Annotated in this window: 206 protein-coding genes and 2 pseudogenes (2 of these 208 running past the window's edge); 86 read left to right on the plus strand and 122 right to left on the minus strand. The window is 69.1% G+C overall.

Annotated features, from left to right (window positions below; genetic code table 11):
* The 3 genes in view from ACQEVJ_RS26205 to ACQEVJ_RS26215 are tightly spaced (at most 4 nt apart) and all read right to left on the minus strand, a layout consistent with a single transcriptional unit that may run on beyond the window.
* Positions 1-107, minus strand: the beginning of a protein-coding gene (locus ACQEVJ_RS26205; RefSeq protein ID WP_433105393.1) for a dipeptide/oligopeptide/nickel ABC transporter permease/ATP-binding protein. Its footprint begins 1,846 nt before the window's first position; 107 of the gene's 1,953 nt are visible here — the first part of the coding sequence; the start codon lies at positions 105-107; its stop codon lies beyond the left edge, outside the window.
* Positions 104-1,093 carry an ABC transporter permease gene (locus tag ACQEVJ_RS26210; RefSeq protein WP_433105395.1) on the minus strand — a complete coding sequence of 330 codons (990 nt, stop codon included), beginning with the start codon at positions 1,091-1,093 and terminating at the stop codon, positions 104-106. Before ACQEVJ_RS26210 ends, ACQEVJ_RS26205 begins: the two co-directional genes overlap by 4 nt.
* A 4-nt stretch (positions 1,094-1,097) precedes the next feature.
* Positions 1,098-2,681 carry an ABC transporter substrate-binding protein gene (locus ACQEVJ_RS26215; protein WP_433105397.1) on the minus strand — a complete coding sequence of 528 codons (1,584 nt, stop codon included), beginning with the start codon at positions 2,679-2,681 and terminating at the stop codon, positions 1,098-1,100.
* A gap of 587 nt (positions 2,682-3,268) precedes the next feature.
* Here ACQEVJ_RS26215 and ACQEVJ_RS26220 point away from each other — a divergent pair.
* Genes ACQEVJ_RS26220 through ACQEVJ_RS26230 form a run of 3 tightly spaced genes read left to right on the plus strand, consistent with a single transcriptional unit; the run spans position 3,269 to position 5,909 of the window.
* The gene (locus ACQEVJ_RS26220; protein ID WP_433105399.1) at positions 3,269-4,102 is read left to right on the plus strand and encodes a lysostaphin resistance A-like protein; all 834 of its coding nucleotides are present in this window, start codon (positions 3,269-3,271) and stop codon (positions 4,100-4,102) included.
* Positions 4,099-5,253 carry a sensor histidine kinase gene (locus ACQEVJ_RS26225; RefSeq protein ID WP_433105401.1) on the plus strand — a complete coding sequence of 385 codons (1,155 nt, stop codon included), beginning with the start codon at positions 4,099-4,101 and terminating at the stop codon, positions 5,251-5,253. Before ACQEVJ_RS26220 ends, ACQEVJ_RS26225 begins: the two co-directional genes overlap by 4 nt.
* The gene (locus ACQEVJ_RS26230; RefSeq protein ID WP_433105403.1) at positions 5,250-5,909 is read left to right on the plus strand and encodes a response regulator; all 660 of its coding nucleotides are present in this window, start codon (positions 5,250-5,252) and stop codon (positions 5,907-5,909) included. The genes ACQEVJ_RS26225 and ACQEVJ_RS26230 overlap by 4 nt, the downstream gene beginning before the upstream one ends.
* Positions 5,910-5,994: 85 nt before the next feature.
* Here the strand turns inward: ACQEVJ_RS26230 and rpsR are convergent, their stop codons facing one another.
* Together rpsR and ACQEVJ_RS26240 are read right to left on the minus strand one after the other, a co-directional pair.
* Positions 5,995-6,216 (minus strand): 30S ribosomal protein S18, encoded by a 222-nt coding sequence (rpsR, locus tag ACQEVJ_RS26235; RefSeq protein ID WP_433105405.1) that lies wholly within the window; start codon positions 6,214-6,216, stop codon positions 5,995-5,997.
* Positions 6,213-7,352 carry a CobW family GTP-binding protein gene (locus ACQEVJ_RS26240; protein WP_433105407.1) on the minus strand — a complete coding sequence of 380 codons (1,140 nt, stop codon included), beginning with the start codon at positions 7,350-7,352 and terminating at the stop codon, positions 6,213-6,215. Before ACQEVJ_RS26240 ends, rpsR begins: the two co-directional genes overlap by 4 nt.
* A gap of 75 nt (positions 7,353-7,427) precedes the next feature.
* Between ACQEVJ_RS26240 and rpmG the strand changes: the two genes are divergently transcribed.
* Genes rpmG through rpmF form a run of 5 tightly spaced genes read left to right on the plus strand, consistent with a single transcriptional unit; the run spans position 7,428 to position 8,542 of the window.
* Positions 7,428-7,592 (plus strand): 50S ribosomal protein L33, encoded by a 165-nt coding sequence (gene rpmG, locus ACQEVJ_RS26245; protein ID WP_357037611.1) that lies wholly within the window; start codon positions 7,428-7,430, stop codon positions 7,590-7,592.
* Positions 7,589-7,834, plus strand: coding sequence for a type B 50S ribosomal protein L31 (locus ACQEVJ_RS26250; protein WP_433105409.1), 246 nt, complete (start codon positions 7,589-7,591; stop codon positions 7,832-7,834). The genes rpmG and ACQEVJ_RS26250 overlap by 4 nt, the downstream gene beginning before the upstream one ends.
* Complete coding sequence (gene rpmB, locus ACQEVJ_RS26255; RefSeq protein WP_433105411.1) at positions 7,834-8,070, plus strand: 50S ribosomal protein L28; 237 nt, start codon at positions 7,834-7,836, stop codon at positions 8,068-8,070. The genes ACQEVJ_RS26250 and rpmB overlap by 1 nt, the downstream gene beginning before the upstream one ends.
* Positions 8,070-8,369, plus strand: coding sequence for a 30S ribosomal protein S14 (gene rpsN / locus ACQEVJ_RS26260; RefSeq protein WP_433105413.1), 300 nt, complete (start codon positions 8,070-8,072; stop codon positions 8,367-8,369). Before rpmB ends, rpsN begins: the two co-directional genes overlap by 1 nt.
* Before the next feature lie 2 nt (positions 8,370-8,371).
* A complete protein-coding gene (rpmF, locus tag ACQEVJ_RS26265) occupies positions 8,372-8,542 on the plus strand; it encodes a 50S ribosomal protein L32 (protein ID WP_433105415.1) in 171 nt (56 codons plus the stop codon).
* Positions 8,543-8,697: 155 nt separating this feature from the next.
* On the opposite strand, the gene ACQEVJ_RS26270 is transcribed toward rpmF, so the two are convergent.
* The 4 genes from ACQEVJ_RS26270 to ACQEVJ_RS26285 form a co-directional block, all read right to left on the minus strand.
* On the minus strand, positions 8,698-10,830 hold the full coding sequence (locus tag ACQEVJ_RS26270) for an acyl-CoA dehydrogenase family protein (RefSeq protein ID WP_433105417.1): 2,133 nt from the start codon (positions 10,828-10,830) through the stop codon (positions 8,698-8,700).
* A gap of 22 nt (positions 10,831-10,852) precedes the next feature.
* The gene (locus ACQEVJ_RS26275; RefSeq protein WP_433105419.1) at positions 10,853-13,228 is read right to left on the minus strand and encodes an acetyl-CoA acetyltransferase; all 2,376 of its coding nucleotides are present in this window, start codon (positions 13,226-13,228) and stop codon (positions 10,853-10,855) included.
* Positions 13,229-13,273: 45 nt separating this feature from the next.
* Positions 13,274-15,394: an acetate--CoA ligase family protein gene (locus ACQEVJ_RS26280; protein ID WP_433105421.1), complete on the minus strand. Its 2,121-nt coding sequence runs from the start codon at positions 15,392-15,394 to the stop codon at positions 13,274-13,276.
* Positions 15,395-15,600: 206 nt separating this feature from the next.
* Complete coding sequence (locus ACQEVJ_RS26285) at positions 15,601-16,734, minus strand: nitronate monooxygenase (protein WP_433105423.1); 1,134 nt, start codon at positions 16,732-16,734, stop codon at positions 15,601-15,603.
* Between the two features lie 143 nt (positions 16,735-16,877).
* Between ACQEVJ_RS26285 and ACQEVJ_RS26290 the strand changes: the two genes are divergently transcribed.
* Positions 16,878-17,495, plus strand: coding sequence for a TetR/AcrR family transcriptional regulator (locus tag ACQEVJ_RS26290; RefSeq protein ID WP_433105425.1), 618 nt, complete (start codon positions 16,878-16,880; stop codon positions 17,493-17,495).
* Between the two features lie 34 nt (positions 17,496-17,529).
* Here ACQEVJ_RS26290 and ACQEVJ_RS26295 read toward each other — a convergent pair whose 3' ends face one another.
* The gene (locus ACQEVJ_RS26295; RefSeq protein ID WP_433105427.1) at positions 17,530-17,814 is read right to left on the minus strand and encodes a hypothetical protein; all 285 of its coding nucleotides are present in this window, start codon (positions 17,812-17,814) and stop codon (positions 17,530-17,532) included.
* 734 nt (positions 17,815-18,548) lie between these two features.
* Between ACQEVJ_RS26295 and ACQEVJ_RS26300 the strand changes: the two genes are divergently transcribed.
* From ACQEVJ_RS26300 to ACQEVJ_RS26310, 3 genes are read left to right on the plus strand one after another with little or no spacing between them, the layout of a single operon-like run.
* Positions 18,549-19,163 carry a dihydrofolate reductase family protein gene (locus ACQEVJ_RS26300; RefSeq protein WP_433105429.1) on the plus strand — a complete coding sequence of 205 codons (615 nt, stop codon included), beginning with the start codon at positions 18,549-18,551 and terminating at the stop codon, positions 19,161-19,163.
* A gap of 53 nt (positions 19,164-19,216) precedes the next feature.
* The gene (locus tag ACQEVJ_RS26305) at positions 19,217-19,540 is read left to right on the plus strand and encodes a YciI family protein (RefSeq protein ID WP_363953113.1); all 324 of its coding nucleotides are present in this window, start codon (positions 19,217-19,219) and stop codon (positions 19,538-19,540) included.
* Positions 19,537-20,778 (plus strand): RNA polymerase sigma factor, encoded by a 1,242-nt coding sequence (locus ACQEVJ_RS26310; RefSeq protein WP_433105431.1) that lies wholly within the window; start codon positions 19,537-19,539, stop codon positions 20,776-20,778. The genes ACQEVJ_RS26305 and ACQEVJ_RS26310 overlap by 4 nt, the downstream gene beginning before the upstream one ends.
* A gap of 38 nt (positions 20,779-20,816) precedes the next feature.
* On the opposite strand, the gene ACQEVJ_RS26315 is transcribed toward ACQEVJ_RS26310, so the two are convergent.
* Together ACQEVJ_RS26315 and ACQEVJ_RS26320 are read right to left on the minus strand one after the other, a co-directional pair.
* Positions 20,817-20,969: a hypothetical protein gene (locus ACQEVJ_RS26315; protein WP_433105433.1), complete on the minus strand. Its 153-nt coding sequence runs from the start codon at positions 20,967-20,969 to the stop codon at positions 20,817-20,819.
* 647 nt (positions 20,970-21,616) lie between these two features.
* Positions 21,617-21,874: a hypothetical protein gene (locus tag ACQEVJ_RS26320; RefSeq protein WP_433105435.1), complete on the minus strand. Its 258-nt coding sequence runs from the start codon at positions 21,872-21,874 to the stop codon at positions 21,617-21,619.
* A gap of 207 nt (positions 21,875-22,081) precedes the next feature.
* On the opposite strand from ACQEVJ_RS26320, the gene ACQEVJ_RS26325 reads away from it, so the two are divergent.
* A complete protein-coding gene (locus tag ACQEVJ_RS26325) occupies positions 22,082-22,285 on the plus strand; it encodes a hypothetical protein (RefSeq protein ID WP_433105437.1) in 204 nt (67 codons plus the stop codon).
* Between the two features lie 97 nt (positions 22,286-22,382).
* Here the strand turns inward: ACQEVJ_RS26325 and ACQEVJ_RS26330 are convergent, their stop codons facing one another.
* Both ACQEVJ_RS26330 and ACQEVJ_RS26335 read right to left on the minus strand, forming a co-directional pair.
* The gene (locus ACQEVJ_RS26330) at positions 22,383-23,321 is read right to left on the minus strand and encodes an alpha/beta fold hydrolase (RefSeq protein WP_433105439.1); all 939 of its coding nucleotides are present in this window, start codon (positions 23,319-23,321) and stop codon (positions 22,383-22,385) included.
* Positions 23,314-24,447 (minus strand): MFS transporter, encoded by a 1,134-nt coding sequence (locus ACQEVJ_RS26335; RefSeq protein WP_433105441.1) that lies wholly within the window; start codon positions 24,445-24,447, stop codon positions 23,314-23,316. The genes ACQEVJ_RS26330 and ACQEVJ_RS26335 overlap by 8 nt, the downstream gene beginning before the upstream one ends.
* 94 nt (positions 24,448-24,541) lie before the next feature.
* Between ACQEVJ_RS26335 and ACQEVJ_RS26340 the strand changes: the two genes are divergently transcribed.
* Positions 24,542-25,132, plus strand: coding sequence for a TetR/AcrR family transcriptional regulator (locus ACQEVJ_RS26340; protein WP_433105443.1), 591 nt, complete (start codon positions 24,542-24,544; stop codon positions 25,130-25,132).
* A 327-nt stretch (positions 25,133-25,459) separates the two neighbouring features.
* Here the strand turns inward: ACQEVJ_RS26340 and ACQEVJ_RS26345 are convergent, their stop codons facing one another.
* The 3 genes and pseudogenes from ACQEVJ_RS26345 to ACQEVJ_RS26355 form a co-directional block, all read right to left on the minus strand.
* Positions 25,460-26,341, minus strand: coding sequence for a hypothetical protein (locus ACQEVJ_RS26345; RefSeq protein WP_433105445.1), 882 nt, complete (start codon positions 26,339-26,341; stop codon positions 25,460-25,462).
* A 35-nt stretch (positions 26,342-26,376) separates the two neighbouring features.
* Positions 26,377-27,555, minus strand: coding sequence for an aconitase family protein (locus tag ACQEVJ_RS26350; protein WP_433105447.1), 1,179 nt, complete (start codon positions 27,553-27,555; stop codon positions 26,377-26,379).
* Between the two features lie 67 nt (positions 27,556-27,622).
* Positions 27,623-28,342 (minus strand): annotated as a pseudogene (locus tag ACQEVJ_RS26355) (IS701 family transposase); the annotation flags it as partial.
* Between the two features lie 408 nt (positions 28,343-28,750).
* Here ACQEVJ_RS26355 and ACQEVJ_RS26360 point away from each other — a divergent pair.
* Positions 28,751-28,903 carry a hypothetical protein gene (locus ACQEVJ_RS26360; protein ID WP_433105449.1) on the plus strand — a complete coding sequence of 51 codons (153 nt, stop codon included), beginning with the start codon at positions 28,751-28,753 and terminating at the stop codon, positions 28,901-28,903.
* Between the two features lie 66 nt (positions 28,904-28,969).
* The gene (locus ACQEVJ_RS26365; RefSeq protein ID WP_433105451.1) at positions 28,970-29,209 is read left to right on the plus strand and encodes a hypothetical protein; all 240 of its coding nucleotides are present in this window, start codon (positions 28,970-28,972) and stop codon (positions 29,207-29,209) included.
* 65 nt (positions 29,210-29,274) lie between these two features.
* Here ACQEVJ_RS26365 and ACQEVJ_RS26370 read toward each other — a convergent pair whose 3' ends face one another.
* Together ACQEVJ_RS26370 and ACQEVJ_RS26375 are read right to left on the minus strand one after the other, a co-directional pair.
* Positions 29,275-29,556 (minus strand): hypothetical protein, encoded by a 282-nt coding sequence (locus tag ACQEVJ_RS26370; protein WP_433105453.1) that lies wholly within the window; start codon positions 29,554-29,556, stop codon positions 29,275-29,277.
* Positions 29,557-29,689: 133 nt separating this feature from the next.
* Complete coding sequence (locus tag ACQEVJ_RS26375; protein WP_433105455.1) at positions 29,690-29,956, minus strand: hypothetical protein; 267 nt, start codon at positions 29,954-29,956, stop codon at positions 29,690-29,692.
* Between ACQEVJ_RS26375 and ACQEVJ_RS26380 the strand changes: the two genes are divergently transcribed.
* On the plus strand, positions 29,945-30,613 hold the full coding sequence (locus ACQEVJ_RS26380) for a hypothetical protein (RefSeq protein WP_433105457.1): 669 nt from the start codon (positions 29,945-29,947) through the stop codon (positions 30,611-30,613). The genes ACQEVJ_RS26375 and ACQEVJ_RS26380 overlap by 12 nt on opposite strands.
* 697 nt (positions 30,614-31,310) lie before the next feature.
* Here the strand turns inward: ACQEVJ_RS26380 and ACQEVJ_RS26385 are convergent.
* Positions 31,311-31,856, minus strand: a complete 546-nt coding sequence (locus tag ACQEVJ_RS26385) for a kinase (RefSeq protein WP_433105459.1) — start codon at positions 31,854-31,856, stop codon at positions 31,311-31,313.
* Positions 31,857-32,006: 150 nt separating this feature from the next.
* On the opposite strand from ACQEVJ_RS26385, the gene ACQEVJ_RS26390 reads away from it, so the two are divergent.
* Entirely contained in the window at positions 32,007-32,501 is a 495-nt protein-coding gene (locus ACQEVJ_RS26390) for an NUDIX domain-containing protein (protein ID WP_433105460.1), read from the plus strand.
* Between the two features lie 1,019 nt (positions 32,502-33,520).
* Here the strand turns inward: ACQEVJ_RS26390 and ligA are convergent.
* A complete protein-coding gene (gene ligA / locus ACQEVJ_RS26395) occupies positions 33,521-35,608 on the minus strand; it encodes an NAD-dependent DNA ligase LigA (RefSeq protein ID WP_433105462.1) in 2,088 nt (695 codons plus the stop codon).
* A 9-nt stretch (positions 35,609-35,617) separates the two neighbouring features.
* On the opposite strand from ligA, the gene ACQEVJ_RS26400 reads away from it, so the two are divergent.
* The gene (locus tag ACQEVJ_RS26400; protein ID WP_433105464.1) at positions 35,618-36,232 is read left to right on the plus strand and encodes a hypothetical protein; all 615 of its coding nucleotides are present in this window, start codon (positions 35,618-35,620) and stop codon (positions 36,230-36,232) included.
* 152 nt (positions 36,233-36,384) lie between these two features.
* Positions 36,385-36,855: a hypothetical protein gene (locus ACQEVJ_RS26405; protein WP_433105466.1), complete on the plus strand. Its 471-nt coding sequence runs from the start codon at positions 36,385-36,387 to the stop codon at positions 36,853-36,855.
* On the opposite strand, the gene ACQEVJ_RS26410 is transcribed toward ACQEVJ_RS26405, so the two are convergent.
* The 5 genes from ACQEVJ_RS26410 to ACQEVJ_RS26430 form a co-directional block, all read right to left on the minus strand.
* Positions 36,844-37,104 carry a hypothetical protein gene (locus tag ACQEVJ_RS26410; RefSeq protein WP_433105468.1) on the minus strand — a complete coding sequence of 87 codons (261 nt, stop codon included), beginning with the start codon at positions 37,102-37,104 and terminating at the stop codon, positions 36,844-36,846. The genes ACQEVJ_RS26405 and ACQEVJ_RS26410 overlap by 12 nt on opposite strands.
* Positions 37,101-38,141, minus strand: coding sequence for an ABC transporter ATP-binding protein (locus tag ACQEVJ_RS26415; RefSeq protein ID WP_433105470.1), 1,041 nt, complete (start codon positions 38,139-38,141; stop codon positions 37,101-37,103). Before ACQEVJ_RS26415 ends, ACQEVJ_RS26410 begins: the two co-directional genes overlap by 4 nt.
* A complete protein-coding gene (locus ACQEVJ_RS26420; protein ID WP_433112983.1) occupies positions 38,138-38,899 on the minus strand; it encodes an ABC transporter permease in 762 nt (253 codons plus the stop codon). Before ACQEVJ_RS26420 ends, ACQEVJ_RS26415 begins: the two co-directional genes overlap by 4 nt.
* 110 nt (positions 38,900-39,009) lie before the next feature.
* Positions 39,010-39,816 (minus strand): molybdate ABC transporter substrate-binding protein, encoded by an 807-nt coding sequence (gene modA / locus ACQEVJ_RS26425; RefSeq protein ID WP_433112986.1) that lies wholly within the window; start codon positions 39,814-39,816, stop codon positions 39,010-39,012.
* Positions 39,817-39,828: 12 nt separating this feature from the next.
* Positions 39,829-40,242, minus strand: a complete 414-nt coding sequence (locus ACQEVJ_RS26430) for a TOBE domain-containing protein (protein ID WP_433105472.1) — start codon at positions 40,240-40,242, stop codon at positions 39,829-39,831.
* An 81-nt stretch (positions 40,243-40,323) separates the two neighbouring features.
* On the opposite strand from ACQEVJ_RS26430, the gene ACQEVJ_RS26435 reads away from it, so the two are divergent.
* The 10 genes from ACQEVJ_RS26435 to ACQEVJ_RS26480 all read left to right on the plus strand — a co-directional run bounded on the left by ACQEVJ_RS26435 (position 40,324) and on the right by ACQEVJ_RS26480 (position 48,967).
* Positions 40,324-40,947 carry a molybdopterin-dependent oxidoreductase gene (locus tag ACQEVJ_RS26435; protein WP_433105474.1) on the plus strand — a complete coding sequence of 208 codons (624 nt, stop codon included), beginning with the start codon at positions 40,324-40,326 and terminating at the stop codon, positions 40,945-40,947.
* A gap of 817 nt (positions 40,948-41,764) precedes the next feature.
* Positions 41,765-42,778, plus strand: coding sequence for a PLP-dependent cysteine synthase family protein (locus ACQEVJ_RS26440; RefSeq protein ID WP_433105476.1), 1,014 nt, complete (start codon positions 41,765-41,767; stop codon positions 42,776-42,778).
* Positions 42,775-44,028, plus strand: coding sequence for an MFS transporter (locus tag ACQEVJ_RS26445; protein WP_433105478.1), 1,254 nt, complete (start codon positions 42,775-42,777; stop codon positions 44,026-44,028). Before ACQEVJ_RS26440 ends, ACQEVJ_RS26445 begins: the two co-directional genes overlap by 4 nt.
* Positions 44,029-44,144: 116 nt before the next feature.
* Positions 44,145-44,501 carry a BlaI/MecI/CopY family transcriptional regulator gene (locus ACQEVJ_RS26450; protein WP_433105480.1) on the plus strand — a complete coding sequence of 119 codons (357 nt, stop codon included), beginning with the start codon at positions 44,145-44,147 and terminating at the stop codon, positions 44,499-44,501.
* A 123-nt stretch (positions 44,502-44,624) separates the two neighbouring features.
* Complete coding sequence (locus tag ACQEVJ_RS26455; protein ID WP_433112989.1) at positions 44,625-44,831, plus strand: M48 family metalloprotease; 207 nt, start codon at positions 44,625-44,627, stop codon at positions 44,829-44,831.
* A gap of 48 nt (positions 44,832-44,879) precedes the next feature.
* Positions 44,880-45,158, plus strand: coding sequence for a hypothetical protein (locus tag ACQEVJ_RS26460; protein WP_433105482.1), 279 nt, complete (start codon positions 44,880-44,882; stop codon positions 45,156-45,158).
* A gap of 196 nt (positions 45,159-45,354) precedes the next feature.
* A complete protein-coding gene (locus ACQEVJ_RS26465; protein ID WP_433105484.1) occupies positions 45,355-45,690 on the plus strand; it encodes an ArsR/SmtB family transcription factor in 336 nt (111 codons plus the stop codon).
* On the plus strand, positions 45,690-46,394 hold the full coding sequence (locus tag ACQEVJ_RS26470) for a cation transporter (RefSeq protein ID WP_433105486.1): 705 nt from the start codon (positions 45,690-45,692) through the stop codon (positions 46,392-46,394). Before ACQEVJ_RS26465 ends, ACQEVJ_RS26470 begins: the two co-directional genes overlap by 1 nt.
* A gap of 488 nt (positions 46,395-46,882) precedes the next feature.
* The gene (locus ACQEVJ_RS26475) at positions 46,883-47,590 is read left to right on the plus strand and encodes a DivIVA domain-containing protein (RefSeq protein ID WP_433105488.1); all 708 of its coding nucleotides are present in this window, start codon (positions 46,883-46,885) and stop codon (positions 47,588-47,590) included.
* A 252-nt stretch (positions 47,591-47,842) separates the two neighbouring features.
* Positions 47,843-48,967, plus strand: a complete 1,125-nt coding sequence (locus tag ACQEVJ_RS26480; RefSeq protein WP_433105490.1) for a hypothetical protein — start codon at positions 47,843-47,845, stop codon at positions 48,965-48,967.
* 58 nt (positions 48,968-49,025) lie between these two features.
* Here ACQEVJ_RS26480 and ACQEVJ_RS26485 read toward each other — a convergent pair whose 3' ends face one another.
* Entirely contained in the window at positions 49,026-49,160 is a 135-nt protein-coding gene (locus tag ACQEVJ_RS26485) for a hypothetical protein (RefSeq protein ID WP_433113370.1), read from the minus strand.
* A 174-nt stretch (positions 49,161-49,334) separates the two neighbouring features.
* Here ACQEVJ_RS26485 and ACQEVJ_RS26490 point away from each other — a divergent pair, with 174 nt between their 5' ends.
* From ACQEVJ_RS26490 to ACQEVJ_RS26505, 4 genes are all read left to right on the plus strand, one after another.
* The gene (locus ACQEVJ_RS26490; RefSeq protein ID WP_433112992.1) at positions 49,335-50,237 is read left to right on the plus strand and encodes a cation diffusion facilitator family transporter; all 903 of its coding nucleotides are present in this window, start codon (positions 49,335-49,337) and stop codon (positions 50,235-50,237) included.
* Positions 50,238-50,326: 89 nt separating this feature from the next.
* Complete coding sequence (locus ACQEVJ_RS26495) at positions 50,327-51,151, plus strand: transporter substrate-binding domain-containing protein (protein ID WP_433105492.1); 825 nt, start codon at positions 50,327-50,329, stop codon at positions 51,149-51,151.
* Positions 51,151-51,798: an amino acid ABC transporter permease gene (locus ACQEVJ_RS26500; protein WP_433105494.1), complete on the plus strand. Its 648-nt coding sequence runs from the start codon at positions 51,151-51,153 to the stop codon at positions 51,796-51,798. The genes ACQEVJ_RS26495 and ACQEVJ_RS26500 overlap by 1 nt, the downstream gene beginning before the upstream one ends.
* The gene (locus tag ACQEVJ_RS26505; RefSeq protein ID WP_433105496.1) at positions 51,795-52,592 is read left to right on the plus strand and encodes an amino acid ABC transporter ATP-binding protein; all 798 of its coding nucleotides are present in this window, start codon (positions 51,795-51,797) and stop codon (positions 52,590-52,592) included. Before ACQEVJ_RS26500 ends, ACQEVJ_RS26505 begins: the two co-directional genes overlap by 4 nt.
* A 4-nt stretch (positions 52,593-52,596) precedes the next feature.
* On the opposite strand, the gene ACQEVJ_RS26510 is transcribed toward ACQEVJ_RS26505, so the two are convergent.
* The 3 genes from ACQEVJ_RS26510 to ACQEVJ_RS26520 form a co-directional block, all read right to left on the minus strand.
* On the minus strand, positions 52,597-53,661 hold the full coding sequence (locus ACQEVJ_RS26510) for a cation diffusion facilitator family transporter (protein WP_433105499.1): 1,065 nt from the start codon (positions 53,659-53,661) through the stop codon (positions 52,597-52,599).
* Positions 53,654-53,965, minus strand: coding sequence for an ArsR/SmtB family transcription factor (locus ACQEVJ_RS26515; protein ID WP_433105501.1), 312 nt, complete (start codon positions 53,963-53,965; stop codon positions 53,654-53,656). The genes ACQEVJ_RS26510 and ACQEVJ_RS26515 overlap by 8 nt, the downstream gene beginning before the upstream one ends.
* 580 nt (positions 53,966-54,545) lie before the next feature.
* The gene (locus ACQEVJ_RS26520; RefSeq protein ID WP_433105503.1) at positions 54,546-55,127 is read right to left on the minus strand and encodes an SH3 domain-containing protein; all 582 of its coding nucleotides are present in this window, start codon (positions 55,125-55,127) and stop codon (positions 54,546-54,548) included.
* 456 nt (positions 55,128-55,583) lie between these two features.
* On the opposite strand from ACQEVJ_RS26520, the gene ACQEVJ_RS26525 reads away from it, so the two are divergent.
* Together ACQEVJ_RS26525 and ACQEVJ_RS26530 are read left to right on the plus strand one after the other, a co-directional pair.
* The gene (locus ACQEVJ_RS26525) at positions 55,584-55,916 is read left to right on the plus strand and encodes a DUF3105 domain-containing protein (RefSeq protein WP_433112996.1); all 333 of its coding nucleotides are present in this window, start codon (positions 55,584-55,586) and stop codon (positions 55,914-55,916) included.
* 53 nt (positions 55,917-55,969) lie between these two features.
* Positions 55,970-56,524, plus strand: a complete 555-nt coding sequence (locus tag ACQEVJ_RS26530) for a DUF305 domain-containing protein (RefSeq protein ID WP_433105505.1) — start codon at positions 55,970-55,972, stop codon at positions 56,522-56,524.
* An 86-nt stretch (positions 56,525-56,610) separates the two neighbouring features.
* On the opposite strand, the gene ACQEVJ_RS26535 is transcribed toward ACQEVJ_RS26530, so the two are convergent.
* The 10 genes from ACQEVJ_RS26535 to ACQEVJ_RS26580 all read right to left on the minus strand — a co-directional run bounded on the left by ACQEVJ_RS26535 (position 56,611) and on the right by ACQEVJ_RS26580 (position 67,718).
* Complete coding sequence (locus ACQEVJ_RS26535; RefSeq protein ID WP_433105507.1) at positions 56,611-57,171, minus strand: copper resistance CopC family protein; 561 nt, start codon at positions 57,169-57,171, stop codon at positions 56,611-56,613.
* Positions 57,172-57,352: 181 nt separating this feature from the next.
* Positions 57,353-58,111 (minus strand): MerR family transcriptional regulator, encoded by a 759-nt coding sequence (locus tag ACQEVJ_RS26540; RefSeq protein WP_433105509.1) that lies wholly within the window; start codon positions 58,109-58,111, stop codon positions 57,353-57,355.
* A 10-nt stretch (positions 58,112-58,121) separates the two neighbouring features.
* Positions 58,122-59,006, minus strand: a complete 885-nt coding sequence (locus tag ACQEVJ_RS26545) for a DUF2268 domain-containing protein (RefSeq protein WP_433105511.1) — start codon at positions 59,004-59,006, stop codon at positions 58,122-58,124.
* A gap of 148 nt (positions 59,007-59,154) precedes the next feature.
* Positions 59,155-60,885, minus strand: a complete 1,731-nt coding sequence (locus ACQEVJ_RS26550) for a CocE/NonD family hydrolase (protein ID WP_433105513.1) — start codon at positions 60,883-60,885, stop codon at positions 59,155-59,157.
* Between the two features lie 24 nt (positions 60,886-60,909).
* Positions 60,910-61,848, minus strand: a complete 939-nt coding sequence (locus ACQEVJ_RS26555; RefSeq protein ID WP_433105515.1) for an MBL fold metallo-hydrolase — start codon at positions 61,846-61,848, stop codon at positions 60,910-60,912.
* The gene (locus ACQEVJ_RS26560) at positions 61,845-62,771 is read right to left on the minus strand and encodes an alpha/beta hydrolase (RefSeq protein ID WP_433105517.1); all 927 of its coding nucleotides are present in this window, start codon (positions 62,769-62,771) and stop codon (positions 61,845-61,847) included. The genes ACQEVJ_RS26555 and ACQEVJ_RS26560 overlap by 4 nt, the downstream gene beginning before the upstream one ends.
* A gap of 4 nt (positions 62,772-62,775) precedes the next feature.
* Positions 62,776-63,909: an FAD-dependent monooxygenase gene (locus ACQEVJ_RS26565; protein ID WP_433105519.1), complete on the minus strand. Its 1,134-nt coding sequence runs from the start codon at positions 63,907-63,909 to the stop codon at positions 62,776-62,778.
* Positions 63,910-63,922: 13 nt separating this feature from the next.
* Positions 63,923-64,876 carry a phosphotriesterase family protein gene (locus tag ACQEVJ_RS26570; RefSeq protein WP_433105521.1) on the minus strand — a complete coding sequence of 318 codons (954 nt, stop codon included), beginning with the start codon at positions 64,874-64,876 and terminating at the stop codon, positions 63,923-63,925.
* 49 nt (positions 64,877-64,925) lie between these two features.
* A complete protein-coding gene (locus ACQEVJ_RS26575) occupies positions 64,926-65,918 on the minus strand; it encodes a phosphotriesterase (RefSeq protein WP_433105523.1) in 993 nt (330 codons plus the stop codon).
* Between the two features lie 189 nt (positions 65,919-66,107).
* Positions 66,108-67,718: an MFS transporter gene (locus ACQEVJ_RS26580; protein WP_433105525.1), complete on the minus strand. Its 1,611-nt coding sequence runs from the start codon at positions 67,716-67,718 to the stop codon at positions 66,108-66,110.
* Between the two features lie 195 nt (positions 67,719-67,913).
* Between ACQEVJ_RS26580 and ACQEVJ_RS26585 the strand changes: the two genes are divergently transcribed.
* A complete protein-coding gene (locus ACQEVJ_RS26585) occupies positions 67,914-68,528 on the plus strand; it encodes a TetR/AcrR family transcriptional regulator (protein ID WP_433105527.1) in 615 nt (204 codons plus the stop codon).
* 31 nt (positions 68,529-68,559) lie between these two features.
* Here ACQEVJ_RS26585 and ACQEVJ_RS26590 read toward each other — a convergent pair whose 3' ends face one another.
* The 4 genes from ACQEVJ_RS26590 to ACQEVJ_RS26605 are packed head-to-tail and all read right to left on the minus strand — an operon-like array spanning position 68,560 to position 72,588.
* Positions 68,560-69,837 (minus strand): FAD-dependent oxidoreductase, encoded by a 1,278-nt coding sequence (locus tag ACQEVJ_RS26590; protein WP_433105529.1) that lies wholly within the window; start codon positions 69,835-69,837, stop codon positions 68,560-68,562.
* 26 nt (positions 69,838-69,863) lie between these two features.
* Positions 69,864-70,574, minus strand: coding sequence for a maleylpyruvate isomerase family mycothiol-dependent enzyme (locus ACQEVJ_RS26595; RefSeq protein WP_433105531.1), 711 nt, complete (start codon positions 70,572-70,574; stop codon positions 69,864-69,866).
* Entirely contained in the window at positions 70,574-71,422 is an 849-nt protein-coding gene (locus ACQEVJ_RS26600; protein ID WP_433105533.1) for a fumarylacetoacetate hydrolase family protein, read from the minus strand. The genes ACQEVJ_RS26595 and ACQEVJ_RS26600 overlap by 1 nt, the downstream gene beginning before the upstream one ends.
* Entirely contained in the window at positions 71,419-72,588 is a 1,170-nt protein-coding gene (locus ACQEVJ_RS26605) for a cupin domain-containing protein (protein WP_433105535.1), read from the minus strand. The genes ACQEVJ_RS26600 and ACQEVJ_RS26605 overlap by 4 nt, the downstream gene beginning before the upstream one ends.
* A 75-nt stretch (positions 72,589-72,663) precedes the next feature.
* Here ACQEVJ_RS26605 and ACQEVJ_RS26610 point away from each other — a divergent pair, with 75 nt between their 5' ends.
* The gene (locus ACQEVJ_RS26610) at positions 72,664-73,452 is read left to right on the plus strand and encodes an IclR family transcriptional regulator (RefSeq protein WP_433105537.1); all 789 of its coding nucleotides are present in this window, start codon (positions 72,664-72,666) and stop codon (positions 73,450-73,452) included.
* A 101-nt stretch (positions 73,453-73,553) separates the two neighbouring features.
* Here the strand turns inward: ACQEVJ_RS26610 and ACQEVJ_RS26615 are convergent, their stop codons facing one another.
* Together ACQEVJ_RS26615 and ACQEVJ_RS26620 are read right to left on the minus strand one after the other, a co-directional pair.
* Entirely contained in the window at positions 73,554-75,332 is a 1,779-nt protein-coding gene (locus ACQEVJ_RS26615) for a glycosyl hydrolase family 18 protein (RefSeq protein ID WP_433105539.1), read from the minus strand.
* A gap of 295 nt (positions 75,333-75,627) precedes the next feature.
* Entirely contained in the window at positions 75,628-77,208 is a 1,581-nt protein-coding gene (locus tag ACQEVJ_RS26620) for a glycosyl hydrolase family 18 protein (RefSeq protein ID WP_433105541.1), read from the minus strand.
* Positions 77,209-77,492: 284 nt separating this feature from the next.
* On the opposite strand from ACQEVJ_RS26620, the gene ACQEVJ_RS26625 reads away from it, so the two are divergent.
* From ACQEVJ_RS26625 to ACQEVJ_RS26645, 5 genes are all read left to right on the plus strand, one after another.
* Positions 77,493-78,026 carry a DUF1697 domain-containing protein gene (locus ACQEVJ_RS26625; RefSeq protein ID WP_433105543.1) on the plus strand — a complete coding sequence of 178 codons (534 nt, stop codon included), beginning with the start codon at positions 77,493-77,495 and terminating at the stop codon, positions 78,024-78,026.
* Positions 78,027-78,072: 46 nt separating this feature from the next.
* Positions 78,073-78,213, plus strand: coding sequence for a hypothetical protein (locus ACQEVJ_RS26630; RefSeq protein WP_433105545.1), 141 nt, complete (start codon positions 78,073-78,075; stop codon positions 78,211-78,213).
* Positions 78,214-78,260: 47 nt separating this feature from the next.
* On the plus strand, positions 78,261-79,889 hold the full coding sequence (locus ACQEVJ_RS26635; RefSeq protein ID WP_433105547.1) for an ABC-F family ATP-binding cassette domain-containing protein: 1,629 nt from the start codon (positions 78,261-78,263) through the stop codon (positions 79,887-79,889).
* Between the two features lie 420 nt (positions 79,890-80,309).
* Complete coding sequence (locus ACQEVJ_RS26640; protein ID WP_433105549.1) at positions 80,310-83,645, plus strand: phosphodiester glycosidase family protein; 3,336 nt, start codon at positions 80,310-80,312, stop codon at positions 83,643-83,645.
* A 287-nt stretch (positions 83,646-83,932) separates the two neighbouring features.
* On the plus strand, positions 83,933-84,493 hold the full coding sequence (locus ACQEVJ_RS26645) for a GNAT family N-acetyltransferase (protein ID WP_433105551.1): 561 nt from the start codon (positions 83,933-83,935) through the stop codon (positions 84,491-84,493).
* A 21-nt stretch (positions 84,494-84,514) separates the two neighbouring features.
* Here the strand turns inward: ACQEVJ_RS26645 and ACQEVJ_RS26650 are convergent, their stop codons facing one another.
* Together ACQEVJ_RS26650 and ACQEVJ_RS26655 are read right to left on the minus strand one after the other, a co-directional pair.
* Positions 84,515-85,687, minus strand: coding sequence for a cytochrome P450 (locus tag ACQEVJ_RS26650; protein WP_433105553.1), 1,173 nt, complete (start codon positions 85,685-85,687; stop codon positions 84,515-84,517).
* 175 nt (positions 85,688-85,862) lie between these two features.
* The gene (locus ACQEVJ_RS26655; RefSeq protein ID WP_433105555.1) at positions 85,863-86,420 is read right to left on the minus strand and encodes an RICIN domain-containing protein; all 558 of its coding nucleotides are present in this window, start codon (positions 86,418-86,420) and stop codon (positions 85,863-85,865) included.
* A 4-nt stretch (positions 86,421-86,424) separates the two neighbouring features.
* On the opposite strand from ACQEVJ_RS26655, the gene ACQEVJ_RS26660 reads away from it, so the two are divergent.
* Positions 86,425-86,598: a hypothetical protein gene (locus ACQEVJ_RS26660; RefSeq protein WP_433105557.1), complete on the plus strand. Its 174-nt coding sequence runs from the start codon at positions 86,425-86,427 to the stop codon at positions 86,596-86,598.
* On the opposite strand, the gene ACQEVJ_RS26665 is transcribed toward ACQEVJ_RS26660, so the two are convergent.
* Positions 86,562-87,767 (minus strand): MFS transporter, encoded by a 1,206-nt coding sequence (locus ACQEVJ_RS26665; RefSeq protein ID WP_433105559.1) that lies wholly within the window; start codon positions 87,765-87,767, stop codon positions 86,562-86,564. The genes ACQEVJ_RS26660 and ACQEVJ_RS26665 overlap by 37 nt on opposite strands.
* Positions 87,768-87,839: 72 nt before the next feature.
* Between ACQEVJ_RS26665 and ACQEVJ_RS26670 the strand changes: the two genes are divergently transcribed.
* Positions 87,840-88,811: a GlxA family transcriptional regulator gene (locus ACQEVJ_RS26670; protein ID WP_433105561.1), complete on the plus strand. Its 972-nt coding sequence runs from the start codon at positions 87,840-87,842 to the stop codon at positions 88,809-88,811.
* On the opposite strand, the gene ACQEVJ_RS26675 is transcribed toward ACQEVJ_RS26670, so the two are convergent.
* The gene (locus tag ACQEVJ_RS26675) at positions 88,790-89,323 is read right to left on the minus strand and encodes a GNAT family N-acetyltransferase (protein ID WP_433105563.1); all 534 of its coding nucleotides are present in this window, start codon (positions 89,321-89,323) and stop codon (positions 88,790-88,792) included. The genes ACQEVJ_RS26670 and ACQEVJ_RS26675 overlap by 22 nt on opposite strands.
* 143 nt (positions 89,324-89,466) lie before the next feature.
* On the opposite strand from ACQEVJ_RS26675, the gene ACQEVJ_RS26680 reads away from it, so the two are divergent.
* On the plus strand, positions 89,467-89,820 hold the full coding sequence (locus ACQEVJ_RS26680; protein WP_433105565.1) for a VOC family protein: 354 nt from the start codon (positions 89,467-89,469) through the stop codon (positions 89,818-89,820).
* Here ACQEVJ_RS26680 and ACQEVJ_RS26685 read toward each other — a convergent pair.
* Positions 89,774-91,048, minus strand: coding sequence for an MFS transporter (locus ACQEVJ_RS26685; RefSeq protein ID WP_433105567.1), 1,275 nt, complete (start codon positions 91,046-91,048; stop codon positions 89,774-89,776). The genes ACQEVJ_RS26680 and ACQEVJ_RS26685 overlap by 47 nt on opposite strands.
* Before the next feature lie 55 nt (positions 91,049-91,103).
* Positions 91,104-92,075, minus strand: a complete 972-nt coding sequence (locus ACQEVJ_RS26690) for an ArsR family transcriptional regulator (RefSeq protein WP_433105569.1) — start codon at positions 92,073-92,075, stop codon at positions 91,104-91,106.
* A 243-nt stretch (positions 92,076-92,318) separates the two neighbouring features.
* On the opposite strand from ACQEVJ_RS26690, the gene ACQEVJ_RS26695 reads away from it, so the two are divergent.
* On the plus strand, positions 92,319-92,849 hold the full coding sequence (locus ACQEVJ_RS26695; protein ID WP_433105571.1) for a dihydrofolate reductase family protein: 531 nt from the start codon (positions 92,319-92,321) through the stop codon (positions 92,847-92,849).
* A 63-nt stretch (positions 92,850-92,912) separates the two neighbouring features.
* On the opposite strand, the gene ACQEVJ_RS26700 is transcribed toward ACQEVJ_RS26695, so the two are convergent.
* Positions 92,913-93,761, minus strand: a complete 849-nt coding sequence (locus tag ACQEVJ_RS26700; protein ID WP_433105573.1) for an ABC transporter permease — start codon at positions 93,759-93,761, stop codon at positions 92,913-92,915.
* Entirely contained in the window at positions 93,758-94,774 is a 1,017-nt protein-coding gene (locus ACQEVJ_RS26705) for an ATP-binding cassette domain-containing protein (RefSeq protein WP_433105574.1), read from the minus strand. The genes ACQEVJ_RS26700 and ACQEVJ_RS26705 overlap by 4 nt, the downstream gene beginning before the upstream one ends.
* Before the next feature lie 65 nt (positions 94,775-94,839).
* Here ACQEVJ_RS26705 and ACQEVJ_RS26710 point away from each other — a divergent pair, with 65 nt between their 5' ends.
* Complete coding sequence (locus tag ACQEVJ_RS26710; protein ID WP_433105575.1) at positions 94,840-95,433, plus strand: TetR/AcrR family transcriptional regulator; 594 nt, start codon at positions 94,840-94,842, stop codon at positions 95,431-95,433.
* A 119-nt stretch (positions 95,434-95,552) separates the two neighbouring features.
* Here the strand turns inward: ACQEVJ_RS26710 and ACQEVJ_RS26715 are convergent, their stop codons facing one another.
* The 8 genes from ACQEVJ_RS26715 to ACQEVJ_RS26750 all read right to left on the minus strand — a co-directional run bounded on the left by ACQEVJ_RS26715 (position 95,553) and on the right by ACQEVJ_RS26750 (position 105,235).
* Entirely contained in the window at positions 95,553-96,098 is a 546-nt protein-coding gene (locus ACQEVJ_RS26715; protein WP_433105577.1) for a helix-turn-helix domain-containing protein, read from the minus strand.
* Between the two features lie 529 nt (positions 96,099-96,627).
* Positions 96,628-98,151, minus strand: coding sequence for a carboxylesterase/lipase family protein (locus tag ACQEVJ_RS26720; RefSeq protein WP_433105579.1), 1,524 nt, complete (start codon positions 98,149-98,151; stop codon positions 96,628-96,630).
* A 383-nt stretch (positions 98,152-98,534) separates the two neighbouring features.
* Positions 98,535-99,545 (minus strand): sugar phosphate isomerase/epimerase family protein, encoded by a 1,011-nt coding sequence (locus ACQEVJ_RS26725; RefSeq protein WP_433105581.1) that lies wholly within the window; start codon positions 99,543-99,545, stop codon positions 98,535-98,537.
* A complete protein-coding gene (locus tag ACQEVJ_RS26730) occupies positions 99,542-99,889 on the minus strand; it encodes a hypothetical protein (protein ID WP_433105583.1) in 348 nt (115 codons plus the stop codon). Before ACQEVJ_RS26730 ends, ACQEVJ_RS26725 begins: the two co-directional genes overlap by 4 nt.
* The gene (locus ACQEVJ_RS26735; RefSeq protein WP_433105585.1) at positions 99,886-100,947 is read right to left on the minus strand and encodes an ABC transporter substrate-binding protein; all 1,062 of its coding nucleotides are present in this window, start codon (positions 100,945-100,947) and stop codon (positions 99,886-99,888) included. Before ACQEVJ_RS26735 ends, ACQEVJ_RS26730 begins: the two co-directional genes overlap by 4 nt.
* A 50-nt stretch (positions 100,948-100,997) precedes the next feature.
* On the minus strand, positions 100,998-102,008 hold the full coding sequence (locus tag ACQEVJ_RS26740; protein WP_433105587.1) for an ABC transporter permease: 1,011 nt from the start codon (positions 102,006-102,008) through the stop codon (positions 100,998-101,000).
* Positions 102,001-103,500, minus strand: coding sequence for a sugar ABC transporter ATP-binding protein (locus ACQEVJ_RS26745; protein ID WP_433105589.1), 1,500 nt, complete (start codon positions 103,498-103,500; stop codon positions 102,001-102,003). Before ACQEVJ_RS26745 ends, ACQEVJ_RS26740 begins: the two co-directional genes overlap by 8 nt.
* 436 nt (positions 103,501-103,936) lie before the next feature.
* Positions 103,937-105,235, minus strand: a complete 1,299-nt coding sequence (locus ACQEVJ_RS26750; RefSeq protein ID WP_433105591.1) for an ROK family protein — start codon at positions 105,233-105,235, stop codon at positions 103,937-103,939.
* Between the two features lie 243 nt (positions 105,236-105,478).
* On the opposite strand from ACQEVJ_RS26750, the gene ACQEVJ_RS26755 reads away from it, so the two are divergent.
* The 7 genes from ACQEVJ_RS26755 (at position 105,479) to ACQEVJ_RS26785 (ending at position 117,665) form a co-directional block, all read left to right on the plus strand.
* Positions 105,479-106,759, plus strand: coding sequence for an ROK family protein (locus tag ACQEVJ_RS26755; protein WP_433105593.1), 1,281 nt, complete (start codon positions 105,479-105,481; stop codon positions 106,757-106,759).
* A gap of 213 nt (positions 106,760-106,972) precedes the next feature.
* On the plus strand, positions 106,973-112,201 hold the full coding sequence (locus ACQEVJ_RS26760; protein WP_433105595.1) for a ThuA domain-containing protein: 5,229 nt from the start codon (positions 106,973-106,975) through the stop codon (positions 112,199-112,201).
* 101 nt (positions 112,202-112,302) lie between these two features.
* Positions 112,303-112,938: a hypothetical protein gene (locus ACQEVJ_RS26765; RefSeq protein WP_433105597.1), complete on the plus strand. Its 636-nt coding sequence runs from the start codon at positions 112,303-112,305 to the stop codon at positions 112,936-112,938.
* A gap of 98 nt (positions 112,939-113,036) precedes the next feature.
* A complete protein-coding gene (locus ACQEVJ_RS26770) occupies positions 113,037-114,062 on the plus strand; it encodes a COG1470 family protein (protein ID WP_433105599.1) in 1,026 nt (341 codons plus the stop codon).
* Positions 114,063-114,259: 197 nt separating this feature from the next.
* Positions 114,260-114,940 carry a hypothetical protein gene (locus ACQEVJ_RS26775; RefSeq protein WP_433105601.1) on the plus strand — a complete coding sequence of 227 codons (681 nt, stop codon included), beginning with the start codon at positions 114,260-114,262 and terminating at the stop codon, positions 114,938-114,940.
* On the plus strand, positions 114,937-115,518 hold the full coding sequence (locus tag ACQEVJ_RS26780) for a hypothetical protein (protein ID WP_433105603.1): 582 nt from the start codon (positions 114,937-114,939) through the stop codon (positions 115,516-115,518). Before ACQEVJ_RS26775 ends, ACQEVJ_RS26780 begins: the two co-directional genes overlap by 4 nt.
* Before the next feature lie 488 nt (positions 115,519-116,006).
* Entirely contained in the window at positions 116,007-117,665 is a 1,659-nt protein-coding gene (locus ACQEVJ_RS26785; protein ID WP_433105605.1) for a TIGR03767 family metallophosphoesterase, read from the plus strand.
* A 441-nt stretch (positions 117,666-118,106) separates the two neighbouring features.
* Here the strand turns inward: ACQEVJ_RS26785 and ACQEVJ_RS26790 are convergent, their stop codons facing one another.
* The 8 genes from ACQEVJ_RS26790 to ACQEVJ_RS26825 all read right to left on the minus strand — a co-directional run bounded on the left by ACQEVJ_RS26790 (position 118,107) and on the right by ACQEVJ_RS26825 (position 136,710).
* Positions 118,107-118,742 carry a hypothetical protein gene (locus ACQEVJ_RS26790; RefSeq protein WP_433105607.1) on the minus strand — a complete coding sequence of 212 codons (636 nt, stop codon included), beginning with the start codon at positions 118,740-118,742 and terminating at the stop codon, positions 118,107-118,109.
* 107 nt (positions 118,743-118,849) lie between these two features.
* A complete protein-coding gene (locus tag ACQEVJ_RS26795; protein WP_433105609.1) occupies positions 118,850-121,963 on the minus strand; it encodes a beta-L-arabinofuranosidase domain-containing protein in 3,114 nt (1,037 codons plus the stop codon).
* Between the two features lie 302 nt (positions 121,964-122,265).
* Positions 122,266-125,007: an immunoglobulin-like domain-containing protein gene (locus tag ACQEVJ_RS26800; RefSeq protein WP_433105611.1), complete on the minus strand. Its 2,742-nt coding sequence runs from the start codon at positions 125,005-125,007 to the stop codon at positions 122,266-122,268.
* A gap of 53 nt (positions 125,008-125,060) precedes the next feature.
* Positions 125,061-127,247 carry a family 43 glycosylhydrolase gene (locus ACQEVJ_RS26805; protein WP_433105613.1) on the minus strand — a complete coding sequence of 729 codons (2,187 nt, stop codon included), beginning with the start codon at positions 127,245-127,247 and terminating at the stop codon, positions 125,061-125,063.
* A 103-nt stretch (positions 127,248-127,350) separates the two neighbouring features.
* Positions 127,351-130,692: a family 43 glycosylhydrolase gene (locus ACQEVJ_RS26810; protein WP_433105615.1), complete on the minus strand. Its 3,342-nt coding sequence runs from the start codon at positions 130,690-130,692 to the stop codon at positions 127,351-127,353.
* Positions 130,693-130,754: 62 nt separating this feature from the next.
* A complete protein-coding gene (locus ACQEVJ_RS26815) occupies positions 130,755-134,606 on the minus strand; it encodes a LamG-like jellyroll fold domain-containing protein (RefSeq protein ID WP_433105617.1) in 3,852 nt (1,283 codons plus the stop codon).
* A 402-nt stretch (positions 134,607-135,008) separates the two neighbouring features.
* The gene (locus ACQEVJ_RS26820) at positions 135,009-135,185 is read right to left on the minus strand and encodes a hypothetical protein (RefSeq protein ID WP_433105619.1); all 177 of its coding nucleotides are present in this window, start codon (positions 135,183-135,185) and stop codon (positions 135,009-135,011) included.
* 379 nt (positions 135,186-135,564) lie between these two features.
* Positions 135,565-136,710 carry an AI-2E family transporter gene (locus tag ACQEVJ_RS26825; RefSeq protein ID WP_433105621.1) on the minus strand — a complete coding sequence of 382 codons (1,146 nt, stop codon included), beginning with the start codon at positions 136,708-136,710 and terminating at the stop codon, positions 135,565-135,567.
* A gap of 460 nt (positions 136,711-137,170) precedes the next feature.
* Between ACQEVJ_RS26825 and ACQEVJ_RS26830 the strand changes: the two genes are divergently transcribed.
* The 3 genes from ACQEVJ_RS26830 (at position 137,171) to ACQEVJ_RS26840 (ending at position 140,815) form a co-directional block, all read left to right on the plus strand.
* Positions 137,171-137,665 carry a transglycosylase SLT domain-containing protein gene (locus ACQEVJ_RS26830; protein ID WP_433105623.1) on the plus strand — a complete coding sequence of 165 codons (495 nt, stop codon included), beginning with the start codon at positions 137,171-137,173 and terminating at the stop codon, positions 137,663-137,665.
* A 462-nt stretch (positions 137,666-138,127) separates the two neighbouring features.
* Positions 138,128-139,555, plus strand: coding sequence for an LCP family protein (locus ACQEVJ_RS26835; RefSeq protein WP_433105625.1), 1,428 nt, complete (start codon positions 138,128-138,130; stop codon positions 139,553-139,555).
* A gap of 180 nt (positions 139,556-139,735) precedes the next feature.
* The gene (locus ACQEVJ_RS26840; RefSeq protein WP_433105627.1) at positions 139,736-140,815 is read left to right on the plus strand and encodes a ParB-like protein; all 1,080 of its coding nucleotides are present in this window, start codon (positions 139,736-139,738) and stop codon (positions 140,813-140,815) included.
* Between the two features lie 61 nt (positions 140,816-140,876).
* Here the strand turns inward: ACQEVJ_RS26840 and tatC are convergent, their stop codons facing one another.
* From tatC to ACQEVJ_RS26855, 3 genes are all read right to left on the minus strand, one after another.
* Positions 140,877-141,674, minus strand: a complete 798-nt coding sequence (gene tatC, locus ACQEVJ_RS26845; protein ID WP_433105629.1) for a twin-arginine translocase subunit TatC — start codon at positions 141,672-141,674, stop codon at positions 140,877-140,879.
* A gap of 501 nt (positions 141,675-142,175) precedes the next feature.
* The gene (gene mgtA / locus ACQEVJ_RS26850) at positions 142,176-144,827 is read right to left on the minus strand and encodes a magnesium-translocating P-type ATPase (RefSeq protein ID WP_433105631.1); all 2,652 of its coding nucleotides are present in this window, start codon (positions 144,825-144,827) and stop codon (positions 142,176-142,178) included.
* The gene (locus ACQEVJ_RS26855; protein WP_433105634.1) at positions 144,787-145,140 is read right to left on the minus strand and encodes an ArsR/SmtB family transcription factor; all 354 of its coding nucleotides are present in this window, start codon (positions 145,138-145,140) and stop codon (positions 144,787-144,789) included. The genes mgtA and ACQEVJ_RS26855 overlap by 41 nt, the downstream gene beginning before the upstream one ends.
* A gap of 468 nt (positions 145,141-145,608) precedes the next feature.
* Here ACQEVJ_RS26855 and ACQEVJ_RS26860 point away from each other — a divergent pair, with 468 nt between their 5' ends.
* From ACQEVJ_RS26860 to ACQEVJ_RS26870, 3 genes are all read left to right on the plus strand, one after another.
* Positions 145,609-146,943, plus strand: coding sequence for a hemolysin family protein (locus ACQEVJ_RS26860; protein WP_433105636.1), 1,335 nt, complete (start codon positions 145,609-145,611; stop codon positions 146,941-146,943).
* A complete protein-coding gene (locus ACQEVJ_RS26865; protein WP_433105638.1) occupies positions 146,940-147,953 on the plus strand; it encodes a hemolysin family protein in 1,014 nt (337 codons plus the stop codon). Before ACQEVJ_RS26860 ends, ACQEVJ_RS26865 begins: the two co-directional genes overlap by 4 nt.
* A gap of 204 nt (positions 147,954-148,157) precedes the next feature.
* The gene (locus ACQEVJ_RS26870; protein ID WP_433105640.1) at positions 148,158-148,430 is read left to right on the plus strand and encodes a GlsB/YeaQ/YmgE family stress response membrane protein; all 273 of its coding nucleotides are present in this window, start codon (positions 148,158-148,160) and stop codon (positions 148,428-148,430) included.
* Between the two features lie 236 nt (positions 148,431-148,666).
* On the opposite strand, the gene ACQEVJ_RS26875 is transcribed toward ACQEVJ_RS26870, so the two are convergent.
* From ACQEVJ_RS26875 to ACQEVJ_RS26905, 7 genes are all read right to left on the minus strand, one after another.
* Positions 148,667-149,704 (minus strand): nitrilase-related carbon-nitrogen hydrolase, encoded by a 1,038-nt coding sequence (locus ACQEVJ_RS26875; RefSeq protein ID WP_433105642.1) that lies wholly within the window; start codon positions 149,702-149,704, stop codon positions 148,667-148,669.
* A gap of 15 nt (positions 149,705-149,719) precedes the next feature.
* A complete protein-coding gene (locus ACQEVJ_RS26880) occupies positions 149,720-150,673 on the minus strand; it encodes an oligopeptide/dipeptide ABC transporter ATP-binding protein (protein ID WP_433105644.1) in 954 nt (317 codons plus the stop codon).
* On the minus strand, positions 150,670-151,641 hold the full coding sequence (locus tag ACQEVJ_RS26885; RefSeq protein WP_433105646.1) for an ABC transporter ATP-binding protein: 972 nt from the start codon (positions 151,639-151,641) through the stop codon (positions 150,670-150,672). Before ACQEVJ_RS26885 ends, ACQEVJ_RS26880 begins: the two co-directional genes overlap by 4 nt.
* An 8-nt stretch (positions 151,642-151,649) precedes the next feature.
* The gene (locus tag ACQEVJ_RS26890; RefSeq protein WP_433105648.1) at positions 151,650-153,239 is read right to left on the minus strand and encodes an ABC transporter substrate-binding protein; all 1,590 of its coding nucleotides are present in this window, start codon (positions 153,237-153,239) and stop codon (positions 151,650-151,652) included.
* A 40-nt stretch (positions 153,240-153,279) separates the two neighbouring features.
* Positions 153,280-154,161 (minus strand): ABC transporter permease, encoded by an 882-nt coding sequence (locus tag ACQEVJ_RS26895; RefSeq protein ID WP_433105650.1) that lies wholly within the window; start codon positions 154,159-154,161, stop codon positions 153,280-153,282.
* An 8-nt stretch (positions 154,162-154,169) separates the two neighbouring features.
* Complete coding sequence (locus tag ACQEVJ_RS26900) at positions 154,170-155,138, minus strand: ABC transporter permease (protein WP_433105652.1); 969 nt, start codon at positions 155,136-155,138, stop codon at positions 154,170-154,172.
* A gap of 172 nt (positions 155,139-155,310) precedes the next feature.
* A complete protein-coding gene (locus ACQEVJ_RS26905) occupies positions 155,311-155,760 on the minus strand; it encodes a DUF3598 family protein (protein WP_433105654.1) in 450 nt (149 codons plus the stop codon).
* A gap of 147 nt (positions 155,761-155,907) precedes the next feature.
* Here ACQEVJ_RS26905 and ACQEVJ_RS26910 point away from each other — a divergent pair, with 147 nt between their 5' ends.
* The 4 genes from ACQEVJ_RS26910 to ACQEVJ_RS26925 all read left to right on the plus strand — a co-directional run bounded on the left by ACQEVJ_RS26910 (position 155,908) and on the right by ACQEVJ_RS26925 (position 160,705).
* Entirely contained in the window at positions 155,908-156,879 is a 972-nt protein-coding gene (locus ACQEVJ_RS26910; protein WP_433105655.1) for a hypothetical protein, read from the plus strand.
* Between the two features lie 57 nt (positions 156,880-156,936).
* Positions 156,937-158,493, plus strand: a complete 1,557-nt coding sequence (locus ACQEVJ_RS26915) for a class I adenylate-forming enzyme family protein (RefSeq protein ID WP_433105657.1) — start codon at positions 156,937-156,939, stop codon at positions 158,491-158,493.
* A 120-nt stretch (positions 158,494-158,613) separates the two neighbouring features.
* Positions 158,614-159,867, plus strand: a complete 1,254-nt coding sequence (locus ACQEVJ_RS26920; protein WP_433105659.1) for a DUF4437 domain-containing protein — start codon at positions 158,614-158,616, stop codon at positions 159,865-159,867.
* 103 nt (positions 159,868-159,970) lie between these two features.
* The gene (locus ACQEVJ_RS26925; protein ID WP_433105661.1) at positions 159,971-160,705 is read left to right on the plus strand and encodes a hypothetical protein; all 735 of its coding nucleotides are present in this window, start codon (positions 159,971-159,973) and stop codon (positions 160,703-160,705) included.
* Here the strand turns inward: ACQEVJ_RS26925 and ACQEVJ_RS26930 are convergent.
* Both ACQEVJ_RS26930 and ACQEVJ_RS26935 read right to left on the minus strand, forming a co-directional pair.
* On the minus strand, positions 160,630-161,067 hold the full coding sequence (locus tag ACQEVJ_RS26930) for a zinc-binding dehydrogenase (RefSeq protein ID WP_433112999.1): 438 nt from the start codon (positions 161,065-161,067) through the stop codon (positions 160,630-160,632). The genes ACQEVJ_RS26925 and ACQEVJ_RS26930 overlap by 76 nt on opposite strands.
* A 321-nt stretch (positions 161,068-161,388) precedes the next feature.
* Positions 161,389-162,021: a TetR/AcrR family transcriptional regulator C-terminal domain-containing protein gene (locus ACQEVJ_RS26935; protein WP_433105663.1), complete on the minus strand. Its 633-nt coding sequence runs from the start codon at positions 162,019-162,021 to the stop codon at positions 161,389-161,391.
* Positions 162,022-162,102: 81 nt separating this feature from the next.
* Between ACQEVJ_RS26935 and ACQEVJ_RS26940 the strand changes: the two genes are divergently transcribed.
* From ACQEVJ_RS26940 to ACQEVJ_RS26955, 4 genes are all read left to right on the plus strand, one after another.
* The gene (locus tag ACQEVJ_RS26940) at positions 162,103-162,351 is read left to right on the plus strand and encodes a hypothetical protein (RefSeq protein WP_433105665.1); all 249 of its coding nucleotides are present in this window, start codon (positions 162,103-162,105) and stop codon (positions 162,349-162,351) included.
* A complete protein-coding gene (locus ACQEVJ_RS26945; protein ID WP_433105667.1) occupies positions 162,348-163,307 on the plus strand; it encodes a quinone oxidoreductase family protein in 960 nt (319 codons plus the stop codon). Before ACQEVJ_RS26940 ends, ACQEVJ_RS26945 begins: the two co-directional genes overlap by 4 nt.
* A gap of 712 nt (positions 163,308-164,019) precedes the next feature.
* On the plus strand, positions 164,020-164,766 hold the full coding sequence (locus ACQEVJ_RS26950; RefSeq protein ID WP_433105669.1) for a phosphotransferase family protein: 747 nt from the start codon (positions 164,020-164,022) through the stop codon (positions 164,764-164,766).
* 172 nt (positions 164,767-164,938) lie between these two features.
* Positions 164,939-165,208: a hypothetical protein gene (locus ACQEVJ_RS26955; protein WP_433105671.1), complete on the plus strand. Its 270-nt coding sequence runs from the start codon at positions 164,939-164,941 to the stop codon at positions 165,206-165,208.
* 41 nt (positions 165,209-165,249) lie between these two features.
* Here the strand turns inward: ACQEVJ_RS26955 and ACQEVJ_RS26960 are convergent, their stop codons facing one another.
* Positions 165,250-166,659 (minus strand): S28 family serine protease, encoded by a 1,410-nt coding sequence (locus ACQEVJ_RS26960; protein WP_433105673.1) that lies wholly within the window; start codon positions 166,657-166,659, stop codon positions 165,250-165,252.
* 211 nt (positions 166,660-166,870) lie between these two features.
* Here ACQEVJ_RS26960 and ACQEVJ_RS26965 point away from each other — a divergent pair, with 211 nt between their 5' ends.
* On the plus strand, positions 166,871-167,191 hold the full coding sequence (locus ACQEVJ_RS26965; RefSeq protein WP_433105675.1) for a DUF5713 family protein: 321 nt from the start codon (positions 166,871-166,873) through the stop codon (positions 167,189-167,191).
* A gap of 363 nt (positions 167,192-167,554) precedes the next feature.
* Here ACQEVJ_RS26965 and ACQEVJ_RS26970 read toward each other — a convergent pair whose 3' ends face one another.
* The 6 genes from ACQEVJ_RS26970 to ACQEVJ_RS26995 all read right to left on the minus strand — a co-directional run bounded on the left by ACQEVJ_RS26970 (position 167,555) and on the right by ACQEVJ_RS26995 (position 173,836).
* A complete protein-coding gene (locus tag ACQEVJ_RS26970) occupies positions 167,555-168,295 on the minus strand; it encodes an ABC transporter ATP-binding protein (protein ID WP_433105677.1) in 741 nt (246 codons plus the stop codon).
* Positions 168,292-170,163: a branched-chain amino acid ABC transporter ATP-binding protein/permease gene (locus tag ACQEVJ_RS26975; protein ID WP_433105679.1), complete on the minus strand. Its 1,872-nt coding sequence runs from the start codon at positions 170,161-170,163 to the stop codon at positions 168,292-168,294. The genes ACQEVJ_RS26970 and ACQEVJ_RS26975 overlap by 4 nt, the downstream gene beginning before the upstream one ends.
* Positions 170,163-171,032, minus strand: a complete 870-nt coding sequence (locus tag ACQEVJ_RS26980; protein WP_433105681.1) for a branched-chain amino acid ABC transporter permease — start codon at positions 171,030-171,032, stop codon at positions 170,163-170,165. The genes ACQEVJ_RS26975 and ACQEVJ_RS26980 overlap by 1 nt, the downstream gene beginning before the upstream one ends.
* A gap of 125 nt (positions 171,033-171,157) precedes the next feature.
* Entirely contained in the window at positions 171,158-172,597 is a 1,440-nt protein-coding gene (locus ACQEVJ_RS26985; protein ID WP_433105683.1) for a dihydroorotase, read from the minus strand.
* Positions 172,598-172,627: 30 nt separating this feature from the next.
* Complete coding sequence (locus ACQEVJ_RS26990) at positions 172,628-173,413, minus strand: IclR family transcriptional regulator (RefSeq protein WP_433105685.1); 786 nt, start codon at positions 173,411-173,413, stop codon at positions 172,628-172,630.
* A gap of 72 nt (positions 173,414-173,485) precedes the next feature.
* A complete protein-coding gene (locus ACQEVJ_RS26995) occupies positions 173,486-173,836 on the minus strand; it encodes a hypothetical protein (RefSeq protein ID WP_433105687.1) in 351 nt (116 codons plus the stop codon).
* A 216-nt stretch (positions 173,837-174,052) separates the two neighbouring features.
* On the opposite strand from ACQEVJ_RS26995, the gene ACQEVJ_RS27000 reads away from it, so the two are divergent.
* The 3 genes from ACQEVJ_RS27000 to ACQEVJ_RS27010 are packed head-to-tail and all read left to right on the plus strand — an operon-like array spanning position 174,053 to position 177,524.
* The gene (locus tag ACQEVJ_RS27000) at positions 174,053-175,309 is read left to right on the plus strand and encodes a CaiB/BaiF CoA transferase family protein (protein WP_433105689.1); all 1,257 of its coding nucleotides are present in this window, start codon (positions 174,053-174,055) and stop codon (positions 175,307-175,309) included.
* Positions 175,309-176,112, plus strand: coding sequence for a cyclase family protein (locus tag ACQEVJ_RS27005; RefSeq protein WP_433105692.1), 804 nt, complete (start codon positions 175,309-175,311; stop codon positions 176,110-176,112). The genes ACQEVJ_RS27000 and ACQEVJ_RS27005 overlap by 1 nt, the downstream gene beginning before the upstream one ends.
* Positions 176,109-177,524 carry an MmgE/PrpD family protein gene (locus ACQEVJ_RS27010; RefSeq protein WP_433105694.1) on the plus strand — a complete coding sequence of 472 codons (1,416 nt, stop codon included), beginning with the start codon at positions 176,109-176,111 and terminating at the stop codon, positions 177,522-177,524. The genes ACQEVJ_RS27005 and ACQEVJ_RS27010 overlap by 4 nt, the downstream gene beginning before the upstream one ends.
* Before the next feature lie 89 nt (positions 177,525-177,613).
* On the opposite strand, the gene ACQEVJ_RS27015 is transcribed toward ACQEVJ_RS27010, so the two are convergent.
* The 13 genes from ACQEVJ_RS27015 to ACQEVJ_RS27075 form a co-directional block, all read right to left on the minus strand.
* Positions 177,614-178,243 (minus strand): cupin domain-containing protein, encoded by a 630-nt coding sequence (locus ACQEVJ_RS27015; protein ID WP_433105696.1) that lies wholly within the window; start codon positions 178,241-178,243, stop codon positions 177,614-177,616.
* Positions 178,240-179,067 carry an HpcH/HpaI aldolase/citrate lyase family protein gene (locus tag ACQEVJ_RS27020; RefSeq protein WP_433105698.1) on the minus strand — a complete coding sequence of 276 codons (828 nt, stop codon included), beginning with the start codon at positions 179,065-179,067 and terminating at the stop codon, positions 178,240-178,242. Before ACQEVJ_RS27020 ends, ACQEVJ_RS27015 begins: the two co-directional genes overlap by 4 nt.
* Complete coding sequence (locus ACQEVJ_RS27025) at positions 179,064-180,233, minus strand: acyl-CoA dehydrogenase family protein (protein WP_433105700.1); 1,170 nt, start codon at positions 180,231-180,233, stop codon at positions 179,064-179,066. Before ACQEVJ_RS27025 ends, ACQEVJ_RS27020 begins: the two co-directional genes overlap by 4 nt.
* Before the next feature lie 7 nt (positions 180,234-180,240).
* Positions 180,241-180,657, minus strand: a complete 417-nt coding sequence (locus ACQEVJ_RS27030) for a Zn-ribbon domain-containing OB-fold protein (protein ID WP_433105703.1) — start codon at positions 180,655-180,657, stop codon at positions 180,241-180,243.
* A gap of 86 nt (positions 180,658-180,743) precedes the next feature.
* Positions 180,744-181,892, minus strand: coding sequence for an acetyl-CoA acetyltransferase (locus ACQEVJ_RS27035; RefSeq protein ID WP_433105704.1), 1,149 nt, complete (start codon positions 181,890-181,892; stop codon positions 180,744-180,746).
* On the minus strand, positions 181,889-182,461 hold the full coding sequence (locus ACQEVJ_RS27040; RefSeq protein WP_433105706.1) for a MaoC/PaaZ C-terminal domain-containing protein: 573 nt from the start codon (positions 182,459-182,461) through the stop codon (positions 181,889-181,891). The genes ACQEVJ_RS27035 and ACQEVJ_RS27040 overlap by 4 nt, the downstream gene beginning before the upstream one ends.
* The gene (locus ACQEVJ_RS27045) at positions 182,458-182,958 is read right to left on the minus strand and encodes an FAS1-like dehydratase domain-containing protein (protein WP_433105708.1); all 501 of its coding nucleotides are present in this window, start codon (positions 182,956-182,958) and stop codon (positions 182,458-182,460) included. Before ACQEVJ_RS27045 ends, ACQEVJ_RS27040 begins: the two co-directional genes overlap by 4 nt.
* A gap of 100 nt (positions 182,959-183,058) precedes the next feature.
* Positions 183,059-184,222, minus strand: coding sequence for a RidA family protein (locus ACQEVJ_RS27050; protein WP_433105710.1), 1,164 nt, complete (start codon positions 184,220-184,222; stop codon positions 183,059-183,061).
* Entirely contained in the window at positions 184,219-185,619 is a 1,401-nt protein-coding gene (locus tag ACQEVJ_RS27055) for an MmgE/PrpD family protein (protein ID WP_433105712.1), read from the minus strand. Before ACQEVJ_RS27055 ends, ACQEVJ_RS27050 begins: the two co-directional genes overlap by 4 nt.
* Positions 185,616-186,833, minus strand: coding sequence for a CaiB/BaiF CoA transferase family protein (locus ACQEVJ_RS27060; RefSeq protein WP_433105714.1), 1,218 nt, complete (start codon positions 186,831-186,833; stop codon positions 185,616-185,618). The genes ACQEVJ_RS27055 and ACQEVJ_RS27060 overlap by 4 nt, the downstream gene beginning before the upstream one ends.
* Positions 186,830-187,864, minus strand: coding sequence for an LLM class flavin-dependent oxidoreductase (locus ACQEVJ_RS27065; RefSeq protein ID WP_433105716.1), 1,035 nt, complete (start codon positions 187,862-187,864; stop codon positions 186,830-186,832). Before ACQEVJ_RS27065 ends, ACQEVJ_RS27060 begins: the two co-directional genes overlap by 4 nt.
* A gap of 1 nt (position 187,865) precedes the next feature.
* The gene (locus ACQEVJ_RS27070; RefSeq protein WP_433105718.1) at positions 187,866-188,387 is read right to left on the minus strand and encodes a MaoC family dehydratase; all 522 of its coding nucleotides are present in this window, start codon (positions 188,385-188,387) and stop codon (positions 187,866-187,868) included.
* 120 nt (positions 188,388-188,507) lie between these two features.
* Positions 188,508-189,227, minus strand: coding sequence for a FadR/GntR family transcriptional regulator (locus ACQEVJ_RS27075; protein ID WP_433105720.1), 720 nt, complete (start codon positions 189,225-189,227; stop codon positions 188,508-188,510).
* A gap of 162 nt (positions 189,228-189,389) precedes the next feature.
* Here ACQEVJ_RS27075 and ACQEVJ_RS27080 point away from each other — a divergent pair, with 162 nt between their 5' ends.
* From ACQEVJ_RS27080 to ACQEVJ_RS27105, 6 genes are all read left to right on the plus strand, one after another.
* Positions 189,390-190,427 (plus strand): NADP-dependent oxidoreductase, encoded by a 1,038-nt coding sequence (locus ACQEVJ_RS27080; protein WP_433105722.1) that lies wholly within the window; start codon positions 189,390-189,392, stop codon positions 190,425-190,427.
* 7 nt (positions 190,428-190,434) lie between these two features.
* Positions 190,435-191,391 (plus strand): hypothetical protein, encoded by a 957-nt coding sequence (locus ACQEVJ_RS27085; protein ID WP_433105724.1) that lies wholly within the window; start codon positions 190,435-190,437, stop codon positions 191,389-191,391.
* Positions 191,392-191,485: 94 nt separating this feature from the next.
* Entirely contained in the window at positions 191,486-191,923 is a 438-nt protein-coding gene (locus ACQEVJ_RS27090) for a YybH family protein (protein ID WP_433105726.1), read from the plus strand.
* The gene (locus tag ACQEVJ_RS27095) at positions 191,893-192,903 is read left to right on the plus strand and encodes a hypothetical protein (RefSeq protein ID WP_433105728.1); all 1,011 of its coding nucleotides are present in this window, start codon (positions 191,893-191,895) and stop codon (positions 192,901-192,903) included. The genes ACQEVJ_RS27090 and ACQEVJ_RS27095 overlap by 31 nt, the downstream gene beginning before the upstream one ends.
* Positions 192,900-193,907, plus strand: a complete 1,008-nt coding sequence (locus tag ACQEVJ_RS27100; protein WP_433105730.1) for a VOC family protein — start codon at positions 192,900-192,902, stop codon at positions 193,905-193,907. Before ACQEVJ_RS27095 ends, ACQEVJ_RS27100 begins: the two co-directional genes overlap by 4 nt.
* Entirely contained in the window at positions 193,904-194,614 is a 711-nt protein-coding gene (locus ACQEVJ_RS27105) for an SDR family oxidoreductase (protein WP_433105732.1), read from the plus strand. The genes ACQEVJ_RS27100 and ACQEVJ_RS27105 overlap by 4 nt, the downstream gene beginning before the upstream one ends.
* 36 nt (positions 194,615-194,650) lie before the next feature.
* On the opposite strand, the gene ACQEVJ_RS27110 is transcribed toward ACQEVJ_RS27105, so the two are convergent.
* From ACQEVJ_RS27110 to ACQEVJ_RS27140, 7 genes are all read right to left on the minus strand, one after another.
* Positions 194,651-195,328 carry a hypothetical protein gene (locus ACQEVJ_RS27110; protein WP_433105734.1) on the minus strand — a complete coding sequence of 226 codons (678 nt, stop codon included), beginning with the start codon at positions 195,326-195,328 and terminating at the stop codon, positions 194,651-194,653.
* On the minus strand, positions 195,325-196,968 hold the full coding sequence (locus tag ACQEVJ_RS27115) for an alpha/beta fold hydrolase (protein WP_433105736.1): 1,644 nt from the start codon (positions 196,966-196,968) through the stop codon (positions 195,325-195,327). The genes ACQEVJ_RS27110 and ACQEVJ_RS27115 overlap by 4 nt, the downstream gene beginning before the upstream one ends.
* A gap of 13 nt (positions 196,969-196,981) precedes the next feature.
* Positions 196,982-198,211, minus strand: a complete 1,230-nt coding sequence (locus ACQEVJ_RS27120) for an ABC transporter substrate-binding protein (protein ID WP_433105738.1) — start codon at positions 198,209-198,211, stop codon at positions 196,982-196,984.
* Positions 198,212-198,245: 34 nt separating this feature from the next.
* Positions 198,246-199,478 (minus strand): ABC transporter substrate-binding protein, encoded by a 1,233-nt coding sequence (locus tag ACQEVJ_RS27125; RefSeq protein ID WP_433105740.1) that lies wholly within the window; start codon positions 199,476-199,478, stop codon positions 198,246-198,248.
* A gap of 135 nt (positions 199,479-199,613) precedes the next feature.
* On the minus strand, positions 199,614-200,594 hold the full coding sequence (locus ACQEVJ_RS27130; protein ID WP_433105742.1) for a VOC family protein: 981 nt from the start codon (positions 200,592-200,594) through the stop codon (positions 199,614-199,616).
* Positions 200,591-202,072 (minus strand): FAD-dependent oxidoreductase, encoded by a 1,482-nt coding sequence (locus ACQEVJ_RS27135; RefSeq protein ID WP_433105744.1) that lies wholly within the window; start codon positions 202,070-202,072, stop codon positions 200,591-200,593. Before ACQEVJ_RS27135 ends, ACQEVJ_RS27130 begins: the two co-directional genes overlap by 4 nt.
* On the minus strand, positions 202,069-202,911 hold the full coding sequence (locus ACQEVJ_RS27140) for a VOC family protein (RefSeq protein ID WP_433105746.1): 843 nt from the start codon (positions 202,909-202,911) through the stop codon (positions 202,069-202,071). The genes ACQEVJ_RS27135 and ACQEVJ_RS27140 overlap by 4 nt, the downstream gene beginning before the upstream one ends.
* Positions 202,912-203,078: 167 nt before the next feature.
* Between ACQEVJ_RS27140 and ACQEVJ_RS27145 the strand changes: the two genes are divergently transcribed.
* Genes ACQEVJ_RS27145 through ACQEVJ_RS27160 form a run of 4 tightly spaced genes read left to right on the plus strand, consistent with a single transcriptional unit; the run spans position 203,079 to position 207,530 of the window.
* Entirely contained in the window at positions 203,079-204,128 is a 1,050-nt protein-coding gene (locus ACQEVJ_RS27145) for a nitrilase-related carbon-nitrogen hydrolase (RefSeq protein ID WP_433105748.1), read from the plus strand.
* 12 nt (positions 204,129-204,140) lie between these two features.
* Positions 204,141-205,583, plus strand: coding sequence for an aldehyde dehydrogenase family protein (locus ACQEVJ_RS27150; protein WP_433105750.1), 1,443 nt, complete (start codon positions 204,141-204,143; stop codon positions 205,581-205,583).
* A complete protein-coding gene (locus ACQEVJ_RS27155; RefSeq protein WP_433105752.1) occupies positions 205,580-206,038 on the plus strand; it encodes a DUF3598 family protein in 459 nt (152 codons plus the stop codon). The genes ACQEVJ_RS27150 and ACQEVJ_RS27155 overlap by 4 nt, the downstream gene beginning before the upstream one ends.
* A 55-nt stretch (positions 206,039-206,093) precedes the next feature.
* Positions 206,094-207,530 carry an FAD-dependent oxidoreductase gene (locus ACQEVJ_RS27160; RefSeq protein WP_433105754.1) on the plus strand — a complete coding sequence of 479 codons (1,437 nt, stop codon included), beginning with the start codon at positions 206,094-206,096 and terminating at the stop codon, positions 207,528-207,530.
* A gap of 60 nt (positions 207,531-207,590) precedes the next feature.
* On the opposite strand, the gene ACQEVJ_RS27165 is transcribed toward ACQEVJ_RS27160, so the two are convergent.
* The 3 genes from ACQEVJ_RS27165 to ACQEVJ_RS27175 form a co-directional block, all read right to left on the minus strand.
* A complete protein-coding gene (locus ACQEVJ_RS27165; protein ID WP_433105756.1) occupies positions 207,591-209,165 on the minus strand; it encodes an alpha/beta hydrolase in 1,575 nt (524 codons plus the stop codon).
* Positions 209,166-209,255: 90 nt separating this feature from the next.
* Positions 209,256-210,014, minus strand: coding sequence for an SDR family NAD(P)-dependent oxidoreductase (locus tag ACQEVJ_RS27170; protein ID WP_433105758.1), 759 nt, complete (start codon positions 210,012-210,014; stop codon positions 209,256-209,258).
* On the minus strand, positions 210,004-210,420 hold the full coding sequence (locus tag ACQEVJ_RS27175; RefSeq protein ID WP_433105760.1) for an ester cyclase: 417 nt from the start codon (positions 210,418-210,420) through the stop codon (positions 210,004-210,006). The genes ACQEVJ_RS27170 and ACQEVJ_RS27175 overlap by 11 nt, the downstream gene beginning before the upstream one ends.
* Before the next feature lie 71 nt (positions 210,421-210,491).
* Between ACQEVJ_RS27175 and ACQEVJ_RS27180 the strand changes: the two genes are divergently transcribed.
* On the plus strand, positions 210,492-211,403 hold the full coding sequence (locus tag ACQEVJ_RS27180) for a LysR family transcriptional regulator (RefSeq protein ID WP_433105762.1): 912 nt from the start codon (positions 210,492-210,494) through the stop codon (positions 211,401-211,403).
* Between the two features lie 200 nt (positions 211,404-211,603).
* Here the strand turns inward: ACQEVJ_RS27180 and ACQEVJ_RS27185 are convergent, their stop codons facing one another.
* Positions 211,604-213,766, minus strand: a complete 2,163-nt coding sequence (locus ACQEVJ_RS27185; RefSeq protein ID WP_433113002.1) for a choice-of-anchor P family protein — start codon at positions 213,764-213,766, stop codon at positions 211,604-211,606.
* A gap of 1,210 nt (positions 213,767-214,976) precedes the next feature.
* On the minus strand, positions 214,977-217,115 hold the full coding sequence (locus ACQEVJ_RS27190; protein WP_433105764.1) for a zinc-ribbon domain-containing protein: 2,139 nt from the start codon (positions 217,113-217,115) through the stop codon (positions 214,977-214,979).
* Between the two features lie 1,078 nt (positions 217,116-218,193).
* Here ACQEVJ_RS27190 and ACQEVJ_RS27195 point away from each other — a divergent pair.
* Positions 218,194-219,462: an IS110 family transposase gene (locus ACQEVJ_RS27195; RefSeq protein ID WP_433105766.1), complete on the plus strand. Its 1,269-nt coding sequence runs from the start codon at positions 218,194-218,196 to the stop codon at positions 219,460-219,462.
* Between the two features lie 131 nt (positions 219,463-219,593).
* On the opposite strand, the gene ACQEVJ_RS27200 is transcribed toward ACQEVJ_RS27195, so the two are convergent.
* The 7 genes and pseudogenes from ACQEVJ_RS27200 to ACQEVJ_RS27230 form a co-directional block, all read right to left on the minus strand.
* Positions 219,594-220,466 carry an IS3 family transposase gene (locus ACQEVJ_RS27200; protein WP_433105768.1) on the minus strand — a complete coding sequence of 291 codons (873 nt, stop codon included), beginning with the start codon at positions 220,464-220,466 and terminating at the stop codon, positions 219,594-219,596.
* The gene (locus tag ACQEVJ_RS27205; RefSeq protein ID WP_433105770.1) at positions 220,463-220,759 is read right to left on the minus strand and encodes a transposase; all 297 of its coding nucleotides are present in this window, start codon (positions 220,757-220,759) and stop codon (positions 220,463-220,465) included. Before ACQEVJ_RS27205 ends, ACQEVJ_RS27200 begins: the two co-directional genes overlap by 4 nt.
* A 353-nt stretch (positions 220,760-221,112) precedes the next feature.
* Positions 221,113-221,913 carry a hypothetical protein gene (locus tag ACQEVJ_RS27210; RefSeq protein WP_433105772.1) on the minus strand — a complete coding sequence of 267 codons (801 nt, stop codon included), beginning with the start codon at positions 221,911-221,913 and terminating at the stop codon, positions 221,113-221,115.
* A gap of 8 nt (positions 221,914-221,921) precedes the next feature.
* Positions 221,922-224,024 (minus strand): hypothetical protein, encoded by a 2,103-nt coding sequence (locus tag ACQEVJ_RS27215; RefSeq protein WP_433105774.1) that lies wholly within the window; start codon positions 224,022-224,024, stop codon positions 221,922-221,924.
* A 1,020-nt stretch (positions 224,025-225,044) separates the two neighbouring features.
* Complete coding sequence (locus tag ACQEVJ_RS27220; protein ID WP_433105776.1) at positions 225,045-225,617, minus strand: Pycsar system effector family protein; 573 nt, start codon at positions 225,615-225,617, stop codon at positions 225,045-225,047.
* A gap of 149 nt (positions 225,618-225,766) precedes the next feature.
* Positions 225,767-226,317 (minus strand): annotated as a pseudogene (locus ACQEVJ_RS27225) (transposase); the annotation flags it as partial.
* Positions 226,318-226,662: 345 nt separating this feature from the next.
* The gene (locus ACQEVJ_RS27230; RefSeq protein ID WP_433105778.1) at positions 226,663-228,093 is read right to left on the minus strand and encodes a tetratricopeptide repeat protein; all 1,431 of its coding nucleotides are present in this window, start codon (positions 228,091-228,093) and stop codon (positions 226,663-226,665) included.
* 1,065 nt (positions 228,094-229,158) lie between these two features.
* Between ACQEVJ_RS27230 and ACQEVJ_RS27235 the strand changes: the two genes are divergently transcribed.
* Positions 229,159-229,320 (plus strand): hypothetical protein, encoded by a 162-nt coding sequence (locus tag ACQEVJ_RS27235; protein WP_433105780.1) that lies wholly within the window; start codon positions 229,159-229,161, stop codon positions 229,318-229,320.
* A gap of 298 nt (positions 229,321-229,618) precedes the next feature.
* Here ACQEVJ_RS27235 and ACQEVJ_RS27240 read toward each other — a convergent pair whose 3' ends face one another.
* Positions 229,619-230,686: the 3' portion of an acyl-CoA dehydrogenase family protein gene (locus ACQEVJ_RS27240; protein WP_433105782.1), read on the minus strand. Its footprint extends 102 nt past the window's final position; only the last 1,068 of its 1,170 coding nucleotides appear in the window; its start codon lies off the right edge, out of view; its stop codon occupies positions 229,619-229,621.

Below are 230,686 nucleotides of genomic sequence, written 5' to 3' on the forward strand. Positions count from 1 at the left end.
CCCCACAAGACCGGCGCGAACGCGGCGAGCAGGACCAGCACCCCGAGCATGCACACGGCGATGATCGCCATCGGCTGCCGCAACAGTGCGGCACGGCGGGTCGTCATGAGGTCTCCAGGAGCGAGGTACGCCGGTCGAGCAGGGAGAGCACGAGGTCAACGAGCAGGTTGACGACGAGGATGATCGCGGCGTACACGAGCGCGAGGCCCTGGACGATGCCGTAGTCCTTCGTGGTGATGGCTCCCACGAAGGCCATTCCGAGCCCCGGCCAGTTGAACACCTGCTCGACGAGCACGCTGCCCGCGATCATCGCCCCGAGCAGCGTCCCTCCGATCGTGAGCGTCGCGGTGAGCATGTTCGGCAGGGCGTGCCGGAAGTAGACCATCCAGGCGGGCAGCCGCTTCGAGCGCGCCGTACGCACGTAGTCGTCTTTGAGCGTGTTGAGAGCCTCGATACGGGCGATGCGCGAGATGGACGCGGCCGCCGACACCGACAGGGCGATCACGGGCAGCACGTACGACGCCGGGCCGGTGCGCCCGGCGACGGGCAACGCGTGCAGCGTGATCGCGAAGACGATGACGAGGAGCACGCCCAGGAGGTATTCGGGGATGGCGGCGATGAAGGCCGTGATCCCTGTGAAGACCGTCTCGGCGCCGCGGCGGCCGTTGCCCTGGGTGATGATCGCGATGCAGAGACCCACGGGGACGGCGACGAGCAGCACGACGAGGAAGGCGATGCCGGCGAGCTCGAGCGTCGCGGGCAGCCGGTACGAGACGAGCTCGGTGACGGAGCGGCCCGTGATGATCGAGACGCCGAGATCGCCGCGGAACAGACCTCCGAGATAGTGGAGGTACTGCAGGATGAGGGGATCGTCCAGACCGAGCTGCTCCCGCCGGGCCTGCACCACGCTCGCGTCGGCGGTCGCGCCGAGCGCGGAACGGACGGGGTCGCCCCCCGCCATCCGCAGCACGAGGAACGCGACCGTGATGATCACCCACATCGCGACGAGCATGCGTCCCGTGCGGCGCAGAAGGAAGCCGAGCCACCGGTGGCCGCCGCGGCGGCCACCGGAAGCGGATGTCGAGCGCGTCATCAGGCTACTTCGACGACACGCGCAGGCTGGTGGGCACGACGAGCGTGTTCGAGTTCAGGTCGAACTTGACGCCGTTGCCGTAGGTGGTCTCGGTCGACTCGTAGAACGGCTGCACCTCGAGGTCCTTGACCAGCGACTGCTGCGCGGCCTGCCAGCTGCCGCAGCTCTGCTCGCCGGCCTGGTCCTGAGCCTTGGCGGCGAGGTCGAAGAACTCCTTGTTGGTGTTGTACGTCCAGTTGCCGCCCTTCGGGGGGAAGTCCCCCGAGAGGATGCCCTGCCACGTGTTCGGCAGGGTCGTCGAGATGGGAGCCCACACCAGGTCCCAGTCGCCGCCCTGGAAGATGACGTCGGTGTACGACGGCGACGGCGTCGGGGTCGCCTTCACCCCGATCTCGGCGAGCTGCTGCTGCATGAGTTCGATACCCGAGACGGCCGACTTGTCGGAGTTCGCGGGGTAGAGCAGCACGAGCGACAGCGGCTTGCCGTCCTTCTCCCGGCTGCCGTCCGCGCCCTTCACCCAGCCGGCCTTGTCGAGCGCGGCCGCCGCGGCGTTCTTGTCGAACGCCGTGAGCGCCGGAGTGATGTCGGTCGTCTTGCAGACGTTGCTGTACGACGTCGTGAGGCTCTTCATCGGCGTGCCGCGACCGCCCGTGCTCACCTTGCCGACCGCGTCGCGGTCGATGGCGCCGGCGATGGCCTGGCGCACGGCGAGGTCGTGGGTCGCGCGCCCCTTGGCCTGGTTGAAGAACAACAGGCCCGGGCGAGCCGGCACGTCGATCTTGTTGAGGCCGAGCGAGTCGAGACGCTCACGGTCGTCACCGGCGACGAGCCCGAGGTTCACCTCGCCCGACTGGAGCATGTTGGCGATCGTCGACTCGCTCTCGACGACCTGGACGGTCACGGTGGCAGGCAGGCCGGCCGTCTTGGCGGTCACCCCACCGGCGCCCCATACGTACTCGGGGCGAAGCTGAAGCGTGTAGCTCTGGCCGGGCGACGACTTGGCGAGCTTGTACGGGCCGGTGCCGAGCCACTCGGTGTCGAGCTTGCCGGGGTCGGCCGAGCCCGCGTGGCAGACGACCGGCATGAGGCCGATCGTGGCGAGCAGGAAGCTCTGCGCCGTATCACTGTGGAACGTGACGGTGCGGCTCGCGTCATCGGCGTCGATCTTGAGACCGGTGGCCGGGAAGTAGACACCACGGAACGGGGACCCGGTCTCCTTGCGGCCGGCGTATTCGAAGCTCGCCTTGACGTCGCCCGCGGTCAGCGGGGAGCCGTCGGCGCAGACGATGCCGTTCTTGAGGGTGAAGCTCACCTCGGTGGTCGACTCCTGCCACTTCTCGGCGAGCAGCCCCTGGGGGTCGGCACCGGCGGTGAAGGACACGAGAGACTCGTAGCCGAACGCGGCGAGGCTCTGAGCCGCCACGGTCGCGTTCTTTATGGGGTTGAGCTGGCCCGGGTCGCCGGCGAGCGCGTAGGTGACGCTGTCGTCCGACGCCGCGTCGCCATCGCCGCCCGTCGAGCCGCAGCCGGTCAGCGCGAGCGCGGTCGCACCCACGGCACCGAGGAGGGTAACAATGCTTCGTTTCATGGTGGTCCTTCAACACAGACGCGTAGCCCGCGCCCGGCACTAAATGAATGTTATGAATTATGTAGATACCGATGTTTCGACGGTGTAACGATTCGTTACACGGCCTCGCGCAAGCGAAGCCGCCCCCATGACCGGCTCGCACTCGGCGGGCTGCTCTAAGCCGCGACCCTCTCCTCCGCGGCCGAGCTTCCGACGGCCTGGAGCCCTCGGCGTCGCACCGTTCCACCGGGGATGCCGAAGACGCCGAGCCTCATGGGCGATCGGCGCGTCGGCGAGCGGATCGTGATCGGCCTGTTCCTCCATCGGACCCCCTCCCCGCTGATGGCGGACCACTGTATTCGTTACAATCATTAATGGCAACCATGTGTGACCTGCGTGATCGCGGTGCGCTCGCCCCCGGACGAGCACGTCCTGAGGTTATGAGGTGGCCGATAGCGCTCTGGCGCCATGGAATCGCGGCGTAACTTGTCCCCCGTGCGAGCTACCCGCGAGTGTCCACCGTGCGGTGACGATTCCCGGCCCGTGAATCCCTAGCGTTCCTGCATAGCCGCGGCGCTCCGGCCGCGGGATCTCACAAGGGAGTCGTCATGCGACTGTTGAAGCAGCTGGTGCCCGTCGCGGCGGTCGCCTTCCTCGGCAATGTGGGCGTGGGTGCGGTACAGGGGAACGCGCTTCTCACCCTGATTCTCGGTGTCGCGACAGCCGTCCTCGCGGTGTTCGTGTACGCCCGGGTGGTGCGGTGGTCCGAGCGCCGCGCGCCGGTGGAGGTGGCAGGGAAAGGCGCCGTCGCCGCCGTCGGCCGGGGGCTGCTGATCGGCGTCGGCATGTTCGCGGCCGTCATCGTGAACATCGCCTTCCTGGGCTACTACCGGGTCGACGGCCTCGGCTCGGTGACGGGTGCGATCGGGCTGCTCGGCTTCATGGCCGCCGCCGCCGTGACGGAGGAGCTGATCTTTCGCGGCATCCTGTTCCGGATCGTCGAAGAACGGACCGGCACGTGGATCGCGCTGGCGCTGACCGGCCTGCTGTTCGGCCTGATGCACCTGGGTAACCAGAACGCCAGCCTGTGGGGCGCGGTCGCCATCGCGATCGAGGCGGGCAGCATGCTCGCCGCCGCCTACGCCGCCACCCGCACCCTGTGGGTGCCGATCGGCCTGCACTTCGGCTGGAACTTCGCCGAGGGCGGCGTCTTCAGCACGGAGGTCTCCGGCAACGGCGCGTCGGAAGGGCTGCTGCACGGCGTGACGTCGGGCCCGGCCCTGCTCACCGGCGGCGAGTTCGGGCCGGAGGCGAGCACGTACGCGGTCGTGTTCGGCGCGCTGCTGACGATCGCCTTCATGTGGCTGGCCCGCCGGCGCGGCAACCTGGTCCCCCGCCGGCGCGGCGCCCGGACCGGCGCGGCCGCTACGCTCTCCCAGTGATCGATTTCCGGCGGGTCCCGGACCTGTGGAGACGGTGCGACGTCACGGTCCGGGATCTTCCGCTCGCGCTGCTGCTGGCCGTCTCGTCGTTCCTGCCGGCGATGCACAACCACGGGACGCAGCTCGGCGACCTGCCGACCCGTCCCTTCGACGCGTGGGTCGTCCTGGTGGTCGCCCTCGAGTGCCTCTCGCTGGTCGTCCGGCGACGATGGCCGGCCGTCTGTCTCACCTTGGGGTCGCTCGGCTTCGCCCTCGACCAGCTCTACGCCTACCACACGGCGGCGGCCACCGCACTGCCCATCGCGATCATGAGCGCGGGCGCCCATCTGGAGCGTCACCGGCGCGTCACCGCGGTCCTCCTCTCCTTGGCGTACGTGCCGCTGGCGGTCGCGCTCGACCGGACCGGCTCGGTCGAGGGACCGGAGGGATTCGTGACGTTCTACCTGGTGCTGGTCCTCGCATGGGGCATCGGGGCCTGGCTGCGCTCCACCCGGGCCGCCGAGGCCGAGCGCCGCCGCCACATCGCCGAGGCCACCCGCGCCGCCGAACGCACCCGCATCGCCCGCGAACTCCACGACGTCGTGACCCACCACGTGACGGCGATGGTCGTGCAGGCCGAGGCGGCCCGCTACCTGACCGCCGCACCCGATCGCCTCGACGCTGCCCTGAGCGCCGTCACCGACACCGGCCGACGGGCAATCTCCGATCTGCGGCACCTGCTCGACCTGCTCAACCCCGATCACGACACCGACGTCAGGATGCCGTCCGTCGGCGAACTTCACACGCTGGTGGAGCAGACGCGCCAGGCCGGGCAGCCGGTGGAGTTCGCCGAGGAGGGCAGGCCGGCGGAACCGGCCGGCAGCGCCGAGTTCGTGGCCTATAGGGTCGTGCAGGAGTCCCTGACGAATGCCCTCAAATACGCCCACGGCAGCCGTACGGTGGTGCGCGTGCGCTATGGAGAAAGGGAGATCGCCGTGGAGGTCGGCACCGACGGTTCCGGCTCGCGGACCGGCTCTCTCGGTGGAAGCGGGCGAGGCCTCGCCGGGCTCCGCGAGCGGGTCGACGCCCTGGGCGGCGAGTTCAGCGCCGATCGGCGGGCGGGCGGCAGCTTCGTCGTGCGGGCACGCATCCCCGCGGGGAGCCCGTCGTGAGCGCGCCGCTCCGGGTCCTGGTCTGCGACGACCAGGCGCTGATCCGCACCGGGTTCGCGACGATCATCGATGCGCAGCCCGACCTCGAGGTGGCGGGCGAGTGCGGGGACGGCCGGGCCGCCGTCGACCTCGCCCGGCGGCTGAACCCGGACATCGTGGTGATGGACGTACGCATGCCGGTGCTCGACGGCATCGAGGCGACCCGGCTGCTGGCCGGCGCCGGGGTGGAGCATCCCGTCAAGGTGCTCGTGGTGACGACGTTCAACCTCGACGAGTACGTGTACGAGGCGCTGCGTGCGGGGGCGAGCGGGTTCCTGCTCAAGGACGCCCCACCGGCGCAGCTGCTGCACGGCATCCGCACCGTCGCGACGGGCGCCGCGCTGCTGGCACCCGAGGTGACGCGGCAGCTCGTCGGCAGGTACGCGGCGCGGATCCGTCCCGCCGAGGGCAGGCCGGACGATGTCGCGCTGACCCCGCGTGAACTGGAGGTGCTGCGCCTCATCGCCGACGGCCTGTCCAACAGCGAGATCGCCGCGACATTGGTGATCAGCCAGGAGACCGTCAAGACGTACGTGTCGCGCATCCTCACCAAGCTCGACCTGCGTGACCGCGTGCAGGCGGTGGTCTACGCCTACCGCAGGGGCCTGGTGACCTGAGACAGGCCGAGCGTGCACGGTCCCGGTTCTCCTGGCGGCGCCCGCCCCTGCGGTGTGGATCAGGCCCGCCGGCTCGGCATCATGGTCAGGGGCGAGACGAGTATGGGAGCAGGGCCATCTCCCGGGCGTTCTTGATGGCCCGGGCGAGCTGCCGCTGCTGTTGCACGGTCACGCCGGTCACGCGGCGGCTGCGGATCTTGCCCCGGTCGGAGATGAACCTGCGCAGCAGGTCGGTGTCCTTGTAGTCGATGTAGGCGACCCCGAGCAGCGGGTTGGTCTTCTTCCGGGGGATACGGCGGGGCTTCATGCGATCTCCTTCATGTCGATGAAGTCGGCGAACGGGTCGGAGTAGGCGGCCCACTCGGCGGAGCCGGGACGGGCGTCCCGTTCGGTGAGCAGGCAGGAGTCGAGCAGAGCGCAGATGCGCTCGCGGTCGAGGTCGGGCCCGGTGAAGACCAGGTGCTGGATGCGATCGCCGGTGATGCGGTTCCAGTCCAGGGCGGCGGCGGCGCGGCGTGCCGGAGAGACCAGGTCCCAGGCGGCCTCGGGCAGCGCGGCCAGCCAGGGTCCGACGTCCTCGACCGAGACGACGCCGGCCACGGCGTCCCAGGCCAGCATCCGTTCGTGCCGGTTGGCCAGCCAGAACCGGCCACGAGAGCGGACGGAGCCGGTCACCAGCTCGTCGACCGCGTCGAACAGGCGTCCCGGATGCAGCGGGCGCAGCCGGCGCCAGACCACGGTGGTGATCTCGCCGGTCTGCGCTTCGCCGGGCAACTGGGCGGTGGCCGGGTCCACTCGTTCGCCCAGCTCGTGGACGCACAGAGCGGGGCCGGTCACCTCGGGCAGCGACGTCGAGAAGACCGGGGTGTGCGGAGCCAGGTGGCCGAGCACCACGGCGGACAAGTCCATGTCCTCCTCCTCGTCACCGAGAAGGAAGAGCCCGGTGGCGTACTCCATCTGGCGGGCCAGCACCTCGGCGAGGTAGCGCCGGTCGCCCGCGGCGGCACGCTGCCCAGTCTCGGCCAGGCGCTCGCCGCGGCAGATGTCCACCGGCATCAGCTCGGCGTCGAGCGCGGTCAGCACGCTGGTCAGGGCCAGCAGGTCAGCCGCGTCCTCATGGCCCAGCGCCTCCGCCACGGGACGGGGCTCGACGGAATCCCACAGGTCGACGATCAGCAGGGACGCCGTCCTCGCGTGCCGTACGAGCTGTGGGAGCAGGTCCTCGCGGACGGTGCAGGTGACGCAGCCGTGGGCCAGGCGCACCTCGGTCCGGTCGAGGATGCCCGAGCCGTCGCGGATGACGCGCTCGACCCGGTCGGCGACGACGGCGGTCAGATCGTGGTGGATCGCGACGGCTCCAGGGTGGGCGCGAAGCAACCGGTCGACCAGGACCGCCCGGGCGTCGCCGTACAGGCCTGCCACGAGGACGACGGGCGTGGGCATGTGACCTCCCAAGGATGAAAATGAAAACCGTTGTCGTTATCATGGCACAGCCGCCAACCGAGAAGGACGAGAGGGATGGCCAGAAACGAGCTACGACCGGTGATCAAGCTGCGGTCCGCCGCAGGCACCGGCTACACGTACGTGACCACCAAGAACAGGCGCAACGACCCCGACCGCCTGAAGCTGCGCAAATACGACCCGATCATCCGCCGCCACGTCGAGTTCCGGGAGGAACGATGAAGAAGGGCATCCACCCCGACTACCAGCCGGTCGTCTTCCGCGACCCCGGCGCGGACTTCGCCTTCCTCACCCGATCCACGATCACCAGCGGCAAGACCGTCGTGTGGGAGGACGGCAACACCTACCCGGTGGTGGACGTCGACGTCTCCTCGGCCAGCCACCCCTTCTACACGGGCCGCAACCGGGTCCTGGACACCGCCGGCCGGGTCGAGCGGTTCAACCAGCGCTACGGGAGAAGCTGATGTCCGCGCACTGCCAGCTCACCGGCGTCAAGCCGGTCTTCGGCAACAACGTCTCCCACTCCCACCGCCGCACCCGGCGGCGGTGGAACCCCAACATCCAGCACCGCCGTTACTGGCTGCCGAGCGAGAACCGCCTCGTACGGCTCACGCTCAGCGCTCGCGCGATCAAGACCATCGACAAGATCGGCATCGAGAACGCCGTCGCGCGGATCCGCGCCAGGGGAGAGAAGGTGTGATGGCCAAGAAGAGCAAGATCGCGGCCAACGAGCGCAGGAAGGCGACCGTCGCCCGCCACGCCGAGCGCCGCGCGGAGCTGAAGGAAGCCATCCGCACCGGCACCCCGGAGCAACGGGCCGAGGCCGTACGCCTGCTGAGCCGCCAGCCGCGCGACGCCAGCGCCACCCGGGTGCGCAACCGCGACTCCGTCGACGGCCGTCCCCGCGGCCACCTGCGCACGTTCGGTCTGTCTCGCATCCGATTCCGTGAGATGGCGCACCGGGGCGAACTGCCCGGCGTCAGGAAGGCGAGCTGGTAGCCGTGGCCGTACCCAAGCGCAGGACCTCTCGCAGCAACACCCGGCACCGCCGCGCCCAGTGGAAGGCGCAGCGCCCCGACCTCATCCCGATCAGTCTGAACGGGCGGGAACTGCTGGTGCCTCGCCGCCTCGTCCGCGCCTACCAACGCGGCCTGATCGACCCGCCGGCGTGAGAATCGCCGCCGGGCTCGGCGTCACCCTCCCCGCACCCGCCGGCGAACCGAGGAACTGACCGCCGCCGTCATCCCTGGCGCCAAGGCGCCAGGGATGACGGCACCGGCTGACACGCGCGCTCCCGAGGCGGCAGCCCCGCTGATGCGGCAACTGCTCATCGGGGCATCCCCAGGGACCGCGCGACCAGGTTGCGCTGGATGTCGATGGTGCCGCCGCCGACGACCTGCATGATCGAGTACCGCAGGTTCCACTCGAACGCCCCGCGCCCGGGGACGTCCGGGACCTTCTCCCCCAGCGCCGCGGCCGGGCCGAAGACGCGCAGCGTGGCCTCGCCGAAGTCCTCGTGCAGCCGGCTGGCGATGATCTTCGCCATCGGTGCCTCCAGCCGTGCGCCTCCACCGGTCGATGTGGCCCGAATACTGGCGGCGACCAGCACCCGCGCGGCCTGCAGCCGGGCGGCGAGCTCCGTGATCAGGGCGCGCTTGGCCGAGCCGCGGCCACCCACTGTGGCCTGCGGGTCCTTGCGGACCTCGGCGAGCATGTCGTCGAGCAGCCGGAGGATGTCGGCGGCGACGTTGGCCATGAGGACCCGCTCCTGGGCGAGGGCGGTGGTGATGACCTTCCAGCCGCCGTTGACCTCACCCACCCGGTCGCTGTCGGGGATGCGGAAGTCGTCGAAGAACGTGGAGCACGAGGTCTCGCCCGACAGCGCCCGATGCCGCTGCAGCTCGAAGCCGGGGCGGTCGACGCGGGTGAGGAAGACGGTGATGCCGGCGTGCGGCGGTGTCGCCTCCGGGTCGGTGCGCGTGGCCAGCCACACCCACTCGGCGGTGTGCGCGCCGGTGCCCCACATCTTGCGGCCGTCGACCACCCACTCATCGCCGTCGCGCACCGCGCGGGTGCGCAGCGCGGCGAGGTCGGAGCCGACCTCCGGCTCGGAGTAGCCCAGGTAGAAGGGGAACGTCCCGCCGGCGATGAGCGGCAGCAGGCGCCGCTTCTGCTCCTCGGTGCCGTGCCGCAGGATCGCCGTGCCCAGCATGTCGATCGCCGCCTTGCCGTGCAACGGGAGCCGGGCGTAGGAGAACTCCTCCCCCAGGACCGCCTGCCGCTCCACCGAGGCATCGGACCCGCCCGCGCTGCGGGGCCACGCCATCGTCAGGTAGCCCCTCTCGCGTGCCGCCGCGATCAGGTCCTCGTCGGGCTGCTCGTCGATGTGCCGGACGGCGACGTCGCCGGCGAACCGGCCGATGAACTCCCGCACCTCGGCCCGGAAGGCCTCCGCGTCCTCGCCCAGCGCCAGCGCCGGCATCCGGGCGCCGGTCTCGATCAGCATGTCGGCCACCTCCCCGGCGGCCGGCGGGAAGGCGTCCACGCGGCTGACGTCGGCGTTGACCCGGCGGAACAACCAGGGCGCCTCGTGCTCCTCGAAGTAGCCCGACGCGGCCAGCGTGTGCTGGGCGCCGAACTGGGTCCGGATGGCGGCCGGTCCGGCGAAGGCAACCGCGAGCTCCGAGGCGAGCACGGCATCGGGACGTCCGGCCAGCCGCGCCGCCACCGCCTCCGTGATCAGCCGTAGCGACGCGGCGATGTCGGTGGCCCCGTCGGCGGCCCGGTGGGAGACGGCCTGGAAGCTGCCGATGGGCTTGCCGAACGCGACCCGGTCCTTCGCGTGCGCGATGCTCAGCTCCAGCGCCCGCTCCGCCGCGCCGACGGCCCGAGCGACCAACCCGAGCCGCAGCGTCGCCTTCGCCCGCTCGATCGCGTCGGCCCCCGGGGCCGTCTCCATGGTGACCTCGTCGGCGAGCGTCACGTCCGACCAGGCGGGTTCCGCGAGGCCCGGTGTCGGCGTCCGCGCCGCGATCGGCCGGAGCACCGCCCGGGCGCCTTCGGCCAGCAGCAGGACGTGCGTGGCCGCTGACGCCGCCTCCACGAATCGCACCGTCGGCAGGCTCGCGGTGGCCACCGCCACCACCGGCCGGATCTCGCCGGCGGCGATCCGCTCTGCCACCGACTCGTCATCGGCGAGCAGCTCCAGCGCGGCGTAGGCGTCGACGAGAGGCAGCGGACAGGCCACCCGGCCCAGCCGGCCGGTCGCGGCCATCAGGGCGTCGAGGGCGCCGTCGGCCGCGAGCCCCGCCCAGCCCTGGGCCGCGGCCACCGACCACAGCTCGCCAAGCGTCCGGTCGGCGTTCTCTCCGGCGGCGGTCGCCGACGGCCAAACGCGGCGGAGTTCGCCGTCCACCGACTCGGCGAACGCATCGAGTTCGTATCGCGTGAGTGCTGACATGATCAGGCCTCCTCCATCGTGGTCAGCGGTTCTTCCATTGAGGACGGCGCTTCTGGGCGAAGGCGGTGAGGCCCTCGATCATGTCCTCGCTGAGCATCAGGTCGTCGACGGCGTCGGTGGGGTGGGTGACCGCCTCGACGGTGTCGGTGATGCCTTGGGTCTCCTCCATGACCCGCAGGGAGATGCGTACCGAGGTCGGGGACGCCGCGAGGATCTCCTGGGCCAGCGCGCGGGCGCCGTCGAGCGCGGCGCCGGCGGGGACGACGCGGTTGACCAGGCCGTGCTGCAGCGCTTCCTCGGCGGTGAGCCGGCGGCCGGTGAGGATCATCTCGTTGGCCAGCTTCGGCGGCACCGCCCGGGGCAGCCGGACCAGACCTCCCGCGCCGGCGATGAGGCCGACCTTGACCTCGCTGAGGGCGAACTGCGCGGTCTCGTCGGCGACGACGAGGTGGCAGGTCAGGGCGATCTCGCAGCCGCCGCCCATGGCGAAGCCGTTGACCGCGGCGATGACCGGCTTGAGCAGCGAGCGGCGGCTGGTCAGTCCGCCGAACCCGTTCTCCGGCACCCACATCGGCTTGCCGCCGGCCGACCAGATCAGGTCGTTTCCGGCGGAGAAGGCCTTGTCGCCGGCGCCGGTCAGGATGGCGACCCACAGGTCGGGGTCGGCGAAGAAGGCGTCGAAGACCTCGTCGAGCTCGTCGTTGGCCGGCGGGGTCAGCGAGTTGCGCTGGTCGGGCCGGTTGATGGTGATCTCGAGGACGTGTCCGTCGCGGCGCACGAGGACGTTGTCGTACCGGTCGCGGAAGCCGGGCACCCGGGCCGGGTGCAGGTCGGCCATGCGCGCCTCGGTGGTGGTGACCCGGTTGCCGCGAGGCGTCCACTTCACGAAGACCCGCTGCCCGATTGGTTCTTCGGTGGACAGCAGGTCGAGGATGTCGTCGTCGCCCTTCGTGGTGGCGGCGAGGAAGCGGCGGCCGTCGGCCTCGAGCCGGCCGACGACGATGCCGGTGCGGTTGCCCTTGCGGTCGTGCTTGACGGTGTACGTCTCGATCGTGGCCCAGCCGTTGGCCTTGTTCGTCTGGGCGGGCGCCTGCCACGAGTCGATCTCCGTCTGCAGGGCCGCGCTGCGGTCGGGGCGCCACTCCACCGGGGTGGTCGAGTAGACGCCGACCGAGTATTTGCTGAGCATCCCGCCGTTGGCGCCGACGAAGCCGAAGGTGCCCGGGGCCGTGCGGGCCCGCTGGACGGTCTCGGCGACGGCGTGCATGGAGTAGTTGTTGCCGGCGCCGCCGAAGAACGGCAGCCCGCCGGTGAGGGTGAGCCCGCGCGGGTCGTCCGCGGCCAGGCCGAGGCCGTCGACGGCGGTGTTGAACACGGCGACCGGGAAGCAGCTGTAGAAGTCGAACGTCGCCATGTCGGAGGCGGTCACACCGGCGACGTCGAGGGCGTGCTCGGCCGCCATCACCGACGCGGGTCCACTGCCGAGGTCGGCGCGGTCGAGCAGGTCACGCTCGCGCAGGTCGGCGTGCCCGTGCAGGAACACCCACTTCTCCTCCGGCACGCCGAGCCGCCGGGCGGCCGCCACCGACATGAGCAGGACCGCGGCGCCCTGGTTGACCTGGTCGCGGGCGACGACGTAGCGGGTGTAGGGGTCGGCGATCGGCCGGTTGGCCTCCGTGGGGGTGACCAGTTCGGCCGCGTCCCGCTCGACCCGGGCGGCGGCGTGCGGATTCTTCGCGGCGACCCGGGTGAACGGCGCGAACAGCTCAGCCATCGCGCGGGCGTACTCCTCGCGGGACAGGCCGAGCCGGGCGCGGCGCGCGTTGTCGAACAGGGCGTACATCTCCGGCGCGCCGGTGAGCCCGTGCTCGGCCGCATACCGGGACACCAGGCCCTTGAGCCCGTAGCCGCGGTCCTCGAGGTCCCCGTCGACGTGCTCGGTGAAGTCGGGCTTGTCCTCCGCGCCGGCGAGGTGGCGGGCAGTGGAGATGGCCTCGGAGCCGAACAGGAGAACGACGTCGGCCTCGCCGGCGGCGATGATGGCGGCGAACTCGTTGACCAGGTGCTGCGGGGACTGCCCGCCGCCGACCTCCAGCACCGCCCGCCGCGGCGCCGCACCCACCCGTGCGGCCACCGACCGCGGGTAGTTGTCCGATTTGCCCAGCGGGGCCGGCGCCCCGGGGGTGGAGATCTCGAACTGCCGCACACCGGCGACGGTGTCGACGGCGTCGGAGATCGCGTTCACGTCCGCGCCGGTGTCGGCGAGGGCCTCCCTGGCCGCGTCGGCGGCCAGGTCGACCGGTGAGCGACGCCGATACCCCGGCTCGCCGATGCGCTCGGACGACTGCCCGACGCCGACGACGACCGGTGTCCGCGGATCGAGGTCCTCGTACTGCATGCCATGACTCCTGAGGGTGGGATTCGGGAAGGCCGGGCGTGCGGGTCAGGCGCTGCGCCAGGTGACGACGGCGTCGAGGGCCTCCACGACGGAGCCGTTGACGCGCAGTGGATTGATCTCAAGGGATTCCAGGTCGTCGCCCAGCGCCAGGGCGAGTTCGCCGACCCGGGCGACGACCGCGGCGACCGCGTCCAGATCGGCCGGCGCGCCGCCTCGGACACCGTCGAGGACGGCCGCCGCCCGCAGTCCGGTGAGCAGCCGCCGGGCCCGAGCGGCGGTGACGGGAAGCGGGGTGAGCGCGGAGTCCTTGAGCACCTCGACGAAGACGCCGCCGAGGGCCACCGCCAGCATCGGACCCCACTGCGGGTCGCGGACGACGCCGACGAGCAGTTCGACGCCGCCGGAGCGCATCGGAGAGACGAGGATCCCCTCCAACTCTGCTCCGTCGACGGTCGCGGCCGACGCGACGAGCGCCTCGTACGCCGTGCGGGCGTCCACGCCGGTGACGCCGAGCCGGACGCCGCCGATGTCGCTCTTGTGGAGGATCTGCGGTGAGCACACCTTGAGCGCGACCCGGCCGCCGAAGTCGGCTGCCGCTTTCGCCGCCTCGTCCGCCGACCGCGCCAGGACGGCGGGGACGACCGGGATTCCGGCGTCGGCGAGCAGCCGCCGGGCGGCGTCCTCGGACCAGGCACCCTTGCGGGCGGACGGCGCGGGCACCGGAAGCTGCTCCCCCGGGGATTGCCTCGCGTTCGACATCTCGCGGGTGGTCTCCGACCACCAGCCGACGTTCCTCAGGGCGACCACCGTCTGCCGCAGGCCGGGAATCGTGAACGGCACCCCACCGGCCCGCATCGAGTCGCGCGTGACGTCGGTGACCGGTTGCAGGACCTGATTGACGTACACGCACGGCGTGGCGGCCCGCCGCATCCCCTCACCGATGGCGTTCACGTAGCCCTGGCCCATGTAGGGCACTTCGTCCGGCCGCCATGGCAGCCCGTTGACGACCGCGACGACGCCGACCGAAGGGTCTTGCGACATCGCAGCGATCGCCCGCGTGAACATCGTCGGGTCGATGACCGCGGCACCGGTGACGTCGAGCGGGTTCTGCACCGTTCCGTATTCGGGCATGATCTCGGCGAGCGCCTGCTCAGTGTGCGGGGCGAGGGCCGGCAGAGGCGCCCCGAGGTCCTCCGCGCGGTCGGCGACGATGTCGCAGGCGCCGCCGGAGATCGACACGACACCGATCCCCGGGCGTTCGAGACGGCCCAGCGCCGCCGCGGCGCCGGCGGTGATGAGCATGTCCTCGATCGAGTCGACCCGGATGATCCCGAGGTCCTTGAACACGGCGTCGATCGTCGCGTCGTCGCCGACGAGGGCGCCGGTGTGCGCGGCCGCGGTCCGGGCGGACAACTCGCTGCTGCCCGCCTTGAGGACGACGATGGCCTTGCCGGCCTCCGCTGCCCGGCGGGCGGCGTGCCGGAACGTCTCGGGGTCACGGATGGTCTCCATGAACACGGCGACGGCTTTCGTGTGCTCGTCGTCGACCAGGTAGTCCAGGACGTGCCCCGCCGAGATCATGGCTTCGTTGCCGAGGGTGACCATGTACGACATCCCCACGCCGACCATCGACGCGAAGTCGAGCATCGCGCTGGAGCTGGCGCCGCTCTGGGACAGCAGCGCGACCGTGCCGTGCTCCTGGGGCAGCTTGGGGATCGCGGTCACCGGGATCCGGTCGACGAAGTTGGCGAACCCGAGCATGTTGGGCCCCAGCAGCACCATGTCCAGCGACCGGGCGTGCGCGACGAGTTCCGCCTGGGCCACGCGGCCGGCCTCCCCCGCCTCGCCGTAACCCGACGACAGGACGACGGCGTTGCGAATACCGGCGGCCGCCGCGTCCGAGAGCGCCTCCAGAGTGCCCGCCTGCGGCACCATCATGAACGCGACGTCGACCGGCGAACCGATCTCCTGGCAGGAGGTCACCGTGGGCCGGCCGTGGGTCTCGGCACCGCGCCGGTTCACCAGGTGAACATGCTCGCCGAAGCCGAACTGGAGCAGGTTGTGGTAGACGATGGCCGAGAACTGCGACTTGTTGGCTGCGCCGACGAGGGCGACGCTGCGCGGCCGGAACAATGAGGACAGCCGCTGCGGGGTGATGGTCGTCATCGGGATCCTTCAGGTGTGTGGACCACCCTCCGTCCGGGCGAAGCGACGGATCGGAGGTCTCCCGGGGCCAATCGGGAGCGGAACAAGCGGTGGGCGGCATGCACGGTCGCGAGTTGCCGAACGGCAGCCGTAAAAGACCTGCGACGCGTACTGACGGGCGTCGAGAAATCGGCCTGGCAGCCGGAGTGACCTCGGGCACCCGCAGCTTATGCGGCCGAAGACGGCAGCAGGGCCCCAAGGTCGGTGATGCGCTGTTCGCAATCGGCGACGAGGTCACGGACGATCTCCGCGGCCGGGCGCACCTCGCGGAACGAGCCGACGACCTGGCCGACGAAGAACGACTCCAGCTTCAGGGCGCCTTCGTGACCGGCCTCGGCCGCGGCGTCGATGCGTTGCCAGGCCTCGTTCACCAGCAACGGCTGCAGCGGCATGGGCAGCGGCATGGGACTCCCGGCGGCCTCCCATTCGTCGTGCCAGGCGGTGCGCAGCTGCCGGGCCGGCTTCCCGGTGCGCGTGGGTGAGCGCAGGGTGTCGGAGCTGGAGGCGGCGAGGAACTTGTTCTTGATGGCCTGGTTGGCGACGTCCTCCTCACTGGACAGCCACACCGAACCGGTCCACACCCCGGCGGCGCCCAGCGCCAAGGCGGCGGCCATCTGCCGCCCTGAGGCGATGCCACCGGCGGCGAGGACGGGCCGGTCACCGGCCATGTCGACGATCTCCGGGGTGAGGACCATGGTGGCGATGGTGCCCGTGTGCCCGCCCGCCTCGGTGCCCTGCGCGATCAGCACGTCGACTCCGGCGTCGATCTGACGACGGGCGTGCTTGGGCTGGCCGACCAGGGCGGCGACCACGACACCGGCGGCCTTGCCCCGCGCAACGAGGTCCGGCGGCGGAGTGCCGAGGGCGTTGGCGATCAGCGAGATGCGATGCTGGAACGCCACGTCGAGGAGCGCGGCGGCGCCGCCCGGGTTGAGGCTGGCGGCGATCTCGTCGAAGCTGCCGGTCCCCTCGGGTGCGGGCGGGATGTCGTACCGCTCGAGAAGGTCCTGGACGAAGGCGAAGTGCTCGGCCGGGATCTGCGCGCGCAGACTGGCGATGAGATTGTCCGGGTCGCCGGCGGCGAACTTCTCCGGTACGAGCAGGTCGACGCCGTACGGCTTGCCCTGGACCTGCTCCTCGATCCAGGTCAGCTGGGCATCGAGCTCCTCGGGCTTGTACGCCGAGGCGGCGAGCACGCCGAAGCCGCCGGCGTTGGTGACGGCGGCGACGACACCGGGTGAGCGATTGAAGCCGACGACGGGATGCTCGACGCCCAGCAGGTCGGTCAGGGCCGTACGCATGATCTTTTCCTCCAGCTTCGCGGAACCGGCTTCGCGCCGCTCGAACAAATACTGAACGCTCGGCGTTCAATTTTTCGCCACTGTATCCTGACGGAAACCGTTCAGCAATAGGCCGCTGAAGATCAAAAGGTAAGGTGAGCTCGGTGAGCGCGACGCCATCGTCACCGGGGCGCCCCCGCGACCCCGACGTCGACCGCCGGATCGCCCAGGCGGCCCTGGACGTGTTCGGCGAGGCCGGCTGGGCCGGCTTCGCGATGGAGACGGTCGCCCGGCGCGCCGGCGTCGGCAAGGCCTCGCTCTACCTGCGCTGGAACAGCAAGGAAGCGCTGCTGACCGATGCGCTGACGATGGGCCTGCTCCGGGTCAATGACGTCGACACCGGTACGCTGCACGGCGATCTGGTCGAGCTGGCGACGCAGATGCTCGACCTCTACGCCGGCGAGAGCAGCCGGGCGGCGCTCCGGATCGCCCTGGAGGCCCCGGCGATCCCAGGCGTCGCCGAACATTTCGAGACGATGAGGCGGGACCAGATCCTGGCCGCACGCGCCGTCGTCCGCCGCGGCATCGCCCGGAACGAGATACCCGCCACCGCCTCGGTCACCTTGCTGCTCGACACTCTGACGGGCGGAGCGATGATGCACGCGCTGAGCACACCGCCGGGCGCGCAGGCGACGCTGGCCCGCGACACGGCCGGCCACGCGCGACGGCTCGTCGATTTCCTGCTCAACGCGGTCACCGCCCCGACGACGGACCACGAATGATCACCGGTCGCAGCCGGTCGGCGAGGTGCGGTAATCACGCCCATGCCCCGGCGGGGACGCGGCAAAGCAGCCCTGGTGTGGAAAACCAGGTTTCATCTATGAATCTCTCGGTCCTGAAAGCCATTTCCGCGAGAAACAGGTTCATCTCTTGGGCGATGTCGGACGAGCCGACGAGATGGGCTCCTGCACCCATCGCCTCATCCCAGAAGTCTGGGGTTATGTCCCACCATCCGCCATCGGCGACGTAGTGTGGTTCGCTGCCTTCACCGATTTCCTGGTTGCACCACAGACAGAACCCTCGGCCGCCGGGCTCGGGCACTGATGAGAGGGCCGACAGGGTGCACCATCCGGATAGCTGGAAGACGCCGCCATCTTCCGATGGGTGGACAAGATCCAGACCTGGGAGCTGTACACCGATCAGGGCCTTGAGCCGTACCTGCCCTACTAACTACCAGGGGGCCACCCAGCTCGGCTGGGCGTCCCTGAGCTTCGCCCACCTCAAGGGCCTGACCCGGTATCCGGGGCTCTACCAGCCGAACTCGGTGCTGCCCGCGTCCCTCCGCTCCCGCTTGGTTACCGCCGTAAGCACCACCGGTGGAGGGCACCTTTCCTGCCACGCCGCCCACCGCTGGACCGGCTACTGCGAGCAGGCCGGTGTCGAGATCGGCATCCACCGACTCCGCCACACCCACGCCGCCGAACTCATCAACAACGGCGTCTCCATCGAAGCCGATGCCGTGCTCGGACTGACGCCCGCATCCAGCGCTTCGGCGGCTACGCCACCGACGAGGTTGCCCTCGCGCCCGAGCCGTTCGACGCCCGCCACCACTGATCAGGATCTTCGCGTTCGACCTGGTCCAAGAGCTTGTCCGCGCTGGGCGCGCTTGAGGAGGCGGAGCGCAGTCGCCGCGAAACTGCCGTGATCGCTGACGACCGGCGTCCCGGAAATTTCTTCAAAGAAGTCCGGGAGGGGGTGTCGGATCGGGGTGGTGGTGTTCGTAGCAGGGGTGAGGCCGTCCACAAGGGGCGGCGCCAAGGTGAAGGAACGCGATCATGAAGCTGACGACCATGACTCAGGTCACCATCGATGGAGTGATGCAGGGAAACGGCGCCGCGTCGGATGACCGCAGTAACGGATTCGAGCGCGGCGGATGGGCCCGAGGGAAGGGCGACGACGAGACCAGGACGTTCATCACGCAGACCTACCAGCGCGCAGAGGCGTTCCTGTTCGGCCGGCGCACCTACGAGCTGTTCGCCGGCTCCTGGGGATCGATCGACCAGATGCGCGCACATCCCATCGGCGTGGCCTTGAACGAGGCCCCCAAGTATGTTGCTTCGACCACGCTCACCGCGCCGCGTTGGGAGGACACGACCGTTCTCCACCGCGGCGACCTCGCGGCGGCCATCAGTGAGCTGAAGGCCAAGCCCGGGGGTGAGCTGCAGGTGCACGGCAGTGGCGCCCTGACCCGGTGGCTGCTGGAGAACGATCTGGTCGACGAGATGACTCTGATCGTGATCCCGGTGATCCTCGGCCAGGGCGCGAGACTGTTCCCGGAGACCGGCCCGGATCTTGCGCTCGACCTGGTCGAGTCGCGGGTCGACTCGAAGGGCGTGACGATCCAGGTCTGCCGGCCGGCCGGGCGCCCTCAGTATGCGCCGACGGCTTGAAGTCCCTGACCACCGAATCACGCTGTCTTGACACCACAGGAGATGATCTTCAGATGCAGTACCTGGTTTCCGTGATCGATGACAAGAGCAATCCCGGCAGCACGGACAGGCGTCCGGCCATCAGCGCGTTCAACGAACGACTGATCGCCGAGGGCTACTGGGTTTTCGCGGGCGGACTCGCCTCGCCCGACACGGCCACCGTCATCGACAACCGGGGCGAGCAGGCGGTGTTCAGCGACGGGCCTTTCGTGGAGTCGAAGGAGTACCTCGCCGGCGTCTGGGTGTGGGAGGCCCCCGATCTGGATGTGGCGCTCAAGCTCGCCGCCGAGGCGTCGAAGGTCTGCGATCGGAAGGTCGAGGTGCGGCCGTTCCAGTGAACGACGTCGACGTCCGCGAGGCGATCACCCGGGCCCACCACGAGGAGTGGGTCCGGGTGGTCGCCGCCCTGACCAGGCGTTTCGGTGACCTCGACATCGCCGAGGAGGCGGCCGCCGAGGCGTTCGCGACCGCCGTCGAGCGGTGGCAGGCGGACGGCGCACCGCCCAACCCCGGCGCCTGGCTGACCACCACCGCCAACCGCAAGGCCATCGACCGGATCCGGCGCGAGAACAAGCGCGACGACAAGCACAAGGAGGCGCAGATGGTGTACGACGACGACCCGCCCGAGCCTCCCGGCGCCATCGACGACGACCGGCTCCGGCTGATCTTCACCTGCTGTCACCCGGCGCTGGCGATGGAGACCCGCGTGGCGCTGACGCTGCGCATGGTCGGCGGTCTGACCGTGCCCGAGATCGCCCGCGCCTTCCTGGCGGCCGAGAGTGCCATGGGGCAGCGGATCACCCGCGCGAAGGCCAAGATCAAGGCGGCTCGCATCCCCTATCGCGTGCCGGCCGCCGAGGATCTCCCGGCTCGTGTCTCCGGCGTCCTGGCCGTCCTGTTCCTCGTCTTCAACGAGGGATACCTCGCGACCGGACCCAACACCGATCCCGTACGTCACGACCTGACCGCCGAGGCGATCCGGCTCACCCGCCTGATCCGCGCGCTCCTGCCGCAGGACGGTGAGGTGGCCGGGCTGTTGGCGCTGATGCTCTTGACCGAGGCCCGCCGCACCGCCCGGGTCTCGGCGAACGGCGAACTGGTCGCGCTCGACGAGCAGGACCGTGGGGCCTGGGACGCGGCGCTGATCGCCGAGGGTCACCGGCTGGTGCGCGAGCGCCTGGCCGCTGCCGCCGCCGGGGTGGCTCCGGGTCGCTACCAGATCCTCGCCGCGATCAACGCGGTGCACACCTCCGCCCGCGACATCCGCGACACCGACTGGTCGCAGGTCCTCGCCCTCTACGACCAGCTCGTCCGCCTCGACCCCTCGCCGATCATCGCCCTCAACCGGGCCATCGCCGTGGCCGAGCTCGACGGGCCGGAGGTGGCACTGGCCATCGTTGACCGCCTCGCCGAGGCGTTGGCCGGCTATCACGCCTACCACGCCACCCGCGCCGACCTGCTGCGCCGGCTGGGCCAAAGTCAGCAGTCACGCACGGCCTACGACCGGGCCATCGAGCTGGCCGGCAACACCGGCGAGACCGCCTACCTCACCCGCCGCCGCGACCAACTGCAGTAGCGCCCGCGCTTGAAGAGCGCGCTTGATACCGTACGCGATCAGTCGTCGTCGGCCTCGTTACGGTCGGCGGCGTGCTGCGCCCGGTCGTCGAAGCCGCTCTGTGCGGTCGCTGAGTCCGGGTCGCGTTCGGCGGCCGCCGAGATCCGGTCAGCGGCCTCGTGATCCATCGGAGTCGAGTCGCCTCGTCCCATGAGGTGCCTCCAGGGCAAAAGGAAACGGTCGGTTTGCCCCGTGGATGGAGACGGGAGATGCCCGCCACGACCCCGGCTCATCGCGAACGGCTACACCATCCTGCGCCGTACCAGCCGCCGCCTGGCTTGACATCGACGGTCCCGCCTCTGTGGACGGCGCGGCAGCCCTCCCTCGAAAGCACCGGGACGAGATCACCGGGCAACCGCGGACCCCGCTCCCGACTGACGCCCAGGAGCAGGCCATGTAGTAGGCCTCCAGGCTACGAACCTGCCGCCGGGCCAGCCGACCCTCACCAGCACCCCAAGTTCCACCCCCAGATCAGCGCTGAGCAGGCCGGGGATGTGTTCCAGGCCGGTGCATCGGCGTAGCCGATCGGCTCTTCGTCCGGTGAGGACGAGGAGTCCGGTGGCGGCGTCCAGGGCCTGGACGGAGGAGGCGCCGTCGTCGGTGGATGCCGGCGAGGAATCGGAGCAGACCCGAGGTGGCCGCGGGGACGGCGAGTTCCCAGGTCAGGTTCACGGGGTTGTCGTCGGGGTCGCGTCGCCGCTCTCAGGGTTTGCGGTGTCGGCGCAGGTGAAGGCGTCGGCGAGGGCTTGGGTGGCGGCCGACAGCCGTTCGGATCGCCAGTAGGCCAGGGCAAGCATTATCAGCGCGCTGCGCTGGCGGCCAGGTCGATCTCTCCCTGGTGGTCGGTGGTCGCGTGCTCGGCCGGGAGCACCCCGCCGTGCTCGGCGGCGAGCGAGGCCTCGGCGGCGATCGCCTGCTGCTCGGCCGCGGCCACCAGAGCCCGCGCGAGGTGCAGCTGCTCGGCAGGTGCCTTCGGCGGTCGCGGGCACGGTGTGGCCGAGCAGGGCCAAGGCCTTTGCGAGGCGCTGGCGTCGGCCAGCGGGGGCGGAGCAGTCACGATCATGTTTTCTTCGGGGCAGTCGGGTCCGTCAGCTTTCGTCTTCGTCGTCGTGTGCGTCGGGGTCGCGGCCTTGGCTCCCGGCCCTGGTCGTCACGCGCCCGGCTCTCGGCCCGCACGCGGTGGACCTACTGGAGCGCTTCCTGGAGATCCTCGCCGACCATCCGGCGCCCGTCGCGCGCAGAGACTTTCGGCCTCCTCAACGCGATGACCGCGATGTTCGTCCAGAACGAACTGGCCGCTACCGCCTCCTCTGCGGCACGCCGGACCGCCTACCTGCGCCACGTGGCGGCCGCCGGCACCCACCCCCGCGTCACGGCCGCCCTCAGGGCCTCTCCACCGCCGGATGCGGTCGGCGCGGATCCGTTCGACGGCGCGATCGGCCGTGTCCTGAACGGCCTCCTGGGCTGAAACGCGGCGCCGAGTGAACAGCACCGGGAGGATGGGGCGGCCGCTCGTGACTTCGCGCGGACCGGGGCGGTGCGCAGTCGGGCAGGTTTGACCGGTGTCAGTCGCCGTCGAGGATGAAATCGGCTATAGCGGCAGCGACGGCTTCGGGCTGCTCATCGGGGATGAAGTGTCCAGCGTCCGGCACGACGACTCCGGTGGCGTCGTCGGCCCATGGGCTGATGGAGGCCGCCATGTCCGGGATGGAGCCATGGCTGCTGGAGATTCCGAGGATGGGCACAGTCAGGTGCTGCCGCTTGAGCGCCTCGTGGTTCTTGCGCGCCGACTCGGCGGCGTCTCGGTAGTAGGCGAGGAAAGCGCGGAGGCCACCGTCGACGGCGACGGCCGCTGCGTAGTGGTCGAGCTCGGCGTCGTCGAACGTGTCGGGAGAGAGGGCCTTCATTTTCAGGAACCAGCCGACGTAGTCCCGTTCGCGGCCGGCAAGCAGCGTCTCGGGCAGGTCGGGCACAAGGTGGAACGCGAAATGCCAGGTCTTCCACGCCCGATCCGGGTCGGTGGAAATCGCTTCCGGGAGGGTGATGCCGGGAATTCCGGCGTCGAGCAAAGCGACCCCGCGCAGTTGGCTCTCGAATTTGAGTGCGAGGGAGAAAGCGACCCAGGCGCCGATGTCGTGGGCGACCAGCCAGTAAGTCGACACTCCGAGAGCCTTCACGGCGGCGTGGACGTGCGCTGCGACCGTGTGCGTGTCGTAGCTGCGCTCCGGACGCTCGGAGTGGCCCTGACCCGGCAGGTCGATCGCGATGACGTGGAACCGGCCGGCGAGGCTGGGCATGACCTTTCGCCATGCCCACCAGGTTTGCGGGAATCCGGCGAGCAGGACAATGGCCGGGCCGGTCGGCTGGCCGCCTTCGACGGCATGAAGGCGGACGCCATCCGCGTCGACCCAGCGGTGAGTGAATCCCGCCAGGTCGTGCAGGGGCAGGTCGCGGACAGGGTTACTTTCGCAGACGTGCCAAGCGCTGGTCGCAGGGTCAGTCACGGGGATCCTCCATCGGTGTTAGGTGTGCTGGTTCGGTGCTTCGCCCGAGGGTTAGGCCCACGAGCGCGGTACAGATGACCAGAGCGGCCAGCGCGGTGCTCGAAATCCGGGTCCCGACGGCCTGATCGATGAAGCCCAGTAGCAGGACGGGGACGACGAGCCCGGAATAGACGAACAGGAAATACGTCGCACTGAGCTCAGCCCGGTTGCCGGATCGCGCAGTGCGTCTGTGACGCCGAGGCCGTGGCGGAGCAGAGTCCCGACAGCTGCCCCGGCGAAGGATGGCCGGTGGTGCGATGATCTGAGCCAGCAGTGCGCTGATGAACAGGGCTCCGACGCCCACGCCGATGACGGCCAGGTTCGATATGCCCAGGTCGTCACGTAGGAACGCTGGGGCCAGAGACGAGAAGAAGCCGTTCACACCGGAGGACGCGGCGACGAGCACACCGCTGGCGAGAAACGAGCGAGCCCGGCTCGCGCCGGGGGGAAGTGCCGGTCGGCGAATGCGAGGCTGCCAACCCGTCCTTCGATCTGAAGTCTCGGGGACTGCCAGCCAGGCAATGCTCGCCACGGCACAGACGACCAGGTAGCACCAGAACACGGTGCGGGTTGGCGCTTGGACGAACTGCGCGAGCAGGCCCGCGGCGATGGTGCCGAGACTCAGGCCGCCGACGTTGGCGGCAGTGGCCAGCACAGCTGCGGTCTTTCGGCCGGGCACGATTTCCGCGACCGACGACGTCGCTGTTGCGGTAATGAGGCCGGTCGCTGCGCCGCTGACGACCCGTGAGATGAGCAGGATGGTGAGGCTGTTGGCGAGGGCGAATCCGAGGGTGCTGAGCGCTGTGAGCGCGAGCGCCAGCGCGAGGACGGGACAGCGACCGATCGCGTCGGACAGTGAACCAGACACGAGCAACGTGCCGACGACTCCGATGACGTAGGCGATGAAGACGAGGGTGGTGGTGACGGGTCCGAAGCCGAACTTCGACGCCCACAGGACGTAGAGCGGGATGGTCAGCGTCCCGCCGGCCATGACGACGGTGTAGATGAGGACGACGGCGGCGGCTGGGACCACGTGGTGTGCTTGTCGCGCTGTCGCGAAGTGTGGGACAAGCCCGGCCATGACCATGCTTGGACGCTAGCACATCTTGAACTGATTGGTTCAAGATAGGATGGTGCGCAGCGCAGCCCGAGACATCGACACACCGGCAAGGAAGTGCCACGTGGCAGGCAAGAAGCAATTCGACATGGACACGGCACTTGACGCCGCGATGATCCAGTTTTGGCGCGCCGGCTACGCCGACACGTCAGTGGACGATCTGTCCCGGGCAACCGGCCTGAACCGCAGCTCCATCTACTCCTCGCTCGGCGACAAGGACACGCTCTTCCTACGCTGCCTGGATCGCTATGCCGCGCGCTACGGCGAAAAGTACGACGCCGCCCTGTCGTGTGCAGCCTCGGAGCCCCTTACAGCCGTTCGTGCGTTCTTCGACGTCACCCTCGAACGCATCGCCGATCCCGAACTGCCGGATGGATGCCTGGTTGCCCAATCGGCCATGGCAATCCCGGTGCTGAGCCCGAGCGTTGCGGCACACGCGAAGGAGGCGCTGGGCTTCCAGCGCTTGCGTCTACGCGCCGCACTGAAGGCCGGCCGATTGACCGACCAGGACGCCGAGGCCTTCGCTGAACACGTGGCGGCCGTGAACCAGTCTCTCGCCGTCATGAGCAGAGCTGGGGCGAGCCCGGCGCAGCTCCTGGCCATTGTGGGCGTAACCGTCGACGCGCTCTCACAGACGTTGCGCACGCGCGACTAGCTAGGGCGCGTTCGGGTTTGAATCATGAGGTTGCGGATTTGCCTGCGCGGCGCCGTCCTGCCCTGGTAGGTAGTCGCCGTGGTCACAGGGCGAGCACCGCCGTGGGCCGCAGTCACGCATGTTCGGCGCTGATCCCGCAGCGACAATCGTCCGGGCCCTGCAGAGTTATGCGGTTGGCAGGCAGCCCTGGGGTACCGCGCTGCGGATCCTCGACAAGATCAGCGCGAGAGGAGGGCCGCTCCGACCCACACAGTGTGATGGTCAATGAGCTGACATCACTGGCGCTCGCCGTCCGTTCCTCCTCGCCTGCGGAGACCCTGCGCGTCCTCACATCGCGGTCTGCGCCTTGATCAAGGGAATCTGCCCACCGGCGAGCACCATCGCGATCTGGCGGGGGGAGAGCCGGTGGCGGACGACGACGTCGGCGCCCGTGGTCGTGTCGCGTACGACGATGTCTCCGCCCCTCTCCAACGCGGCCCGCAGGTCCCGCAGGGACAGCTCGTCGCCCTGGCCGATGCGGTCGTAGTCCGCCGGGTCGGTGAACTCCAGGGCCAATACGCCGAAGTTGGCGAGGTTCTGCCAGTGGATGCGGGCGTAGGATTTCGCGATCACCGCGCGCAGGCCGAGGTAACGGGGTGCTATCACGGCGTGTTCGCGAGACGACCCTTGACCATAGTTGGCGCCCGCGACGATGACATGCGATCCGGCTCGATGTGCTCGGGCGGGATAGCCCTCGTCGATCTGGCCGAAGGTGAACTCGGCGAGCCGTGCGATGTCGCTGCGCAAGGGCAGCACACGGGCCCCGGCGGGCAGGATCTCGTCGGTGGAGACGTCATCGCCCAGTTTGATCAGGACAGGGCCGCGCAGCAGGTCCGGCAACGGATCGAAGTCGGGCAGCCTCCCGATGCTGGACGCCTTGACCAACTCGACCCGCCGCGCCTCGGTAGGGGCGAGGGGCGGCTCCAACATGCCCTCGGGCGCACCGGCCCGCGCGGGCAACGTCAGGGCGGGATACTCGATCCCCAGCAGGTCGGGCAGCGTCCTCGGGTCCGTGATGCGCCCGGTCAGCGCGGCGGCCGCCGCCGTCTCTGGAGAGCACAGCCACACCGAGTCCTCCTTCGTTCCCGACCGGCCCGGGAAGTTACGCGGTACGGTGCGCAGGCTGTTGCGGCCGACCGCGGGCGCCTGCCCCATGCCGATGCAGCCCATGCATCCGGCCTGGTGCAGCCGCGCGCCGGCCCTGATCAGGTCGAGGGTGGCCCCATGCGGGTGAGGTCGGCGAGGATCTCCCGCGAGGTCGGATTGACGTCCACCGACACCTGAGGATGCGCCTGGCGACCCGCCAGGATGGCGGCGACGATCGCGAAATCCCGCAACCCCGGATTGGCCGAGGAGCCGATCACGACCTGGTGAACGTCCTCGCCGGCGACCTGGCGTACCGGGACGACGTTACCCGGCGAGGTAGGCGCGGAGATCAGTGGTTCGAGGACCGACAGGTCGATCTCCTCGCGAACGTTGTAGCGGGCACCGAGATCGGGAAGGATCTCGGCGAAGTCGCCGGCGCGCCCCTCGGCGGCGAGGAACGCGCGCACCTGCTCGTCGGCGGGGAACACGGACGTTGTCGCGCCGAGCTCCGCGCCCATGTTCGCGATGACGTGCCGGTCCATCGCCGATAGCGCGGCCAGCCCCGGTCCGTGATACTCGATGATCCGGCCCACCCCGCCTTCGACGCCGTGACGGCGCAGCATCTCCAGGATCACATCCTTGGCCGACACCCACGGCGGGAGCGTGCCGGTCAGGCTCACTCCCCAGATCTCTGGCATCGTCAGGTACAGCGGTTGCCCCGCCATCGCCATGGCGACTTCCAGACCGCCCACGCCGACGGCGAGCATGCCCAGCGATCCGGCGGCACAGGTGTGGGAATCAGAGCCGACCATCGACGCGCCCGGAACTCCGAAGCGCTGCATGTGCGTCGGATGCGACACGCCGTTACCGGGCCTGGAGTACCACACCCCGAAGCGGTGGCAGGCCGAACGCAGGAACAGATGATCGGCCATGTTCCGTTCATCGGTCTGCAACAGGTTGTGGTCGACGTACTGCACTGATGTCCGGGTGCGAACCCGGTCCAGGCCGAGCGCCTCCAGCTCCAGCATCACCATCGTCCCCGTCGCGTCCTGCGTCAGGGTCTGGTCGATGCGCAGCCCGATCTCTTCCCCGGGTGTCATCACGCCGTCCACGAGGTGGGCGCCGATCAATTTCTGGGTGACGTTGAGTCCGGTCATGGCTAACCTCTGTGAGCGCAAACCGCCGGTACGATCGAGTGGCTCGTCGATCCCGACGTGCCCGCACAGCACGCCGCCGTTGCGCTCACAGCACACTGTACGGCGACGCCGGAAACCGGTCGGGTCGAGGGCCGCCGTCACTTCCCTGACCGCATGGGACGCGCTATCTGGTCCGTCTAGCTAGTACTCCAGCCGTAGATCGTGATCTTTATGTCTGATTCGCGGCTTGTCGTCGGTAATGGCTAGCTCGGGCTGGGGCTCGGTGGCGGCGTCGCCGGACGAGCCGGTGGGCCGCGTCGTGCACGGGCTCGACGACCAGCGTCGTGAATAGCCGCTGGATCTCGTTGCAGGTGAGCGGGATGAGCCCGTCAGGTGCGGGGTGCCGGGCGTGTTCGTCGGCGCGGACACCGACGAGGAAGGCGTGGACGAGCATGGCCAGGGTGACCCAGCGGGACCAGGAGGTGTAGCGGCGGACCTGGTGCTCGTCGAGTCCGGCCAGGCCCTTTCCGGATTGGAAGGCCTCCTCCACCCGCCACCTTGATCCAGCGACGCGGACCAGGGCGGCCAGGGACACTGGGTCGGGTGAAAAGCAGCGGTAGTAGGAGAGTTCGCCGGTAGTGCGGTTGCGGCGGATCAGCAGCTGGCGGCTGCCGGGGCGGGGTTCGGCCAGGTCGATGACGGCCCAGTCGTAGAGGCGGTGCCCCTTGGCACCGGCCCCGGCCGACAGCTTCTGCCAGGCCCGCTTGGGCACCTTCGCGGCCAGGGCATCCGCGCGGAACTTCCCTGCACTGGTGGTGGCTTCATGTGAGCAGGCGACGGCGAGCGCGTAGCCGACCTGGCGCTCTTCCAGTGCGGTTCGCAGCTTCGGGTTGCCGTCGTAGACCTCGTCGCCTGCGACCCAGCCCACGCGGTGCCCGGCGTCGAAAAAACCGGCCGATCATACGCAGGCCCGCATAGACGAGGTAGACGGCGACCTGGAAGCCCTCACGATCGGCTCACTTCGCCGCTCGCCGTAGCGGGCCGGGGCCGATCGCCGCCCGGGGCCTCGTCCCTCGCCCCGTGCATCGGGGGCCGCTGTGGGTCGAGCGCCTGCGGTTGCGCCCGACCGCCTCGACCGGGCCGGCGCGCACACCTGCCCGCCAGCGGATCGAGCAGGGCCCGAGGGCCGCCAGGTCGACGGCGAGCTCGGGCGCGCAGGACAGGAAAGGCCCGACAAGGTGTGACCTGCGAAAACTCTGACCATCCACTACACATGTAGTGGAGGTGTCGAGCGATGCGTGTTCCATGCCCCTGGCCGTCGTGCACCTGCACGCACGTCGGGTGGTCCGCTGGTTGGGTGGACAACCGCGGGGATCGGGCCGTGCCGTGTCCCAACTGCCGGCCCGAGGTCGCGCGGCACCTGCGCCGCGCGCCCGGTCCTCTGTCGCAGGCCCGGGCCGGGCTGCGCTACGTGCCGCGGCCGTCGAGGCGCACCCGGCCCGCCGCCTGACCGGGCCTCTGTTGGGACCCCAGGTGCTCGAGGTCGGCCGTCCGCCGGCGGGGCAGACTGGCCCCTGTGACCGACCACCTCGCCGGGCCCGCCCGGGCCCTCGCCGAATCCCTGCGGCCCGGGCTGGAACAGCTCGCGGCCGCGCTCCCGTCGCCCGAGCAGGCCGAGGCCCTGCGCCGCGACGTCGCCGTCGGCGTGCGGGCCCTGATCCCCTCGCCCGAGCAGGTCGAGGCCGTGCGCGCCGAGCTCGCCCGGGGCCTGGCCGGGTTCCTCCCGCCGCAGCCGCCGACCGGGGGCACGCTGTGACCGAGCAGGCGGCCGCGCCCGATCCCGCACGGCCCCGGCGAGATCCTCGACCGGCTGCCCGAGCGCTACCGGGCGAGCACCGCACGGGCATCCTCGTAACGGTTGACCTCCCAGGGGGTGCTGCCGTCCCACAGTCTCACGCGCGAAACCGGCGCTTCTTCGATCAGGCGGCCCAGCTCCGGTGCCGGATCGAACGGACGCTGCGCCGCACGGGCCATCGGGAACATCTGCGGCTCTGACAGGTCGTCAGCCATGAAATCTCCTTGTCTCGCATTGCGGTCGGCGATGATGTCGGGCGTGCTGACCAGGGGATCGAGGTCCTGAGCCGGATGGAGAAAAAGCTTCAAGCCGCGGAGGAACCTTGCCCCCTACTCGCCGTTGGCGAAGGTGCCCTGTCTCGTCAACTTGAGGTACGGGGTGGCGCTGAGCTACGGAGCCTCAGATTGGATGAGACGCGCACAGCCAAGGGCGTCTCGTCGATCACGAGGCGGGGCATGACGAGCGCAGTTCGCGGGCGCCGACGGCGTCGAGGACGCGGCGGATGGTCTTGGGGGCAACCCGGTGCTGCCGGGCCAGGGCCTTGACGGCGGCGCCCTGGCGGTAGGCCGCCATGATGGCGGTCGCCGTGCTCGGGTCGAGGGCGTTGGGGCGGCCCAGGGTCTTGCCGGCGGCCTCGGCGGCAGCGACACCTTCGCGGGTGTTCTCGCTGATCATGTTGCGCTGCAGGAGCCTGCGTTGCGTATCCATGCGGTGGTCTCGGTCGTCTTTGCGGGTTGCCTGGCGCTGGCGAGCCAGCCGGCTCACGCCGCCCCGTTCAGCACGGAGCGGAGCCTGCGCGTAGCTGCCGAGGTCGTGGAGTACGAGTGCACCACCGATGGCGCGACCGAGACGCAAGACGTGAAGATCAACGTTGAGCTGACCATGCCGGACAGCGCCACCGCGGGGCAGCAGATGTCGATCGGCTGGAGCGGAAGGTACATCGACGGCAGCGAACTGCGGGCGCCCGCCGCCGGACTGCCCGGCAGCGTCAAGTTGTACGCGTACGCGGCCCTTACCGGGATCGAGGGCCTGACATCCGCCACCGGCGTGAGCGAGCCCGTGAGCGTCGCCGCCGGACGGACCATCCCGATTCCGGAGACCGTCAGCCTGAAAACGACCTCGTCCAAGGCGGGCACGGCGAGGGTGCGGCCGGCCGCCATCAACATCGGGGCCTCACCCACGACACCGTTGATCGAGTGCGAGGTGCGGAACGCGGCCGCTCTGACCACCTACACCCTGACCGTCGCCGAGGGCGGTCAGACGAGCACCACTCCCACTCCGGACGACGCCACCACCAGCCCGAAGCCGACCCGGACCGTCACGGCCACCGTGACGGGCCGCCGCTTCGGACGAAGACGACCTTGACGAGGAGATCGCGGCGGCGCAGGAGGTGGACACCACCCCGGTAGGCGGGGCCGCGACCGGAGGCGGTGGCGAGGCCGGGCCGGACGGGCGGATGTACGTGCTCACCGGTCTTGTGATCACTCTCGCCGCTTGCGCCGGACTCCTGGTTCGCCGTCGTCTTCGGTCAGAGTGAGCAGGCACGCTCCCGTAAGCAGGACGGTCCTGGCCGTTGTGCTACCGTCCCGACGGCCTACGTCCTCATTCCGCAGGTCATGAACGCTGCTCACCCCGGCCATCATCAGGGGCTCCTGGCCGAGGTCACTATTGCGGCTCAGCACTGAGGTAGCCAGGACGTCGAATCACCGTGCGAGGGGCAGCGGAAGAATCAGCACGACCAATCTCATCGTCACTTCCCAGGGTGGCATCCTCCCGGCCCAGGATGAGCGGTAGCAATGCCGTTCAGGGCATCCCGAGTTTGTCGCAGACGCGGAGAATCTCCCGTACGTGGGGTGGCACCGGAATACGGCGGAAACGGGTTCGGTTGCCTCCCCTGCAGTCGCAGGTCAGACGGCTGAGCCTGTGCCGGGCGGTGGGCTGTCGCGTGGAGCATGGGACCGGATTGGCACCCGCACCGGCTATAGGGTCTCTGACCTGCGGCGACAGAGCTTCCGAGATCGGACAGCGCTGTGGTGGGGATCATTTCCGATCGAGGCGGCCGTCATCGTCTGGCGTTGTCACTGGTCTGCGCTGGGGTCAGGCGTGCCTGGCGCAGTACCTGCCGCACCGACGCTTCCAGCGGACTGTCCTCTCCGATGACCGTCTCGCACCCGTCCGGCAGCAGGTCGCGCTCCTGATACCACTCCCGCATCTGGTCTGGGGTGAACTCCGACCGCTGGGGGCGGGTGTCATGCCGCCGGAGCGTCTCCGGGAAGGACACGTCCAGGTAGAAGAAGGCGCTGGTCCCGGCGTGGTCACGGCGCAGGGACCGCAGCATCGCCCCGTACCGGCCGGCGGTGAGGATGCCTTCGAGCAGGACGTGGTATCCGTGATCAAGGGAGTACCGGACGATCGTGTCGATGAGCCCGATGTTCACGCCGCCATCCACGTCCCGCTCCCGCAGCAGATCCCGCCGTACGACGTCCTGGCTGACCAGCGCCAGACCGCGGCCATAGGCCGCCCGCACGGCACGGGCGACACTGGTCTTCCCAGAGCCGGAGTTCCCGCGGACAACGATCAAACGGGTGTCGAGAGAACCGGTACGCACCGGCTCAGGGTACGAACAGTCCGGAGGCGACACGCCGTCTTTCCCTGCCGGCGGGTGACGTCCCGCCCAGTGGTGTACGAGCTGCCTCCGGGTGGGGTTTGGAGATACCCCGGCACCAGATCATGCGCGGCTCATAGTGTCGGAGCCGTCATGAGCGACTCCGCGTCCTACCTGGCCTACGTCGCCTCCGTACCGCGCCTTCGTGCCGCGGCAGGCGCATTGCTCCGAGACAACGAGGGGCGGGTGCTTGTCGTGCACCCGGTCTACAAGGACGACTGGGAGATCCCCGGCGGAATCGTCGAGGCAGGGGAGTCCCCCGTCAGTACCTTGCTACGCGAGTTGCAGGAGGAACTGGGCATCGCGCCGCCGGTGGTTCAGCTCGCATGCGTCGACTGGGTGCCACCAGCACCGCCCTGGGACGCCGGGCTGATGTTCGTCTTCAACGCAGGCGTGCTCACCGATTCCCAGATCGCGACGCTACGTCTGCAGCCCGAGGAACTCGACGAATATGCATTCATTCCCCCCGCGGACCTGGACAAGCTCCTGCCGCCAGGCTTGGCGCGAAGGATGAACGCGGCGATCTCGGTGGCAGACACCGGGCAGACTGCTTACCTGGAGGACGGCCTCACCCGCCAGCTCCCGTAGCCCAGATCCATGAGCGGGCTTGTAGCTTGGCGTCGCTGCCGCGGCCGGCGAGCACACGGTCAGCGACCGGTCGACTCAATGAGCGGCCGGGCAGGGCACCGAGTCCAAGAACTGGCAGGCATTGTTAACCGGCGCGGCGCGTAACGTGGTCGGGGGACTCCAGCATCGGCCAGCCGGCAGGCACCCGCAAGGGGTTCGGCTCCGGCGTCGTTGCCCACCGACCTGAGCTCGACAGGCGCGCAGCCATGCCTCACGGTTGAGCCGGTCGGCAACGGTAGCGGTGACGGACCCGGACGCCGACTTGATTTCCCCGCGCCGACTCGCCTGATGAGCTCGGCGAGTGTGCCTCGCCGCCGTCAGTGGCGGTTCTCCAGCTGCGCAACCTCTCGTGCGTCTACCGGAATCGCCCTCGTGGCGCCGCTGCGGTGGTGTAGGGGCGGATAGGGGAACCGCCGCTGTCCCCATTCTTGACGCTGTGGACAGGTCGAGGCGGGAGTCGTAACCGTCGGCGCCGGTGGTCATCGCCTTCAACCGACGTAGCGTTGCCGCCCGCTCGGAGGCACCACTATCGAGGGTTCCGCCGCGGCGCAGCTCCAAGATGCAGATGTCCTGCCACAGCTCATCGCGCAGCTCGGCCGGGGCGGCCAGCAGCATCGCGGTCCCGGGACCCGGCTCACGTGCCGCAGCCCGGGTGTAGCGACAAATCCATGCCGGCGAGCCTGCAAATGAGGCGTTGCTCGCCATGTGACAAGGCCGCTGCGGCAGCCTTGCTCGCAACAAAGCTGTGCCCCGGCTGCGTGCCGTAGCAGAGGCAATACCGGGGCTTATGTCACGCAGAGTAGCACAGGGGGCACGGACGCGAAATGGAGGAGACCGAGGCCAAGCGGCTACGGGAGGTGCTGTCGGTCGCCTGCGTCGCCCAATACGAGGCGCTGTGCGACGGACAGACCGCCGCGGCGCTGCGCCCGCTTGCTCGTCTCGCCCGTCGGATGTGGCTGCACGCGGACGAACAGGGTCGCCTACAACAGCTGCGCGACCATCTCGGCGAACTCCTCCGGGGAAACGATCCGCACGCCGAGGGATTCGGCCTTTGCCCGCTTGGACCCCGCGTTCTCCCCCGCGACGACCAACGAGGTCTTCGCCGAAACGCTGGACGACGCCCGGCCTCCGGCCTGTTCGATGAGCTCGTTCATCTGGTTGCGGGACAATGCTGCCAGCTGCCCGCTCATCGCGCCCGTGACCACGACCGTCATCCCGGTCAGCGGCGCAGCACCCGGCTCGTCGCCGCCCTGCGTCGGGGTGGTCGTGCCGCCCTCGTCACCGGCCACCGCCGCCACACCCGGCTCGACCATGTTCACCCCGGCGCGGACGAGCTTGTCGATGAGGTCGCTCAGCTCGGCCAGCTCGGCGACAATCACGGGCGCCTTCTCCGGGCCGATGCCGTCCACCTCCTGGAAGCCCTCGGCGTCGGCCGCACGGATGGCCTCCATGGTCCCGAAGTGCCGGGCGATGCGGCGGCTCATCGAGCGCCCCGTCCCCCTGACCCCGAGCGCGCAGAACACCCGGCTCAGCGGTCTGGTCCTGGCCCTGCCGATGGCGGTCAGGAGATTGTCGGTGGACACCTCCCCCATTCGCTCCAGGTCCAGTAGCTGCTCGCGTGCGAGGAAGAACAGGTCGCCGAAGTCGGCGATCAACCCGGCGTCCAGCATCTGCTGGATGCGGTTGTCGGCCAGCCCTTCCACGTCCAGTTGGTCGCGGCCGACCGCGTACCGGATCGAGGCGATCGCGCGGCAGTATCGGCCTCGCACGCACCTCCACCGCTCCTGCGAGGTGTCGATCTCACCGCCGCAGGCCGGGCACACCTCCGGGAACACGATGGGCTGCTCGTCGCCGGTGCGCAGGTGCACCACCGGGGACTCAACCCGCGGGATCACGTCGCCGGCCTTGTAGACGACGACGCTGTCCCCCAGCATCAACCCGCGGCGCTCGATGTCGGAGGGGTTGTGCAGCGTCGCGTACGTCACGACGGAGCCGTCCAGTTCCACCGGCTCCAGGACCGCCCGCGGGGCGATCACACCGGTCCGGCCGGTGTTCCACTCCACCGTGAGCAGCTTCGTGATCTTCTGCACGGCGGGCAGCTTGTACGCGATCGCCCACCGCGGTGCCCGCGAGCCGAACCCGGCCTGCGCCTGATCCGCCGCGTCATTCGCCTTGATCACGATGCCGTCGATCCCGAACGGCAGCTCCGGCCGCGCGGCCGCGATCTCCTCGACCCGCTGCTGCACCTGCTCCACAGTCGTCGCGACGATCCCGGCGACCGCGGTCCCGGCCGTGGTCTGCACACCCTGTCCGGCGACCCAGTCCATCACCTGGCTGTGCGGCGACTTTCGGAGCCGCGTCGCGAGGTCGGAGGTGTCATCGGGCAGCGGCAGTGCGCCGTACCCGAAGAACGTCAGCTCGCACACGTACGGCCGGTCCTGCGCCCTCAGCGTGCCCGCGGCGGCACTACGCGGGTTGGCGAACGTGGTCCCGTCATGCGCCTGCCGTTTCGCACACGCCTCCTCGAACTGCCGGGCGGTCATCATCACCTCACCACGCAGCTCCACGGTGACCGGGTCGGCGAGCCGCCCGGGGAGACCGACGATCGTGCCGATCGCGTGTGAGACGTCCTCGCCTGCGCTCCCGTCGCCGCGGGTGACCAACTGGACGAGGCGGCCATCACGGTAGCGGGCGGCGATCGCCAGCCCGTCCAACTTCGGCTCCACGGACCATGCAGTTACCGGACGGCCGAGCCGGCGTTCCAGCGAGGCGGCCCAGCCGGCCAGCTCCTCAGGCCCGAACACGTTGTCCAAGCTGAGCATGGGCACGGTGTGCGGGACATCACCCACGACTCCGGCGACCTTGCCCGTCGGCGAGGCCTCCAGCACCTGGCCGGGGTGGGCCTTCTCGTAGGCGGCGATGCCACGGACGAGCCTGTCGTAGGCGTCATCGTCCAGTGGAGAGGTGCCGTCGCCGTAGTAGGCCGCGGCTGCGTCGGCCGCCAGCTGGACCGCCTCGGCGTAGGCGGTCTCATCGAGGATCGCGTCGATCGGGGGCGCTTCAGTCATGCGGCCATCGTGCCGGGTGGGTCCGACAAACGCGTCCGTCGCCTCTGCCTCGCATCCCACGACCAGTCGGCGCGCGCCGACGAAGCCTGCTCGGCGTACCTGGCCGACAGCCCGCAGGACGCCTCCGTTCCCGTGTACGTCCAGCCCACCGCCCACTTCCGGCCCCCCTCCGACCCTGCCACCCCGACGATCATGATCGGCCCCGGCACCGGCATCGCTCCCTTCCTCGGCTTCCTCGACGAACGCCGCGCTCTGGGCCACCGCGGCCGCAACTGGCTCTTCTTCGGCGAACAGCGCCGTGCCACCGACTTCTACTACCGCGACGAGCTGACCGCGCTCTGCGACGACGGGCTGCTCACCCGGCTCGACCTGGCCTTCTCCCGTGACCAGCGCGCCAAGGTCTATGTCCAGGACCGCATGCGTGAACACGGCGTCCAGCTATGGTCTTGGCTGCAGGAGGGCGCCCACGTGTACGTGTGCGGCGACGCCAGCCGGATGGCCAAGGACGTCGACCGGACGTTGCGGGACATCGCGGCCCACCACGGCGGCCTGCCGGCCGAGGACGCCGCCGCCTACGTCAAGCAACTCGCCGCGGCCAAGCGCTACGTGCGCGACGTGTACTGACCGACCCCGGGAGCCGGACGGCGTATTCGAAGGCTCGCTGCTGGAATCCCTCGCATATGCGAGGCCAATGTTGGAAACGGCCCGCACATGTGTGTCCCTAAGCTCAAGTTCGGGCATAGGGAAATCAAGCCGTGTATCGCGAGGAGGGGCCGGTGCAACCCGAGTCGATCGGTCTCCGTACGGATGCCCTGCTGAACCTGTCCGGCGAGGTACGCGTCCCGGCCAGGCTCAGCGTGGCCACGCTGCGCTCGATGCCGCAGCGGGAGACCACCGTGCGCTTCGAATGCCGGACGTCCGGGCTGCGGCGCCACTACTTCAGCGGACCGCTGCTCGTCGACGTGCTCCACGCCTCCCAGCCGCTGTTCGACCCGGCCGAGCGCAAGGACAGGCTGCGCTTCCTGATCTCGATACAGGGGCGGGACGGCCACCGCGCGGTGCTGTCGTGGGGCGAGATCGACCCGGAGTTCGGCAACACGGCGGCGCTGCTGGCCATCAGCATGGACTGCCGGGATCTCGACGAGGAGGGTCCGCACCTGGTGATGCCCGGGGACCGTTGCGGCGCCCGGCACATCAGCCAGGTCGCCGAGATCAAGGTGCACGCCGACGACCGGCTACGGGGTTGACGAGCCGCAGGCAACGGCTTCGCCGGCCCAGTGCAGGGCGATGTACGGCTGCTGCCGGCCGTGATAGCAGACCCGCTCGCGGGTGATGCGGTAGTCGACGCTCAGCTCGGGATCCTCCGGTGAGCGGCGCGGGACGAGGATGGTCAGAATGCCGATGTCCTGGTCGATGTGGGTGAGCAGGCCGTGACACGGCCCGCCGAGGCAGATGGCGTTGCGGTCGTGGCGGTCGTCCGTCCGGGGCCTGCTCATGCCGGGTAGGCGTGGGTCTCGGTGGCCTTGATCGAGGCCCAGATCTGCTGGCCTGGGCTCAGATCGAGGTCGGCCAGGGCGGCGGGGGTGATGTCGGCGAAGGCGGTGATCGGGCCGTCGAGGTGGACGCGGACGTTGTCGCCGTGCCGCTCGATGCCGTCGATCACGGCCTGCCAGAGGTTGCGGGGGCTGCCGTCGGGGCGGGTGCGGTAGAGGGCCACGGCGGCGGGTGAGAAGGCCACGAACGCGGGCCCGTCGAGCCGTTCGACGGTGCTGAACGACAGCTCGCCCAGCCTGACCCGGGCCCCGTCGCCCAGCCCCCGGTAGAGGTTGAGCCCGACGAGGCGGGCGACGTAGTCGGTGCGCGGGCGGCGGGCGACCTCGGCGGGGGCACCCTCCTGGACAACGGCGCCGGACTCGATGACGATCAGCCGGTCGGCCAGCACCATCGCGTCGAGCGGGTCGTGGGTGACCAGCACGGTGGCGCCGTCGAAGTCGGCCAGGTGACGGCGGAGCTGGGAGCGGATCTCCAGCCGGGTGTGCGCGTCCAGCGCCGCCAGCGGCTCGTCCAGCAGCATCAGCCGGGGTCGTACGGCCAGCGCCCGGGCGAGGGCGACGCGCTGTGCCTGCCCTCCGGACAGCTGACGAGGCTTGGCCGCCGCCCGCTCGGCCAGGCCGACGCGCTCCAGCAGGGTCGCGGCGACGCGGCGCGCCTCGGCCTTGGAGACGCCCTGGCAGCGCGGCCCGAAGGCGACGTTGTCGAGCGCGGACAGGTGGGGGAAAAGCAGGTAGTCCTGGAAGACCATGCCGATCGGACGGCGCTCGGGGGCCAAGGAGTGCAGCGGCCGGCCGTCCAGGCTGATGTGCCCACCCGACATCGGGGTCAGCCCGGCCAGGGCGCGCAGCGCGGTGGTCTTGCCCGCGCCGTTCGGCCCGAGCAGCGCGACGACCTCGCCCGGTGCGACATCGAGCGTGATGTCCAGGGTGAAAGCGGATCGGTGGACGACCAGAGCCGCCCGCAAACCATCGGCGGTCATGGGCTGTTCACCCACCGATCGCGCAGGCTGGCCAGGATGACCACCGAGACGGTCAGCAGGACCAGGCTGAGCACGATGGCCGCCTCCGGCTCGGTCTCCAGCGCCAGATAGACCGCGAGCGGCATCGTACGCGTGGTGCCGGGGAAGTTGCCGGCGAAGGTGATCGTGGCGCCGAACTCACCGAGCGCCCGTGCCCAGCACAGCACCGCTCCGGCCACGATGCCGGGCATGACGAGCGGCAGGGTGACCCGCCGGAAGACGGTCCAGCGGGAGGCGCCCAGCGTGGCGGCGGCCTCCTCGAACCGCTGGTCCGCGCCGCGCAACGCCCCCTCCACGCTGATCACCAGGAACGGCATGGCCACGAACGCCTCGGCGACGATCACTCCGACGGTCGTGAAGGGCAGCGTGATCCCGAAGGCGGACTCCAGCCACTGCCCGATCAGCCCGCGCCGACCCAGCACCAGCAGCAGCGCGACACCGCCCACCACCGGCGGCAGTACCAGCGGCACGGTCACCAGAGCCCGCACCACCCGCCGGCCCGGAAACTCCACCCGGGCCAGCAGCCAGGCCAGCGGCACCCCGAACAGCACGCAGGCGGCCGTGGCGGCGGTGGCGCACAGCAGCGACAGCCGCAACGCCTCCAGCACCTGCGGCTCCGCCAGCCGCTCGAGCAGCGTGGACCAGGGCGCCCGGATCAGCAGCCCGGCCAGCGGCAGCACCAGGAAGGCCAGCCCCGCCACGGCCGGCAGCACCAGCATCCACGGCAGACGGCCGGACACCTTGCCGCGGGCGGCCGAGTGGCCGCCCGCGCCGCCGGCAGGTGGGTCTGAGCGGCTGGGGCGCCGCGCCTGCGAAGAGATCATCCGGGTCAGGGGGCCTCGAAACCGGACTTGGTCAACACGTCCTTGCCCTGCTGCGAAAGCACGAGATCGACGAACTGCTTGGCCAGGTCACCGGCGGGAGCCTTCGACAAGGTCGAGATCGGGTAGTCGTTGATCGCTTTGTCCGCCTCGGGGAAGGCGATGCCCTGCACCTTGCCCGCCGCGGCGATCACGTCGGTCTTGTAGACCAGGGCGGCGTCCACCTCTCCCAGCTCGACCTTGGTCAGCGTGGCCTTGACGTCCTGCTCCAACGTGACCGGTGTGACCTTCAGCCCGGCCGCGTCCAGCGCCTTGACGGCCGCCGCCCCGCACGGCACCTGCTCGGCGCACAACGCCACCTTCACCTTGGGGTCGGTCAGGTCCTTCAGCTCGTCCACCTTGGCCGGGTTGTCCTGCGGCACGGCGATCTCCAGCTTGTTACGCACGAAGGTGGTCGGCCCGCTCGCCAGCGACGCATCGGTGACGGTCTTCATCGTGGCCGGGCTCGCCGCGGCGAACACATCGGCCGGAGCCCCCTGAACGATCTGCTGGGCCAGCGTCGCGCTGGAACCGAAGTTGAACTTCACCGTCGAACCCGGGTGGGATGCCTCGAAGGTCTTGCCGAGTTCGGTGAACGTCTCGGTCAACGACGCGGCCGCGAACACCGTCACCTCCTTCGCCCCACCCGCGGCCGACGTCGAAGCCGCAGCGGAAGACGTGGACTCGGCCGTATCGCTTGAGCCGCAACCGGACAGCCCGGCGATCACCAAAGCGACGGGCACGGCGATCGCCCATCGCGAAAGGCGCCTTAACACCAAGGGAGCTCCTCACGAGGTGGTGGCCACGCGCTCGTGGCCGGGAATCTCGACGACGACGTTGGTGGACTTGATCACGGCGACCGCCACCACCCCTACTTCCAGACCCAGCTCGTCAGCGGCCTGCCGGCTCATCAGCGACACCACCCGGAACGGCCCGGCCGCGATCTCCACCTGAGCCATCACCGCGTCCTTGATGACCTCGGTGACGATCCCGCGGAAGCGGTTACGCGCCGAGGACCGCCGGCCTTCGCCGGTCGTCTCGACCTGCGATCGGGCGAAGGCGGCCAGGTCGACCCCGCTGATCTGCCGGTGGCCGTGCTCGTCACGCACCGCGGCCAGCCGGCCCGCGTCCACCCACCGGCGGACGGTGTCGGAGCTGACCCCGAGCAACGCGGCGGCCTCGCTGATCCGAAACGTCGTCACGAACCTTCACCTTACCTTTCGCACATTCCAGCCTGAATACCGGTCTTCCACCGCAGCAGCGACATGATCTACCTTGTTTCCATGGCATTCACGAGATCGGAGAGCATGCGCGCCATGGGCTCGGGATCCCGCCGCTGGGGCGCCGTGTCGGCGCTCACGGCCGTGCTGCTGACCACGCTCACCCCCACGGCCACCGCCGCCGTCACCGCTACCGCTGCCGGGCCATCCTCCACCGTCCAGGCGGCGCCCGGAGCGGCGCCCGGAGCGGCGCCGGTCAAGGTGCGCGGCCAGGTCGACCACCCACGCTCGTTCACGATGGATCGGCTGCGCGGCCTGCCCCAGCACACCGTGCGCGTGCGATACGAGACCTCCCACGGCTCGGAGAAGCACACCTTCACCGGCCCTCTGCTGGCCGACGTACTGACGCCGGCCGAGCCGCGCATCGACCCAGAGGTCAAGAACGCGCAGTTGCGCATGTTCGTCACCGCGACAGGCTCCGACGGCTACCGCGCCACGCCGGCCTGGGCCGAAATCGACCCCGCCTTCTCCGGCAAGAAGATCCTGCTCGCCGTCACTCAGGACGGCACGAAACTCGACAAGCAGGGTCCGCGCCTGGTCGTCCCCGGAGACGTCAAGGGAGGGCGCTACGTCAGCGGCGTGGTGCGCCTGTATGTCGGCGACGCCGACGCCCTCGACCCCGCCTGACGGAAGCGCGACCTCTCCCCTGCGGCCACCGAGCTCACCGTTCCCGGAACGGGAAAGGTGAGCTCCTCATGGAATGGGATCCGCCACCGGCGGTCGCTATGTCGATCGCCGAATTCGCTCGACGTCTGAGTCGCTCATTGCCCGACGCCGAGGGTCTCTTAACCTGACCTCCTCTACTTTGAGGTGCGTGATTGTCAGGAGGTCCGGGAGCGGGCCGCGTTCACACGCGTTCGCCGCGACATGCCTCGCGGCACTCGTGGCGATCATCATGGTGCATTTCGCCCTTTGCCTGTCGGGGCACAATGCCGACGGGGCAGGGTCCGCCACCGCGGCCACGGTATCGGTTGCCCATTCCGGGCACTCCCACTCGGCCCATCAGGGGAACTGCGCGAGTGCGGCCGCCCTCTCTCCGCAGGGGAGCCATCGGCCCGGCGATCTCCTCCTGATCGGTCTGCTGTTCGGCGCCGGGCTCCTGCTGTCCGCCAACCCGTTCCGCCCGCTCATACGACGGGCGGGAAGATCAAGGCGCACCGTTCCACTGTCCGGAGTAGGCCTCCTGACAGTTCTCTGCGTACTGCGGACCTGATGCCCCCTGGGCATGCGCCAGTTGGAAGGACGGCAGCACGCACCGCGCCTTGAAAGCGTCGCGCTCGACAGACGTCCGGATCTGGCCCGTGTCAGCGATCTGTTCTGTTACGTCGCTACGGGGAAAACGATGACAACAACTTTCGGCGCGCGTGATGCTCGTCCGGCTCTCGGCGTCGCCCTGCCGGCCCACCGTGTGACCGCTTCAACCTGCCCCTCTCAGAGCGAGCTGGTGGGAAACACACCCGCATTGTGGATCCCGGAGATCTGGACGGGATCGGGACGTGGATTCTGGGCCAAGCTCGAAGGATTCAACCCCGGGGGGATCAAGGACCGGGCCGCGCTCCACCTCGTGCGAAAGGCGCGCGAGCGCGGTGAACTGGCGCCCGGAGAACCGATCATCGAGTCGACCAGCGGCACCTTCGGCCTGGGGCTGGCACTCGCGGGCATGGTCTACGGGCACCCGGTCCAGCTGGTCACCGATCCGGGGATGGAACCGATGATGCACCGGCTGCTGGCCGCCTACGGCGTCGGTATCCATGTGGTGGAAGAGCCGCACCCGATGGGCGAATGGCAGGAGGCACGACGCCGACGGGTGGCCGAGCTGCTGGGTGAGCATCCGCGCGGCTACTGCCCCGACCAGTACAACAATCCGGACGGCGTCGCCGCGTACGAAGACCTGGCCATGGAGCTGGCCTGTCAGCTCGGCCGCGTCGACGTGCTGGTCTGCAGCGTCGGCACGGGTGGGCACAGCGCGGGGGTCTCCCGCGTCCTGCGGCGTCTGTTCCCCGACCTGCGGCTCGTCGGAGTCGACGCCGTCGGCTCGACCATCTTCGGCCAGCCCGCCCGTCCCCGCCTCATGCGCGGCCTCGGCAGCAGCATCCATCCGCGCAACGTCGCCTACGACGCCTACGACGAAGTCCACTGGGTCGCTCCCGCCGAGGCCGTGTGGGGCTGCCGCCGGCTGGCACGGGGCAGTTACGCCACAGGAGGATGGAGTGTCGGCGCCGTCGCGCTCGTCGCGTCCTGGCTGGCCAGGACCCAGCCGAACGGCGTCCGCATCGCAGCCGTCTTTCCCGACGGCCCCCAGCGGTACTTCGACACCGTCTACAACGACGAGTACTGCCGGCACCACGGCCTCCTCGGCACCGTTCCCGGGCCGCATCCGGACGAGCTGCGTCACATGACCGAGCGCGAGGTCACAGGCTGGGCCCGGTGCATGAACGTGGCGGACCCGCTCGCATGAAGACGACAATCGCTCAGGCCCGCTCGTTCAGCCGGCCCGTCCAACTGCTGCTGCTCAACCAGCTCACCATCAATGTCGGCTTCTACATGCTGATGCCGTACCTCGCCGGCCACCTCTCCGGGCGGCTCGGCCTGGCCGCCTGGCTCGTCGGGCTCATTCTCGGTGTACGCAACCTGGGCCAGCAGGGGATGTTCCTGGTCGGCGGGAGCCTCGCCGACAGGATCGGCTACAAGCCGATGATCCTCACCGGACTCGTCCTGAGGACCGTCGGCTTCGCCTTGCTCGGCCTGGTGGACGCGGTCCCGGCCCTGGTGGTCGCCTCGGCCCTCACCGGGCTCGCCGGAGCCTTCTTCAACCCCGCGGTCCGCGCCTACCTCGTACGGGAAGCAGGCGACCGCACGGTGGAGGCGTTCGCCGTCTTCAATGTCTTCTACCAGCTCGGGATTCTCCTCGGTCCGCTCATCGGCCTGCTGCTGACCGGGCTTGCCTTCCAGGTCACCGGTCTCACCGCGGCGGTGCTGTTCGCCCTGCTCGCGATCGCCCAGGCTCGCGCGCTACCGGCCCGCCGCGGCGATCTCGCCGGCGCTGGCGGGAACATGCTGCAGGACTGGCGGAAGGCGCTGGCCAACCGCCCCTTCCTGTTGTTCTCCCTGGCGATGATCGGCTCCTACGTCCTCAACTTCCAGATCTATCTGGGACTTCCGATCGAGGTCCGCAGGGTGAGTGGGAGCGAGATCGGCGTGACGCTGCTCTTCGTCGTCTCCGGCGCCCTCGCCATCGTGGGTCAGCTGCGCATCACGTCGTGGGCCGAATCTCGCTGGACATCCACCCAGGCCATGGTCCGCGGCCTCTGGCTGATGGGAATCGCCTTCCTGCCGTTGGGCACCGCCGCCGCGTTGCGATTGCCCACGGTTCCCACACTCGCCTGCGTGCTGCTGACCACCGTCCTGCTGACCCTCGCAACGTTGATCATCTATCCGTTCGAGATGGCCACCATCGCCACCCTCGGCGGAGAAAGAATGATCGGGACCTACTACGGGCTGTACAACACGCTCTCAGGTGTGGGCATCGCCGCCGGAAACCTCCTGACGGGAGCCGCCATCGACGCCGGTCAACGGACCGGTGCCGAAGGGCTCCCCTGGTGGACGTTGGGAGCGATAGGAGCGGCCTGCGCCCTGACCCTCCACGCCCTCAGCAGGAAGGGACGGCTGGCGCCTGAAGCGACTGACGCCGGAAAGGTGCCGGCCTGAGAGGCTGGCGACTGGCCGGCGTCGCCTCTCGGGCTGACGAACCGCCCCGTCCAGGAGGCGCGCGGTTACCTTCTACTCTCAGTAGAGAGTCATCGAGGTGACAGAGAGGCGGGACGGTGCGACTCGGCAACCTGGAGCGATCGATCATGGAGGCCCTGTGGAGCCACCCGGAGGGGATGTTCGCTCAGGATCTGGCCGGCAGTCTTCCCTCCCGGCCGGCGGCCACAACGGTGCTGACCGTTCTCGTACGGCTCTCACGGAAGGGTCTGGTCTCGCGGGAGCGGCAGGGACGGGCCCACCTGTACAGGGCCAGCGCGGGTAAGGACGCGTTCGTGGCCGAGACCATGCGCGCCGCCCTCGACGAGGCCGGTGACGTGGAGGCTGCCGTGAGCCGGTTCGTCGGCACGGTTTCCCCGGAGGTGGCCGCGGCCCTCCGCGAGGCACTCAACGGGCGAGACGAGGCTCCCCGGTGAGCCTGTGGCTGCTCGCGGCAGGCGTCGCGGTGGTGCCCGTCGTGTTGGGAGGTCGGGTCTCCGCGCGGCTTGCCGCGGCGCGGTGGACCCGCCGCTGCCAAGTTGCCGATCATGTCCCCGTTCATGACGCCTACGTACTGCCCACCGCGGAACGAGTCGTCTACTTGCGTTCCCGGGCGGCGCGCCCGCATCGTGCTCAGCCGGGGAACGCTCGACCTGCTGGAGCGGCAGGAGTTGCTGGCCGTCCTCGGCCACGAACGAGCGCACGCACGGGGAAGGCACGATCTGATCCTCCTGCCGTTCATCGCCCTGGCCGACGCGTTTCCCTGAATCGCGGCGGCACGGACGGCTCGGCAGGTCGTTCCCGTCCTGCTGGAGATGCTCGCGGACGACCAGGCCCGTCGGGTGCACGGGGAGCTTCCGCTGGCTCGCGCCCTGGCGCGGATGACCACGCCACGAACGGGCTCCTCTGAAGCCGGCGTGCTCGCTCTGGCCGACACCGCGGTCGTTCATCGCCTCGAACGGCTTCTCCATGGCGCGGACGAGCGGTCGCGGTGGATTCCCGCCGTGGCCTATTCGATCGCCAGTCTGCTCCTCAGCGGGCCTGTGGCCGTGTTGATCGCACCCTTGCTGTGCGTCGTCATCTGGCCTGTGTGACTCGCGAAGGCCAGGTAGCGCGGGCCGTGAGCACGAATCAGGTAGGGCTCCTCCACTACGCGAACCTGGAGTCGCACCGCCACGACCAGGGCGGCAAGGCCCAGCCGGGCGACGCCGACGTCGCTTTGATCGGTTGTCCGCGTCACTCGCACAGTACATGGATGACTGAATTCAGGATTCTGTGTACTGTGAGGGAGTGTTCACCATCGCATCCGACATCGAAGTGCTCGCCCGCTTCGGCCGCGCCCTGGCCGACCCCATTCGCTGCCGGATCCTGATCGCGCTTCGCGAGGCGCCCGCTTACCCGGCCGACCTGGCCGACCTCCTCGGCGTCTCCCGCACCCGCCTGAGCAACCACCTGGCCTGCCTACGCGACTGCGGCCTGGTGGTGGCCCTTCCCGACGGCCGGAGGACCCGCTACGAACTGGCCGACGAGAGGCTCGGCCACGCACTGGACGACCTACGCACCGCTGTGATCGCCGTGGCCGCCGGTCGGACCTGCGTGGACGCGGACAGGAAGGGCTGCTGCTGATGACCAGCCTCTCGCTTGGCCCTACCCCAGCCCGGCGAGAGCAGCTGCGGCGGCGCATCCGGCTGCTGGTGACCGCGACCATCGCTTACAACGTCATCGAGTCCGTCGTGGCCATCGCGGCCGGCACCATCGCCTCATCCGCGGCGTTGATCGGCTTCGGCCTCGATTCCGTTGTGGAGGTCGCCTCGGCCGCCGCGGTCGCCTGGCAGTTTTCCGGACCTGACCACGAGAAGCGGGAACGGACCGCGCTGAGGATCATCGCGATCTCCTTCTTCGCCCTGGCCACCTATGTCACCGTCGATGCCGTACGCGCCCTGCTGGGTGCCGGCGAGGCCGGTCACTCCACACCAGGTCTGGTGCTGGCCGCGGTCTCCCTGGTCGTCATGCCGGTGCTGTCGGCCGTACAGCGCCGCGCCGGCCGCGAGCTCGGCTCGGCCTCGGCGGTGGCCGACTCCAAGCAGACCCTGCTGTGCACGTACCTGTCGGCGGTGCTGCTGATCGGGCTGGCCCTCAACAGCCTCTTCGGGTGGTCCTGGGCCGACCCGATCGCCGCCCTGGTCATCGCTGCGGTCGCGGCCAAGGAAGGTCGCGAGGCGTGGCGCGGAGACGCCTGCTGTACGACGCCCGCGATGGGCGGCGGTGAACCGTCCGGCGCCGCCTCATGCTCCGATGGGTGCTGCGCGGGTGAGGACGAGCTCGACTGACGACCCGGCCGCACTGGGCTAAGCAGACTCCGGGATGCCCGTAGGCGGACTCGTACGCCGCCTGCCCCCTGACGGCGGGCCTGCAGCAGGCCGGGGTAGGGCTGTGCGGATTTTGGCGCAGATTCTCATACTTGCCCCTTATTCATCCAGCGGGCATTCCCATGCCTCGTTATTGCTTGATGTAATTTGCCCGCTTTGGTCGGGATCGCAGAGTTGGAAAGTAAAGGAATAGTTGAGCTGTTGCTCAGACGTGTAAACGAGCGGTAATTGGAAAACTACCTATCGTAAGCACCTTCATGGTCAGCGTCAGGAACCGATACCAGAACCCCGTTCCACCTGCCACCTCGCCCCAGACCTGAATCCAAGTCGGGACGATTTCCCTCATATCGCGCAGACATTTCTTCATGCCTCCGAAAGGGTGCCGGGCCGTCCGGTCCAACCGGCGTCTCCGGAACCCCGAGTCCCGGTAACGAGTGAAAGGTTCGGTGATGCAGGCCATGGGCGATGGGCACGGACACGGACACGGACACGACACGGAAGTCCTCGAAGGCGACCCCCTCCCCTTCAGCGGCCGCGACACGGCGTCGCGACTTCTCACCCCCGGCGACGTACGCAATCAGGTGTTCACCGTGGTGCGTCTGCGGGAGGGCTACGACCTGGCTGAGGTGGACGGCTTCCTGGGCCGGGTGGAGTCGGCCTTGAGCAGGCTGCTGCGGGAGAACGAGGAGCTGCGGTCGCGGCTGAACACGGCGGCCTGTGCCGCTCTGGAAGCCCCTCCCTCGCCAGGTGAGAGGGCGGCCCGCATCGTCGAGGTGGCAGAGGAGGCGGCGGACCGCATCGTCGCCATGGCTCGCAAGGAGGCCGACACGATCCTCACGCAGGCCCGCGAGCGCGCCGAGGGTCTGGGACGAGACACCGTGGAGCGGATGCTGGAGCTGCAGCGTCAGGCGCAGAAGACTCGGCGCGAGGTCATGGAACGCCGGCTGCGGGATCTGCAGGCGCTGGTCGCGGACTTCGACAGCGTGTTGCGGCAGTGCTTCCACGACCACACGGATCAGATGCTCAGGTTGCTCGGCGAACTCGAAGACCCCGGTCAGGCGGCGCAACCGCATCCTCCGTGTCACGACCCGGCCCGAAGCGCCGGGAGCAGTGACCATTGCGTCGAGGCCGACGCCGTTGACGTGAGTGCGGGCTGACGCACTCGACGATCGGCCGTGCAGCCTGCCGCTAGAAGACCTGCGGCCGGCGGTCGTCGCCGCGCTCGCGGAGCGACCCGTCCCCACCATGCGTCACGCAGCCACAGGGCGTCCCCTGTTCGCTGCGCGATGTCGCGTGCCCGCTTCAACGACTCGACCTCAGGAGACGCACAGATGCCACTGACAGGTTGGCCGGGGGTTGTCGGAGCCGCCTTGGAGCGGCAACCCGCCGGGCAGGAGGCGTGGGCCGCCGTGGCGCTGGTCTGCGCCTCGACCCTCGCAGGCGCATGGCTCGCCCGGCGGAACTCGGAACGGATGACGATCTGGCTGGCGATCGCCTCGGCGATGATGCTGGTAACGGCTCTCGTCGACCTGCTTCCCGACGCCTGGCACGACGCGGCGGAAAGCGGCACCCCGCTCTGGATGGTGGCGGCGGCGGCCGTCTTCGGTTTCACCGTGATCACTTATTTCACCCGCAAGGGTTGCGCCTGTCCTCACGACGAGGACCAGCCCCGTGCCGGCAGGCACGCGCCCGGTCTGCACCGGCGGGTCAAGGAGGTGGTCGGTGCGGCGCTGTACGGCGGCATGGGCACGGCGGCGGCCCTGACATTGCATCGGGCGATCGAAGGAGCAACGCTGGCGTTGACCGCCTCCGCTGTGATCATCCTTGCCCTGACGGTGCACTCCGCCAGCGAGGGGCTGGCGCTCGCCGCGCTTCTCGACATGGCCAAGCAGCGGTTGAGCCCGTGGTTGGTGGTGGCCTGCCTCAGCCCTGCCGTAGGTGTGCTGATCGCCACCCTTCGGCCGCTGCCTCAGCAGTGGGTGCCGATCCTGCTCGGAGTGGTCATCGGCGTCCTGTCGCGCACGGCGATCGTCGGCATGAGGCTCGCCGGCAGCAGGCAGCGGAACGGCCGCCTCTCCAAACGGCATCTCGCGATCGCCGCCACCGTTTCCCTAACGGCCGGCGCCCTTCTGGCCGCGGCGCACGGTATGCACGAGGAGGAGGAAGGCGCCCAGACAGCGGAGCCGCCCGGCAGGGCCATGGCAGCCGGCTCTGCCTCTACCAGGGCCGTCGCTCACGTCGCCGTGGCGCGGCTCAGCGAATCATCTCCCGTGTCCGCGGTATCTCGGCTTCCGACCCGAGCAGAGCTCCGGGCGGCGGTCGCCTCTGGCCACATGTCGGCGGCCCAGGTGGTGAATCGGGAGGACTCGGTGACGAGGCACATTCCCGTTGCCGGTCTCCTTCGCGCCCTTCCTCGTCATGATCGCTCCCCTGCCGCCGCGCTCATGGCGGCAAGCGGCATCGGCAAGAGAGCCCGGGTGGGTGACCCGAGCGAGCGGCAGCGCCAGAGCCTGCTGAGGGCCTTCCGGCACTGATGCTTCTCGGCGATGGCAGGAGGAAGCCGTGCCGTCGAGCCGTCACAGGCGCTTGGGATCAGGAGGCGTTCTCACCATGGCAGTTCCGCATCACCCGGCACCGGATCAAGCAACCGGCCACGAGAACCGGCACGAGCCGGGCCACGGCCACGGCCACGGACATGGCCACCCCCATCACGAACAGCCGCATCATGAGCATGATCAGAGCCGGAGAGACGGAGCGACGTCTGCCGACGAAGGCGGACCCCCTCGCGGAGACAGGCAGAGTCACGGTCGCGGGGGAAGCGCGCACCACGGTCACGGTCACAGCCATGGACACGGACACGGTCACGGACATGCCGTTTCGGCGAACGCGGACAAGCGGCTCCTGAGCGCCGCTCTGGCGCTTCTCGTCGCGTTCATGGCGGCCGAGCTGGTCGTCGGGCTCGTCGCGCGGTCCCTGGCACTCATCTCCGACGCCGGGCACATGCTCACCGACGCCGCCTCGATCGCCTTCGCCCTGGTGGCGATGGCGCTGGCCGCCCGCCCGCCACGAGGCGGGTTCACCTACGGGTTCAAGCGAGCCGAGATCCTGTCGGCGCAGCTCAACGGTGCGACGCTGCTGGTGCTGGCGGGGTTCTTCTTCTACGAGGCGATTCGGCGCCTCATCGTCCCGCCGGAGGTCGAGGGCGGCCTCGTGCTGGTCACGGCGCTGGCCGGCATCGTGGTCAACGTCGCGGCCACCTGGCTGCTCAGCAAGGCTGACCGAAGCAGCCTGAACGTGGAGGGTGCGTTCCAGCACATCCTCAACGACCTGTTCGCGTTCATCGCCACCGCGATCTCCGGGCTGATCGTGCTCGTGACGGGCTTCGCCCGGGCGGACGCGATCGCCACGTTGATCGTCGCGGCGCTGATGCTCAAGGCCGGGTACGGCCTCGTCCGCGAGACCGGGCGGATCTTCCTCCAGGCGGCCCCCGCCGGGCTGATTCCCGCTGAGATCGGCGCGCGGCTGGCCACGCAACCGGACGTCGCCGAGGTGCACGACCTGCACATCTGGGAGCTCACCTCCGGCGACCTGACGCTGTCGGCGCACGTCTTCGTCCGGCCTCCGGGCGACTGCGGCACGGTACGGCGCCGGCTGCAGGAGTTGCTCGCGAGCTCCTACGGCATCTCCCACACGACATTGCAGGTCGACCAGGCCTCTCGACCGGCGACGGATGCGCTCGACTGCGTCGACCCCCGTCACTGTGCCGACCCGCACGGCCCCCACTACCTCTCCCCGAACGGCTGACCGTGCGTACCGCGTACGGCCACAGCCGTGACAGACGGCGCCGGAGGACCCGGACGACCGGCGGAATCCGCCGCAGGGCCGCCGGGCCCGTGGCGCTCCTGGTCTCGCTGCCCCTCGCCGCCGCGTGCTCGGGGGCGGGCCCGGAGGACGTCCTGGCACGCGCCCGCGCCACCGGCTCTCTGCGCGTGGCCCTGACCCAGGCCAATCCCCCGTGGAACTTCCTCGACGACGCGGGGCAGCCGGCCGGATACGACGTGGACGTCGCCAAGGACCTCGCGAAGCGGCTGGGAATCCCCCGTGTGGACTTCATCGGCTCCGACTACGCGAGCTTCATCGGAGGCATCCAGGCGGACAGGTTCGACATCGTGGTGTCCGCGCAGACCATCACGGGCAAGCGCGAGCAGGAGGTCGACTTCTCCCTCCCCTACGCGGTCAACGACGTCGCCGTCTTCGTGCGCAGGGGCGCCACCGGCATCACCGCGCCGAAGGACCTGGCAGGCAAGAGGATCGCCGTTTCCGAGGGCACCACGGAGGCCGAGTTCGTGCGCGCCTCCGTTCCCGGAGCGGACGTGCGTACCTACAAGAACGCGATGCTGGGCCTGACGGACCTGTCCCAAGGCCGCGCCGACGCCGCCCTGGTCTCCCGGTTCCAGGGCGGCTACCTCGCCGCGAAGAAAGCACTCCCGGTCCAGGCGGCGATCCCGGTGCTGCACCAGGAGGTTCTCGGCATGTCCTTCCGCAAGAGGTCCCGGCGGTTCAAGGACGCCGTGAACAGGGCGATCAGCGCCATGATCGCGGACGGCACCCTTTCGACGATCTCGCGCCGCTGGTTCGGCGGCACCGACATGGCGGCCGCCGTACGCGGCCTGCCGGCAGCTCAAGCCCCCCTGCCACCCGTGGAGAGGAATTCCTGATGGACTTTCTCGCTCTGCCGATGCCCGCCCTGCTCCAGGGGCTGGCCGTGACGCTCCTTCTCGGCCTCGTGTCCTTCGTCCTCGGCTCCGGCCTCGGCACCCTCGTCGCGCTGGCCAGGATCTCCGCGTTCCTGCCGCTCAGGCTCGCGGCCATCGCCTACGTCTCGGTCTTCCGGGGCACTCCCCTGCTCATCCAGATCATGCTGGTCTACTTCGGGCTGCCCCAGCTCGGGGTGAGAATCCCGCCCATCCCCTCCGCGATCCTGACGTTCACCCTCTACTCCGCCGCCTACCTCAGCGAGAACTTCCGCGGCGGAATCCTGGCCGTCGACAAGGGGCAATGGGAGGCCGCGAACTCGATGGGGATGACCTACCGGCGCATACTCGGGCGGATCATCTTCCCCCAGGCGATCCGGACCGCCCTGCCCGCCATCGGCAACCGGTTCATCGCCCTGATGAAGGACACCTCGCTCGCCTCGGTCATCACAGTCGTCGAACTCACCCGCGTGGCGGAGAGCGCGGGCAGCTCGTCGTTCCGCTACATCGAGGCCTTCGTCGTCGCCGCCATCGGCTACTGGCTCATCAACACCGCCCTGTCCCTCGGACAGACGGCACTCGAACGGCGCATGGGAAGGGCGTACGCATGACAGACAGGCTCGCGATCGACGCGCACGGGCTCCACAAGCGCTTCGGCGACCTCCAGGTGCTCAAAAGCGTGGACCTCTCGGTCCACAGCGGCGAGGTCGTGGTCGTCATGGGCCCGTCGGGCTCCGGCAAGACCACCCTGCTGCGCTGCCTGAACCTCCTGGAGCAGCCCGACGCCGGCACGGTCACCGTCCGCGGCCGGACCGTCGACTGCTCCGTACGGGGCTCCGGGCGTGGCCAGGCACGGCTCGTCCGCGACATCCGCATCCGCACCGCGATGGTGTTCCAGCACTACAACCTCTTCCCCCACCTGACGGTCCTGCAGAACGTCGTGGAGGGGCCGCTGTCCGTACGACGCCTGCCGCGGCCCTACGCGCTGGAGGTGGGAGAGCGGCTGCTGGAACGTGTCGGCCTCGTCGACAAGCGGGACGAGTACCCTTCGCGGCTCTCCGGCGGCCAGAAGCAGAGAGTCGCCATTGCCAGGGCGCTGGCCATGGACCCGGAGGTCGTCCTGCTCGACGAACCGACCTCCTCTCTCGACCCGGAGCTGCGGGCCGATGTGTTGCGGGTCCTGAGAGACCTGGCCAGGAGGGGCATGACGATGGTGATCGTCACGCACGAGATCGCGTTCGCCCGCGAGGTCGCCGATCGCGTCCTGTTCATGGACAACGGCTACATTCTCGAGGAGCAGACCCCCCAGACCTTCTTCAGCGATCCCGCCAACACCCGGGTCAGGTCCTTCCTCCGTCTCATGTCCGGGACGGAATCCCAGCCGGAAATCGAAGCAGCCGGATAGCCGGTCAACGGTCCTCGGACGGCGGGCCTGGGGACGGCTCGACCTCTGCGGGCGCGTCCGATGAGGCACTGCCGCTGTGTGCCGGGCCGTGCGCGTCGGCACAATGCGGTTCGGCGGCCTCTGCCGCCGTTTCGCCGATCGCGAGGAGCTCCGGCGGGGCGTGGTCGACCTGGAGTGTGGTGTGGTCGATGCCGTACTCGTCGTGGACCATTCGCTGTGCCGCCTGCCGTACGGCGTGGCAGTCGGCGCCGGGGGTGACCAGGATGTGGGCGGACATGGCGGGGTAGCCGCTGGTGACCTCCCAGATGTGCAGGTCGTGCACTTCGACGACGTGTTCCAGGGCGGCGGCCTTGCGGCCGATCTCGGCGGGGTTCATTCCGGCGGGGGCGGCCTCCATGAAGACCCGGCCGGACTCGCGGACCAGGTCCCAGCCGGCCTTGAGCATCAGGGCGGCCACGACCAGGGCGGCCAGGGCGTCGGCGCGCCCCCAGCCGGTCAGCCAGATCACCGCGCCGGCGGCGGTGGTGGCGATGAAGGCGAACAGGTCGTTGAGGATGTGCTGGAAGGCGCCCTCGACGTTGAGGCTGGCGCGGTTGGCCTTGTTCAGCAGCCAGGTGGCGGCGAGGTTGACGGCGATTCCGGCGATGCCGGTGGCGACGACGTAGACGCCTTCGACCTCGGGGGGTTCGATCAGGCGGCGGATGCCCTCGTAGACGAAGTAGACGCTGAGCAGCAGCAGGGTGATGCCGTTGATCTGGGCGCTGATGATCTCGGCGCGTTTGAGGCCGTAGGTGAAGCCGCCTTGGGGCGGGCGGGCGGCGATCCGCATCGCGATGATCGCGAAGGCGATGGCGATGGCGTCGGTGAGCATGTGCCCGGCGTCGGAGACCAGGGCGAGGGAGTGCGCGATGACACCGATGACGACCTCGACCGCCATGAAGCCGAGGATGAGCGCCAGCGCGCCGGTCAGCAGCCGCCGGTCGGCCTCGGCGCTGACCGCGTGCCCATGCCCATGCCCATGGCCGTGCGCATGGCCGTGCCCCTTGCCGTGGTCGTGGCCCTTACTCATGGTCCCGGTCCTGCTCGCCGTGCCTCATGTGCGTGATCGCCAGATCGAACAACATGCGTACGTGCGAGTCCGCGAGGCGGTAGTAGGCCATCCTTCCCGCGCGCCGCACCTTCACCACGTTGTGCACGCGGAGCAGGCGCAGGGCATGGGACGCGGCGGACATGCTGTGGCCGGTCGCCGCCGCGAGATCGCACACGCACATCTCGCCGCCCTCGAGCAGCGCCGCGATCAGCCGCAGCCGCCCGGGATCGGCCAGGAGGCCGAAGATCTGCGCCAGGTCCTCCACCGTCTCCGGGGCCGGCATCGCCCGCCGCACACTCTCCACACGGTCCGCATCGACGACAGGCAGTGAGCAGGAGTCGGCCGAGGCGATAGGCACAATATTTGCACTACTGTTCATATATGAGAGCATAACGAGACGATCTCATCTGTCAACGCTCCCGATGCCAGGACACGCACGCAGGCATCTCGCCCGTAGGGTGTCCGGTTCACCGCGACATTCGCCGCGACAGCCGACAGGCGAGAACCGCGCTTACGAAAACCCCCGCTTCCGAGCCCGGGCGACCTCGGAAGCGGGGATGTCATTCGCAGAGGATGCCGACCTCAGTGGGCGGCGGAGTGACAGCAGGGGCCCCGACCGTCCTCGCGCCCGTCCTCCTGATGCGCGTGGCCGGCGTCATCCGCCGGCTCCTCACAGCCGTCGCCGTCGTGTGGATGCGTGTGAACGTGCTGCGGGTGTGGCTCCACGAGAAACCTCCATGATTGCGATGAGGCGTTCGGAGGGGGCTTGATGACCGACAAGGGTTACGTTGAGCAGGGCCGCGAAGCCCTGCTCGGGGAAGGGGATCCCTCGAATGGATGGAGCAGGATTCGCGCGCTGCCGCCTAGCGAATCTTGTGGAGGTAGTGCGACGAGGCCCAGCCGACCCTGCCGTCCGGGAGCTTGACGGCGATCCAGCCGCCCCGGCTGCCGCAGGAGCCGGGAACCCGCCCGTCGCCCGGCCTCAGCCGCCCGATCGGACGGTGGTGCACCCCCGGCCCCTTCCGCACGTTGAGGAAGCTTCCGGTTCGCACCCGCGTGACCTGGTAGTCACAACGCAGGTGCGGTCGCGAGGGGTGTGTCGTCGCGCTCGTGCCGCGGAGGTAGTAGCCGGAGGCCCAGCCGGCCCCGCCGCCCGGGAGCTTGACGGCGATCCAGCCGCCCCGGCTGCCGCAGGAGCCCGCGACGTGCCTGTCGCCCCGGTGGAGCCGCCCGATCGGACGGTGGTGCAGCCCTGGCCCCTTGCGTACGTTCAGGTGGCTGCCCGGCCGCAGCCGCCAGACCCGGTAGGAGCAGGTGTGGGCCGAATGGTGGACGGTTACGCCGGTGGAGCGCGTCGTCGCCTGAGCGGCTGCGGGGACGACGGTCAGCCACCCCGCTGCCGCACACAGGGCGAGCGCGGGGACGATCCGTTTCGAGAGTGCCACGATGTCTCCCTTCGGTCGCATCTGCCAAAGTCCGGCGTCGGCCGGAATGGCTGGCCGATCCCTGTCTCGACCTGCGATGCTTACCAAAAGTAGTTCCGCGAATACGCAACGTTTACACATGTGAGCAACCGATCAACTATTCCTTTACCTTGTCGGCCTCGCCGAGGGCGCGAGCGGAGTCGGTCGGCGACGTCCACGAGCCCGCCCGAACTGGCTTTACAGCCGCCATATTCTACGTTCCGTAGAAGTTCTACGCATCGTAGAAGGTAGGCGAGAGGAGAAGCCCGATGAGCGGTGCGGAACAGGCGACCAGGAAAGAGCGCCTCTCACAACTGCAGGCCCGGCAGCGAAGGTCCGACCGGTTGCGGAGGGTCACTCTGGTCGGCACCTCGGCCCTTCTGATGAGCGGGATCGCCGTGGCAGGTGGAGTACGGCGGTGACCACGACCCGACCTGAATCAATTGCGGCGTCTATGACCAGCCGGTTCGCACGGAGAACGTGGTGCACGCGCAGGAGCACGGCGCCGTCTGGATCACGTACTCGTCTGATCTCCCGGAGGGAGATCTGCGGAGACTCCGCGATCTCGTCGCCGGCCAGGAGTACGTGGTCCTCTCTCCGTTCGCCGACCAGAGGTCCGCGGTCGTCGCGAGCGCGTGGGGCAGGCAACTGACGCTGGACGGTGCGGACGACCCGAGACTCGCGCGTTTCATCCGTGCCCATGCGAAGAGCCCTCAAGCTCCCGAGCCGGGCGCGCCCTGCGACGGGGGAACGGGAGAGCCCGCCGTATGAGCTGGATCAGACGCCTGGGACCGCGGGCCCTGGCCGTCGCAGCCGTCGCAGCCGTGGTGGTCGTCCTGGCCGGAGCGGCCCTCAATCGTCAGGGCCCGGCGGACGACTCCCCCGAGGCCGGATTCGCCAGGGACATGCAGAGTCACCACGCGCAGGCGGTCCGCATGGCGATGATCGTGCGCGACCGCACCGCGGATGCGGAGGTACGCACTCTCGCCTATGACATCGCGCTGACCCAGCAACAGCAGATCGGCCAGATGTTCGCCTGGCTCGACATGTGGGGGCTGCCGCAGACCTCCCTGACTCCACCGATGACATGGACGCGGCAGGGGCACGGCTCCATGGGCCACACGGCCGCCTCCATGCCGGGAATGGCCACCTCCAGCCAGCTGAAGCAGTTGGAGGGGGCCCAGGGTCGTGAGGCGGAGGCGCTGTTCCTCCGCCTGATGATCGCGCATCACAAGGGTGGCGTGGACATGGCGCGTGCCGCTCTGCGGTTGAGCGGCGACGAGCGCGTCCGACGGCTGGCAGAGGCGATCGTCGCAGCTCAACAAGGGGAAATCTCGCTGATGGAAGGGATGCTGTCGGCGAGGGAGGTGTCAGGGTGAACAGCACGCCGGGGTTGTGACCACCACTCTGGGACGCTCCCCCAGGCTCGGGATACGAGAGCCGGCGGAGGCGGTTGCCGTCCGCCTCACTTCTCCGCTCGCTTCTTCCTGCCACCCGCCAGCAGGAAGACGGCGAGCGCCAGCACGACGGCTCCGGCGACGAGCAGCCAGACGTTGGTCGACGAGGTGCCGCTCGTCGAAGCCGCCTGCGGAGGCCCGGCCTCGGTCGGTTCCGACGCCGGGGCGGCCGGCGCCGATGGCGTGGTGACAACCTCCGATGCCGCACTGTTCACGGCTGTGGGGGTGGCAGCGGCAGGCGTCGCGGGCGCGACGACGCGGAACGGCACTTCGCCGGTGATCGGGTGCCCATCGGATGAGACGACCCGGTAAGCGATCGTGTAGCCACCGGACGGCAGCGTTTCGGACAGTTTCTGGGTCACCTTGCCGCCGTCGACGCGGGCGTCGCCTTCTACGAACTTGCGACCCGAGGAGTCCGCCACGACCACCTTCGGGAACTGCACGGCCGAGGTGAACGTGAGCTCGACCTCGTCGACCTCCGTGGCCTTCGCGTCCTTCCCGGGGTTGCTCGACCTCAGGGCGTCATGTGCCTGAGCAGCGGATACCGGCCACAGGACGGCCGCGACCACTGCGACGACGGCCAGAGCCTAGCGCGCGAACACGACTGTCTTCCCCCTTGTGCGAGATCTTGTACGGCCCTCGGACGAGACGAGACAGGCAGTCGCACGACGGCCCGCCACGAACATCTTCTACATTATGTCGAAGATGCGGATGCGCGCTCGGCGTGGTCGTTTCCGCGAACCACACGGGCTACATCCGGGTCCGCGCGTACGCGTGCAGTGCGTCGCGGACGAACGTCGCCCCTGCGGCGTCGTCGTACATGGCGGCGAAGCGGGGGTCGTCGACGTACATGTCGCCCAGGCATTTCACCATCTCGATCGAGCGCTCCCGGTCGCCCTCGGCCGTGGGGGTACCCGGGATCCGGCTCAGCCACTGGACGTGCCGGGCAGCCAGTGACTGAGCGTGTTCCGATGTCGGACAAACCCCGGCCTTCACTGCGGCGACCCATGCCGCGACGAGGTCTTCGGCGGCCTGCTTCCAGGCCCGCTGCTGGTCGAGGGTCTTGCCGTGCCACCAGTCGTTGCTCGCTTGGAACGCGCGCTCGCCCCAGCGTGAGATCACCTCGTCCTTGTAGCGGTCGTTGAACCCCGCCAACATGACGTCCATCCGCGGTTCCGCCCCTGTCTGCAGGGCCTCCAGCGTGTGACGCACAGACCGGATCTGCCGTTCGATGCGGTCCCGTTCCTCTTCCAGCGCGGCGATGTGGGCGCGGAGCCCGTCGCACGTGTCCACCTCGTCGGCCAGGACCTCGGCGATGGCCGGCAAGCCCATGCCGAGCCGGCGCATGAGCAGGATCCGCTGGAGCCGGGCGACCGCGGTGGGGTTGTAGTAGCGGTACCCGTTCGCGCCGACCCGGGACGGTGCCAAGAGCCCGACGCGGTCGTAGTGACGCAGGGTGCGGCTGGTGATGCCGGCCCTCGTCGCGAGTTCCTGGATCGTCCACTCCATCGTTCCAGTGTCACCCGCGGCGGAGCGTGGCGGCGATGATCTCCGAGCTGTCGGCGTGCAGGGCCTGCGCCGCCGTCTGCCCAGTCGCCGCCAGGTAGGTGTCGACCAGCCTGTTGCCCGCGGCGTACCCGGCGCCCATCGGCAGTCCCACCGGGGTGAGGCCGAAGCGCTCGGCGCTGGGGTCGCCGTGCACCCAGGCGGTGAAGTTCCGCATGCCTGTCACGTCGAGCCCGGTGAGCACCTTGCCGAAGATCTCGTCGTCGTGCAGGTGCGGCACGCCGATGCGGGTGGGGCCGAGCCGGTCGCCGTATAGCTGTCGGGCGAAGGCGTCGGCCAGGCCCTCGGAGACGATGTGATCGCCGACCGTGACGGTCATCGGGTCCCACACAACCCCGCCCGGGCCGAACCGCAGGTTGTGGTGGAGTTCGTGCACGGCGGTGGCCTCCAGCCGCTCCACGTTCTCGGGGAAGGGCCAGAGCGTGATCACGATGTGGCCCGAGATGCCGCCGAACCCGGTCACTCCCTGGCAGGGACCCATGAAGTGCTCGTCACCCGGATCGCCGAGCACGAACAGCACGGTGATGTCCGGGGCCCCCAGCCCCGGCGTCGCCTCCAGCAGTACGGCGAGAGCGTCGTCGAGGGCGCGTCGCATCCGCTCCCATGCTCCGGCCGCCGCCAGGGTTTCGAGCGCGTCGAGGCAGCGCTCCTCGTCGCGGTCGATGGGGAACCCGGACGCTTCGAGGTGCATGGCCACCAGGTCGACCTCGCCGGGGTGGTAGCGGTACATGCCCCTCGTGGGCTCCAGCATCGAACGCAGCAGGTCAACGCGGTCCGCGACCGGGGCCAGCAGGATCCGCCTCATGGCGGAGTAGGTGTCAAGGACAGTGATCGACATGGCGCCGATGCTAGAAGTTGACGCAGCGTCAAGGTCAAACCAGCGGCGCTCTTCGCCGAGGTACGGCCGGCATGCCGTCACCCAGTCCCGTCACGACCGACGGTTCGCCGCTGCGATGGACTCACGCACCTTGGTCGGCTCCGGTCGGCTACCTGTTCTCCGCCCCGGTGCGCTTCGTGAACGGCAGCACGAGCCGGGACCGGTGGGCGGAGTCGCGATAGATCTTGTGGGTGACGGGGCGGCCCACCGGCAGGTGGAACGCGTCCGGCGGCAGCAGCGAGTTGTGCGCGTCGGCCAGCGGTTCGTCGTTGGACAGCTCCACCACCAGACGGTGGCCGGGGTTGAACGTCGCGGCGAACGGATAGAGCCGCAGGACGTACTCCTCGATCTTCCCGGGCTCCACCGGCACGGCGCGGGTGTGCGGGTGGTACGGGTTGCCCTCGGTCGTCCGGTCGTCCAGCTCGCGGTGCGACGCCTTGAGGAAGCCTGTGGTGATCAGCTGGCGGCTTCCGTTCGGGGCGACGTCCCACAGCCGCATGATGAGATTCGTGTCGTCCTGGTCGATCTCGGCGAACAGGTGCGCCGCACCGGCGCCGATGAGCTCCGTGGGCTCCTCGAACGGCTCGGTGCTCCAGCTGACGATCTCCACCTTGTCGGTCACCGTCAGCGGCGCCTGGTAGAAGCCGTCCGGGGCGGCGTGCTCCGCGCCCATCAGCTCGGGCTCCCGGGAGAGCTTGTGGCGCGGGCGCAGGTACAGCGGCTTGTACTCGATCTCCTTCGGCGGCCACTGCTCCGCGGTGACCACCTCGCGCGAGCCCTCCACGAAGACGCTCACGGCCGGCTCGTCCATGATTCCGTTGTCGATGCCCTTGAGCCAGTAGTCGTACCAGCGGAACATCTTGTCGTGCTCCTCGATCCAGGGGCGCGACTGCATCGGCGGGTAGGAGCCGATGTCCAGCTTCTTGGGACCCTTCAGCACGTCGAACAGCTCGATGTGGCCGTCCACGGTCCAGCCGCGTCCCTGGTCGATCTGCAGATAGACCGGGATGTCGATGTTCTGGGCCAGCGTGATGGGGTTGCGCTCCTCGTACCACTCCCCGTCGAGGGGGTTCATCACGATGTCGAACCAGAACTCGCGGTTCTTCGGGTACCTCAGCACGTGCACGAGGTTGGGCCACGCGGCCACGTCCGGGTCCCGGAGCCGCTCTCCGACGAGTTTCCCGAGCTCCTCCGGGGAGTGGACCTCCTGCATCCGGGACCTGACGTCGGTGTGCGCGATGCCGGAGTCGCCACCGCGTCCCTCGCGGGCGGCCCGCGGCATGAACCACATGATGCCGCCGTGGTAGGTGGTCTCGTAGAAGTCGAAATGGCCGCCGCTGACGAAGATCGCCTTCAGGTGCGGCGGCCGCTCTGCCGCGGCGTACACCTGCATCGACCCGAAGTAGGAGATGCCGATCATGCCGACGTTTCCGTCACACCACGGCTGCTCGGCCACCCATTCGATGAGGTCGTACAGGTCCTGGCCCTGGGGAACGCCACCGGCGTTGTAGTTGCCGATCATCACGCCGCCGGAGTCACCGGTGCCGCGCATGTCACCGATGACGTGGACGTAGTCCTCCTTGACGACGCGCGCGATGTCACCGGCCTCGATGCAGCCGTCCCACATCGGGCTGGGGCGACGCTGCGGCGGCGTGGTGAGGGCGAGCGCCTGCAGTTCCTTGCCGTAGGCGCTCATCGCGATCAGGGCCGGCCGCGGCCTGTCCTCCGTGCCCTGGTAGGCGTCCACGGCGAGGGTGACCCCGTCGCGCATCGGCACCCGCAGGTCCTTACGGACGGCGATCGTCTGCTCGCCCGCCTGGATCGTCTGGAAGTCAGCCATGAGTGCGAAGTTCCTTGTCCTGTGTCACGAGTTCTGGTCGAAGTGCGTGCGGTAGCCGTGCATCGACGTGAAGAACGGCGACGGCTCCAGCGTGGGGTCGCCGGTGTAGCCGAGCGTCTCGGCGACGGGGGCGAACGGGGAGTACGGCGAGTCCGTCTCCCGCAGGCCGTCCTGAAGACAGCGGCAGGCCGCTTCGCCGACACCGGCCTCGACGTCCAGGCTCCCCTGGAGCGCCTCCCGAGCCTGGCCGGCGTCGAGTTCGACGCCGTACGGCACGCCGTCCGCGCGGCGGTACGGATGCCCGAGGTACAGGTGCCGCGGACGGATCTCGTCGCGCAGATACCGAAGGCTGGCGCGGTACGCGACGGGATCCGCGTAGCCGGGGAAGCCGTTGGCGGCCCCGTGGACCTGGACGGCGTCGCCGACGAACACGGAGCCCTGGCCGTCGATCACATAGGCCACCGATCCGGGCGTGTGGCCTGGGACCGAGTGGACGGAGACGGTGACGTCGCCGCCGAGCGAGAGGGTCTCGCCGCCCTTGAGCAGCATGGTCGGCTCCATCTCGCCGGAGATGACCGCATCGGCGGCGGCCGCCACCTTCGCCGCGCCTTCGGGGTCGTCCAGATACCGCGCCCGGCCGTGGAGGTACTCGTTCACGTGCGCCCGGCGCGAGCGCAGCATCGGGGCGTCGGCCTCGTGGATGACCACCTCCGCGCGCCGGCCGGTGAGTTCCCAGAGGGCGTGGGCGCCGCCGACGTGGTCGATGTGACCGTGGGTCAGCAGGATCCAGCGCACGTCCTCGATGCGGCGCCCGATGGCCTCGAGCGCGGGGACCATGCCCTCGGCGGGCGAGGAGGCGATCCCCGTGTCGACGATGGCCGGCTGGGGGGCGTCGATGAAGAAGCTGTACAGACCGAACCGGCCCCACGGCGAGACCAGGGGATGAACGTTCACGTGCGTCATGACCCGCTCTTCAGGAAGGCGGCCGTCTCCTTGAAGACCCGGTGGTACTCCGGGATCCAGGAGAAGTTCTGCGCGAATCCGTGGTTGGCGCCCGGGTAGCGGCTCACCGTGGCGTCGACTCCGGCCTTCGTGAGGCGCCGGCCGTAGAGTTCGCCCTCGTCGCGCAGCGGGTCGCACTCCGCGGTCACGATCAGGGCGGGCGGCAGCCCGGCGAGGTCGGCCCGCTTGATCGGCGAGACCAGCGGATCGGCGGGGTCGGCGCCGCTGCCGAGGTAGAAGGCGTTGAACGGCTTCAGCCCCGCCGTCTCCAGGCCGTAGCCGACGGCGTTCTCGCGCAGCGAGGCGTAGCGGTCGACGTCGAAGTCCAGGTCGAGCGACGGGTAGAACATCACCTGATGGGTGATCCGGTCGAAGCCGTCGTCGTGCGCCATGCCGGCGACCGCGGCGACGAACGTACCGCCGGAGCTGTCACCGGCGATGGCCAGCGTCGTGCCGTCCCAGCCCAGGGTCTCGCCGTTCTCCGCGGCCCATCGGACCACGGCGTAGCAGTCCTCGAGACCGGCGGGAAAGGCGTGCTCCGGCGCCAGCCGGTAGCCGACGGAGACCACCTTGAGCCCGGTCTCCTTGGCCAGGGAGCGCGCGAGGTGGTCGTGCGTCTCGAGGCCGCCGAGGAAGAACGCGCCGCCGTGGAAGTAGACCAGCAGGCCGTACGCGTCGGCCTCGACCGGCGTGTAGATCCGCACGGGGACCTCGCCCGCCGGAGTCCGCGCCGCGGTGTCCTCGACCGAATGGAGCGGCAGGCGCTCCCCCATGGGAGGAACCTGCGCCTCCTCGGCCGCACGCATGGCGACCGGGTCGAGCGGACCGGGCGGCGGGGCAGGCAGGGTGGCGAGGACCTGGGCGATGTCGGGGTGCAGTGGCATGGCGTCAGGCCCCCTGCTTCTGGGACACGGGCTTCTGGGACACGGGCTTCTGGCCGGGGAAGACGTCGTTGATCTCGTCCTCGGTCCAGCCCCGGCGCGAGATCCGCTGCAGCTCGTCGGTCACCGGCTTGCGGGTGGCCTGGTAACGCGCCAGCGCCTCCTCGACGGAGTCGGCCTCCTTCAGGGCGTCGGCGAGGGCGCCGGCGTCCAGGATCGCCGAGTTCGCGCCCTGGCCCTGGTGGTGCAGCATCGAGTGGGCCGCGTCGCCCACGAGGACGACGGAGTCCGAGTGCCACGTGCCGACCGGGTCGATGTCGTAGACCGCGCGGCAGTTGACGGCGTCCATGTCGAGGCCGCGGGTGATGTTCACGATCCGCTCGTCGAAACCCTCGACGGTCTTCAGCAGGTCGTCCTTGGTGACCTGCGGCGCCCAGGTGCCGTCCGGGCACAGGGCGGTGATGTCGAACGAGACCTGGTCGCGGTGGCGCAACGGCAGGAAGTAGACCTTCGTGCCCCGGCCGATGTACATCCGGAGGTTGTCGTCGACGGCCATCCCGTGAGCGTCGTCGACGGAGATCACCGCGCGGTAGGCGTGCTCGCCGGAGAACACCGGCTGGTTGTCGCCGAACAGCTGCCCGCGCACGACCGACTTGATGCCGTCGGCGCCGACCACCAGGTCGGCGGTGACCGACTCGCCGTTGGCGAAGAGCAGCGTCGCCTTGTCACCCTCGTCCTCGACGCTCTCCAGCTTGTGACCGAGGTGCACCATGCCCTCGGGGAGCACGCCCAGGAGAGCCTCGATGAAGTCCCCGCGGTGGATCAGGTGGGTCTTCTCGCCGAAGGTGTCGATCTCCGGCCACGCCTCCTTCATGATCGGTTCGGCGGTGGGGGTGAGGATCTCGAAGTAGTCGCTCGGCGAGCTCACCTTCGCGATCGCGTCGAAGATGCCCCACTGGCGGAAGCGGTCCATGGTGGACGGCCGCAGGCCGATGCCGGCGCCGACCTCGCGGATCTGGCTCGCCTGCTCGTAGACGTCGACGGTGGCGCCGAGGAGGCTCAGGGCCTTGGCCGCGGCGGCGCCGGCGTACCCCGCGCCGACGACGGCGATGTTCAGGTTCTTCAGGTCTGAGGGCTGCATGGTCCGGTCCTTGTCAGTTCTGGATCGTCAGGAAGTCGGCGGGGTTGTCGACGAAGACGGTCGTGATCGCAGCCTCGTCGAGCCCGGCGGCGCGCAGGTCCGGGATGAGGTCCTCGAAGATGTAGTTGACGGTGTGGCCCTTCACGCCCGGCCAGCCCAGTGGGCTGCAGTTGGCGTCGGCCGAGGCGAGCACCTTGCCCAGGTGCCCCTGACCGATGAACCGGAGGAAGTGGTCCAGCCGCTCCTTGCGCGGGCGGGCCCAGAAAGGCGGGTCCTCGAGCTCGGTCTCGTAGCCGAAGGTGTCGAACCCGACCCGGCCGCCCTGCTCCGCGATCCAGGTGTCGCGTGTCTTGTCGGCGTTCACCCCATCGTCGACGTGCCCGAACAGAACGCGGTCGAGCGGGAGACCCTCCGCGTCGAAGATGGCGATCGCGTTCTCGGCGTCGATCGCGAGGTGGGTCAGGATGGGCACGCCGGTGGCCAGGGCGGCGCGGGCGGCGGCGCGGTAGATGCGCTTGTCCAGGTCCGTCATGCGGCCGCCGCGGCTCACGCCGACCTTGATGATGCCGGCGCGTCCGCCGGTGTCGCCGACGCCGACGGTGATCTCGTGGATGAAGTGCTCGGTCAGGTATTCCACGCTCGCCCGGGCGAAGAACGGCAGCGCGGTGTCGCCGCCGACGAAGCCGGTGCTCGCGACGATGTGCACGCCGGTCTTCGCGGACAGCGACTTGTAATAGTCGACGTCTCGGCCGTTGCAGATGCCGGTCGCGTCGACGAACGTGCCGCCGCCGTACTCACGGAACCGGCGCAGCTTCGGGACGGTCTCCTCGAACCGCTGCTCGGGGGTCTTCCACCACTTCGTGTCCAGCTCGGAGCCCGGCATGCCATACCCGATGTGCTCGTGGACGGCCACGAGACCCAGTTCTTCGGTCGGGATCGGCCCCAGGACGGTGTTCACTCTCGACACAGCACTCACCTTTTAGGCAGAAACTTGGTGATCTTGGGCTGTCGCGCGCTCAGCGCACCGACAGCAGGTCGCGCGGGTTGTCCACGAGGATCCGCCGGACGTCCCCGTCGCCGAGGCCCTGCGCCTTGAGGAGGGGGACGAACGTGGTCAGGACGTAGCTGTAGGCCACGTCGTTGGCCGGGTGGCCCTTGGCGACGCCGGTCGCGTTGCTCGAGAGCAGGATCCGGTCGCCGTGGCCGGCCTCGATCAGTTCGGCGACCAGGGCGGCGCGCTCGGGGTCGGTGACGTGGGCGTCGTCCTCGGTGCCCACGTGGTCGAGGGCCACGTAGGCGCCGCGCGTCGCGACCTCGAACGGCGCGCCGGCCGTGACGGCGTCCTTGCGGTCGAGCCCGCCGGCGACGACGCGGCCGGCCGGCAGCTTCTCGTCCAGGACGACCTCGAGGTCGCGCACGGCGTCGTTCCCGTAGCGGATGGACACCGGGACACCGGTGGCCGAGGCGGCGCGGGCCGCACCGCGGAACAGGCTCTCGTCGGTCGCGGTCATGCCCGAGAGGGTCGCGGCGGTGGCCACCAGGCCCGCGGCACCCCGCCGCTCGACACGGGGAACCGCCATGCCCTCGGTGACCTCCTTCGCGAAGAGGTCGGCGAACCTCTCGGCCGGCCATGGCGTCGGGGGGTTGGTCTGCGGCGTCAGGAAGTAGCCGCCGAGCATCTCCTCGGGGCCCTGGCCCGTCGAGGCGACGATGTGCACGCCGGTCGTGCGCGAGAGGGCCTCGTACAGCCGGACATCGCGTCCGTGGAACATGCCGGTGCTGTCGACGATCGTCCCGCCGCCGTGCCTGCGGAAGTCCTTCAGCTTCTCGGCCAGGATCTCGAAGATCTCGGCACGGTCGATGGTGACGTCGAACGCGTACTCCGCTCCCGGAACCACCGACAGCAGAGCCTCGTGGACCGCGACGACCCCCAGCTCCCGCGCGGGAACGGGGCCGAGGACGGTGTTCACGCTGTTGCCGCTGGCGTTCTCGGCAGTCTGGGCACCCATCACTGCCACTCCTTTCGGTCTCGACGGGTGACTGCCGTCACGCCGCGCTGTGAATGGTGTCAGTTGGATTTACAGGACGTCAAGTGTATTTCCTGCAGGTAAAATTAATTGTCTTACGGTAAGACGGCACGGGTCGAGGTCCCCACCTCCGGGAAGCGGGGACCTCGGCTCGGTCCTGCGGTTCTCAGGTCACCCGGCGGGGACGGGCTCCTCGTCGATCAGCGGTTCCTCGACGCCGGCGCGCTTCGAGCCGAAGAGTCCGAACAGCGTCAGAGCCGCGGCGGCTGCGGCACAGAGGCTGGCGACCAGGAAGGCGAGGCTGTAGGCGCTGCCCAGCGACTCGAGTGCGAGCGCGCGGAGGCTCTCCGGCATCGGCACCGGCGGCATGGCCGGACCGGTGCCGGGCACGACAGGCATCGAATTGATCGCCATGGCGCCACTCCCCTGTGCGATCCCCCCGGCGACCTCGGTGTACGGCGGCTCGAGCCCGGACCCGCCGATCGCCTTGCCGAAACCGGCGGTCAGGTCACCGTTCGCCCGGCTGACCGCGAGCGCGGCGATGAGCACAGGACCGAGAGCGAAGCCGAAGTCGCGGAGCAGGTTGGTGGTGGCGCTGGCCATGCCGGCGAGCCGCAGCGGAACGGTGTTGATCGCGACGGCCGTGACCGAGCCGACGGTGAGCGCGAAGCCGACACCGAGGGCCAGCATCGGACCGATGAACCGCGTCCAGTCCATGTCGTGGACGTCGAACGTCGAGCACCAGACGCCGCTGACGGCGATGAGGGCGAAGCCGGCGGTGAGCACCCAGCGAGGCGAGAAGTTCCGGATCAGGTGGGAGACGGCCGGCACCAGCACGAAGGCCGGACCTTGGATGAACAGGAACAGCACGCCGATCTTGAGAGCGCTCTGGTGCTGGACCGCGCCGAGCCAGATGCTCATCGAGTAGCAGGTCGCGAGGAACGCGAACATGCCGACCACCGTGGCGATCGCGACGATCGAGTAGGAACGGTTGGCGAAGATGCCGAGGTGCAGCAGCGGCACGTCGGCCCGCAGCTCGATGACGACGAAGGCGCCGAGGAGCACGAGGCCCGCGACGAAGGCACCGATGATCTCTGGGCGGGCGAAGCCGGCTTCGGAGCCCTGCGTGGCGGCGAAGAGGATGGCGATCAGACCGAGGGCCAGCGTGACTTGGCCCGGCATGTCCAGCTTGCGCCCCTCCGGCGCCGAGGAGTCGGCAGCGAACTGAGTGACGATGATCGAGACGACCGCCGCCGCGATCACCACGATGTACGACGTCCGCCAGTCGCCCTCCGCGGCCAGCCACCCACCCATCAGCGGAGAGATCGCCGCACCGATCGACAGGAAGCCTGCCCAGACGGCGATGGCCTTGGAGCGGGCCTCCTGCGACGGGCTGACCGCGGCCAGCATGGCGAGCGAGATCGGGTAGAGGATCGCCGCCCCGAGCCCCGCGACGACCTGCCCGATCCACAGGACCTGGATCGTCTCGGCGAGGTGGCAGGCGACCGAGCCGGCAACGGTCAGCAGAGCGCCGACCTGCAGCAGCCGCTTGCGACCGAACAGGTCACCGATCACGCCGGTGGTCAGCTCGAAGACGACCATCGGGATGGCGAAGGCGGCCGTGACCCAGGTCAGTTCGGCACCGGTGGTCTGGAACTCCTGCTGGAAGGTGCCGTTGAGCGCGCCGGGCAGCGAGTACGCCACCTGCGCGAGGAGTACGGCGAAGCAGCCGGCGACCACCGTGGCGGTGTAGCCCTGCTTGCGCGCAGCGGTCTGGGTCATTGCGGACTTCTTCCTTGTCGACGAGCCGGGCGATCGGTTCCGACCGCTCGGGACCGGCCACCCGCTGTGAGCGCGATCCCCTATTGGGTGTGCAAGGTGTCACATGACTTAACACGACGTCAATCGTCTGAGCGGAACGTATTCACAACGATCAGTGAGAGCGGAACGCAGCCGTGGTGCCTTATGCTGACCGGCATGGCGACGCTTCGTGCGGCACAGAAGGAGATGACCCGAAAGCTCCTGCTCGACGCCGGTCTGGACCTGTTCGTGTCGAAGGGCTACGCGACGACGACGGTCGACGACATCGCGTCGGCGGCGGGGACGACGCGGGTGACCTTCTACGCGCACTTCCCGTCAAAGGTCGACCTGATGAAGGCCCTCATCTCGGAGCGGCTCAACGCCGCCCTCGACCGGGTCCCCTCGGCCGAGCACGGGTCGACCGAGCGTGAGCTGGTCGCCGTGGTCGAGGACGGCTCGCGCGAGCGGATCCGCGGGTGGCTCGCGTCGACCTCGGAACGATGGGATGCGATCCGCCCCTACACCACGACCGCCTTCGAGGCCGCGGCCGTCGACCCCGCGATCCGCACGCTCCTCGACGAGTGGCTGAACGAGGCCATCGGCGACATCAAGGAGGGGCTCGACCGTGCCGGCCGGTTCCCGGCCGGCACCCGCCACTTCCGCAGCGTCATCGCCATCACCGAGCTCGACTACGTCGCGCGCCACTGGAAACCGGGGACCTGGGGTGTCGGGCGCGACGAGATGCTGGACGTCCTCACAGAGAGCTGGGTCGGCTCGATCGGCCGCCACTGAGCAGGTGCGGAGGACGCTTCCGCCATGCCGATCAGGTCGGAGACGCCGACAGGATCCAATCGGCGGAGTCGAGTGGGATCGGTGAGAACATCGGCGGCTCCTCCCCCGGCGTCAGTGCCGTGGGGCCGTAGATCCACTCCGTGAAGGAGTAGTCGTAGGTGTCGCGGGCCCGCAGGAGCGTGTTGCGCTGGAGCCGGGCGACGCCGTCCAGGTGCCACAGCTCGCCCCAGGCGCGGGCCGTGGTCAGGACGCGCCGGCAGTGCTCGGGGCGGACGGCTTCGTAGGCCGCCAGGGCGCCCTGCCAGTCGATCGTGCCGTCCTCGGCGCGGCGAGCGGCGACGTGCTTGGCGAGCACCCAGCCGTCCTCGACCGCCATGATCGCGCCCTGCGCCATGTACTGCAGCGGCGGGTGGGCGGCGTCGCCGAGCAGCGCGATGTTGCCGTCGACCCAGGTCATGATCGGGTCGCGGTCGAACATCCGCCACCAGCGGTCGCGCCACATCAGCGGGATGCCGGCCCGGACCTCCGGGCAGGTCGCGGCGAAGGCGGCGTCCAGTTCGTCGGGCGTGCCCCAGTCCTCCTCGCCCGCGAGGGCCTTGGGGGACTCGAAGACCGCGACCTGGTTGAGCATCTCGCCGCCGCGCAGCCCGTATTGGACGAAGTGGCAGCGCGGGCCGACGTGGACCGAGACCTCGCTGAGGTCGACGTCCCTGCCGACCTGCTCGATGGGCACCGCGGCACGATAGGCGACGTAGGAGGAGCTGACCGGCTCGTCCTCGGCCAGAAGCCGGCGCGCGACCGAGTGCAGGCCGTCGGCGGCGACGACGATCCGGGCCTCGTCGGCGCGGCCGTCCGCCAGCAGCACCCGGGCGCCGGACGCGGTGTTCTCGTAGCCGCTGACGCGGGCGTCGGTGACCAGGCCGACTCCTGCGGCCCGGCAGGCGCGCAGGAAGATGCCGTGCAGGTCGCTGCGGTGGATGACCATGTAGGGGAAACCGTACGTGCGTTCCAGGTCGACCAGGTCCAGGCGGGTCAGCTCACTGCCGTCGACGGCGTCGCGCATCACCATGCTCTCCGGCAGCACGCCGAGGCTCTTGGCCTCCTCCAGCAGGCCGTAGTCGTGCAGGATCCGGGTGCAGTTGGGTGCGATCTGGAGACCGGCGCCGACCTCGCCGAACTCGCGGGCCTGCTCCAGCACGCGCACCCGCAGGCCCTCGCGGGCCAGGGCGAAGGCCGCGCTGAGGCCGCCGATGCCGCCTCCGACGATCAGGACGTCGACGGGGTTCGCGGAGGTGGTGGATGTCGTCACGCTGCTCTCCTCGGAGGCCGGGACGCTCACAACCACGCCGGCAGGGTCGGCGCGAGGGAGCCGTCGGAGGTGGTCAGGGCGTGCGGGCGTCCGGCGAGGTACGCCGCGACGTCGGCGAGCGGGCCGTCGACGGTGGCGGGCTCACCCTCACCGGGCAACTCCAAGCGGTCGCCGGTGTCGGTGGCGGCCAGGACGACCGCGGGACCCGCGGCGCTGCCGCGCTTGGCGGCGATGTCGTCGGCGAGGGCGGTCAGGAATCCGGCGGGCAGGTCGGTGAAGGCGATGCCGGAGGCCAGGTCGACGACGTGGACGCAGACCTCGCGGGAGCGCAGCCACGGGATCTCGGTCGCGGGGACGGTACGGCCCTGGGCTGTGACGACCTCGGCGTTCCACTGGTCGTCGTTCAGCCCGGCGATGCCCGCGGCGAGCCGTTCGGCGGACGAGCTCAGCCAGGCGGCCAGCTCGGCGGCCGGCTTGCGGGAGCCGGTCTCGATGTCGGCGTCGCGCTGCTGGGGCGAGGAGTACATCGGGGTCTTCTCGCCGGTGGCGGCCCAGTGCACCAGGTTGCTCAGTGCGTCGGCGTTCGCCGCCAGGTGGGCCACCAGGTGCTTGCGGGTCCAGCCGGGGAGCCCGGAGGGGGCGAGGTACTGCTCCTCGCCCCACCCGGCGACGGCGCCGAGGAGCAGTTCGGTGCCCGTCCCGCTCCAGCTCAGGGTGTCGTCGAAGGTGCGGCGCATCAGACCGCCCCGTCCTTGGCCACGGTGTTCTCGAGCCGGCCGATGCCCCGGATCTCGGCGACGACGCGCTCGCCGCCGGTCAGGTAGCGCTTGGGGGTGCGGGCGTGGCCGACGCCGCCGGGGGTGCCGGTGGCGATGACGTCGCCGGGGTTGAGGCGCACGATGGTCGAGACGTACTCGACCAGTGCGACCGGGTCGAAGAGCAGGTCGCCCGTGTTGTCCTGTTGCATGACCTCGCCGTCGACGCTGAGGGTGACCTCGAGCTCGGGGCGTACGCCGCCGGGCAGTTCGTCGGGGGTGACGAGGTAGGGGCCGACGGGAGTGGAGGAGTCCCACATCTTGCCCTGCAGCCACTCGCGGGTGCGGAACTGCCAGTCGCGGCAGGTGACGTCGTTGAGGACGGTGAAGCCGGCGATCGCGGCCTCGGCCTCGGCGCCCTTGGCGCGGCGGACCGGCTTTCCGATCACGACGGCGAGTTCGACCTCCCAGTCGAACTCCGCGGTCTCCTCGGGGCGGGCGATGTCGTCGGCCGCGCCGATGAGGCAGTCGGCGAACTTGGCGAACAGGGTGGGGTACTGCGGCAGGTCGCGGCCCATCTCCTGGATGTGGTTCTTGTAGTTCAGGCCCACGCAGACGACCTTCGAAGGCCGCGGGACGACCGGCGCGAAGTCGGCGCTCTCGACGGGGTAGGTCGTGGCCGCGCCCGCGTCGACGGCGGCGGCCTCGGCGGCCCAGCCGTCCTGGGAGAGGAGTTCACCGAGGTCGGCGGCGCCGAGGTCGACCAGCCGGTCGCCGTCGAGCCGTACGGCGCGGGTCGAGCCGTCGATGCGGAGGGTGGCGAGCTTCATCGGGTGGTCCCTTCGATACGGGTGTCGCGCTGGGCGCGGTCGAGCTGGAGAGCCTCGAAGACGGGAGAGTCGCTGAACCGGAACAGGTCCAGCGCGCCGGAGTCGGAGTCGGTGGAGCCCGCCTCGGACCGGGCCGAGAAGGGCTGCCAGGACGGGACGGCGAACAGGTCGCCGCGGGTGACCGTCCACGTCCTGTCGCCGACGGTCACGGTTCCGGAGCCGTCGAAGACCTGGTAGACCGACGAGCCGGTCTCGCGGACCGGAGCGGTCTCGGCGCCGCGCGCGATGCGGTGCATCTCGGCGCGGAGCGTGGGCAGCACGTCGGCGCCGGTGGCGGGGTTGCTGTAGCGGACGGCGGCGTGGCCGGGCTCGACGGTGCCGCCGAAGCCCTCGGCCTCCAGGGCGAGCTGATCGGCCAGGGCCCGGTCGGTGAACTCCCACTTGTAGGACAGCAGCGGGGTGCCCGGGGTGAGCTCGCCGACCGACAGCGGGCGCAGGCCGGGGTGGCCCCAGAGCCGCTCGGAGCGCGACCGCTCGGGGGTGATCCGCTCGGCGTCGCTGATCTCGTCGCGGCCGAACTCGAAGAACTGCGTCTCGGTGACGTATTGGAAGGGGATGTCCAGGCCGTCGAGCCAGGCCATCGGCTCGCCGGTCGCGTTGTGGTGGGCGTGCCAGTTCCAGCCGGCCTGCGGGAGGAAGTCACCGCGGCGCATCGGGACCGCGTCGCCGCCGACGACCGTCCACACGCCCTCGCCCTCGACGACGAAGCGGAAGGCGTGCTGCGTGTGGCGATGTTCCGGAGCGTCCTCCCCCGGCATCAGGTACTGGATCGCGGCCCACAGCGTGGGCGTCGCGAAGGGCCGTCCGCCCAGCGCGGGGTTGGCCAGCGCGATCGCCCGCCGCTCTCCCCCGCGGCCGACCGGGACCAGGTCGCCGGCCTGCTCGGCGAGCCGCCGCAGGTTCTCCCAGCGCCACAGGTGCGGCACCGCGCGCGAACGGGGATGCGCCGGCATCAGGTCGCCGATCTCCGTCCACAGCGGCACGAGCAGCTGCCGCTCGAAACCGCGGTAGAGGTCTTCGAGTGCGGGGGTGACGTCGGGCTGGTCCGGTGAGTCGACCGCACGGAGCCGCACCGGGGACTCTGGCGTGGTCACAGGGGTGGTCATACGGCTAATGTTGCTGCTGTACCACCATGAAGAACCTGTAATTCTGCTCTGCAGAACCCAGAGGAACTAGGGGCCGTGGGCAAGCCACTGAAGAATCCGCCGACCTACATGATCAACAGCGTGGACCACGCGCTGCGGATCGCCGCGATGCTGCAACTGGAGGGCGAGCTGACCGTCTCGGAGGTCGCCGAGCGGCTGGGCGTGGCCCGCTCCACCGCGCACCGGCTGCTCGCGATGCTGGTTTACCGGGACTTCGCGGTCCAGGACGAGCGGCGCCTCTACCGGGCCGGCCCGATCCTGGAGCTCGCGGCCCACTCGCCCTCGGTCGTGTCTCGTCTGCGGGCTGCGGCCCTGCCGCACCTGCACCGGCTGGTCGGCATGCTCGACGAATCCGCCAACCTGGCGGTGCGCACCGGGGACACGATCCGCTTCATCGCCAGTGTCGAGTGCTTCCAGATCCTGCGGGTGGGCTCCCGCGAGGGCATGGTGTTCCCGGCCCACCACACCACGACGGGGCTGCTGCTGCTGGCGGAGCTGACCGACGAGGAACTCGAGGCGGTCTACCCGGCCGAGCGGTACGCCGACCGGCCCCCTGAGCGGCTTACTGCGCGGCCCGACCTGGACCGGCTGCGGGCCGAGCTGGCCCGGGTGCGGCGCAAGGGTTTCGCGCTCAACCAGGGCCGCTCGGAGCGCGGCGTGGTGGCGCTCGGTGTGCCGGTCAGGGCCCCGGACGGGACCGCCCTCGCCGGCCTGTCGGTGTCGATGCCGAGCGGACGCTACGACAAGCACCGGCTGCCGTCACTGGTCGACACCCTCTCCCGTATCGCAGGCGCCGTCGAGGCCGATCTCGCCCGCTCCGTCTGACGTGGCGTCCACGTCGTCCACGTCGCCCGCCCTGTAGGGCGGAAGCCGCCGTACTCCGGTTCGAACGGAGTACGGCGGCCGCGAGATCGACGCCTATCCGATCAGGCGATGGAGAAGTCGTCGGCGTAGACGTTGCCCTGGCCGTACCAGCCGTTGACGTAGACGGTCACGGCGCCGGACGAGCCGGTGGTGAAGGACACGGACAGTTCCTTCCAGCCGGCCGACGAGGTCCAGGTGGAGCCGGTCGCGCCGCCGGACACGCCGAGGAAGGCGAAGTTGCCCTGCACCCAGGCCTTCAGCGTGTACTGGTGGTTGGGCTCAAGCGTCAGCGACTGGGTGCACTGGCCGGTCTGGCTCTGCGTCGGGGTGACCTGCAGGGCGTGCGAGCCGGAGTGTGCCGGGGTGCCGACGACCGCGCTGCCGGACTGGCAGACCCACGGGCTGAGGCCGCCGGACTCGAAGCCGGGGTTGCCGACCGTGCCGCCGCCGGTCGATCCGTTGATCTTCAGGTTGAAGGTCGTGGTGTGGCTTCCGGACGGTGAGGTGCCGGTGACGGTGATCGGGTACGTTCCGGGCTGGGCCGCCGAGGTGGTGGCCAGGGTCAGCGTCGAGCTACCGCCGGCCGTGACGGAGGCGGGGCTGAGCGTCGCGGTCACCCCGGAGGGCGCCCCGGCGGCGGTGAGGGTGACGGTCTGCGCGTCGCCCTTGGTCACCGCGGTGCTCACGGTGGCCGTCGCCGTCCCGCCGGGATCGACCGAGCCGGACGAGGGTGACACGGAGATCGAGAAGTCGTTGTCCGGGGGCTGCTGGCCGCCGCCGGAGAACGGGGCGAACGTCTGGCTGAAGAACCAGGTGCTCTGCTCGATGCCCGAGCAGCTGTCCGAACCGCCGGTGCCGGGGCAACCGCCGTTGTCGCGCTGGAGCGCCCAGAACGAGATCATCGCGAGGCCCTTGCCGGTGGCCCAGTTCAGCACGGGCGCGGCGTCCGCGGTGCGGAACGTCTCGGCCGGGCCGTAGTCGTCGATGCCGATCATCTCGGTGACGCCGATCATGTTCCAGACCTGGTCGGACGTCTTGTCCGGGTAGAGGGCGGCGAGCTGGTCGTGGAGCCCGGTCGCCGCGGTCTGGGTGTCGGTCGCCATGTTGTGGTTGGCGCCGTCGTAGTAGTCGAACGTCATGATGTTCACGACGTCGATCCTGGCGTTGTTCGTCTTGGCGTTCCGCAGCACGGCCAGGCCGCTGTCGGCGAGGCCGTGTGTGGTCGTCGGCAGCGTGTACGCGAACTGGACGGTCTTGCCGTTGGCGGCGGCCCAGTCCTCGGTCAGCTTGATCGCCTTGTTGCGGCGGTCGATCCCGGCGCTGTTGTTCAGCGAGTTGTCTTCGATGTCGAGGTCGATCCTGGTGACCCCGTACGTGTTGATCACGCTCTGGAAGACGGCTGCGATCGAGTTGACGTTGGTGCAGCTGTCGGCGATCTCGGTGCCGGTGTTGGTCGCCGTGTAACCGCCGAAGGACGGGATGACGTCGCCGCCGGCGTTCCGGATCTTCGTGATCGACGCACCGAACGTCGAGGAGGCGATCGGCATGCTGGTGTCGCCGTTCCAGTAGGCCGTGCACGAGCCCTTCGTCGCGGCCTGGAGGAACGCCATGGACAGATATTTCGCCCCGGACTGCTGAGAGAGCGTCGCGGGGTCCTCGCCGGTCCACGCCTCGAAGTAAGGCGCGAACACGTGCGCGGGTAGGGCGGCCGCGGCCTGTGCGGCGGTCGCCCGTGTGGTCGCCGCCTGCGCTGAGGCGGTCTGGGTCGCGGTGAGGCCGAGCGTCGCGGTGGCGGTGGCGATCAAGGCCACAGCGGCGCGCAGCAGTGTGCGTGGACGCATGAAATCTCCTGCACCAGGAGTGATCGGCGGCTTGACGCCGATCGTGGGGGGTGATTGGTGCACCGGCGAGGCCGCCGGTGGATTTGCTACAGCAGCGAGCTGCTGGACGAGCACACGGATCCGCGTACTCCATGGTCGGGATCGGCGAGCCTATTTGTCAAGGTTCTTAACAATTAACCGCCTCACCAGCGGAGACGCACGCGGCAGTACCGCAAGGACCGGGAATGCGGGCGAAGGCCGCTCCCCGATCGAGAGGGAGCGGCCTTCGCGCTCGTTGGGCGGTGTCAGGCCCGGTCTAACGGCCCTGGAGCGACCTGGCGTTGTCGCCGAAGGTCCAGCCCTTCGACCCGTCCCAGTTGATGGACCAGGTCATCAGACCCTTGAGCTGGCCGTTGAAGCTGTTCCAGCTCTGGCTCACCAGGGACGGCGACATGTAGCCGCCTCCGGCGCCGGGCTGGGCGGGCAGGCCGGGGACCTGCTTGTCGTACGGGACCCTGATCGTGGTGCCCTGGATGACCAGGCCCTTGTCCAGGCAGGTCGTCTGGGCGACGAAGCCCTGGACCGTCCCGGCGGAGTAGGAGTCACCCGAGCAGCCGTACATGCTTCCGTTGTAGTACTGCATGTTCAGCCACCACAGGCGGCCGTTGTCCACGTACTTCTTGATGATCGGCAGGTAGGCGCCCCAGATCGAACCGTAGGTGACGCTACCTCCGGTGACGTACGCCGTCTCGGGGGCCATGCTCAGGCCGAAGTTCGACGGCATCTGGGCGAGCACGCCGTCGATGATGCGGATGAGGTTGGACTGGGAGGCGGACAACTGGGTGATGCTGCCGCTGCCGCTGAGGCCGGTCTCGATGTCGATGTCGATGCCGTCGAAGTTGTACTTCTTGAGAATCGGCACGATGGTCTCGACGAAGCGGTCGGCGACGCTGCTGGAGCTGAGATCGATGCCCGCGGTGGCTCCGCCGATGGACATCAGGATCGTCGCGCCGTCGGCCTTGGCCTGGCACATCTCAGCCGGCGTGGAGACCTTGACGGTGCTGTCCATGCCGTCTTCCCACAGGACCGTGCCGTCCGAGCGGATGACCGGGAACGCCGCGTTGATCACGTTGTAGCCGTGCTGCCGGATGCGGGCGTCGTTGATCGGCGTCCAGCCGAACGGCGGGTGCACGCCGTTGGACGAGCCGTCCCAGTTCTCCCAGTATCCCTGGATGACCTTGCCGGCCGGCCGCCCCTTCACCGGGCACGTCGTGTCTCCCGGCGACGGCGAGGAGGAGGGAGAGGGGGAAGGTGAAAGTGACGGAGAAGGCGACGGCGACGGCGATCGGGACGGGGACGGGGACGGGGACGATGACGGAGAGGGTGACGAAGAAGGCGACGGCGACGGCCCGCCGGGGCCGTCGAAGCTGATGTCGTCGGCGTAGTAGGTGCCCTGGCCATACCAGCCGTGCAGGTAGACCACCGCGCTCGTCTGGCTGGCACCGGTGGTGAAGGACACGCGGAGCTGCGTGTAGGCGGACGGCGACGAAGTCCAGGTGGACGATCCGCCGTCCACGCCGAAGTACACGTAGCTTCCGCGGACCCAGGCGCTCAGGGTGTAGGCGGTGTTCGGCTTCACGGACACGGTCTGGGTGCACTGCGCGTTGTCCGAGCCGCTGGCCGCGCCGGCCAGCGCCTTGCCGCCGGCGTGGACCGGGGAGCCGACCACCGACCCCAGGCCGCCGGTGCAGGACCAGGGGGCGAGATTGCCGGTCTCGAAGTCGGAGTTCACGAGCAGATTGGCCGCGGTGGCCGGTGTCTGCGTGAGGACGGCGCCCGTGGCCGCCAGCAGCAGCGATGCTGCCAGCGTCAGCAGGCGAGGTGTGCGCTTTCGCATGGAGGTCTCCTGAACCAGGAGTGATCGGAGCCATGGCGCCGATCGCGGGGGGTGTGATGGCGCGCCGGCGACGTCACCGGTGGGTTGGTTCACCAGCGAGCCGCTGGACAGTACGGATCCGTGATCCCATGGTCGGGACCGAGGCTCCCAATTGTCAAGGTTGTTAACAGATAACTCGTTTACCAGCGAGGATGTCCGTACGTCCAAGCCGCCGACCAGATGACAGCCCGATACCTGACGCCCTCTGACATGAATGGGCTGTAGCCTCCCGCCGGAAGGAGGCGATGCCAATGCGATACGTGGCGCTGTTACGCGGCATCAACGTCAGCCCCGCCACCACGGTGGCGATGGCCGATCTCAGGGCACTGCTGGAACGGCTCGGGTACGGGAACGCGCGCACGCACCTGCGCAGCGGGAACGCCCTGTTCACCGCGGACGGGGACGCCGAGTCGATCGCCGCCGCGATCGAGCGCGGGCTCCAGGAGGAGCTCGGCTTGTCCGTCGCGGTGATCGTCCGTACGGCTGAGCAGCTTCGCGGCGTGGTGGAGCACAACCCCCTTGAGGTCCGGGACCCCGCCCGGTTCGCCGTGGCCTTCCTGGCCCGGCCGCCGGACCGGGACGGGCTGGCGAGCATCGATCCGGCGGCGTACGCCCCGGAGGAGATGCGGATAGGCGAGCGGGAGCTCTACATCTACTTCCCCGACGGGCTGCGGCGTCCCAAGCTGCCGCCTCTCTTGGAGAAGCATTCGACCGGCCCGGCGACCATGCGCAACTGGAACACCGTCACCCGCCTGCTCTCCCTCGCCGAGGACCTCTAGGAATATTCGGGTGACCGGGCCGGAGCGGCACGTCACCATGATTGCGATGACGACACCGAACCGGCCCTACCGCTGGGATCTGATCCGGCCCGACCGGCTCGGCACCCTCCTCGATGGGCGCTCCGAGCCCACCCTTCCCTGTCTGGACGACCTGGCCGAGTGCGGCGCGGCGGCGCTCCGCCCGTGAGACCGTTCGGCGGGGCCGGCTCGGGACCCGGTAGGGTCTGTGTCCTGATGAGCGCCACTCTTGTCGCGAAGGAACTCACCGCCGGGCACGGCGACCGCGTCCTGTTCGCGGATCTCGATCTGGTCGTCGCACCCGGGGACGTCGTGGGGCTGGTGGGGGTGAACGGCGCGGGCAAGTCGACGCTGCTGCGCCTGCTGGCCGGCCTCGACGCCCCCGAGCACGGCAGCGTACGACTCAGCCCGCCCACCGCCAACGTCGGCCACCTGCCGCAGGAGCCCGAACGGCGGCCCGGTGAGACCGTCGCCGCCTTCCTCGCCCGCCGGACCGGGGTCGCCGCCGCACAGCGGGCGCTCGACGCGGCCACCGAGGCGCTCGTAAACGGCGATCCCGGCGACGCGTACGCCGAGGCCCTCGATCGCTGGCTCGCCCTCGGCGGCGCCGACCTGGAGGAGCGGGCCGCGGAGGTGGCCGCCGACCTCGGGCTCACGGTCGGCCTGGAGCAGGAGATGGCGTCCCTGTCCGGCGGCCAGGCGGCCCGGGTGGGGCTGGCCTCGCTGCTGCTCAGCCGTTACGACGTGTTCCTGCTCGACGAACCCACCAACGACCTCGACCTCGACGGCCTGGACCGGCTCGAACGCTTCGTGACGGGACTGCGCGCCGGGACCGTGGTCGTCAGTCACGACCGCGAGTTCCTCGCCCGTACGGTGAACAGGGTGGTCGAGCTCGACCTGGCTCAGCAGCAGGTCCGCGCGTACGGCGGCGGTTACGACGCCTACCTGGAGGAGCGCGACGTCGCGCGCAGGCACGCACGCGAGCAGTACGAGGAGTACGCCGACACCAAGGCGTCTCTGGAAGCCCGCGCCAGGTCCCAGCGCGCCTGGATGGAGAAGGGCGTCAAGAACGCGCGCCGCAAGGCCACCGACGGCGACAAGATCGGGCGGAAGTTCCGCACCGAGGCGACGGAGAAGCAGGCGTCCAAGGCCCGGCAGACCGAGAAACTGATCGAGCGGCTGGAAGTCGTCGAGGAGCCGCGTAAGGAGTGGGAGCTGCGGATGGAGATCGCCGCCGCGCCTCGCTCCGGGGCCGTGGTCGCAACGCTGCGCGGCGCGGTCGCACGACGTGGCGCCTTCACGCTCGGGCCCGTCGACCTGCAGATCGACTGGGCGGACCGGGTCGCGATCACCGGCGCGAACGGCTCGGGCAAGAGCACCCTGCTCGGCGTGCTGCTCGGCCGGGTACCCCTCGCCGACGGGACGGCGGCGCTCGGCCCCGGTGTGGTCGTCGGCGAGGTCGACCAGGCCCGCGCCCTCTTCGAAGGCGACGAGCCGCTGCTCGACGCGTTCGGCGCGCTCGTCGACCTGCCGCCCGCCGACGTCCGCACGGTGCTGGCCAAGTTCGGCCTGCGCGCCGACCACGTGCTCCGCCCGGCCGCCACGCTGTCGCCGGGCGAGCGCACGAGGGCGGCCCTCGCTCTCCTTCAGGCCCGTGGGGTCAACCTGCTCGTCCTGGACGAGCCCACCAACCATCTCGACCTGCCGGCTATCGAACAGCTGGAGTCCGCGCTCGCCTCGTACACGGGGACCCTGCTGCTCGTCACCCACGACCGGCGCATGCTGAAGGCCGTCCACACCACACGCCGCGTCGTCGTCGAGGCCGGCCGGATCCACGAAGGCTGAAAGCCCGGTCGCGTACGCCGGTTCAGAACGGCCACCACGGCGGTCAGTCTCTCGGCATCTACCCGACGATCAGGGATCGATTTCTGGGCGTCAAGAGCCGGACGCGGACGGTGTTCGCGGATCGGTCGAGGCGGTGTACCGCGCGGGTGCGATCGCCTGTTCCGCCGGTGTTCACGACGGCCTTGGAGTGGCGTCATCCGCCTTTCTCAGTGGATCACTTTGATGCCCTGGCGCACCTTTTGATCACTAGGGCGCGTTGTCACTCTGTTAGTCGGGGTTCCTATGAGATTGATGGTTTTGAACCATCGGCGTACGAGGCCACTGCTGGTGGCTCTCGCCACGGTGTCCACACTGGCGTTCTTCCCGGCCACCGCGCACGCGAGCGTGGGTCCACCGGCGCCGGTCACCGGTGGACTCCCTTTGATCAACAGGACTGAGGAGATCGGTCCGGGGGTCAACCTGCGGCACGTGAAGGCGCTGGACCAGCAGGGCTGGTACGACGCGCAGTTCCTGACCGTGGATCTGTCGAACAACGCGGTCACCACGGACCTGCTGACCGCTGGACCGGTCGCGTCCGGTGGGCCGCTGAGCGTGGCCGCCAACAAGGCCGGCGCGGTCGCCGGCGTCAACGGCGAGTTCTTCGACATCGGCAGCTCCAACGCGGCACTGGGCGGCGAGATCCAGAACGGGCAGCTGCTCAAGACCGCCGATATCGGCGGCCGCCAGCACGTCGGGGTCAGCGATGACAGGATTGCCCGGCTTGTGGACCTCACGGTCAACGCGACCGCGAACTTCGCGGGGGTGGACCACACGGTCTTGTCGATCAACGCCGCGAACGGGCGCGGGGTCCCGGCGGACGGTCTGATCGCGTTCACGTCCGCGTGGGGCGACTACAGCCGCAACCGCGGCCTGACGGGCGTGGCCGACAACCAGATCGCCGAGGTGCTGGTCGAGAACGGCTCGGTGGTGTCGGTCACGCCGAACGGCCCCGCGGGTTCGGGGCCGATCCCGCAGGACGGTGTCGTGCTCGTCGGGCGCGACGCCGCGGCGACCGCGATCCGTGCGCTGCGGCCCGGCGACCCGGTGAAGCTCAGCTACGCGCTGGCTGACGATGTCGCCAAGACGATGAAGTTCGCCCTCGGCCACGGCGGCACCATCGTCTCCGGCGGCCAGGTCGTCAACGGCCTGGACACGTCGATCGCTCCGCGTACCGCACTCGGCTTCAAGGACGCCGGCCGCACGCTCGTGCTGGCCACCTGGGACGGCCCGGGCGGCACCGGCAAGGGCGGCGTCGGGATCGACAAGGAGGCGCGTGACCTGGCCGCGATGGGCGTCGAGACCGCGGTCAACCTCGACGGCGGCGGCTCGACCACGATGGTCGCCCGCGCGCTCGGCGCGCAGGACGCGACCCTCCGCAACGCCCCGTCCGACGGCGGTGAGCGCAGCGACCCGAACGGCGTGGGCGTGTTCGTCGCGAAGGGCGACGGCAAGCTGCATCAGCTGCTCATCAAGCCCGCGCCGGGCGCGGCGTCGGCCGATGGTGGCGTGAAGGTGTTCCCGGGGCTGCACCGCGCGCTGATCGCGCAGGGCGTCGACGACCACCAGACGCCGGTGACGGTCGACCCGGCGTCCGTGAGGTGGTCAGGGTCCGGAGCCTCCGTCACGGACGGCGTGCTCGCGGCCCCGGACAAGCAGCGCGACCAGATCAACGTCAAAGCCAAGATCGGTGGCGAGGTGGTGCACGAGAAGGTCACCGTCCTGGGCCCGGTCACCAGCGTCGAGCTGTCGTCCCAGCGCCTGGCGATCGCCGATGCGACGCCCTCCTCTGCGGCCACCGTCTCCGTGACCGGCCGCGACGACCAGGGCTACACGGCCCCGATCGACCCGCAGGACCTCTCGCTGGACTATGACCACAGCGTCGTGGACATCCGGCCGGTGGACGGCACGTTGAAGATCACCCCGCTGACCAACGCGGGCACGATCCTGACCATCTCGGTCGCCGGCAAGTCGGTGAAGCTCCCGATCACGATCGGCGTCCAGACACAGACGGTCTACGACTTCAATGACGACGTGCTCGCCCGCTGGCGCAACAACAGCACGGCGGCCACGACGTTCTCGGTGGACCCCGACGGCCTGCGGATCGACTTCCAGGGGATGCGCAACGTGGGCATCGCGGCCGCATCGGCGGCCCAGCGCGTCCAGGTGCCCGGCCAGCCGCTGCGCCTGCGGATGCGGATCAAGTCGAGCATCAGCGTGCCCAGCGGTCTGACCTACATGGGCTACTTCGACGCGACCGGTAAGAGCGGCGGCGTCTACGGCACCGGCCTGACCGCGAGCAGCGACTGGCAGTACGCGACGTGGACGCTGCCGGCCAACACGGCGTTCCCGATCTCGATCTCGAGCTTCCAGGGCATCAACACCAACGTCGCCCAGCAGAAGCCGGGCACGTTCGTCCTGGACCGCATCGAGGCCGACGTACCGACGTCGATCGACCTGCCTGCCCGGGCCGACCTGCAGCCCGACCCGATGGTCTCCGCCGACGGCTCGCTGCCTGCGGGCGGCGGCACCTGGCGGTTCGCCACGCTGTCGGACGTGCAGTTCACGGCCGACAACCCGGCGCTGACCCAGGTCGCGACGGCCGCCATCAAGCGGATCCGCGCGACCAAGCCGGACCTGATCGTGCTCAACGGTGACATCACCGACCGTGGCCTGCCGCAGGACCTCGCGCTGGCCCGGCAGGTGCTCACCGACGCCGGGTGCGACCTGATCCCGGTCGGTCAGGAGCCGGCGAAGGACAGCACGCCGGACCCGGCGGCCGGCTCGGTCCCGTGTTATTACGTGCCGGGCAACCACGAGTCCTACGGCCTCAACAACGTCCAGTCCGACCTGACGAACTTCACCGACCAGTTCGGCCGGCCGTACCGGACGTTCGACCACAAGGGCACCCGCTTCATCCTGCTCGCCAGTTCCCTCGGCTCGCTGCGCGGGACGGCGTGGGACCAGCTGCCGATGACGCAGAAGGCGCTCGCCGACGCCGAGAACGACCCGACGGTGCGCAACGTGCTGGTGTTCGCCCACCACCCGGTGGACGACCCTGACGACGCGAAGTCCAGCCAGCTCGGCGACCGCGACGAGGTCGCGCTCATCGAGAGGATGCTCACGGACTTCCGTGACTCCACGGACAAGGGCGCGGCGATGGTCGGATCCCACGCCCAGATCGCCGACGTCCATCGCGTCGAAGGTGTCCCGTACGCGGTGCTGCCGTCGTCGGGCAAGAACCCGTACGGCACGCCGGACCGCGGCGGGTTCACCGGGTGGGTCGGCTGGTCGGTCGACTCGCGGCGCACGGCGGACCAGCAGTGGATCGAGGCCGATGTGCGCGCCTTCGCGCAGTCCATCACGCTGAACACCCCGGACTCGCTGCAGGTGGGCAAGACGGCGCAGCTGTCGGGCAGCATCGTCCAGCCGGAAGGCGTGTCGGCGGGTACGCGTGTCGTGCCGCTGCAATACCCGATGTCGGTCCACTGGGGCGGCTCGTCCAACCTGGCGATCGGCAGCGGAAAGGCGGCCATCGACGCGGCCCGCCGCGCGCGCAAGGTCGCGATCCTCGACCCGCAGGCCCGGACGCTCACCGCGCTGCAGCCGGGCTCGGTCACCGTATCGGTCACCAACGACTCGATGCGCGCCTACACCGACGACAGCTCGCTCGCACCGATCACGACCTCGAAGACCGTCCAGGTCGTGCCGTCGGGGTGAAGGCCGTCGGCAAGAACGGCGATTCCGAACACCAGACCCTGATCGACGCCTGGCCGGTCACACCCGCCGCGTCCGGCTGATCATCGCTGCGGTGGCTGAGCGACACACCCGGTGCCGCTCAGCCACCGCGGGCCGTACGCCTCCCAACCCGGACTCCTGGTGCCTGATGCAGCCGCCCGTCCGGCATCCCCCTGGCATCCCCCTGGGGGAAGATCCGCGCGAGGAGGGATGATGTCGTGGCGCGAGTCGCACGACGGTCGTCGTGCCGATGTCAAAGGAGGCCGTTGATGTCCATCCACGTCCGTCCAGGCGGTCCCGGCGACGTCCCGGTACTGCTTCAGATGTTCGACGACGCCGTCACATGGCTGACCGCACGGGGAAGCGCCGGTCAATGGGGCACGCGGCCCTGGTCGGAGGATCCACAGCGGATCGAGCGCATCCGCGGCATGGCCCACGGCGGCGGACTGTCGATCGCCGAGATCGGCGGTGTGCCGGCCGGGGCCCTGGTGCTCACCGAACGGCCACCCGCCCACATCCCGCCGGTGAACGAGCGCGAGTTGTACGTCGACCTGCTGATCACCGCCCGGTCCTTCACAGGGCGCGGGGTCGGCGCCGCTCTCCTCGACATGGCCCGCACGGAGGCGCGAGCCCGCGGCATCACGCTCCTGAGGGTCGACTGCTGGGCCGGCGGCGACGGTGACCTGGTGCGCTACTACCAGGGGCAGGACTTCACGCCGACGGACAGGTTCGACGTCAACGGCTGGATCGGCCAGGTGTTCGAGCAGCGCCTGAACGAGCAGCCCTCCGCGGACGCCGGTTCAGCCCGCAGCGCCGCACCGCCCCGGTGACCACGAGGGGGCCCGTCAGCGTCATCCGCCCGAGGTGACGCGCATGGCGACCGGCCGCAGGACCAGGCCATCGGCCCATGTCACCGACTCGGGCGAGGTGGTCAGGCGGAGGGCGGGTCGCCGAGTGACCAGGGCTCCGATCGCTTCGGTGAGCTCGACCCTGGCGAGACTGGCGGCCAGGCAGCGGTGCGGACCGTAGCCGAATGCCACGTGCGGGTTGGGGGGATGGTCGGTGAAACGGTGGATGTCGAACCGGCCGGGCTCGGGAAACGCCTGCGGGTCGTGGTTGGCCGCGTTCAGGTTCGGCATGACGACCGTCCCCGCGCTCAGCGAGCCACTGGGCAGGTCGGTGTCCTCCGTGATCCGGCGCATGAAGGCACTGGCGGGCGGCCCGTCGAAGCGCAGGATCTCCTCGACGGCGGTAGCCGTCAGGGTCGGGTCCGCGACCAACTCGTCCCACTGGCTTCGGTGAAGGAGCAACCGGAACACGCCACGGGCGATCATTGAGGCTGTCGTCTCGTAACCGGCCGTGATCAGAGAGAAGACGGTGTTGACGAGCTCGCCCTCCGAGAGCCGGTCGTCCTCGTCCCTGGCCTGAATGAGCAGGTCGATGAGGTCCTCGCCAGGTGAGAGGCGATGCTGGGCGACCAGTTCTGCGGCATAGGCCATGAAGTCGCTGTAGCCCTCGTAACGCGCCTGCTCGGTGGCGGTGGAGGTGGTCAGGAACATGTCCGTCCAGCGGACGAACTGCTCGTAGTGGTCCATCGGCACGCCGAGCATCTCGCAGATGACACGGGCCGGTAGCTGCAGCGCGTATCCCTGGACCAAGTCGAAGGGGTCGCCCAGGCCCTCGAGGAGTTCTTGGGCGATCTTCGCGATGCGGGGACGCCACGGTTCGATCTGGCGCGGGGTGAAGGTGCCCTGCATGATCCGGCGGTAGCGCGTGTGTTCCGGCGGATCCTGGTTGACCAGCGCGTCCGGGTCGTCGTCGATGCCGACGCCGCTCACGAACCGCGGCAGCCCGGGGAGGCGTAGATTGCGGCTGGATGTGGGCGAGGCCAGCAGGGCGCGGACGTCCTCGTACCGGACGGCCATCGGGACGCGGTCGCCGCTGGGCATGGTCGCCGGCTCCAGCGGCCCCGACTCGCGTCTGCGGGCGAACTCCGGCGGTGGCGTGGCAAGTGGTCCCGGCACGATGTCCGGCCCAATGTTTGGTGCAGTCCCGTTCGAATCCGGCTCGCTGGTCACTGCAACCCCTTCCGGTTCGGGGCGCCCGGGGGACGGCCTACGCGGAACGTACGAAATGTCATACCGTCCGTCAACCGGCGAATCATGCCAGCAGGACGACGGCACCCCCGACGATCAGGGCTCAAGCCCCACGGCCTGACGCCCGGCGGCCGGCACGTGCTCGCGCAGGCTTGGTGCCGACGCCGATGATGGTCTTGTTGGACGCGACCTTGATCTCCGTGCCGTACGGCGAGACGGTGATCGCGCCGTTGACCTTGATGACGTACGGCTCGCTCGCCCCGGCGTACTTCACCAGGTCGGCGTACGTGGTGACGGTGACCGTGGAACCGGCCGCGCCGCCGGTCGTGGTGCCGTCGCCCATGCCGCTGGTGGAGGCGAAGCCGTCAGGCGTGTTGGAGTAGGGGACCGTGGAGGTGGGCGTGGGTGTGGGGGTGCCGTTCGTGGGGGTGAAGCGCCATTGCATCCGGGCTATGTCGGAGCAGGGTTCCTGGCTGATCGGGTTGTTACCGGCGGTGGAGCTGTCCTTGTTGCTGACGCACAGGCCGTTGAGGTTGCTCTTGATCAGGTAGCGGTCGGCGACGGTGGAGGGTGTCAGCGTCCAGGTCTGGTTGCTGCTGGCTCCGCAGGTCCACTGCCACAGCTGCACGCCGCTGTCGGTGGAGTAGTTGGGCACGTCCACGCACTTGCCGCATGTTGACCAGGCCGTAGGCGCCGTTCTGCGATACGGCGCGGAACTGCTGCCGGCGGCCCGCGCGGCGGGCTGGACCGACCGGCAACTGCTGGAGACCACCGCGCTCGTCGCCCTGCGGACGATGACCGACTACGTCGACAAGCCGGCCGAGACCGAGATCGGCTGACCTCCGGCCTCCTGACGTTCCCGGCCCAGCCGCCTGACCGGCTTGATCAGCAGCAGCGCCGCCGCCACGCCGACCGTCACCAGGGCCGACCCCAGCATGAAGGCGCGTGGTTCGACCAGCGCGGTGACCGGACCGGCCAGCGCCTGACCGACCGCCATGCCCGCGACCGACCCGGCCACCTGGTAGGCGTTGACCCGGTTCATCACGTCCGGCGCGACCTGCGTCTGCACGCTGGTCGACCACATCACCGACCAGAACGCCAACGCGCACCCTCCGAGCAGGTGCCCCGCCATCAGCAGCGGCAGCGGCAGCCCGAGCGCGACCGTCAGCGGCACCGCCACGTACCCGCTCAGCGCCACCGCCCCGGCCGCCAGCGGCCTGCGCGGCCTGAGCCTGATCGCCACCAGCCCGCCCAGCACGGTGCCGAGGCCGAGCGCCGCCATCACCCAGCCGTAGTCGGCCCCGATGACCTGCGACGACAGCGGCACGTACGGCCCGACCACCAGAACGCCCCAGAACACCCAGACCAGGATGACCGACCACATCCAGCTCCTGGCCTTGAACTCCTCCCAGCCCCTGCGCAGGTCGCTCAGCACGTTGGAGGGCTCCGGCCTGGGTACGGCGACCCGGACCAGCAGCAGGCACACCCCGCTGACCAGGAACGTCGTGGCGTCCACCGTGTAGACGAAGACCGGCCCGGCGACGACGATGAGGACTCCGGCCAGTGCGGGACCCGCCAGCTGGGTGACCGCTTCGGCGATCTTCAGCGTCGCGTTGGCCCGCTGCGGATCTCTGGCGACCAGGGGGACCATGCCGTTGACGCCCGGCTCGAACATCCCGGCGGCCGTGCCCGACAAGAACGCCATCACCAGCAACAGGGCGTACGGCGGAGCGCCGTCCAGGAAGGCGACGGCCACGACCCCCTGGGTGACGACCCTGACCGTGTCCGCGCCGATCATCAAGCGCCGGGCGCCGATCCGGTCGGCGACAACCCCGCCGAACAACATGACCAGCACAGCCGACGCGGTCCAGAGCGCGAGCACGTAGCCGACGCCCGCGATCCCATAAACTTTCCCGATCGCCAGCGCCGAGGCGACGGGCATCATCGCGTCACCGAGCAGCGAGATCGTACGGGCCCCGAAGTAGAGGGTGAAGTTCCTCGTCCACATGAGCCCCGATTCTGGATTTTTCCAGATCAGAGCACCGGTGTCCCAAATGACATCATTGGGTACATTTGCGCCATGCCCCTGGATTGCCCGGAAACGCCCCCGACGCCCGCCAACCCGCATCGCGTGGTCGCCTTGGTCGCCCCGAACCAGGAGCTCTACCCGGTCACCTCCGCCTCAGCCGTCTTCGGCTACCACGGCCCCGACATCCCCCAGCACTACAGCTTCAGCCTGTGCGCCGAACACCCCGGCTCCCTCCCTACCACCCTCGGCATCCCCATCCAGGTGGACAGCGGTCTCGAAGCCCTCGGCGACGCCGACACCGTCGTCATCGCGAGCTGGACTCTCACCCCCTCGCCCGCCGTACTCCACGCGGTGTCCCAAGCCCATGCCCGAGGCGCCCGCATCGTGGCCGTCTGCGCCGGAATCTTCGTCCCCGCCGCCCTGGGCCTCCTGGACGGCCGCCGCGCCTCCGTCCACTGGGAACTCTCCGGCGAACTCGCCGCTCGCCACCCCCGCGTCATCCCCGACGACACCGTCATCTACGTGGATCACGGCGACGTCGCCACCGCCGGAGCCTCGGCCGCCACCCTCGACCTCTGCCTTCACCAGGTCCTCCAGGAGTACGGCGCGGCCCACGCCATGCGCATCGGCCGTCAACTCGCCGCCGGTCCGCACCGCGAGGGCTGCCAGCGGCAATACCCTCCCCTCCCCACCACCGGCCCCATGCCGGACTCCCTGGCCCCCCTGCTCGAATGGCTCCTGTCGCGCCTGCCCGACCAGGTCACCGTCAAGGACATGGCCGCCTACTCGGGCGTCTCCCCCCGCACCCTCACCCGCCAGTTCGCCGATCAGCTCGGCGTCCCACCCGCCCGCTGGCTGCTGGAACGCCGTCTGGCCGCCACCCGCGCCCTGCTGGAGGAGACCGACCTGCCCGTCGAGACCATCGCCACCCGCGTCGGCCTCTCCTCGGCGGTCAACCTCCGTCGCCGCTTCCACACCGCCCTGCGCACCACCCCGGCCGCCTACCGCCGCTCCTTCCGCTGAAGGTCCCGGGCCGCGGCCCGGCGGCGCAGCACGCGAGTGGTGCTTCCGTCGTCTTCAGCCATGTCCCGGACGTGCTCGAAGCCGATCCTGTCCAGCACGGCCAGCGAGGCACTGTTCGGCGCCGCCACGGTGGCGTACACCTCCGTGAGCCCCAGGGTGTCGAATCCGTAGGCGACGATCGCCCCGGCCAGTTCTCTCCCCAGGCCCGATCCCCACATGTCAGGGGTCAGCGCATAGATGATTTCGTAGCCTTCCGCCACGTCCGTCGGCTTGATCTCAGCGTGCCCGGCGAAGCGGCCGTTCCGTCGAACGGCCCAGACGTCGAACAGATCCTGGGCGTAGACCTTTGTGAAGATCCGTCCGAACAGGGCACGGTCATCCGCCTCGGTGGCTGGACCGTCGCCCATCCACTGCGAAACCCTCCCGTCCTGGAACAGGGTGACGAAGTCTTCCTCGTCTTCAGGGACGTACGGCTCCAGCAGCAGGCGCTCAGTACGCAGAGTCGGGGTCATAGGCCGCGAAGTTACCGCTGCGTCGCTCTTCACGACAAATCACTTTTGCCAGGGCAAACTCGGCACACAGCAACAATTACGAGTTGCCCCGCGATTGAGGCGGGGCGTGAAGCGGGTGATCGCGGTCCTGGCAAGATGGCGACATGGAGCGTGTGCTTGGAATCGGCGGATATTTCATGCGGGCCGCTGACCCGGTGGCCCTGGGTGCGTGGTATCGCGATTGCCTGGGCCTGGACACCGATGAAAACGGCGTGTGGCGTCAGGAGGCCGGGGTGACGGTGTTCGCGACTTTCGAGTCCGAGACCGAGTACTTCGGCTCCCGCGCCCAGCAGACGATGCTCAACTTCCGTGTCCGCGACCTGGACGCGATGCTCGCGCAACTGCGCGCCAAGGGAGCGGACGTGTCCAAGGAGACTCAGGACATGGAGGGTGTCGGCCGGTTCGGCTGGGTCACCGATCCTGAGGGCAATCGGGTCGAGCTGTGGCAGCCCAGCTGACAGTGTCTTCACGCAGGGAGTGACGTGCTGGTGGCCGGCTGGGTTGGGCCTGTTCGCGGCGCGCGACGGCCGGCATCAGGGTGAAGGCGAACGCCGCGCACAGGACGCCTGTCGCGGCGCAGGCCCACCACAACATCCCTGCCTGGAACAGTACGGCGCCGACGGCCGGGCCGGCGAAGCGGGCGATGGCGGTGGTCCAGCCGTACAGGGCTTGGTAGGTGCCGTGGGCGCCCTCAGGGGTGAGGTCGGCGATCAGTGTCGCCTCGAAGCCCGCCATGCCGATCTCGCCGATCGACCACAGCACCACCGTGGCCACGTAGTGCCAGGGCCGGCTGGCCGCGCCGGTCAGGGCCAGGCCGAGAGCCACCACGGTCATGGACAGGCCGAGGACCGGCAGCCTGGGCAGATGCGACAGCCAGGAGATGAGCAGCGGCTGGAAGATCACCACGATGGCGCCGTTGACGGTGACGAGCAGCCCGTACAGGGTGGCCGGGAGCCCGTCGGCGGCCAGCGCCAAGGGCAGCGCGTAGGCGGCCTGGGCGTAAAGGACCAGGCCGATCAGCAGGAAGACGAGCGCCGCCATCAACACCCGGTCGCGTGCCGCGATCGCGTAGCCGTTGGGGGCGGGCTTGGCGCTCGCGGTGTCGTGGCTGCGGGGGACGCCGGCGGCCACGATCACGGCGAAGGCGAGGCTGGTGGTCACGTCCAGGATGACCAGGAGCCAGAAGCCGTGGGCGAGCAGGAGTCCGGCGATGGCGCCCGCGGCGGCGGTGCCCATGTTGACCGCCCAGTGCATGAGCCCGAACGCCTTCGGCCGCAGGTGCGGCGGAGTGGTCTCGGCGACCAGCGCCGAGGCGGCGGGCCGGTAGACGTCGCCGGCCAGTCCCATGGCCAGGGCGGCGGTCAGCAGCCAGGACAGGTTGCCGGCCGCCGCGATGAGGATCACGCAGGCCGCGGTGGCGAGCAGGCCGCCGACCAGGGTGGCGCGGCGGCCGAACCGGTCGGCCAGGTAGCCGCCCAGCGGCTGCCCGCCCAGACCACCCAGCCCGTACGCGGAGACGACGGCGGCGATCTGGGCGGCCGCGTAGCCTCGGCCGGTCAGGTAGAACACCAGGAACGGCAGCACGACCCCGCCGAACCTGTTGACCAACTGGCCGGAGAACAGCAGCCAGAACACCTTGGGCAGCCCCTGGAACACGGTGGGGCGGGCGGAAGCCGTGATCGTCATGAGTGCATGGTGTGGTGGCGCACGCCGCCCGGCGACACATTCGGCCCCTGCCGAATCAACCGTCCAGCAGGGCGTGGGCGCGGGGCGTGCGGACGTAGAGCATGGCCCGGCCGACACGGTGCTTGGTCACCAGACCGGCCGACAACAGCAGGGCGAGCTGTTCGGAGACGCTCGCGGGGGCCAGGCCGGTGCGGCGGGACAGGTCGGTGGTGGAGGCGGGGGCGTCGAGCTCACCGAGCAGCAGCGCGCGGGAGCGGCCGATGACGGCGGCCAGCGCGTCGGGGGCGGGCGCGGTGCCGCGTTCCCACAGGGTGGCGATGGCACGCACCGGATAGGTGATGGCGGCCTGGCCGGGAGAGTCGGTGCGGTAGAGAAGTCTGGGCCAGACGAAGACGGACGGGGCCAGCAGCAGGCCCTCGCCGTTCAGCGTCCGAGACAGCTCCTCCGGGCGCTCCTGCAGGTAAAGGGTGCGATCTTCCCAGCGGATGGCCGGGTGCATGTCCGCGAACACCCCGGCGGGGCCGCGTTCGGCGAACTGCCGGGCGCGGTAGAGCAGGTCGCCTTCGAGCAGGTTGCGCATGCGCGCCCAGTGCGGTGCCATGGCGAGCCGCCAGAAGGCTTCGATGGCGCGCACCAGCCGGTCGAGGCCTGGGCCCGGATCCTGGTGCAGCTCCATGGCACAGCCGGTCAGCGAACCCGGAGTCTCGTCGGCCATGCGGTCGAGGTCCGCGCGAATGATCTCGTGTGGGGTGGCGCGCAGGACCGCCAGTTCGCCGGCCAGGTCCGGGGTCGGGCTGGTGGGGACGGGGCACAGGAAGTCCGGGATGTACGGGCCGCCGGGAACGAGGTCGAGCAGGGGGGCCAGATCACCGCCGAGTTGGGGGCGCACCTGCTTGAACCACGGCAGATGCAGGACGCGCCCGGCGGGAGTACGCAGTGCGTGGATGCCGGCGGAGACCTCCCTGAGCGGGGAGTACGCGAACCTGATCGAGGTCAGGTCGTAGGCGGAGAACGCCACGGTAAGCATGCCGCCGGGGACTCCTTGGATTCGGCTGCGGCCGAATGTATCGCAGGGGCCCGCGATCGGGCCACACCATAGGGCCATCGACCCGATCCGTCGTCCGCGACGGCAAGAGACTGTTCGAGACCGAGGGCGACCGGCTGCCCGGCGCGCTCGTCGGCTCACCCACCTACAAGAGCGGCACCGTCTCCGCGCACTTACGCGATCAACCACGCGATCAACCACTCGATCGACCACGAGGAGAACCACATGCGCAAGGTCGTGCTCTACCACCTGATGTCGCTCGACGGCGTCGCCTACGAAGACGGCGACTGGCTCGCCGACGACGGCCCCCAGCTGGTCGCCTACCTCGGCCGGGTCATCGCCACCCAGGACGACGTCCTGCTGGGACGCGGGACCTACGACTACTGGGCCGGGCACTGGCCCACGTCGGACTTCCAGCCGTTCGCCGACTTCATCAACGGCACCCGCAAGCACGTCGTCACCTCCAGCGCGCCCACGCAGGAATGGGCGAACTCCACCCTGGTCACCACCCCCGCGCACGACTACGTGACCGCCCTGAAGCAGGGATCCGGCGGCGACATCGGCATCCACGGCAGCATCGAACTGGCCTGCTCACTGCTGCGGGCCGGGCTCGTCGACGAACTGCGGCTGGTCGTCGCACCGGCGGTGGTCGGCCACGGCAGGCGGGTGTTCGAGGGCGACGACGTCCAGTCGTGGAAGCTGCTCGAGGTCGAACGGGGCAAGAACGGCACGTTGTTCCTGGACTACTGCCGCTGAGACGCCTCGGCGGCCCTGCTCGCGGGTGTCGGGATCGTGCACTCGCCGACGGCTCTACGCACGTCAGCCGCGCTTGCCGTAGAGGTGGAGGGTGAGCGGCGCGCAGACAGCGGTGATGGCAGCGGTCGCGATGAGCGACCAGGCGACAGATCCGCCGGTGCCGCCGGTGTTGTTCATCAGGCCCCTGGCCGCGGTCGCGACGTGGCTGAGCGGGTTGACCTCGACGAAGGCTTGGAGCCAGCCGGGCATGGTTTGTGGCTGGACGAAGATGTTGCTTGCGAACGACAGTGGCATCAGCACGACGTTGGCGATGCTGATGACGACGGCCGGGTCGGGTAAGAGCAAGGCGACCGCGGCCCACAGCAAGGACAGGGAGAGCCCGAAGGCGACGATGAGGGCTACCGCGGCGAACACACCTGGTGCGCCACCCTCGGGCCGATAGCCCATGATCAGCCCGAGGACCATCACAAGGGCGGAAGCGAACAGGTAACGGGCGGCATCGCTGAGCAGGCCGCCGAGCACGAGCGCGCCGCGCCAGACGGACAGGGAACGGAAACGGTCGAACGCTCCGGTTGTCACGTCCTTGGCGAGACGGGCACCGCCGTACATGGTGACGATGGCGATGCTCATGCCAAGCGTGCCGGGCAGGAGGATCTTCAGATAGTTGCCGGGCGAGCCGCTGACAGCGCCACCGAACAGGTAGGTGAACAGCACGGTGAACAGGATCGGGATGGCGGCCGAGTCCACAAGCTGTTTGGGGTCGTGCTTGATTTTGAGAATGGCTCGCCAGCCGAAAGCCGCGGAAGCGGCGAGTGCGCCGGCACGACGGCGTGCCGGGCTCGTGGCGAGCAGAATGCCGATCCGGTCGGTTTCCGCCGCGGTGGGGCGCGTGATGGCGGCCGGGATGCTCATGCGTTCACGTCCTCGTGGTCGGTGGTGGCCGGACCGGCCGTGTGGCCGGTCAGGGCGAGGAATGCCTCGTCCAGGCTGGGCTGGCCGAGAGTGACCTCGGCGACACCCACCCGGGCCTCGGCGAGCTGGGTCAGGGCGTGCCCGACCAGCCGGCCCACGTCTGTCGCGTCAGCCGGAGTGGCAAGCAGCACGGACAAGGCGAGCGGGTCGTCGGCGGGATGGACCATCCCTTCCAGGGCGCCGGCCAGGACCTGTTGCGCCTGCCGGCGCTGCTCACCGTCGAGAAGCCGGACGTGCAGGGTGCCCGAGCCGACTCGGGATTTGAGCTGGGCGCTGGTGCCTTCGGCCACGATCCGGCCGTGGTCGATGACCGCGATCTGCTCGGCGAGCTGGTCGGCCTCCTCAAGGTACTGAGTGGTGAGCAGCACCGTGGTGCCGGCCGCGGCGATCTGGCGGACCAGCTCCCACACCTGGCTACGACTGCGCGGGTCCAGCCCGGTGGTCGGCTCGTCGAGGAACAGGAGGTCGGGGGTCACGATCAGGCTGGCGGCGATGTCCAGCCGGCGGCGCATCCCGCCCGAGTATCCGCCCACGGGGCGGCCGGCCGCGCCGGCCAGGTCGAAGGCGGCGAGCAGGTCGTCGGCTCGCTGTTTGCCGGCGACGCGGGACAGGCCGTGGAGACGGCCGAGGATGATCAGGTTCTCATAGCCGGTCAGGTCCTCATCCAAAGCGGCGAACTGGCCAGTCACCGCCACCCGGGCCCGGATCGCGTCCCGTTCGCTGATCACGTCGTGACCGAGGACGCGGGCGGTGCCGCCGTCAGGCCGGGTCAAGGTGGCCAGGATGCGGATCGTGGTGGTCTTGCCCGCCCCGTTGGGGCCGAGGAACCCGAACACCTGACCACGCCGGACCGTGAGGTCGATCCCGTCCAGCGCTCGGTGCTCGCCGTAGACCTTGACCAGGCCGCACACCTCGATCGCCGGGTGGCCCCCATCCGTGCTTTTCTTTGACATGCTGTAAGAGTTGTTTATCTCTTACGGCTTGTCAAGGTTATGGCGGAACGGATATCCTCGCCCCGATGGTTGACGCACCCGACACCGCCACGCCTGCCCGCCGTCGCCGGTCCGACGCCCGGCGCAGCATCGACGCCATCCTCGACGCGGCCCGCATCGTGCTCGGCGAGCGAGTCGACGCCAGCATGGAAGAGATCGCCGGCACGGCCAACGTCACCCGCCAGACCGTCTACGCGCACTTCCCCTCGCGCGACGCCCTCATGGCCGCCCTCATTGAGGCCGCGGCCGCCGAATACGCCGCCCTGCTCGACGCCGCCGGCCTCGACACCGCCCCGCCCGCCGACGCACTGGCCCAGTTCCTCGACGCCGGCTGGCGGTTCCTGCGCCGCTACCCCCTCCTGCTCAACCCCACCGTGACCCGGACCCACCGGCCCAAGAGCAACGACCCCCACGACGTCGTGCCGCCGCGGCTCGAACGGCTCATCCGGCGCGGCCAGCGCACGGGCGACTTCGACGGGTCACTCCCCGCCGCCTGGCTCGCCGCCGCCGTCATCGGGCTCCAGCACGCCGCCGCGGCAGAAGTCGCCGACGGCCGCCTCACCCCCGCTGAGGCGGCGGCTCTGTGCCTGGAAAGCACTCTGCGCCTCTGCGGCAGCTGACCACCTGCGAGCCGCTGGTGCTCCAACGGGATCGACGCGCTGCTGTACCAGACACGACAGATCGGTCCGTCCAGGCGCCTCGCCTCCGTCAGCGCGACGGGCCGTACCGCTCGCTCACGTCACGCGTCGGATCCGTGCTCGGGGGGCCACGCGACATCGTCGATCGCGAGGAACGGCGAGACCGCAAGCGCGGTCGGCGTCATCCCCGCGAAGGCCATGACGTCTCTGTGCAGGTGGGACTGGTCGGCGTAGCCGCTCTCCGCTGCCACGGAGGCGGCGCTGTGGCCGGCGGCGAGCCGGTGGGCCGCGTGGTCGAAGCGGATGAGCTGGGCGGCGCGCTTGGGGGTGAGGCCGACCTGGGCGCGGAACCGAGACCAAAGGCGCTTGCGGCTCCATCCGATCTCGGCGACCAGTCGTTCGACACGTACCCGACCCCGGCTGGTCACCATCTGCCCCCAGGAGAAGGTGACCTCCGGATCGACGGCTCGGCCCGCGTCCTCCAGCCGAGCCAGCGCGGCCTCCGCGATCGCGAAACGGTCCTCCCACGACCCGGCCGCACGCAACCGCTCTTGGGTTCGTACGGCCTCTCGTCCCCAAAGATCATCGAGGGCGACCACCGTCCCGCCCAGCTCCGAGGAGGCGCCCAGGACCGCGTGTGCGAGCATCGGCGAAAGCCGCAACTGGAGACACTCGGAGCTTCTGGCCAACCCCCGCCCCTGAGCCCTCGTGGGCGCGAGTCCGGCGACGACGCGTTCTCGCTGCCGTGAACCACAGCCGTCTTCGATGACGAACGGCTGGTCGCCGAGATCGAAGATCACCGTAACCGCGGGGTGCGGGACCAGCGCAACGCTGAGGAACTCGTTCGCGTGATCGCTGAACCCTGCCATCTCGACCCCCGGCAAACGGCCGGGACGCGACGGGACCGTGATCTCCCATCGAGGCACACCGGCGCGAGCGGGCTCGGCTGATCGCACGCCGACATGGTAGGAGCCGCTTCGCAGTGGCCGCAACGAGCACCCCGGTGCTGGTGAGGGCGGGGGCTCCGCCCCGGTCCAGGAGCTGTTCGCCGGTCGATCGGAGTCGTCCGTCATCGGGTCGTGCCCCACGACCGGCGACCGCCCGACGCGGGCCCCGGGCTCGTCGAATGGATCATCATGTCGAGCCGCACGGTCGGCACCAAGTGACCACTCCCGGTCAGCGTCGCCAGGCCCACACCTCGCGCCCGGCAGCGTCGGGGTCGTCGACGACGGTGATCCCCTCGTCGATCAGCGCGGTGGACCGGTCGGCCAGGGTGTATCGGGGCCAGCCCGGGTCACCGTCGGCAACGAAGCGGACCCAGGCGCCGTGGGCCGTATCGGCGACGACCTGTGGTGGTTCGTCGCCGATGAGTGCGTGGCTGGACTGCTCGTCGAGGAGGTCGAACACGTACGGGAGCTCCACCGCGTGGGCGGCACCGAGGCGGCCCGCGAAGCTCGGCGACTCGTGGTCGAAGCGGTACACCCAGGTGTCGGCCTCGCCGGCTTCGAGGCGTGCCTCGGCGACCCGGGTCGTCGGAATCCGCATAAAGCAGTCGGTGGTCACGGCAGAGAGCACGTCCCCGTCGCTCGCTCCCGGCCGGGCCGCCCGGTAGCGCTCGACCGTCCCGTCGGGCGCGCCGTTGGCGTTGACGACTGCGGAGAGGATGCGCTCGTCGATGATGTCGATCATGCCGGTGGGGACGAGCCCGATCCGGGTGTCGTCGCGGTTCCATCCGGCCAGGAGCCGCACGCCGCTGCCGGCGCCCCTTCGCAACGCGTCGAGCGGGTGGTCGGGGAGGGTGTCGCCGTCGATGACCGGGGCGAAGGGGAGGCTTCCCCAACTGGAGGGATCCGCGGCGGTCTGGACCTCCTCGACGAGGGCGGAGGCCGCCCGCGTGAGCCGTTCGACCGGCACCTCGCCGAAGGCCTCGCGGGCCGGGGCGACGCCGAGCGACTCGGCCAGCCTTGCGGTGACGCCCGCGGCGGTCTCAGCCGTGAGCGTCTGGGCGGCCGCCCCGCTTTGGGTGAGCGCCTGGCGGAACAGGCCTCGGGCGCGGGGCATGGCCATGAGGGTGATGACGCTCATGGCCCCGGCGGACTGGCCGGCGACGGTCACCCTCCCCGGGTCGCCGCCGAAGGCGGCGATGTTGCGTTGGACCCACTCGAGCGCGGCGATCTGGTCCAGCAACCCCAGGTTGGCGGTGCCGTCATCAAGGTAGAGGAAGCCCTCGGCGCCGAGCCGGTAGTTGATCGTGACGCACACGACCCCGTCGCGGGCGAAGGAGGTGCCGCGGTAGCCGGCGACGGATCCGGACCCCTTCGTGAACATGCCGCCGTGAATCCACACCAGCACCGGCAAGCCGGATCCCCCGGGATCGGGGGTCCACACGTTGAGGTTGAGGCATTCCTCGCCAGGGATCACGACCTCCGGGAACAGCGCTTCGCTCTGCGGACCGTCGTTGTCCTTCGGGCACGTCGGCCCGTAATCGGTGGCGCTGCGCCCGCCTTCCCACCGCGCGGGCGGCTCGGGAGGCCGCATACGGCGCGCTCCGAAGGGCGGGGCGGCGTACGGGATCCCGAGGAACGCTGCCACACCCCGGTCCATCCGACCCCGCAGCCGACCACTCTCGACGCGAACCTCTGGCGCGCTGTCCACGATTTTCGTCATCACCTCTCCTGTCGCTTGGAGCTCCGTCGGCATCCGCACTTGGAGCCGTGCCGGACACGAGAGCGAGCATCACAAGCTCAGGGACAGGGTGTCTTGAACAAATGTTCCGCCCTGTGGTCAGCACCAGGTGGCCGTCAGCCCGCACGGCACGAGGAGCCGCCCGGAACACGCCCGGAGGCACTGACTGCTTCGATAGCCGCCCCGAACTGCGCCCGCGAGCCCGGCGACGACGAGCTCCACCGCTGTGCCGAGGGCCGCGTCGGCGGGCGCCGGTGGAGGGCGTGAAGTCGACGTGCGGTCGCGGCGTGGGGTGAGGGCATGGCGAAGGGCCGGGCGCTCCTGATGGAGCGCCCGGCCTCAGGTCGTGTCCCTGCCGCGGGACACTCCCGGCCTCGCGAGAGCTGGGGAGAGAGAGGTCAGCTCTCGGAGGAGAAGGCGGCGTCGAAGGCGGCGGCCGGTGGGGTGATGGCGTTGAGCGAGCGGATGTAGGCGAGGGATTCCGGTGCGCCGTGCAGCCGGTCCATGCCCGCGTCCTCCCACTCGATGGAGATCGGGCCGTCGTAGCCGATGTGGTTGAGCGCCCGGAAGCACTCCTCCCACGGCACGTCGCCGCGGCCGGTGGACACGAAGTCCCACCCGCGGCGGGGGTCGGCCCAGGCCAGGTGGGAGGCCAGGCGGCCCCGCCGGCCGTCGCGGGCGGCGACCCGGGCGTCCTTGCAGTCGACGTGGTAGATCCGGTCGGCGAAGTCGAGGATGAAGTTCGCCGGGTCCAGGCCCTGCCACACCATGTGCGAGGGGTCCCAGTTCAGCCCGAAGGCCGGCCGGTGCCCGATGGCCTCCAGCGTCCGCACCGTGGTGTGGTAGTCGTAGGCGATCTCGCTGGGGTGCACCTCGTGCGCGAAGCGCACCCCCACTTCGTCGAAGACGTCGAGGATCGGGTTCCACCGGTCCGCGAAGTCCTGGTAACCCGTCTCGATCATCGACGGCGGCACCGGCGGGAACATCGCCAGCGTGTGCCAGATGGATGAGCCGGTGAAGCCGACGACGGTCGTGACGCCGAGTTTGGCCGCCGCGCGGGCGGTGTCCTTGATCTCCTCGGCGGCGCGCTGCCGTACGCCTTCGGGTTCGCCGTCGCCCCAGATGCGTGCGGGCACGATGCCCTTGTGGCGTTCGTCGATGGGGTGGTCGCACACGGCCTGGCCGACCAGGTGGTTGGAGATCGTCCATACCCCCAGGTTGTACTTGGCCAGGGTCTCCTTCTTGCGTTCGATGTAGGAGTCGTCGGCGAGGGCCTTGTCGACCTCGAAGTGGTCGCCCCAGCAGGCGATCTCCAGGCCGTCGTAGCCCCATTCGGAGGCCAGCCGGCAGACCTCCTCGAACGGCAGGTCCGCCCACTGCCCCGTGAACAACGTGACCGGCCTGGTCATGAACCCTCCACAGTGATGAAGCGGCTGCCCTCAGCCGCGCTCCGCTCGGCGGCCGCCGTCACCCGCTGCACCCGCAGCCCGTCCTCGAAGGACGGCGCGGGGCCGGTGCCGGCGGCCACCGCCTCCAGGAAGTCCTTCGTCTCGTGGACGAAGGTGTGCTCGTAGCCGAGGCCGTGGCCCGGCGGCCACCATGCCCCGGCGTACGGGTGGTCCGGCTCGGTGACCTGCACCCGCCGGAATCCGTGCTCGGCGCCGCCGATCGCGTCCACGCTGCGCCAGGCCTGGGAGTGGGTACGGCCCATGACCGCGTAGCCGACCATGCCGGCCCCGATGACAGGCCTCATGACTCGAAACCCGTTGGCAGGTATCGGGTGGCGTTGTCCTTGGTGATGGTCTCCGAGGCCAGAGTGATCGACTGCGGCACCTCCTGCTCCAGCAGGTCGCTCATGCCCTTGCCCTGGGCGATGAGCCGGGCGATCTTGATCGCCGAGGCGGCCATGGTCGCGGGATAGGTGACCGTGGCCTTCAGCACGCCGTTGTCGGCCTGGATGTCACGCATCGCGTTGGCCGAGCCGGCGCCGCCGACCATGAAGAACTCGTCGCGACCGGCCTCCTTGATCGCGGCCATCACGCCGATGCCCTGGTCGTCGTCGTGGTTCCAGATCGCGTCGATCTTCTTGTGCGCCTGCAGCAGGTTGCTGGCCACCTGCGTGCCCGACTCCACCGTGAACTTTGCGTCCTGCTGCGCCGTCACCTTGAAACCGTAGGTCTTCAGGGCGTCGGCGAAGCCCTTGCTGCGGTCCTGGGTCAGCGGCAGCGTGGCGATGCCCTGGATCTCCAGGATGACCGGGTCGGAGACACCCTTGTCCTTCAGCGTCTTGCCGACGTAGTGGCCGGCCGCCACACCCATGCCGTAGTTGTCACCGCCGATCCAGGCGCGGTACGACAGCTTGTCCGGGAACACACGGTCCACGTTGATCACCGGGATGCCGGCGTCCATGGCCTGCCGGGCGACCTGGTTGAGCTGCTGACCGTCGTTCGGCAGGATCACCAGCGCGTTGACCTTGGCCTGGATCAGCGACTCCACCGCCGAGATCTGCTGGTTGATGTCGTTGGTCGGCTCCACCGGCTTGAACTCCACATCGGAGTACTGCTTGGCCGCGTCCGCCGCGTTCTTGCTGATGGCGGCGATCCAGCCGTGGTCGGCGGCCGGGGCCGAGAAGCCGATGACGACCTTGTCGCCGGGGGCTTCGTTGCCGCCCGTGGCCGCGGCCGCGGACGCGGCGGCGGGCGCGCTCGCCTGCGCGGCCGGCTCGTTGCTGGTGCAGGCCGTGACGAGGGCGCCCGCGCCGAGGACGGCGCCACTGACGAGGAAGCCGCGCCGGCCGACGTTCTTGTCCATATGTTCTCTCCTTGGCTGAAGCCGGTCGGGTTGCGATCCGGCCCCCGGTATCAGGTGTGTGATTTGAGGCTGCGTCGCTGCAGCAGCACGGCGACGACGATGATCAGGCCCTTGGCGACGAGCTGGTCGGCGGTGTTCAGGCCGTTGAGGATGAACAGGTTGGTGATGACAGTGAAGATCAGCAGACCGAGGATCGAACCGATGATCGTGCCCCGGCCGCCGCTCAGCAGCGTCCCGCCGATGATGACGGCGGCGATCGCGTCGAGTTCATACAGGTCGCCGTGGGTGGACGACCCGGTGGTGGTCCGCGCCATGATCAGCACCGCGGCGATCCCGCAGCACAACCCCGACAGCGCATACAACATCAGCGTGTGCTTACGCACATCGATACCGGCCAGGCGGGCCGCCTCGGGATTGCCGCCCACCGCGTAGGTGCGCCGGCCGAACGTCGTGCGGTTGAGCACCAGCCAGCCGATCAGCACCACCAGCGCGAACACATACACCAGCAGCGGCAGCCCCAGCACCCGCGTGGTCGACAGATTCACGATCAGCGAGTTGTCCGGCTGCACCAGCTGGGTGCGCTGGTTGGACATCCGCTGCGCCAGACCACGCCCGGCCACCATCATCGCCAGCGTCGCGATGAACGGCACCATCCGCCCGTAGGAGATCAGGATCCCGTTCAGCAGTCCCGCGCCGGTGCCCACCACCACCGCGCACACGATCATCACGACCGGCCCGTAGGACTGGGTGGCCAGCGTGGTCGCCCACACCGACGCCAACGCCATCAACGCCCCGACCGACAGATCGATGCCACCACCGATGATCACGAAGGTCATGCCGACCGTGATCACCCCGATGGTCGAGGCCAGCGCCAGGATGCTCACCAAGTTGGAGGAGGTGGCGAAGTTCTCCGGCCTGGTCACCAGGCCCACGATCGCCAGCAACACCAGTGCGACAACCAGACCCAGATGCCGGACCTCACCCAACCGGCCGAGGCGACCGCCCGGGCCCGCCGCCTTCACGCGGGGACCGGCCGGCGCGGCCTGATCGACCTCAGTCATGGAACGCTCCTTCAAGGGGGGGATTTGCTTCATCGGACCCGGACGTCTCCCCAGTGGAGACCATCACCAGATCGAGCACGCGGTGCTCGTCCAGGTCCTCGGCCGGCGCCTCGTGGACGATCCGGCCCTCACGGATGACCAGCACCCGGTCGGCCAGACCCAGCACCTCGGGCACCTCGCTGGACACCAGCAGCACACCGATGCCGTCATCGGCCAGCTTGCGCACCAGCGCATACAACTCAGCCCGGGCGCCGACGTCCACACCACGCGTCGGCTCATCCAGCAACAACAGCTTGCGATCCTCGGCCAGCCACCGCCCCAGCACCGCCTTTTGCTGGTTACCACCCGACAACGTCCGAATCGGCCGCCGCGGATCAGGCGGACGGATGTCCAACGCCTCCGACAACCGCTTCGCCTCGGCGAACTCGGTCTTGCGATCCAGCCAGCCCAGCCACCGCGGCTTGGTATACCGGCTCAGACTCGCCAGCGTGATGTTCTGCGCCACCGGATGATCCAGCAGCAACGCCTGCGCCTTACGCTCCTCCGGCGCCAGACCCATGCCCATCCGCACCGCCCGGGTGGTGCTGCCCGGCCGCACCGTCTGCCCGTCCAGCACGACCCGGCCACTGCCCCGCCGCGCACCGTAGATCGCCTCGATGATCTCGCTGCGGCCCGAACCCACCAGCCCGGCCAGACCGACGATCTCCCCCGCCCGGATGCTGAACGACACATCCGCGAACCGGCCCGGCAGGCTCAGGTTCTCCACCCGCAGCACCTCCGGCCGCCCCTCATGAGCGCCCTTACCAGGCCGGGGCGGGAAGACGTACTCGACATTGCGGCCGGTCATCAACGCCACGATCTGCGAGGTCGGGGTGTCCTTGGCCGCCAGCCCCACCGCGACCGTCCGCCCGTCCTTCAACACCGTGACCCGGTCACCGATCTCCCGGATCTCCTCCAGCCGGTGGGAGATGTAGATCACCGCCACCCCCTGAGAGGTGAGATCACGAATCACCCGGAACAGGTTGGCGACCTCGTCATGGGCCAACGCGGCCGACGGCTCGTCCATGATGATCAACCGGGCCGAGTGCGACAACGCCCGGGCCATACTCACGATCTGCTTGTGCGCCGGCGACAACCGGCCCACCTCGGTACGCGGCCGGATCTCACCGTGCCCCAGCCGCTTGAGCAACTCGGCCGTCGCCCGATCGGCCTCCGACCGGCGGGAGAACCCGAAGGTCGCCATCTCATGGCCGAGGAAGATGTTCTCCGTCACGCTCAACCCGTCAACCAGATCGAGCTCCTGATAGATGGTGGCGATCCCGAGGCCCATCGCCGCGGTCGGCGGCGCCAGCCGCACCGGCTCACCGCCGAGCAACACCTCACCCTCATCCGGCGCATGCGCACCGGACAGGATCTTGATAAGCGTGGACTTCCCGGCGCCGTTCTGGCCGAGCAGGCAGTGCACTTCTCCGGCTCTGACCTCAAGGTCCACGCCGTCCAGCGCACGTACGCCGGGGAACTGCTTGACGATCCCTCGCATCACGAGCAGGGATGACGAGTCGGATGATGACCGCGGCACAGGAGCCTCCCTGGGTTATGGGTAGCGGCCGTGGCCCCGCCCGCCTGACGGCGCCGGCTGGCACCACCGCGACGGCACCGAGGTCGGCGTCAACGATGCCGGTGCGGCTCCGGACGGCCGATCAGGCGGGCGGGACGTTCTGATGGGGAAAAGGGCATGGTGGTTCCCGTCCGCCTGACCGCATGCGCCATGGCCGCGGCACCAGGGATGGGCGGGATGTGCCGAGGCATGCGGAACAGAACGGTCAAGCGGACGGGACGTCTAGATCGGGCAGGCGATAGGTCGGGACCGCGTGGCGGACACGCGGGTCAGGGTGAGTGAGGCAATCAGGCCATCGGGGTTCCCTCGGTCACCCCGATGGTTGGGGACATCGGATCGCGATGGTCGTGGGGTCGGACAGTGCTCGTTCGACGACGACTCCGGCCGCTCCGCGTGAGGCGGCGCCGAAGCCGAGGTCGGAGGCGGCGAACCGGCAGCGCTCGACGGCTCCGCTCATGCCCAGGCGTGCCAGCTCCTGCTCCGCCGCGGGGATGAGCCGGTCGGCGAGCCTGGCGAAGTACCCGCCCAGCACGATCACCCGCGGGTTGAAGAGGTTGACCAGCATCGCCGCCCCTACTCCGAGCCATCGGCCCACCTCCGCGACGGCCGCGTCGACCCGTGGGTCTCCATTGGCCCGCCGCAGTTCGATCTCGGCCAGCCGCTCCTCGGGATCGCGGACGAGCTGCCGGCCCGTGCCGTACGCACGGTCGGGGGTGGCCATACGCACCAGCGCGGCGAGTCCGACCTTGGTCTCCCAGCAGCCGACACGGCCGCAGCGGCACGGCTCACCGGACGGATCGACCACGACGTGACCGAGCTCCCCGGCGAACCCGTCCGCTCCGCCCAGCAGCCGGCCGCCGGAGATGATGCCGCCGCCGACGCCCACCTCGCCGGTGAGATAGACCAGGTCGGGGGTGCCTGCCGCGACGCCCGAGGTGTACTCGGCCAGGGCGGCGAGGTTGGCATCGTTGTCCACCGCGATGGGGATGTCCCCGCGGATGTCGGCGTGGGTCAGCCGCTCCGCCACCGTCACCCCGTGCCAGCCGAGGTTCGGGGCGACGACAACGGTGCCGGTGGTCGTGTCGACCAGGCCGGGGACGGCCACGGTGATCCCGGCCGGTGTGACCCCGAGCCGGTCGAGATCGGCGACGGTCCTCTCGACCATGCGGGCCAGTTCGTCCAGTGAGCGCTCGGGGCCGCCACCCATGGCGTCGAAGCCGATACGCCTGTCGATGAGCACTCTGCCGGCCAGATCGGTGGCGATCGCGGCGATGTAGTCGACGTTGACTTCCACACCCAGGGCGCCGACCCGCGAACCGTCCAGGACGAGCGCGACGCTCGGACGGCCGACGGAACCGGCGTGCTGCGGCCCGGTCTCCTTGACCAGTCCCCGTGCCTGAAGCTCGCTCACCAGGCTGGTGACGGTCGTCTTGTTCAACCCGGTCGCGACCGCGACGGCCGACCGGGAGCACGGGCCGTACGCGCTCACGTGCCGCAGAACCAGAGCGAGGTTGGAACGACGCACGGTGGCCTGGTCCGCGGGAACACCCGCGGACCCGCCGCGACTCGGCGAGTCGGTCCTATGGCCGTCGGCCCTGCTGTGGTCCACGCCGCTCCTCAATTAGTTCGCATGGCTGGCCGAATTAAAGACAGGGACTTCCGGGAGACACAAGAGGAAACCGGGCGAAAGTTACGTAACGTTCCCATAACTGCATAACGAATGAGTCCTGAACTGGGCAAAAGGGGAGCGATGCCAACTCGTTACGGAACTCGGGGGTGCACAGAAGGACACCTCCGTGTTACAACCCTGATTAATTGATCTCGTAGACAAACAAAGGATCAGGTGAGACGGGTGACGAACGAGCAGTACCTCACCCGCCTCTCGGGCGGCTCTCCGCCGGCGGGCCCCGCCGCACTGCGCCGGGCGAACCTCTCGCTGGTGCTGCGTGAGCTGCGCGACCACACCTCCCTGTCGCGCGCCGACATCGCGGACGCGACCGGGCTGCACCGGGCCACCGTCTCCAACCTCATGGCGGAGCTGCTGGAACGGCGGCTGGTGCGGGAACTCGGCGTCGAGCACGCAGGCGCCATCGGGCGCCCCAGACGGGCGGTCGCGCTGCACGGCGCGCACATCGGCGCCCTGGGCATGGAGATCAACGTGGACTACATCGCGGTCCACGGCACCGACCTCAGCGGCCGGGTCCTTGTCGAGCGCCGGGTGGTCTTCGACGCGATGGGCAGCCGCCCGGACAGCGCGGTGCGCAGGCTGGGGCTCGTGGCCAAGGAGTCCGTGGAGGCGATGGCGCGGGCCGGCGCCGTCCCCGCGGGCATCGCGGTGGCCGTCCCCGGCCTCGTGGACGTGGCACGCGGCGTCGTGACGCTCGCGCCGAACCTCTACTGGCAGGACCTGCCGCTGGCAGACCAGCTGTCCGCCATGCTCGGCCCGCTGCGCGTGCCGGTGCGGGTGGACAACGACGCCAACCTCGCGGCGCTGGCCGAGTTCACCTCGGGCGTCGCCGCGGGCACGCCCGACATGGTCTACCTCACCGGTGAGGTCGGCGTCGGCGGCGGCATCATCTCCGGCGGCAAGCTCCTGCGCGGAGCGGACGGCTTCTCCGGCGAGGTCGGGCACCTGCGGGTCGACCCGAACGGCGACCAGTGCGGCTGCGGCCGCATCGGCTGCTGGGAGACCAAGGTCGGACTGGCGGCGCTCGTCCGCGCGGCCATGCCCGAGCAGGCGTACGGGCTGCCCGGCATGCCGGTGCCCGACCCCGGCGAACGAGTAGCCGACATCGCCAGGGGCCTGGCCTCCGGCGACCGGCGAATGATGCAGGCGGTGGCGCAGGTCGGCCAATGGCTCGGGCTCGGCGGCTCGATCGTGGCCAACCTGTTCAACCCGCGAGTGATCGTGATCGGGGGCTACTTCGCCTCACTGGCCGAATGGCTGCTGCCCCACGCGCAGGATGAGCTGCAGCGGCTCGTGATGGCCGCCCCCGCGGCCCAGTGCCGCTTCGTCGCCTCGACGCTCGGCTTCGGCGCCGCGTCCCGCGGCGCCGCGAGCATGGTGGTCAGCCAGATCATCGACGACCCGACCACGATCATGGATTCATTACCCCGGCCGTCAGCCTACTGACGGCCCCCACAGACCTGGAGACGGCACCTCTCCAGTACCCCCGGTATCCAACGCAAGTAAGCGGCAACAAGCGCGGCGGCGCGCGCCTTGCCTGACCTCCCCCCCAGTCAGGAAGGGTTTTCCATGTCACCACGTCATCGAACGTGGGCCAGGCCGTTCAACACGGCCCTGCCAGAAAAGGGACGACGTCCGAGACGTCGAACCGCGGCGACGATGGCCCTGGCCCTCGTTTCGCCCGTCATCACGCTCCTCGCGGCGCCCGTGAGCGCCGAGGCCGCTACGACCGCGGCGGCACCCGACTTCAAGGTGCTCGTCTTCTCCAAGACCACCGGTTTCCGGCACGACTCGATCCCCGAGGGCATCGCGGCCGTGCAGAAGCTCGGTCAGGAGAACAACTTCGCGGTCGACACGACCGAGGACGGCGCCAAGTTCACGGACGAGAACCTGGCGCAGTACCAGGCCGTGGTCTTCATGTCCACGACCGGTGACCCGCTGGGCACGCAGGACCAGAAGGACGCCTTCCAGCGCTACATCCAGAAGGGCGGCGGCTACGTCGGCGTCCACGCCGCGGCCGACAGCGGCTACGACTGGGCGTGGTACGGCAAGCTGGTCGGGGCCTACTTCAAGCAGCACCCGGCGATCCAGCAGGCCACGGTCAAGGTCGAGGACCCGGCGCACCCGTCGACCGCGGGCCTGCCGACCTCCTGGACCCGTACCGACGAGTGGTACGACTACCGAACCAACCCGCGTAACACGGTCCACGTGCTGACGTCGCTGGACGAGAAGTCCTACAGCGGCGGCACGATGGGCGCCGACCACCCGAACACGTGGTGTCAGGACTTCGACGGTGGCCGCTCCTGGTACACCGGCCTCGGCCACCAGAAGGAGAACTACAGCGAGGCGAACTTCCTCAAGCTGCTCCTCGGTGGCATCAAGACCGCCTCGGGCGCTGTGAAGGCCGACTGCTCGGCCTCGCAGAGCAGCGGCTACGAGAAGGTCACCCTCGACGACAACACCAGCAACCCGATGATGCTGGACGTCGCCAAGGACGGCCGGGTCTTCTACATCGACCGGCTCGGCGACGTGCGGGTCATCAAGCCGAGCGGCGGCACCGTGACGGCGGCGCACCTGAACGTGTTCACCGCCAACGAGAGCGGTCTGCTCGGCATGGCGCTGGACCCCGGGTTCGACACCAACAAGTGGATCTACCTCTACTACTCGCCGGCCGGTTCGGCGAATGTGGACCGGCTGAGCCGCTTCACCGTCACCGGTGACACCCTGGACCTGGCCAGCGAGAAGAAGCTCCTCGACGTGCCGGTGCAGCGGGCCGAGTGCTGCCACCACGGCGGCGGCATGGTGATCGACCCCAAGACCGGCAACCTCTGGCTGGGCACGGGCGACAACACCAACCCCTTCGCCTCCGACAGCTACACGCCGATCGACGAGCAGCCGGGCCGGTCCGCCTGGGACGCCCAGCGCTCCGCGGGCAACACCAACAGCCTGAGCGGCAAGCTGCTGCGCATCCACCCCGAGGCGGACGGCACCTACACCGTCCCGACGGGCAACCTGTTCGCCCCCGGCACGGCCAAGACCAAGCCGGAGATCTACGGCATGGGCTTCCGCAACCCGTTCCGTATCGGGGTGGACCCCAAGACCGGCAACATCATGCTGGGTGAGTACGGCCCCGACGCCAACGCCGCCAGCGCCACGCGCGGTCCGCAGAACACGGTGGAGTGGAACATCATCTCCAAGCCGGGCAACTACGGCTGGCCGTACTGCATCGGCAACAACACTCCCTACATCGACTACGACTTCGCGACCAAGAAGTCGTCGGGGGTTGCCTTCAACTGCGCGGCTCCGGTCAACGACTCGCCGAACAACGACGGTCTGACCAACCTGCCGGCCGCGATCCCGGCCACGGTGTGGTACCACTACGCCTCCGACCCGAACAACTTCCCCGAGCTGAGCGGCGGCGCCCCGATGGGCGGCCCGGTCTACCGCTACAACGCCGACATCACGTCGACGAACAAGTGGCCGGCGTACTGGGACGGCAAGGCCATGTTCGGTGAGTGGAACAACAACGCCATGTGGTCGTTCCAGGTCAACGAGGACGCCACCAAGCTCGTCAAGACGAACCGGATCCTTCAGACCCTGAAGTTCCTGAAGCCGATGGACATGAAGTTCGGTCCCGACGGCGCCCTGTACATGATCGAGTGGGGCTCCGGCTTCGGCGGCGACAACGCCGACTCCGGCGTCTACCGCATCGACTACGTCAAGGGCGTCCGGCCCCCGATGGCGCGCGTCAGCGCCGACAAGACCGACGGCCCGACTCCGCTGACCGTCAAGTTCAGCAGCGAGGGCTCGCGGGACGCGGACGGCAAGGCGATCACCTACGCCTGGGACTTCGACGGTGACGGCACGACCGACTCCACCGAGGCCAACCCCACCTTCACCTACACCAAGGCCGGTGAGTTCAACGCGGTCCTGACCGTGACGAACCCGGACGGTCTGACCGGCAAGGCCAGTGTGACGATCAACGCGGGCAACACCAAGCCCGAGGTCAAGGTCGAGCTGCCGCCGAACGGCGCGTTCTTCGAGTTCGGCGACCAGGTGAAGTTCAAGGTCACCGTCACCGACGCCGAGGACGGCACGGTCGACTGCAGCAAGGTGCAGATCCAGTCCATCCTGGGTCACGACACCCACGGTCACCCGCTCGACCAGACGACCGGCTGCGAGGCCGTCGTGCAGACCGCCATGTCCGGCCACGGTGAGTACGACAACCTGTTCTACGTGATCGAGGCCAGCTACACCGACAAGGGCGCCGGGTCGGCCAAGCCGCTCACCGGGCGGGGCCAGGTCATCCTGCAGCCCAAGCGCAAGCAGGCCGAGCACTTCAGCGCGACCGGCCGGATCACGGGCGGCACGGGCACCGACGCCGCGGGCGTCACGGTCGAGGACACGACCGACACCGCGGGCGGCAACAAGAACATCGGCAACATCCAGGACGGCGACTGGTGGTCGTTCGACCCGATCAACCTGACCAACATCAGCGCGATCCGGTTCAGGGTCTCGTCGAACACCACTGGCGGTACCATCCAGGTCCGGCAGGGTGACCCGGCGACCGGGACGCTCATCGGCTCCGTCGACGTGGCGAACACCGGCGGCTGGCAGACGTTCAAGGACGTCACGCTGAACCTGACCAACCCGCCCGTCACGAGCGGCCCGCTGTACTTCGTCGTGCGCAAGCCGGCGAGCGCGGCGGACAACTCCTTCCTTCTCAACTTCAACTGGGTCGACTTCATCGGCAAGGGCGCCACGGAGAACCAGCGTCCGACGGTGTCGGTGGCCGCGAACGCGACCACGGGCATCGCCCCGCTGAAGGTGGACTTCACCACCACCGCCAGCGACCCCGACGGTGACACCCCGCTCACCTACAAGTGGAACTTCGGGGTGAACGGCGCGCCGCAGCCGACCACGGCCAACGCGAGCTACACCTACACCGCGCCGGGCACCTACACCGCCACGGTGACGGTGACCGACGCCAAGGGCGCCGCCAGCAGCGCTCAGGTGCAGATCAAGGTGGACGCGCCGGCCACGGTGTGCTTCACCGGCCGTTCCGACGACTTCCTGGGCAACCAGCTCGACCGTGACCGCTGGTCGGTCATCCGGGAGAACCAGGACCTCAGGGTCGCCAACGGCAGCCTGATCATCCCGACCTCGACGACCGACATCTACGGCGCGGGCGGCAACACGCCGAACATCGTCGTGCAGCCGGCTCCGTCGGGCGCCTGGACGGCCACCGCCAAGCTCACGCTGAAGGCGCAGGACGCCTACCAGCAGGCGGGTCTGATCCTCTACGGTGACGACGACAACTACGCCAAGATCGTGCTGCAGGGCCGGTCGACCTCCGGGTCGAACCACGCCAACCGCATCTTCCAGTTCATCCGGGAAGACAAGGGCGCCACGAACGAGGTGACGGCGAGCAACACGGCCCAGCTCGGGGACGCCTACCCCGACACGGTGTACGTGCGGTTCATCAGCGACGGCACCAACATCACCGCGCACTACTCGGCCGACGGCACCACCTTCACGGCGATGCCGGAGACCAAGCCGCTCGCCGGGATCACCAACCCGAAGATCGGCCTGATCTCGCTGGCCGGGGCCAACCACCCGGTGGTGGACGCGTCCTTCGACTGGTTCCACATCACGCCGGACGACAAGGCGACCGCGCCGGACCCGAACGACGAGTTCGACGGCACCGCGCTCGACGCCTGCCGCTGGAACGCGATCGTTCGCCCCGACGCCACGGCGATGCGCGTGAGCAACGGCAACCTGGAGCTCGACACGACCACGGGTGACATCTACGGGTCCGACAACAGCAACCCGAAGAACTTCATCCTGCAGACCGCGCCGAGCGGTGACTGGACGCTGGAGACCAAGGTCGACGGTTCGGCTCTCAACGAGCAGTACCAGCAGGGCGGCCTGATGGTGTACGGCGACGACGAGAACTACGTGAAGTTCGACTTCGTCGCCACCAATGCCGCAGGCTCGACGGTGACGCGGAACATCGAGCTCCGGAGCGAGGTCGGCGGAACCGTGCAGAACCCGCAGCCGCAGGTGACCGGCCTGAGCACCGGCGTGTGGTGGCTGCGCCTGAAGAAGGTGGGAGACAGCTTCACCGGCTCCTACTCTTCGAACGGCACCACCTGGACCGACCTGACCACCAGCGGCAACGTCGCCGTGGTCAAGAACAGCGCCGTGGCCAACGCCAGCAAGGTCGGTGTCTACACCATCGGCACCAGCCAGAAGGCGTCCAAGACGGTCAAGTTCGACTACTTCAAGCTCGTCAAGGCAGGTAGTGAGGACAAGACCGCGCCGGTGACCACCGCGACGACCGACCCGGCCCAGCCGGAGAACGGCTCGTTCACCGGTCCGGTCACGGTCACGCTGAAGGCCGTCGACGAGGCCAACGGCAGCGGGGTCGCCAAGACCGAGTACCAGCTCGACGGCGGCGACTGGACGGCCTACACCGCGCCGGTCAACGTCACGGGCGAGGGGCAGCACACGCTGCGCTACCGCTCGACCGACAAGGCGGGCAACGTCGAGGAGGTCAAGACGCTCACGCTGACGATCTCCGCGCCGTCCTCGGCCGAGGTCAAGCTGACCGTCACCGCCGCCCCCCGCTGCATCGGCACCTCGGCGTACCTGGCGGTCACGGCCGTCAACGACGGCGACGCGCCGGCCACGATCACGCTGAACACCCCGTTCGGCAACAAGACCGTGACCGACGTGGCCCCGGGCAAGCAGGCCTACCAGTCCTTCAACACCCGGGCCGCCCAGATCGACGCGGGCACGGTCACCGTGACCGGAACCGCGACGATCGGCGGCAAGCAGGTCACCACGTCCTACGACGCGGCCTACACCGCGGCCAGCTGCCGCTGACCGCACCGGCGGTGACCACGACGAGGACACCGCCATAGCACAACCGGGGCCGGCCGGCCGACCAGCCGGCCGGCCCCGCCCCCCATAGATGGAGTAATCGCATGAAAACCAAGAGAGCTGCCCAGATACTCGCCGTGTCGGTGCTCGGTGTCGCGCTCGCCGGTGTCGGCGTGGCCGGTCCCGCACTCGCGGACGACGACCCGGGCAACGGCATCGACGTGTCGGTGAACATCGAGCCCACCACCACTCCCGGTCAGCTGTCGATGACCGTGGCCGACAACAACGGAGTGGCCCTCACGGAGAACGGCTCGGATGCCGCCGCCCGCCAGTTCACCGGCACCCTTCCGACGGTCACGGTGACCGACACCCGCCTGCCCGAGGAGATCCCCGCGGGCGAGTTCTGGGCGGTGGTCGGCCAGTCCAGCCAGTTCACCGCGACCGGAGACTCCGCCAAGACCATCGGCCCGGAGTACCTGGGATGGAAGCCGCGCCTGCTGAGCGACTCCTCCACCGGGGCGGTGTCGGCCGGTGAGCCGGTCTCCAGCGTCATCTCCGACGGCACCGGAGCCCCCACGGTGGGTCTGGAGGGCCAGGAGCTGCTCGCCTCGATCGCGAACTCCGCCGACGAGATCGGCACCTCCCAGGTCAACGCCGACCTCGCCCTGCGCACCCCGGTCGACGTCGCCGCCGGCGAGTACCACTCCACCCTGACCCTTTCGCTGTTCAACCAGTCCTGAACCGCGGGCGGGATGCCACCGCCCGCTGTGGGCGTCCGGACCGTGTGAGCGTTTCTCGCACGGCCCGGACGCCCACGATGAGACCGGAGACACCTTCGTTGACCAAGAGCCGTTCGCGGGGCGCCCTCGCCCTCCTCGCCGTCCTGCACACTGTCGGCGCGACCGTCTTGGTCGCCCTGGTGGCATTCGCCACCCCGTCGAACGCCGACACCACCTGGTCGGTCGTGCCGGCCGACGCCAACGGTCCCGACGGCCGCAGCGTCATCGACATCGATCTCGCCGGCGGGCAGCAGGTGACCGAGCACATCGCGGTCGTCAACCGCTCCACCCAGCCGGTCGACTTCGCGATCGACGCCAACGACGGCTACCTGACCTCCAAGGGCTACTTCGACATGCGCCCGTCGGACGCCAAACCGACCGACGGCGGATCGTGGGTCGAAGTCCCCGACAAGGTGACCATCGCCGGCGGAGCCACCGCCGTCGTGCCCGTCAAGGTCTCGATCCCGCAGAACGCGACGCCCGGGGACCACCCCGCGGGCGTGACCGCGTCCGTGGACACGGTCTCCGGCCAGGTGCGGGTCCAGAACCGGGTGGGCGTCCGGCTGAACATCCGGGTGACCGGCAACTATGTGGCCAAGGTCGCCGTGACCGATCTGCGGGCCGAATACCTGGGGTCGTGGAACCCCTTCGCCTCGGGATCGGTCGAGGTGACCTACACCCTCGCCAATGTCGGCAACGTCCGGCTGGCCCCCGACGCCCGGGTCCTGACGTCCACATTCGTGGGTGAGAGCACCTGGGACGACACCTCCGAAGCCAAGGCCAGGGAGATCATGCCGGGCGGCAGCCGCACCTTCACCGCACGGGTGACCGGCGCCTGGCCGATGGGATCGATCACCACGACGGTCATGGCGATTCCCGCCCCCGCGGGCAAGCCCCTCCCGGGCATCACCGCCGAGCGGGTGGCGATCGACACCACGGTCTGGGCAGTCCCATGGCCGCAGCTCGCTCTCCTCGCCCTCCTCATCCTCGCCTTCCTCGCCATCCGGGTGACCCGCTCTCGGCGCCGCAGGCGAATCGAGAAACTGATCATCCTCAGCGGCCGAGGTACGCCTCTCGGGGCATGAGCACCTGAGCGCGTGGGCGGAGCAGATCCACGAGCATCGCGAAGAAGTTCTCCTGGTCCGCGACCGCGGGGCACGGCTCCGAGGGGCGCCCACAGACCGGAAGAGGATTCTCCACCCCGCTGAACCACCCGCAGATCACCCGCGACACGTGTTGCGGGGCCCCCGTTTCCCCGATCACCGACTTCCGCCCTCAGGAGGTGGCGACCATCAACCGACCCAGGCGCCCGACGCCGGTCCGGCATGCGACCCGGAGCCGGGCGCTCGGCCTCGCGGTAGCGTTCCTGCTCGGCGCTCTCGTCTCCGGTGGCCTGGTGTTCACGGTTACCAGGCCGAGCTCGATCGAGCAGATGGCCGACCGGCTACGCGCCGAATCCGCACTCCGGGACAAGACGCAGATCAAGACCCTGACCGAGCTGGCCCGCACCACGCGGGACCGGCTCGTCCCCGTGCTCGACGGGCTGGACCGGGCCCTGCCCGCCGACGGCACCGCCGGGCCGGCCGTGGTGACCTCCGCCGACGCCGCGAGCTGGCGGAAGGCGGCCGCGGCGGCCGTCGAAGGCTTCGCCGACCCGCCGTCCGGCGAGACCGCCACCAACGTGGCGAGGTCGAGCCTCGCCTCCGCCGTACGGCAGATCGCCACGACCGTCGACACCTATGCGGCCGCGCGGGACCTCGCCGGACCGGCCCGCACCGCCGCGATGGACCTGGCCGTACGGCAACGCGCCGACGCGATCTTCACCTGGTCGGTCGGAGCAACCGCCCTCGACGCCGTGAACGTCGACGCGGGCTACGGGCACCAGCACGTGTTCCTGCCGACATCACCCGGCGACGGGGCGCTCACCCCCGACACCGAACCCGAGGGGAGTCACGACTCGTGAACAAGGCACTGACATACGTCCTCACCGTTTTGCTGGCCGGGCTCGTGCTGGTGGCCGGCGCACCGGCGGCCTCCGCTCATGGCGGAGCGATCAAGCTGGAGGTGATCGGGGACGGCGACCACAACGTCAACGTGCTGGCGACGTACAAGAAGGACGGTCATCCCGTCACGGAGATCGTCGAGGCGACGCTGGTCGCGACCTCGGCCGACGGCCGGTCCTTCGGGCCGGTGCCGCTCAGGTCGTCGCCCGAGGGCCAGAATCTCTACCACTCCGCCGAGCCGCTGCCGAGCGGCGAGTGGCAGATCACCGTGACCGCGACCGAGCCCTCCAAAGCACACGCGACGGTGAAGGTGAAGGCGGGAGACATCGCCGCCTCGCCCGTGGCGGCGACCGCGCCCGCACCGGGCCAGGCGACGGAGGGCGCACCGGACAAGGCCGCGGTGGCGGCGACCGTGGCGGACGACGAAGGCGCGATGGGGATGCCCCTCAAGATCGGCATCATCGCTCTCGTGGCGCTCGCCGCCCTCGCGGCCTGGATCGGCCTCGCCTGGCGCAACCGGGTGGGCGTCCGGCGCTGAAGGAGATCCGGCTGCGGGCCGGACATGCCCGTGACCGCTCCCCCGACGACCACACCCGGTCCCTATCGATCAGAACCCACCTCCGGCGGCAGCGGCGAGAGCGGGCGGTGCTGATCACGAATGGCCCCGCTGCATCCCGCCGGATGCAGCGGGAACGGGACTACCTCAGACCGCGGGTGCGGCATGGGACGCTCTGATCTCCGGTAGCGACGGCGAGGTGGGCGTCCACGACGGGACCTTCAGAAGGTGCGGCGGTGCGCGTCGGCCGACCGGGCCGCGGCGGCCTCGCGAGCTCGAGACCGCGCTCTCTTGAACAGCGGGAAAGCGGCAGGCTCCCGGCCTGCTGCCACCAGGTGTCCATATCACATACGGCTATTTATAGGCCATATATGGCTGGACAGCGTTTCAGCCGTGTTAGGCCGGGAGTCATTCCCGCAGTCAAACATCCCCAGTGGACGTTCGCCTCGACGCCACCACCGGGGAGCATCATGGATCCCGCCCTCAGCCGCCGCGCCTTTCTACTCGCCTCCGGAATGACCGCCTCGGGCGTCGCACTGGAGATCGCACTTTCCTCCACCCCGGCCGCCTCCTCGACCGTGACGCCCTCGACCGCGACGCCCATGACGACGGTCCGCACCGTCGCCGGATCGCACGGCACCGGCGGATTCCGCAGGCTGTCCGACGGCCCTGGCTGGCGGCGGGTGACACGCACCGAGCTGGCCGAGGCCAAGAAGGGCAGGGCCGAACGCCGCACGGTGCTGGCCTGCTTTGTCCAGTTCACCGACCTGCACATCACCGACGTGCAGAACCCGCAGCGCTACGAGTTCCTGCGCGCCGGAGACTTGGGCTCCTGGCGCCCGCAGGAGGCGTTGACCGCCGTCGGCGCCGTCTCATTGATCGAACAAGTCAACGCCCTGCGATACGGCCCGGCCACCCGGGCGCCGATCGGCTTCGTCATGACCACCGGTGACAACACCGACAACAACTCCCGGATCGAGGTGGAGTGGTTCCTCACCGCCATGACCGGCGGCCGTTTCACCCCCAACACCGGCGACCCCGGCGCGTATGAGGGCGTGCAGGACGCCGGCCTGGGCCTCTACTGGCAGCCCGAATCCGGCATGCGCGATGTCGACAAGCGGGTGGGATTCCCTCGCCTGGACGGCTTCCTGGAGGCGGCCATCCGCGAGGTGAGCAGCCCCGGCCTGGCCGTACCGTGGTATTCCACCATCGGCAATCACGACCAGCTGTTCGGCGGCGCCTACTCCGCGGCCGGCAGTTTCTTCGCCGACCTGGCCACCGGCTCGCACAAGCTGTTCGCCCTGCCCGCCTCCGAGGCCGGCGCCGTCTACCGGGCACTGCGCCAGGGCGACCCCACGGGCGCCCGCTTCCGTGCCGCGTGGAAGCGCTACAGGAGCAAGGCACGTACGGTCACCGCCGACGAGCGCCGCGCCCCCTTGAGCCCGCACGCTTACATCGCCGCTCACCTCGACCCGGCGTACACCGGCTCGGGACCCGTCGGCCACGGCTACACCCGGGACAATCTCGACAGCGGCCGGCTGGACTACTCCTTCCGGATCGCCGACGGCGTCGTCGGCATCAGCCTGGACACCACCGACCGCGGCGGCGACTACCGCGGATCGGTCGGCGCCCGGCAGCTGGCCTGGCTGGAACGGACCCTGAAGACCCACGCCGACGACATCGCGCTGATCTTCAGCCATCACCCGAGCTGGGCCATGACCAACCTCACCCCCAACCCGGCCCGCCCGCGCGAGAAGCGCCACGGCGGGCAGGAGTTGCTGGCAGTGCTGAGGAAGCACGGCAACGTGGCCGCGTGGATCAACGGTCACTCCCACCTCAACAAGATCGTCCCTCATGGCGGCCTCTGGGAGATCTCCACCGCCTCCCACGTCGACTACCCGCAGCTGGCGAGGGTCGTCGAGCTGGCCGACAATCACGATGGGACGCTGTCCCTGTTCACCACGCTGGTGGAGTCGGCCGCGCCGCACCGCACCGACTTCACCGATCTGTCCCAAAGCGGCCTGGCCGCGCTCTACCGGGAGCTCTCGTTCAACTCCCCCGGCATCCGGAGTGGGCTGGCGGGCCTGCCCGGTGACCGCAACACCGAGCTTCTGTTGAAGAGGCGCTGACGGCGCGCTTGCGGGCACCTGCGCGGGTGAACGGCTACCCGAGCGGGTGATCGCTTCCGGTTACAGCACTAGGGACAGCCGATGGACGGGTAGTCGGCGTGGTAGGTGACGCTGCGCCCATCACGGGTGCCGGTCACGGTGACGGTGCCGGCGGGCAGCGACGCTCTGCGGGCGTTGAACGACTGGTACGCCTGCTTGCCGGGCTCGACCGCGTCGAACGTCTTGCAGAGACCGTGTCCACGGACGCGGTGACCCCCGCGGGGTGATCTCCGGGCGTCGCGTTCTGCGGGATGGAGACCTTGACGGGCACGACGGCGGTGGCTCCGGCGTCGATGGTCACCTTGTCGGGGATGTCGATCCACGCGCCGCCGTGTCCGGGACGGGTGCCGGTCTGCACCCGTCCCGGACGCCCCCAGCGGGCGATGGCGTCCCGCCGCCGGTTCAGGACTGGTTGAACAGCGAAAGGGTCAGGGTGGAGTGGTACTCGCCGGCGGCGACGTCGACCGGGGTGCGCAGGGCGAGGTCGGCGTTGACCTGGGAGGTGCCGATCTCGTCGGCGGAGTTCGCGATCGACGCGAGCAGCTCCTGGCCCTCCAGACCCACCGTGGGGGCTCCGGTGCCGTCGGAGATGACACTGGAGACCGGCTCACCGGCCGACACCGCCCCGGTGGAGGAGTCGCTCAGCAGGCGCGGCTTCCATCCCAGGTACTCCGGGCCGATGGTCTTGGCGGAGTCGCCGGTCGCGGTGAACTGGCTGGACTGGCCGACCACCGCCCAGAACTCGCCCGCGGGGATCTCCTCGGGCAGGCGGGTGTCGGTCACCGTGACCGTCGGAAGAGTGCCGACGAACTGGCGGGCGGCGGCATCCGAGCCGTTCTCCGTGAGGGCCACTCCGTTGTTGTCGGCCACGGTCATCGACAGCTGACCGGGAGTGCGGATGGGCTCGATGTTCACCGACACATCGATACCGTTGCCCGGGTCGTCATCCGCGAGTGCGGGACCGGCCACGCCGACACCGGCGAGCGCGACACCGAGCACCGACATGGCCAGTATCTGTGCGGTTCTACGGGTTCTCATTTGATCTCTCCACTTTCTGGATAGCGGACCGGCCGATCAGCCGGCCCTGGGTTCGGCTTTCACGGCACGCGGCATCGCGGCACGTGAGCCATGACCACCGCCTGGGGTCATCCGCAACTGGTCGCGGCGTACGTGGTGTGGTAGGAGGTGGTGACCTGCTCCCCGTCGATCGTCGCCGTCCCGGTGACCGTGACCTCACCGGCCGGCACCTGCTGCGCGCGGGCGTTGAACGACTGGTAGGCCTGCTTGCCCGGGGCGACACCGACCACCGTCTTCGACCCGTAGGGCGTCGTCAGCGTCACCGTCACCGGCACATCCGCGTTGTTGACCGCGGTCACCGCGACGTACGCCGACGACCCCACGCACCTCGACGAGGCGGTCACGGCCAGCGACACCGCGGGCGAGGACTCGTACTGGGCTTTCTGAGCGGTGTCCACGACCTTCGCGCCGTCGGCCTGGCTCAGCAGGCCTGCGGTCACCCAGGCGTCGACGGTGGCCTTCACGTGCTGGAGCAGCAGCCCCTTGCCGTTGAACGGCGCGGCGGCCCAGATCTCGTCGAGCAGCGTGGTGCCGTCGGGCTTGGCGGGGTTGGCGACGCCGGAGTCGAGGCCGCCGAGGACGACCTTGGGCTCCGAGCGGCGGAAGTAGACGTGAGTGGGGTCCTCGGTGCCTTCGAAGAACGGCGCGATCTCCAGATCGCCGAGCGTGAAGTGCAGCGGTTTGTCCTTGACCGGCGTGAGGGCGGGCAGCAGGTCGCCCGACAGCGCGGCCTTGCCGTACAGGCCGAGCTGCAGGTAAGTGGTTCGCGGGTCACGGGCGACCAGGTTGACGGGGCCGTAGAAGAGGGTCTGCAGCCCGGGGTCGTCCAGGGCCTTCTCCACCCGCAGCCGGAACGGGATCTCGACGCGCACCGTGTCGCCGTCGCGCCAGTTCCGCGAGACGGTGAAGTACGTCCCGGGCTCGGCCGGGCCCTGCACGACCTCGTCGTTGACCTTCACGGTGAAGCCGTCGCTCGCCCAGGACGGCACCCGCAGGTGCAGGTCGAACCGGGCCGACCCCTTGATGGTCAGCGTCGAGCCCTGCTCGACGGGGTAGGCGGTCTTCTGGACGACGGTGATGCCCTTGTCGGCCCAGGTCAGTGTGGACGGGCTGTAGAGGTTGACGTACAGGCCACTGCCGTCCGCCTTTACAAAGTAGATCGTGTCCTGGTATTTGGTGGCGCTCTCCATGCCGGTGCCCTCGCAGCAGGTCGTGCCCTGCTTTGGCGTGTAGTCGCGCACGTGGCCGGGGACCAGTCCGATGAAATAGGTCGCCAGCGGCTTTTCGGCGTCCGCCTTGTCCTGTTTGGAGCCGAGGACCTGGTTGAACAGGGCACGCTCGTAGTAGTCCATGTATTTGGGGTCCTGCTCGTGCAGGAACAGCACGCGGCTCAGCTTCAGCATGTTGTAGGCGCAGCAGGTCTCGGCGTTGGTGTCGCTGAGCGTGCCGGCGATGCTGCCGGCCGCCCGGAAGAACTCGCCGGTGCTGGTGCCGCCGATGCTGTACATCCTCGGCGGCACGACCATCCCCCAGAAATTCCGCGCCGCCGACAGATAGCGCTCCTCGCCGGTCTCGTCGTACAGCCGGACCAGGCCGGTCAGGATCGGGATGTGCTGGTTGGCGTGGATCCCGTTCAGCACGTCGGTGCCGGCTGCGCAGGCGTCGATCAGCTTGTCGAGGTCGAACAGCTTGGCCAGCGCGAGATGCTCGGGCTTGCCGGTGATCGTGTGGACGTCGCAGATCGCCTCGGCGATCCCGCCGAACTCACCGCTGGAGAAGATGCCCCACATCCGCTGCAACGTGCTCTTCGGCAGCTTCGACAACCGGGAGTACATCCAGTCGCACATCCCGGACGCGAGGTCCAGCGCCCGCTCGTCGCCGGTGTTGAGGTACGCCTCGACGATGCCGCGCAGGATCTTGTGCGCCGTGTAGTACGGCGCCCACACCACCGAGTAGTTGCCGGACGTCATCGTCTCCAGCGTGATGAACTGCGTCTCGGGGTAGGCGGCGAGGAAGCCGGGGTGGCTCGGCCCGCCCCAGGTGCGGCGCAGCGTGGCGTTCTGGCCGCGGCCGGAGGCGTCGGCGAACGCGCCCCCGGAGGTCTCGTCGAAGTCGTACGACGCGAGGTCTCCCCTGCCCACCGGCGATTGGGCGGCCGCGGCGTCCTGCAGGGCGCGGATCTCCTCGGCGCCCAGCGCCCGCGACCAGATGTTCACCTGGTCGAACGCCCCGGCGAACACCGGATCGGCGGAGTAGAGCGAGCGGCCGAGCCAATTGTTCTTCAGCGTGCCGAGCGCGGCCGGGTTGAGACTCATCGCGGTGTTCGTCCCGGCCACCGCGCCGTTGACGTACAGCGTGCCGGTGGTGCCCGCGATCGTCACCGCGATGTGGCTCCACTCGTTCAGCGGCAGCGCGGCGGTGCCGTTGACGGCCTGCTCGCCGCCGGCCCCGCCGGTCGTGATGGCGAAGCGCGGCGCGCCGGAGGCGTTGCGCACGGCCAGGTACATGTAGCGGGTGGTGTCGTTGCCGAAGTCGAACACCCGCGCCCAGTTCGCGCCGTGCGTGGGCTTCACCCACGCCGAGATCGTTATGGCGGCCGAGCCCCCGAGGACCGTGGCGGGCAGGTCGACGTACTGGTAGGAGCCGCGCACGTTCTCCGCCGCCGTGCCGAACCTGCCCGGCACGCTCAGCACCGCCGGGTCCTTCCGCAGCGCCTCGCGCACCTCGGTCAGCGCCCCGATCATGTAACGGATCTTCTCGGCGTAGACCTCCTCCCCCGTGCTGCCGTACGCCTGGGACAGCATCGTGAGGAAGTGCCCGGTGTAGTGGCCGCGCAGGTTGCCGTTGGCCTCACCGTCCAGCCCCTCCCAGCCGCCGGGCGCGACCGCGCCGCGCGTGGACAGGCCGGCGTTGGCCCGGAACACCTGCAGCAACCGGTCCACGTCGTAACCGCGCCCGTAGTCGAGCATCAGCTTCCGCTTGGCGGCGAAGATCCCCTCACCGAGCGACACGTCGCTCAACGCGAACGGCCGCAGCGCCCAGGCCGCCGGCGCCGGGAGCGCGCCCCCGGTCGCCGTGACCGCCATAGCGACCTGTGTGGGGAGAAGCGAGCCGACAAGGGGTGCCGCGCCGGCGAGGGCGGCGGTACGGAGGAAGGACCGCCTGTCGAGGGGTATTGCCATGATCGTTCCGTTTCTTCGGGGGGTGGCAAGACGAGAACCCCTGTTAGCGCTAACACACATCAGCGTGATCCACAGGGTATAAAGCAGGTGATCGGAGCAAGAGGCGCGTTGCGAAAATGTTAACGTTAACGGCCTATCGATCCGGCGCGGCGGCCGTGCGATGGGGGTCTGCGGGCAGTCGCCCTTTTGGGCATGAGCACTTTGTTTCTCCGTTTCCGCGTGCCGGGGCCGACCGGGCTCGGCCGGCCCCGGTGGGGTCATGACACCCAGGCGACGGCGTTCGCCCTGACGCCGCTACTCGGTCACCCGCAGCCGATCGCGGAGTACGTGGCGTCGAAGGACGAGGTGACGTGCTTCCCGCCGATCCTGGCGGTCCCGGTCACCTTCACCGCGCCCGCCGCGAGCTGCCCGGTGCGGGCGTTGAACGACTGGTAGGCCTGCTTGCCCGGAGCCACATCGGCGACCGTCTTCGACCCGTACGGCGTCGACAACGTCACCGACGCCGGCACATCCGCAGCGTTGACCGCCGTCACCGCCACGTACGCCGACGACCCCACGCACCTCGACGAGGCGGTCACGGTCAGCGGGACGGAGGGGGAGGATCCGATCACGGTGATCGTCGCGGTGGCCGCGACGTCGGTGCCGATGACATCGCCCTTGACGGTGAAGGTGCCGGCGGTGGCGAGATCCTCCGGGTCGATGGCGTTCCAGGTGACCTTGCGCTGTTGCGTGCTTTCGTCGCTGAGGTGCACGGTCACCGCGTCCGGCAGGGCCGGCGAGACGCCGACATCGGTCTGCGCCGCGACCCCCTCGACGCTCGTCGTGTGCAGGCCGGCGAGGCGCTCCCACTCGCCGCCGCGCAGGGCGATCACGGCGCCGTGCTTGGTGTTGGCGGGCAGCTCGAAGGTTCCGCTGGGCGCCGCCCAATCGCCCTTCGCGATGTCCGTGGAAACGAGCGGCGCGTAGCCCTGGACCGAGCCGTACCGGTCGACCCACAGGTACCACTTGTCGGCGTAGCTGTCCTTGAAGACCAGCGGCCCTTCCACCGAGCCGCCGTACTGCGCCTCGCCGATGTGTGACTTGATCATCGTGAAGTCGTCGGCGAGGATGCCGGACCCGACATCGCCGTACACCTTCAGGTTGGTGGGCCCGTTGTCCTTGTGGAACCGGTAGATCTTGCCGCCCGCCTTGATCATCGTGGTGTCGATGGTCGCGCTGCCGGTGTCCAGCAGGACCTTGGCGGGGGTGAACTCCGTGAAGTCCCTCGTCCGCGCGTAGAGGATCCGGCTGTAGGTGGAGCCGGTGTGGTTGGGGTCGGTGGCCTGGTCGAAGAGGTTGGAGGCCCAGAACACCACGTAGTCGCCCTTGTCCTCGTCGTAGACGACCTCGGGCGCCCAGGCCATGCCGGCGCTCGGGGGCGCCACCTCGGCCAGCCGGGGCTCGGACCAGTGGACGAGGTCGGTGGACTCCCACACCACCAACGATCGGCTGCCCTTGGAACCCCAGACTCCCCACCCGGCGTTGTCTCCGCCGAAAATCCTCAGGTCGGTGGCGACGATGTAGAACTTGTCGCCTTCCGGGGACCGCACGAGGTAGGGGTCGCGGATGCCGGTCGTTCCCAGGTTGGACGTGAGGGCGGCCTCGCCGTTGTTAAGGCGGTACCACCGCGTCGGGTCCTCACCGCGGCTGAGCGAGAAGTAGACCTTCTCCTTGTATCCGTTGGCGTCCTCGACGAAGTGCGCCAGAAGGTAGCCGAAGGGCTTTTCCGCCTTGGGCAGGGCGGGCACCGTGGCGGCGATGTCCCGGGTGGCCGAGGCGCCGCCCTTCTCGCCCTTGACGGTCAGGGTGACGGTCGCGGCCGCCTTGCCCGCGGCCGGCCGGCTGACCTCGCCGGTGCCGGTGATGATGTCTGGGTTCGACGACGTCCAGGTCAGGGTCACCCCGGCGAGACTGGCCGGCAGGTTGAGGTTCCCCCGCACGTCGCCGATGTCCTTGACCGTGACGTGGTCGAGGGCGTACGCGACGGTCTGGGCGTCGCTGAGCTCCGGCAGGACGGTGACCGGGAAGGTCCTGGTGCGGGTGACCACGCCGCGGGTGACCGTGGCGGTGAGCGTCGCGGTCGCCGGCTCCGCTCCGTACGGGGGACGGGTGACCTTCCCCGCGGCGGTGACGGCCGCCGGGTCGCTCGACGCCCAGGTGATCGCCGAGCCCTGCGCGCCCTTGGCGGGAAGTGCGAGGTCGCCGGCCACGCTCGTCGTGTCGCCGAGGTCGAGGGCGTTCGCGTCCGCCTCGGCCGCCGCCGTGGCAGTGGCGGAGGCCAGGTCGGCGACCTCGGCGGAGCTGAGCGCACGGTTGTACAGGCGGAAGTCGCGGACCTGCCCCTTCAGGTATTTGTCACCCGAGTAGAGGGAACGGCCGATGTAGTTCGCGGTGGTCACGCCCGCGCCGATCTCCTGCGGGTCGATGGTGACGCCGGTGTTCTGGCCGACCTGCGCGCCGTCCTCGTACAGCGTCGCCGTGGTGCCCGACAGCGAGTACGTCAGGGTCTTCCAGACGCCGCGGGTGAGGGCCGATCCCTTGGTCACCGTCTGTTCGGTCCGGTAGTTCCCGGTGGTGATGGAGGACCGGTAGGCGTCACCCGTGGTGAACAGGTAGCCGTTGCCGCTCGTGCCGCTCGTGTTGCCCAGGCCGTAGATGAAGTAGGGCGTGGCCTGCGCGGCGTCGACCAGCACGTCGACGCTCACGGTGAGGTCGGTCAGCCCGGCGAGCAGATTGTGCGGCAGGTCGACGTAGTCGTCGACGCCGTCCAGCTGCACGCCTTGGGCGGTGCGCACTCCCCCGCCGGCCACGGCGGCCGCGCCGAACGCCGACCCGGACGCCGCGTTGGCCGCCGCCGTCCCGCTGGTCTCCTTCAGCGGGTACCACGCGACGAGGCCGTCGTTCGAGGCGGAACCCGCCGCCAGCGCGGACGTCGGGCCGGTCAGCGCGGCTGTGCCGGCGGCTAAAACGGCGGCGGCCATGCCGATGACACGCCTGATTCTCACGATGTTCCTTTCCTTGCGGTTCGTGCGGGGCGCGGGACGTGTCCCTGCCCTCGTCAACAGGCGACGGCGGGGTAGGCGGCCTGGTAGGAGGTGGTGACGGGCTTCCCGCCGACCGTCGCGGCCCCGGTGATCGTGACCTCACCGGCCGGCAGCTGCCGCACCCGGGCGTTGAACGACTGGTAGGCCTGCTTGCCCGCAGCCACGTCGGCCACCGTCTTCGACCCGTACGGCGTCGTCAGCGTCACTGTCGCCGGCACGTCGGCGCCGTTGACCGCCGTCACCGCCACGTACGCCGACGACCCCACGCACCGTGACGACGCCGCCACGGTCAGGGGAAGGCGGGACGGGCCGGGGACCTCGACGGGGTCGACGCTCTCCAGCGTGGGCACCACCTTCGCCATCAGCCCGTCGGCGGTGTAGGTCAGACGGTCGATCGTGGTCTCGCGGTGGGTGCCGTCCCCACCGGGGATCGCGAAGCGGTGGTAGGCGATGTACCACTCGTCGGTGCCGGGGACCTGGACGACTGAGTGGTGGCCGGTGCCCTTGATGCCCAGCGACAGGTCCTTCTCCAGCAGCGTGCCGCGGTTGGTCCACGGGCCGAGGGGGGTCGGTCCGGTGGCGTAGCCGACGTGGTAGTTCTCACTGCCCGTGTCGTCGATGGACCAGGACAGGTAGTAGACGCCGTTGCGCTTGTGCATGAAGGAGCCCTCGCGGAACCCGGTGAGCCCGGTGAAGCGCTGCACCTTCACGGGGTCGTACGAGATCATGTCGGCGTTGAGTGGGACGACGTAGGCGTTGCCGTTGCCCCAGTACAGGTACGACTGCCCGTCGTCGTCGGTGAAGACCATCGGGTCGATCTGCTGCGCGTTGTTGAAGTCGGCCTTGTTCACCAGCGGCTTGCCGAGCGGGTCCCTGAACGGCCCGGTCGGCGAGTCGGACACGGCGACGCCGATGTTCTGGTCGGCCGAGTAGTAGAAGTAGTACGTGCCGTTCTTCTCGGTGGCCGTCGGCGCCCAGGCGCGGGCGTCCGCCCAGGTGACGTCGGGGCCGAGGTCGAGGATCGTGCCCCGGTTGGTCCAGTGGACGAGGTCCTTGCTCGACCAGGCCTCGAACTTCGTGCTCCCCCAGCCCGCGATGCCGTCGGTCGTCCCATAGATGTAGTACGTGTCGCCGAAGACGACGATGTTCGGGTCGGCGTAGTAGCCCGGGATGACCGGGCTGCGCATCGGCAGGGCCTTGACCGTCCAGGTCCTGCTCATCCCGCCGGGGCCGGTGAGCGTGTAGACGACGGGGTGCGTGAAGTCGTGAGCGGACCCGTTGGCGGGCGAGACCGTGGTCTGGGGCGAGACGATCAGGGTCGGCGCGAGAGCCGTGAGGTCGGCTTCCGGCACGACCGGCAGCGTCACGGTGCCCGCGGTGATGTCGATGACGGCCGGCGCCTTCAGCTGGGGCGACGTCACCCCGGTCACGGCCGCGTGCGTTCCGGCCAGGCCGGCGACCTCGGACGGGCTCAGCGCGCGGTTGAAGAGCCGGAAGTCGCGCACGTCGCCCTTGAGGTACTTGTCGGAGGAATACAGGGACCGCCCGATGTAGTTGGCCAGCGTCGTCCCGCCACCGATCGCGCCGGGCTTGAGGGTCACCCGGGTGTTGCGGGCGACCTCCACCCCGTCCTCGTAGAGGATCCCGGTGTCGGTCGCGTCGTCGAGCGTGTAGGTCACGTGCTTCCAGACCCCGCGTGCGAGGGCGGATCCCTTGCTCGTGTTCTGCTCGGTGGTCCAGTCCCCCGAGGCGATCGCCGCACGGTAGGCGTCACCCGTGGTGAACAGGTAGCCGTCGCCGCTCGTGCCCTTCGTGTTGCCCAGGCCGTAGATGAAGTAGGGGGTGGTCTGTGAGCTGTCGATCCGCACATCGAGCGAGATCGTCACCGAGTCGAGCCCGGCCAGGATGTTGTTCGGCAGCCTCAGATAATCGTCGACGCCGTCGAGCTTGACGCCGTCGGCGCCGTTGAGCGCGGCGCCCCCCGCGATGGTGGCGGCCGGGACGCCCGAGTCCGCCACCGCGTTGGCGGCGGTCGTGCCGCTGGTCTCGTCCAGCCGATACCAGGCGACGAGTCCTTGGTCGTCGGTGGTGGTGGCTTCGGCCGCTCCGGCCGGGGGCACCGCGGTGCCGAGTATCGCTATGAACGTGGCGGCCAGCACGGCGGACCTGCCGCCGCGGCCGGGCCAGCGATCGAACCCCATGTGTTGCCTCTTCCTGTCTGTCGCGGACGTCCTCGCCGCGCCTTCGCCGCCGGATTCGCGGGCGCCCGGGAGGCGGTCAGGGCCGCCTCCCGGGCGCGTGCCGTCAGCCGCAGCCGATGGCGGGGTAGGCGGCCTGGTAGGAGGTGGTGACCGGCTGCCCGCCGATCGTCGCGGCCCCGGTGACCGTCACCTCACCGGCCGGCAGCTGCTTCACCCGGGCGTTGAACGACTGGTAGGCCTGCTTGCCCGGAGCCACGTCGGCCACCGTCTTCGACCCGTACGGCGTCGTCAGCGTCACCGTCGCCGGCACGTCCGCGCCGTTGACCGCCGTCACCGCCACGTACGCCGACGACCCCACGCACCGCGACGACGCCACCACCGTCAACGGAACGGTCGCCGAGGACGGCAGGACGGTGACGGCGACCTTGACGTCGCGCCGCGCCGGTGCGACCTCCTCGTCCTTGGTCATGTCGAGGATCGGCATGCCGTCGGCGGCCCAGTGCACGCGCCGCACGGCGACGTCGCGGGACCCGCCGGAGCCGAGCTTGGCGTGGAAGACGATGAGCAGGTTGCCGTCCTCGTCGTAGGAGAAGCTGTTGTGTCCCGGCCCCCACACGTTGATCGTGGTGTCGGTCTTCAGGACCGGGTAGTTGAGCTTCGACCACGAGTCGGCCCGGGTCAGGTCGGCGCCGACCTTGGCGGTGAGCAGGCCGACCACATAGGTCGGTCCCACGCCAGAACCGGAGTAGGTCATCGACAGGACGCCGTCGTGCTCGACGACGAACGGTCCCTCGACGACGGCCGCGGTGTTGTGGTCCCAGCCATACTCCGCGGTCGCGATCCGGACCGGGGCGCTCGTCAGGCGGTACGGGTCGGCCGGATCCATGGTGGCGATCCAGATCTCGGCGTCACCGGTGACGCCACCCGTGATGTAGCGCTGCGACCAGGCGACGTAGGACTTCCCGGCCGCCTCGAAGTACGTCATGTCCAGGGAGATGCCGGGATGGGCGGCGTCCAACTGCAGGGGCGAGCCGTCCGCCTTGAGGACGCGCTGCGGCGGATCCCAGTCGGCGGCCTTGGTGGGGTCGCCGCCGGGCTTAAGGGTGAGCACATGCGACTGAACGGCCGTCCATGCGTCCTGCCCGATGCAGGGCGAGAAGAAGACGTGCAGGGTGCCGGCGAACTCGTGCAGTTCGGGCGCCCAGAAACACCCCTTGATGTTGGCCACGTCCGTACTCAGGAACGCGTTGTCCGGAGCGGTGCGCAGACCGGCGATCGTGTCCGCGGCCCTGATCAGCAGCTTGTGGCCGTTGAGCTCGTCCGTGGCGATGAAGTAGTACTTGCCCTTGTAGGCCTGGATGGTCGGGTCGGCCCGATCCTCGATGAACGGGAACGGGTAGTCGTTCTGCTTCACGGTCCCCCGCACGGTGTACGTGCCGGGCTTGCCGGTGTCGACGGCGGCGAGGTCGTCGGCGTTCCAGGTGACGGCGCGCTGCGCGGTCGATCCGTCCGAGTAGGTCAGCTGCGCCTTGACCTTGTCCAGCGCCGGCTCCTGGCCTGCGGGGACGGTCTGGTCCTGCACCTCGACCGCCGTGTTGGTGATGCGGCCGAATCGCACCTGCAGCTTGTCCGCCACGTCCAGGTCGACCGGAATCACGTTGGACGGCACGGCGCCGGTGATGGACGTGGTCACACCCGGCGCCTGGAGGACACCGGTCGCCGCACGTCCTTCGGACCGAGAGCCCGAGTCGTCCAGCTTGCTCATGGTCACGTACCGCAGGTTTCCGCCGTCGTCGGCCCAGCGCACCAGGTAGTGCCCGGCGGCGGAGTCCCAGGTGACCTGGGGCCGGTTCACGCCCCCGGTGGTGCCGAGGTCGACCAGGCCCTTCTCCGTGTAGGTGCGCAGGTCGGCGGAGGTGAAGTAGAGCATGGACGACGCGGCCGAGCCGTCGCCGGCGCCGGAGGACAGCGACCGCGTCGCGACGACGCCGAACGTCCCGTCCGGCTGGTGGAAGACGTACGGGTCGCGGAGCGTGCGGATCTGGTTGACGTCCAGCGTGGTGGTCGGCACGGCCTTGGCGAACAACACGCCGTAGTTCTCGTTCAGCGCCTGAAAGGACGCCGGGGTGGTGCCCAGGGCGAGGTGCATGCTGTAGGCGAGGTTGCCGTTGTAGTTGTTCCCGTCCGCGGTGGGCGTGCGGGTGTAGCTCATCACATAACGCGCCTTGGACGCCGGGAGCACCCTGACGGCGAACATCTTGCGTGCCACGACCTCGTCCCCGTCGGTGACCTTCGCCGTGATGTGCGCGTCGACGGGCTCGTCTCCGCTCGCGGTCAGCACACCACCGGTCGCGGTGACCGCGGGATCGTCACTGCTCAGGTCGAGGGTCAGGCCCGCGGGAGCGCTCGGCGCAGTGAAACCCGACGCGACCACCGGCGGGATCACGTACCCGTCGGCCAGGGCGTCGGCCGCGGCCGACCGTGAAAGTGTCGTGACGATGAACGTCTTCGTCGCCGTGAGGTCCGCCTTCGCCAGCGTGGCGGTGAGGACGGCGGTGCCCGGCTGATCCGTGAGCGTCACCCTGCCCGTGGCGTCGACCACGCCGGGAGCGCTGGACTGCCACGTCACCGCGATCCCGTCGCCGGCCGTGTCCGGCAGGACGAGGTCGGTCGTCACGCCGCTCGTGTCCCCGAGCGTGAACTGCCGTACGGCGGCCCTGAGCTGGTCGCCGACCAGTTCGTCCGAGGTGAGCGCCCGGTTGTAGAGGCGGAAGTCGCGCACCTTTCCCTTCAGGTACTTGTCCGCGCTGTACAGCGACCTTCCCACGTAGTTGGCGGTCGTGACCCCGTTGCCGATCTCCGACGGCTTGATCGTCACCGCGGTGTTGCGGGCGACCTGACGTCCGTCCTCGTACAGGGTGGCCGTGTCGGTCGCGTCGTCGAGCGTGTAGGTCAGCGTCTTCCAGCCGCCCCTGGCCAGGGCCGAGCCCTTGTTCGTGTTCTGCTCGGCGCTGTAGGTGGTCTTGGTGATCGCCGAACGGTAGGTGTCACCGGTCGTGAACAGATATCCGCCGGTCGAGGAGACGCCGAGCCCGTAGATGAAGTACGGCGTCGCCTGGCCGGAATCGATCCACACGTCCACGGACACGGTCACCGAGTCCAGTCCGGCGAGCAGGTTGTCGGGCAGGCGCACGTAGCCGTCGGTCCCGTCGAGCGCCACTCCCTCGCCGCCCTTCGGCGTCGCACCGTTCACGAGCGTCGCCGCGCCGAACGACGAGCCGGAGACGGCGTTGTGCAGGGTCGTGCCGGTGGTCTCGTCCATGGGATACCAGGCGATCGGCTGGGCCTGCGCGCTCGCCGCGGACGAGGGCTGTGGTGCGAGAACCGTGAGGGACGTGGCGGCCGCGGCGGCGACACGTGCCGCGGCCGATGTGCGTAACTTCAAGAGGGACTCCTTCGGGGGGTGCGGGGGGCGTACGGCATCGCGTGCCGCACGCCCCCGAGGGACTAGCCGCAGCTGATGGCGGGGTAGGCGGCCTGGTAGGAGGTGGTGACCGGCTGCCCGCCGACCGTCGCGGTTCCGGCTACCGTCACCTCGCCGGCCGGCAGCTGCTTCACCCGGGCGTTGAACGACTGGTAGGCCTGCTTGCCCGGAGCCACGTCGGCCACCGTCTTCGACCCATATGGGGTCGTCAGCGTCACCGTCGCCGGCACGTCCGCGCCGTTGACCGCCGTCACCGCCACGTACGCCGACGACCCCACACACCGCGACGACGCCACCACCCTCAACGGAACGGTCGGAGTGGTGTCCGGATCGCCGAGGTGCGCGACCTCGTCTGCGGTCAGGGCCCTGCCGTAGACCCGGAAGTCGTCGAGAGCCCCGCCCAGATAGGGGTCGGCGGAGTAGAGCGACTTGCCGAGGTAGCCGTCGAAGCCCGCCGACCCCGCCAGCTGCCCTGCCTTGTAGGTGGTCGGCTTCGAGTCGACCTTGCTGCCGTCGACGTACGTCGTGATGGACGAGCCACCGTCGAGGACCACGGTCACGTGCGACCACTTCTGCGTGCTCAACGGGGCGGATCCGGTGGCCCGGACCTCGGCGGCGCCGACCTTGACTCCCGATATGAGGGTGTTGCCGCAGCGGGGGCTGGCGAAGAGGTTGCGTGTGCTGCTCTCGCCCAGGCCGAACGCCCACTCACACGAACCGGCCCCGTCCCAGCGCACCCAGGCGGAGACGGTGAGGTCGTCGGCGTCCGGCGGGATGACCCCCTGGGGAATGGTCACGTACGCGGCCGTCGACGCGTTGGTCCCGCCGGGGAGACGCAGGGCCGAATCGCCCGCCGCCCCGGTGCGGCCCTCGGTGGACGTGGCTCCGTCCCCGCTGACCCGGCCGTCGAACCCACGGCCGGACAGGTCGGTGAGCCGCGACCCCGGCGTGGTGGCGGACGGGTCGTCGAAGCCGTAGCGCAGCAGGAGGTCCGCCGGAGGCGTGACGACGTCGAGCGCGTAGCCGGCCGTCTTGTCCCCCGCCTTGGCGGTGATCGTGGTGCTGCCCTTGGCGACGGCCGTGACGACGCCGGCCTCGTCGACCGTCGCGACGTCCGGACGGCTGCTCGTCCAGTTCACGCCGGCGACGGTGGCGTTGAAGGGGCTGACCACGGCCTTCAGGGTGGAGGTCGCCCCGGTACGCAGCGTGTGCGACGCGCCCGTCACGGTGAGCGAGGCGAGCGGGATCGGGTCCGACGTCACCGTGACCACCACTGTGGCGGGTGTCGCGGCGCCGTTGCCGAGCTTGCCCTTCACGGTCAGGCTGTCGCCGGCCTTCGTCAGCGACGACAGGTCGAAGGCGTCCCAGGTGACCGCGACCTCGGCGGTGTGGCCGTCCTTGAACGTCGCCTTGACGGTCTCGGGGAGGGTGAGGGTGCGGGTGCCCGCCGCGATGGGGGCGTTCACCGGCTCGACCGAGGTGACGAGGAGATCGGCGGCGAAGGCGCCGGCCAGACTGTCGCGCTCCTCGCGGGTGATGCCCATCACGGTGCCGTGACGGGGCCGGACGGGAAGGGAGTAGACGGGCGGGATGCGCCAGTCGATGTCGCCCTTGAGGGAGTCGGTCGTGAGCGGGATGTAGCCCACCCCGCCGTAGTTGTCCACCCACAGGTAGTACTTGCCGCCATGGGTGTCGCCGGGGTTGGCCTTGAACACGCTCGGGCCCTCGACCTCGGGAGTGCCCGCCGTCCGGCCGATGCACTGGTCGATCAGCGTCCAGTTCGTCGCGCGCAGCGTGGCCGACTTCTGGCCGAGGATGTCGGGGGAAGCACAACCGCTGACCTGGGTGCCCTTGGTGAACCTGTAGTAGGTGTCGCCGTCCTTGAGCACCGTGGAGTCGATGAGGCCGCCGGCCTTGACCAGGCCCGGCTCGTCGGCCGCCTTGAACCACGGAACCGGGTCGGAGAAGGTGACGAAGTCACGCGTGGTGGCGTAGAAGATCTGCGGGCCGTTGCCGTCATGTGTGGAGTGCGACGCGTCGGTGTACATCGTCGACGTCCAGTAGACGACGTACGCGTCGATGGTGTCGTCGTAGTACGCCTCCGGCGCCCACGTCATGCCGGCCGTCTCCGGGGACACGAGCACATGCCGCTGCTCACCCCAGTGGACCAGGTCGGTGGACTCCCAGATCTCCAGGTACCGGCTGCCGTTGACCGTCTGGTCCCCCCAGCCCTCACGGCCGACCGACAGGTCGGTGGCGATGAGGAAGAACCGGTCCCCCTCCTTCGACCGCATGATGAAGGGGTCGCGCAGGCCCATGTCGCCCTTGGTGGACTCTAGGATGGGCTGGGCGTTGTTGAGGTTCTGCCACTTCAGGGCGTTGTTGCCGTCCGAGGTCGCCAGCCGGATCTTCTCTCCGTCGATGTTGTCCCCGGTGAAGTACGCGAACACGTACGCCTCGTAGTCGGACTCGTCGACGTCCGGCATGGCCGGCACCTCGACGTCGATGTCGACGCTGTCCTTGACATCCCCCACGGTGACGGTCGCGGTGAGGGTGACCTGCTTGGCCGTCTTCCCGCGCGTGACCGAGCCCTTCTTGGTCACGTTCGGCGTGGTTCCCCTGTCGGTGTCCGTGATCGCCGAGGAGTCCGAGGAGGACCATGTGATCACGGCACGCGAGGCGTCGGACACGCCGAGCGAGGCCGGCAGGTCGCCACCCGTCTCGGGCAGGGTGATGCTGCCGCGCACCGGCGCGGTGAAGGCCGGCAGCTTCGGAAGCGCCTTGACGATCTCCGCCACGAGGGCCGTGTCGGGGCCTTCACCCGCCGGCCAGGCCTTGACCGTGACCCGTATGGCGGAACCCTGAACCGGCTTCGTGCCGAAGGTGGCGGTCGGGGTGAGCTCGACGGTCGCGTCCGGGGAGCCCGCGGCGGGCCGGGTGACCGCACCGGCCGGGCTCACCACGGCCGGGTCGCTGCTCGCCCACGTGAGCGTCGACCCGCCCGATCCCTTGACCGGAAGAGCGAGGTTTCCGGTCACCGCGCCGGTGTCTCCGAGGGAGATCGCGGCGATGTCGGCCTGGGCGATGCGCTCGAAAACGGGTTCGCCGAGGGCGGCGACCTGCGCACCGGTCAAGGCCGACGCGTACACGCTGAAGTCGTCGATCGCGCCCTTCCAGTACGCGTCCGCACTGTAGAACGACTTGCCCAGGTAGCCGGAGAAGGTCGCGGCACCCACCGCGGCGGCGGCCGTGTGAGTCGTCGCGGCGGAGCCGACCTCCACACCGTTGATGTAGGTCTTGATGAAGCTGCCGCCGTCGACCACCACCGCCAGATGCGCCCATGTGCCGCTCGGAACCGCGGTGCCGGCCGTGGCCCGCACCTCCGTGTTGGCACCGTTCTTGATCGCGCCATAGCCGTAACTGCCGCACTGCGTCGTCGCGAGCACATGCTTGTTGACGTCGGAGCCGAGCGTGTACGGCCAGGTGCACGCCGGGGAACCGCTCCACTTGACCCACGCCGAGAGCGTGACGTCGCCGGCGGTGCCGTCGAGCAGCCCCGGAGCGATGCGTACGAAAGGAGCCGCCGACGTGTTGGCGCCTCCGGGCAACGACAACGCCCGGTCCCCGTCGAGCCCCGACGGGCCCGCGACGACGGACGCGCCCGCGTTCACCACGACGCCGTCGTGGTGACCCTCCTGGTCCTCGACCACCGCATTCGCGGCCACCGGTAGTCCCGGCGCGGGTAACCGGTCGAATGTATACGTCAGAATCGGGCCGGTCGCCGCAGCGGCCGCCGGTACGGCCGAGGCGAGGGCACCGATGACCGCGAGGGCGGTCCCGACGCTCGTCGTCGCCCTCAGGATTCCCTTGACCATGCCATTCCTCTTGCAACCTCCTGCGACTCGTCACTTGTTAGCGCTAACATTCCTTGTCATGTAAGCCTCATACGAATGGGCAGCGAGCCAAGCTCCGGCCCGCCTCCTCGGTCACATTCCTTGCGTTAGCGCTAACATTTTTGCCGCCACCATGGACTGCTCTCTTTTCCTGCAGGAGAGCGAGGGGCACCTTGTAGCGAGCCGGGCGGCGAGACTCACACGTCCGGTGGAGCCGTCAGTCTCGATTCACTGGAGGGGCACCTCCACGCGGGGACCGCCGACAGCACCGCGGATTCCCTCGGGGTCTGGCACGACCGTCTGGCGCGGCATCCCCCAGCTTCAGCACGCCTTCCCCCAAAGGGAGGCGACGCTCCGGGCTCGATCCCACCGACGGCTTCCTTTCTACGGCGTCTGGCCAACACTGTGAGCGTTAACAGCAGGTAACACAAGACCGATCATCGTCACGGTGTGATTACGAACGCACCCGGCGAGCCGGTCGACCAGATCCTCTTCCAGTGCTGCTGGTGGGAAGTCGGCGAAACGCGGTGATGTCGTCGGCGGCGTCTCCGCGAGCGGCATGCCGCGTCCATCGCCTCCCCTTCCTCCACCACGCCGGATACCTCGGCCGCCACATCACCTGGCCGCGTTGACGGTGCGGCCGGTGCCGCCGGCAAGGCCCGGCTGCCTGCGGTGGTGTGGCTGCTGGGCGCAGACGCCTTCCTGATGGGCACCGGTGAGCTCATCGTCGCGGGCCTCATGCTGGTACGGAGGCGGCGGAGCCTGCTTCAACGGTGGATCGCGGCGCCGAGAACGGGACGCTCGGCGTGCGCGGGTGTGCCGCGGCGCGGGAAGTCGACGCCGTCATGGGCAGGGTGACTACGCCGCCGGCGGGCTACGAGGGTCCGCCGTGACCGGGTGCGAGGGCCACTGCGCTCAGCGTTTCACGTCTTGCGCTTCATCAGTTCGGCGAGCTCGCCTCGCTCTTGGCCGCTGACGGCGCCGGTTCGGCGGCGGGGGCTTCCTGTAGTTCCTGATGGGTGACAAACATCTCGACCAGCGATAGCAGCATGGCCACCACGGGCACGGCCAGCAGCGCACCTACCACGCCGAACAGCGACGTCCCAAAGATCACGGCCGCGAACGACACCCCCGGATGGATGTCCACCGTCCGCGCGCTGATTCTCGGCTCCAGCACCAGGTTCTCCACCTGCTGGTACAGCACCCCCCAGCCCAGTGCCGCCAACCCGACCCAGGGCCGGGGCGAGACCAGCCCTACCACCACTGGCAGGGCGATCGCGATGTAGGTGCCGATGCTGGGCACAAACTGTGCGACCACTCCCGTCCACACCGCGAGCGCGAACCACGACGGCATGCCCAGCGCCAGGAACACCAGGGCGGAGGCGGCGCCATTGACAGTGGCCAGAATCAGCCGGGAGGAGACATACCCACCGGTCTTGATCGTTGATACGTCCCAGACGCTGATGAAGACCCGCTGGAACCGGCCGGGCAGCAGTTGCGCGATCCACCGGCGCAGCCTCGGCCCGTCGGCCGACAAGTAGAACGTCAACAGCAGGAGAGCAAACGCGTTGAAGACTGCCCCCGTCACCGTCCCCAGCAGGCCCAGCACACCGCCGAGCACGCCCTGCGCGTACTCGGCGGCCTGCTGCGGAGTCAGGTTGATGGAGGCGAGGATGTCGGAGATCTCATATCTCGTGCCGAGACGAGTGTTGAGCCAGTCGACGGCACCGGTGACGACGCCGGGCAGCATCTCCAGCAACACGGCGACCTGCTGGACGAAAAGGTTGCCGAACAGGACCAGGAAGACCACCACGGCAACGATGAACAATGTCATCACCAACAGTGCGGCCCTGCCACGGCGCATGCGCACAGAAAGCCGGCGTACGGCTGGTTCCATGGCCAGCGAGATGAACCAGGCCACCACCAGCATGACGATCAGCGAACCCGCCTCGACCAGCACGAAGCGCACGAAGAACAGCGCGGCGGCGACGGCCGCCAGGGCGAGCCCGGCGCGCCAGATGCCGGCGGGCGAGAGCAGTACCTCGACTGCGGATCTGCCCTCGCGCGGCTCCATCAGCTTGTTCATAGCTCCCCGGGAATCTCGACGTCCGCGCCCTGTGACACGCAGCAGGACAGTACCGAACATCTGCTTTTCCGGTTCGGCCGCGGCCGCCTACCGCATCGCCGTCGTCCTCACCCGTGTGTCGACGATCGCCGGGTGGGCAAGGGGCCGAGCAGCGCCCTTCTGGGTATCGCACTTCCGTCGCCTTCAGTCGGCCGTGACGCAGATCCGGGGTCTGAGGAGTCTCTCTGTTACATGTCTCGGGAGCCGGGCATTCGCAGCGGTGGAGTGAGGAGTCAAAAGGATGCGGAAGCGTCGAGGCGGCCGTCACGGCATCGCCGCAGTGGCCGTCGGTATAGCGGTGTTCGGGTTCACCGCTGCCTGCGGGGAGGATCACCAGCCCTTTCCCCCCAGATCCCCTGCGACCGGCAATTCCGGGGCACCGCATTCAGAGCCGAGCGCTCCGCGTTCCTCCAGCTCCGGTATGGATCGCACACCTGCACACTTCGCTGCTCAGGTCGCCACCCACGCGGCCAGGGCCGGAGTGAATCCACGGCTGCTGATGGCAATCTTGATGAACGAGTCGAACAAGCCGCATGATCCAGCGCTGGAGCGGGCCTGGCAGAAGATCAAGCCAGATGCCGCCTTCGGTATAGCCAATATGCACAAGGCCACCTTTGACGAGGCCAAGCGGGGGCGTGACTTCGCAGCCCGAGAATGGCAGGAGCTACCCGACGACCCCGATCTGGCCATTGAGGCCGCGGCGTGGTATCTCCACGACCTTGCCGAGCACCTACCGGCGAAATGGCCTGCTCCGTACACGAAAAATGAGCTGCTCGCTCTTGGCTACAACGCTGGGCCGGGCAATATGAAGGCGTTCGCACAAGGAGCAGAGCTCGGGCAGGTGGCCCGGTCATACCTGGAGCGGTTGCGCGGGAACTGGCCTGCGGCAGAGGACGCTGTACGACGCTTTCGGTAGCCATCGAAGCAGGGCATAGCCGTACGGGGGCGTCGGCTGGTCCCGTGCGGAGAGTGTGGAGGCCGTTGGCGGATGGACTCCTGACCGCGGAGGACCGAGCCAGGCCATCGGTTCGGTTTGCCGGCCGAGGTGCGCGACCGGGGCCCGTGGACTGCCGAAGACGCCACTCGTCACATCTTGTTCCTGCTGATCCACGCGTCGGCGACTACGAGGAGGCGGTCCACGGTGCCATGCCGGCAGCTACCGCCGGGTTCCTCACCTCACCGGACACGTGAGCCTGCCTCTCATGACGGCCCAGGCCAGGCCCACCAACCCGCCGGCGAAGGGCCAGACCAGGCAGGAGCCGCTTCCGGGCATATGCGAAAGTCAGTACACTCATCAACGTTTGCGCAATGTTGCAAATGACGACGGTGTGGCTTTGGTCAGGTGCGGTGGCCCTGGCTCGACTTCCTGGAGTAGCACGTGAGCAGGGGGCTTGTCGATGCTCCGCCGTCTTCGCCCGCTGATACTCCATCCCCGCGCCGCAGGCGGTGGCTGTGGTGGCTGGTCGCGATCCTCGCGACGATCGCGTTGGTGGCCGTCGCCGTCACAGGCGGCGCCTACCTGAAGCTGACCAACAACGTCAAACACATCGACGTCACCACCGATGATCTGAGCGCGACCCGCCCGCCCAAGGCTCCCACGAGCGCACTCAACGTGCTGGTCGTCGGCTCGGACGAGAGGGATGGCAAGAACGCGAGGTACGGCCACCGAATCTCCGGGCAGCGCACCGACACGCTCATGCTGGCGCACATCTCCCCCAAGCGGGACAACGCCATGATCATCAGCTTTCCGCGCGATTCACTGGTCCAGTTGCCCGCCTGCCGTGCCAAGGGAGATCTTGCGGGGCAGCGACCACACCTCGGGATGATCAATGAGTCGTACGCCTCCGGGGGAATCGCCTGTACCTGGAAGACCATCGAGACGCTCACCGGCATTCGTATCGACCACTTCGTCACGGTCGACTTCACCGGTTTCAAGGACATGGTGAACGCGATCGGGGGCGTGGAGGTCTGCGTCCCCGAGCCCATCCACGACAAGAAGGCCCTGCTCGACCTGCCTGCCGGACGGCAGACCTTGAAGGGCGAGCAGGCCCTGGGCTATGTCCGGGCGCGCTACAGCCTGGGCGACGGGTCAGACATCGGCCGTATCCAGCGCCAGCAGATGTTCATCGCCTCAATGGTCAAGAAGGTGATGAGCGGCCAGACGCTCACCGATCCCGCCCGGCTGTTCGGCTTCCTCGACGCGGCCACCAAATCCGTGACCACCGATCCCAAGCTCACCGTGGGTGTGATGAAGGATCTGGCGGACAGCGCCCAAGGCCTGACCGCCGGACAGATCCGGTTCATCACCGTGCCCTGGCGCTATTCGATCAGCAACCCAGGACGCGTCGAGTGGGTGCAGCCGCAGGCCGGAAGGCTGTTTCAGATTGTCGCAGCCGACAAGAACATCGCCGGCTCGGGCGTCAAAGGCGGGCAGAACAAGGTGCCCCGCTCCAAGGTGCACATCGAGGTCCGCAACGGCACCACCCGCGGCGGCCTGGCCACCCAGGTGGCCGCGGCTCTCGAACAGCGCGGCTACCACATCGTCAAGATCGGCGACGCCCGGCGCAAGCCGTATCCGAAGACCACGATTCTGTACTCCCCCAACGGCGCCTCCCGCGTACTCACTCTGTCCAAGGACCTGAAATCCGGCGTTCCGACGCTGGTCGACCGCGCGACCACCTCCCGCCTCGTGCTGACCATCGGAGACGACTGGAAGGGCCTGCGGGCGCCGCGGGCCGATGACGACGAGGCGCTGAACGGCTTCGACGCCACCCAGGACTCCTGCGCCGCCGACAACGGCACGTGATGCTCGAGTGGTGCCGCGACCCAGGCCACACGGACAGCTGTCGATCTGTCGCACCTTCAGCCACTGGAGGCGATAATTCGCCGCTGGTTTTCCTGGATGACAGGTTCGTGATCTCTCGGGTTGGCTGATTACCGGCACCCTCACCGTGGACATCCGCGTCGCCGACCAGGAGCAGGTGCCATGCGCTTCAGATTTCCGTCCCGCCGGGCCTCGGTACGTGGGGCGGCCCTCGCCGCCGTCGCCGGGGTCGGCGTCGCCGTCTCAGCGCCGGTCGCGCTCGCCGCGCCCGGTTCGCCGGGTGCGCGGCCGTCGTTCTGCGGCCACGACAATCGCAGCACGCCGTTCGCGAAGTACTTGTGTGCGGAGCCTGGTGACCTGCTCGACGTCCGGATCGGCGACGTGCACCCGACCCAGCCGTCGCTGGGTTATGACGAGGTGTACTACAAGCTCGGCCGCTACACACTGGGCAAGGACGCGGTCAACAAGAAGTTCGACGACTGGTGCGAGGCCGACGGCCGGGTGGCGGCGGCGACGGTGTCGCCCGGCGCCCGCTTGGACGACCCGTCCTCGTTCACGTGTCAGCTCGCGGTCGGCGCGGAGACGGCGGACAGCATCGCGGCCATGAAGACCGTCGTGATCGGTCCCGGGGGTGAGCCGTTCCTCACCGATGGACACCACACGCTCACCTCCTTCTTCGAGACGCCCGACGCCGGCGCCGACCTGCACGTACGGCTCCGGGTGGTGGCCAACCTGAGCACTCTCACCCGTCAGGACTTCTGGGACGAGATGCGGGCGCACAAGTGGGTGTGGCTGCGCGACCCCGACGGCAGCCCGGTCAAGGTGAACAAGCTGCCGACCGGCGTGGGGTTGGCCAACTTCACCGACGACAAGTACCGCAGCCTGCTCTACTTCGGCCGCGACATCGGCTACGCGCAGAACGGCCTGCCGTTCCAGGAGTTCTACTGGGGCGACTGGGTTCGTGACGCCAAGCCGATCGACCTGGCCGGCTGGAACCAGAGGGACCTCGCCGGCTACCTGGCCACCGTCAAGGGAGTGACCGAGGCGATGACCGCGTTGCCCAAGGACAACGTGGTCGACAGCGGCTTCACCGCCGCCCAGCTGGGCGCGCTGAACCAATGGAACGACGGCAAGGCGGCCAACAAGGGCGAGTTCGACAAGCTGAGCAAGCCGTACTCCGACGCCAAGCCCGGCAAGCTGGCCTACGCCCTGGAGTACAAGCGGGTGCACGGCCTCGGCTGAGGTCTCCCGGGGCCGCTACGGCCGGGTGCCTGCATGTTGTGCCGCTGGATCCCGAAACCGGTTATTCGACGCCTGCTGTGGTGGTGCCGTCCAGTTCTTCTTCGATGGCCTGGGTGCGTGCGGCTTCTTCTGCCTCCCGCTTCCGATCGCGGAAGTACATGACCGCCACGGCGATATAGAACAACCCGACCATGGGCAGTGCGAGAGCCAGCATCGTGAACGGGTCCTGGCTGGGCGTCGCCACGCCCGCGAAGACGAACAAGAGGAAGACGACCATCCGCTGATGCTTGGCCACGGGCCGATACCTCAGCACGCCGACCAGGTTGAGGAACACCATCAGCAGCGGCATGAGAAAGGAGACGCCGAAGATCACCAGCATCATCAGCAGAAACGAGAGGTAGTCGTTCACGTCGATGAGCGGGATGGCGCCGTTGGGCACGAATCCGAGGAGCAGGGAGAGGCCCTGGTCCATCGTCAGGTACGCCAGGGCCGCGCCGGCGCCGAACAGCGGAATGGACAGGCCGAGGAATCCGAGCGAGTAACGCCGTTCATTCCGATACAGGCCGGGCGCGACGAATGCCCACACCTGGTACAGCCAGACAGGGGCGGACACCACCACGCCGAACATCACGGCGACCTTCAGGTTGACGAAGAAACCGTCCACGATGCCGCGCACGACCAGCGTGCACCCCTCGCCGCCGCTCAGTTTGTAGGCCTCGGGAAGCCGGCAGAACGGCCCCGTCATGAACGTCCAGATCGGGTCGAAGAAGGCGAACCCGATGGCAGTTCCGGCGATGGCGGCGAGGATCACTTTGATCAGCCGGTTCCGCAACTCACGGATGTGCTCGATGAGGGACATGCGTCCCCCGTCCCTCGAAGCCGACGTGCTCGACCGCTTCAACAGCGCCATTCAGGTGATCCTTCTTGGAGATACGAGAGCCGCGTGCCAACGGCGGCTGGTCCCTCAGACGAACGGCGAAAGGCCGCCGCCTCAGGCGGCGGCTCAGACGCTCATGGCGAGCCCGGACATCTGATACAGGTCGAGCAGACATATCAGCGCCCACAGCATGAGAGCGACGATCCGTTGCGTCCCGTCTAAGGAACGTCCCCGTGGCCGCATGTCCCGCCCTCGCAATCGCCGTCGGCCGCACGATGCTTGCTACATTGCGCAACTATACAACCGTTGGGTGCGGGAGTGCAGGGATGAGCATGCACGCCCCCGGCGGGCGTGAGCCGGCGCTGACCGTCGCGCGATTGTTCCGCGGCGCGCGGCGTGAGTCTGTCGTGGCGCCCGGCATCACGATGATCCTCGGCACGAGCTATGCGAGCGCGCCCACTCCCAGCGCGCTGCCCTCGGCTCTCAGTCGCACGATGCGCTCGGCCGACGACGATCCCTGCGCCGATCTCTCGCATGGCTGAGCGCCCACAGCACCGCGCCGTACAGGGCGATGACGACCGCGAGGAGCAGGTAGTAGGCGATCGGCAGTGCGGTCAGCCCGAGGGCGGGCGCCACCGGTGAAAGCGGCAACAGCAGGCTCAGGCAGGCCAGCGCTCCGGTCGCCGCCTTCAGCGGGCGGGACACCTGCCGGCCCGGACGCAGGAGCAGCATGACCAGGGCCTGGGTGAGCAGGTTCTCCGTCAACCACCCGCTGTGGAAGGCGGACTGCCCGCTCGGCGTGGCGGCCTCGGGGACGGCCCACATCAGCGCGGCGAACGTGGCGAGGTCCGCGACGGCGTTGAGGGTGCCGAAGGCGGCGACGAAACGCAGGAGGTCCCGCGGGCGCACCAGGATCGGGCGCCGCACGATGCCGGGGGCCTCCCGGTCGAAGGCGAAGGCCAGCTGGGCGGCGTCGAAACAGAGATTCTGCACCAGGACCTGGGCGGGCAGCATGGGCAGGAAGGGCAGCAGCAGCCCCGCCCCGAGCATCGCGATCACGTTGCCGAAGTTGGACGACAGCGCCACCCTCAGATAGGTCGCGATGTTGCCCGTGCTGCGCCGCCCGACGACGATCCCCTCGCCGATGGCGGAGAGATCCTTGGCGGCGAGCACTACGTCGGCGGCCTCGCGCGTCACGTCCACCGCGTCACGCGGGCAGACGCCGACGTCGGCGGCGCGCATGGCGGGCAGGTCGTTGACCCCGTCACCGAGGAAACCGGTCGTGTGGCCCGCCGTCCGCAGCACCCGTACCAGCCGCGCCTTGTGCTCGGCGGTGCACCGTGCGAAGACGGTCGACCGGCGGGCGAGGTCCGCCAGTGCCGCGTCGTCAAGGCTGTCGATCCGCTCGGCGGCCACGACCGCGCCCGGGTCCAGGCCCAGGTCCCGGCACACGCGAGCGGCGGTCGCCGGGTGATCCCCCGTCAGGACCTTCACCGCCACGCCGTGCCTGGCGAGGTCCGCCAGCGCCTCCGCGGCGTACGGCGCGAGCGTGTCGCGCATCGCGACGAACCCGAGGAAGGTCAGTCCGCGCTCGTCGCCCGGGCGGTGAGATCCAGGCCGCTCGGCGAGCCCGACGGCGAGCACCCGCAGCCCCTTGCCGGCCAGCCGCGCGGCAAGGCGCCGCAACCGCCGGCGCGACCCGGGATCGAGAGGGGCGTCCCGCGTACGCACGCTGCGATCCAGCACGTCTTCGACGGCGCCCTTGACGACGACGTGTGTGTCCGGACGCGCGGGGTGGGACACGACGGCGCAGGAGATCCGGAGCACCGGGTCGAAGGCAAGAGCGTCCACCCCCTCGTACTCACCGAGATCCAGTTCCACCTCGAGGATCGCCTCGTCCAACGGGTCAGGCGTCGGAGGGTCCGCGAGATGGAGGGTCCAGAAGCTGTTGACCGCGGCCCAGCGCAGCACCTCGGGGTCGGGGCGGCCCTCGTGGTCGACCGAGCGATCGAGCCTGGGCCGATCCTGGGTGAGTGTGCCGGTTTTGTCCGTGCACAGGACATCGATCGCCCCCAGATCGTGCAGGGCGGGCAGCCGTTTGACGATCACGGCGTGGCTGCGGGCCAGGGTGGCCGATCCCCTGGCCAGCGCCGTGGTGACGACGACGGGGAGCATCTCCGGCGTCAGCCCCACCGCCACGGCCACGGAGAACGGCAGCGCCTCCAGCCCTCGCCCGCGGAGGACCGCGTTGGCCACGAGGGCGAGCGGCGGAACGAGCAGCATCAGCCGCACGAGGATCCAGGAGATCCCGTTGACGGATCGGTCGAAGGCCGACAGCCTCTGCGTGTCCTGCTGGTGGACGCCCGCGAAGCGGGTAGCGGCCCCCGTGGCCACGATCACCGCGAGAGCGCTGCCGGAGGCCACGCTGCTGCCCTGCCAGCACAGGTGCCCGTGGTCCGCGCCTTCGGGCACGTCGACCGCCTGCTTGACCACGGGAGCCGACTCTCCGGTGAGCGCCGCCTGGTGAACCGTGAGACCGCTGGAGCGCAGCAGTCGAACGTCGGCGGGCACGAGGTCGCCCGGCCCCAGTTTGATCACATCGCCCGGGACCAGCTGATCGGCGGGAATCTCCCGCTCCACTGACGTGACCCGCCCGGCAGCCCGCTCACCGGACCGTCGCCGTACCGTCGCCGTGGCGCCCAGGAGCTTACGCAGAGCCGCGGTGGAACGATCTGCCCGATACTCGCCGTTGGACCTCAACACGCAGGTGACGGCGACCAGGATCACGATGACGCAGGCCGTCCCCCACGAGGCGATGAGCGCGGAGACCAGCCCGAGACACAGCAGCACCAGGGTGAAAGGGTCTTTGAGACAGCGCACGAACCGCCGCGGCCACGAGGCCGGATGCCGCTCCGGGAGCGTGTTCTCGCCGAGCAGCGACAGGCGCGTCTCGGCCTCCTCCTCCAGGAGCCCGCCCGGCCCGCTGTCCAGCGACCGCAGCACCTCGAGGCGGGTGTGCCCCGCGACATCGGCGAGCGACAGGCAATCGGGCAGCCTGTCGCCCGGAGGATCGCCGACCGTTGCTGGCGGGGCGTCAGGCGCCCAGACCACGAGCCCCTCCGGCCGTCTCGGCATCGCCCGCGCGCTCGGCCAATCGGCCGATCAGCCACTGGACGGTGGCCACGACGTCCTGGTTGTCCACCAGATAGACCACCCGGCGTCCCTCGCGCCGCGACCGTACCAGCCCGGCCAGCTTCAGCTTGGCCAGATGCTGGCTGACCGCGGGCAGAGCGCCGCCGACTCGTTTGGCCAGCCCGCTCACGTCGCTCTCGTGCTGCGCCAGAGCCCAGACGATGTGCAACCGCGCGGGTGAGGCCAGCAACCCGAACGCCGCGGCGGCCTCGGCCAGCACCTCCGGAGAGGGGTCCTCGAAGCCACTCGGCGCCACTGTCGATCTCCTGTCCCGGCCGGTCCCGCGGATGCCCAGTCTAGATACAGCGGGACGCCGGCAGCCATCAGCCGACTGCAGCCTTGCCCGCCTTCCACTCGGCACCGGCCGGCCCACCGGCGACCGCCGAAAACGCCGGCGATCGCCGTACCGACCAAAGCCGCGATGACACCTACGACATACGACGAGGAACGTTGCCTCACCAATCTGCACGGTTTTCCCGGGCACGGCTGAGGTGCTACTTTTCGCGCGTGACGCTTCCATCAAGGCGCGAACGCCGCGTTTCGACCAGGCAAGTCGACTTGCGTGCCGCTTCTGCTGCCCTTCCATCGGCTGGTCGATGAAAGCTCCTCCTCCGCTGGGCCCTATCCGTCGCTTCTTGACCACAGGTCTACCGAGCGCCGCGTGACGGGAAGAGGATGAAACAACAGCCTGGCCACGGCTCGTCCAAGGGGAGGACGCTGAGGATTGATCCTTGATCTGCTCTTCCTGCTCGCCGCACTGGCCCTGATCGTGGCGAACGGGCTCTTCGTCGCCGCCGAGTTCTCCCTGGTCACGGTAGAGCGCGGTCAGGTGCACCAACTCGCCGCGGCGGGAGATCGGGGAGCGCAGGGAATCGAGGCCGCGTTGCAGCGGCTGTCCTTCCACCTCTCGGGCGCCCAACTCGGCATCACCATCACGTCTCTCCTGCTGGGCGTCATCGCAGAGCCGGCGATCGCCGACCTCCTCCACCCCGTCCTGCGGCTGTTACCCGGGATTCCCGCTGATGTGGGAAAGGGCGCGGCGGGTGTTCTTGCGATTTTCCTCGCCACGGTGAGCCAGATGGTGCTGGGAGAGCTGGTGCCCAAGAACGCGGCGCTCGCCACGCCGCTGGCCGTGGCCCGGATGGTCACCCGGCCGCAACGAGCCTTCTCCACGGCGTTCGCGCCGCTTATCAAGGCGTGCAACGCCGTCGCCAACGCGATCGTTCGTCGCCTGGGCGCCGAGCCGCAGGACGAACTGGCCTCCGCCCGCTCTCCCGACGAGTTGAGCCTCCTGCTGCGCCTTTCCGCCGAAGCGGGAACCCTTCCGTCGAGCACCGCCGCGATGTTGCATCGAGCTTTGCGCTTCGGCGACAAGACGGCCGCCGAGGCGATGACGCCCCGCACCCGGTGCGTGACCGTCCCGCACAGCTCCAGCGTCGCCGACTTCCTCGCCCTCGCCCGGCGAGAACGTCACCTGCGTCTGCCGATCTCCGGCGACGAGGTCGACGACGTACTCGGCATCGCCAGCATCCCGGACGCCTTCGCGGTTCCGGCGGACGACCGAGCGCACACCCCGGTGACCGCGATCGGCCGATCGCCTCTTCTGGTTCCCGACTCGCTGGATCTGACGACGGTGCAGGAGCGGCTCACCCTCGCTGACGCCGAGGTGGCCGTGGTGGTGGACGAATACGGTGGCTTCGCCGGCATCGTGACGGTCGAGGACCTGGTCGAGGAACTCGTCGGCGATGTCGCCGACGAGTACGACCTGCCGGGTGAGGAGTCCGCGGCCCCCGAGCCGGCCCACCTCTCCCCCGGAGCCTCCATCGAGGTGCCCGCTCTGCTGCACGCGGACGAGATCGAGGAGCGTACGGGTTTCCGGATGCCGGAAGGGCCCTATGAGACCCTGGCGGGACTGGTCATGGCCCGCCTCGGCCGCCTTCCCGTCCCCGGGGACGAGGTGGAGGTCGACGGCTGGACGTTGCGTGTCGACACGGTCCTGGGGCGCCGTGTGGAGCAGATCAGCGTGACGGCCCCGCCTCTTGCGGGAGGTGAGGCGTGACTCTCTTCGACGCACTGATCCTCGTCGTCCTGCTGGGGGCCAACGGGTTCTTCGTCGGCTCCGAGTTCGCCCTCATCTCGGCTCGCCGTACACAGATCGAGCCGCTGGCCCAGGCCGGCTCACGCCGCGCCCGCGCTGTCCTGACGGCGATGGACACAGTGCCCACCATGCTCGCCGCCGCCCAACTCGGCGTGACACTCGCGTCGCTCGCTTTGGGTGCCGTCGCCGAGCCCGTCGTGGCCCACGCCGTCGAGCCCGCTTTCGCCCGGCTCGGCCTTCCGCTCGAACTGGTGCATCCGGTCTCGTTCGCTCTCGCTCTGTTCCTCGTGGTCTCCGCGCATGTGATCATCGGTGAGATGGTGCCCAAGAACCTGGCCCTGTCCGGACCGGACAGGGCCGCGCTGTGGATGGTGCCCCCGCTGCTGGTCGTCGCGCGGGCGACCCGTCCGCTGCTGGCCATGATCCAGGCGCTTGCGTCCGGGGTGCTCCGGATTCTGCGCATTCCCCCGTCGGAGGAGGTCCGGTCCGTCTACACGCCCGAGGAGTTGCCGGCGCTGATCGAGGAATCGCGCCAGCATCGGCTGCTTGATGAGGACGAGCGCGATCGTATGATCGCGACTCTGGCGCTGCGGGCCGCCCCGGTCCGCTCCGTACTCGTGCCGCTGAACCACGTGGTCAGCGTCCCGGCGACAACGGATGCCGTTCAGCTGCAGCAGTACTCCGGGCGGTATGGCCACTCCCGCTTTCCCGTCCAGGGGGATCATCCCGGTGACCTGCGCGGTTATCTGCACGCGTTGGACGCGTTGAACGGGCACAGGCCGGGCCGTCCGCTACCGGTACGCGCCTTGCCCCGCATCCCGGCGTCCACGACCTTGGCAGAGGTGCTGGCGACAATGCGTGCCCAGCGCGCCCAGCTCTCGGCGGTGACCGACGAGAACGACCAGGTGCTGGGCGTCGTCACACTCAAGGACGTTCTGGCCGGCCTGCTACGCCAGCAGAGCACCGGATGAGCGCCTCTCGCCTCGTACGAGCGCGGCACCTGGCCCAAGGCCCCGAATAGCGTGACGTCCCGCCACGACGGAGGGCGCGCTTGTTCTGACGGCCTGTGTGAGCTGGACGAACACGGTGGCGGACAACATGCTACCGATTCGTTATGTGTCGAACCGGATCGCAAGGGCACAAGCTGGGACAGTCAACCCTGGGAGCGTGAAGTAATGGCCGTAACAGGCATCATTTCCGCCATAATCATCGGTCTCATCATCGGCGCGCTTGGCCGGCTCGTTGTACCTGGACGTCAGAGCATCCCCATCTGGCTGACCATCGTGATCGGCATCATCGCCGCCCTCATCGGCACGGCGATCGCCGGAGCCCTGGGAGTCGCCGACACCCGCGGCATCGACTGGATCGAACTGATCATCCAGGTGGTTCTCGCCGCGGTCGGAGTCATCCTGGCCGTCAGCCTGTACGGCAGGCGTCGCCTCGACTAGGAGTGCACGGAGTTCGGATCTTCAGGCGGGCCGGAGGCTTCGAATCCACAAGATGGCACCTCGTAAGTAGAGGCCGGCGAGACGGCTCTCGAGGGTCTTGTCGAAGCGGAAGGCCAGACCGCCCCACTGCTTGATCCGATTGGCCGGCCGGGCGGCCACCGCGTGACCCACGTCTTGCGGTTGGCCGCCTGGTCGGCCTTTCCTGAATCACCGCCCGGAAATCGTCGATCGCAGGCTCAGCGCCAGCGCGACCTGCCCTGCAGATAGCTTCCGGCGTCCTCCAAGCCGATCGGCTGATAGGGCGTGTAGAGGTTCGGCTCGAATCGGCTCCGGTAGCGGTCGAAGACCGGCCGGTACAGATCCCAGTGAATGTCCGGCTGGCGGTGCCGGGCCCGGAACGCTCCGATCGGGATCTGGCCGAGGACCAGCTTCTCGAACTTGCTGTCGGCCGACGCTATCGCCTCGCCATCCGGGCCGTAGATCGCCGAGCCGCCGGCCCCGGTGTCCTCGAAGTAATTGGTCTCCGCCGCGAGCACCGAATTATTGACGATCGCGCAGTACGCCCGGTTGTGCAGGGCCGTGGCTCTGACGTCGATCTCGCTGAAGCCGCCCGTCGCGGTGCGGAGGAAGACCTCGGCGCCCTTGATCGCCGCGGTCCGGAACAGCTCCGGCTCCAGCTGGGTGGACGACATGGAGATGTTCCCCAGTGGCGTACGGGCCACCGGAACGACCTCGTCCCGGCCGTACTTCTCGATGTACTCGTCCAGGACGTCGTACACGGTGGTGGTGAACAGCTCGAAGCCGCTGAAGACGCCCTTGACGTTGCGCGACTTCCAGTGCTTGGCCACGATCTCGCCGTCCGGGCCGATCAACGTGGTGACGCTGAGCACGTGCCCCGGCCAGTCCGGGTCCCGGACATAGGCGCCGAAGGCGATGTAGCAGCGGTACTGCCGGGCCTTGGCGGCGATCAGTTCGGTCTCCTCACCCGGGATCTCGATGCAGCGCCGCTCGGTCTCGGCCTTGTCCCACCGGTCCCAGCCGCTGATCGGGAACTCGTGGAAGAAGAGCAGATCCGGAGCCGCGCCGAATCCCACCCGGAACGAGTTGTCGATCAGGTGCAGCATGTGGTCGAGGTTCACCTTCATGGCCGCCCGGTCGGGGGCCGCGTTCACCCGGGACTGGACCACACCGAGCGTCCATACGTCCTTGGCCAGCGGGACGGTCGCGTACCCGCCGTCGGTGGCCTGGGTGAGTGCCATGTCGTGCGTGCTCATTGGATTCGTCTCCGTTCAGGAGGAGTGGGGAGCGGCGAGTTCGGTCAGCCGGAGGCAGGCCACCCGGCGGCCGTCCGCCTCGGGCTCGAGCGCCGGCTCGGTACGCCCGCAGGCGTCGACGGCCATCGGGCAGCGGGTGTGGAACCGGCAACCGGACGGCGGGGACACGGCGGACGGCACCTCCCCTGTCAGCAGGGCCGCCGGTTCCCGGGACTCGAGGCCGGGCACGGCGGCCAGCAGCGCCCGGGTGTACGGGTGGCGGGGGTCGGTGAACACCTGCTCGGCGTCACCGGTCTCGACGATCCGGCCGAGGTACATGACCGCGACCCGGTCGGCCAGATGCCGTGCGATGTCGATCTCGTGGGTGATGAGCACGTAGCTGAGACCGAGCCGCCGCCGCAGGTCGGCGAGCAGGTTCACCAGCAGTGCCTTGACGCTGACGTCGAGGCTGGCGGTCGGCTCGTCCAGGACGAGCACCCGCGGCTCGACGGCCAGGGCCCGTGCGACGGTCACCCGCTGCAGCTCGCCGCCGCTCACGCCACCGGGCCGGCGATCGAGGTACTCCTCGGTGAGGCCGACCAGCTCCAGCAGCTCACGGACCCGTGCGGCCCGTGCCGCGCGGTCCGGATACAGCCGGTGAACCGCGAGCGGCTGTTCCAGCGCGTGCCGGATGCTCTTGCGCCGGTTCAGCGCCGACCAGGGATTCTGCGAGACGAGCTGTATCGCGCGCCGGTCCGTCGTGTCCCGGCCCTGGACGAGGATCCGGCCGGCGGTCGGCTCGGTCAGCCGGACCAGCATCCGGGCGATCGTCGACTTGCCGCAGCCGGACTCGCCGACGATCGCGAGCGTGCTGCCCGCCTCCAGCTCGAACGAGACGTCGTCGACGGCGTGCACCACGCGGTCGGGACCGCGACCGCCCGACCGGATGCGGTAGTGCTTGCTGAGCCGCTCGGCGCTGATGACGCTCATAGATCTTCTCCCGCCCGGTGGCAGCGCACCAGCGAGGCCCCCGTCTCACGTGGTGCCGGGTTCTCCTCGCGGCACAGGTCCAGGGCGGCGGCGCAGCGTGGGGCGAAGGGGCAACCGCTCAGGCGGTTCGCACCGGTGACCGTGCCCGGAATGGTGCGCAGCGGCTCACCTCGCCGGTGCCGGCCGGGGATCGCCGCCAGCAGCGCCCGCGTGTACGGATGCCGGGGGGCGGCGAACAGCTCCCTGGCCGGGGCGACCTCGACGAGCCGGCCCGCGTACATGACGCCGATTCGATCGCTGATCTGGGAGATCACGCCGAGGTCGTGGGTGACGAACACCATCGCCGACCCGACCCGGTCGCGCAACCCCAGCAGCAGCCGCAGCACCTGCGCCTGAACGGTGGCGTCGAGCGTTGTCGTCGGTTCGTCGGCCAGCAGCAGGTCCGGCTGCTTGCCGAGCGCGGCGACGGCGATGAGCAGGCGCTGGAGCTGGCCGCCGGAGAACTCGAACGGGTAGCCGTCCAGCCGGTCGAGGAGGGCGTCCAGCCCGACCCCGCCGAGCAGTTCCTTGAGCCGCCCGGCGTCGTCGAGCCCGTCCAGGTGCCAGCGCAGCTGGCGGCCGATGCTGGTGGCCGGTGACAGCGAGGTCATCGGCCGCTGCGGGATCAGGCCGATGCGTTCGCCGCGAAGCCGCCGCATCGCCGGCTCCCGCAGGGCCAGCAGGTCGGTGCCGTCGAAGCCGATCCGCCCCGACGTGATCCGCGCGTTGCGCGCGAGCATGCGCGTGAGCGCGCCGAGCACCGTGCTCTTTCCCGAACCGGACTCCCCGACCAGCCCGAGGATCTCTCCTCGGGCCAGGTCGAAGGAGACCTCGCGCACCGCGGGCACCTCGCCTTCACGGGTGCGGAACGCCACCGCGAGGTCCCGTACGGACAGCAGCGGCTCGGCCGGGGACTCCGCGACCGTCATGGCGGCCATCAGACGAAACGCATCGGGGGAAGCGGGACGCGGCTGACGCCCATGAGCTTCTCGTCGATGTCGGAGAGGTCGGTGCGCTGGGCCACGATCATCTGGGGATAGACCGGCGGCAGCAGGATCGCGTCGTCCGCCAGGAGCTTGTCGATCTTCTTGCACGCCTCGGCGCGGGCTCCCTCGTCGGTGGTGGCCCACGCCTCCCCGAGCAGCTTGTCCACCTCGGCGTTCTTGTAGCCGAAGTTCAGCGGATTGCGTGAGCTCATCTGCCCGAGCAGGGTGAACGCGGTGCGGCCGGAGCCGAAGCCGCTCTCGAACCCGGTCATCGCCATCTGATACTGGCCGCTCGCCCAGTTCTTCACCCAGGGCCCGATGTCGAGGACCTCGAGGGTGCAGTTGATGCCGGCCTGCTTCCACCCCTCCACGAGCACCTGCCCGATGTTCTTCATCACCGGGTCACTGGTGATCATCAAGGTGAAGTCGAGGGAGGAGACCCCGGCCTCGGCCAGCAGCGCCTTGGCCTTCTCGGGGTCCGGCCCCTCGGCGTAGATCTGCAGCGAGGGGTCGTGACCCTCCGTGGCGGGGCCGATCGGACCCTGCGCGATCGTGGCGGTCCCCGCGTAGACGACGTCCCGCACGCCCTTGCGGTCCATCGCGTGGCCGAGCGCCTGCCGTACCTTGACGTCGTCGAAGGGGGCCTTGGCGGCGTTGAAGTAGGTCACGATGTCGCTGGGGGCGGCCACCTGGTGGATCCGGATCTTGTCGTCCTGCTTGAGCAGGCCGACGCTCTCCGGCGAGACGCCGGTCATGATCTGGATCTTGCCTTCGCGCAGGTTGACCAGCCGGGTGGCGGGATCGGGGACCGCCTGGAACACGACGCCGCGCAGCTCCGGTTTGGTCCCGTGGTAGGCGTCGTTGGCGGTCAGCGTCACCTGCTGGCCCTGGGTCACCTTGTCCATCGTGAAGGGACCGGTCCCCATGGTCGTGCCGGTCTTGCTCACGTAGTCCTTGTGCACGATGGGCAGGTTCGTGAGGTGGGAGCGGAGCACGCCGAACGGCGTCGTCAGCGTGATCTTCACGGTGTGCTCGTCCGGGGCGGTGACCTTCTTGACGTAACCGACGAAGTAGGCCGTCCAGTCGCTCGTGCTCTTGGGGTCGGTGACGAAGGTCAGCGTCTCCACCACGTGGTCGGCGGTGAACGGGTCGCCGTTGTGGAAGGTGACCCCCTGCTTCAGCTTGATCGTCCAGGTCAGCCCGTCCGACGAGATCTCCGGTTCGCCGTCGGCGAGCAGCGGCACCGAGTTGAGCGACGCGTCGTAGGTGTAGAGCGACTCGACGACGGGGTCGGTGATCCAGTGCACCCGGCTGGAGGTGGTGCTGAGCGGGTTGAGGTAGTCGGAGATGGACGCGACGCCGAACGTGAGCGTGCCGGCCGCCTTGGCCGCGCCGCCGGCGCCGTCCGTCGCGGTCCCGCCCGTGCCGGCGTCGTCCGTTCCGCCGCAGGCGGCGAGCGCGAGCGCGCCGGCGGTGAGCACGCCGGCGGCCGTCAGGAAGCGGCGCCGGCTGAGCGCGCGGATGGTGTATTCGTCAGTCATTGACTCTTCCTCAGAGGTGGGGGGTGTGTCTGCGAACGGGTCAGCGATGTCCCTGCGCGTCGAGGGCGTCGCCGAGGCCGTCGCCGACGAGGTTGAAGCCGACCGTGGCGACGAGGATGACCAGGCCCGGGATGACCGAGTACCACCACGCCCCGAGCAGCATGTAGCTGGTCGCGTCGCCGAGGATGTTGCCCAGGCTGGGCCTGGGAGGCTGGATTCCCAGGCCGAGGAAGCTGAGGGCGCTCTCCGCGAAGATCGCCACACCGAGCCACAGGAACGCCTGGACCAGGACCGGTGGAAGCACGTTGACCAGCACCTCACCGGCGATGACGCGCCACCGCGGCACCCCGATCACCCGCAGCGCGTCGACGTAGTCCTCCTGCACCTCGACGAGCGCGGCCGACCGGGTCACCCGGGCGAAGTACGGAATGAAACCGACGCCGAGGAGGAGGACGACCTTGGTCGTCGAGGTGAGCGGCAGCGGGCCCAACTGGGAGTCCCCGGTTCCGGTGATCCCGATGACGAACAGGGCGAAGACGAACAGCGGGAGCGCCTGGAGCGCCTCCAGGACCCGCATGATCAGGTCGTCGGGCCAGCGCCCGCCGAAGTAGCCCGCGACCAGTCCGGCCGGCACCGCGACGACCAGTCCGAACGCCACCGCGGCCACCGCCACCAGAAGCGAGACCCGGGCGCCCTCCGCGGCGCGGGCGAACAGGTCCCGCTGGAGATGGTCGGTGCCGAACAGATGCTCCACGCTCGGTGCGGCGAGGGTCTGGCCGGTCCGGGCGTCGGGCTCGCCGGCGAGCAGCGGGCCGAACACGGCCAGCAGCAGGAACAGCGCCAGCAGCACCACGCCGGTCCACGTGAGCGCGGACATCCTCGGCAGCCGCCGGCCGGCGGCCGAGGAGAGAACCCGGGTCATCACCATGTCTAGCGAGCCGTCCCGTTCAGGAACCCGGCGCGTATCCGGGGATTGAGCACGAAGTAGAGGAGGTCGACGACCAGGTTGGCGACGAGGAACACCGAGGCGGTGATCAGCGTGCAGGCGATGGCCAGCGGGTAGTCGTGCCGGGTGAAGGCGCCGACGATGGTCTGGCCGATCCCCGGGATGTTGAACACGTTCTCGATGAGCACGGTGCCGCTCACGAACACGCCGAGCATGAGCCCGATCACCGTGGCCGTAGGGATGATCGCGTTGCGCAGCGTGATCTGACGCAGGACGCGCCGCTCGGTCATGCCCATGGCCCGCGCGAAGGACACGTAGTCGGACTGAGCCGTCTCGATCATGGATGCGCGCAGCGTTCTCGCGATGATCGCGCCGGATCCGAGACCGAGCGCGAAGGCGGGCAGCACCACACCGCGCAGGTTGTCCCATGGATCCTGGCTGAAGGGCGTCCAGCCGCTGGACGGCAGCACGCCCTTGACGTACAGGCCGAAGACGACGACCAGCACCAGCGCCAGCCAGAAACTCGGGACGGACAGCGCGACGACGCTGATCACACGGACGCATCCGTCGACGAACGAGTCGCGCCGGCGGGCCGCGAGCGCCCCGGCGACCAGGCCCACCGCCACCCAGAAGAGGAAGGCGACCAGGCTGAGCTCCAGGGTTACCGACAGGCGTTCGCCGATGACGGCGCTCACGGGGCGGTCGCTGAACAGCGAGTTCCCGAGGTCGCCCGAGGCGAGATTGCCGAGGAACTTGGCGTACTGCGCCCAGATCGGCTGGTCGAGGCCGAAGCGGTGTTCCACCTCGGCCCGCTTCTCCGGGGTGGGGTTCATCCCGAGATAGGCCTCGACAGGGCCGCCGGGGGCGGCCCTGAGCATGAAGAAGACGAGCGTCAGGACGATGAGCAGAACCAGCGCGAGGCCGGCGACCCGACGAACGACATACCGCAGCATTTCCGGGTCCACTTCTGTCGGACGACATCCGGTTCCACAAGTAGGAACGTCGTTTCTGTGGCCGGAATAGTAGCCGTGCGAAGGCGGGGCGGGAAGTGGCGACAAGCGATTGTGAAACGCTGTTCCGCAACCCGTCAGGCGTCCCCCCGGACTCCTGGATCGCCGGCGACGATCAGCCGATCTTGGTCTCGCTGATGATCGTGCGCTTGACGAGGCGGTCGCCGTCCATCCAGTGCCAGGTCCGGCACTTGTGACGCCCGTCGCGCGACAGCTGGATCAGCTCGTAGAGGTAGTTGTTCGGGTCGTCCTTGTACGACCAGGTGAGCACGATCGTCTGATCGTCCACCTGGCTCATCTCTCCGACGATGCGATCGGTGTCGAAGTGGCAGACTCCGTCGGCGTCGAGCTTGCCGCCGAAGTCGAACGCCTCCTGCCGCCCGTCGGCCCAGGTGTAGGTGTTGGTCTGCAGGATGTCGTAGGTCCCGTCCTCCGGGACGCGGCAGTAGAGGTGTGAAGCGTGCCGGTCGACGATGGTGCCATCCGCGTCGACGTGGACGTACTCGCCCCGCCATTCCCCGAGGTGGCTGTTGATGATCGGCATCCCTGAGATCGCTGCTCGCATGATTCCTCCCTGGTCAGACGTGATTCGACCCATGGTGAGGCCCGTTGAGAGGCCCGTTGACAGGCCGTCGGCGGGGAGCCTAGCGTGATCCGCACCAGATTGAAACAGTGTTCCGAGCACAGGAACAAGAAGCGCCAAGGGGATCACGTGAGCGAGGACAGCCGGCAGCCGCTGGTCGAGGGGATAACCGCCGCGATGGTGGGCGTCACAGAATTCGGCCCCCATCTACGCTTCTTCCGCGACGACCTCGGCTTCGAGGTCGCCTCGGAAGGGACCGTCCCGGCGGCGGTGGCCGACGCGTTGTGGGGCTCGGGCCCCGCGGACGTCGAGGTGGTCGCGCTGGCGGCGGCGGGCGCCGGGACCGGGAGAATCCACCTGGTGCGCGTGCCGGAGCCGATGGCGCCCGCCGAACCTCCGCACAACCTCGACGACGGGCTGATCGGGATCGACCTGTACGCCCGCGACATCGATGCCGCGCACGCCGAACTCGGCCGGGTGGGACGGGCCTGGGCCACTCCCCCCACGACGTACGGCGTGGCGGTGGGCGAGCGCGAGGTGCAGGTCACTCAGGGCGTGTGCCCGGGCCCGGACGGGACGGTCGTCGTCTTCGTCCAGCCCGCCGCGGTGCGCGGCACCGAGGCGTGGGCCGCCGACCCCGGCCGCCCGTTCACCGAGTTGACCTCGGTCGTCTGCCACGTCCCCGACGCCGACGCCGAGGTCGCGTTCTGGGGGCCGGACGGCCTGGGCATGTCGGTCTGGTACGACGTGGTGTTCTCCTCTCCCGGTTTCGATACCGTCGCCGGGCTGCCCTCGGGCACGAAGATGCGGCTGGCGTTCCTCGCCGGGGAGAAGACCGCGCGGATCGAGGTCACCTCGGCCGCCGGCGAGCACCGGGTGGACCGCCGGGCGGTGCAGCGGCCGGCCCGCTCCCTCGGCCACAGCGGATGGTCGGTTCGCACCCGGGACCTGGATGCCGCGCTGGAGAGCGTGCGCCGGACCGGCGGACGGGTGCTCGGCGCGCCGATCGAGACCGACGATCCGCTGCACGGCCGGGCCGTCGTGGCCGCCGCCGATACTCCGAACGGCGTCTCGGTCACGCTGTGGCAGCCGCGAATCTGATCGGGAACCAGATGAAACTCCCCCAAACCATGCACCGTCTTCTGTGGAGGAAGTGACATGACCGTCCACCGTGGCGGGGCTTCCCTGTCGATCGCGGGCGGCGTACGCGAGTTCGCCCGCGCCACCCCTCGCGCCACCGCGGTGATCGACGGTGATCGCGCGCTCACCTACGCCGCACTCGACGAGCGCTCCAACCGACTGGCCAGCGCGCTCCTCTCGCGCGGGCTCACGACCGGGCAGCGGGTCGCGGTGCTGCTGGGAAACCGGCTGGAGTATCCGGAGATCGCGGCCGGCATCGCCAAGGCGGGCCTCGTCATGGTGCCCCTCAATCCCCGGCTCACCACCGGCGAGGCCCGGTTCATCCTGGAGCACTCGGGCGCGCGCGCGATCGTCCTCGACGACGCGCTCTCCCCGATCGCCGGAGACGCGATCGAGGACCTCGGGTTGCCCGCCCTGTCCATCGACGGCGCCCAGACCGGCCGGCCGTACGAGGACGCGCTGGCGGCGGCGCGGGCGGTGGATCCGGCGGTGCGGATCGACGAACTCGACCCGTTCTGCATCACCTACACCTCCGGCACGACAGGACGGCCCAAGGGCGTGCTGATCAGCCATCGGAGCCGGTCGCTGACCTTCTACTGCTCCGCGCTGGAATGGGGGCTCGGCGCCGGGCGGGTGTCGGTGGCGGTCGCGCCCATGTATCACGGCGCCGGATTCGCCTTCGGCTACGCCCCGGTCTACACCGGGGGCACGGTCACGATGCTCCGCAAATGGGACCCGGAGGCGCTGCTTCACCTGGTGGAGCGTGATCGCGCGCAGTCCGCCTTCCTCGTGCCGACGCACGCGCAGATGCTCCGCGCGCTGGACCGCGGGGCACTGACCGCCAGAGACCTGGCCAGCCTCGACACGCTCTACTTCAACGCCGCCGCGCTGCCGTGGCCGCTGAAGCAGTGGGTCATGGAGGCGTTCCCGTCGTGCGGCGTCCACGAGCTGTACGGATCCACCGAGGCCGGCATCGTGACCAACCTCCGCCCGGTCGACCAGCGTCGCAAGCCCGGCTCCGTCGGCCATGCCTGGTACATGACCGAACTGCGGGTCGTGAACGCGGCCGGGGAACCGGTCGGACCCGGCGAACCCGGTGAGCTGTTCAGCCGCTCCCCCTTCCTCATGAACGGCTACCACGACGATCCGGCGGCCACCGCCGAGTGCACGACGGACGACGGCTTCCTCACCTGCGGCGACATCGTGGTGCGGGACGACGAGGGATACGTCCACGTCGTCGACAGGAAGAAAGACATGATCATCTCTGGCGGGGTGAACGTCTATCCCCGCGAGATCGAAGACGTTCTGCACGCGCACGAGGCGGTCGCGGAGGCAGCGGTGACAGGCGTCCCCTCCGACACCTGGGGCGAGGAGGTGATGGCGTACGTCGTCCTGCGCGCCGGCGCCCCCGCCGCCGGGGCGGACGGCCTGACCGCGCTGCTGGAGGCGCACTGCCGCACCAGCCTGGCCGGTTACAAGGTGCCGAAACGCTGGCAGGTGGTCGCGGCGCTCCCCCGCAACGCCGCCGGCAAGGTGGTCAAGCGCGACCTGAAGCCCCTCGACGAGGGCCTCTGACCGTTCCTCACGCCTTGAGAACCCTTGACCCCAAAACCTCAGACAATTACGCTCCAATGATTAGAAACGGCGTTCCAGCTTGCGGAACACGGAGCATCAAATCTTCGGAAGGACATCACAGTGCGCCCCCACGTCGAACTGATCCAGGAAGACGACTACGTATGGCACGGCGCCGAGCTCGTCAACGGTGAGGGCCGGGCCAGCGAGCGGCGCCTGTCCGTTGACGAGGAGGACGGCTCCTCCTCGCTGCGGATCGACTTCCACACCGATTGGGGCCGCGGCCCGGGCATCCACCACGCCAACACCGAGTACTACGTGGTCGAAGGATCCATGACGTACGGCGGGCGCACCATCGGCAAGGGCGGGTACGTCTTCGCGCCCAAGGGCGTGCCGACCGACGCGATCACGTTCGCCGAGGGGACCCGGATCCTGCACTACCGGGAGTACGGCGACGCGGGCTTCGACCGTGTGGACAGCCTGAACGCGCCGCGCTGGGAGAACGCCCGCGAGGACGTCATCGTCATCGACAGCGAGGCCATGCAATGGGACGCGGTGCCCAACCCCGGCCCCATGCCCGGCCTCTACATCAAGTACCTGCACGTCGACCCGGTCACCGGCTTCTACACCCGGCTGGTGCACTCGCAGGAGGGCTGGGCCGACCACCGGCTGGCCCACCACCCCTGCTACGAGGAGGCGTATACGCTCCAGGGCCACATGGAGTACAACTTCGGCACCCTGGACGTCGGCACGTACTTCTTCCGGCCGGCCCGGATCAAGCACGGCCACTTCACCACGATGGAGGGCGGCACGACCTGGCTGCTGCGCTCCGACGGTGAACTGCAGAACTGGTACACCCAGAACGAGTGGCTCCGCTGGGGCGGCGAGGCGGTCAACTACGGGCCGGAGGGCGGCCGCATGCGCTGGTCGCAGTCCTCGCACGACCTCGGCTCCGGCCCCACCCGGCGCAGCGAGAAGGACATCGCCGACCTCACCGCGGCGTGGCAGTACCAGCGCGACCAGGGTGAGCCCGACGCCGAGTACGTGCAGCACGGGCAGGGCGCCGACAAGAGCCTGCTGGCGATCGCCAAGGCCCTGGACGCGGCCCGCCTCCAGGGCGGCCACGGCGACGATCACGACCACAGCCACGACCACGACCACGGGCACGACCACAGCCACGAGCACGACGCGCCGGCGCTCGACTGGGGCGCGGACCCCGCCTCCCTCGAGCACGCCGACGAGCGCACCGACGAGGGAGCGCACAACTGGGCCCACGGCCGGCCCTGGAAGCCGGGCGACCCCATTCCCGCCCCGGTCCTGTCCACCCTTCCCGTGCGCAGCCGGTCCCGCGGCCGCTGGGACGGCGACGGCATCTAGGTCCTCCCCGGACGATCAGCCGCGACCAACCACTCATCGCATATCAAAACGTGGCCGGGCCCGTCGGGGCCCGGCCACGGTCGCATCCACGGAGATTCTCCCCATGACTCCCACCACGACCATCGAGCCCGTACACGGGCTCAACGCGTACAGCTTCGCGATCCTGCTGCACCTCGTCCTGTTCGTCTACTGGCTCGGCAGCGACATCGGCGTCTACTACTCCAGCCGCTTCGTGCTCCGTCCCGATCTCGCGCCCGCGGCGCGGTCCGTGGCCGCGAAGATCATGCATGTCGTCGACATGGCGCCGCGGATCTGCCTCGTGCTGTTCCTGCCCAGCGGCGTGACGCTCATGTCGCTGAGCCCGTTCGGCGAGGACTACTTCCCCGGCTGGCTGGTGGCACTCGTCTGGGTCGCGGCGCTGTGCTGGCTGGCCCTGGTCGTCTACGACTACACCCGCGGCGCCACCCCGCTCGGCCGCGTGGTGCAGCGGCTGGACCTGCTGGTCAGGTACGGCCTGGTCGCGGCCCTGCTCGTCATCGGCATTTACATGATCTTCGCTTCCGAGCCCTTCGGCGTGCAGACGAATCCGAAGTGGCTGGGCGGCAAGCTCATGGCCTACGGCCTGTGCATCCTCGGCGGTGTGCTGATCCGCCGGCAGCTCAGCCCGTTCGGCCCGGCCTTCGGCCGCCTGATGACCGAGGGCTCCAGCCCGGAGGTCGAGCAGGCGATCACCCGGTCGGTCAGGTCCTGCCTGCCGTACGTCTACCTGATCTGGGTGATGGTGCTGGTGGCGGCGTTCCTCGGCGTGGTCAAGCCGGGCACCACCGCCTTCGGCTGACGCGGCAAGGCGCCACCTGGGACGACCGCGGTGGGCCGTCCGGCCCCTGATGCTCCAGCGGATCTCTGTCGCTCTTCCGGCAGAGGAAGATCATCGCATGACCGACAACGAAGCCCCCGTCGCCCGGATTCGACTGTCCGGACAGACGGGGGCCTTGCGCTGACTTCAGAAGGTGAGCAGGAACTTGCGAAGCGTTCATGTGCGGCGCGGACCTGGTGAAACGGGTAGCGGTGCGCGACGCGCAGGCGAAGCTCACCTCGTTCTATCAGGGAGGCGAGATGGGCGAGCTGTTCCTGGTCCTCCTGGACGTAGCTTTTGACCGCGCCGGGAACATCCGGTAGGGGATGGTCGGCGATGGAGATGTACCAGCCGCCGGGCGCGAGGGCGCGGCTCGCATCAAGGCCGGCGACGTCGAGTCGGTGGCTGCGCCGAGGTTGAAGGCACCAACGTTGGCGGCGACGGCCAGGGTGGGGGCATCGCCCGCGTGGCGCAGAATCAGCCCCTGTAAGGGCGCGATGGTGGCGGTGGCGAGCAGGACCGGGCGGCGAGTCACCACCCGGACCTCGTCCCGCAGCCGCGTGGCCGGGGCCGGCTGCTTGGGCAGGATGACTGCGAGCAGCACGACGTCTGCCAGTGCCAGTGCGGTCAGGATGGCGAACGGGTGCTGCGGAGCGGCTGACCGGTCAGGACGTGGGGCCGGACTGCGCGGCAGGACCATGGATGATCTGTTCCAGACAATCGCGGAACAGATCGTCGACGGTGCGGCCAGGTCGGAAGTACTCGGCCACACCGGCCGTCACGGTGGGGTACGCCGCGGCGTACGCGGCCATGTCGAAGCCGTCCAGGGCGTCCGCGTCGGGGCGGCCGAGCTGTTCCTCCAGGACGTAGCCGACGGTGAAACGCAACACCGTCAACACGATCAGGCGAGCCTGCCGCAAGGGGATGTTCCGCCCGACCAGTGTGCTCATCGCCAGTTCGGAGATGGCGGCCATCTTGAGGGACAGTTGGGAGGCCGCGATGATCCGGGCGCCGTCCGGGTGGGCCAGCAACGCGCGGCGCAGCCGCCCGGCCAGGCCGATCAGCCAGTCCTGCCAGCACTCCTCCGGCGCGGGCGGCTCCAGCTCGGGGAACTGCTGCTCAAGAATCGCCTCGGCGATCGCGGTGACCAGGGCCGCCTTGTTCGGGATGTGCCAGTAAAGGGTCGGCGACCGTACGCCGAGCCGGGCGGCCAGTTTGCGCGTGGTCACGCCGTCGAGACCCTCGGCGTCCAGTAGCGCGACTGCCTCGGTGACGATCCGCTGCTTGTCCAGAGCCAATTCCGGCACCTCCCTTCCAAACCCTATCACCGATAGAGTACTCTATCGGTGATAGAGGATCATGCGCCAGGGGAGGCAACGATGAGACATCGGCATTCGCTCCGCGACCTGCTGCACTGGGCGACCCATCGCGTTCCGGGGATTCCCGCGCACATCGAGCGGCCGGCCGGCCACCAGGGCCAGGCCCGGCACGGCCGTGGGTGGCGGCACTCGCTCACGCACCACCGTTCGCACCACCACGGGTTCAACCACTCTCCGGCCCGTCCGCCTCGCGTCCTGGCGGCGTGGCAGACGCGGATCGCCCGCTTGTTCGGTCAAGAGCTGGGATGAAGGCAGCCGTGCTCCACGAGGCCGGCGGCATCCCGCGCTATGAGGACTTCCCCGATCCGGTGGCCGGCGACGGCGAGGTGATCATCGACGTCAAGGCGGTCGCCGTCGAGAACGTCGACAAGGCGATCGCGGCCGGTACGCACTACGCCAGCGAGAAGTACATCGGCCGGTTTCCGGCGATCCCTGCCTTCGACGGCATCGGCGCCCTCCCGGACGGCACGCTCGTCGGGTTCGGCAACATCCGCCTGCCCTACGGCGCGCTCGCCGAGAAGGCCGTGGTGCCCCAGGGCTCCTACGTGCCGATCCCTGACGGCATCGACCCGGCCGTGGTGACCGTGATGGCCTCGGCCATCACCGCGATGTCGATGAAAGCGGCCGGGGGGTTCGTTCCCGGGGAGACGGTGCTGGTGCAGGGCGCCACCGGGGTCGCCGGGCGGCTCGCGGTCAAGGTGGCCAGGCTGCTGGGCGCCGGCCGGATCGTCGCCACCGGCCGCGACGACAACCAGTTGCGCGAGGTACAGGCCATCGGGGCCGACACGGTGATCAACACCGCGGTCTCCGACGAGGCTCTGGCGCAGGCGTACCTCGACGCCAGGGGGGACGGCTACGACGTCGTCGTGGACTACCTGTGGGGCAGGCCCAGCGAGATCCTGCTGCGCGCGCTGGTGCCGCGGTCGTTCGCGTTCGGCAAGCCGACCCGGGTGGTCCAGATCGGCGAGTCGGCCGGCACTGAGCTCGCCCTCGCCGAGTCGAGCCTGCGCACTTCCGGCGTGGAGATCTACGGCGCGGCCAAGGGGCTCGACCCGCAGACCATGGACGAGGTGTACCAGCAGGTCGTGACGTGGACGCGGTCCGGCGAGCTCACCTTCGACGTGGAGAAGGTCCCGCTGAGCGACATCGAGACCGCCTGGCAGCGAACCGATCTCAAAGGCAGGCGACTCGTCGTGATGCCATGACCGGCCCGGCCCACGACACACCAGCGATGATCACCGGGAAGCGTTCCGTCGCCGTCCCCACCCACGACGTCGACGGAACCGTCTCGAGCGGCGCTGCCTGGCCCCAGCGGCCGCAGGCCCTGCCCCGGGCCCCACGAGGCGATCACATAGCGACCCCAGGCAGCTGAGATGGGGCGTGACCCAGCAGAGACAGCCGAGCCACGTCCTCGTCCCTGCACCAGCACGCCCTGAGCCCGCTGCCCGAAGCCCGTCCGGGCAGCGGGCTCAGTCAGTCCCGGCTCGCGCAGTTGGGCGGGCCGCAGCGGCCGCCAGCCGCCGGTGTCGAGCTTGGTCAGTTCCGCCTCGACGTCGACATTGATGAGGCCGAAGAAGTTGATGCTGTCGCTGTGGCCGGGCGAGATGTACGAAAGGATCTCATCCGACACGTCCCGGCCCAGGGTGCCCCGGGTCGGGTCCCGCATCCGCGGTGTGAGGGCCTTGCCGACCAGGTCCAACAGGGCAAAGTTGATGAGCGTGGCGCCGTGCGTATCGCGGGTCGAGGAACATCGGAACGAAAACCGGCGCTAAGGGCTCCTAACAAAAGTGGTGGACTTGACCTGGTCAGCGGTCGGTGTCGCGCACGAGGCCGCTTGGTAGCGGGACGCGGTCAGCCGCGCAATCGCACGCGATAAACCTGGTGACGTCGCCGATCGTCCCCGGGATAGTGGTCGCCATGGACGAGGTCAAAATGGTCGTCGCCCATTCCGAGCGCGCGACCCTGCGCGTCGGCGACGTGTTCCTGAAGGTGGACGCCGATCAGGCGCGCATCGACGTCGAGGTCGAGGCGATGGCCCTGGCGCCGGTCCCGACCCCGAAGGTCCTGTGGCACAAGCCGCCGGTGCTCGCGATCGCCGCAGTCCCGGGGACGGCGCTCGGCCGCCTCGGCGAGCCGTCGACCGCGTCCCCGGCGGCGTGGGCCGCGGCGGGCGCCGCCATCCGGAGGTTGCACGACGCGCCGTTGCCGCCCAGGCTCGGCCGGGCCGGCCGGGGCCTCGACGAGTTGGCGGCGGAACTCGACGGCGAGTGCGAGTGGCTCGTGACGAACGGCGTCCTGCCCGCCGACCTGGTCACCCGCAACCGCCAGGTCGCCGAGGCCGCGCTCCGGCCGTGGGCTCCGGTATTCACGCACGGCGACCTGCAGATCGCTCACGTGTTCGTCGACGGCGACGAGGTCACGGGCATCATCGACTGGTCCGAGGCGGGCCAAGGTGATGCCCTGTTCGACCTCGCCATCTTGACGCTCGGACACGAGGAGCACCTCGGCGACGTCGTCGCCGGCTATGGCACCGACGTCGACCTCGACGTGATCCACGCGTGGTGGTCGTTGCGAAGCCTGCTGGTGGTTCGCTGGCTGGTCGAGCACGGCTTCGACCCGTTCGCGCCGGGCTGTGAGATCGACGTGCTGAGATCCCGGCTGTGAGGCTGCGCGGGCCCGACTGGTAGATCATTTTGTTAGGGCTTCTAACGGTCGTCTGCGGGACGGCCGGCCAGATCGGGCCCGTGATCCTGTTTCCGCAGGAGCGATCGTCCCGAAACCCATCCCCGAAAACCTGGGTGGCAGTGACGCCCGAACAGCCCGCGCCTTCCTCGTCGTGTTCGGCGGGCTGGTCGCTGTAATGGCCTTTGATTCCGGACCGGACTCCTCGGAGGCGAGGGGCCTGACGATCTACGCCGCGACAATGATCGCCCTGTTCGCGGCAACGATCGGACAGGGTAAGGAGATGAGAGGAGCGGCCGCTCACGCACTGCAGAACCCGGACGGGGGAACGCGCCAGGTGAGGCCCGGCCCATTCACCGTGAAGTTCCTGTTGGTGCTCGGTGCCGAGATGCTGCTCTTGTCCTTGGTGTTTCCCGCCTTCTGAGAATCGGCCAGGTCCCTGATCCATCCGGTGCCCGGAGGCGCTCAGGTGAGCCGGGCCCACCGCCTGAGGGTGTCCGTGGCCTCGGCGTAGTCGCGAGAGGACAGGTGGCCGATGCTCGCGCCGTGGTTGGCGCGCGGGGCGACGAACACATGGCAGTCCGTCCCCTTCGGCGTGAACCGCTCGGCACTCCAGGGATCCCGCCCGCCGTAGACGAACATCATCCGGCTCGCCTGCCGGGTCACCCACGCGTCCACGTCCCGCATGGCCCTGCCGTCGAAGCGGGAGCGGAGGGACGCGGGCAGCACCGAGTTCGGCTGGTAGAGCCCCGGATACCGGGTCAGGCCCTTGAGGTGGGCGAAGCTCAGGGACGCCCAGCCGAGCTGGGTGGCCGCCTGGTAGTAGTAGGGCAGGTACGGCTCAAGGCCCTGATCGGTGTACAGCTCCCAGGTCTGGATCTTGTCCACCCATCGGAAGATGGCGGCGTCGGAAGCCTTCTCACCGGGGATGTCCTTGCAGTCCTGCTGCCGGGAGTACTGCCAGAACGTCCAGGCGGAGTCGAGCACGCTCAGCTCGAAGGAGCGGTCGGCCGTGCCGATGGTGCGGCGGAAGGTGAGGCCCTCGCGCCTGGCCATGGCCGTAAGCCGGGGGACCAGGCTCTTGCGACGCTTGAGCGCCTCCCGCTGCACGGTACGCAGGGCGGCCCGGCACGACGGCGTGCCCCCGGTCGTGAAGAACCGCTCGTAGACGCGGTCGTCATCGTTGACCGCGTCGTTGGGCGCGACATAGGCCACGACTCCGTCGAGGTCGCCCGGGTAGAACCGGTGGTGGTAGACGGCGGTCATGCCGCCTTTGCTGGCCCCGGTGCCGATCCAGGCGCCGCCGTAGACCTGCTTGAGCGCCTCGACGATCGCGTGCTCGTCGCTCGCCTCCTGCCAGATGTCGAGCTTCGCCCAGTCCTTCCGCTTCGGAAGCGATGCGCCGAAGAAACGGTGCTCGACGGAGAGCTGGTTGGCGTCGAGCCCATAGGTGGGCTCCTGGAGCCACACCTTCTCCGGCATGAAGTATCCGCTGGTGTAGAGGACCACGGGCCGGTCCACCGATCGGTGCGAGAGAGTGAGCCGCTGCTGGAACGTGCCGCCGCGCGGGTTCCGGTGGTCCACCGGCTGGGTGAAGGTGAGGGTGTAGTCCTTGTAGCCCTTCGCCCGCCCCTTCCTCACCGACACCACCCGGAGACCGGGGACGGCCCTGAGCCGCGCCAGGAGGTCGTCCTTCGCGATCCCGGCCGTGGAAGCCGCGGACTTCGCCAGGACCGTCCCGGCACCGGTCGCCGGGGCGGCCGCCGCGGGGACCGCGACCAGGAGGGACGACGCCAGCGCCGCCGAGAACAGCGCCAGGGGCCCCCGCGTCCGCCGGACCGGACTCTTCAGCCGCGCGTACGGGCGACCCGCCATGCCGTTTTCTCCCATGTCGACGTAGATCCACAACGGTGATCGGGGAAACTCTGTCGTATCGGCATATGTCGGCACAACTGCAAAAGGGATCCGGCTCACGGCCGCCCGTGTCGCCCCAGACCGGGCAGATGTTGTCGGTGGCGTAGTGCAGCATCGGATCACCGAGCTTTCGACGGAATGGGAGATCGCGGTGGCGCCGACGAACCGGCAGGTGGCCGAGCACGCCTTTCTCAAGGGCATGTACGAGGACGAGTACTTTCCCAATCACGTCGTCGACAAGGGGAAAGCCATCCTCCTGCGGCTCTGCGAGCGGATCGAGGCCGAGCGGCCGCCGGACCTGGCGGCGCTGTACGTGCTCACGGAGGCCGCGACGGAGGAGTTCAACGCGCTGGAGGCGGAGTTCGAGGCGGCCGGCAGTGAGATCGAGACTTTCGCACGAGAGGCGATCGCCGAAGACTTCTGGTTCGTGGCGTCGGCATACGGGTTCGCGGAGGCGGACGCGGAGGAGTTGATCGCCGGCCGGGAATGGTGAGCCGAGTCCCATAAGCCGCAGAGGCGGGGCCGGGGGTACGTCGTGGCCGCTCCGCGATGGTCGCCGCCTACCGGACTGCTTTCGCGCGGATGAGGGCCGGATGATGCAGTGGCATATGTAACGATATTTAGCTATTCGCGGGAATTCTCCTGAAAGGCTCAGGGATGACATACAGGTGACATCGCGTGGGTCATCATCCCGAGCTGCACGCCGCAGTCGACCTCCTCGGGAGCGAACTGCAGCGTCCGCCTCGCCGTCGAGGGACTGGGTCGCCAGGCACGCCTGTCCCGCGTCGCGTCCGGGCACAAAAAAGTTCCCCCGCCGGTTCGTCCGGCGGGGGAACTGCGTATGGACGGCGGTTCGTCAGGAGGCGTTCTGGCGGAGCCGGCCCAGGTACGCCGCCTGGACGCGGGGGTCGTTCCGGAGCTCGGCTCCGGTCCCCTCCACCGCCACCCGCCCCCGCTCCAGCACATAACCGCGATCGGCGAGCTTGAGCGCCGTGCCGGCCTGCTGCTCCACGAGGAGGACGGCGAGGCCGCGCTCCTCGTGCAGCCGCTTGAGGTAGCCGAACAGCTCGGCGACCTTCAGCGGGGCCAGGCCGAGCGACGGCTCGTCCAGCATGAGAAGCCGCGGTCCCGCCATGAGGGCACGCGCGATGGCGAGCATCTGCGCCTCACCGCCCGACAGCGTCCCGGCGAGCTGCTCGGCGCGTTCGGCCAGCCGCGGGAAGATGTCGAGCACCTCGGTGCGCCTGCGCTCGGCCTCCGCCCGGTTCCGCCGGACGGGGAAGGAGCCGAGGTGCAGGTTCTCCATGACGGTGTGGTCGGGGAAGATCTGCCGCCCCTCGGGCACCTGGCACAGGCCGAGGGACGGGCGCTTCCAGCCGGGCACCCCGGCCAGGTCCCGGCCGCCGAACCTCATCTGCCCGGACACCGGCTTCAGCAGCCCGGACACGGTCTTCATCGTGGTGGTCTTACCGGATCCGTTGGGGCCGAGCAGCACGACGAACTCGCCCTCGTCGACGTGCAGGTCGAGCCCGTCGAGGGCCCGCACCCCGCCGTACGCCGCCGCGAGCCCGGCGATCTCCAGCAACCTGCTGCTCACGCTGTCTCCTCGATGAGTTCGGGACGGCCGAGATACGCCTCGAGCACCGCTGGGGAGCTCTGCACCCGCTCGGGGTCGCCCCGCTCGATCACCTTGCCGCTCTCCACGACTGTGATCTCGTCGCAGAGCCCCATGACGAAGTCCACGTCGTGCTCGATGAGGACCACCGCGAGCCCGCGCTCCCGCAGGGCCCGGCACAGGCGGCCGAGCGCGTCGAGCTCCGTGGAGGTCAGGCCGGTGGCGGGCTCGTCGAGGATGAGCACCTTGGGCCGGGTCGCCACCGCCCGCACCACCTCCAGCAGCCGCTTCTGGCCGTGCGACAGGGACGAGGCCGGCCAGTCGGCGCGGGACGCGAGGCCGGCGAAGGCGAGAAGCTCCCGCGCCTCCGCCCGTTCGGCGCGGTCCTGGCGCCGGTAGGCGGGAGACCGGAGGGTGGCGCCGAGCCACGTGTAGGACTCCCTCATCCGCATGCCGGTGAGCACGTTGTCGAGCACGCTGACGCGTTCGAACAGGTGGGGAACCTGGAACACCCGGGTCACCCCGGCCGCCGCCACCCGGTGCGGGGCGGCCGGCGCCTCCTCACCGAAGATCATCACCTTTCCCGAGTCCAGCCGGTGATAGCGGGTCAGGCAGGAGACCAGGGTGGACTTCCCCGAGCCGTTGGGACCGATGATCCCGTGCACGGTGCCCGGCATGATCTTGATGTCGACCCCGTCGACGGCGTGCACGCCCCCGAAGTGCTTCACGAGGCCGACCCCCTCGAGCGCGGGCACCTCGGCTGCGGCGTCGCGGACCTCCGGCACGACGTCGGGAACCTCGTCGGGAAGCGTGTCGTCACCCGCGTCGGACACCCTGTCGCGACCGGCCCGGGACGCCCGCCAGGTCCCCACGATCCCGCGCGGGATCACCATCATGGCGACCAGCAGCAGGACGCCGAGGACGAGCGTGGTGTAGCGGGCCTGGTCCTTGATGAGCTCGACGAGCACGGCGATCAGGGCGACCCCGATCACGGGCCCGATCAGCGTGGAGATGCCGCCGAGGAACAGCCCGACGAAGAAGATGATGCCGTTGTCGAGCAGGCCGACGTCGGGGTTGATGAACCCGAGCTGCAGCGCGTACAGCGCACCCGACACGCCCGCGATCCCGCCGCAGACGCCGAAGAGCAGAAGCTTGGCGCGGGCCGGCGAGATGCCCATGGCCGAGGCGGTGTCGGAGGATTCGCGCACCGCCATCGCGGCCCGTCCCACGCCGCTGCGCACGATGTTGCGCTGCACGACGTACGCGAGCGCGAGGAACGCGAGGACCACGTAGTAGAAGGCTTGCTTCGACATCGGCTCGTCGCCCAGCTTGGGGGCGACGCCGCTGAGGCCCACGATGCCGCCGGTAACGGATTCCCACTCGCGTCCGGCCTCGATCACGATCAGGTTGGCCGCCAGTGTGATCATGCCGAAGTAGAGGTAGGTCGCCCGCAGGCTGACCAGCAGGACCAGGACCGCGAGGAGCACTCCGACGGCCGCCGACGCCGCCACGCCCAGGAGCCAGGAACCGCTCGCCTTGACCACGACGTACGCGGTGGCGTAGCCGCCGGCGAGCTGCAGGCCGCTGTGCATCATCGACAGCATCCCGCCGTATCCCATGGACAGGTTCAGGGAGATCGTCAGGATCGCGCTGATGGCGGCCGAGGCGACGATGCCGTTGTAGTAGGACGCGTTGTAGCTGTAGTAGTCGGTGATGCTCGGCCACATGAGCAGCACCGCGACGGCGACGACCACGAGGACGCCCATGGCCACGGTCCGTATCCGGTGATAGAGCTCCGTGTCGAACAGGGAACCGGCCCGTTCCGGGGGAGCTGGGTCCGCCGTTGCCATCAGTGTGCCTCCATGGGCTTGCCGAACAGTCCGGACGGGAAGACGATGAGGATCACCGCGAGCGCCGCGAACACCGCGAAGTTGCCGACCGTCCCGCCGACCACGCTCCGGACCACGGTGTCCAGCAGACCGACGATCATGCCTCCGGCGAGCGCCCCTCGTGGCGATCCGACGCCTCCGATCACGGCGGCGGTGAAGCCCTTGATGGTGAAGGTCAGGCCGACCGCGGGAGCGATGAAGATCACGGGCGCGGCGAGCAGGCCCGCGACCGCGGTGATGACGGCGGCGATCACGAACGAGAGCACGACGATGCGCTGCACGGGGATTCCCATGAGCACGGAGGTGTCCGAACTGTGCGCGGTGGCCCTGATCGCGCGGCCGTAGACCGATCGCCGCAGGAACAGGTCGTAGCCGGCCATGACCGCCAGCGCCACGACGATGGTCAGCAGTTCCTGCCACTCGACGGAGACGCCCGCGATCTCGAAACCGCCCGCGACCACCGGATCCGGCCGCAGCGCGTCGACGTCGAAGAAGCCGAGGTTGAACAGCGACTGGAAGATCAGGGCCGCGGCGAGCGTCGCGATGATCCACGCGTAGCGCGAGCCCGACATGCGGACCGGTAGCATGATCATGCGCTCCATGAGAACGCCCATGAGCGCGGCTGCCACGATCGTCACGACGAGGGCGAGCGCCCAGCTCATCTTCTCCAGCGCCACGATCTGGTACGAGACCGCCGCGCCGAGGATCAGTGCCTCGCCCTGGGCGAAGTTCATGATCCTCGTTGGCTGGAAGACGATGGCCAGGGCGAGCGCGACCAGTGCGTAGACGGAACCGGCGAACAGCCCGTCGATGATCACCTCAGGGCTCATCTGGAACGCTCCTGGAAGTGTTGCGAGAGTTGACCCACCCTGTTCCGCGAACCGGAACAGGGTTTTGGCAAAAGTAGGGTCGACATCAATCGACTGTCAATAGGTCTGACGTTTAACCGGGACCGTCAGCCGCGGTGTGCGTAGCGTCCCGACGGCTCGCCGACGACATCGCCGTCGCGGAACCGCACCTGCCCGCCGACGACGGTGGTGACCGGCCAGCCGGTGAGGTCGACTCCCTCGAACGGGCAGTGGTCCTGGCCCGACAGGCAGCGCTCGGCCGTCACGGTCTGGGTCAGGCCGGGGTCGACGACGGTGAGGTCGGCGTCGAAGCCGACGGCGAGGCTGCCCTTGCGACCCCACAGGTTGTACGCGCGGGCGGGGTTGGCCGAGGCCAGCTCGGCGACGCGGGTCAGGGAGAGCCCGCGCTTCACATGCCCCTCGGAGAACAGGACGGGATAGAGCAGGGCGGTCCCGCCGAAGCCCGGACGGGCCGGCCACAGTTCCTCGCCCTTCTCCGCCTCCATGCAGCAGGCATGGTCGGAGGCCACCCAGTCGACGGTGCCGTCGGCGACCCGGCGCCACAGCGCCTCGTTGTCCGCCTTCGTGCGGATCGGCGGATTGACCTTCCCGCCGAGCCCGCCGCGGGCGTCCAGGGTGTCGTGGTCGAGGCACAGGTGGTGCAACGTGGTCTCGGCGCGCATGTCGATCCCGCCGTACGACGCGCGGGCGAGGGCGACCGCCTCGATCGCCTCCTGGCTGGACAGGTGCAGCAGGTTGATGTTGGTGCCGGTGTGGCTCGCCAGCGTGGTCGCCTCGCCGATGGCGACCCGCTCGGTCAGCGGCGGACGCCCTTCGTGGTAGGCCCGGAGCGTCTGCGGGTCGCCCTGCGAGCGGACCCGGTCGATGAACACCCGCATCAGCTCGGACTGCTCGCAGTGCAACGACAGGGACAGCCGCAGGTCGGGACGCGCCTGCTGCACCGCCGCCACCTGCTCCATGATCAGGTAGAGATGGCCGAGATCGTACTCGTCGCCCATCGTGAAGGCCTGGGCGTCACGGCTGTTGGCCGCGAGGTCGAAGCCCTTGTAGAACATGTAGTACTTGAATGAGGTGACGCCGTGCTCCTCGACCAGGAACGGGATCTCGGAGATCTGCTCCACGGTCATCGGCGCGAGGTGGAAGCCGTAGTCGGTCCAGCACCGGCCGGACACCCGGTCGAGGACCTCGGGGAAGATCTCCTTGTAGGGTCCCGTGCGCTCGAGATAGTGCGAGCCGGTGCGGAAGTAGGAGACAACGGTGGTCGCGCCGCCGACGAGGGACGATCGGGTCTCCTCGAAGGCGTCGAGGGCTAAGTCGCGGTAGATGCCGAGGTGGAAGTGGGCGTCGACGGCGCCGGGAAGGACCACCTTCCCGGCCGCGTCCACGACCTCGCCGGCTTCGGAAGCGGCGATGTCGTCGGCGAGAGCCGCCACCTTCCCGTCGCGCACGGCCAGGTCAGCGCGGACCTCTCCGTGGTAGGGAAGAACGACGGTGCCACCCTTGATGAGCAGATCGTATCGGGACATGCGCGCGACGGCCGGCCGACCGGACGGCCGTCACCTCCTTTCTTCTTCTGTCCAGCCCATCTGGCCGGACAGTCGTGCGGTGGATTCGAGCAGCGCCTCGGCGCACGTGTCGACCTCGTCGCGGAACCGCTCCTGGGGGCCGCAGACGCTGAGGACGGCGATCGGCCGCCCGTGGTGATCGAACACCGGCGCCGCCACGGACGCGGCGCCCGCCATGCGCTCGCCGAACGAGCGGGCCCAGCCGCGCTTCCGGATGGCCGCGAGTTCTTCGCGCAGTTTCCCGGTGTCGGCGATGGTCTCGCTGGTCAGCGGCTCAAGTGACCGCTGCGCCAGGTAGCTCTCGATTTCCTCTTCGGTTAAGAAGGCGAGAAACGCCTTGGACGACCCGCCGGCGTGCAGTGGGTAGGGCACACCGAGGGTGACGCTCATGATTACCTCGCGGGCCGGCGTGACCTGGTCGACGTAGATCCGGGTCCAGCCCGTGCGCATGGACAGGGTCGCCGTCTCGTCGGTGCGCTGGGACAGCGCCATCAGTTCGGGCGCGGCGATGCGCCTGATGTCCAGCCGGTCCAGGTAGGCGAGGCCCAGGCGCATGGCGCCGACCCCGAGGGAGTAACGCCGGGTCACCAAATCCAGCTCGATCAGCCCGCGAACGCGCAGCGAGGCCAGGATCCGGTGCACGGCCGCCTTCGACATGCCCAGCGCCTCGGCGATCTCGGTTACACCAAGCGTCGGCGACGGGGTCTCGGCGAAGTGCATCAGTACCTCGACGGCCCGCTCGACCGTCGCGATGGCCTGTCCGGTGTTCTCGCGCACGGGCGCGTCGGTTTCCGTTGCGGCACGGCTCTTGGGCGACATTGTTCCTCCAGGAAATTCGGATGGGTCTGATCACCTATCCTGGCGTCGGAACCCGACCGGCACCGGAAGATCGGTGACGATTCTCGTGTCGAGGAACTCCCACCAGTCGTCCTGGCCGACCCGTCGTGTCTCCCAGTCGCCGTCCGCCTTGAGGCCGGCGAGAGCCGTGCGGTACTCGCCCCAGGCCGCTTCGTCGTCGAACGCGGCCCAGTTCTCGAGGACGTACACGTCGCCGACGACGCTGTAGTACCACCGCACCTCCCGCACCATCGGCAGATCCCGGTAGAACCAGTTCTCCCGATCCTCCAGCCACTGCCAGAAGTCCCTCATGTCGCGACGTGCCCGCGAGCTGAGCTTCATCCGGTAGACGAGGTAGATCATCGGGGCTGGTCCCCTTCGGAGTGCGACAGCTACAGTGGACTTGTTCCGCACACAGTAACGCTGTTTCAATAGCTTGGGAAGCCCCGGGGCGCGTGACCGCCCGTCCGGGTGCGTTTCGAACCATGTCCCAGGTCAAGGTCCTGGTGCGCACTCCAGGACACGTCCCAGGCACACAGCGATGTCTCAGGCACACAGCAGGTCGAGGAGGCCCATTCCGTGGATGTAGAGCAGATCGTTCCGGAGGAACGATCAGCGGAAGCCCAGCAGCCTGGAACGCCCGCCGGGCCGCTGGCCGGCGTCGTCGTCGTCGACGCCGCCACGCTGTTCGCAGGGCCACTGGCGGCGACGATCCTCGGAGACTTCGGCGCCGATGTCATCAAGGTGGAGCACCCCAAGCGGGGTGACCCCTCACGCACTCACGGCGCGAGCAAGCACGGGATCGGCCTGTGGTGGAAGATGCTCGGCCGGAACAAGCGAACGGTGACCGCCGACCTCAGCAGCTCCGAAGGCGCCGAGCTGCTCAAACGGCTACTCGCCCGCGCCGACGTGCTGATCGAGAACTTCCGCCCCGGCACACTCGAACGATGGGGCCTGTCCCCGGAGATCCTGCACGAGCTCAACCCCCGCCTGGTCATCGCCCGGGTGACCGGCTTCGGACAGTTCGGCCCGTACGCTCGCCGCCCTGGATTCGGCACCCTCGCCGAGTCGATGAGCGGTTTCGCCGCGGTCACCGGGGAGCCCGACGGCCCGCCCACCCTGCCACCGTTCGGTCTGGCCGACGGGATCTCCGCGCTCACCTGCGTCAACGCGGTCACGATGGCGCTGCATCACCGCGACCGGCCCGGAGGGAGCGGACGCGGCCAGGTGATCGACCTGGCCATCATCGAGCCGCTGGTCACCATTCTCGGCGCGCAGCCGCTCGTGTGGGACCAGCTCGGCCAGGTCCAGTCGCGCACCGGCAACCGCTCGGTCAACAACGCTCCGCGGAACACCTACCGGACCCGGGACGGCCTCTGGGTGGCGGTGTCCACGTCGGCCGACTCCATCGCGCAGCGGGTGATGCGGCTGGTCGGGCATCCCGAGGCGATCGACGAGCCGTGGTTCGCCACCGGTGCCGGCCGGGCCGAACACGCCGACCTGCTGGACGGTCACGTCGGAGGGTGGATCGCCGAACGCGACCTGGCGACCGTGATCGAGGAATTCGAACGGGTCGAGGCGGCGGTGGCTCCCATCTACGACATCAGGGACGTGTTCGAGGACCCGCAATACCGCGCGCTCGACACGATCACCACCGTGCAGGACCCCGACCTCGGGCCGGTACGCATGCAGAACGTGCTGTTCCGGCTTTCCGAGACGCCGGGTTCCATCCGATGGACCGGTCGCGCGCGCGGCGCCGACAACACAGACATATGGGGCGGCCTCGGCGTCAGCGCCGACGAGCTCGCCGCCCTGCGAGACAAGGGAGTGGTGTGATGTCGTTGTGGCGGCATCTCGACGGCGCCAAAGTCGTCGATCTCGCGCAGCCGATGCGCACGGGCATGCCCCAGTCGCCGAACCATCCGCGGTTCAGGATGGTCATCGAGCGCAGGCACGGCGACATGGTCCGCGAGGACGGCGGTTCGGCGGCCAACGAGGTCATCCTCACCGGGGGGCACGTCGGCACGCACGTCGACGCCCTCGGGCACGTGTCCCAGGACGGCTACGTGTACGGACGGGTCGAGGCCTCGGGCATCCAGTCGCACCAGGGGCTGTCCCGGTACGGGATCGAGACCTTCAAGCCCTATGTCGGACGGGCCGTGCTGCTCGACGTGGCCGCCGTACACGGCGTCGACGTGCTGCCGCCCGGCTACGAGATCACTCCCGAGGACCTGGAGGCCGCGCGGCGCAGGGCCGGCGTGGAGCTGCGCCGCGGCGACGCCGTGCTGATCGGCAGCGGCTGGTCCCGCGAGTGGGACCGGCCGTCCCGGTTCACCGGAGAGGAGGGCGGGGTGCCCGGCCCGGGCCCGGACGCCGCTCGATGGCTGGTCGGGCACGGGGCCGCGGTGGTCGGCGGAGAGACGATCGCCTTCGAGCGCATCGCCCCGGGGCGCGGCCACGCGACCCTGCCCGTGCACCGGATCCTGCTGGTGGAGGCGGGCGTGAACATCGTCGAGACGATGCGCCTGACCGAGCTGATCGGCATCGGGAAGCCCGAGTTCCTGCTGGTGCTCAACCCGCTGCCCGTCGTGGGCGCCACCGGCGCACCCGTGCGACCCCTCGCGGTGCTCGCGGCATGACCATCGTCTCGACCCTGGCCGAGTTCGCCGCCGCCAGTCGTGCCGGCCTGCCAGAACCGATCGTCGCCGACGTGACCGGCCGCGTGCTCGACACCTTCGGAAACTGCCTCGCCGCCCAGGAGCTCACCGGCCCCGCAGAACCGCACGAGGCGGTCATGCGCATGGCGGGCAGATGGGGCGGCGTAGGGGAGTCGTCGGTCATCGGCCGCCGGCTCTCCCTTCCCGCGCCCTCGGCGGCGCTGGTCAACGGCACCCTCGCGCACGCGCTCGACTTCGACGACACCCACCTGCCCTCGGTGCTCCACCCGTCCGCCTCCGTCGTTCCGGCCGTGCTGGCCGTCGCGGAGGCGGTGGGCGCCTCGGGCGCCGAGTTGTGTCAGGCGGTCGCGGTGGGCGACGAGATCACCAACCGTCTGGGGATGGCGTCCTACATACCGGAGATGCGCAACTCCCTCTTCTTCGAGAAGGGCTGGCACGCCACGTCGATCTGCGGGACCGTCGGCGCCGCGGCCGGCGCGGCGCTGCTGATGGGCCTGGACGCCGTCGGAATCGCCCACGCGATGGGGATCGCCGCCAGCATGGGAGCCGGTGTCATCGAGGCCAACCGCACCGGCGGCACCGTCAAGCGGATCCACTGCGGCTGGGCGGCCCACGCGGGCGTGGTGTCCGCGGGGATGGCGGCGGAGGGCGTGACCGGGCCGCCGACGGTCTTCGAAGGACGATTCGGGTTCTTCCAGGCGTTCCTCGACGGGCAGTACGACGAGGGCGCCATCACCGACGGGCTCGGCGATCGGTGGGAGCTGCTCAGAACGGTGTACAAGCCGTATCCCTCCAACCACTTCACCCACCCCGGCATCGACGCCGCCCTCGCCCTGCGCGCCGGCGGGCTGCGGCCCGGCGACATCGCGGAGATCGAGCTCGGCGTGGCGGCCGCCCCGCTGCGCACCATCGGCGAGCCGTACGAGGAGAAGGTGCGGCCGCGCACGCCGTACCACGCGAAGTTCTCCGGCCCCTACACGGTGGCCAGCGCCCTCATCGGGGGTGGCGGACTCGGTCTGCACCTCGACGACTTCACCGAGTCCGCCTTCCGGGACGAGCGCAGGCTCGCCCTGGCCGCCAAGGTGCGCGTGGTGCCCGACGCGGAGTGCACCGAGGAGTTCCCCCGGGCGTTCTCCGCGGTGCTGAGGGTGCGCACGACGGACGGGCGACGGCTGGAGCACCGCGTCCACTCCTCGCGGGGCGGGCCGGAACACCCGCTGACCATCGACGAGCTGCAGACGAAGTACGAGCTCAACGCCGCTCGCGTGCTGCCGGCCCAGGCCGCGGCCACGCTGGCGGAGAAGGTGCGCGGCCTGCCGGGCCGGGCGAAGGTCGCGGGCCTGCTCGACGCGGCGCTGATCGCGAGCTCCTGAGCATGGCAGCGGCCGGGACGGCGGTGATGTCCATCACCGCCGTCCCGGCCGCGTCCGCGTTCAGGGAGGTCCGGAAGAGCCCCGGCTCGTCATGGCGTCAGGGAGGCACCGGACCAGCGCCGGACCAGGACGGGACCTGAGAGCCTGGGAAGGGGCTCCCCCTGCGGGACGTACGCCCACCGGGCCACGTCGGCGAACAGCAGGTCGACGGGCTCGGCGAGGCGTTCGGGGAGATCGGCGACGGAGGGGAGCATCGCGGCCTCCCCCGGCACGGCCGGGCTCCGCTTCCGGCGCTGGCCCGGTGATCCGTGCACGGGCCCGTTAACCGGGTCGTGGTCCGGGATGCCGGCGGCCGGCCCATCCCGCCAGACGGGCGCGCCGGAGAACCAGGCGACGGCCAGGCAGCCGCGGCCTCCGGCCAGGGTGGCCGTCCTCGTCGCCCCTGGGGGCAGGTAGGCGTACGTCCCCGCCTCGAAGTCCGTGCCGCTGACGGAGATGCGGCCGTCGAGCACGACGAACTCCTCGGCGCAGGTGTAGTGGCCGGCTCCCGGCCTGCTCCACCCGGAGGGGAAGCGCACCAGCGACACCGAGGAGCGGGTCGCGTGGTCGAGGTGCAGGCGGACCAGCCGGACGGGGTCCGCCGCCCCGGGCATGGGCACGGTGGTCCACGCCAGGTCCGGGGCGTGCAGATCGACGACTCCGGCCTCGCCAGATGTCACCGTGCTCTCGCGAGAATTCTCCGTGCCTGGCGCACGACGGCCTCGTCGACCATGCGCCCGTTCGAGTCGACGAGCACGCCCGACCCCTCGGCCTCGAACCTGGCCACCAGGTCACGCGCCCAGCCGACCTCGTCGTCGGCCGGTGTGAAGACCTCGTTGACCACCGCGATCTGCGCCGGGTGGATGCAGGCGCGGCCGACGTAACCGAGCCGGGCCAGGCCGAGCGTCGAGGCCCGCAGCGCGTCGAGGTCGCGGAAGTCGGTGGAGACCGGACCCACCGGCGGGTCGATGCCGGCGGCGGCCGAGGCGAGCACCACCTGGGAGCGGACCCAGAGCAGCTCCCGCTCGTCGTCGCCCGGAGTGATGCCGGTGTCCGCGCGCAGGTCCGCCTCGCCGACCTGCAGGCGAGCCACCCGGGGGGCCGCCGCGATCTGCGGCGCGCGCAGGACGGCCGCCGCGGATTCCAGGAGCGGGACGACCGGCAGCCGTTCCGCGCCGATGCCGGTCAGCAGAGCGTCGAGTGTGCCGAGCTCGTCGGCGGTCTCGACCTTCGCCAGCACGAGACCGGCCACCTTCGGGGAGGCCGCCACGGCTCGCACGTCCGCCTCGCGCAGCTCACCGGGATTGACCCGGACCCAGATCTCCACCGGTCCGGGGTCGGCCGTGTCCAGCCAGTCGCGTACGGCGGTCCGCGCCTCGTCCTTGCCCGCCGCGGGGACCGCGTCCTCCAGGTCGACGATGAGGGCGTCGGCGCCCCGGCCGAGTGCCTTGCCGAGCTTGTCCGGCGAGTCACCCGGCACGTAGAGATAGGAGCGCGCGGTCACCCGCCCCACCCCACCTTCGCGTCTCCGCGGGTGAGGGCCTTGGCCACGACGGTGCGCAGCACGTCGTTGGTGCCCTCGCCGATGCTCATGAGCACGGCGTCGCGGTACAGCCGCTCCACCTCGTATTCCGTGGAGTATCCGTATCCGCCGTGCACCTTCAGCGCGTCGATGGCGGCCTGCAGCGCGACCTCCGAGCAGAAGATCTTGGCCATGCCCGTCTGGGCGTCGGCCCGTCCGCACCGGACCCGGTCGGCGGCCCAGTACGTCATGAGGCGGGCCGCCTGAAGCGCCGTGGCCAGCGAGGCGAGCTGGAGCTGAACCGCCTGGAAGTCGGCGATGGGCCGGCCGAACGCCTTGCGCTGCCCGGAGTAGGCCAAGGCCTCGTCGTAGGCGCGCTGCGCGATGCCCACGGAGCGGGCCGAGATGTTGACCCGGCCCCACTCCAGCGCGGACAGCGCCTGCTGCATGCCCCGGCCCTCGACGCCGCCCAGCAGGTTCGCCGCCGGAACCCGGGCGCCGTCGAGCACGACCTCGCACGACTCGGTGCCCTTGTAACCGAGCTTCGGGATGTCCTTGGTGACCGTGTAGCCGGGGGTGTCGGCGTCCACAAGCAGGATGCTCATTCCGCGGTGCGCGGGCGTCGCGTCCGGGTCGGTCTTGACCAGCACCGGCAGCGGATCGGCGTGCCGCGCGTTGGTGATCCAGGTCTTGGTGCCGGTCACCACGTAGTGGTCCCCGTCGCGGCGCGCGGTGGTGCGGATGCCCTGCAGGTCGGTGCCCGCGTCGGGCTCCGTGAGGCCGATTCCGGTACGCCGCTCGCCGCTGGCGAGCCCCGGCAGATAACGCCGCTTCTGTTCCTCGGTGCCGTGCATCGCGATCATCCGGCAGGCCAGGGAGTGGCTGCCGAGAATGCCCGCCACACCCATCCAGCCGCGCGAGATCTCCTCGAAGACGAGCGCGAAGGACACCGGGTCCAGGTCGAGCCCGCCGTACTCCTCCGGCACGGTGATGCCGAACAGGCCCATCGCCTTGAACCCGTTCACGATCTCGGTCGGGTATCGGCCGGAGTGCTCCCAGTCCCGTGCGACGGGCACGATCTCCTTGTCGACGAACGCGCGCAGCAGCGCGCGGAACTCACGCTGGTCGTCGTTCAGCTCGAAGTCCACAGGTCAGTCACCTTTCGGAAGGTACGAAGACCGGCAGCGCACGCCCATCGGGCAGCGGCCGCCAGTCGAGCCGGAGTGCGTCGCCGACACCCACGTCATACGGGCGCTCGGTGACCACGTTGCTGAGCAGCAGCACGCCCTCCGGGAGGCGTACGCGCGCCACGACATAGGGCGGCCGGAAACCGGGCATCGCCCGCTCGACGACCGTGCAGGCGTCCACCACGCCGTCGCCGGTCGCCTCCGACCAGCCGAGGTCGCGCGGGGATCCGCAGGCCGTGCACAGCGCACGCGGCGGATGCTGCGCGTGCCCGCAGGCCGCGCAGCGCTGGACGAGGAGGACGCGCCGCCGGGTGGCGTCCCACCACGGCGCGGTCACCTCGTCGGGGTCGGGCACCTGGCAGGCCCCCGGTGCTTCGGAGCTCACCCGGGCTTCGGAGCTCACCCGGGCTTCGGAGCTCACCCGGGCTTCGGAGCTCATCCGGGCTTCGGAGCTCATCCGGGCTTCGGGGCTCATCGATCCACCCCCAGCAGGACGGTCGCGTGCGTGGACAGGATCCCGCCCGTGCCGTGCGCGAGGGCGATCTCCGCGCCCGGCACCTGACGGGCGCCGCACTCGCCGCGCAGCTGCCGTACGGCCTCGACCAGCAGCAGCACGCCGTACTGTCCGGGATGGCAGTAGGACAGGCCGCCGCCGGAGGTGTCGAGCGGGAAGTCGCCGCCGGGCCGGATCCGTCCTCCGGCGATCCAGTCGAGTGCCTCGCCCCGGCCGCAGAACCCCAGCGCCTCCAGGGTGAGCACGACGGTGATGGTGAAGGAGTCGTAGACCTCGGCGACGTCGACGTCCGCGGGGGTCAGCCCGGCGCGGGCGAACGCCGCCCGTCCGGACTCGACGGCCCCCGTCACGGTCAGATCGTCCACGGCGGTCATCGAGGTGTTGGTCGTGCACTCGCCGTACCCGAGCACGCGGACCGGCGGCCTGCGCAGATCGCGGGCCCGGTCGAGCGAGGTGAGCACGACCGCCCCTCCCCCGTCGGTCACCAGGCAGCAGTCGGCCGTGGTCAGCGGCGTCGACACCATGGGAGCGCCGATCACGTCGGCCACGCTCAGCGGACCCGCCCCGTGCCGGAACGCCACCGGGTTGAGCAGCGCCCACTCGCGGGCCGCGACGGCGACCTCGGCGAGTCGCTCCCGGGTCCCGCCGTATTCGTGCAGGTACCGCTGGGCGGCCATCGCGTAGTAGGAGATGGGGTAGAGGGGTCCGTAGGGCGTCTCGAACTGCGCCTCCGGAGTGTGCGACTCGACCACGCCGGCCAGGGATCGGGACCGGGCGGAGCGCTGGTTGGAACCGTACGAGATGACCACGGTCGAGCACTGGCCGGCCTCGATGGCCTGGACGGCGCGGGCGACGTACATCTCGAACGCGGAGCCGCCGGCGAAGGTCGAGTCGGTCCAGGCCGGGCGCAGCCCCAGATAGTCGGCGACCTGGGTCGCCGAGAACCGGGACACCCCGGTCGTGGCCAGACCGTCCACGTCGGCGAGGGTCAGCCCGGCGTCCTCCAGCGCCCGGCCGATCGCCTGGGCCTGCAGGCCGAGGATGGATCTGCCGGTGACGCCGAGATCGCTCTCGGCCGCTCCGGCGATCGCGACCGAGGTGGTCATGGCGCCTGCGCCCCCTCCGGTTCGCGCTGCCCGGGATCACCCTGCTCGGGATCACCCTGCCCGGGATCACCCTGCTCGGGGTCACCCTGCTCGGGGTGGCCCAGCACGACCTCGGCCCCGGCCGGCTCCACCGCCACCCGTTCCGGTTCGTCTCCGTCGACGATCAGGATGCGCTGCTCCACCCGGATGGTGTCGCCGTCGACCGAGGTGACCCGCCCGACGCAGCGGACGGTGTCCCCCGCGAAGACCAGATTCTTGAACCGGAAGTGCAGGCGGCGGACGACGGCTCGCGGGCCGAGCCAGTCCTGGATCTGCTCGACGAGCAGTGCGCCGAAGACCTGCCCGTCGACCACGGGCGCGGGCAGCCCCCGCTCCTCCAGGTACTCGTGGTCGTAGTGCAGCCGGTGCCAGTCCCACGTGGCGCCGGCGTAGGCGATCATGTCGCGGAGGCCGATCGTGCGCTCCAGCGGAGCGACCTCGGCGCCGGCCTCCACGGTCGGCTCGGACACCGTCGGCTCGGTCACCGTCGGGTCGGTCACCGTCGGGTCGGTCACCGTCGGGTCGGTCACCCTTCCTCCTTCAGCGCGACGAAGATGATGGTCTCCTCGTTCGTGACGAGCAGCCTGCCCTGCTGGTCGGTGTACTCGGCGGCCGAGGAGACGACGAGCATCTCCTGCCCCCCGGAGGTGCGGCGCTCGGCGATGTCGGTCAGGCGCCAGGTCGCGGTGACGACGTCACCGGGCCGGACGGGGCGGTGGAAGGTGTAGGTGTTGCCGCCGCGCACCTTCCGGGTCCCGGGGATCTCGATGTGCCAGTCGTGCCCGGCGTAGCCGTCGGGGTCGGGCGGCACGTCGGCGTACTGGTTCGTCTCGCAGACCAGGGTGGGCGGGGCGATGACTCCGTCGTAGCCGTGCCGCCTGGCGTACGCGTCGTCCGTGTAGAGCGGGTTGTCGTCGCCGACGGCGCGGGCGAAGTAGCGGATCGCGGCCCTGCCGAGCTCCTCCGGTGCGGTGTAGGAGACCTCCCTGCCGACGAGCGCGCGGATCTCCTCGGTCAGCAGGCTCATGACTCCTCCTCGCCTTCGGCTCGGAGTTCGGTCGTGCCGGAGGCGCGCAATCCAGCACCTCGCCAGGCGCTGTTTTCCCTGATTCGCTCGCTGCGCTCGCTCATGGGAGCACCGCCGCGGGGAAGACCTCGATGAGGAACTCCGGACGCAGCAGCCCCGCGCAGATCGCGCCGGTGGACGCGGGCCACGGCTCGCGGAGCAGGCGCTTGCGCACGTCCGCGACGCCCCGATAGGCGCTCAGCCCCTCGGGGCAGACGTATTCGATCGTCGACAGCAGGTGCTCCGGCCCGGCGCCGGCGGCGTCCAGAACCCGCAGGATCGCCTCATAGGTCACCTCGGCCTGCGCCACCACGTCACCCGGATGCAGCGCCTGCTGCGTCTCCATGTCCAGCGCCGCGAAACCGCTCATCCACAGCATGCCGCCGGCCTTGACCCCGGGGGTGTAGGTGAGCGTTTCGTAGCGGGCCCAGCCGGGGTTGACCGCCTCCAGGGGGTGCCGGGACGCGGTCACATCGAGCGCGACGAGCACGCCCGGGCGGTGCAGCCGGCTCATCAGGATGCCGCCGGCGCCGGGGTAGACGCCGGCTCCGCCGAGCCGCTCCTTGCGGACCGCGTGCGTACGCCGGTAGACGTCCCGGGTGGCGGGCGTCGTGTAGTCGTAGGTCGTGACGGCGGCGTCCAGCGATGACCCGACGCCGCGCAGCAGCCGATCGGCCTGCTCGAGGCAGTAGGCGTACTGGCCGGTGAGATCGCCCTCGGCGACCACGTCGCCCCGCTCGTCGAGGGGCAGCACCGTGGGCAGGAAGATCGTGCCGTCCGGGGCCTCGGTCACGCCGCCGGCCGCGGCCGCCGCGCCGCCCGCGCTCGCGTGCACCTCGATCTCGATGAACGCCGCCGGGCGCAGCAGGCGGTCGACGATCACCGTGCTGACGGCGGGGCGGTGCTCGCCGAAAATCTCCGCCCGGACGGCCGCCGCCTCCTGGTAGACGTCCAGGCCCGCGACCGTGACGTTCTCCGTGACGCGCGTGACGTCGGCGAAGGACAGCCCGGCCGCGTCGAGGATCGCGCCGATCTTCGCGTACGCCGTACGGGCCTGGTCGGTCATCCCGCCGCGCACGACGATGCGCCCGGACTCGGGGTCGTACTCGCTGGCCGAGTGCCCGGACAGCCAGGCGTCGTCACCGTGCGTCAGGCCGAGCGAGAACGAGTAGCCGTCATAGCGGAACCACGGGAAATGGCTCGGACGGATGGCTTGCAAGGTCATCTCTGTTCCTCCGGCGCCGGCCGGGCGAGCCGGTCGGCGAGTGCGGCGATGGTGGAAAGATCGGGCTCGTCGGCGAGGCCGCGCACCCTGCGGGCCAGCTCGGCGGTCTCCTTCGGGTCGCCCGCGACGTTGGCGGTGAACTTCGCGTCCAGCTCGATGTCGCCGAGCGGGCGGTCGGGGCCGCCGACGCTGCCGGGCACCCTCCCCTCGATCACACGTCCGCCGGCGAGCCGCAGGAGTACGCGTCCCGGCGCGTCGGCGGCGACGGTGCCCGATGTGCCGGCCGGGGTGACGACGGTACGCACGCGCGCCGCGAGTTCCGCCACCTCGGGACGGCGAAGGGATTGCGGGGAGTACGTCGCGAGTGTCACCTCGCCGTCGAGGAGCAGCGCCGCCACACTCCACGGCAGGGAGAACTTGGCGTCGTACGGCGTGCGCGGACGGGCCTTCCGCTCGGCCGGCTCGCACACGATGGCCGCGCTGTCCGGATGCACGGCGGCGACCACTTCGATCACCTCGGACACCCGGACCTCGTGCCCGCGCAGCGCCTCGGCGACCGCGTCGAGGGTCACATGCATGAGCTGACAGGCGGGGTAGGGCTTGACGGTGATACGGGTGGTCTCCCACGACTCCCCCAGCCCGGCGGTGACCGCTCCGGCGTCGACGGTCCGGCCGGCCAGCGCCGCGTACAGACCGTGCGGGCCCTCCAGGACACTGTCCGGACCGGTGGCCCCGGCCGCCGCGAGCCGGGCGGCGAGGATGCCCGAGGCCGACGCGAAGCCCGGGTGGAGTTGCTTGGTGGACGCGCCGGTGGACAGGAACTCGAGCAGCCCGCCCGCCTGGCTGCCCGCGATGCCCAGCGCGTCGACGGTCCGGTCGGCATCGAGCCGCAGCAGCCGGGCCGCCACGACGGCGGCCGACATCACCCCGCAGCTCATGGTCGCGTGCAGCCCGCGGGTGTGGAAACCGTGCGGGACGGCGGCGGCGACGCGGCACACCGTCTCGTAGCCCGCGACCGCCGCGGCGAGCACCTCGGCGCCGGACGCGCCGACCTCCTCGCCGACCGCGAGGGCAGCGGGCAGCACCACCGCGGTGGCGTGGACCAGTCCGCCCGCGTGCGTGTCGTCGAAGTCCAGGGCGTGCACCAGCGTGCCGGTGGCGAGCGCCGCCGCCACCGCCGACCCGCGTTCGCCGGTGCCGAGCACCGTGGCCTCCGCCGGGCCCCCGAGCCCTCGCGCCACCGTGACGGCGGGCGCGGCGATTCGGGTACGACCGGCCGCGACGGCCGTGCCCAGACCGTCGAGCAGGTGACGGCAGGCCGCCTCCCGCACCTCCGGGGGCGCGCCGGCCGGCCCCGGGCCCAGCGCCCACTCGGCCAGGACGCGCGCGGCGGTCACGACGCCCCCTCCCGGGTCGGCGGTCCGAAGGCACCCGCCTCCGCGAGCGCCGCCACCCGCGCGTCGTCGTATCCCAGGAGCCCGCGTACGACGTGACCGAAGTCCTCGTTGCGCTGGGGCGCCCGCCGATACTCGGGGGGCCGCGAACCGACCCGGATCGGGGAGGCCACCTGGCGCAGCGTGCCCCAGCGAGGGTGCTCGGTCTCCACGACCAGGCCGCGGGCGGCGGTGTGCTCCTCCGTCAGCGCGGTGGCGACGTCGTTGATCGGGCCGCACGGAATCGACGCCGCGTAGAGCGGCTCCAGCCATTCGGCGACCGTTCGCCGGCGGAACACGTCCTCGAGCATCGGCAGCAGGACGTCCTTGTTGCGGCGGCGGTCGGCGAACGTCGCGAACCGCTCGTCGTCCGCCCATTCGGGGTGGCCGATGACCTTGGCGAGCCGCTGCCAGAACTTCTCCTTCGCGCAGCCGACGACGAGCCAGCCGTCCTTCGCCTCGAACGCCTGGAAGGGGACCAGCGACGGATGGGCGGAGTGACGGGTGCGCTCCGGAACGAATCCCTCGTTGAGGTGCCAGACCGCCGGATAGGTCAGCAGACCGATGGCGGTGTCGTAGAGGCTGACGTCGCAGTCCATGCCCACACCGTCCCTGCGGGCCGCGTGCAGGCCGGCCAGCAGCGAGATCGCCGCCACCAGGCCGCCCGAGTAGTCGACCATCGACAGCCCGGACTTGGTGGGCGGCCCCTCGGGCTCCCCGGTGATGTCCATCCATCCGGCGAGGCCCTGCAGGACGTAGTCGTACCCCGGCTCCTTCTGCCTGGGGCCGGTCATGCCGAACCCGGTGAGCGAGCAGCACACGATGGCGGGGTTGAGGTGCTTCAGGTCGTCGTAGGTGATGCGGATCTTCGCGGGCACGTCGCCGCGCAGGTTGCTGTAGACCACGTCGCTGACCCGCACCAGGTCCTCGAAGACCGCACGCCCCTCGTCGCCGGCGAGGTCGAGGGACAGACTGCGCTTGTTGCGGTTGAAGGTCTCGAAGAACAGCGAGTCCTCGCCTTCGCCGTACGGCGGCACGTACCGCCCGACGTCGCCGCCGACGCGCGGATCCTCGATTTTGATCACCTCGGCCCCGAGGTCGGCCAGGTGCACGCTGCCGAACGGGCCGGCGCCGTACTGCTCGACGGCGACGATCCGGACGTCCTCCAGGGGTCTCACGCCCGCCCTCCTGTGATCTCGGCGATGAGCTGGATGATGGATTTCTGGACCGCCCTGGTCTCGGACGCGGGGAGGCCGTGTGTCGGCGGGGTCAGCTTGACGGTGTCGGCGAGACCCTCGTAGGCGGCCAGACGGGCGCGCACCTCGTCGGGGTCGCCGGCGACGGTGACCGCGTCGACCATCCGGTCCGGCACGACGTCGCCGAGATGGTCGGCGCCGCGTCCGGAACGGAAGGCCTCCACGACGGCGGCCTGCTCGCCGGCCAGATCGTGGAAGGCGAAGAAGTCGGCGTAGCTGCGCACGCTCGCGTAGAAGCCGACCAGGCCCGCCGCACGACGCCGGGCGACGCCCGCGTCCGCGTCGACGGAGCAGCACGCGGACACCACGAGGTCGAGGTCTTCCCGTTTCTTTCCCGGCGCCTTCGCCAGCCCCGCCTCCACCTCCGGGAGGATGCGCTCGGCGAGGTACGCCGGGGAGCACAGTTCGTGCGATATCCAGCCGTCGCCGATCTCGGCCGCGAGCCGGGTCATCGCGGGGCCCACCGCCGCCAAATAGATCGGGATCCGGGTACGGGTGACCGGGAACGGCCGCCGGTATCCGCGGATGCGCATCGGCGCGTGCTCTCCGTCCAGGAGCATCGGCTCGCCCGACGCGCAGTGCGCCCAGAAGTGCCGGATGTCGCGGACGGTCTCCCGCAGCCGGCCGACCGGCTTGCCCCACCGCACGTTGTGCCAGTCCTCGTTGAGCCGCTGCACACCGGTGCCCAGCCCGAGGACGAAACGGCCGCCGGACAGTTCGTCGACGTCGAGCGCCTCCAGCGCGGTCACCATCGGACTGCGGGTGAAGGCGAGTGCGATCGCCGTGCCGATCCGGGCGGTCTCCGTGGACTGGGCCAGCGCCGCCGCCGACACGATCGCGCTGCGGTGCATCTCGGGAACCCAGACGACCTCGGCGCCCGCCCGCTCCGCCGCGCGCGCCGCCTCCGCCTGCTCCGCGAGGGTCTCCCCCCAGGGGCCGTAGGTGATGCGCATGTCAGCCCTCCAGGCTGAGCGGCTGCTCGGCCGCGGGGAAGACGCCCTCGATCTGCTCGGCGCCGCGGCGGTAGACGTAGAAGGTCCGCTTGAACGAGCAGACCTCCTTGCCGTCCTGGTTGAGCGTGCGGGTGCGCACGGTGACGATGCCGGCGTGCGGCCGGCTGGCCGACTCGCGCTTGTCGAGCACGATCGATTCGCTCCACAGCGTGTCGCCCGCGAACACCGGGTGGGTCATCTTGATGTCGTCCCAGCCGAGATTGGCGAACGCGTTCTGGGTGAGGTCGGTGACGCTCTGCCCCACCGCGATCGCCACCGTGAAGGTGGAGACCACGAGGGGCCGGCCGAACTCGGAGCGTGCCGCGTACTCCGCGTTGAAGTGCATCTGGTTCGTGTTCATCGTCAGGAGCGTGAACCAGGTGTTGTCCGCTTCCGACACCGTCCTGCCGAGCGGGTGCCGGTAAACGTCGCCGATCTCGAAATCCTCGAAGAACCGGCCCTGCCAGCCCGGCTTGACACCCATGACGCTCCCTACCTCGGACCTGTCGTGTTACGGGCCCGAGCCTAAACGTCAGACTATTTGGGGGTCAAGGGTTTGTTCCGCTGTGCATAACGGCGTTCCAATCTGCGGGTGCCGCGGCCCTCAACCGTCGCCCCGGCGGCGCTCCCTGTCGATCAACAAGTAGGTGGCGCGCAGGTGCTCCAGATGCTCCCGCTGAGCCCGCTCGGCGCCGAGAGAGTCTCCCGCCTCGACGTACGCCAGGATCTTCCGATGGTCCTTGTCGACCCTGTGCCAGTGGCCGTCCGAAACCCCGCCCCTGTCGAAACCGCTCTCCAGCACGCTGAACACGGGCGCCGTCACCGCGTCCAGCAACGGGTTGTTCGCCGCCTCCAGAAGCGCCTTGTGGAACTGCCGGTTCGCCGCGTAGAGGTCCTCGCGCTCACCCTCACGCGGGTCGAAGAGCGCGGCCCGCAGCGCCTCCAACTGCTCGGGCGACCGGCGGACGGCGGCCAGTCCGGCGGTGGGCACCTCCAGCAGGAGGCGCACCTCCAGCAGGTTGGCGACCGAGCCCGAGTCTCGGAACAGCGCCAGACTGGACAGGAGATAGCTGCTGATGTGCTCCGGCTCGGGACGGGCGACGAAACTGCCTCCCGCCACCCCCCGCCGGGTGACCAGCAGCCGCTCGCTGGACAGAACGCGTAACGCCTCGCGCACGGTGCTCCGGCTCACGCCGTACATCGCGCACAGCTCGGGCTCGACGGGAAGACGGTCTCCGGGCTTGAACTCTCCGGAGAGGATCTGCTCGCGCAGCCGGTCGGCCAGATCCTGATAAGCGGGTGCCGAAACACGATCGGTGGACACGGCGACAGCCTAACCTCAACGAGGCTCGATGTTGAGCCAATGTTCCCCCTAGCGAAACGACGTTTCGATATGCAAGCCTGGGGTCCTGCCTGACCGAGCCGGCGTCGCCGGAGAAGGAGAGTCACGCATGACCGTCACCCTCATCCAGGAGAAGCGGATCGGATGAGCCTCCCCGGCGCGCAACGGAGAATCGTCCTGGCCCGGCGCCCACGAGGCGTTCCGGTCGAGAGCGACTTCCATACCGAGACGAGCGCCCTGCCGTCGCCGGGGCCAGGCGAGATGCTGGTCCGCACGGTTCACCTCTCACTCGACCCGTACGTCCGCGGCACCCTCACCGGGCGTGACCTCGGCCATCCGCCCGTACACCCCGGCGAGCTCGTGCCCGGCAGGGCCCTCGCCCAGGTGGTGGACACGGGCGAGTGGGTGGTGGCCGAGACCGGATGGCAGGAGTACGCGGCCGTCCCCGTCTCGTCCCCGCGTCCGCTGCCGGTGCCGTCCGGCGTGCCGCGCACCGCGGCACTCGGCGTGCTCGGCATGCCGGGGCTGACCGCGTACGCCGCGGTGAGCCGGCTGCTGCGCCCGGAGGTGGGTGACACCGTCGTCGTGTCCTCCGCGACCGGCGCGGTCGGCGGCACGGCGGGGCAGCTCGCCGGGCTCGCCGGCGCCCGCACGGTGGCGATCGCCGGCGGCCCGGACAAGTGCCGGGTCGCGGTCGAACGCCTCGGCTACGCGGCGGCCGTCGACCGCCACGACCCGGACTGGCTCGACGCCCTCGCCGAGGCCTGCCCCGACGGTGTCGACGGCTACCTGCACATGGCCGGCGGCGCGGTGCTCGAAGGCGTGCTGAACCGGCTCGCCATCGGCGCCCGGGTGGTGCTGTGCGGCCTGCCCGACAACGCCAACGAGACGGGACCGACCGCGCTGCCCGCCGGGGCGGTGATGCGGGCGCGCGCCACCGTGCACGGCCTCGTCGTACACGATCACCAGGACCTGCTGCCGCGGTTCGCCGACCGGGTGGGCCGGCTCGTCGCGGACGGACGGCTGCGCGTCCTGGAGGACACGCACGAGGGGCTCGACTCGGCCCCTGCCGCCTTCCGGCGGCTCATGGCCGGCCGCAACATCGGCAAGACGATCGTGCACGTCACCTCCGGCGACGGACCTCCAAGGGGCGCCGCCGGCATCACCGAGCCGGGTGAGTGAGAGTCCCGTGACGACGCCGTCGACCGTCCTCCCCCAGCCGGGACTCCTCGGCCCGGTCATCGTGACCGGCGACACCGATCGGCAGACGAGCCTGTTCACCGGCGCGTTCGGGCTCCAGGTGCACAGCGTCATCGAGCGTTCGGCCCAGGATTCGGAGCGCATCTGGTCGGTCGGCCTGCCGGCCCTGGAGACGACGCTCATGACGCCGGGTACCCGGGCCGGCATCCGCCTCCTGGAATTCACGCCGAGCTCGCCCGCGGCGGCGCGCGCCCCGGAGAACGGCGACGCGAGGGACGCTTTCAAGGTCATCGACTTCTACTGCCCCGACCCGGAGAAGGTGGAGCGCGGCGCACTCGACCTGGGGGCACGCAAGCTCAAGCCGACCTCCCGCTACGACCTCGACGCCTGGAGCTTCAGCGAAACCCACCTCTGGGTCGATGACGGAGTGGTGTGCGCGCTCTGCTCGGGAGACGCGGACCGGTTCCGGCGGTACGTGAGTGTGACGGATCGCGACGTCTCCGAGGTGATGAGCGTCTCCGCCCCCGTACGCGATCCCGGCGCCGCCCGATGGTTCTACCTGGACGTCCTGAGGCTGAACAAGGTGTACGAGTACGCGTTCGCGGACGAGTCCTTCCAGTCCATGGTCGGCCTCGCCGAGGGGCACGGCATCAGGGCCGTGAACTACGGATCCCGGCTCGCGGAGCCGTACATCGGCATCATCGACTACGGAACGGGCGCGCGGGATGTCTCGCTGCGTGGAGTGCGCCCCCCGACACGCGGCCTGGTCGCATGCACCGTCGTCGTGCCCTCGGTGCGGGACGCGGCCGAGGCGGCGAGGGATGCGAATCTGCCCGTCCTCGGGCCCGCCGAGGAGGAGATCCCTCCGTACGGCAGGGTGATGAGCGCGCTGATCGAGTCACCGAACGGAATGCTGCATCACGTCGTGTCGCCGCCGGGCCCCTGAGCCCCTGGACGCTTGCGCGACTTCGATGCCCCAGACACCCAGGTTGAGTTGAAACGACGTTCCATTGGTGGAACGCATTCGGAAAGGCAAGCGCATGACCACACCGCTCGGCACCGCGGAGGCGATGCTCACCGCCGTCATCGAACGGCGCTTGGACGGCGTGCTGGAGACCTTCTCCCCCGCCGACGACGCGTACGTGTTCGTCGAGGGGCCGCGCTGGACCACCCACGGCGGCGACCGGATCAAGGCGGGATGGGAGGCGTATTTCAAGGCGCCGATCCGCATCGACGGGTTCCGCTGGGTCGAGGGCCCCTTCACCTGGGAGAGCGACACCCTGGCCCAGGTCGTCGGCGTCATCGACTACGACATCATGGGCGACGGCAAGGCCGGGCGGCTGCGCATGCGGATGACCTGGCTGGTCCGCCATGAGGAGGGACGCTGGCGCATCGTCCACGAGCACGGATCCCAGCCCCTGGAGGATCCGTACGGCGCCGGCGACTGGTGGCCCGAAGGCGCCGGCCCGCTCTCGTGACCGGCGACCTGCCCCCTCCAGGCCCCGTGCTGCTGGAGGAACTGGCCTGCGTCTGGATCGAGGTCCCCGGACTCGACGACGCGGCCGAGCGCTTCCAGCGGTTGCTCGGCCTCCAGCTTCGGGGAACCGGCCTGCTGAACGAGGAGTTCGAGGCGTTCTGGAACGTCCGGCCCTCGGTGACCGATCGTCGCTGGGCGCTGCTCGGTCCCCCCGGATTCCCCTATGGGATGGTGTGCCTGGTGGCAGGGACTGCCCGGCCGGTCCGGCACACGCTGCCGCGGGGCTGGGATTCCGTGGAGCTGGTGGTCGAGGACGTCGACGCGGCCGCCGCCCGGCTGGCCGAATGGCCCGGCGCCGTGCCCGTCGTCCGCCCCTTCACCGCGGACCTGTCCTCGATGGGGAGCAACGTCCACCGGTCCACCGTGTGGCGTATGCCATGGGGAACTCACCTCGTTCTCACGACCGGGATCACCCAGCCGGCCGGGCGGCGCTTCCCCTGGGCCGAGTCCGGCACCGGACCGGTGTTCGAGGTCCACCTGCGCACCGACGCATACGCCGAAGCCCATCGGCTGTATGCGCGGACCCTGGCCATGCCGCCTCTGATGAGCGAGGAGTTCACCTCCGGGCCCGTACACGAGGCGTGGGGCATCGAGCCGGGCACCCGGGTGCGGATGAGCCTGTTGAAAAGCGGCCGCGAGGGCACCGGACGGGGCGCGATCGAGCTACAGGGCCATCCCCGCGCGGCGATCGACCCGCCGAGCGGTGACGGGCTGCTTCCCGGCGGCACCGTGATGGTCACCTATGCCTGCGCCGACGTGGACGCGGCCCATGCGGCCGTGCTCGCGGGCGGCCACCGCGCCGGACCGGTGCGGGTGACCGGTGCGGGCCCGCTGGGCGACCGCCGGTCGTTCATGGTGTTCGGAGTCGAGGGTGAGCGCGTCCACATCGTGGAACATGATACGAAGGGAAGCATGCCTTGATCAGCGAGCTACGGGTGACGACGGTGGCCGTCGCGGACCTGGAGCGGTCCTGCGCCTTCTACGCGGACACATTCGACTACGTGTCTCTCGGTGAGGGAGCGATCGGCGGCCGGGAGGCGGAGCTCGCCTGGCAGATGCCGAGCGGCCTCACCGGCCGGGCAGTCGTCATGGGTCCGGCGGGCGCCGTCACCGGACTGCTGCGCCTTGTCCAATTCAACGCCGCCCAATTCAACGCCGCCCAATTCAACGCCGCCCAATTCGACGCCGCCCGATTCGACGCCGAACAGTGCGGCATCACAGGTGAGCCGTACTGGGGCGACTACTCACGACCGCAGGACTACGGCCATTACGCGCTCAACATCCGGGTGCCCGACATCCGCTCGGCGATCGAACGGCTGCGCGCGGCGGGCGGCCGTTCCAAATCGGAGCCGACTCACTGGACGGTGACGCCGGACCTGTCGGCGTGGGACTCGTTGTCCTACGACCCCGACGGGATCGTCCTCGACGTGTTCGAACTCGAACCCGGCGAGGGCTCGGCCCTGGCCGACTACGACGGGCGGCCGAGCGAGCTGCAGACCGTCGCGATGCACGTGAGCGACGCCCGCGCGTCCGCGTCCTTCTACAAGGCGCTCGGTTTCGTCGAGCTGTACGACAAGCTGATCGAGAACATGGAGTCCTTCTTCCGCCTGCCGCGGGGAACCGGGCTGCACAACATCAACCTGTACGTTCCCGGCGGCACGCTCAACGGGCGGGTAGAGCTCGCGCAATATGTCGGGTTCCCCGGTAGGCAGCAGCGGGACCGCGCCGTTCCGCCCAACCTCGGGATCCTCTCGGTCTCGCTGGAGACCGATGACCTGAAGGCCACCGCGGACCTGGTCGAGGGGCTTGGAGCCGAGCCGGTGTGCGCCCCCGTCGAGGTGGACCTGCCGCCGTACGGCCCCGCCCTCGTACAAACCTTCTTCGGTCTGGACGGCGAAATCCTGGAGTTCTACCAGTGCCGGTGATCACGGGTACCGCACTGGTGACCGGCGCCGGAAGCGGCATCGGGCGAGCGGTCGCCGAGTCCCTGGCGGCGGCGGGGTACGCCGTGGTGTGCGCTGGGCGGCGCGCGGACCGGGTGTCCGAGGTCGCCGAGGGGATCCGCGCCACCGGAGGCACCGCGACCGGCGTGCCGCTCGACGTCACGGTGACGGAGCAGGTCGACGCCGTGGTCGCCCACATCGCCGACGAGTACGGCAGGCTCGACGTATTGGTCAACAACGCCGGAGTGTTCCGCAAGGGCGAGATCCTGGAGCTGACGGACGAGGCGTGGCGGGAGACCCTGGGCGCGAACCTCACCGGCGCGTTCCTCTGCGCCCGCGCCGCGGTGCGGCAGATGGTCCGGCAGGAACCGGTCGCGGGCAAACGCGGCCACATCATCAACGTGAACTCCGGCGCGGGCCTGCGCGGCTACCCCACCGGGGCGGCGTACTCCGCGTCGAAGTTCGGTCTGCTCGGCCTGTCCGACACGTTGTGCCAGGAAACAGCCGGCCTCCTGGTGAAAGTGACGGACCTCGTGATCGCGGCCATGGTGAAGAGCGAGCTGTCCAGCCGGTTCAACCCCAACCGGCTGGACGCCTCCGTGGTCGGAGAGCTGGTGCGGAACCTGGTCGCGCTCGACGGCGCCGCCGTGGTCACCCGCCTCGATCTGGGCCAGCTCCCCCCGGCCTGAACCGGGTCGTGCTCCCGGCACGGTCGCCGGCGGTCATCACTCCTCGCGCAGCTCGGCGAGGTGATAGGTCGAGGAGAGCCGGTCGGAGCGCAGCCGCACCATCAGCCAGTCGCCGTCGCGGGTCGTCCACAGGTGCTCCTCCGCGCCGCCGTCGCTGGTCAGCAGGAAGTGCCATGTAGGGAAGGTCCCGGCGGGGACGGTCACCGTCTCCTCGCCGACGAGCGCCGCGGCGATGCCGGTCATCTCCTCGGCGTACGGGCCTGTGGCGCCGTTGGGCCGGGGCGAGGAGCGGAACCCGCCCACCAGGTCCTGCCGTCCGCCGGCGGCGAGGTCGTAGGAGGGCACGATCCAGGAGTCGCAGCAGACCGCGTGCGGGACGAAGAAGGGCGGCGGCGCGGCCAGATCGATCCGTTGTGACACGCGGCCCTCCTCGCGGAGCAGCAGGTGCGACTCCAGCAGGGCATCCCCCATGACGAACCAGCCCTCCCCGAGGAACTCCCCGGCCATCCGATGGCCGATGAAGGTCCGCATCGGGCGGAACGCGGGCGAGACCGTGTGAACGACGTCGCGTTCGATCCCGCTGTCCCACATGCGGCAGTGGGCTCGAAGCGTACGGGTGCCGTCCTCGGCGACGGTGAGCGTCCACTCCTCCCGGCCGCGCAGGCCGACGGCGTCGCCGACGTAGTCGATGACTCCGTACCGGTACCGGCTCATCCTTCCACCTCGTCCAGAGCGCTGAGCAGTTCGTCCGTGCCGCCCCGCCCATCGCGGCGGGAGGCCGGCGGGGTGGTCTCCGTCGCGGCCAGGAACGGGTCCCAGATCGGATCCGCGGCCACGACCGGGGTTCGGAGATCGGCGGGGCATGGCGCGAGGGCGGCGAGCACCCCGGCACGGAAGGCGGAGCCGTACGAGGGCCAGGCCTTGACGATGTCGAGGACCCTGCGATGCGGCTCGCCCAGAGCCCGCCCGTCGTAGCCGTGTCCGTCATATACCTGGGCCGCACGCAACGCGCCGTCGCGGATCAGATGCCACGCCCGCAGCAGGTGAATCCCGTGGTCGTCCGGGGTGAGGCCGGGAGTGCGTGCCGCCGCGAGATCGGCGGAAATCTTGTCAGGATCGGGCAGCGCGGCCAGCGCCAGGGCGTGGACACGCTCCGGACGGCGCCGGGCCACGACGGCGGCGATCGTACCGCCAGCGCCCGTGCCGTACAGGTCGACCGTGTCCAGGCCGAGCGCGTCCACGATGTCGGCGACGGCTCCGGCCAGCTCGCCCGCGTCCGGGTCGAGGGGTCCGCTCAGCTCCGAGTCGCCGGTGCCCGGCAGGTCGACGGCGACCGCGGGCCGGCTCGCGGCGGCCCGTTCCAGCAGTCCCTCCACGGCGTGCCCGGAAGCCGGGGCCGGCGGGAGGACCACCAGCGGCCTGGCACCGGCCGGCGGCGCGGCCCATCTGATCAGGCTCTGCCCCAGCCGGGTCCGGACATAACGACGGGACAGCCGGTCCGTGAGGAGCGGCCCGGGCGGTTCCGGCGCCTCCCGCATCCCGGCGGACCCCGCCGCCCGGTCCCGCAGGCGGGCCGCCACATGCGCCGGACCGGCTCCGGGTGGAAGATGCTCGACGCGGATCGCGGCGTCCACGGCCGGAATCCGGGCGAGGTGCGCGTGCAGCGGGTCGCCGGGCGAGGCCAGGACGAGGGTCGGCACCGCGAGCCGCGCCAGCATCGGCACGGGGTCGCAGGTGAAGGCCGCCCGGTATGCCAGCGGGTAGGCCTCCCCCGCTTCGAGCAGGCCCACCGTCACGTCGTGCAACTGTTCGGGGTCCGGCATCGCCGCGGACAGCCGCGCCCCCGGCTCCTCCCGGTACCAGGGCCAGAACAGGAACATGTTGCGCACCTGGTGCCATGCCGCGACCAGGTGGGCGCCGTCCCCTCGCGGCAGCACGGGCGGGAGGTAGTTCGCGAGCTGGTCGGCCCGTTCCCCGGGCGTCGAGATCCCCAGTCCGTCGAGCACGAGGGACGCGACCCGTCCCGGGTGCTCGACGGCGAACGCCAGCGCGATCTTCGCTCCGGTGTGCGTGCCGTAGAGGTGAACCCGGTCCAGGCCGAGCGCGGTCAGCGTCTGCCCGAGCGCGGTGCCGTAGTCTTCGACGCCCGGCTCGGCGACCGGGAGCCGGTCGGACCCGCCGTGGCCGGGGGTGTCGAGCGCGTACACGCTGAACCAGGGCGCCAGCTTCCGGACCAGTTCGCGCAGTGGCCTGTGGTCGCCGGGCGAGGCGTGCAGGAGCACGACCGGCACGCCCCGCCCCGCCCTCACGTAGTGGACCTGGCGGTCGCCGACCGTCACATAGTGCCGTTCCATGCGCGCAGGCACGTCACTTGGTGACTTCGACGGTGCTCCAGCCCTTGTCGTCCTTCTTCCACTGGTAGATGTGGATGTCGTCCATGCCGAAGAACTCGTGCTTCTCCGGGGAGATGGAGTTGCCTGACGGTGTCTCCTGGTCCGAGATCTCGAGCTTGTCGATCGCCCCGGCGACGGCGTCGGGGTCGAGCGAGCGGGCCTGGTCGGCCGCCCGCGCGTACGCGAGCACGCAGTCGGCGGCGATCTCGGCGGCCTTGGGCGACTCGGCGCCGGTCTTCGGGCCCACGTTCTTGCCGAACCGCTTCTCGATCTCCTCGGTGTGCTGCCGGAATCCGGGCTTCCAGGTGTCCCGGGCGTCGCGGCTCGGGTACGGGTAGTACGTGGCGCTGAAGAGCGCGCCGTCCGCGGCGTCACCTGCCGCCTCGACGAAGGAGATGTTGCGCGCGCCCGAACCGCCGACGAGGAGCCCCTTGTAGCCCGCCTCGCTCGCGGCGGCCATGGTTTTGGCGCCGCTCGACGAGTTCGAGATCCAGATCGCCCCGGCGTCCTTCAGCTTGTCGACGTACGCGCGGTGCGACTGGTCGTCGGGCCGGGTCGCCTCGAAGCCCTTCCACGTCAGGCCCGCCGCCTCCGCCTGGGCCTTGACCTCGTCGGCCGTGCCCTTGCCCGCGTCGTCCCCTTCGTAGATCACGCCGATCGAGGTGACCCCCTCCGCCTTGAGATGGTCGATCATCTTCGCGACGTCGAGGCTGACCGGGTCCTGCGCGCGGAACCCGTACTTCAGCGAGCTGAAGTCGCCGGTCGCGACCATGGGCTGGCAGTTGACCTTCTTGCCGCTTTCGAAGCTGCCCTTGGCGGCGTTGTAGAACGCCGACAGCGCCGGCCCGACCACCAGCCCGACGCCGTCGTCGCCGGCGAACTCGTTCGCGGCCTGCACGGCCTTCGCCGGGTCGAGGCCGGAGTCGCGGACCACGAGCTCGAGCTTGGCGCCGCCGACGCCGCCCTCGGCGTTGACCCGGTCGATCTCAACCTTCAGCGAGTTCTCCAGCGAGATGCCCGCGACGGCGAACGGCCCGGTCATGGGGCCGATGAGGCCGACCTTCACCACCGGACGACCGGCGCTCCAGCCGCTGCCGGAGGAGACCTGCGTGCCTCCGGCGCGTTCCTCCTTGCTCGCGCAGGCGGTGAGCAGCAGGGCCGCGCCGAGCAGCGCGGTCAGTTTGCGACCGGTGGTGAGGGCCATGGGGGGATCCTTTCGGGGCGAAGATCAGGCTTGCTCAGGACTTCGGGGTGACATCGGTGATGAACCAGCCGTCGGCGTCCTTGTCCCAGCGGTAGATGTGGATGTCACCGACGTGGTAGAACTCGTGGTCCGCCGGCTTGATCACGTTGCCGGACGGGGTCTGGGTGTCGGGGATGTCGAGCTGCGCCACCGCCTCCGCCAGCTTGTCGGGATCCAGCGACTTGGCGCTTTCGGCGGCGGCGGCGAACGCGGTGACGCAGTCGGCCGCGATGGCGGTGCCCTTCGGCATCTTCGCGCCGGACTTCGGCCCCTCGACCAGCCCGAAACGCTTCTCGATCGCCTCGACGTGGGCGCGGTAGCCGGCCTTCCACGTGGCGCGGTCGCGGATGTTGAACTGCAGGTTGCCCGCCGCGAAGACGGAGCCGATCGCGAGGTCCTGCGCCGCGTCGAGGAAGGACACGTTCTGCAGCCCGGACGTGCCGACCATCAGGCCCTTGTAGCCTGCCTCGTCGGCCGCCGCCATCGTCTTCGCGCCGCTGGCGTTGCTGGAGACCATGATGGCCCCCGCGTCCTTGAGCTTGTCGATGTACGGCCGGTGCGACTGATCGTCGGGGCGGGTCTGCTGGTAACCCAGGTAGGTGAGCCCGTACTTGGGCGCGAACTCCTTGAGGTACCCGTCCATCGCCTTGCCGGTGTCGTCGGCCTCGTACACGAGTCCGACCGACTTGACGCCCGTGCTCTGGAGATACTGCGTCATCTTCTCGACCCCGATGTCGTTGGGGTCCTGGGAGCGGAAGCCGTACTTGAGGGCGCCGAAGTCACCCGTGCCGACGCCGGGCTGGCAGTTGAGCATGCGGTTCTGCTCGTAGATCCCCTTGGCGGCGTTGTAGAACGCCGAGAGCGAGGGGCCCACCACCATCTTGACCTGGCTGTCGCCCACCATCTCGTTGGTCGCCTGCACCGCCTTGCCCGGGTCGAGCGCGGAGTCCCGCACGACCAGTTCCAGCTTGGCTCCGCCGATGCCGCCCGCCTGGTTGATCCGGTCCATCTCCACCCGGATCGAGTTCTCCTGCAGGATTCCGAGGATCGAGTAGGCGCCGGTCATGGGACTGATGAGCCCGATCTTGATGGTGTCGGCGCCCGCGGTCCAGCCCGAGCCGCTCGTTCCGCCCGTCGCGGCGGCCCGCTCTTCCTTGCTCGCGCACCCGGAGAGCACCAGTGCGCCGACGGCCGCCGCCGTCACCCATCGAATACCTGGTCCGCGCACGTGCCACCTCCTGTTCTTTTGACCCCGAGTCGATAGGTTCCGCTGAGCGGAACAGCGTTACGGGGAGCCTAGGAATTCGGCCATCCCCATGTCAATGAATTGGTCTGATGTTTAATCCAGTCGCAATGAGCCGGCTCACAGCGGCTGCCAGAGCTCCACGGAGATTCCGTTGGGCGTGTCGACCACGGCGAGCCGGGCGGTTCCGTGCAGCGGAGTCGTGGTCTCGAACGGATGACAGACCACGCGCCCTCCGGTGCGCACGGCGCGGGTCACCGCCGCGCCGACATCCCGCGTACGGACCGACCATCCCGTGTGCCCGAGGCCGCGGCCGGGCCGCTGCGACGCGCGCCGGTCGACCCCGCGCGCAGCGCCGGCGATGTCGACGATCTCGATGCGGGTCGTCCCGCCCTCGGCTCCGGCGACGAACGCCAGCCGTACGGCGGTGCCCGCGGGCAGGTCGGCCATCGCCTCCAGGCCGGGCGAGCTGAACGTCACGTCGTACCAGACCGACAGGCCGAGCCCGTCGGGACCCCAGAACCGCAGCTCCGCCTCGATGTCCGGAACGTGACAGACCACGGAGGTGAGCTCCGTGTAGTGCCGGGCGGGGTCGGTGTTCCAGGCGACCGTGCCGCGCGCGTCGCCCGGCTGGACGAAGACGATGTCGAGCCCGTCCGGCCCGAAGCAGAAGCCCTCCGTGACCGATATCGACCTCTCCCCCAGCGGCACCTCGTACGTCGACGGCCGGCTGCCCCACGGGTGGCCCCGTGCCCGCAGGCGGTCGTGGGTCGCCTGGATGTCACGGGTGTAGAGATCGATGCCGGCGAGGCCGAGATCCAGCGTGTGGGGGTGCGCCGCGGCCGCGACCGGTTCGGCGACCTTCAGCAGGTGGATCCGGCCGGTGTCGGCACCCGCCGCGGTGAGCAGCCTGATCTCCACGTCGCCGAGTCCGTCCCCCCACAGCCCTGCCGCGTCGGCCGCCGCCACCACGCCCTCTCCGGACACCTCGAACCCGAGCTCACCGCAGAACAGGTCGAGATGGGCGTCGAACTCGGTGACTCCGATCACCGTCGAGGTGACGCTCTCCACCAGCGGCGCGGAACCGGAGCCGGCACTCACGGAACCTCCTGGCCGGCGGCGGGCCGATCCGCCGCGAGCCGCGCGCCGAGCAGCCGGCCGAGTGTCATGGCCGGAGTCACGCTCATGCCGCCGACGTAGTTGTCACCGGCGAAGACGTTGTTGCCGAGCACCTCTCCCACGGCGAAGAGGCCGGGGATGGGAGCGCCTTCGCGGTCCAGCACGGCCAGATCGCCGTTCACCCGCAGGCCGTCGCGGCTGAGCAGGGAGGCGGCGATCGAGGTGATGCCGTAGAACGGAGGTGTCTCGATGGGCATGGGCAGGGTCGTCCGCCCATGCTCGGGATCGTGCCCGGCGCGGACCGCGGCGTTGTATCGCTCCACGGTTTCGGTGAGCGCGGCGGCGTCCACGCCGAGCCGTTCGGCGAGCTCCCTGAGGGTGTCCGCGGCGACGATCCACCGGTCGCTCGCGCACTCGGAGAGCATGCGCTCCCGCGTCCAGTCCCCCGCGCCGTTGCGGATCAGCGGTTCCGCGGTCTCGGCGATCGCCCGATCCCAGACGACGTGCAAGGCGAGCCCCGGCTGGCGCAGCAGCGCCCGCTCCCGGTGCTCGGGGCTCGTGCCGTCCTCCGCGACGAAACGCCCGCCGTCGCGGTTGACCCAGATCTCGTACGGGGTCCGGTAGGCCGGGGCGAACTCCAGGAACGCCTCCCGATAGTCGACCGCGAACCCGCTGCGGCCGGGATCGGGGATCAACCCCATCACCGGAATGAAGAACCCGTCGCGGCTGACGTCGGCGCCTATCTCGACAGCCATGGCCAGGCCGTCACCCGTGGCGTGGTCGAGACAGGCGACGATCGCGTCCTCACAGCCGGGAGGGAGGAACTCGTTGCGCAGGGCCGGGTTGGCGTCGTACCCGCCGGTGGCGAGCACGACGGCGTCACCGTACGCGACCACCTCACGGCCGTCTGAGCCGGTCCCGGCAACGCCGGTCACCCGGCCGTCGTCCAGCACGGCGCTTCGGATCCGCGTGCCGAGGAGCAACCGCACCGAGCCCGACCGGACGGCGTCGTCGAGTCTCCGCCGCAGCACCCGCAGCACCGACCTGCCGAATTCGACGCCCCAGTAGGTGCGCGGCACCGAGTAGACCTCGTGCCCGTGGACGAGGCCCGGGGTCGCGGGGTCGAAGTCGAAGCCCTCGCTCTCCAGCCAGTCGACCGTGTCGCCCTGCGCCCGCACCGTCTGCCAGACGAGGTCCCGATCGGCCTTGCCGTGGGACAGCCGCATCACGTCGTCGAAGTGGCGTTCCGGGGTGTCGTCGATGCCACGGGCGGCCTGGCGCCGGGTGCCCGCTCCGCTGAACTCGCCGTTGGCGATGTGCAACATGCCGCCGACGTCGGTGAGCTTGTCGACGACGAGCACGCTCGCTCCAGCGGCGGCGGCCTCGATGGCGACGCACAATCCACCGGTCCCGGCCCCGACGACCACGACGTCGAAACGTCCGAGATCCCCTGCGGTCACCGCGCGCCTCCGCGCGGCTCACACAGCTCCACCTCCAGGCCCGCCGGCCCGCGCACCACGCGCTCCCCGAGGCGTACGCCGCCGTGGGCCTCCAGCCTGGCCGCCGTGGAGGCGGGGTCGTCCGCTTCGAACACCACCCGGCGCAGCCCGAGCGGCCGATCCGACAGGTCCGCCGCGTCGACCCCGGTGAACGACATGATCTCGAAACGGGCGGGGGCCTGGCCGGCGGAGACGAGGAAGGAAAGCCGCAGGCTCGCCCCGCCCGGCATGCCGGTCATCCGCTCGAACGTCTCACCGTTCATCTCGCCGTCGAACGCGACGCTCAGACCGCCGCCGTCGGCGAAGAACCGCAGCGCCTGCTCGTGGTCGGCGGGCACGACGACGGCCGTGTGCAGTTCGCCGTGCAGCCGGTCCGGATCTCCCTCGAGCGCAGGGCTCGGCCGATGCGCGGCGCCCGCCTGCGGAATCGTCCACCAGACGCCGTCGGCGCCGAGCGCGACGCATTCGCTCAGCGTGCCGGAGCCGTAGGGATAGGTCGCGATCGGCAGCGACCGGCCGCCGGCCTCGTCGATCTTCTGCGTCGTCTGGGCGAGGTTCCTCGAGTAGATGCCGAGAAGCCTGGGGCCGATGTCCCAGACGCGCGGATCCGCGGCCTCGGCCGCGTCCGCGGGAGCAGGCACGAGCCGTATCCTGCCGGTCTCGACGCCGCGCACTCCCAGAAGCGCTTCCGTGTCGTTGCGTTCGATCACGTCGAGGTCGAACGCCCGGGTATGGAAGGCGATCGACGCCTCGACGTCCCGGCATGCGATGACGGCCTCCACGACCGCTCCGAGCGACAAACCAGCCTCCGTTCCTTCGGTTCCAGTGTTCCGCAGAACGGAACAGTGTTTCAAGCTAAGCCGGACAGCCTCTCCATGTCAATGAAGCGTCAGACCTTTCGGATCCGGGCGGCCCTTCCCTATAGTCGGGACAGAAACAGCGTTTCGATGTGTGGAACGGAGACCCTGTGAGTCGAGATGGTGCGGAAGGGGCGGTGACCGCCTTCCGCGCGGTCGCGCTGCAGACCGCGTGTCACGCCGTCAATCGGGCCGATGACACCCCGGCGAGCCGCGACATGATCCGTACGGCCATCGACCGGGTCCGGGAACAGGTCGTCGCGACGAAACGCTTCGTCGGGCCGGACCTGCGGCTCGTGGTGCTCCCCGAGTACCTCCTGACCGGCCACCCCATCGGGGAGCCGATCCCCGAGTGGTGCGAGCGGGCGGCCCTGGCGCCCGACGGCCCGGAGTACGCGCGCCTGGCCGAGATCAGCCGAGACGCCGAGGTGTTCCTGTGCGTCAACGGCTACGAGCTCGACGAGCACTTCCCCGGCGTCTACTTCCAGGCGTCGGTCGTGTTCGACCCGCGCGGCGACGTCGTCCTCCGATACCGCCGGCTCAACTCGATGTTCGCCGTGACTCCGCACGACATCCTCGCCGACTATCTGTCGGTCTACGGCGAGGACGCGCTCTTCCCCGTCGCCAGGACCGAGATCGGAACGCTGGCGGCGATCGCGTCGGAGGAGATCCTCTTCCCCGAGGTCGCCCGCTGCCTCGCCATGCGGGGCGCCGAGGTGTTCCTGCACAGCTCCTCGGAGGTCTGCAGCGCGCTGTTGTCGCCGAAGAACGTCGCCAAGCTCGCCCGCGCGGTCGAGAACGGCGCCTACGTGGTGTCCGCCAACACGGCCGGGTTGTACGGCACCGGCCTGCCGGCGGAGTCGGGCGACGGCGGCAGCCAGATCGTGGACCACAGGGGCATCGTCATCGCCAAGGCCGGTCAGGGCGAGTCGATGGCCGCCAACGCGGAGATCGACCTGGCCGCGCTGCGCCGGGCGCGCAGGACGCCGGAGATGATGAACCTCCTCCCCCGGCAGCGCTTCGAGCTCTACGCGCCCAGCTACGCCGGCACCTCCTTCTACCCGCCGAACAGCGTGCGGCCGGGCGAGATCTCGCGCGGGCATTTCGTGGCGGCGCAACGCCAGGTGATCGACCGGCTGTCCGCGGACGGCCTGATCTGAGAAACGGTTGAGATGACGAAGAAGATCTCTGTCCGCAACCCTCGCACGGGTGTGGCGGACTACACGATCGAGGCCGCGGACGCCGGAGAGATACGCCGCGCCGAACAGCGGCTGCGAGCCGGCCAGGCGGAGTGGGCCGCGCGGCCGGTCGAGCGGCGGATCGCCGTCCTGCGGGAGTTCAAGGAGGCACTCATCCGCCGGCGGGACGAGATCGTCTCCAGGCTGGAGGCCGACACCGGACGACGGTGGGTGTCCGGGCTGGAGGTGGACGCCGTCGTCGGCGGCATCGACCGGGCGTGCCAGTTCGCCGAGGAGACCTTCGCCCCCGCCGCACCCGCCCCCACCCCCGATCCGGAGGTCCACGCCGCCGGTGATCTGGTGGCCTACCCGCTGGTCGCCGTCATCTCACCGTGGAACTTCCCGTTCCAGCTCGCGCTGATCGATGCGGTTCCTGCGCTGCTCGCGGGATCGGCGGTGCTGCTCAAGCCGAGCGAGATGACGCCGCGATTCATTCCCGCGCTGCGCGCCTGCGTAGAGGAGATCCCTGACCTGTCCGGCGTCTTCGCGGTGGTCGAGGGCGACGGCTCCACGGGGGCCGCGATGATCGAGGCGGCCGACGCCGTCTGCTTCACCGGCAGCGTCCAGACCGGCCGCGTCATCGCCGCCGCGGCGGCCGCCCGCTTCATCCCGGCGTTCCTCGAACTCGGCGGGAAGGACCCGGCGATCGTCACGGCGTCGGCGGACGTCGACGGCGCCGCCTCCGCGATCCTGTGGGGCTCGACCATCAACTCCGGGCACTCCTGCATGTCCCTCGAGCGCGTATACGTGGACCGGCTCGTCGCCGGCGCGTTCGTGGAGACGCTGGTCGCCAAGGCGGAACGCGTACGGCTGGCCTATCCGGACCTCGCCGACGGGCAGATCGGGCCGATCATCACCGCCGCACAGGCGGAGACCATCCGCGAGCACCTGGACGACGCCGTCGCGAAGGGCGCCAGGGTGAGGACCGGCGGCTCGATCGAGATCCTCGGCGGCGGCACCTACCTGCGGCCGACGGTGCTGACCGAGGTCGACCACACGATGCGGGTGATGTGCGAGGAGACCTTCGGACCGATCATCCCGGTGATGGCCTTCGACGGCGCGGACGAGGCCGTCGCGCTCGCCAACGACACCGACTTCGGGCTCAGCGCCGCCGTCTTCGCGGGCACGGCCGACGAGGCGCTGTCGATCGCCCACCGTCTCGAGGTCGGAGCGGTGAGCGTCAACGACGCCTGCCTCACCGGCATGGTTCCCGCGGTCGAGAAGAACTCCTTCAAGCTGTCCGGACTCGGAGCCTCCCGCATGGGCCCGCCCTCCGTACGGCGCTTCCTGCGGCGGCGGGCCCTGCTGGTGCGCGACGCCGCCGGTCCCAGGCCCTGGTATTACGACGGCGCTTCCAGCCAGACGGAGGAACGATGACCATCGCCGACATCCTGCGCGACATGTCCGGAGTGTGGGAGGGCACCTACACCGTGCTCGACGCCGCCGGCGCCCTGGTGGAGCGCTTCGCCAGCCGGCAGGAGGGCCTCATGGAGGGGACCGATTGGACGGAGAAGGTGGTGTACCTCCGCGAGGGCGAGGAGCCCGCGGTACGGCACTACCGCGCCGTCGTGGACGGCGACCACGTCGAGTTCGTCGACACCGAGATGTGGGGCACGACCAGCCGTGCGGGTGACCAGGCCATCGTCTTCACCTTCGGCTGGAACCACCGCCCGCAGGAGCGGATCGTCGAGATGTCGATGCCGCAGGGGGACTACCGCACACGCCTGTGGCAGCACTTCGAGGCGGGCAGGCTGACCCGGCTGACGCTCATCGAGGAGCGCCGCGTTCCCGGCGCCGAGCCCGAGCGGTGGTACAGCCCGGCCGCCGGGTGAAGGACACGGCGGAGCGATGAGAGCGAAAACGGAAAGCACTACAGGAGATCCACCAGTGGAATTCAGCTACGACCTCGTGGTGGTCGGCGCCGGCACCGCCGGCATCCCCTGCGCGGCGGAGGCGGCCCTCGCGGGCGCGAAGGTGCTCCTGGTGGAGAAGGACCACCAGATCGGCGGCACGCTGCACATCTCGGGCGGCCACATGGCGGCGGCGGGGACGCGGCGACAGGCCGAGCGGGGAATCGCCGACTCCGTCGAGGCGCACCTCGCCGACGTCCACCGGATCAGCGGCGGGACCGCCCGCGAGGATCTGGTCCGCATCGTCGTGGAGAACGCCGCCGAGACCGTCGACTGGCTGGACGACCGCGGCTTCCGCTTCGCGTCCGAGACACCCCGGATCATCTACGGGCACGAGCCGTACACCACGGCCCGGACCTACTACGGGGTCGACGAGGCGATGTCGATCCTGGAGGTGTTCGAAACCCTGCTGGATGAGGCGGTCGCCACGGGCCGTCTGGACGTGTGGAAGAACTCCCCGGTGATCGGGCTCATCCCCGGCGACGACGGCGGGGTCGGCGGGGTCGCCGTCCTGCGAGGCGACCGGGACGTGGAAGTCCACGCCCGCGAGGTGGTGCTGGCCACCGGCGGCTTCGCCGCCGACCCGGATCTGTTCCTGGAACTGGAGGGAGCGCCGCTCGTGTCGGCGGCTCATCCCACCTCGACCGGCGACGGGATCCACCTGGCGAGAGAGCTCGGCGCGGCCGTGGCGGGAACCGGTTCGTTCCTGCCCTCGTTCGGTGGCCTGCCCCATCCCACCTCGCCGGGAAAGGCCAACTGGTCCGACCGTCAGCTCCTCGTCGCGGCCGAACGCCCGCCCGTCGAGATATACGTCGACAAGCACGGCCGGCGCTGGGTCGCGGAGGACGAACTCTCGATCGACGACAAGGAACGCGCGCTCACCCGCATCGACGACATGACCTTCTGGACCGTGTTCGACGACGCGATGCTCGAATCGACGCGGTCGGGCCGCCCGCTCGTGGTGGGCTGGACACCCGAGGAGTTCCGCGCCCGTGCCGACCACCGCACCGGCATACACTCGGGCGGCACACTGGAGGAACTGGCGGCGAAGGCCGGGATCGACCCGGCTGGCCTGACCGCGACGGCCGCCCGTTACAACGAGGCGGTGGCCTCCGGCGTCGACCCCGACTTCGGGCGCACGCATCTGCCGCTGCCCCTCCTCAAGCCGCCCTTCTACGCGGTACGCAACCACGCCATCTCCTTGGTCACGTTCGCGGGAATCGACATCGACTCGGACTTCCGCGTACGGCGGACCGACGGTTCTTCGCTGCCCAACCTGTACGCCGTCGGCGAGGTGATCGGCGCCGCGGCCACCTGCGGACAGAGCTTCTGCTCCGGAATGCTGGTCACGCCCGCCATCACGTTCGGCCGGCTGCTCGGCCGCCGCCTGGCCGCGGGAGATCGACCGGCGTAGAGGTTCGTGAACGAACCGCCTCCTCCGATGAGGGGGCGGTTCGTTCGTTCCACCGTGATCTCAGCCGATGCCGTCGAGGTAGCGGGCCAGCATGACCGCGTTGGCCTCGGGCGAGCCGGGGGCGCCCAGGGGCGCGAAGGTGGTCTCGGTGGCCTCCCGCAGCAGCCGCAGCGCCACAGGGGTCATCGGCGCCAGCGGATCGGTGCGCGTGCTGCCGACCAGCGCGGGCCGCTTCACCAGCGGCAGCCGTTCCGTGCAGGGCCACTGCCAGGCGGCACGGTAGTAGCGGTGGTAGTGGGGCGCGGAGCGCAACATGTCGAGCACGACCCGGTGCAGGAACTCCGGCCGGTAGGCGTCCACGTCCCGGATGCCCTCCGGGGTGTGGTTGAACCAGGGCCACCACAACGCCATGTCCGCGCTGGCTCCCCAGGCGCGGCGCAGGTGCGAGCCGTGCGTGTCGGGGGTCAGGTCCACGAAGTAGTTCTCCGTGACGGAGGCGACCAGCTCGGGCTGGTCGTCGAACAACGGCATCCCGTCGAGGACGAGCGCGCCCACCCGGCCCGGCGCGGCGATGGCCAGCTCGACGGCCATCGCGGCGCCGGTGTGGGTGCCGTACACATCGCAGGTCTCGATGCCCAGCGCGTCGAGCATCTCCACCAGCAGCGGCACATAGGTGCCGGCGAGGGTCGGCGCGTCCTTCACGGCGTCCGGCAGCGGAGTCGACCGGCCGTGACCGGGGGTGTCCCAGACGAGGGTCGGACGGGTCTCGCCCAGCGCCCTGGCCAACGGCTCGAGGCCGGACCCGGATCCGGGATTGGCATGCAACATCAGCACCGGACGGCGGCCTGAGGACCGTTCGCCGAATCGGCGAACGTGGACGAGGCCTGTACTCACCTGGACGTAGCCGCGTTCACCGGGCTCGCTCCTCGCCGGCTCCGCGGCTACGTCCCCCTCGGGCATGGCCAGGATGTCGGCGGCCCAGTCGTCCCCGGCGACGACCATCTCGGAGGACCCCGCCAAGCCGGGCCAAACCTCGGCCGCGCTCGACGCCAGCCACCGGTGCGCGTCGCCGTGCGCGTCCGTGTCGAGGAAAAGGGCGTGGAGGACCTCGGCGGAAGGCAACCCCCGACGGCGCCGGTTGCGCGCCGTCGGGCGCCACCAGGGACTGAAGATCATGCTGTCCCGGACCTCGTCGTACAACCGCAGCACATGACCGCCGCTGCCGTCCGGCGGGGACGGCGCAGGCGGGCGTTCGGCGCCGCTGTACGGGACGTGCAGCACCAAGATGCCGCGGACCAGACCGGGATGACGCTCGGCAAGCCGGGCAGCCACGGCGGCCCCTGCCCCCTCGGCCGCCACCGGGGTGCGGCGCACGCCGAGCAGGGCCAACGCCGCGGCCAGCATGTCGGCCTGGGCGTCGAGATCGCCCGCTGCGCTATCGGCCACGGTGGTGCCGCCGAAACCGATCAGGTCCGGGGCGATGACCCATCGCTTGCCCGCGATCGTCTCGATCAGCTTCGGGTCCCAGCCCGCAGCGCCGCCGGGAGCATCGTGGAGCAGTAATACGGGCGAGCCGCTCCCGGCCTGGCGCAGATGCACCTGCCCCGCGGGCAGCGTGAGGTATCCCGGTCGCATCCTGTTCCTCTATTTAGAACGCTGTTTCAATCGGAACATATTGATGACCGGGTAGGCATGTCAACGCCCGAGCGGTCGCGTCGAGCATGGTCAGGCTCCGGTACGCGTCACGCCGCCGTCGACGTGCAGGATCTGGCCGGTGATGAAGCCGGCGTCGTCCGAGACGAGGAAGGCGAGGGCGTTGCCGAGGTCCGCCGGGGCCGACTGGCGCTTGATGGTCTGCATGGCCGTCATCCGGGCGAGCACCTCGTCGGCGGTCGGGCCGTTCGTCCGGGTGCGGCCCAGGAAACCCTCGGTCGCCACCAGTCCGGGCGCGATCGCGTTGACCGTGATGCCGCTCTCGCCGAGCTCGTTGGCGAGCGCCCGGGTCAGCGCGTGCACGGTGCCCTTGCTGGTCATGTACGCGAGGTCGCGGTTCTGCGTCACGGTGATGCCCGAGCCGGTGTTGACGATGCGCCCCCACCCCGCGGCGCGCATCCCCGGTGCGAACGCCCGGGCGAACAGCAGGATCGCCTCGACGTTGACCGCCTGCACCCTGCGCCACAGCTCGATCGTCACGTGGTCGAGGTCGGTGAACGGGAAGATACCGGCGTTGTTGACGAGGATGTCGCAGCGCCCGTAGCGGTCGAGGACCGTGCCGACCACGGCGTCGACCTGCGACGGCTCGCTGATGTCGCACACCAGCCCCAGCTTGTCGCCGCCGCCCTTCAGCTCCTTCACGCCGTCGGCCGGATCCTCGATGTCGACGGCGACCACGTTCGCGCCTTCCGCGGCGAGCCGCCGGCAGTACGCGTACCCGATGCCCCGCGCCGCCCCGGTCACCACCGCCGTCTTACCGTCAAGCGCCACGGGTGAACTGCAATCCGAGCTGGCGCGCGATCCCGAAGTAGTCCTCCAGGTGCCACGTCCGCACGATCCGGCCGTCGGCCACCTGGTGGAAGTCCGACGCCCGGAACTCGACCTCGCGGCCCGTCCCCTCGACGCCGAGCAACTCCCCGACGTGTAGGCCGCGGCCGACCGAACGCACGGCCACCATGTCGCCGGACTCGACGACGTGCTCGATCGTGACGGTCAGGCCGGAGAACACGCCGCGAAGGTGATCGATGCTCTTCTTCCATCCGTCGGGACCGGGCCCGGTTCGCATGGCCGGGACGGCCTCCCAATCGGCGGCGAGGGCCTCGTCGACCAACGCTGTGTCACCGGTGGCGAGGGCCTCGTAGAAGCGCCGGACCGCGATCTCATTGTCAGTGGGCATGGATCTCACGGTAGGGACGCACACCCTGCGTGATCAAAGACCTGTTTCGGAACAGGTAATACGATCCAGGCATGACGGACCTCGACCTGCGGCTGGTGCACTACTTCACCACCGTCGCGTCGCATCTGCATTACGGCCGCGCCGCGGCCGAGCTGCGCATCGCGCAGCCGTCGCTGAGCCGGCAGATCAGCAAGCTCGAGGCCCAGGTAGGCGCGCGGCTTCTCGACCGCACACGGCAAGGCACGCGGCTCACCGAAGCGGGAGAGGCCTTCCTCCCGCACGCACACGCCTTGTTACGTTCGGCCGAGCAGGCCGCCGCCGTCGCCCGGGCCGCCGCGCAGCCCACTCGGATCACCGTCGGCTACACCGCGGGTCTGATCGTCACTCCGGCGGTGCAGAACTTGCGGCACAAGCATCCCGACGCCGACGTACGCACGCTGCACCTGGAGTGGAACGAGCCGCGCGAGGCCCTGCTCGACCGTCGGGTCGACGCGGCGATCACCCGGCTGCCGCTGCGAACCGACGGCCTGCAGGTGACGATCCTCTACGACGAGCCGAAGATGCTGCTCGTGCCGGTCGGGCACCGGCTGGCCGACAAGGAGTCGGTCACCCTCGACGACATCGACGGCGAGCCGATACCCCGCTTCCCGGATCCCGAGTTCGACGCGTACTGGCGCATCGACCCGCGACCCGGAGGCCGCCCCGCGCCCGGCGGACCCCCTGTCGAGACCATCGAGGACAAGCTCGAATACATAGCGGCCGGGCAGGCCGTGGCCATCGTCCCGGCCGCCCTGCACACCGGCGGCGCCCGACCCGACCTCACCGCGATCCCGCTGCACGGCGTCGAACCGGGCCACGTCATCGTGGCGACCCGGGCCGCGGACCGCAGCAGACTGGTGGCCTCGTTCCGCATGTCGGCCCGTGACTGCCTGAAAAGACGACCTCAACCAGAGCATCCCCCGGACCCGGCCCCGGGTCCTTGACCCAGGCGCGGCGGCTGGGTGTCGCGCCGCTGAAGGCGCTGTTTGAGTCGCTGCCTTTGGCCCTGCCGGCGGGACCGGCAGTGGCGAGACCGCCTGTGCGGAGCGAAGCGACCCCGGGGGGCGCCTGAAGCCCGGCCGAGGCCGGGCGGAGCTACGGTGTTCCGCCCGGCCTTGGGGTTGATTGGTTCAGGTGGGTTGGGTTATGGGCAGTTGCCGATGTCGCTTTCGGAGGAGGCCAGAACGACGTTGGTCTTGGCCAGGCCGAGGGCGTCGACGGTGACATGGACGGCGTTCACGGTCAGGCCCTTGTCGGGAGTGGTGAACGGGGTCTGCTCGTTGAGGACGAGCTTGACGACGCCGACGTTGACCGTGGTGTTGGGTTGGATACTGGTGGGTTCTGCGATGACCACCGTGTTGCCGACCTTGAGGGAGGCGATCGTGGTGGCTCCGGTGGAGCCGGCGCAGGTGGTGGTGGAGCTGGATTTGATGGTCTTGACGGCGATCACCGGGATGCCGGTGATCCCGATGGTGGTGTCGTCGATGGAGGCGGTGGCCACGGATTTGCCGGGGAATTCGGTGGTGGCGACCTGAGCGCATAGGGCGTGCGCGCTGATCAGACCGCTGAGGGTGGCGGTGCAGGGCACCGAGGTGGTACCGGTCGAAGTGGTGGAGATGGGGCCGGTGTCGGGGGTGCGTGCGATGTTGACCAGTTGGATGCCGGCCAGGGCGGCGTCTGCGGTCAGGCCGTAGGCCCGTCCGGTCAGCCGCTGCGGCGTGACGGTGACTTGTTCGTCGCTGCACGGTGAGGTGACGGAGTTGTTGTTGGCGTCGCCACTGTAGGTGGCGGTCCACCGGTAGGTGCCGGCCGCGCCGATGGTCACGTTGCCGGATGCCGCGGTGCCGCTGCCGGACAGCGTCTCGGTGCGGGTGGCGATCGGCGTCGCGCAGGTGGTGTCGCCGGGGCCGTACAGCTGGAATGTGACGGTACCGGTGGGGTGGAACCCGCCGGAGATGGTGGCGGTGTCGGACACGACGCCGCCGGCCGGCTTGGACCCCGATGGGGTGGTGGCGATGCCCGGGGTGGCCTTGACGACCACGACCTTTTCATCGCCGCACGCCGAGGTGACCGGGTTGTTGGCGTCATCGCCGCTGTAGGAGGCCACCCACCGGTAGGTACCCACCCCGCCCGCGGCGATATTCCCGGACGCGGCGGTGCCGCTGCCCGACACCGTCCCGGAACGAGTCGCGATGGGCGTCGCACAGTCGGTGTCACCAGGCCCGAACAGCTGGAACGTGACGGTGCCCGTCGGGTGGAACCCGCCGGACAGGGTCGCTGTATCAGAGACGTTCCCGCCCGCGGGCACCTGGCCCGATGGCGTCGTGGTGATCGACGGGGTCGCCTTCGGGACGTGTTCAGTGATCGTTTCAGTGAAGCCTGGGGACAGGACGCCGTTGAGCAGGAACTCCACCTTGCAGGTAACGGTGCTTCCCGGTGCGGCTCCGGCGCCGACGGAGACGGCCTCGGTGAAGGTGGCATCATCGCCGCTGGTCGCCGCCCGACTGCCTGGGGTCAAGGACACCGACAGGTTCGGATCGCAGTCGCGCAGCTGGTGGGTGACCGTGACCGGCAGGTTGTGCAGGGCCGCCAGGATCGTGTCGCTGACCTCTGAGGAGTTGAGGCCGGAGAACAGCCGTCCACCCGTGGCGTTGGTGATCGCGGTCGCTTGACCGGTCGAGTCCAGCCCGGACAGGTCGAACGCGAGCACGGTGATGTCGGCTGCCTGCAGGGCGCTGATCGCATTGGCCAGCGTATGGCCGTTGCTGGGGTCATGGCTGGGGGCGTCCCCGATCAGCAACACGATCCGAGAGCTGTTCGACCGAAAGCCGATCGCCCCGGACGCGACCTGGAACAGACCGTTGATGCCGTCCTCGGGGAAGTCGCCGCCGCCCGACGCGACCAGCGAGTTGAGGCCGTTGGTGACGTCGGTCTGGTTGGCGGTGAGGTTCTGCGCCACCCGGAACGACGTCGCGTCCGCCGACACGTCCCTGTACTCGGCAACCGCGAACTGCGCGTCCGGCTGCGCCGAAGCGACGGTGGACAAGATGGTGTTCGCATTGGTCCGCACGTTCGAGATGACCCCGCCCATGCTCCCTGTTGTGTCGATCAGGAACGTGATATCCGGCTTGGGGGGGATCGCCGGAGTGGATACGGTCTTGGCGATCGTCGTCGATCCGCCGGGGTCCAGGTTCAGCGTCACGTCCGCCGGGGTGACCCCGGGCGCGGCGGACGCCGTCCCTACCCCGGCCACCAGCATTGCGCCGGCCACCACCACGCACACGGCGGCCCGTAATCTTCGCGTCATTCTCACGGTGTCATTCCTTCTGGTGCGGCGTTATGCCACAACGAATTCGGGATCGCTGGCCGTGCAGAATTTCTATGATTTCTTTAACCGGGACGTCCTCTCCTCACGTTTGGCGCGAGCGGATATCAAATCGCATTCGTTGACAACCTCGGTGACCTTTTCAGCGCCAGCCGCTGATCAGCGAGGGGGTGTGGCCACGGTCATATGGTGACTGGTCGACGAATAGATGTAAATAGGCCGCTTACGGCAAGTTCCCGACTGGCCACAGTCGGCCACTCCTTACTGATGAGAGGTGTCCGCGAGTAGCGAATCTTCTTCAGATATGCCCGATGAAATGCGCGATCGGCGGTTTGCCGCATCAAAGAGAGCGGCCGTTTCCAGTCCTCCGGCCGTCTGAATTGCGGTTATGAGCATCGCCGCAAAGTCGACCGACGGCCTCCCACGCCCATTGGGCACCGGTCAGATCCGACGGATACGACGACTTCCGGTCATGGCTCCGGCACCCCGGCGAGGCACAACCGCGGGAGGGTCGGCCGCTGGGGGATGGCCGCGACTTGCGCTGTTCTTCAATTCCCAACCGGCGAGAGTGCCGGCAACGCGGCACCGGACAAGGATCGCGCTTCACGCAGGCTCGAGTTCACGACCGAGGATGTCACACCCAGTTGGTGGACATGCCACCCTCACCGAACAGACACGGAACAGTGATCGTTAGAGGCTCTGCCTGCGCACAGCGAACCCCGCCCTCCGCTACTGGAGGGCGGGGTCTCTGTATGTCAGGGGCTACTTGAGGAGCTGGCGGGCCATGACCATGCGCTGGATCTGGTTGGTGCCCTCGTAGATCTGGGTGTTCTCCGTCGTGCTCCTCACCCGCCTGGACCCACTCGCCGATCTAGCCCTTGAACTGGCCGTACGCCTTCGGACACTTGCCACAGGTTTTCACTGCCTTACGGCCTCTGACGGAACACCGACGGAACAAGATCGCGATTCCGCTACCCTGCCCCTGCGATCCGGCGCCCATGGGCCTGGACCCTATGCACCAGATCCAAAGGACCTGAAGCCGCATACCACCTACGCGAGACCTCGCCTGGTAGCAGCAGTGCGCATCGCCCGACGTGAAAGCAACAGACTCGACCTCGCGTTTTGTGTACGCTGTGGAATCGGTGGCACGGAACCTCAGGCCCAACGGGACCCTCTCAGCTCAGCCTAGGTATTACTCGTTCGGCGATTGTCGTTTCAAGTAGTCACGGACGTAGTCGATCCACAACTCCCCCGGAACTCTGCCACGGGCTCCCAGCGGCCGGCTGGTTGCGTGTGCCCATTCTCGAACAAGCTTCTCCTGTAGGAGGAGATCTGGCCCAAGCAACTGAAGATGCCCTGCCCCGTGCAGCCAGTAGGAGGCGGTTACCCTGTCGGGTACGCGCCCGCTGCTACCGATTGCGATTCCTAGGCTGCGAGCCCATTCACGAGCGGCCGAGGTGTCGGTTCGAGAGATGACGGGCCGCGGCTGTCGCTTAGCCTGGTCCTGCAGGCAACCGCAGCTCCGCGTGTTTCCAGACGTTACCTGGGACTGGACAGCAGTGGTCGTCCGGCCGCATTGGCAGCGGTAGTCACGAATAATCTGATCAGGTCGTGAAGGGTTACGGTAGGGATCACCCTTGGGGACCAGCAAGCTGTCCCGATGCGGTTCGGTTGACTTGAGCCTACGAGGCCGGGGTGTGGCGCGCTCCCGCTTAGGCCTTGGCGGGCGGAGTTCCCCCCAGGTCGCAAGGATGTATGCATCCGCATGATCCTGCCGCTGTGCTCGTCCACCGGCGAGGTAATCGCCGAGGCCTGGGATAGCTCCAGGAAACCGGGCTTCGAGAGCGGTAGCCACAGCGCATGCCTGCTCGTAGGGAGTTGACTGCTCAGGTACCGAGACGCTCAAGGCGTGAGGTGCCTCTAGAGGTTGTAGATCACCCACACGGACATGGACAACGAGGTCCAAAATTCCAGCCTGGACCAAGACGTCACTCTTCTCGATCTCGCGCGCTTGACGGTCCCGCAGTTTGGAGGAGTGATGATAGGAGCCGTCGTATTCAATCCCGATCCTCATGCCGCTGTGCTTGAGACGGAAAACGGCGTCGACCTCTACCGCCTTATAGCGCCAGTGCGCTGGCTTGAACCGCAGGGGGATCTTGATCTGGTGGGAGGCGAAGTCAGGCACACCCTCCGACAGGCGCGGATCCGGCGGTACAGGCGGCACAAGCTCCATGAGGCCCGAAAGTTCGGCGACGAGGCGCACCTGCTCTTTGGATATCCCCGATCTTGAACATTTCGGACAGTTTCCACCCTGGACCCGATTCAGGATGGTTGCGTTCCATTGGTGGCCATGCCGACACCGCCAAGGGAGAGTGGCGTAAACGTCACCACCTTCCCTTTCGACCAGGTCGCTGCGAGAGGCACTGTGCTTGCTGGTCGGCAGCTTATGCGGATCTATGTTGGGATCGTCCAGTTGATCGGAAATCTCTTCGAACCACGTCACAAGCGAGTTCGTGTCATCGATCACATATCCGGCACAGACTCGGCAGCCGTCTCCTTGCAGCGCTCGTTCTTTGATCACCGCTTCGTAATGGTGGTCGACCTTGTACCAGCGTCCCGTCAGGGGTTCGACTGCCCAAGTCCGGCACACCCAGGGCACCTTGTCGTGCGAGGCGTAAGTGATTTCTTTTACGGGGATCGGCCCGCGGTACTGCTCCGCCAGTGTTGGGATGTCTGCGAGCTTGATCAACTGCTGGCAGGCCGGACAACGTGTGCCGGCTTGGATCCGATCCTTAGGCCATGCAGGCCAGGCTGGGTGCCCTAGCCCGAGTGGGCAGCGCCACAGATATGGGCTAGTTCCCCGCTTCTGGGTACTGGCCGAAACAGTGTCAGGACGGCCGGGATTACCGGGGTGCCACTGCGCGGCGACCTCTGGAATGTCCGCCACAGTGGTCTCGCCGCGGCCTCCTGTCCTCTTGGCCCACCGTTCCTTGACCGTGGCTTTGTGCCGGTCCCAGAAGGCATTCACTTCTGCCTGGCGGGCGCGTGCCACCTGTAGCTCCGCCATGACCTGGTTGCGCCGCCCACGGCTGATCTCGTTCCAGAAGATGCGCATCTGCTGGAGCATCCGCAGTTTATCTGCCTGCGTTCCCTGTCCAGGATCGAGCGGTATAGGCTCCTGCGGCCAGTCAGCGGATGCGGCTGCATCGGCGCCAATTTCCGATCTCGACGCCCGATCCGTTGCCAAGCGGCGCTTGGCCACATTGTACTTCTCGCTCGTCGCTTTCATACGGGCGCGGATCGCCTTCTTGCGGGCATTGTTCTCAGTCATGCGAGTGCTCTCCGCGGCGAGCCCCACGCACTACGCCGAACAACGGCACGACTGGATAGCGCGAATCGGAGATCCTTGTCCAACGTGCCGGGACGGCGTGGGCGTCGATCCAGCTGGAGCGGGCAGGCGCTGGCTGCCTTCCGCAGATCATAGCGGCAGGATCCAAAGGTTTCGCAACAGAGTTCGAACTTTTCCTTTGCGGGGTGGCGGGCACCCTTCCTCGTCCACCGTCCTGTGCCTTTGGTAGCTCGTCTCGGCGCCTGGGGATCGGAAGGGAAGGCTTCACCAGTTCCGGCACTACTACCCAAGCGTCATGATGGCCGGCGCAGTCTCGATCGAGGATCTCGCCGAGTGCCTTGGCTACGCGACCCCGGCTTCACTCTCCGCATATACGCCCATAGATGCTCAGCAACCACCACCGGGCTTGCCAGCGAGGCGTGATCACGCCCATCGCTGTTACTGGGTGCTGCTATACCGCCGTAGGCCCGCTGCCTCTGATCACCGCCCTAGTGCTGACCGCGTTGTGACCACTGGCTTCGTGGCGGCCCGGGTCGGCATCCGGCGGGAGGACGGGCTATGCGCGGCGGGGCAGCCTCGGTGGAAGCGTCGGCGCGGCTGGCGCGACCGTGACGGGCTTGAAGGTCCGGAACAGTGGGCCCAGCTCCCGTATTGCTAAGACCAAGTTGCTCCACTAATGCCAGGCGTCCAGGCAGGTGGTCCTACACAGCGGTACGCAGCACGATAATCATGAAATGTCTTCGCCTGCTTCTGTCAGCATGCGCAGGCAGACGGCGAATCACGAGATGGAATAGGTGCCCCCGGGCAGGATTCGAACCTGCGGCACCCGCTTTAGTCTCCAATCTCCCCCTGGTGGAGGAGGCCGTTCGGGCCTGAAAATCGGGGTGGTTGCTCGCTGACGTCGTATCTCCTTGGTCGTTCAGGCCGTGCTTTAGTCGGACGCCGGGAGCCGCGCCTGTGGGCCTTTCACTGTTGCTTCGAGCACGCGGATCAGATTCGCTACCGTCCCCTGCGGCTCCCGCGGGCAACCACCCCAGTTCCCCGGTGGTAAGGAGGCCCGATGCTCGCCCATACCCACGACACCGAAGAGATCATCGAAAGGGTCGCCGCCCTGGATGTCGGCAAGGCCACCCTGGTGTGCTGCGCCCGTGTCCCCGACGACAGGAACACAAGCCGTCGGCGGCAGGAGGTCCAGACCTACGCGACGATGACGCGATCGCTGTTGTCGATGGCGGATCGGCTGCGTTGCCTGGGCGTCACGAGGGTCGTCATGGAGGCCACCTCCGACTACTGGAAGCCCGTGTTCTACCTGCTGGAGGCGCAAGGCTTCGAGGTATGGCTGGTCAACGCCCGCGACGTCAAGCACCTGCCCGGCCGGCCGAAGACGGACAAGCTGGACGCGGTCTGGCTGGCCAAGGTCGCCGAACGTCAGATGCTGCGCGCCAGTTTCGTGCCGCCGCCGCAGATCCGGCTGCTGCGTGACCTGACCCGCTACCGGGTGGACCTGGTTGAGGCCCGTACCGCCGAGAAACAGCGGGTGGAGAAGCTGCTGGAAGACGCGCAGATCAAGCTGAGCGTGGTGGCCTCCGACATCTTCGGCGTCTCCGGCCGTGCGATGATGGCCGCTTTGATCCGCGGGGAACGAAGCCCGAGGACGCTGGCGCAACTGGCACGCTCCAGCCTGCGGGGCAAGATCCCCGCGCTGGAGGAGGCGTTCACCGGCCGCTTCTCCGACCACCACGCGTTCCTGCTCGCCACGATGCTGGCTCGAGTCGATGCGATCAACGCCGACATCGCAGCCCTAGACCAGAGGATCGCCCAAGAGATCGCGCCGTTTACCGCGGCCGTCGAGCGCCTGGACGAGATTCCCGGGATCGGCCTTACCGCCGCTCACGCGATCATCGCCGAGATCGGCGTGGATATGAGCAGGTTTCCCACCGCCGCGCACCTGACGTCCTGGGCCCGGTTTGCCCCCACCGTCAAGGAGTCGGCCGGCAAGCGCAAGGGGAAGAACGCCACCGGGCACGGCAACCGATACCTGGCCCGCGCCCTTGGCGAAGCCGCGGTCGTTGTAGGCCGCACCGACACCTTCCTCGGTGAGCGCTACCGCAGGATCGTCCGTCGCAAGGGAAAGAAGCGAGCCATCGTTGCGGTCGGCCGATCGATGCTGGTCATCATCTGGCACCTGCTGTCTGACCCGGACACGAACTTCATCGATCTCGGCGCTGACTTCTACACCAAACGCACCAACCCCGACCGCAAGAAGCGGGACCACATCCGCGAGCTCGAAGCCCTCGGCTATCGCGTCACCCTCGAACCCGCCGCCTGACTTTCACGACCTGTCTGCCCTGCTCCACATCAACGGCGAGGTTCGCTGCCGCGTGCCTGGCAAGTGTCTGATTTTCGGATCAGGAGTCAGGTGAGCTTGTTCCGCTTTGACGGACACCGTCGGTGTGGTGGTCAGGCCACGCGAGCTTCTTCGTAGGTGGCGGGGCTAACGTAGCCGAGGCTGCTGTGGAGGCGGCGGAGGTTGTACCAGCTTTCGATGAACTCGAAGATCGCGCTGCGGGCGGCGGCCCGGGTGGGCCAGCGGTGTTCGTCCAGGAGTTCGCCCTTGATCGTCGCGAAGAACGACTCGGCCAGCGCGTTGTCCCAGCACTGACCCCGGCGTCCGACCGACAACCGGACTCCGAGCCGCTCCGCCAGCCGGGCGTAGGCGGTGCTGGTGTATTGGCAGCCGCGGTCCGAGTGAAAGATCACCGGTGTGGTGGGGCGGCGGTTGCGCCACGCCTGCTGTAAAGCGTCCGCGACGAGCTCGGTGCGCAGGTGGTCGGCGGTGGCCCAGCCGACCACCCGGCGTGAGGCGATGTCGATGACCGTGGCCAGATACAGCCAGCCCTCATCAGTGGCGATATACGTGATGTCGCCACACCAGCGAGTGTCGATCCCGTCGGGTTCCGGCTGGAAGTCGCGGCTGATCAGGTCCGGCCGCTTGGCGGCGTCCGGATCGGGGATCGTGGTGGTCTGCCGGCGGCGCCGATACCGGCCCTGTAATCCCAGCGCGCGCATCAGCCGGGCGACGCGACGGCGTCCGCATCGTTCGCCTTCGTGCTGAAGGGCCGCGTGGATGCGTGGCGCGCCGTAGGTTCCACGCGATTCACGGTGGACGCCGCTGACGCGTTCGCTCAACTGTTTGTCGCGGACAGCGCGGGGGCCGGGTGTGGGGTTGCGGCGGGCGTAGAAGGCGGCGCGGGAGACTTCCAGCAGTTCACACGCCCGTTTGACGTTGTGACCGCCCTGCTTCTCCGCCTCGATGAACGGGTCCACGCTCACCGGGTCTCCCGCACGAAGAAAGCCGTGGCCCGCTTGAGGATGTCGACGTCCTCGCGGAGCCGGCGGTTCTCCCGCCGCAACGCGGCCAGTTCCTCGCGTTCGCTGCTGGTCAGCCCGTCACGCTGCCCGGCGTCGACCTCGGCCTGGCGGACCCAGTCCCGCACCGCGGTCTCGGTCAGGTCGAAGTCCTTGGCAACCTGACCGATCGAGCGATCACCGCGCTGGCACAGCTCGACGATCTCGGCCTTGAACTCCAGCGTGAACGAGCGGCGAGGACGCTTCTTCTTCCCCATGCTCTCCATCTTGGACATCCTTCCGGGGACAAACCCCTGATCTCAGATGTCCGTCAAACCGGATCAAGCCCAAGGCGAACCACAGATGCTCCATGACGCTGCTACATGCGGAAACGTGGCGATGTTGAAGCTGGCCAGAGCCTCGTGGGGGTAGGGATTGGGAAAGGGTCACGGTCGACATGCCACTCCATCTGAGGAGAGGCGCTGTGTCGATGCCTCCGCGCCCTCGCCCCGGGGGAAGCATGGGAGGCATCACGTCAACCTGTACCCGCCGCTATCACCTTGCCCACAGAGGCCGGCACGAGTGCATGGCTGTTCGTGATCCCTGCGGCGCTGTAATCGGAGGAGGATGATCACAAATCGTGATCCGCATCTGCTGCAGAGTTGCCGTTCAAGCTTTGTAAGCTTCCCACAAGGTCTTCTCGTTCGTAGCTACCAAATATCTGGCTTAGTTGACTGAGGAGAATCTCGCGATGCTGAGCTCCCAGGGGTGCGAGGAAGTCCTTGATAATCTCGGCAATGCGCTCGACCGCCAGCGCTTCTTCGGGGGTCCTAGCCGACCCCATGCCATTCCGAATTAAACCAATAACTTGCTCGAAGTTATTGCCCATCTTGAGAAGTTCTGGTAACTTTTCAGCCCTTCCGTCGAGCCACCAGAGTCTAGCTATTTGGGCGTCGACAAGAAGGTGATCCCGTACATAGCGAGCTTGACGGGCTTTCATCTCATATGTTGCTTCAGTTAAAGCGCTCTTACGTAGTTCCTTCTCAAAGTTCTCGGCATAGGCCTTCACGTCATCGTTCACCGATAGAATGACTTGCACGGACGTCAGGCGCCGATCGATACCGCGCGCTTTTCTGTAGACTGCAATTTCGACCTCGCTTTGGGCTTCTCCTATTGATAGGACTGAGAAAGCCGGTGTGATTCGTTCCAATATCTCGCGGAGTTGACGATGGGCCTGGTAGGTATCCTCGGTGCTTGGTGCGCTGCCATCACCTGCAGACGTCCATGCAACTTGAACCGATGCCTCGAAGTATGCCTCTCGCAGAGAGCTCGGAAGGGATCGGACCGAAAACCTGCTTTGAATATGCCGCTCAATCGACTCTTGGCGATACCCAAGGCCAAGCAGATCGCGGATCCAAGCTACTACACCCACGACGTCTCCTACATCTCATCAAATGTGCTCCGACACGAGTGGTTCCAGAGGTGGGGCCGGAAGTCCTCAATCCTTCCTAGAAGCTCCTCGTAAAGCGCCTCGCGTGGCGATACGGATGACTCGTGAAAGTCGTGTAACCACCGGCGCGCGAGGGGGACAAGCACTCCGATGTCGTAGCTGCTCTTACAGGCTGCAGCGAAGATTTGGGTGACGACATCACTAGATGCCTGCATCTGGACACATGATTCCAACCATTCTAAGGCCAGCGTGGAAGCGCCGGTTGCGGTTTGATCGTGCCGCAGACTTGCACGCCAGCCCTGGGCCAGGATTTCGATCAAGTCCTCATCTGCAGGAGAATCAGGAATGTATATGAACCGCCCACCGTCGCGCTCTTTGGCCACAGTCACGAATGCAAGAGCACCGGTGGTCCGACGTTCCGGCGTGCTGCTGGTCCAGTCCGCAATCTCACTAAGGACCATCCTACGCAGGTTGTCATCATCTCTGCCGAGTGCGGCAAGAGCCGCACACACAGTACCTTTGACCCGAGGCGAATCGCGATCTGCGAGATGTCTAAGGCGTGTTAACGCTACTGCCGGAAAGTAGGTGCCGAGATCTCCTCCGCAAACTTCCGCTACGGTGACCTGAATGTCCTCTGGTGTGGATGATAAGACAGACCATCGGTATAGGGACTGTCGAATGCTGCGCCCTATCTCGGTGCTAAGTGCTGCGTTATCTAGCAGCTGGACTGCACGGGATCGGCTTGTGTAAGCACTTGCCCAGCTCGTTACTGCATCGACTATCAGGTTAGGTGCATCGTGAGATTCGGCAAGATGAAGTAGCGCAGAACCTACATGGTCGCTTTCAGTCGTAGTGCCAATAGCAATAAGCCAAGGGTCTAGGTGCTTGCGCAGGTAGACGTGGTCCCCCCAGGCATAATCTAAAACTGGTAATGCGTAGTCCGGCCGGCGGAAGTGTACTACTCCGTCGGCCAATTTCGCTTCAATGGATGATAATAGTTTCGACGCTCCTGGCCCGAAACTGCCACGCCCGGGGTACTTCTCAAGCTCTAATGCCTCCACAAGTTTCTCTGTGGCTGAGAACACGACATCCGCCCGTGTGCCCTCCAAGGCAGATACGGCGAGTGCAAGCGCTTGGCGATACTCATCCTGGTCTGTGCTTGTATTGCCGAACAAAGCTTTCACGTCTGCATTGGCTCGCTCGAAGTATTCGGCTAATACTTGCTCCATTGTCTCTTCGGACGTCGGGTCCTCATCATTGGCCCGCTTCCTTGCTAAGCTGGCTAGCCGCGTTGCTTCACGAGGGGAAGCGGTCTGCAGAACCTCTCCAAATTTGGGGTAAGCAGCATATTTTTCTGCATAATGCCTATCGGTTGCATATGCAAGATTTGAACGGAACACGGCCTTTGCGTTAGGGCCCACGATCGGTACCACAGCGTCGTCATCTGGATCAAGCGCGCGGCATTCACCAGGCGTGGCAATGATGATGAGGGCAGATGCGGCGGATCGGACTCGGGCAACGTAGTCGCGGAGGACTTTGGACAGTCTCGTGACGGCTTCTTCTTCGAGTTCACCTAGGTCGATAAGTTGGCCCTGTCCGGCCTTCGCTATGAGCGAGCGCTCTAAATCATCAGATTCCAGGAGTATTTGCACGGGATGCAGTTGAGTGGCCATGATTGCGTTGATGGCAGTTATGAAGCGACCGGTTCCTTCGTCACCAGCGACGACGACGAACCTCTTCTGGTGCAGAACCCTCTCTACCTCGCTCGCCTTGTCGTCTCCATTTCGATCCCTGCGCACATACGTGTCACGCATTTCTTGTAGGACATCTGCATGGAGTACGCGGCTTGCTACGTTCTTGCGGGCCTCGCCTAAGGTGACACTACCGATGCGGTTCCCGACGAAAGCCGCTCCCACAGCTTCTTGGAAGCTCGACTGGAGTAGTAGCGGTTCTTGTAATTCGTCCCGTGTCTCGTCAGGCTCATCATCGGAACCCTCATCATTGATGCCCTCGGTGGCCTCGGGCAGATTCGACTCGGCCGCTGCCTCGACTTTCCCCGATGAGTCGGCTTCAGGTACCGATTCAGCGTCCACCACTACTCCTGCTCATTACTCCGACGAGAATCAAAAAATCCCTCTGGAAGGTCTATGCGAACTCCGTCGTGGATCTCACTCGCGGTGATGTTTCCCCCCACATTGCCATGAAATATTGCCGTAGTGCTTGGTTGGGGAGTCGGTAGCGATTTAGTTGTACTCGATGCTGCCGTCGGCGTGTGTGATTCTTTACGGTGATGCGATCGTCGCGGTATGTAGAGCCACGCAGACTGCTTGAATCCTTTGTCCGGCACCGTCGCGGCAACTGGCTCGAACTCTGTCTCGTGTAGCTGTAGGTAGCCAGCCTGGACTACATCTTCGAAGACGCGCTGAGAGATTATCGCCGCGACTAGGGTCACGTCTGGCTGGCTGAGTTTTAGCGCTTCCTTCAAGGCAGCGGAATCTAATAATCTGCATGCGTAGATCGTCGGCTCGCTGATCCGGTCTCTCAGTTCGTCGCCATCGTCGTGTATAGGTCCGATGTGAATGCTGATCCGCAGGCGTAGATTAAGAGATCGATCTTTGGCTCGCAGTGTAGGCGCCAAATCATGAAGCACATTTTGTAGGCTGGGAACGACCTGCTCAATGAGGGCAGGGACGTACCTTGTCTTGGTTCCGAAGATGTAGCCATCCCCCGTACCCTGCGGAAACCGTCGCTTCTCCCATACCTGAGGAATGCCGCATCGGGTTAGAGCGGTTTGAAGCGCTTCCGGTATAGCGGCACTTAGATCGGGAAGATGGACACTTCGATGCTTGCTGAACTGAACGCTGTCTACTGCAATCAGTCCGCGATAGGGCGGAAGCCGTCGGCCGGAGCCGCTTTGTGCTGCCTGTTGCATTGAGCCTTCCCTTCGCCGTGCGCCCGTTTCCCGAACTGTGAGCTGAGGTTCGTCAGTTCAAGCGTCAGCGAACGACCGCTATAGCTCATCCATACGTTGCTCTCGGGACTTTGACAAGCCTCATGGAGTCGCCGACACCATATGTGCTTCTACGTCCCGAATGTGTCCGGGCAGTGGAGCGTCAAGTCGTCGGGATGACAGTGTTCAATGAGACGGAGGTAAGGGTGGCGATGAGCGCTAGCAACAACAGCCAGAAGCCCCAGCGGATGAGGCGGTACTTGCGCCGGACGATACCTGCGACCTGTCGTAACTGATCGGACACCCGCGCAAGATCCAAGGTTCGGGAGCGCAAGAGTGCCTCAGCGACTTCCTCGGTTGTGGTGTAGGGGAGAACGTCGGCCCAGTAGCTGACCATGCCACGACGTAGGGCTCCCACCCTAGTCGTACGTGGGTAGACAGCAGCTGCGAGGCATACAAGTGCCATAAGAGCTGCTCCGGAGCCGACCCACCAGAGCCACTCGATGCCGTTCGAGAGAGAGAAGGGTGACCAAGTGCCGGCGAATAACCCGGCGGCGGTGGCGCCTAGTCCAAGACCGACGATTCCAAGCAGCACTTGAGCTTTGGTATCCGCCCTGTTCAGCTCCTCCCTCGCCTCGCTGAGAAGCAGCGCTCCGTAAGCGCATGCGTCATCCTCAGCTAGATCGTGCGGGCTGGAACTGGGGCCTGCCAGGGCGGCCAGGACTCGACGAAGCATGATTGATCTTCTCCCGAACAGGACGGCTGTTAAAGGGAGAGCCATGAGTTCGGGGTCACGTCCACCGAGGTGGTGTGGGAGCTGCCACCGCGTGATCCGTTTCTGCAGGTTAAGCGGTGAGGGTGCCGGGGAGCTGTTCCTGGTTCGGTGTGCCCGTCGATGTCGGTGAAGCGCAGTTGGGCGCCCGGGTGGGGACGTTCCTTGCGCACGATCAGGCGCATCCCCTTCGGCCAGCCCTCCAATCTGGGCAGGCCGGTCAGCTCGGCGACCCACGCACCCGGCCGAACCTAGCCCTCGGCGTCGTAGGCGGGCGTCTACGCCTGCTCGGGCAGAGCAAGGATCGCGGCCTGAACCTCCTCGGTGAGGGTGAACCCGATGGAGTAGGACAGCCGCCGCCCGCGCCGGGACAGCCAGGACAGGAACTCGCGGGTGCCGCCGCCGGAGTCTGCGCGGATCAGCACCTGCCGGCGCCGCTGCTTGGGGAGCTGAGCCAGCGCCAGCCGGGTCGCGGTGATGTGATCGGCGGCGGTGTTGGATCCGGCGTTGCCGGGCCGCAGCAGCAGGGCCAGCGGTTCCCGCCACCTGCGGGGCCGTGGTCGGCAAAGACCGTCATCGGGTGGAACCCGAAGGTCTTCTTCCAGGTCGGGGCGGCCTGTTGCTTGTCGGAGTGGGCGATGACGATGGTCGCGGCGATGTCGATGGGGATCAGCTCAAGATTCTCTTATAGTGTCGGCGAGTATGAGAATGCTGCGCAGTTGTTTCAACGGGCATGGGGGCTATATGAGGCAGTGGAGGATTTCGGCGGTCGAGCCGAAGCGGCAGACTTGCCGATTACCTCGGCCACGCCGATCCCGGCTTCACACTGCGCGTCTACGCCCACCTGATGCCCGGCTCCCACGACCGCGCCCGCAAGGTCATCGACGACCGCCTCTTCGGTACACATCGTCTCTAATGAGAAGTAGAAGGAATTAGCAGCCATGGCATTGCAGGCGCACTCAGCTATCGGCGGATGCGATCCAAAATAAGACCAAGCAGTCAACAATGACTAATTTAACTGCGAGTGATCAATAGCTTCAAGAAGCTGTTGTAGCTTAGTAGCGTCAGAGTCACGACCTTGTTCCTGATACAGATTGAAAGCCTCCTGCCACACCAATCGCGCATCCTCGCGCCGCCCGAGCGCTAAGTATGGATTGCCGAGCCCTTCCAAGGTACTGGCCACGTTGTAAACATGACGAAGGGCTCGCCGCAACGCAAGGGATTGTTCATAAAAGTCCACGGCTTGATCATGATTTCCAGAGTGGTAGGAAATATAGCCAAGGCTATCCAGCACAGCCGCCTCACCAGTACGATTCTCGAGCTGACGATACAAGGATAGTGCCGCCTCGCATGCGCTCCGCCCTACTGCATATCGACCAAGTCGAGCCGCAAGCCAACCCACTTGATTAAGCGCTGCAGCCTCCCAAGCCGGATTCGATACAGCGCCGAACAGATGTTGTGCATGAGTAGCGTGATCAAAAGCTACTCGGTCATCTCCGCGCAGCTCTGCAGCTCGTGCGAGAAATTGATGCGTGTGAGCCTGTGCGGCGACATCGCCGATATGTTCAGCCAACATCAACGCCTGATGCAGGTGCTTCAGCGCCTCGACGTGACGGCCTAAACGAGTGTAGGTCGCGCCCAGTCGCCGGTGCGCCAAGATACAGGTGGAGGGGTCACCTAACTTCTCGGCTGCCTTCACTCCAGCAAGCCATGCCACCGCTTGATCATGGCTATGTCCCCGCCGGTAATGGAAAGTGTCCAGGCTCCAGGCGAGTTGCCAGACCGCCTCATACCAGCCGTTGGTGACTGCTACGGTCTGACTGGCCAACACGCATTGCTGTTCAGCAGTGAACCACTCCATTGCTGCGGCAGAATCACTACCCAAGTCTTTCTGACAGGACTCCGCATCCAATCGAATCCGCAGCCTATGTGGATCCAAAAGCTCATCGGCGACATAGGCAGTATGCAAGTAAAAGTCGACCACTCGCCGCAGAGCGGATTGCCGAGCAGTTCCGGATTGAGCCTTGCATGCGAATTCACGAGCCTGGAGACGAATAAGGTCATGCATCCGATATCGACTGGCCCCATTCTGCTCTATAAGTGATGCTTCTTCCAGCGCGCGCAGTACCCCCCTTATGTGATTCTCAGTTGAACCGGTTAGGGCGACAGTAGCCGCCACACTGATATCCGGACCAGGAGCGAGCCCTAGTAATCCAAATACTCGGGTCTGCTCATCAGTAAGCGTTCGCAGAGACCAGGACAGCACCGCGGGCAAACTCGCGCCGGGATCGTCATCGTCCAAAAAATCGAGGCGAGTCGCCTCATTATTGAGTTCCGACGCAAGTTGCGCCAAGGGCGCATCCGGAGCAATATAAGCACGACTGGCTACTATTCCGAGTGCCAGCGGAAGTCCGCCACAGGCGACAAGTAACTTCTGCACAGCACCGGATTCAGCTGCAACTCGCTTGGATCCAATCCGGTTACTCAGGACATGGCGAGCATCCCGACCAGAAAGGGGACCCACGCGTAAGTGCCGGGCGCCGTATCTCGTGATCAACCTGGCGAGGCGCTGCCGACTGGTCACATGTACCGCACAGGAGGAACCACCCGGGAGCAGAGGAGTTATCTGGTCAGCGCTAGCAGCATTGTCCAACACAATCAGCATCTGTCGCCCCACGAGCAGGCTGCGGTACAGAGCCGATTGCGCATGGAATTCTGATGGCATTCTGCTTGGTCCGACCCCCAGCGCTTCAAGAAACCCCCGCAGTGCGACAGAAGGGTCCATCGGCTCGATAGCAGGCGAGTAGCCCTGGAGATCCACGAAGAGTTGGCCATCAGGGAATTGGTGAACATTCTGATTGGCCCAGTGCAGCACAAGCCAGCTCTTGCCCATTCCGCCAGCACCCGCCAGGACGGAGATTACAACTGTGCCGTCCTCAGTTTTCTCCTCACACATCGTCGACGTTAGCCACGCCAACTCCCGGTCACGGCCCACAAAGCCATTCGGCGCACTCGGCAATTGCCGAGGAACCTGAACCGAACGAGGCTCGACCCGAGTCGATGGAGAGCGTGGCGGGCTCGGAGGGACGACAACTGCTTGATCGTAGCGGTCCATCCAGTACCGCAACCGCTCTTGGCCTTCAGGAAGGACAATAGGAGGTCTACGTGTATCCGCGTAATGTAGACAGGCAAGCACAAACGCTTCAACTGTTTGCCGACGGGGGTTCGCCTCCCCCTTAAGTAGGTGACCAACGGCTGACTTCGACAATGGCCCCGCATGCTCGTCCTGTCGCGCATGTTGCTCGAGCACTCGTAATCCTGGCGACCGGACCAGCTCGTACAACTCACTAAGCACTACGGCCCATGACGGCGCCGGTAGAGACTCTGCCTCCACGAGTGCTCCTTGCCTAGGCTCTGCGTCTTGTCCAGTGTCCAGCCTGGACCCTCCTGGACACGTTGCTCTCCATGGTTTTTCTCGACAACATCTCCACTACCGGGAGCAGCCATGTTGACCATGCTCGTCCCAATCATCACTGTGGTTAGCCACCAGGCGCATGAGTGGCTACCAGAAGCTACTGCAGCTCTTCACCTGGGTGCCGCGGCCCTCAACTTCAGCATCGCGATCCACCGCGCCGCTCGTTACTGGCGCAGCGATCGCAAGCGTTGAACTGACGATGGAGCGCCCCCGCCCATCTTCGATGGTGGGGGCGCTCCATCCACCCGGTCAACCAGCATGACGCCTTTACACGTATGTCCGTTCTGCGGCAAGGCATGGCCGGATTACCACGAACAGGACCCTCCCTGTTTGCGCGCTCCTCACGTCCTGCGACTCGAAGCTCTCCTATCTGGCCTCGGTAAGGGCTGGCACGGAACAGGGACGGAACACTGATCGCTAAGAAGCTCTGTCCAACCACAGCGAACCCCGCCTGCCCAGTACGGGAGGCGGGGTTTTCGCTGCTCAAGGACTACTTGAGGAGCTGGCGGGCCATGACCATGCGCTGGATCTGGTTGGTGCCCTCGTAGATCTGGGTGATCTTGGCGTCGCGCATCATGCGCTCGACCGGGAACTCGCGGGTGTAGCCGTACCCGCCCAGAAGTTGGACCGCGTCGACGGTGATCTCCATGGCGGCATCCGAGGCGGCGCACTTGGCCGCGCTGGAGAAGAACGTGAGGTCCTTGACCGGGGTGCCGTGCATCGCCAGCTCCGACTTGGCCGCGGCGGCGTAGGTGAGCTGGCGGGCGGCCTCCAGCTTCATCGCCATGTCGGCGAGCATGAACTGCAGGCCCTGGAAGTCGGCGATCGGCTTGCCGAACTGCCTGCGCTCCTTGACGTACCCGAGCGCGTAGTCCAGCGCGCCCTGGGCGATGCCGAGCGCCTGGGCGGCGATCGTGACGCGGGTGTGGTCGAGCGTGGCCAGCGCGGTCTTGAACCCCGTCCCCGGCTCGCCGATCATCCGCGAGGCCGGGATCCGCACGTTGTCCAAGATGACCTGGCGGGTCGGGGAACCCTTGATGCCGAGCTTCTTCTCCTTGGGCCCGAACGAGACGCCCTCGTCGTCCTTTTCCACCACGAACGCCGAGATGCCCCGGGCGCCGGCCGACGGGTCGGTCACGGCCATGACCGTGTAGTACTCCGAGACACCGGCGTTGGTGATCCACATCTTGGTGCCGTTGAGCACGTAGTGGTCGCCGTCGCGCTCGGCCCGGGTCTTCATCGCGGCGGCGTCCGAGCCGGCCTCCGGCTCCGACAGGGCGTAGGAGAACATGGCCTCCCCGCGCGCGACCGGCGTCAGGTAGCGCTGCTTGAGCTCCTCGGACGCCGACAGCAGCAGCGGCACGGTGCCCAGCTTGTTGACGGCCGGGATCAGCGAGGAGGAGGCGCACGCGCGGGCGACCTCCTCGATCACGATCACGGTCGCCAGCGCGTCGGCACCCGCCCCGCCGTACGCCTCGGGCACGTGGACGGCGTGCAGATCGGCCGCGACGAGGTCCTTGTAGACCTCCCAGGGGAACTTCTCGTTCTCGTCGGCCGC

The sequence above is a fragment of the Microbispora sp. CA-102843 genome (genome assembly GCF_050936215.1).
GTDB lineage: Bacteria > Actinomycetota > Actinomycetes > Streptosporangiales > Streptosporangiaceae > Microbispora.

Coding starts and splice junctions, on each gene's coding strand:
- ACQEVJ_RS26680 (WP_433105565.1), top strand. CDS start 89,467: ATGGAGCGTGTGCTTGGAATCGGCGGATATTTCATGCGGGCCGCTGAC.
- ACQEVJ_RS26390 (WP_433105460.1), top strand. CDS start 32,007: ATGAGCGACTCCGCGTCCTACCTGGCCTACGTCGCCTCCGTACCGCGC.
- ACQEVJ_RS26945 (WP_433105667.1), top strand. CDS start 162,348: ATGAAGGCAGCCGTGCTCCACGAGGCCGGCGGCATCCCGCGCTATGAG.
- ACQEVJ_RS26275 (WP_433105419.1), bottom strand. CDS start 13,228: ATGCAGTACGAGGACCTCGATCCGCGGACACCGGTCGTCGTCGGCGTC.
- ACQEVJ_RS27035 (WP_433105704.1), bottom strand. CDS start 181,892: ATGACCACCTCGGTCGCGATCGCCGGAGCGGCCGAGAGCGATCTCGGC.
- ACQEVJ_RS26615 (WP_433105539.1), bottom strand. CDS start 75,332: ATGCGTCCACGCACACTGCTGCGCGCCGCTGTGGCCTTGATCGCCACC.
- ACQEVJ_RS26240 (WP_433105407.1), bottom strand. CDS start 7,352: ATGCCCACGCCCGTCGTCCTCGTGGCAGGCCTGTACGGCGACGCCCGG.
- ACQEVJ_RS26415 (WP_433105470.1), bottom strand. CDS start 38,141: ATGACCGCCGATGGTTTGCGGGCGGCTCTGGTCGTCCACCGATCCGCT.
- ACQEVJ_RS26875 (WP_433105642.1), bottom strand. CDS start 149,704: ATGAGCACGCACGACATGGCACTCACCCAGGCCACCGACGGCGGGTAC.
- ACQEVJ_RS26555 (WP_433105515.1), bottom strand. CDS start 61,848: ATGACGCACGTGAACGTTCATCCCCTGGTCTCGCCGTGGGGCCGGTTC.
- ACQEVJ_RS26765 (WP_433105597.1), top strand. CDS start 112,303: ATGAAAACCAAGAGAGCTGCCCAGATACTCGCCGTGTCGGTGCTCGGT.
- ACQEVJ_RS26325 (WP_433105437.1), top strand. CDS start 22,082: ATGACCGCGATGTTCGTCCAGAACGAACTGGCCGCTACCGCCTCCTCT.
- ACQEVJ_RS27115 (WP_433105736.1), bottom strand. CDS start 196,968: ATGGAACGGCACTATGTGACGGTCGGCGACCGCCAGGTCCACTACGTG.
- ACQEVJ_RS26280 (WP_433105421.1), bottom strand. CDS start 15,394: ATGACGACCATCACCCCGCAGCGGCTGTCCTCATTGTTCCGGCCGCGC.
- ACQEVJ_RS26665 (WP_433105559.1), bottom strand. CDS start 87,767: ATGTGGACGAGGAACTTCACCCTCTACTTCGGGGCCCGTACGATCTCG.
- ACQEVJ_RS26485 (WP_433113370.1), bottom strand. CDS start 49,160: ATGATGCGGCTGTTCGTGATGGGGGTGGCCATGTCCGTGGCCGTGGCC.
- ACQEVJ_RS26740 (WP_433105587.1), bottom strand. CDS start 102,008: ATGACTGAGGTCGATCAGGCCGCGCCGGCCGGTCCCCGCGTGAAGGCG.
- ACQEVJ_RS26785 (WP_433105605.1), top strand. CDS start 116,007: ATGGATCCCGCCCTCAGCCGCCGCGCCTTTCTACTCGCCTCCGGAATG.
- ACQEVJ_RS27180 (WP_433105762.1), top strand. CDS start 210,492: ATGACGGACCTCGACCTGCGGCTGGTGCACTACTTCACCACCGTCGCG.
- ACQEVJ_RS26595 (WP_433105531.1), bottom strand. CDS start 70,574: ATGCGCCGCACCTTCGACGACACCCTGAGCTGGAGCGGGACGGGCACC.
- ACQEVJ_RS26455 (WP_433112989.1), top strand. CDS start 44,625: ATGACGCCTACGTACTGCCCACCGCGGAACGAGTCGTCTACTTGCGTT.
- ACQEVJ_RS26880 (WP_433105644.1), bottom strand. CDS start 150,673: ATGAGCGTCATCAGCGCCGAGCGGCTCAGCAAGCACTACCGCATCCGG.
- ACQEVJ_RS27190 (WP_433105764.1), bottom strand. CDS start 217,115: ATGACTGAGAACAATGCCCGCAAGAAGGCGATCCGCGCCCGTATGAAA.
- ACQEVJ_RS26895 (WP_433105650.1), bottom strand. CDS start 154,161: ATGACCCGGGTTCTCTCCTCGGCCGCCGGCCGGCGGCTGCCGAGGATG.
- ACQEVJ_RS26285 (WP_433105423.1), bottom strand. CDS start 16,734: ATGCGTACGGCCCTGACCGACCTGCTGGGCGTCGAGCATCCCGTCGTC.
- ACQEVJ_RS26950 (WP_433105669.1), top strand. CDS start 164,020: ATGGACGAGGTCAAAATGGTCGTCGCCCATTCCGAGCGCGCGACCCTG.
- ACQEVJ_RS26995 (WP_433105687.1), bottom strand. CDS start 173,836: ATGATCTACCTCGTCTACCGGATGAAGCTCAGCTCGCGGGCACGTCGC.
- ACQEVJ_RS26705 (WP_433105574.1), bottom strand. CDS start 94,774: ATGTCAAAGAAAAGCACGGATGGGGGCCACCCGGCGATCGAGGTGTGC.
- rpmG (WP_357037611.1), top strand. CDS start 7,428: ATGGCCAGAAACGAGCTACGACCGGTGATCAAGCTGCGGTCCGCCGCA.
- ACQEVJ_RS26500 (WP_433105494.1), top strand. CDS start 51,151: ATGGACTTTCTCGCTCTGCCGATGCCCGCCCTGCTCCAGGGGCTGGCC.
- ACQEVJ_RS26435 (WP_433105474.1), top strand. CDS start 40,324: ATGGCATTCACGAGATCGGAGAGCATGCGCGCCATGGGCTCGGGATCC.
- ACQEVJ_RS26960 (WP_433105673.1), bottom strand. CDS start 166,659: ATGGCGGGTCGCCCGTACGCGCGGCTGAAGAGTCCGGTCCGGCGGACG.
- ACQEVJ_RS26560 (WP_433105517.1), bottom strand. CDS start 62,771: ATGCCACTGCACCCCGACATCGCCCAGGTCCTCGCCACCCTGCCTGCC.
- ACQEVJ_RS26460 (WP_433105482.1), top strand. CDS start 44,880: ATGCTCGCGGACGACCAGGCCCGTCGGGTGCACGGGGAGCTTCCGCTG.
- ACQEVJ_RS26980 (WP_433105681.1), bottom strand. CDS start 171,032: ATGAGCCCTGAGGTGATCATCGACGGGCTGTTCGCCGGTTCCGTCTAC.
- ACQEVJ_RS26695 (WP_433105571.1), top strand. CDS start 92,319: ATGCGCAAGGTCGTGCTCTACCACCTGATGTCGCTCGACGGCGTCGCC.
- ACQEVJ_RS26985 (WP_433105683.1), bottom strand. CDS start 172,597: ATGTCCCGATACGATCTGCTCATCAAGGGTGGCACCGTCGTTCTTCCC.
- ACQEVJ_RS27045 (WP_433105708.1), bottom strand. CDS start 182,958: ATGAGCCTGCTGACCGAGGAGATCCGCGCGCTCGTCGGCAGGGAGGTC.
- ACQEVJ_RS26300 (WP_433105429.1), top strand. CDS start 18,549: ATGAAGCTGACGACCATGACTCAGGTCACCATCGATGGAGTGATGCAG.
- ACQEVJ_RS26645 (WP_433105551.1), top strand. CDS start 83,933: ATGTCCATCCACGTCCGTCCAGGCGGTCCCGGCGACGTCCCGGTACTG.
- rpsR (WP_433105405.1), bottom strand. CDS start 6,216: ATGAAGCCCCGCCGTATCCCCCGGAAGAAGACCAACCCGCTGCTCGGG.
- rpmB (WP_433105411.1), top strand. CDS start 7,834: ATGTCCGCGCACTGCCAGCTCACCGGCGTCAAGCCGGTCTTCGGCAAC.
- ACQEVJ_RS26585 (WP_433105527.1), top strand. CDS start 67,914: ATGGCGACGCTTCGTGCGGCACAGAAGGAGATGACCCGAAAGCTCCTG.
- ACQEVJ_RS26630 (WP_433105545.1), top strand. CDS start 78,073: ATGACGACACCGAACCGGCCCTACCGCTGGGATCTGATCCGGCCCGAC.
- ACQEVJ_RS26815 (WP_433105617.1), bottom strand. CDS start 134,606: ATGGTCAAGGGAATCCTGAGGGCGACGACGAGCGTCGGGACCGCCCTC.
- tatC (WP_433105629.1), bottom strand. CDS start 141,674: ATGTCCCTCATCGAGCACATCCGTGAGTTGCGGAACCGGCTGATCAAA.
- ACQEVJ_RS26725 (WP_433105581.1), bottom strand. CDS start 99,545: ATGACCAGGCCGGTCACGTTGTTCACGGGGCAGTGGGCGGACCTGCCG.
- ACQEVJ_RS26825 (WP_433105621.1), bottom strand. CDS start 136,710: ATGAACAAGCTGATGGAGCCGCGCGAGGGCAGATCCGCAGTCGAGGTA.
- ACQEVJ_RS26505 (WP_433105496.1), top strand. CDS start 51,795: ATGACAGACAGGCTCGCGATCGACGCGCACGGGCTCCACAAGCGCTTC.
- ACQEVJ_RS26220 (WP_433105399.1), top strand. CDS start 3,269: ATGCGACTGTTGAAGCAGCTGGTGCCCGTCGCGGCGGTCGCCTTCCTC.
- ACQEVJ_RS26975 (WP_433105679.1), bottom strand. CDS start 170,163: ATGGCAACGGCGGACCCAGCTCCCCCGGAACGGGCCGGTTCCCTGTTC.
- ACQEVJ_RS26510 (WP_433105499.1), bottom strand. CDS start 53,661: ATGAGTAAGGGCCACGACCACGGCAAGGGGCACGGCCATGCGCACGGC.
- ACQEVJ_RS27050 (WP_433105710.1), bottom strand. CDS start 184,222: ATGACCTTGCAAGCCATCCGTCCGAGCCATTTCCCGTGGTTCCGCTAT.
- ACQEVJ_RS26250 (WP_433105409.1), top strand. CDS start 7,589: ATGAAGAAGGGCATCCACCCCGACTACCAGCCGGTCGTCTTCCGCGAC.
- ACQEVJ_RS26375 (WP_433105455.1), bottom strand. CDS start 29,956: ATGGATACGCAACGCAGGCTCCTGCAGCGCAACATGATCAGCGAGAAC.
- ACQEVJ_RS26625 (WP_433105543.1), top strand. CDS start 77,493: ATGCCAATGCGATACGTGGCGCTGTTACGCGGCATCAACGTCAGCCCC.
- ACQEVJ_RS27080 (WP_433105722.1), top strand. CDS start 189,390: ATGAGCCTCCCCGGCGCGCAACGGAGAATCGTCCTGGCCCGGCGCCCA.
- ACQEVJ_RS26840 (WP_433105627.1), top strand. CDS start 139,736: ATGCGCTTCAGATTTCCGTCCCGCCGGGCCTCGGTACGTGGGGCGGCC.
- ACQEVJ_RS26420 (WP_433112983.1), bottom strand. CDS start 38,899: ATGCTGGTGCTGCCGGCCGTGGCGGGGCTGGCCTTCCTGGTGCTGCCG.
- ACQEVJ_RS26710 (WP_433105575.1), top strand. CDS start 94,840: ATGGTTGACGCACCCGACACCGCCACGCCTGCCCGCCGTCGCCGGTCC.
- ACQEVJ_RS26715 (WP_433105577.1), bottom strand. CDS start 96,098: ATGCTCGCACACGCGGTCCTGGGCGCCTCCTCGGAGCTGGGCGGGACG.
- ligA (WP_433105462.1), bottom strand. CDS start 35,608: ATGACTGAAGCGCCCCCGATCGACGCGATCCTCGATGAGACCGCCTAC.
- ACQEVJ_RS26540 (WP_433105509.1), bottom strand. CDS start 58,111: ATGGAGTGGACGATCCAGGAACTCGCGACGAGGGCCGGCATCACCAGC.
- ACQEVJ_RS27070 (WP_433105718.1), bottom strand. CDS start 188,387: ATGGGTGTCAAGCCGGGCTGGCAGGGCCGGTTCTTCGAGGATTTCGAG.
- ACQEVJ_RS26445 (WP_433105478.1), top strand. CDS start 42,775: ATGAAGACGACAATCGCTCAGGCCCGCTCGTTCAGCCGGCCCGTCCAA.
- ACQEVJ_RS26675 (WP_433105563.1), bottom strand. CDS start 89,323: ATGACCCCGACTCTGCGTACTGAGCGCCTGCTGCTGGAGCCGTACGTC.
- ACQEVJ_RS26890 (WP_433105648.1), bottom strand. CDS start 153,239: ATGACTGACGAATACACCATCCGCGCGCTCAGCCGGCGCCGCTTCCTG.
- ACQEVJ_RS26635 (WP_433105547.1), top strand. CDS start 78,261: ATGAGCGCCACTCTTGTCGCGAAGGAACTCACCGCCGGGCACGGCGAC.
- ACQEVJ_RS27005 (WP_433105692.1), top strand. CDS start 175,309: ATGTCGTTGTGGCGGCATCTCGACGGCGCCAAAGTCGTCGATCTCGCG.
- ACQEVJ_RS27185 (WP_433113002.1), bottom strand. CDS start 213,766: ATGACGCGAAGATTACGGGCCGCCGTGTGCGTGGTGGTGGCCGGCGCA.
- ACQEVJ_RS26305 (WP_363953113.1), top strand. CDS start 19,217: ATGCAGTACCTGGTTTCCGTGATCGATGACAAGAGCAATCCCGGCAGC.
- ACQEVJ_RS26580 (WP_433105525.1), bottom strand. CDS start 67,718: ATGACCCAGACCGCTGCGCGCAAGCAGGGCTACACCGCCACGGTGGTC.
- ACQEVJ_RS26730 (WP_433105583.1), bottom strand. CDS start 99,889: ATGAGGCCTGTCATCGGGGCCGGCATGGTCGGCTACGCGGTCATGGGC.
- ACQEVJ_RS26735 (WP_433105585.1), bottom strand. CDS start 100,947: ATGGACAAGAACGTCGGCCGGCGCGGCTTCCTCGTCAGTGGCGCCGTC.
- ACQEVJ_RS26805 (WP_433105613.1), bottom strand. CDS start 127,247: ATGGGGTTCGATCGCTGGCCCGGCCGCGGCGGCAGGTCCGCCGTGCTG.
- ACQEVJ_RS26760 (WP_433105595.1), top strand. CDS start 106,973: ATGGCCCTGGCCCTCGTTTCGCCCGTCATCACGCTCCTCGCGGCGCCC.
- ACQEVJ_RS26345 (WP_433105445.1), bottom strand. CDS start 26,341: ATGGGCTGCATCGGCATGGGGCAGGCGCCCGCGGTCGGCCGCAACAGC.
- ACQEVJ_RS26720 (WP_433105579.1), bottom strand. CDS start 98,151: ATGCCGACGGAGCTCCAAGCGACAGGAGAGGTGATGACGAAAATCGTG.
- ACQEVJ_RS26515 (WP_433105501.1), bottom strand. CDS start 53,965: ATGCCGGCCCCGGAGACGGTGGAGGACCTGGCGCAGATCTTCGGCCTC.
- ACQEVJ_RS26925 (WP_433105661.1), top strand. CDS start 159,971: ATGACTCCCACCACGACCATCGAGCCCGTACACGGGCTCAACGCGTAC.
- ACQEVJ_RS26210 (WP_433105395.1), bottom strand. CDS start 1,093: ATGACGCGCTCGACATCCGCTTCCGGTGGCCGCCGCGGCGGCCACCGG.
- ACQEVJ_RS26410 (WP_433105468.1), bottom strand. CDS start 37,104: ATGAGCAGGCCCCGGACGGACGACCGCCACGACCGCAACGCCATCTGC.
- ACQEVJ_RS27110 (WP_433105734.1), bottom strand. CDS start 195,328: ATGAGCCGGTACCGGTACGGAGTCATCGACTACGTCGGCGACGCCGTC.
- ACQEVJ_RS26550 (WP_433105513.1), bottom strand. CDS start 60,885: ATGGCTGACTTCCAGACGATCCAGGCGGGCGAGCAGACGATCGCCGTC.
- ACQEVJ_RS27165 (WP_433105756.1), bottom strand. CDS start 209,165: ATGCGACCGGGATACCTCACGCTGCCCGCGGGGCAGGTGCATCTGCGC.
- ACQEVJ_RS26690 (WP_433105569.1), bottom strand. CDS start 92,075: ATGCTTACCGTGGCGTTCTCCGCCTACGACCTGACCTCGATCAGGTTC.
- ACQEVJ_RS26670 (WP_433105561.1), top strand. CDS start 87,840: ATGCCCCTGGATTGCCCGGAAACGCCCCCGACGCCCGCCAACCCGCAT.
- ACQEVJ_RS26700 (WP_433105573.1), bottom strand. CDS start 93,761: ATGAGCATCCCGGCCGCCATCACGCGCCCCACCGCGGCGGAAACCGAC.
- ACQEVJ_RS26575 (WP_433105523.1), bottom strand. CDS start 65,918: ATGGGTGCCCAGACTGCCGAGAACGCCAGCGGCAACAGCGTGAACACC.
- ACQEVJ_RS27010 (WP_433105694.1), top strand. CDS start 176,109: ATGACCATCGTCTCGACCCTGGCCGAGTTCGCCGCCGCCAGTCGTGCC.
- ACQEVJ_RS26915 (WP_433105657.1), top strand. CDS start 156,937: ATGACCGTCCACCGTGGCGGGGCTTCCCTGTCGATCGCGGGCGGCGTA.
- ACQEVJ_RS26545 (WP_433105511.1), bottom strand. CDS start 59,006: ATGTCGATCACTGTCCTTGACACCTACTCCGCCATGAGGCGGATCCTG.
- ACQEVJ_RS26940 (WP_433105665.1), top strand. CDS start 162,103: ATGAGACATCGGCATTCGCTCCGCGACCTGCTGCACTGGGCGACCCAT.
- ACQEVJ_RS26870 (WP_433105640.1), top strand. CDS start 148,158: ATGGCCGTAACAGGCATCATTTCCGCCATAATCATCGGTCTCATCATC.
- ACQEVJ_RS26605 (WP_433105535.1), bottom strand. CDS start 72,588: ATGACCACCCCTGTGACCACGCCAGAGTCCCCGGTGCGGCTCCGTGCG.
- ACQEVJ_RS26470 (WP_433105486.1), top strand. CDS start 45,690: ATGACCAGCCTCTCGCTTGGCCCTACCCCAGCCCGGCGAGAGCAGCTG.
- ACQEVJ_RS26335 (WP_433105441.1), bottom strand. CDS start 24,447: ATGGTCATGGCCGGGCTTGTCCCACACTTCGCGACAGCGCGACAAGCA.
- ACQEVJ_RS26830 (WP_433105623.1), top strand. CDS start 137,171: ATGGATCGCACACCTGCACACTTCGCTGCTCAGGTCGCCACCCACGCG.
- ACQEVJ_RS26565 (WP_433105519.1), bottom strand. CDS start 63,909: ATGCAGCCCTCAGACCTGAAGAACCTGAACATCGCCGTCGTCGGCGCG.
- ACQEVJ_RS27175 (WP_433105760.1), bottom strand. CDS start 210,420: ATGCCCACTGACAATGAGATCGCGGTCCGGCGCTTCTACGAGGCCCTC.
- ACQEVJ_RS27195 (WP_433105766.1), top strand. CDS start 218,194: ATGCTCGCCCATACCCACGACACCGAAGAGATCATCGAAAGGGTCGCC.
- ACQEVJ_RS26820 (WP_433105619.1), bottom strand. CDS start 135,185: ATGCCGCTCGCGGAGACGCCGCCGACGACATCACCGCGTTTCGCCGAC.
- ACQEVJ_RS26905 (WP_433105654.1), bottom strand. CDS start 155,760: ATGCGAGCAGCGATCTCAGGGATGCCGATCATCAACAGCCACCTCGGG.
- ACQEVJ_RS27220 (WP_433105776.1), bottom strand. CDS start 225,617: ATGCTTCGTCGAGTCCTGGCCGCCCTGGCAGGCCCCAGTTCCAGCCCG.
- mgtA (WP_433105631.1), bottom strand. CDS start 144,827: ATGCCGAGACGGCCGGAGGGGCTCGTGGTCTGGGCGCCTGACGCCCCG.
- ACQEVJ_RS27235 (WP_433105780.1), top strand. CDS start 229,159: ATGTTGACCATGCTCGTCCCAATCATCACTGTGGTTAGCCACCAGGCG.
- ACQEVJ_RS26315 (WP_433105433.1), bottom strand. CDS start 20,969: ATGGGACGAGGCGACTCGACTCCGATGGATCACGAGGCCGCTGACCGG.
- ACQEVJ_RS26790 (WP_433105607.1), bottom strand. CDS start 118,742: ATGAGAACCCGTAGAACCGCACAGATACTGGCCATGTCGGTGCTCGGT.
- ACQEVJ_RS26270 (WP_433105417.1), bottom strand. CDS start 10,830: ATGTCAGCACTCACGCGATACGAACTCGATGCGTTCGCCGAGTCGGTG.
- ACQEVJ_RS27205 (WP_433105770.1), bottom strand. CDS start 220,759: ATGGGGAAGAAGAAGCGTCCTCGCCGCTCGTTCACGCTGGAGTTCAAG.
- ACQEVJ_RS26885 (WP_433105646.1), bottom strand. CDS start 151,641: ATGACGGTCGCGGAGTCCCCGGCCGAGCCGCTGCTGTCCGTACGGGAC.
- ACQEVJ_RS27120 (WP_433105738.1), bottom strand. CDS start 198,211: ATGGCCCTCACCACCGGTCGCAAACTGACCGCGCTGCTCGGCGCGGCC.
- ACQEVJ_RS26600 (WP_433105533.1), bottom strand. CDS start 71,422: ATGAAGCTCGCCACCCTCCGCATCGACGGCTCGACCCGCGCCGTACGG.
- ACQEVJ_RS26215 (WP_433105397.1), bottom strand. CDS start 2,681: ATGAAACGAAGCATTGTTACCCTCCTCGGTGCCGTGGGTGCGACCGCG.
- ACQEVJ_RS26475 (WP_433105488.1), top strand. CDS start 46,883: ATGCAGGCCATGGGCGATGGGCACGGACACGGACACGGACACGACACG.
- ACQEVJ_RS26620 (WP_433105541.1), bottom strand. CDS start 77,208: ATGCGAAAGCGCACACCTCGCCTGCTGACGCTGGCAGCATCGCTGCTG.
- ACQEVJ_RS26685 (WP_433105567.1), bottom strand. CDS start 91,048: ATGACGATCACGGCTTCCGCCCGCCCCACCGTGTTCCAGGGGCTGCCC.
- ACQEVJ_RS26795 (WP_433105609.1), bottom strand. CDS start 121,963: ATGGCAATACCCCTCGACAGGCGGTCCTTCCTCCGTACCGCCGCCCTC.
- ACQEVJ_RS27065 (WP_433105716.1), bottom strand. CDS start 187,864: ATGCGCATCACCTACGGCCCCTGGGGGGAGACCCTCGCGGAGCAGGCG.
- ACQEVJ_RS27090 (WP_433105726.1), top strand. CDS start 191,486: ATGACCACACCGCTCGGCACCGCGGAGGCGATGCTCACCGCCGTCATC.
- ACQEVJ_RS27150 (WP_433105750.1), top strand. CDS start 204,141: ATGACGAAGAAGATCTCTGTCCGCAACCCTCGCACGGGTGTGGCGGAC.
- ACQEVJ_RS27155 (WP_433105752.1), top strand. CDS start 205,580: ATGACCATCGCCGACATCCTGCGCGACATGTCCGGAGTGTGGGAGGGC.
- rpsN (WP_433105413.1), top strand. CDS start 8,070: ATGGCCAAGAAGAGCAAGATCGCGGCCAACGAGCGCAGGAAGGCGACC.
- ACQEVJ_RS26900 (WP_433105652.1), bottom strand. CDS start 155,138: ATGCTGCGGTATGTCGTTCGTCGGGTCGCCGGCCTCGCGCTGGTTCTG.